At 60.9% G+C, this 230,686-nt stretch carries 170 protein-coding genes and 1 riboswitch (1 of these 171 cut by a window edge); of the genes, 73 read left to right on the plus strand and 97 right to left on the minus strand.

The window, feature by feature from the left end; translation table 11 throughout:
- Window positions 1-94: 94 nt before the first annotated feature.
- On the minus strand, window positions 95-1,546 hold the full coding sequence (locus FYK55_RS07970; protein ID WP_150075882.1) for a sigma-54-dependent transcriptional regulator: 1,452 nt from the start codon (window positions 1,544-1,546) through the stop codon (window positions 95-97).
- 341 nt (window positions 1,547-1,887) lie between these two features.
- Here FYK55_RS07970 and FYK55_RS07975 point away from each other — a divergent pair, with 341 nt between their 5' ends.
- Complete coding sequence (locus FYK55_RS07975; RefSeq protein ID WP_150075883.1) at window positions 1,888-2,526, plus strand: response regulator transcription factor; 639 nt, start codon at window positions 1,888-1,890, stop codon at window positions 2,524-2,526.
- Here the strand turns inward: FYK55_RS07975 and FYK55_RS07980 are convergent, their stop codons facing one another.
- From FYK55_RS07980 to FYK55_RS07990, 3 genes are all read right to left on the minus strand, one after another.
- Window positions 2,527-4,989: a right-handed parallel beta-helix repeat-containing protein gene (locus FYK55_RS07980; RefSeq protein WP_150075884.1), complete on the minus strand. Its 2,463-nt coding sequence runs from the start codon at window positions 4,987-4,989 to the stop codon at window positions 2,527-2,529.
- 167 nt (window positions 4,990-5,156) lie between these two features.
- Entirely contained in the window at window positions 5,157-6,467 is a 1,311-nt protein-coding gene (locus FYK55_RS07985) for a DUF1552 domain-containing protein (RefSeq protein WP_150075885.1), read from the minus strand.
- Window positions 6,468-6,478: 11 nt separating this feature from the next.
- A complete protein-coding gene (locus FYK55_RS07990) occupies window positions 6,479-8,920 on the minus strand; it encodes a DUF1592 domain-containing protein (RefSeq protein ID WP_150075886.1) in 2,442 nt (813 codons plus the stop codon).
- Window positions 8,921-9,366: 446 nt separating this feature from the next.
- Between FYK55_RS07990 and FYK55_RS07995 the strand changes: the two genes are divergently transcribed.
- Window positions 9,367-11,151, plus strand: a complete 1,785-nt coding sequence (locus FYK55_RS07995; RefSeq protein WP_161604370.1) for a glycoside hydrolase family 2 protein — start codon at window positions 9,367-9,369, stop codon at window positions 11,149-11,151.
- Window positions 11,152-11,369: 218 nt separating this feature from the next.
- On the opposite strand, the gene FYK55_RS08000 is transcribed toward FYK55_RS07995, so the two are convergent.
- Window positions 11,370-11,993 (minus strand): hypothetical protein, encoded by a 624-nt coding sequence (locus FYK55_RS08000; RefSeq protein ID WP_150075888.1) that lies wholly within the window; start codon window positions 11,991-11,993, stop codon window positions 11,370-11,372.
- Between the two features lie 48 nt (window positions 11,994-12,041).
- A complete protein-coding gene (locus FYK55_RS08005; protein WP_235908518.1) occupies window positions 12,042-13,526 on the minus strand; it encodes an OprO/OprP family phosphate-selective porin in 1,485 nt (494 codons plus the stop codon).
- A gap of 513 nt (window positions 13,527-14,039) precedes the next feature.
- Here FYK55_RS08005 and phoU point away from each other — a divergent pair.
- The 3 genes from phoU to FYK55_RS08020 all read left to right on the plus strand — a co-directional run bounded on the left by phoU (window position 14,040) and on the right by FYK55_RS08020 (window position 18,405).
- Window positions 14,040-14,717, plus strand: a complete 678-nt coding sequence (phoU, locus tag FYK55_RS08010; RefSeq protein ID WP_150075890.1) for a phosphate signaling complex protein PhoU — start codon at window positions 14,040-14,042, stop codon at window positions 14,715-14,717.
- 548 nt (window positions 14,718-15,265) lie between these two features.
- The gene (locus FYK55_RS08015; RefSeq protein ID WP_150075891.1) at window positions 15,266-16,096 is read left to right on the plus strand and encodes an ATP-binding cassette domain-containing protein; all 831 of its coding nucleotides are present in this window, start codon (window positions 15,266-15,268) and stop codon (window positions 16,094-16,096) included.
- Window positions 16,093-18,405 (plus strand): ABC transporter permease subunit/CPBP intramembrane protease, encoded by a 2,313-nt coding sequence (locus FYK55_RS08020; protein WP_150075892.1) that lies wholly within the window; start codon window positions 16,093-16,095, stop codon window positions 18,403-18,405. Before FYK55_RS08015 ends, FYK55_RS08020 begins: the two co-directional genes overlap by 4 nt.
- 34 nt (window positions 18,406-18,439) lie before the next feature.
- On the opposite strand, the gene FYK55_RS08025 is transcribed toward FYK55_RS08020, so the two are convergent.
- The 4 genes from FYK55_RS08025 to FYK55_RS08040 all read right to left on the minus strand — a co-directional run bounded on the left by FYK55_RS08025 (window position 18,440) and on the right by FYK55_RS08040 (window position 22,151).
- On the minus strand, window positions 18,440-19,735 hold the full coding sequence (locus tag FYK55_RS08025; protein ID WP_150075893.1) for an NRAMP family divalent metal transporter: 1,296 nt from the start codon (window positions 19,733-19,735) through the stop codon (window positions 18,440-18,442).
- Window positions 19,736-19,740: 5 nt separating this feature from the next.
- Window positions 19,741-20,052, minus strand: coding sequence for a DUF2853 family protein (locus tag FYK55_RS08030; protein WP_235908519.1), 312 nt, complete (start codon window positions 20,050-20,052; stop codon window positions 19,741-19,743).
- A 266-nt stretch (window positions 20,053-20,318) separates the two neighbouring features.
- Window positions 20,319-21,140, minus strand: coding sequence for a sugar phosphate isomerase/epimerase family protein (locus FYK55_RS08035; RefSeq protein WP_150075895.1), 822 nt, complete (start codon window positions 21,138-21,140; stop codon window positions 20,319-20,321).
- Between the two features lie 75 nt (window positions 21,141-21,215).
- Entirely contained in the window at window positions 21,216-22,151 is a 936-nt protein-coding gene (locus FYK55_RS08040; RefSeq protein ID WP_150075896.1) for an aldo/keto reductase, read from the minus strand.
- Between the two features lie 271 nt (window positions 22,152-22,422).
- Between FYK55_RS08040 and FYK55_RS08045 the strand changes: the two genes are divergently transcribed.
- From FYK55_RS08045 to FYK55_RS08055, 3 genes are all read left to right on the plus strand, one after another.
- Window positions 22,423-23,529, plus strand: coding sequence for a Gfo/Idh/MocA family protein (locus tag FYK55_RS08045; protein WP_150075897.1), 1,107 nt, complete (start codon window positions 22,423-22,425; stop codon window positions 23,527-23,529).
- A gap of 195 nt (window positions 23,530-23,724) precedes the next feature.
- The gene (locus FYK55_RS08050; protein WP_150075898.1) at window positions 23,725-25,356 is read left to right on the plus strand and encodes a solute:sodium symporter family transporter; all 1,632 of its coding nucleotides are present in this window, start codon (window positions 23,725-23,727) and stop codon (window positions 25,354-25,356) included.
- Between the two features lie 497 nt (window positions 25,357-25,853).
- Window positions 25,854-29,708, plus strand: coding sequence for a protein kinase domain-containing protein (locus tag FYK55_RS08055; RefSeq protein ID WP_150075899.1), 3,855 nt, complete (start codon window positions 25,854-25,856; stop codon window positions 29,706-29,708).
- Window positions 29,709-29,724: 16 nt separating this feature from the next.
- On the opposite strand, the gene FYK55_RS08060 is transcribed toward FYK55_RS08055, so the two are convergent.
- The 4 genes from FYK55_RS08060 to FYK55_RS08075 form a co-directional block, all read right to left on the minus strand.
- Window positions 29,725-31,065, minus strand: coding sequence for a DUF1501 domain-containing protein (locus FYK55_RS08060; RefSeq protein ID WP_390621719.1), 1,341 nt, complete (start codon window positions 31,063-31,065; stop codon window positions 29,725-29,727).
- A gap of 27 nt (window positions 31,066-31,092) precedes the next feature.
- Window positions 31,093-34,677: a DUF1553 domain-containing protein gene (locus tag FYK55_RS08065; protein ID WP_161604371.1), complete on the minus strand. Its 3,585-nt coding sequence runs from the start codon at window positions 34,675-34,677 to the stop codon at window positions 31,093-31,095.
- A 479-nt stretch (window positions 34,678-35,156) separates the two neighbouring features.
- On the minus strand, window positions 35,157-36,569 hold the full coding sequence (locus tag FYK55_RS08070; protein WP_150075902.1) for a DUF1501 domain-containing protein: 1,413 nt from the start codon (window positions 36,567-36,569) through the stop codon (window positions 35,157-35,159).
- A 21-nt stretch (window positions 36,570-36,590) separates the two neighbouring features.
- Window positions 36,591-39,725 carry a PSD1 and planctomycete cytochrome C domain-containing protein gene (locus FYK55_RS08075; protein ID WP_235908520.1) on the minus strand — a complete coding sequence of 1,045 codons (3,135 nt, stop codon included), beginning with the start codon at window positions 39,723-39,725 and terminating at the stop codon, window positions 36,591-36,593.
- 153 nt (window positions 39,726-39,878) lie between these two features.
- Here FYK55_RS08075 and FYK55_RS08080 point away from each other — a divergent pair, with 153 nt between their 5' ends.
- Both FYK55_RS08080 and FYK55_RS08085 read left to right on the plus strand, forming a co-directional pair.
- Window positions 39,879-40,865, plus strand: a complete 987-nt coding sequence (locus tag FYK55_RS08080; protein WP_150075903.1) for a D-2-hydroxyacid dehydrogenase — start codon at window positions 39,879-39,881, stop codon at window positions 40,863-40,865.
- Between the two features lie 58 nt (window positions 40,866-40,923).
- A complete protein-coding gene (locus FYK55_RS08085) occupies window positions 40,924-41,160 on the plus strand; it encodes a hypothetical protein (protein ID WP_150075904.1) in 237 nt (78 codons plus the stop codon).
- A 51-nt stretch (window positions 41,161-41,211) separates the two neighbouring features.
- On the opposite strand, the gene purN is transcribed toward FYK55_RS08085, so the two are convergent.
- Both purN and ileS read right to left on the minus strand, forming a co-directional pair.
- Entirely contained in the window at window positions 41,212-41,802 is a 591-nt protein-coding gene (gene purN / locus FYK55_RS08090) for a phosphoribosylglycinamide formyltransferase (RefSeq protein WP_150075905.1), read from the minus strand.
- The gene (ileS, locus tag FYK55_RS08095; protein WP_150075906.1) at window positions 41,802-45,314 is read right to left on the minus strand and encodes an isoleucine--tRNA ligase; all 3,513 of its coding nucleotides are present in this window, start codon (window positions 45,312-45,314) and stop codon (window positions 41,802-41,804) included. Before ileS ends, purN begins: the two co-directional genes overlap by 1 nt.
- Before the next feature lie 343 nt (window positions 45,315-45,657).
- On the opposite strand from ileS, the gene FYK55_RS08100 reads away from it, so the two are divergent.
- The 3 genes from FYK55_RS08100 to FYK55_RS08110 are packed head-to-tail and all read left to right on the plus strand — an operon-like array spanning window position 45,658 to window position 48,651.
- Entirely contained in the window at window positions 45,658-46,548 is an 891-nt protein-coding gene (locus FYK55_RS08100) for an MlaE family ABC transporter permease (protein ID WP_150075907.1), read from the plus strand.
- Window positions 46,545-47,363 (plus strand): ABC transporter ATP-binding protein, encoded by an 819-nt coding sequence (locus tag FYK55_RS08105; protein ID WP_150075908.1) that lies wholly within the window; start codon window positions 46,545-46,547, stop codon window positions 47,361-47,363. Before FYK55_RS08100 ends, FYK55_RS08105 begins: the two co-directional genes overlap by 4 nt.
- Window positions 47,364-47,379: 16 nt before the next feature.
- Window positions 47,380-48,651, plus strand: a complete 1,272-nt coding sequence (locus FYK55_RS08110) for an MlaD family protein (protein WP_150075909.1) — start codon at window positions 47,380-47,382, stop codon at window positions 48,649-48,651.
- 209 nt (window positions 48,652-48,860) lie between these two features.
- Here the strand turns inward: FYK55_RS08110 and FYK55_RS08115 are convergent, their stop codons facing one another.
- The 13 genes from FYK55_RS08115 to FYK55_RS08175 form a co-directional block, all read right to left on the minus strand.
- Complete coding sequence (locus FYK55_RS08115; protein ID WP_235908521.1) at window positions 48,861-49,115, minus strand: DUF5989 family protein; 255 nt, start codon at window positions 49,113-49,115, stop codon at window positions 48,861-48,863.
- A 94-nt stretch (window positions 49,116-49,209) separates the two neighbouring features.
- Window positions 49,210-49,812, minus strand: a complete 603-nt coding sequence (locus FYK55_RS08120; RefSeq protein WP_150075910.1) for a protein kinase — start codon at window positions 49,810-49,812, stop codon at window positions 49,210-49,212.
- A gap of 74 nt (window positions 49,813-49,886) precedes the next feature.
- Window positions 49,887-50,195, minus strand: a complete 309-nt coding sequence (locus FYK55_RS08125; protein ID WP_150075911.1) for a hypothetical protein — start codon at window positions 50,193-50,195, stop codon at window positions 49,887-49,889.
- An 81-nt stretch (window positions 50,196-50,276) separates the two neighbouring features.
- Window positions 50,277-50,801 carry a dockerin type I domain-containing protein gene (locus FYK55_RS08130; protein WP_150075912.1) on the minus strand — a complete coding sequence of 175 codons (525 nt, stop codon included), beginning with the start codon at window positions 50,799-50,801 and terminating at the stop codon, window positions 50,277-50,279.
- Window positions 50,802-51,093: 292 nt separating this feature from the next.
- Window positions 51,094-51,522, minus strand: coding sequence for a hypothetical protein (locus FYK55_RS08135; RefSeq protein WP_150075913.1), 429 nt, complete (start codon window positions 51,520-51,522; stop codon window positions 51,094-51,096).
- Between the two features lie 154 nt (window positions 51,523-51,676).
- On the minus strand, window positions 51,677-52,120 hold the full coding sequence (locus FYK55_RS08140; protein ID WP_150075914.1) for a hypothetical protein: 444 nt from the start codon (window positions 52,118-52,120) through the stop codon (window positions 51,677-51,679).
- Between the two features lie 84 nt (window positions 52,121-52,204).
- Window positions 52,205-53,254, minus strand: coding sequence for a hydantoinase/oxoprolinase family protein (locus FYK55_RS08145; RefSeq protein ID WP_150075915.1), 1,050 nt, complete (start codon window positions 53,252-53,254; stop codon window positions 52,205-52,207).
- Between the two features lie 14 nt (window positions 53,255-53,268).
- Window positions 53,269-54,285, minus strand: a complete 1,017-nt coding sequence (locus FYK55_RS08150; RefSeq protein WP_150075916.1) for an ATP-grasp domain-containing protein — start codon at window positions 54,283-54,285, stop codon at window positions 53,269-53,271.
- Window positions 54,286-54,542: 257 nt separating this feature from the next.
- Window positions 54,543-54,863: a metal-sulfur cluster assembly factor gene (locus tag FYK55_RS08155; protein ID WP_150075917.1), complete on the minus strand. Its 321-nt coding sequence runs from the start codon at window positions 54,861-54,863 to the stop codon at window positions 54,543-54,545.
- A 24-nt stretch (window positions 54,864-54,887) separates the two neighbouring features.
- Window positions 54,888-56,204 carry a Fe-S cluster assembly protein SufD gene (gene sufD / locus FYK55_RS08160; RefSeq protein WP_150075918.1) on the minus strand — a complete coding sequence of 439 codons (1,317 nt, stop codon included), beginning with the start codon at window positions 56,202-56,204 and terminating at the stop codon, window positions 54,888-54,890.
- Window positions 56,205-56,352: 148 nt separating this feature from the next.
- Window positions 56,353-57,759, minus strand: a complete 1,407-nt coding sequence (sufB, locus tag FYK55_RS08165; RefSeq protein WP_150075919.1) for a Fe-S cluster assembly protein SufB — start codon at window positions 57,757-57,759, stop codon at window positions 56,353-56,355.
- 83 nt (window positions 57,760-57,842) lie between these two features.
- Window positions 57,843-58,661 (minus strand): Fe-S cluster assembly ATPase SufC, encoded by an 819-nt coding sequence (sufC, locus tag FYK55_RS08170; RefSeq protein ID WP_150075920.1) that lies wholly within the window; start codon window positions 58,659-58,661, stop codon window positions 57,843-57,845.
- A 128-nt stretch (window positions 58,662-58,789) separates the two neighbouring features.
- Window positions 58,790-59,467 carry a helix-turn-helix transcriptional regulator gene (locus tag FYK55_RS08175; RefSeq protein ID WP_150075921.1) on the minus strand — a complete coding sequence of 226 codons (678 nt, stop codon included), beginning with the start codon at window positions 59,465-59,467 and terminating at the stop codon, window positions 58,790-58,792.
- 552 nt (window positions 59,468-60,019) lie between these two features.
- On the opposite strand from FYK55_RS08175, the gene FYK55_RS08180 reads away from it, so the two are divergent.
- The 7 genes from FYK55_RS08180 to FYK55_RS28955 all read left to right on the plus strand — a co-directional run bounded on the left by FYK55_RS08180 (window position 60,020) and on the right by FYK55_RS28955 (window position 70,467).
- Complete coding sequence (locus FYK55_RS08180) at window positions 60,020-61,117, plus strand: glucose 1-dehydrogenase (RefSeq protein WP_201743670.1); 1,098 nt, start codon at window positions 60,020-60,022, stop codon at window positions 61,115-61,117.
- A 733-nt stretch (window positions 61,118-61,850) separates the two neighbouring features.
- Window positions 61,851-65,567, plus strand: coding sequence for a preprotein translocase subunit SecA (locus FYK55_RS30045; protein WP_150075923.1), 3,717 nt, complete (start codon window positions 61,851-61,853; stop codon window positions 65,565-65,567).
- A 38-nt stretch (window positions 65,568-65,605) separates the two neighbouring features.
- Window positions 65,606-66,985 (plus strand): 3-deoxy-D-manno-octulosonic acid transferase, encoded by a 1,380-nt coding sequence (locus FYK55_RS08190; RefSeq protein ID WP_150075924.1) that lies wholly within the window; start codon window positions 65,606-65,608, stop codon window positions 66,983-66,985.
- A gap of 397 nt (window positions 66,986-67,382) precedes the next feature.
- Window positions 67,383-68,744, plus strand: coding sequence for a sulfatase family protein (locus FYK55_RS08195; protein WP_150075925.1), 1,362 nt, complete (start codon window positions 67,383-67,385; stop codon window positions 68,742-68,744).
- Between the two features lie 63 nt (window positions 68,745-68,807).
- Complete coding sequence (locus tag FYK55_RS08200) at window positions 68,808-69,434, plus strand: thioredoxin family protein (RefSeq protein ID WP_150075926.1); 627 nt, start codon at window positions 68,808-68,810, stop codon at window positions 69,432-69,434.
- Entirely contained in the window at window positions 69,431-69,790 is a 360-nt protein-coding gene (locus FYK55_RS28950; protein WP_161604372.1) for a hypothetical protein, read from the plus strand. Before FYK55_RS08200 ends, FYK55_RS28950 begins: the two co-directional genes overlap by 4 nt.
- Window positions 69,790-70,467 carry a histidine phosphatase family protein gene (locus FYK55_RS28955; RefSeq protein ID WP_161604373.1) on the plus strand — a complete coding sequence of 226 codons (678 nt, stop codon included), beginning with the start codon at window positions 69,790-69,792 and terminating at the stop codon, window positions 70,465-70,467. The genes FYK55_RS28950 and FYK55_RS28955 overlap by 1 nt, the downstream gene beginning before the upstream one ends.
- Here FYK55_RS28955 and FYK55_RS08210 read toward each other — a convergent pair.
- From FYK55_RS08210 to FYK55_RS08220, 3 genes are read right to left on the minus strand one after another with little or no spacing between them, the layout of a single operon-like run.
- Window positions 70,448-71,410, minus strand: coding sequence for a GHMP family kinase ATP-binding protein (locus FYK55_RS08210; protein ID WP_150075928.1), 963 nt, complete (start codon window positions 71,408-71,410; stop codon window positions 70,448-70,450). The genes FYK55_RS28955 and FYK55_RS08210 overlap by 20 nt on opposite strands.
- A complete protein-coding gene (locus tag FYK55_RS08215; protein ID WP_150075929.1) occupies window positions 71,410-72,027 on the minus strand; it encodes a DUF447 domain-containing protein in 618 nt (205 codons plus the stop codon). The genes FYK55_RS08210 and FYK55_RS08215 overlap by 1 nt, the downstream gene beginning before the upstream one ends.
- Window positions 72,024-72,602 (minus strand): anthranilate synthase component II, encoded by a 579-nt coding sequence (locus tag FYK55_RS08220; protein ID WP_150075930.1) that lies wholly within the window; start codon window positions 72,600-72,602, stop codon window positions 72,024-72,026. The genes FYK55_RS08215 and FYK55_RS08220 overlap by 4 nt, the downstream gene beginning before the upstream one ends.
- A 92-nt stretch (window positions 72,603-72,694) precedes the next feature.
- On the opposite strand from FYK55_RS08220, the gene fba reads away from it, so the two are divergent.
- Window positions 72,695-73,705, plus strand: a complete 1,011-nt coding sequence (gene fba, locus FYK55_RS08225; RefSeq protein WP_150075931.1) for a class II fructose-bisphosphate aldolase — start codon at window positions 72,695-72,697, stop codon at window positions 73,703-73,705.
- 267 nt (window positions 73,706-73,972) lie between these two features.
- On the opposite strand, the gene FYK55_RS08230 is transcribed toward fba, so the two are convergent.
- From FYK55_RS08230 to FYK55_RS08240, 3 genes are all read right to left on the minus strand, one after another.
- The gene (locus FYK55_RS08230; protein WP_150075932.1) at window positions 73,973-75,169 is read right to left on the minus strand and encodes a pseudouridine synthase; all 1,197 of its coding nucleotides are present in this window, start codon (window positions 75,167-75,169) and stop codon (window positions 73,973-73,975) included.
- Window positions 75,170-75,286: 117 nt separating this feature from the next.
- Window positions 75,287-76,720, minus strand: a complete 1,434-nt coding sequence (locus FYK55_RS08235; RefSeq protein WP_150075933.1) for a DUF58 domain-containing protein — start codon at window positions 76,718-76,720, stop codon at window positions 75,287-75,289.
- Window positions 76,721-76,954: 234 nt separating this feature from the next.
- Window positions 76,955-77,632 carry a zinc metallopeptidase gene (locus FYK55_RS08240; RefSeq protein ID WP_150075934.1) on the minus strand — a complete coding sequence of 226 codons (678 nt, stop codon included), beginning with the start codon at window positions 77,630-77,632 and terminating at the stop codon, window positions 76,955-76,957.
- Between the two features lie 852 nt (window positions 77,633-78,484).
- Here FYK55_RS08240 and groES (FYK55_RS08245) point away from each other — a divergent pair.
- A complete protein-coding gene (gene groES / locus FYK55_RS08245; RefSeq protein ID WP_150075935.1) occupies window positions 78,485-78,802 on the plus strand; it encodes a co-chaperone GroES in 318 nt (105 codons plus the stop codon).
- A 68-nt stretch (window positions 78,803-78,870) separates the two neighbouring features.
- Window positions 78,871-80,487, plus strand: a complete 1,617-nt coding sequence (gene groL / locus FYK55_RS08250) for a chaperonin GroEL (RefSeq protein ID WP_150075936.1) — start codon at window positions 78,871-78,873, stop codon at window positions 80,485-80,487.
- 452 nt (window positions 80,488-80,939) lie between these two features.
- On the opposite strand, the gene FYK55_RS08255 is transcribed toward groL (FYK55_RS08250), so the two are convergent.
- The 7 genes from FYK55_RS08255 to FYK55_RS08285 form a co-directional block, all read right to left on the minus strand.
- The gene (locus FYK55_RS08255) at window positions 80,940-81,707 is read right to left on the minus strand and encodes a PIG-L deacetylase family protein (RefSeq protein WP_150075937.1); all 768 of its coding nucleotides are present in this window, start codon (window positions 81,705-81,707) and stop codon (window positions 80,940-80,942) included.
- 153 nt (window positions 81,708-81,860) lie between these two features.
- The gene (locus FYK55_RS08260; protein ID WP_235908522.1) at window positions 81,861-82,271 is read right to left on the minus strand and encodes a histidine kinase; all 411 of its coding nucleotides are present in this window, start codon (window positions 82,269-82,271) and stop codon (window positions 81,861-81,863) included.
- Window positions 82,271-83,116 (minus strand): sugar phosphate isomerase/epimerase family protein, encoded by an 846-nt coding sequence (locus tag FYK55_RS08265; protein WP_150075938.1) that lies wholly within the window; start codon window positions 83,114-83,116, stop codon window positions 82,271-82,273. The genes FYK55_RS08260 and FYK55_RS08265 overlap by 1 nt, the downstream gene beginning before the upstream one ends.
- Before the next feature lie 12 nt (window positions 83,117-83,128).
- Window positions 83,129-83,806, minus strand: a complete 678-nt coding sequence (locus FYK55_RS08270; RefSeq protein ID WP_150075939.1) for a hypothetical protein — start codon at window positions 83,804-83,806, stop codon at window positions 83,129-83,131.
- A gap of 58 nt (window positions 83,807-83,864) precedes the next feature.
- Window positions 83,865-84,350 carry a hypothetical protein gene (locus FYK55_RS08275; protein ID WP_150075940.1) on the minus strand — a complete coding sequence of 162 codons (486 nt, stop codon included), beginning with the start codon at window positions 84,348-84,350 and terminating at the stop codon, window positions 83,865-83,867.
- A 91-nt stretch (window positions 84,351-84,441) separates the two neighbouring features.
- On the minus strand, window positions 84,442-88,353 hold the full coding sequence (locus FYK55_RS08280; protein WP_161604374.1) for an ELWxxDGT repeat protein: 3,912 nt from the start codon (window positions 88,351-88,353) through the stop codon (window positions 84,442-84,444).
- Window positions 88,354-88,674: 321 nt separating this feature from the next.
- Complete coding sequence (locus FYK55_RS08285) at window positions 88,675-89,856, minus strand: TIGR03032 family protein (protein WP_150075942.1); 1,182 nt, start codon at window positions 89,854-89,856, stop codon at window positions 88,675-88,677.
- 76 nt (window positions 89,857-89,932) lie between these two features.
- On the opposite strand from FYK55_RS08285, the gene FYK55_RS08290 reads away from it, so the two are divergent.
- Together FYK55_RS08290 and FYK55_RS08295 are read left to right on the plus strand one after the other, a co-directional pair.
- A complete protein-coding gene (locus tag FYK55_RS08290) occupies window positions 89,933-90,910 on the plus strand; it encodes an alpha/beta hydrolase (protein WP_150075943.1) in 978 nt (325 codons plus the stop codon).
- A 45-nt stretch (window positions 90,911-90,955) separates the two neighbouring features.
- Window positions 90,956-91,549, plus strand: coding sequence for a hypothetical protein (locus tag FYK55_RS08295; protein ID WP_150075944.1), 594 nt, complete (start codon window positions 90,956-90,958; stop codon window positions 91,547-91,549).
- On the opposite strand, the gene FYK55_RS08300 is transcribed toward FYK55_RS08295, so the two are convergent.
- The 7 genes from FYK55_RS08300 to groL (FYK55_RS08330) all read right to left on the minus strand — a co-directional run bounded on the left by FYK55_RS08300 (window position 91,536) and on the right by groL (FYK55_RS08330) (window position 98,617).
- Window positions 91,536-92,099, minus strand: coding sequence for an isochorismatase family protein (locus FYK55_RS08300; protein ID WP_150075945.1), 564 nt, complete (start codon window positions 92,097-92,099; stop codon window positions 91,536-91,538). The genes FYK55_RS08295 and FYK55_RS08300 overlap by 14 nt on opposite strands.
- Window positions 92,100-92,298: 199 nt before the next feature.
- Window positions 92,299-92,634 carry an FmdB family zinc ribbon protein gene (locus FYK55_RS08305; RefSeq protein ID WP_150075946.1) on the minus strand — a complete coding sequence of 112 codons (336 nt, stop codon included), beginning with the start codon at window positions 92,632-92,634 and terminating at the stop codon, window positions 92,299-92,301.
- A 137-nt stretch (window positions 92,635-92,771) separates the two neighbouring features.
- Window positions 92,772-93,359: a nucleotide exchange factor GrpE gene (gene grpE / locus FYK55_RS08310; RefSeq protein WP_150075947.1), complete on the minus strand. Its 588-nt coding sequence runs from the start codon at window positions 93,357-93,359 to the stop codon at window positions 92,772-92,774.
- Window positions 93,360-93,419: 60 nt separating this feature from the next.
- Complete coding sequence (dnaJ, locus tag FYK55_RS08315; RefSeq protein ID WP_150075948.1) at window positions 93,420-94,535, minus strand: molecular chaperone DnaJ; 1,116 nt, start codon at window positions 94,533-94,535, stop codon at window positions 93,420-93,422.
- Between the two features lie 200 nt (window positions 94,536-94,735).
- Window positions 94,736-96,355: a chaperonin GroEL gene (groL, locus tag FYK55_RS08320; RefSeq protein ID WP_150075949.1), complete on the minus strand. Its 1,620-nt coding sequence runs from the start codon at window positions 96,353-96,355 to the stop codon at window positions 94,736-94,738.
- Window positions 96,356-96,483: 128 nt separating this feature from the next.
- Complete coding sequence (groES, locus tag FYK55_RS08325; RefSeq protein ID WP_150075950.1) at window positions 96,484-96,780, minus strand: co-chaperone GroES; 297 nt, start codon at window positions 96,778-96,780, stop codon at window positions 96,484-96,486.
- 136 nt (window positions 96,781-96,916) lie between these two features.
- On the minus strand, window positions 96,917-98,617 hold the full coding sequence (groL, locus tag FYK55_RS08330; protein ID WP_150075951.1) for a chaperonin GroEL: 1,701 nt from the start codon (window positions 98,615-98,617) through the stop codon (window positions 96,917-96,919).
- Window positions 98,618-99,473: 856 nt separating this feature from the next.
- On the opposite strand from groL (FYK55_RS08330), the gene FYK55_RS08335 reads away from it, so the two are divergent.
- The 3 genes from FYK55_RS08335 to FYK55_RS08355 all read left to right on the plus strand — a co-directional run bounded on the left by FYK55_RS08335 (window position 99,474) and on the right by FYK55_RS08355 (window position 103,756).
- Window positions 99,474-101,600 (plus strand): hypothetical protein, encoded by a 2,127-nt coding sequence (locus FYK55_RS08335; RefSeq protein WP_150075952.1) that lies wholly within the window; start codon window positions 99,474-99,476, stop codon window positions 101,598-101,600.
- 478 nt (window positions 101,601-102,078) lie between these two features.
- Complete coding sequence (locus FYK55_RS30090; protein WP_150075954.1) at window positions 102,079-102,438, plus strand: DUF3302 domain-containing protein; 360 nt, start codon at window positions 102,079-102,081, stop codon at window positions 102,436-102,438.
- A 190-nt stretch (window positions 102,439-102,628) separates the two neighbouring features.
- Entirely contained in the window at window positions 102,629-103,756 is a 1,128-nt protein-coding gene (locus FYK55_RS08355; protein WP_150075956.1) for an HlyD family secretion protein, read from the plus strand.
- A gap of 95 nt (window positions 103,757-103,851) precedes the next feature.
- Here FYK55_RS08355 and FYK55_RS08360 read toward each other — a convergent pair whose 3' ends face one another.
- The 3 genes from FYK55_RS08360 to FYK55_RS08370 form a co-directional block, all read right to left on the minus strand.
- Window positions 103,852-106,227 carry an arylsulfatase gene (locus FYK55_RS08360; protein WP_150075957.1) on the minus strand — a complete coding sequence of 792 codons (2,376 nt, stop codon included), beginning with the start codon at window positions 106,225-106,227 and terminating at the stop codon, window positions 103,852-103,854.
- 122 nt (window positions 106,228-106,349) lie between these two features.
- Entirely contained in the window at window positions 106,350-107,648 is a 1,299-nt protein-coding gene (locus FYK55_RS08365) for a DUF1254 domain-containing protein (protein ID WP_201743658.1), read from the minus strand.
- A gap of 326 nt (window positions 107,649-107,974) precedes the next feature.
- Window positions 107,975-109,651, minus strand: a complete 1,677-nt coding sequence (locus FYK55_RS08370) for an arylsulfatase (RefSeq protein WP_261344949.1) — start codon at window positions 109,649-109,651, stop codon at window positions 107,975-107,977.
- A gap of 17 nt (window positions 109,652-109,668) precedes the next feature.
- Here FYK55_RS08370 and FYK55_RS08375 point away from each other — a divergent pair, with 17 nt between their 5' ends.
- From FYK55_RS08375 to polX, 4 genes are all read left to right on the plus strand, one after another.
- A complete protein-coding gene (locus tag FYK55_RS08375) occupies window positions 109,669-110,643 on the plus strand; it encodes an AraC family transcriptional regulator (protein WP_150075960.1) in 975 nt (324 codons plus the stop codon).
- A gap of 171 nt (window positions 110,644-110,814) precedes the next feature.
- Complete coding sequence (locus FYK55_RS29440) at window positions 110,815-111,120, plus strand: amidohydrolase family protein (RefSeq protein WP_261344951.1); 306 nt, start codon at window positions 110,815-110,817, stop codon at window positions 111,118-111,120.
- Window positions 111,121-111,684: 564 nt separating this feature from the next.
- Window positions 111,685-113,553, plus strand: coding sequence for a rhamnogalacturonan lyase (locus FYK55_RS08385; RefSeq protein WP_150075961.1), 1,869 nt, complete (start codon window positions 111,685-111,687; stop codon window positions 113,551-113,553).
- Between the two features lie 201 nt (window positions 113,554-113,754).
- On the plus strand, window positions 113,755-115,476 hold the full coding sequence (gene polX, locus FYK55_RS08390; protein ID WP_150075962.1) for a DNA polymerase/3'-5' exonuclease PolX: 1,722 nt from the start codon (window positions 113,755-113,757) through the stop codon (window positions 115,474-115,476).
- A 34-nt stretch (window positions 115,477-115,510) separates the two neighbouring features.
- On the opposite strand, the gene FYK55_RS08395 is transcribed toward polX, so the two are convergent.
- Window positions 115,511-116,608, minus strand: coding sequence for a lactonase family protein (locus FYK55_RS08395; RefSeq protein WP_235908523.1), 1,098 nt, complete (start codon window positions 116,606-116,608; stop codon window positions 115,511-115,513).
- 314 nt (window positions 116,609-116,922) lie between these two features.
- Here FYK55_RS08395 and FYK55_RS08400 point away from each other — a divergent pair, with 314 nt between their 5' ends.
- Together FYK55_RS08400 and FYK55_RS08405 are read left to right on the plus strand one after the other, a co-directional pair.
- Window positions 116,923-120,012: a DUF11 domain-containing protein gene (locus FYK55_RS08400; protein WP_161604376.1), complete on the plus strand. Its 3,090-nt coding sequence runs from the start codon at window positions 116,923-116,925 to the stop codon at window positions 120,010-120,012.
- A gap of 346 nt (window positions 120,013-120,358) precedes the next feature.
- Window positions 120,359-121,381 (plus strand): alpha/beta hydrolase, encoded by a 1,023-nt coding sequence (locus tag FYK55_RS08405; RefSeq protein WP_150075965.1) that lies wholly within the window; start codon window positions 120,359-120,361, stop codon window positions 121,379-121,381.
- A 162-nt stretch (window positions 121,382-121,543) separates the two neighbouring features.
- Here FYK55_RS08405 and pnp read toward each other — a convergent pair whose 3' ends face one another.
- From pnp to FYK55_RS08465, 12 genes are all read right to left on the minus strand, one after another.
- Window positions 121,544-123,799 (minus strand): polyribonucleotide nucleotidyltransferase, encoded by a 2,256-nt coding sequence (gene pnp / locus FYK55_RS08410; protein WP_150075966.1) that lies wholly within the window; start codon window positions 123,797-123,799, stop codon window positions 121,544-121,546.
- Window positions 123,800-124,391: 592 nt separating this feature from the next.
- Complete coding sequence (gene rpsO, locus FYK55_RS08415; RefSeq protein ID WP_150075967.1) at window positions 124,392-124,661, minus strand: 30S ribosomal protein S15; 270 nt, start codon at window positions 124,659-124,661, stop codon at window positions 124,392-124,394.
- Between the two features lie 422 nt (window positions 124,662-125,083).
- Window positions 125,084-125,761 carry an adenylyl-sulfate kinase gene (gene cysC / locus FYK55_RS08420; protein WP_150075968.1) on the minus strand — a complete coding sequence of 226 codons (678 nt, stop codon included), beginning with the start codon at window positions 125,759-125,761 and terminating at the stop codon, window positions 125,084-125,086.
- Window positions 125,762-125,933: 172 nt separating this feature from the next.
- A complete protein-coding gene (locus tag FYK55_RS08425) occupies window positions 125,934-126,443 on the minus strand; it encodes a Crp/Fnr family transcriptional regulator (protein ID WP_150075969.1) in 510 nt (169 codons plus the stop codon).
- A 172-nt stretch (window positions 126,444-126,615) separates the two neighbouring features.
- On the minus strand, window positions 126,616-127,470 hold the full coding sequence (locus FYK55_RS08430) for an ABC transporter permease (RefSeq protein WP_150075970.1): 855 nt from the start codon (window positions 127,468-127,470) through the stop codon (window positions 126,616-126,618).
- A 4-nt stretch (window positions 127,471-127,474) separates the two neighbouring features.
- Entirely contained in the window at window positions 127,475-128,299 is an 825-nt protein-coding gene (locus FYK55_RS08435) for an ABC transporter permease (protein ID WP_150076277.1), read from the minus strand.
- A 133-nt stretch (window positions 128,300-128,432) separates the two neighbouring features.
- A complete protein-coding gene (locus FYK55_RS08440) occupies window positions 128,433-129,914 on the minus strand; it encodes a sodium/glutamate symporter (protein ID WP_150075971.1) in 1,482 nt (493 codons plus the stop codon).
- Complete coding sequence (locus FYK55_RS08445; protein ID WP_161604377.1) at window positions 129,911-130,495, minus strand: FliO/MopB family protein; 585 nt, start codon at window positions 130,493-130,495, stop codon at window positions 129,911-129,913. The genes FYK55_RS08440 and FYK55_RS08445 overlap by 4 nt, the downstream gene beginning before the upstream one ends.
- 134 nt (window positions 130,496-130,629) lie before the next feature.
- Entirely contained in the window at window positions 130,630-131,007 is a 378-nt protein-coding gene (locus FYK55_RS08450) for a FliM/FliN family flagellar motor switch protein (RefSeq protein ID WP_150075973.1), read from the minus strand.
- Window positions 131,008-131,295: 288 nt separating this feature from the next.
- Window positions 131,296-132,003, minus strand: coding sequence for a hypothetical protein (locus FYK55_RS08455; RefSeq protein WP_150075974.1), 708 nt, complete (start codon window positions 132,001-132,003; stop codon window positions 131,296-131,298).
- Window positions 132,000-133,208, minus strand: coding sequence for an NAD(P)/FAD-dependent oxidoreductase (locus FYK55_RS08460; protein WP_150075975.1), 1,209 nt, complete (start codon window positions 133,206-133,208; stop codon window positions 132,000-132,002). Before FYK55_RS08460 ends, FYK55_RS08455 begins: the two co-directional genes overlap by 4 nt.
- Window positions 133,205-133,996 (minus strand): TIGR04282 family arsenosugar biosynthesis glycosyltransferase, encoded by a 792-nt coding sequence (locus FYK55_RS08465; RefSeq protein WP_150075976.1) that lies wholly within the window; start codon window positions 133,994-133,996, stop codon window positions 133,205-133,207. The genes FYK55_RS08460 and FYK55_RS08465 overlap by 4 nt, the downstream gene beginning before the upstream one ends.
- Before the next feature lie 617 nt (window positions 133,997-134,613).
- Between FYK55_RS08465 and FYK55_RS08470 the strand changes: the two genes are divergently transcribed.
- Window positions 134,614-136,191, plus strand: a complete 1,578-nt coding sequence (locus FYK55_RS08470) for a serine/threonine protein kinase (RefSeq protein ID WP_150075977.1) — start codon at window positions 134,614-134,616, stop codon at window positions 136,189-136,191.
- Window positions 136,192-136,499: 308 nt separating this feature from the next.
- Window positions 136,500-137,765 (plus strand): lysophospholipid acyltransferase family protein, encoded by a 1,266-nt coding sequence (locus FYK55_RS08475; RefSeq protein WP_150075978.1) that lies wholly within the window; start codon window positions 136,500-136,502, stop codon window positions 137,763-137,765.
- A gap of 216 nt (window positions 137,766-137,981) precedes the next feature.
- Here the strand turns inward: FYK55_RS08475 and FYK55_RS08480 are convergent, their stop codons facing one another.
- The 3 genes from FYK55_RS08480 to FYK55_RS08490 form a co-directional block, all read right to left on the minus strand.
- Window positions 137,982-140,666: a PQQ-dependent sugar dehydrogenase gene (locus FYK55_RS08480; RefSeq protein WP_150075979.1), complete on the minus strand. Its 2,685-nt coding sequence runs from the start codon at window positions 140,664-140,666 to the stop codon at window positions 137,982-137,984.
- A gap of 186 nt (window positions 140,667-140,852) precedes the next feature.
- A complete protein-coding gene (locus FYK55_RS08485; RefSeq protein ID WP_150075980.1) occupies window positions 140,853-142,379 on the minus strand; it encodes a sulfatase in 1,527 nt (508 codons plus the stop codon).
- 94 nt (window positions 142,380-142,473) lie between these two features.
- Entirely contained in the window at window positions 142,474-143,328 is an 855-nt protein-coding gene (locus FYK55_RS08490) for a phytanoyl-CoA dioxygenase family protein (RefSeq protein ID WP_235908524.1), read from the minus strand.
- A gap of 13 nt (window positions 143,329-143,341) precedes the next feature.
- Here FYK55_RS08490 and FYK55_RS08495 point away from each other — a divergent pair, with 13 nt between their 5' ends.
- The 3 genes from FYK55_RS08495 to FYK55_RS08505 all read left to right on the plus strand — a co-directional run bounded on the left by FYK55_RS08495 (window position 143,342) and on the right by FYK55_RS08505 (window position 148,045).
- Window positions 143,342-144,595 (plus strand): hypothetical protein, encoded by a 1,254-nt coding sequence (locus FYK55_RS08495; RefSeq protein ID WP_150075982.1) that lies wholly within the window; start codon window positions 143,342-143,344, stop codon window positions 144,593-144,595.
- A 62-nt stretch (window positions 144,596-144,657) separates the two neighbouring features.
- Complete coding sequence (locus FYK55_RS08500) at window positions 144,658-146,595, plus strand: ABC transporter ATP-binding protein (RefSeq protein ID WP_150075983.1); 1,938 nt, start codon at window positions 144,658-144,660, stop codon at window positions 146,593-146,595.
- Between the two features lie 169 nt (window positions 146,596-146,764).
- The gene (locus FYK55_RS08505) at window positions 146,765-148,045 is read left to right on the plus strand and encodes an outer membrane protein assembly factor BamB family protein (protein WP_150075984.1); all 1,281 of its coding nucleotides are present in this window, start codon (window positions 146,765-146,767) and stop codon (window positions 148,043-148,045) included.
- 395 nt (window positions 148,046-148,440) lie between these two features.
- On the opposite strand, the gene FYK55_RS08510 is transcribed toward FYK55_RS08505, so the two are convergent.
- From FYK55_RS08510 to FYK55_RS08520, 3 genes are all read right to left on the minus strand, one after another.
- Window positions 148,441-149,502, minus strand: coding sequence for a prenyltransferase/squalene oxidase repeat-containing protein (locus tag FYK55_RS08510; RefSeq protein WP_150075985.1), 1,062 nt, complete (start codon window positions 149,500-149,502; stop codon window positions 148,441-148,443).
- A gap of 93 nt (window positions 149,503-149,595) precedes the next feature.
- Window positions 149,596-150,555 carry a bifunctional DNA-formamidopyrimidine glycosylase/DNA-(apurinic or apyrimidinic site) lyase gene (mutM, locus tag FYK55_RS08515; protein WP_150075986.1) on the minus strand — a complete coding sequence of 320 codons (960 nt, stop codon included), beginning with the start codon at window positions 150,553-150,555 and terminating at the stop codon, window positions 149,596-149,598.
- A gap of 183 nt (window positions 150,556-150,738) precedes the next feature.
- Entirely contained in the window at window positions 150,739-151,665 is a 927-nt protein-coding gene (locus FYK55_RS08520) for a DUF429 domain-containing protein (RefSeq protein WP_235908525.1), read from the minus strand.
- Window positions 151,666-151,740: 75 nt separating this feature from the next.
- On the opposite strand from FYK55_RS08520, the gene trpB reads away from it, so the two are divergent.
- Window positions 151,741-152,964: a tryptophan synthase subunit beta gene (gene trpB, locus FYK55_RS08525; RefSeq protein ID WP_150075987.1), complete on the plus strand. Its 1,224-nt coding sequence runs from the start codon at window positions 151,741-151,743 to the stop codon at window positions 152,962-152,964.
- A gap of 52 nt (window positions 152,965-153,016) precedes the next feature.
- Window positions 153,017-153,700 carry a metal-dependent hydrolase gene (locus tag FYK55_RS08530; protein WP_150075988.1) on the plus strand — a complete coding sequence of 228 codons (684 nt, stop codon included), beginning with the start codon at window positions 153,017-153,019 and terminating at the stop codon, window positions 153,698-153,700.
- A 47-nt stretch (window positions 153,701-153,747) separates the two neighbouring features.
- On the opposite strand, the gene nirD is transcribed toward FYK55_RS08530, so the two are convergent.
- Window positions 153,748-154,077, minus strand: coding sequence for a nitrite reductase small subunit NirD (gene nirD / locus FYK55_RS08535; protein WP_150075989.1), 330 nt, complete (start codon window positions 154,075-154,077; stop codon window positions 153,748-153,750).
- Window positions 154,078-154,190: 113 nt separating this feature from the next.
- On the opposite strand from nirD, the gene FYK55_RS08540 reads away from it, so the two are divergent.
- Window positions 154,191-156,026 (plus strand): TIGR03960 family B12-binding radical SAM protein, encoded by a 1,836-nt coding sequence (locus tag FYK55_RS08540; RefSeq protein WP_150075990.1) that lies wholly within the window; start codon window positions 154,191-154,193, stop codon window positions 156,024-156,026.
- Between the two features lie 217 nt (window positions 156,027-156,243).
- Here the strand turns inward: FYK55_RS08540 and FYK55_RS08545 are convergent, their stop codons facing one another.
- On the minus strand, window positions 156,244-157,167 hold the full coding sequence (locus FYK55_RS08545) for a cation diffusion facilitator family transporter (RefSeq protein WP_161604379.1): 924 nt from the start codon (window positions 157,165-157,167) through the stop codon (window positions 156,244-156,246).
- Between the two features lie 205 nt (window positions 157,168-157,372).
- On the opposite strand from FYK55_RS08545, the gene FYK55_RS08550 reads away from it, so the two are divergent.
- From FYK55_RS08550 to FYK55_RS29640, 3 genes are all read left to right on the plus strand, one after another.
- The gene (locus FYK55_RS08550; protein ID WP_150075992.1) at window positions 157,373-159,538 is read left to right on the plus strand and encodes a spermidine synthase; all 2,166 of its coding nucleotides are present in this window, start codon (window positions 157,373-157,375) and stop codon (window positions 159,536-159,538) included.
- Window positions 159,539-159,909: 371 nt separating this feature from the next.
- Window positions 159,910-160,275 (plus strand): flagellar biosynthesis anti-sigma factor FlgM, encoded by a 366-nt coding sequence (locus FYK55_RS08555; RefSeq protein ID WP_235908526.1) that lies wholly within the window; start codon window positions 159,910-159,912, stop codon window positions 160,273-160,275.
- 504 nt (window positions 160,276-160,779) lie between these two features.
- Window positions 160,780-161,262 (plus strand): Fur family transcriptional regulator, encoded by a 483-nt coding sequence (locus tag FYK55_RS29640; protein WP_235908571.1) that lies wholly within the window; start codon window positions 160,780-160,782, stop codon window positions 161,260-161,262.
- Window positions 161,263-161,439: 177 nt separating this feature from the next.
- Here the strand turns inward: FYK55_RS29640 and FYK55_RS08565 are convergent, their stop codons facing one another.
- Window positions 161,440-161,949: a hypothetical protein gene (locus tag FYK55_RS08565; RefSeq protein ID WP_150075994.1), complete on the minus strand. Its 510-nt coding sequence runs from the start codon at window positions 161,947-161,949 to the stop codon at window positions 161,440-161,442.
- 143 nt (window positions 161,950-162,092) lie between these two features.
- Between FYK55_RS08565 and FYK55_RS08570 the strand changes: the two genes are divergently transcribed.
- Both FYK55_RS08570 and FYK55_RS08575 read left to right on the plus strand, forming a co-directional pair.
- Complete coding sequence (locus FYK55_RS08570; RefSeq protein WP_150075995.1) at window positions 162,093-163,058, plus strand: tetratricopeptide repeat protein; 966 nt, start codon at window positions 162,093-162,095, stop codon at window positions 163,056-163,058.
- A 484-nt stretch (window positions 163,059-163,542) separates the two neighbouring features.
- On the plus strand, window positions 163,543-163,845 hold the full coding sequence (locus FYK55_RS08575) for a hypothetical protein (protein WP_201743675.1): 303 nt from the start codon (window positions 163,543-163,545) through the stop codon (window positions 163,843-163,845).
- Between the two features lie 24 nt (window positions 163,846-163,869).
- Here FYK55_RS08575 and FYK55_RS08580 read toward each other — a convergent pair whose 3' ends face one another.
- The 3 genes from FYK55_RS08580 to FYK55_RS08590 are packed head-to-tail and all read right to left on the minus strand — an operon-like array spanning window position 163,870 to window position 167,870.
- Entirely contained in the window at window positions 163,870-164,814 is a 945-nt protein-coding gene (locus FYK55_RS08580; RefSeq protein ID WP_235908527.1) for a CNNM domain-containing protein, read from the minus strand.
- Window positions 164,811-166,103: a CNNM domain-containing protein gene (locus FYK55_RS08585; RefSeq protein ID WP_235908529.1), complete on the minus strand. Its 1,293-nt coding sequence runs from the start codon at window positions 166,101-166,103 to the stop codon at window positions 164,811-164,813. The genes FYK55_RS08580 and FYK55_RS08585 overlap by 4 nt, the downstream gene beginning before the upstream one ends.
- Window positions 166,104-167,870 (minus strand): hypothetical protein, encoded by a 1,767-nt coding sequence (locus FYK55_RS08590; RefSeq protein ID WP_150075996.1) that lies wholly within the window; start codon window positions 167,868-167,870, stop codon window positions 166,104-166,106. It abuts the gene before it with no gap.
- Window positions 167,871-168,305: 435 nt separating this feature from the next.
- Between FYK55_RS08590 and FYK55_RS08595 the strand changes: the two genes are divergently transcribed.
- Together FYK55_RS08595 and FYK55_RS08600 are read left to right on the plus strand one after the other, a co-directional pair.
- Window positions 168,306-168,500, plus strand: coding sequence for a Flp family type IVb pilin (locus tag FYK55_RS08595; RefSeq protein ID WP_150075997.1), 195 nt, complete (start codon window positions 168,306-168,308; stop codon window positions 168,498-168,500).
- 136 nt (window positions 168,501-168,636) lie between these two features.
- Window positions 168,637-169,485, plus strand: a complete 849-nt coding sequence (locus FYK55_RS08600; RefSeq protein WP_150075998.1) for an NAD-dependent epimerase/dehydratase family protein — start codon at window positions 168,637-168,639, stop codon at window positions 169,483-169,485.
- Between the two features lie 206 nt (window positions 169,486-169,691).
- Here the strand turns inward: FYK55_RS08600 and FYK55_RS08605 are convergent, their stop codons facing one another.
- Entirely contained in the window at window positions 169,692-170,561 is an 870-nt protein-coding gene (locus tag FYK55_RS08605) for a DUF4465 domain-containing protein (protein ID WP_150076283.1), read from the minus strand.
- A gap of 76 nt (window positions 170,562-170,637) precedes the next feature.
- Window positions 170,638-171,537: a DUF1559 domain-containing protein gene (locus FYK55_RS08610; RefSeq protein ID WP_150075999.1), complete on the minus strand. Its 900-nt coding sequence runs from the start codon at window positions 171,535-171,537 to the stop codon at window positions 170,638-170,640.
- 187 nt (window positions 171,538-171,724) lie between these two features.
- Window positions 171,725-171,985, minus strand: a riboswitch (cobalamin riboswitch).
- A 123-nt stretch (window positions 171,986-172,108) separates the two neighbouring features.
- Between FYK55_RS08610 and kdsB the strand changes: the two genes are divergently transcribed.
- The 3 genes from kdsB to FYK55_RS08625 all read left to right on the plus strand — a co-directional run bounded on the left by kdsB (window position 172,109) and on the right by FYK55_RS08625 (window position 175,025).
- On the plus strand, window positions 172,109-172,888 hold the full coding sequence (gene kdsB, locus FYK55_RS08615) for a 3-deoxy-manno-octulosonate cytidylyltransferase (protein ID WP_150076000.1): 780 nt from the start codon (window positions 172,109-172,111) through the stop codon (window positions 172,886-172,888).
- 75 nt (window positions 172,889-172,963) lie between these two features.
- Window positions 172,964-174,595 (plus strand): CTP synthase, encoded by a 1,632-nt coding sequence (locus tag FYK55_RS08620; protein WP_150076001.1) that lies wholly within the window; start codon window positions 172,964-172,966, stop codon window positions 174,593-174,595.
- A gap of 46 nt (window positions 174,596-174,641) precedes the next feature.
- Entirely contained in the window at window positions 174,642-175,025 is a 384-nt protein-coding gene (locus FYK55_RS08625) for a DUF1844 domain-containing protein (RefSeq protein ID WP_150076002.1), read from the plus strand.
- 272 nt (window positions 175,026-175,297) lie between these two features.
- Here the strand turns inward: FYK55_RS08625 and FYK55_RS08630 are convergent, their stop codons facing one another.
- From FYK55_RS08630 to FYK55_RS08655, 7 genes are all read right to left on the minus strand, one after another.
- Window positions 175,298-175,768, minus strand: coding sequence for a DUF420 domain-containing protein (locus FYK55_RS08630; RefSeq protein WP_150076003.1), 471 nt, complete (start codon window positions 175,766-175,768; stop codon window positions 175,298-175,300).
- A gap of 31 nt (window positions 175,769-175,799) precedes the next feature.
- Complete coding sequence (locus tag FYK55_RS08635) at window positions 175,800-176,474, minus strand: SCO family protein (RefSeq protein ID WP_150076004.1); 675 nt, start codon at window positions 176,472-176,474, stop codon at window positions 175,800-175,802.
- A 3-nt stretch (window positions 176,475-176,477) separates the two neighbouring features.
- Window positions 176,478-177,584, minus strand: coding sequence for a protoheme IX farnesyltransferase (locus FYK55_RS08640; RefSeq protein WP_150076005.1), 1,107 nt, complete (start codon window positions 177,582-177,584; stop codon window positions 176,478-176,480).
- 7 nt (window positions 177,585-177,591) lie between these two features.
- Window positions 177,592-178,686 (minus strand): COX15/CtaA family protein, encoded by a 1,095-nt coding sequence (locus FYK55_RS08645; RefSeq protein WP_235908530.1) that lies wholly within the window; start codon window positions 178,684-178,686, stop codon window positions 177,592-177,594.
- Between the two features lie 105 nt (window positions 178,687-178,791).
- Entirely contained in the window at window positions 178,792-178,965 is a 174-nt protein-coding gene (locus FYK55_RS29445) for a hypothetical protein (RefSeq protein ID WP_201743660.1), read from the minus strand.
- On the minus strand, window positions 178,965-180,173 hold the full coding sequence (locus tag FYK55_RS08650; RefSeq protein ID WP_150076006.1) for a cytochrome c: 1,209 nt from the start codon (window positions 180,171-180,173) through the stop codon (window positions 178,965-178,967). The genes FYK55_RS29445 and FYK55_RS08650 overlap by 1 nt, the downstream gene beginning before the upstream one ends.
- 266 nt (window positions 180,174-180,439) lie before the next feature.
- Complete coding sequence (locus FYK55_RS08655; protein ID WP_235908531.1) at window positions 180,440-181,240, minus strand: methylamine utilization protein; 801 nt, start codon at window positions 181,238-181,240, stop codon at window positions 180,440-180,442.
- Between the two features lie 683 nt (window positions 181,241-181,923).
- On the opposite strand from FYK55_RS08655, the gene purD reads away from it, so the two are divergent.
- Complete coding sequence (purD, locus tag FYK55_RS08660; RefSeq protein ID WP_150076007.1) at window positions 181,924-183,213, plus strand: phosphoribosylamine--glycine ligase; 1,290 nt, start codon at window positions 181,924-181,926, stop codon at window positions 183,211-183,213.
- A 146-nt stretch (window positions 183,214-183,359) separates the two neighbouring features.
- Here the strand turns inward: purD and FYK55_RS08665 are convergent, their stop codons facing one another.
- From FYK55_RS08665 to FYK55_RS08695, 7 genes are all read right to left on the minus strand, one after another.
- Entirely contained in the window at window positions 183,360-184,520 is a 1,161-nt protein-coding gene (locus FYK55_RS08665) for a transglutaminase family protein (RefSeq protein WP_150076008.1), read from the minus strand.
- 11 nt (window positions 184,521-184,531) lie between these two features.
- Window positions 184,532-187,114, minus strand: coding sequence for a circularly permuted type 2 ATP-grasp protein (locus tag FYK55_RS08670; RefSeq protein WP_235908532.1), 2,583 nt, complete (start codon window positions 187,112-187,114; stop codon window positions 184,532-184,534).
- A 148-nt stretch (window positions 187,115-187,262) separates the two neighbouring features.
- The gene (gene prmC, locus FYK55_RS08675) at window positions 187,263-188,141 is read right to left on the minus strand and encodes a peptide chain release factor N(5)-glutamine methyltransferase (RefSeq protein ID WP_150076009.1); all 879 of its coding nucleotides are present in this window, start codon (window positions 188,139-188,141) and stop codon (window positions 187,263-187,265) included.
- Window positions 188,142-188,205: 64 nt separating this feature from the next.
- Window positions 188,206-189,285 (minus strand): peptide chain release factor 1, encoded by a 1,080-nt coding sequence (gene prfA / locus FYK55_RS08680; protein ID WP_150076010.1) that lies wholly within the window; start codon window positions 189,283-189,285, stop codon window positions 188,206-188,208.
- 339 nt (window positions 189,286-189,624) lie between these two features.
- A complete protein-coding gene (gene rpmE / locus FYK55_RS08685; RefSeq protein ID WP_150076011.1) occupies window positions 189,625-189,873 on the minus strand; it encodes a 50S ribosomal protein L31 in 249 nt (82 codons plus the stop codon).
- 508 nt (window positions 189,874-190,381) lie between these two features.
- Entirely contained in the window at window positions 190,382-190,879 is a 498-nt protein-coding gene (locus FYK55_RS08690; RefSeq protein WP_150076012.1) for a fasciclin domain-containing protein, read from the minus strand.
- Window positions 190,880-191,225: 346 nt separating this feature from the next.
- The gene (locus FYK55_RS08695) at window positions 191,226-192,221 is read right to left on the minus strand and encodes an NAD-dependent epimerase/dehydratase family protein (protein WP_150076013.1); all 996 of its coding nucleotides are present in this window, start codon (window positions 192,219-192,221) and stop codon (window positions 191,226-191,228) included.
- A gap of 767 nt (window positions 192,222-192,988) precedes the next feature.
- On the opposite strand from FYK55_RS08695, the gene FYK55_RS08700 reads away from it, so the two are divergent.
- From FYK55_RS08700 to FYK55_RS08730, 7 genes are all read left to right on the plus strand, one after another.
- On the plus strand, window positions 192,989-196,270 hold the full coding sequence (locus tag FYK55_RS08700) for a tetratricopeptide repeat protein (protein ID WP_235908533.1): 3,282 nt from the start codon (window positions 192,989-192,991) through the stop codon (window positions 196,268-196,270).
- Window positions 196,267-197,301, plus strand: coding sequence for a MotA/TolQ/ExbB proton channel family protein (locus FYK55_RS08705; protein ID WP_235908534.1), 1,035 nt, complete (start codon window positions 196,267-196,269; stop codon window positions 197,299-197,301). The genes FYK55_RS08700 and FYK55_RS08705 overlap by 4 nt, the downstream gene beginning before the upstream one ends.
- 2 nt (window positions 197,302-197,303) lie before the next feature.
- The gene (locus tag FYK55_RS08710; RefSeq protein ID WP_150076014.1) at window positions 197,304-197,732 is read left to right on the plus strand and encodes an ExbD/TolR family protein; all 429 of its coding nucleotides are present in this window, start codon (window positions 197,304-197,306) and stop codon (window positions 197,730-197,732) included.
- Between the two features lie 12 nt (window positions 197,733-197,744).
- Window positions 197,745-200,486, plus strand: a complete 2,742-nt coding sequence (locus FYK55_RS08715) for a prenyltransferase/squalene oxidase repeat-containing protein (protein ID WP_235908535.1) — start codon at window positions 197,745-197,747, stop codon at window positions 200,484-200,486.
- Window positions 200,487-200,836: 350 nt separating this feature from the next.
- On the plus strand, window positions 200,837-202,324 hold the full coding sequence (locus FYK55_RS08720; RefSeq protein ID WP_161604380.1) for a MotA/TolQ/ExbB proton channel family protein: 1,488 nt from the start codon (window positions 200,837-200,839) through the stop codon (window positions 202,322-202,324).
- The gene (locus FYK55_RS08725) at window positions 202,321-204,390 is read left to right on the plus strand and encodes a hypothetical protein (protein WP_150076016.1); all 2,070 of its coding nucleotides are present in this window, start codon (window positions 202,321-202,323) and stop codon (window positions 204,388-204,390) included. The genes FYK55_RS08720 and FYK55_RS08725 overlap by 4 nt, the downstream gene beginning before the upstream one ends.
- Window positions 204,387-205,424 (plus strand): hypothetical protein, encoded by a 1,038-nt coding sequence (locus tag FYK55_RS08730; protein WP_150076017.1) that lies wholly within the window; start codon window positions 204,387-204,389, stop codon window positions 205,422-205,424. The genes FYK55_RS08725 and FYK55_RS08730 overlap by 4 nt, the downstream gene beginning before the upstream one ends.
- 57 nt (window positions 205,425-205,481) lie before the next feature.
- On the opposite strand, the gene FYK55_RS08735 is transcribed toward FYK55_RS08730, so the two are convergent.
- The 3 genes from FYK55_RS08735 to FYK55_RS08745 form a co-directional block, all read right to left on the minus strand.
- A complete protein-coding gene (locus FYK55_RS08735; protein ID WP_150076018.1) occupies window positions 205,482-208,787 on the minus strand; it encodes a transglutaminase family protein in 3,306 nt (1,101 codons plus the stop codon).
- Window positions 208,784-209,746 (minus strand): alpha-E domain-containing protein, encoded by a 963-nt coding sequence (locus FYK55_RS08740; RefSeq protein ID WP_235908536.1) that lies wholly within the window; start codon window positions 209,744-209,746, stop codon window positions 208,784-208,786. Before FYK55_RS08740 ends, FYK55_RS08735 begins: the two co-directional genes overlap by 4 nt.
- Before the next feature lie 264 nt (window positions 209,747-210,010).
- On the minus strand, window positions 210,011-211,552 hold the full coding sequence (locus FYK55_RS08745) for a circularly permuted type 2 ATP-grasp protein (RefSeq protein WP_150076019.1): 1,542 nt from the start codon (window positions 211,550-211,552) through the stop codon (window positions 210,011-210,013).
- A 650-nt stretch (window positions 211,553-212,202) separates the two neighbouring features.
- On the opposite strand from FYK55_RS08745, the gene FYK55_RS08750 reads away from it, so the two are divergent.
- The 6 genes from FYK55_RS08750 (at window position 212,203) to FYK55_RS08775 (ending at window position 219,340) form a co-directional block, all read left to right on the plus strand.
- Window positions 212,203-214,395: a hypothetical protein gene (locus FYK55_RS08750; RefSeq protein ID WP_150076020.1), complete on the plus strand. Its 2,193-nt coding sequence runs from the start codon at window positions 212,203-212,205 to the stop codon at window positions 214,393-214,395.
- Between the two features lie 443 nt (window positions 214,396-214,838).
- On the plus strand, window positions 214,839-215,591 hold the full coding sequence (gene fliP, locus FYK55_RS08755) for a flagellar type III secretion system pore protein FliP (RefSeq protein ID WP_390621716.1): 753 nt from the start codon (window positions 214,839-214,841) through the stop codon (window positions 215,589-215,591).
- Complete coding sequence (locus FYK55_RS08760; RefSeq protein WP_150076022.1) at window positions 215,592-215,858, plus strand: flagellar biosynthetic protein FliQ; 267 nt, start codon at window positions 215,592-215,594, stop codon at window positions 215,856-215,858. It abuts the gene before it with no gap.
- A gap of 8 nt (window positions 215,859-215,866) precedes the next feature.
- On the plus strand, window positions 215,867-216,655 hold the full coding sequence (locus tag FYK55_RS08765) for a flagellar biosynthetic protein FliR (RefSeq protein ID WP_150076023.1): 789 nt from the start codon (window positions 215,867-215,869) through the stop codon (window positions 216,653-216,655).
- Between the two features lie 6 nt (window positions 216,656-216,661).
- A complete protein-coding gene (locus FYK55_RS08770) occupies window positions 216,662-217,420 on the plus strand; it encodes an EscU/YscU/HrcU family type III secretion system export apparatus switch protein (RefSeq protein WP_150076024.1) in 759 nt (252 codons plus the stop codon).
- 345 nt (window positions 217,421-217,765) lie between these two features.
- Window positions 217,766-219,340: a 2-isopropylmalate synthase gene (locus FYK55_RS08775; protein ID WP_150076025.1), complete on the plus strand. Its 1,575-nt coding sequence runs from the start codon at window positions 217,766-217,768 to the stop codon at window positions 219,338-219,340.
- Between the two features lie 105 nt (window positions 219,341-219,445).
- Here the strand turns inward: FYK55_RS08775 and FYK55_RS08780 are convergent, their stop codons facing one another.
- Window positions 219,446-221,278, minus strand: coding sequence for a glucuronate isomerase (locus tag FYK55_RS08780; RefSeq protein WP_150076026.1), 1,833 nt, complete (start codon window positions 221,276-221,278; stop codon window positions 219,446-219,448).
- A 588-nt stretch (window positions 221,279-221,866) separates the two neighbouring features.
- Here FYK55_RS08780 and FYK55_RS08785 point away from each other — a divergent pair.
- The 7 genes from FYK55_RS08785 to FYK55_RS08815 all read left to right on the plus strand — a co-directional run.
- Entirely contained in the window at window positions 221,867-223,444 is a 1,578-nt protein-coding gene (locus FYK55_RS08785; protein WP_150076027.1) for a S1C family serine protease, read from the plus strand.
- A 484-nt stretch (window positions 223,445-223,928) separates the two neighbouring features.
- Window positions 223,929-225,080: a formylglycine-generating enzyme family protein gene (locus tag FYK55_RS08790; RefSeq protein ID WP_150076291.1), complete on the plus strand. Its 1,152-nt coding sequence runs from the start codon at window positions 223,929-223,931 to the stop codon at window positions 225,078-225,080.
- A 376-nt stretch (window positions 225,081-225,456) separates the two neighbouring features.
- Entirely contained in the window at window positions 225,457-226,476 is a 1,020-nt protein-coding gene (locus tag FYK55_RS08795) for an aspartate-semialdehyde dehydrogenase (protein ID WP_150076028.1), read from the plus strand.
- 3 nt (window positions 226,477-226,479) lie between these two features.
- The gene (gene truA / locus FYK55_RS08800; RefSeq protein ID WP_150076029.1) at window positions 226,480-227,256 is read left to right on the plus strand and encodes a tRNA pseudouridine(38-40) synthase TruA; all 777 of its coding nucleotides are present in this window, start codon (window positions 226,480-226,482) and stop codon (window positions 227,254-227,256) included.
- Window positions 227,257-227,462: 206 nt separating this feature from the next.
- A complete protein-coding gene (locus FYK55_RS08805) occupies window positions 227,463-228,944 on the plus strand; it encodes a serine/threonine-protein kinase (protein ID WP_235908537.1) in 1,482 nt (493 codons plus the stop codon).
- A gap of 150 nt (window positions 228,945-229,094) precedes the next feature.
- Window positions 229,095-229,991 (plus strand): FHA domain-containing protein, encoded by an 897-nt coding sequence (locus FYK55_RS08810; protein ID WP_150076030.1) that lies wholly within the window; start codon window positions 229,095-229,097, stop codon window positions 229,989-229,991.
- A gap of 177 nt (window positions 229,992-230,168) precedes the next feature.
- Window positions 230,169-230,686: the 5' portion of an NYN domain-containing protein gene (locus tag FYK55_RS08815; protein ID WP_150076031.1), read on the plus strand. It continues 31 nt past the right edge of the window; only the first 518 of its 549 coding nucleotides appear in the window; the start codon lies at window positions 230,169-230,171; the stop codon falls past the right edge of the window.

Genomic DNA, 230,686 nt, shown 5'->3' on the forward strand with positions numbered 1-230,686 from the left:
CTGCATCGGACAGTGGCTGCGTCCAGCGGCGAGGAACGTCGCGATCGCCAACTGGCGGCGTGCGTGTCCAGGCATTCCGACCGGCGAAGATTCTCTACAGATCTCCCGCGAACTGCAGCCGCGGGTCGTCCAGGCCCAGACGCTTCATCTTCTTGTAGAGCGTCGTGCGATTGATCTCCAATGCGTCGGCCGTTGCCGCTCGGTTCCATTGGTTTTGCCGCAGCGAATGCAGGATGATTTCGCGTTCGGGAACTTCCAACGCCTCTCGCAGGCTCTTGCCGTCCAGGTCACTCGGCACCACATGGGGCCTGGTGGGCACGGGTTGCGCACCGGAATCACTTAGCGAGGCAGCCATCGGATCGGCGACCAATCCCAGCACTTCTGGCGGCAGGTCCTCCGCGGTCAATCGGGGTGATCGCGAGAGCAGGACCGCACGTTCCACAACATTTTGCAGTTGGCGGACATTGCCGGGCCATTGGTAGGCCTGAAGCTTGGCCATCGCGGCGCTGTCAAAACCCTCGATGTCCCGATCGCAAGTCTCAGCAGCTTCACGCAGAAAGTGTTCGACCAACAGCGGGATATCCCCGACGCGTTGACGCAGCGATGGCAAAACGATGTTCACCACGTTGATGCGGTAATACAGATCCTGGCGAAACGTTCCATTCCCGACGGCTTTGGAAAGATCTTCGTTGGTGGCCAGGATCACCCGGGTATCGACGGAATGCGTTTTCGTGCCGCCGACCTGCTCGAATTGCAATTCCTGCAAAACGCGGAGCAGTTTGACTTGCATGGCGGCACTGGCGGTCCCGATCTCATCCAGAAACAGGGTTCCCCGATCGGCCAATTGGAATTTCCCCACCTTATCGACCGAAGCTCCTGTAAAAGCACCTTTGACGTGCCCGAACAGTTCGCTCTCGAGCAAGTTGTCGGGCAGCGCGCCGCAGGCGACTTCCACAAAGGGTTTTCCCCGACGAGAACTCCGCTCGTGAATGGCGCGGGCGATCATGGACTTTCCAGTCCCATTTTCACCGGTGATCAGGATCGACGTGCGGGCGTCCGCCACACTGTCCACCATGTCGAACACCTTCAGCATGCGGTAGTCGTGGCTGAGGATGTTTTCCAGACCGCTGCGACGATCCAGTTGACGACGCAATGTTTGGTTTTCCCGCGTGATGTCCCGATGCGACACCGCGCGTCCGATCGCCAATTGAAGCTCATCATCAATCAGCGGTTTGGTCAGCAAATCGAAAGCGCCGGCCCGAATGGCTTCCACCGCGGTGTCGGGCGTGGCGTAGCCGGTCATGACCAGGACGGTGCATTCTGGCAACGTTTCGCGTACATGCGAGATCAATTGGAATCCGTCCTCGCCACCGAGTCGCAGATCCGTGATCACCAGCTCAATTTGATGCTGCTGTAAAGAAGCGTGGGCTCCTTCCAGGCAATCCGCCACGTACACGGTGTGCCCCAATTCGTGCAGCCATTCCGCCATCGATTGAACGAGGTGCCAATCATCGTCGACAAGCAGAATCGAGACGGACGGTTTCATGTCGCAGGCTGATTGGGGCGCGGGCAGGCGGCAAATCCGGTGGTCAACGCAAGAAACCTCCGGCACTTGTTTCTAGGTCACCATTTGCCGCTGAGCAAAACCGCGTCACGGATTTGTCTGGCCCCAGCCCGTCGGACGCCGCCGACCAGCCGGCAGGATCCGCGCCGCCCGTGTTTGCCGCCGCGACGAGTCCGTCGCCGAGCAAAAAAATCCAGAAAAGCGTGAAAATTCGCGTTTTTTGGGGTCCCGAAACGCCTCAAAATCGCCATTACTATCTGTGCCCCCCCCCTTTTCAAGCACATGGATGCCCCAGAGATGTCTGGTGATCGCTAAGGAAATCAATGCCCATTCACACGCTGATTGTTGACGACCACGAAGCGACTCGCATCGGGCTGTCGCATCTTCTGCAAAGCTCGGGTTTCTCCATCACGGCGACGGCCGCCGACGGTGAAGATGCGCTTCACCGGTTGCGATCGGCTCAGGTCGATCTGATTTTGGCCGACGTACAGATGCAGGGCATGGATGGACTGGCCCTGCTGATCTCGCTGCGAGAAGAGGACAATCCGATCCCGGTGGTTTTGATGAGCGCACACGACAGTCCGATCTACGTCGCCCGAGCCGCCGCCAACGGAGCCCAGGACTATCTGCTGAAGGACGATTCGGTCGAGACCATTCAGCAAACGTTGGAGCACGTTTGCAACAATGGCCACCCCCTCCCGCAAGGCCGATTGGATCGCGTTCAGCAGAAACTCGCTCAACCGATTCGGGCAGCGGAGTTGCCGCCCGAATTTCCTTTGACCAACCGAGAAGCGCAGGTCCTACGACACATCGCCTTCGGCTTGAGCAATCGGGAGATCTCCAACTCGCTTGGGATCAGCATCGAAACCGTCAAAGAGCACGTCCAAAACATTCTTCGAAAGATGGACGCCTCCGATCGCACGGACGCGGCGGTGCGAGCCGTCCGAGGCGGTTTGGTCTAGTTAGTCGGTCGATTGCTGCGGCGTCCGACACCGACGGATCACCGAATCGAGATAGCCTTTCAATTCTGGATCCTGCGTCGTGATCGAAAAACCCTGGTCGCTGGGCCGTTGGTCGACTGCAAGACGCATCAGGTTGTGCGCCAAATAACGCCCCTCGCCGAGCGTCAGATGGATCGCATCCCGGTACAGATCCGTCAGCTGATCCAGGGGGGCCTTCCCCGATTGCGTCTCTTCCGCGATCAGATGAAGTGCGTCGGTCGCGAACGTCTGACGAATCTCTCGATCGGGAAAGTCTTCTTGAAGTTGCTCGATCAGGGCTTGGAAGTAGGCTGGACTGTGCACCATCGTTGTCGGCTTCTGCTGTTGATACTCCTGAAGCAATGTGGCACTGCGTGCCCACCCGGTATGCACGATGACGATCGCGGAGGGTTGCAGTTTCATCCAATGCGAGATGGCGGACAAATCTTCTTGTAGCGATGTACCGTAGTGAGGCTGGAAACAGACATAGTCGTATTGCAATTGCTGCAGTGCGATTGGCCAGAGTCGCGACGACGCGACGCACGGATCTGCGGGGTGATCAAAAATGTATTTCAGACTTTTGCCACAGTCCACGTGCCAGTTGACGTAGTGCTGCAAATCGGACGGACGTGTGTCCCAGGTCAGCGAGTTGCCGATCAGATAGATTCGAGGCTCGCGTTCCAGAATCGTATTGTCCTCCAATTGGATCGCGGACTCCGGGGTGTTGTTGTAGCGAACCGCTGGCGTTTGAGTGGTTTCCAGCTCCCACCGGTTGCCGGTGGCGACATTCCGGCCGGCCCGGTGGAATCGCAACGGAGACTTGGCGATTCGACGAAACTGGTTGTCGGAAATCTGCAAGCCGGTGGAACCTTCATCCAAGAACATTCCGTTGGACTCCGCGCGGCCGGCATTCAACGGAATGTCGGTGATGTCGTTGGCCTGCAACCGCGTCCCTGGCTGACGCCCCAAAGTGTAGATCCCGCCGCCGTCGCTGAGCACTTGCATCACCCGCCGGATCTGGTTGTGATGAACGTGGTTGTCGCCCGCCGGCGAAGGTTGATCGTTCCAGATCCAGCCGAGCGAGATTCCAGTGTAAGGGCAGTCTTCGATCAGGTTTTCGGCGATCTCCAGACGACGATGCAACGGAGCCCAGATGGCGACACTTCCCGGCAACACTTGACCGCAATCGCGGATTTCACATCGGACGATTTGGTTGTCGGTCGGCACCTGCTCGGGCGCGGAACGGTACCACGGTTGACCTTCCACCCGCCGGTGATTGTCCTCCCCAAGGTTGATCGCGTTACCGCCGATATCGGCGAAGGTACAGTCTTTGACGACACACCGCGTCGACCGACTGCCCAGCCAAAGCGCCGTGTTGCCGATGCCGCGAAATGAGCAATCTGTGAGCCGACAATTCACACCCCGCTGGATCTCCACGGCCGCCGAAAGCATCGGCCGATCCTGCGTCGCACGCCGGCCGTCCGCGTTTCTCGGTTCATGCATGGTCGCCTGGGCACCCGCCAATCCACCGGCGGGCATCGGGAATCGCGTCCCCTGAAACGTGATCCGCTCGAATGCCAACGATTCAATCTTGCCGGCTGAAGCATTTCCGTCGGAACGTTCGCCTGCCACCACCAGGCGCTCCAGCACCGGCAACTCGACCGCCGGCGGTGCCGATTCATTGCCGGCGAGCAACACGATTTCGTTGGCGGATCTGTCGAAGAACCATTCCCCGGCGAGATCTGCAAACTGGCGGTGTCCCTCCAACCAATATCGAGGCTGTTTCTCGAAATGGTCGATTGCGTAGTGATCGGCCGAACAGCCAATCGGACCAACCGTCGTCAAGCGGCGCTGCCCTTGGTCGATGCTCGCGACGGGAAGACGGCTGCTGGACCAGTCGTGAAGAAACACCAAATCGCAGACTCCCTGATCAACCATCAGGTCCTCGGGGAGATCGCCTGCCGCGAAACGGAAACCGCTGCGGCGGTCTTCCGCGGCTTGTTCGATTCGATGGTAACCCACATTCGGTTCGCGCGCGGGCGAACGCAATTTCCCATCAACCAGAACCAAGCGAGGTACCGGACCACCGTCAACGGACACATTCAACGGAAAATACCAGCGATCGCCGCGGCGATCGGGTGCGGCCAGCGCTCCGCAACCCGAAAGCACGGTCTTTCCACCGTCCGCACCGCGAAACGTCAGTCCTTCACCGACGACCTGTTCGGACAATCGGATCGGCTCGGTCAACCGAATTGTGCCTGGCGGCAAGGTTACTGTCAGCGGCGAATGCTCGCCCATGTCTCTCCGCCGCGTGATGGCGACGAGGGCCCTGCGAAGGGAGTCCTCGGTCGGTTGTTCAACGGCAACCCGATCTTCCGCGGCCAAGGGCAATGCGGAGACAGCAACGATCGCGAACCAGCACGTGAGCAAACATCGAAAGATCATGACGGACCGTGGGGACGAAGAAAAATCCGAGAGACAAAGTTTTCGGAAGGGCAGGGAAGGGGAGGGGAGGGCCGCGGCGGGGAAGTCATCGCTTGCGACATCGGTTTGGCCGATTGGATTCGACCCGACCGGTGGGCTCCGAAATACGCGAACGCTGCTCGGTCGCGTCAGCTTTCCAGCCCGCGAACGCCCGCGGCGGTGCTGCTGCCAAATTGGTCAATCTCAAGGCCCATCCGCTGAGCAAACGAAACGAACAGGTTGGCCAACGGAGTGTTTTGCGTTTGATCGTGAGCGACATAAGCGCCGTGCCGGTAGCCGCCCCCGGCCACCAGGATCGGCAGATTATGCCAGTCATGGGCACTGGCATTCCCGAGGTTCGATCCGAACAACACCGCCGTGTGATCCAACAAGGTCGCACCGTTTTCCTTGATGCCACGCAGCTTGTCCAAGAATTCCGCAAAGACCTGAAACTCGGCCTGCTCGATGATTTTCAGTTCTTCGATCTTTGCGGGGTCTTTTCCGTGGTGGGACAACCCGTGCCAATCGCTGCTGACGCCATCGATCTTGGGGACCGAATTCATTCCGGCCAGCAAGTAGGTCACCGTTCGAGTGGAATCGGTTTGCAGGGCCAGCGCGATCAGATCGTACAACAACCGCTGCCGACCGATCGCATCGGATTTGTCGGTGATGTCTTGGGGAACCTCTTGATCAACCTCCGGCTTTGGACGTCGCACCCAGCCTTCGGATTGTTGCAGACGTTGCTCCAGGTCTCGTACCGCGGTCAAGTACTCATCCATCTTTTCCCTGTCCGCACGTCCCAGCTGACTCTCCAGCATCCGCGCTCGGCCGCCGACCGTGTCCAGAATGCTGCGTCCGCGTTTCAATCCCTGCACTTCCTGATTCACCTCCTGGGGAGTCCCGTCGATGAACAGTGCCTTGAAAACCTGCGAAGGAGACTGAACCGCGGGAATCCCGACGCCATTGGACGTCCACGAGAGCCCTTCGCCACTGGTGGACAAAGAAAGGTACGGATACCGAGTTTGAATACCGATCTGTTGGGCGATCAGCTGATCGATGGAGATCGTGTTTTTGAATCCCGCCAGTCCCGGACGTGGTGCCGACGTCAACCAGGTCAGCGACGACGCATGCCCGTTGTTTCCCTGCTGTTCGGGGTGCGAAAGTCCAGACAAGATGGTCAATTTGTCGCGGTGTGCTGCGAGCGACGAAAGATAAGGTGTCAGCTCATACTCTCGCCCCTCGCTTTCGGGAAACAGAAAAGGAGCGTGAAAGCCCAACGTCCCGCACATCGCCACAAACCGCTTGGGCGATCCGCCTTCGACGGTGGCGCCCAGCGCCCGCCGGCCGACGGACGGTCCCATCGCTTCCAGCAGGGGCAATGCGATCGCCGCAGCGCCGGCATTGCGCAGCAAGTGGCGTCGACTGAGCGGTTGTCGCAGAAGTACGGAGGCAGACTTCATCGTCTCTGGTCTCATTTTTTTCGAAAGATTTCACTGGCCACGACCGACTGCACCAAATCCCGGACACCGTGTCCCTGGTCTCGCGATTGATTGACCAGACGTTCAATTTCCGGCCGGTCAGAAAACCCCATCTCACGTCCCGTCGCGAATGTTAACAACTTGGTCACCAACGTTTGGGCCAATCGGTCCGGGTCCGATGCCAACAAGCGTCGAAACTGGACATAGTTTTCGAACGTGGTCCCATCCGACATGCGTCCGGTCGCGTCGACGGGGGGACCGATTCGATAGCGGACCGGTCGACCATGCGCGATTCGATCCACCTTTTCGCCTTTGCCCAAGCTGCGAAAATGGTCACGCCATCCGCCAATCGGATTGAAGCTTTCCAGCGCGAAGCCGGGGGGATCGATCATTGAGTGACAATGCCGGCAGGAGTCAACGTCGCGGTGCTTGTCCAGCAATTCTCGCAAGGTCGAAGCACCGCGGATATCGGGTTCCACACCCGGAATCCCTGGCGGTGGCGGCGGCGGCGACACGCCCAGCAATCGTTCCAACACGTACACGCCGCGAACAACCGGCGACGTATTGGTGCCGTTGGCCGACACCTTCAACACGCTGGCTTGCCCCAACAAGCCTCCGCGGACGCTGTCGCGGGGCAACGTGACCTGCCGAATCTCCGGCCCGAGCTTCAAATCCAGGTCATAGTGCTCTGCCAATCGGTTGTTCAGCATGGCAAATTCCGAATCCACCAGATTCACCACGCTGGCATTCTGTTCGATCAATGCGGCAAAGAATCGACGAGATTCTTCCAACATCGACGCCTGCAGAAACGAGTCATATTCAGGAAACAGCTTTTGATCGGGACTGGTGAAATCAATGTCACGCAGATTCAACCAGGCGTCGGTAAAATCCTCCACGAACCTCTTACCACGAGGGTCCTTCAATAGACGCCGGCTGTGCCGAAGCAATGTTTCGGGATTGCCTGTCAAACGGCCGGCGTCCGCGTCGGCCAGCAACGCCTGATCCGGCGTGGTCCGCGTCAGGAAGAATGACAGCCGAGCCGCGAGTGCGTGATCATCCAACCAGTCTGCCGATTCTCGCAAGAACAAGAAGTCGGGAGAACAAAAGATGGCGGCCACAGCCGTGCGGAGCGCCGGTTCAAAGTCGATACCATTGCCTCGCTGCTGTTCAAACAGTTCCAGGAAGGGAGCGATCTCTCGGTCGGTGACCGGACGCCGGAAGGCGGCACGCGCCACGCGTCGAATCGCCTGTGCGGTATCCCGGGACGGATCCTCCGATCGGATCTCGAACTCGGCCTGCCTTGATCGTCGCGACTGCCGAGACTTGCCCGAGGTCGTCTCGACACGATCGATGCCGTCAAAGATCAAACGGTGCCCGCGACTGGGAAACGACTCGGTGATCGGTCCTTCCAAACGAACGTTCAGGATCGCCAGTCCGGGGCCTTGATATTGATCGATCCCATGCTTGCGAATGGAGTTGTCTTGATCGGCAATTCCCCACGGTTCCAAGTCGATCATGTAGCGATCATCGATCCAGGCTTCGATCTGGACGGTTTGCGCCGGCCCCGGTTCAAAGGCCCGGTAGGCAAACGTCGGTTTTTCAGCCCCGCGAGCAAAGGTGGTCGCCCCGATCGAGAACGTGATTGGTTCCCGGGATTGGTAGGCGTAACCGGTCACGGCCACCTTGTACCAGCCTGCTTGGTGGACGTTGGCCGTCCGCAACATGCCGGTCGGATAGCTTTGCGACCGAAAGAAGACGACGGCGCCATCGTCCAAAAGTTTCCAGGACTTTCCCAGGTGGACTTCACCTTCCCGCGTCTGGGCGTAATTAGCATCGGTCACCCGGATTTCCGGCGGCTCCGATGTCGACGCGATTGCCTGGTCCATCACCGCGTCAGCGGCGTCGATGTAGGACTGCAATTGAACCATCGACAAGTTCAGCGACGCCCCCACATTGTCGAATTCGCGAAACCGGCCGTCCTCCGGCAACATCGACGCCAAATCCAAATGGGTCCCGAACAGATCGTTCATCGTGTTCTGGTACTCACGGCGATTCAGCCGACGCAGGATGGTCCCTTTGGACTCGGCGTGCGACTGATGCAAGGATTGCTGCAGGGTGCCCAAGAAATCCCGACGATCGTCGGCAGACGGTTGCTCCGCGTCCGCCGGAGGCATTTCGCCATCGCGAACGCGGTCGAAGACGCGCTCCCATGTCGCAAACGTCGCCCGGTCTCCCAGGTCCGTCGAAATCGTGTCCAGCTGTACCCCGCCTTCATCGGCGCCGTCCCCGTGACAGTCGAAACAGTAACGGGAAAAAAACGCCCGACTGGGGCCGGCCAATTCCTGCGCACGGCCGGGCATGGCGAAACAGCCCAGCAACAAAGTCAGTACGGTGATCGCAGAGACAAAGACCGAGGAGAAAAAACTTCGTGGCATCGCTATCGGCTTCGCCGTCCAACGGATCGATCGGGGACAGGGTGGGACACCGTTCAGTTGGTGCGTGACGCCATCGGGGCAGGGAGCACCAGGGAGTCACTTGTCCGTGAAGGACATCCATTTTTGCTTGCGACATGATTCGTCGACAATCATTGAATCCACCGAATAGGTATTTGGACCCAAAAATGCTGGGAGCAGACCCATCCGAAGCGTCGCAGACGGAACCAGCAACACGTGGCATCGCTGCAGCGATTGCCGATTTCCCCTAGACTGACGGGTCACCAACGACGTTTCGCCAACCGACCATTGCGTGGCCGCGGGGCGACGCCGTGGATGCGGCTGAAGTCTTGCCGAATGACCACCAGCCTGGCGAACCCGTTCGCCCCTCCCAACAATCTCTGATTCGAATCCCCCAGGTTTCCAATACCGTGCGTTTGATTACCACCTTGCTGATTTTGACAGGTCTTGCCAACACACTTGCCGCCCAGGTGGCCGATTGGCAGCCCGTGAAAGACTCCATGCTGACCCGGTGGGGGCGTTCGCTAACGCCGTCCGACGTGTGGTCGGAATACCCGCGTCCGGGGCTCAAGCGGCCTCAATGGACAAACCTGAATGGGCTTTGGCAGTACGCCGTGACCGATTCCGCCGAACGGCCGGATTCGTTTGACGGCCAAATTCTGGTCCCCTTCGCCATCGAAGCACCACTGTCCGGCGTTGGGCATCTGCTAAAGCCCGACGAAGTGCTTTGGTATCGCAGAACCTTCAGGCATGAAAACCAAGCCGATCACCGCTTGCTACTTCATTTTGAAGCGGTTGATTACGACACGGAAGTGTTCGTCAACGGCACCTCCGTCGGCAAACACGTCGGAAGCAGCGACCCGTTCAAATTCGACATCACGGACCAGTTGCAGGAAGGCGAGAACGAATTGACCGTCCGAGTCATCGATCGCACCGCCACGCCGCAAACACTCGGCAAGCAGAAGCTGAAGCCAAAGGGGATCTACTACACGCGGGTCTCGGGCATTTGGCAAACCGTCTGGACAGAATCGGTACCCAAACGCCGCATCGACTCGATCAAAATGAAACCGCGTCTGGCGGATCGGTCGCTACGTGTCCTGCCCACGCTGGCCGGCACACCGCTGGATGGAGAACAGGTCCGGGTGACGGTGACCGACCGTGATGGCAACGCGGTGCTGGCCGATGCCTCGTTGATGGCGCACTTTGAAACCGTCCACCCGTGGTCACCCAGCGATCCGTACCTGTACGACATCACCGTCGAACTGCTCGACGGCGATGGTGAAGTGGTCGACCGCGTTGAAAGCTACGCCGGAATGCGTGAATTCGATATCGCCCGTGACCAGGCGGGCGACTTGCGGATGCGAATCAACGGCGAGTTCATCTTCCATTGGGGGCCGCTGGACCAGGGGTGGTGGCCCGACGGTTTGCTGACGCCTCCCTCGGATCAAGCGATGCGCTACGACATCGAATTCTTGAAGCAAGCGGGCTTCAATACGATCCGCAAGCACATCAAAGTCGAACCGCGCCGCTACTATTACCACTGCGACAAGATCGGAATGTTGGTGTGGCAAGACATGCCTTCAACGGGCGAGCGGCCCAAATGGACACGGATGGCGCCCAATCCGCCAGAAGCCGAGAAGTCGGATGGCGATCGCAAACAGTTTGTCACTGAACTGAAAGCCATGGTTTCCAACCTCCGCAATCATCCTTCCGTCGCCGTTTGGGTCCCATTCAATGAACGGTGGGGACAACACGAATCGATCCGCACGGCGGCGTTGATGGAGAACTTGGATGTCCGACGCCCAATCAATCTGGCCAGCGGCGGAAACTTTTTCCCGGCGGGCGACATCGCTGACCACCATTCCTATCCCAATCCGGACTTCCCTCTCAACGACGAACGGTTCGACGACTACGTGAAGGTCGTGGGCGAATTTGGCGGTCACGGCTGGATGGTGACGGAGCACCTTTGGAATCCAGATCGCCGCAACTGGGGGTACGGCGGTCTGCCCGAGACCAAGGAGGAGTACGTCCAACGCTATCGCGAAACGTTCTCCCAACTGATGGACCTCAAACAGCAAGGAATCGCGGCGGGCATCTACACGCAGACCACGGACGTGGAAGGCGAAATCAACGGGCTGATGACCTACGACCGTGAAGTCCAGAAGATCCCCGCCAAGACCCTCGCCGAAATCCATTCACCGCTAAACGACTGACCCACCGACGGCGGGCCAAGGAACAGCGGGCCAAGGGACGGCGGGCCGAGAGGTATTGAAACCGAGCACGGTGATCGATCCTCGGACATCACCCGCCGGCCTGGCGAGAGCGTGACCCCGTCAGAGCCGATCGGTTTCTCAGCGGGGAGATCTCCGCTCGTTTTCGTCTCGGCGCCGTCAACGCCGAAACGACACTTTGGCATGCTCCGGCACGCGATTCAGTTCGCCGGCGGTGCCGGCGGCATCGGCGTGACCGTTGCGGGCTCCAACGGCGGTGCGGCGTCAGACGCGGGCGCGGTATCGGCTTCCGGTGCCGTGATGACAGCTCCGGCGGGCAGATCGGTCGCCGGAGGCACGGGGTAGCTCCCGGACAGATCCATCGCATCGCAGACGCATCCGCCGTCGCACGCCGGGCCGCCGCAACACCCGCCGCCGCGGCCCCGATTGACCTTTTCCGCGGTCCAGGTGTATTCGCAGGCGGGGCACTTGTACTTTTCCGTTTTCAACACGCAGACCTTGCGAAGACGGGCGCCGTTGTGGACACAGGCGGAACAGCCTCGTCCGCCACAGCTGTCGCACGCGGCACATGCAGCCTTCTTGGCGTGCTGCCATGGAAACACGACGCGGGGAATGCAAATCACTTTCGCTTCCACGTCAAAGCACTGCTTCTCGACTTCGACCTTCTCCGCCGACAACTTGCAAACGTGATCGCAAACGGGACAGCAGGCATGACCGGTTTGGTCAAACAACTTGCCGTGGCCCGCTTCGGCCCGAGGCGAAAGCAGCGCGGCGAATGCCAACGCGAACAAGCACGCGAGTGTGAGTTGGATCTTTTGGTTCATCTTTGATTCGTCCGTGAGAGTATTGCGGGTGGGGCTGCGCGATCGGGTCTAGAAATCGATCATGTAGCGGAAGCCCAGGATGCTGAAGTCGCCGCCGATTCCCGCCGCTAATGGAACATCATCAAGCCCCTGACCGCCGTTTTCAATTTCACCAACCACGTAGTTGCACTGGATCTTCGAATAGGCCGTCCAGTACCAGTTCAGACCGGCAGTGATTCCGTAGCCCCGTCCCCCGCGGATGTCCGAATCGGAAAGGTCCAGGTAGTCACCACGAAGCGCCACGCACAGTGCCCCCCAGCCTTTCCCGGTGCCGCCGCGACAGCGATCGACGACGAAGAAGTTCTCGAACGGTTTGACTCGATCGATCGTGCCCGACGTGCGATTGAGCGGGATGTATTCGCCCGTCAAGAAGTACGATGCGAACAGATAGCCCCCTTGAAAATGAAGGTTGCTGCCGTTGAAACCACCCGCAGGATCGCGCTGCACCCAAGTGTTGATGTATTCGCCGGTGATTTGCAACGCACCGATGTTCAACATCGATTCCAACCCCAGTTCCTGGTAGCCTTCGGACCCCAGGATTCGGTTGGTGTTCCACCATCGGGAATCGCTTCGCGCCAGCGGCCGCGTCCGAAACCTGGCCTCATTCTGGTTCTGGTCGTTGTCGATGGTCCCGTCGCCATCGGTGGTGTTGACCGACCCGGAAAGTCCCCAGTGCCAGTAGCCACGTCCGCCACTGATTTCGTCGTACCAGGGACTTCCCGACAGACGACCGTACAGACCGGCTTCGTCATAGTCGCCGCGGTAACGACCGTCGGTGCTAATGTTTTCCAGCAGAAACGCTCCATACCGCCAGTGCACCGACTCGGCGTCGTTGTAACCGTACATGCAGACACCCAAACGTCGCGCGTCCTCGTTGAACGCTTCGACGGCCAACGGTCGCTCGGCGAACACGTTGTGGCGGCTGCTGTTCAGGTGATCCAAACCGATCGGGCGCTTTTGGTTTCCGATCAACAGCGTCTGATTGTGCGGCAGATTGTTGAATCCGAGGTACACGTCCTTCATCTCCGCCGATGACGGATTGTTGAAGTCCAACTGGATTCGGTACAGCATGTTTTGGGGAACGGTGCCGGTCCACGTCAGCCGGATTCGGCGGAAATCCCAACGATCTTCCGGATCGTCATTCGGATCCCCCGTCTCAAGCTCGTTGACCCCCGGGTCGCTGTCCAAAAAGTTCCAGTTGTCCAGGTGAATTCGGCCGTTGAGCTTGTACGCCGGCTTCTTCTTCTTGGCGTCCGCGTCGCTTTTCAGCTCATCCTGGTAATCCTTCCAGCTGGTTTCCAACTCTCCGACGCGTTCCAGCAGTTCCTCGTATTCACCGATCGGAACCGTCCCTGCGGGAAAGGACGAACGGGTATCGTCGCCGTCCCCATCGGTTTCGATCAGTCCCGTGTCCGCCTGATCGATCACGTCGTTTTGCAGCATTGCCGTCTGGTAGGTCGGCAACAACGCATCGTTGTGCGATAGAAGTCCCAAACCATCATCGGCCTGAGCGGACGCGAGGCCCGAAACGAAACTGAGTGCGAGCGCGACGGTGGTACGTCGGCAGCGCGCTGAGAGAGATGGTCTCATCGCTGTTGGTCATCCATGAACTAGTCGATTCACTCCGTCCACCGGTCGATCCTTCAACCGGATGCGGACGGATTCCGCCAATCAATGAGCCGAGATCCAAACCAAGGTGTCACTCGCCTCCAGGTGCCCGAATCGGAATAAACGTAACCGGTGCTACGGCCCGATCCCTTGATTTGCCATCGCTTTCACAATTACGAAACAAACGATCGGCATCGCCCGCGACGGGAACGCAATCGGACGGACCCGAACAATCCGTCGATAGCGACACCACCGGGTTGTCCCAATCCGCACAATCGTCTGGCTTTTCCAAGATTCGAGGGGTAGAATGAAGCGAATGTTAAGAAACCATGAAGGTTTGGGCATCGCCGGTCGTTCTCTGCATAGGCGTGTCGCGCTTTCAAGAAACAAGAGGGTCTGATGAAAGCACTCCAGTCGAACCTCCGCTCCATCGAAGACGCCATCTGCCAGCAAGCCGATCGCGCCGAATCGATGATCCGATCCGCCTATCGAGGATTGTGCGAACGTTGCCTGGGAACTGCCGACGAAGTGCGTTCCATGGAGGTCCAAATCAATGACTTGGAAGTCCTGATCGAAGAACGTTGCCTGACCCTCTTGGCGCTGCAACAACCCGTCGCCAGCGATCTTCGCCGCGTCGCAGCGGCGTTGAAAATCAATGCCGATTTGGAACGCATCGCCGACCTGGCTCTCAAGCTGGCCGAACGGACCGAGTCGCTGATCGACTACCCCGAAGTTCTGATTCCGACCAAACTTAGCGAGATGGTGCTGTGGGCGATCGGAATGGTCCAGGACGCAAAACAGGCGTTCGTTGCCAACGATCCGCAGTTGGCCCGTGAGGTCTGTCGCCGTGACAGCGAACTGGACGAGATGAATCGCGCCGTGATTGATGAATTGGTCGCGACGATGGAGGCCAATCCCCATCAGGTGTCCATGTACCTGCACGTGTTCTCGGCTTCCCGAATCGTCGAGCGAATCGGTGACCACGCGACCAACATCGCCGAAGACGTCGAATACGTTGTCGAGGGAGAAATCACCCGCCATCGATCCGGCAAGACGGCGGGACGCGCCAGCGCGTGACCCCGGCCGCATTCGCGGATCAATCCGACGGCCGTGTTTTCGCGGCCGACAGGTCGGCGATGGGATTCAGCGCACACGGAGAGCATCAACCGGGAATCTGCCGGACCTCCGAATCGGCCACGGAATACGCGGCCGCTATTGCAACCGCGCGACGTTCGAGCGGCTTCTCGCTCGGACAAACCAACCGCCTCCCGGCCGTGGCCCTGGTCGTCAGCTTGCCGACCATCGGATGAACCACTGGCCGCGTGAAGCCGGTCGGGTGGGTCGTGCCGCCGCTTGTCTTTCTTTCCGGCAGGGCCACGACATGGAACCGCCGCCACCCCTCGCGGGTGGCTGCGACCGATCGCCACGAAGCGGTAGCGTTTCTGACGGTTAGACGGGTGTTGATCATCCAAATCGCATGACCGCTCCACCCTTTTGTGACCGCACGCGGTTCCCGCAAGCTAATTTCAAATGCGGTCGAACGCGGACTCGTGCTTGTTCAATGGCGCCGCGGAGGAGTTGCCTGACATTTTCCCACGTCCCTGCAAGACAAGTCCCTGGAAGACATGATCCACGTCCAGCATCTGTCAAAGACCTACCAGGATCTTCAACGGGGAAGGTTCGTGGCGGTCGACGGCGTGTCTTTCTCGGTGCGGGCGGGCGAAATCTTCGGTCTTCTGGGTCCCAACGGTGCCGGAAAGACGACGGTGCTGCGGATCTTGAGCACCATCCTGGAACCGTCCGGCGGCATTGCGACCGTCGCGGGATTTGATGTCGTCCGGGACGCGGCCGATGTGCGACGCAACATCGGTTTCGTCAGCAACAACACCGCGATCTACGACCGGATGACCGCCTGGGAAATGGTGCAGTACTTCGGACGGCTGCACGGCATGAAATCCGATTTGCTGCGTCAGCGACTGGAAACACTTTTCGACCAGTTGAGGATGAATGAGTTTCGCGATGTGCCCGGCGCGAAGATGTCGACGGGTATGAAACAGAAGGTTTCCATCGCGCGGGCCATGGTCCACGACCCGCCCGTGCTGGTCTTCGATGAAGCCACTCTGGGTTTGGACGTTCTGGTGGCTCGCAACCTGCTGTCGGTCATTCGATCGTTGCGCGAGGCGGGCAAGTGCCTGATCTTCTCGACACACATCATGAGTGAAGTGGAACGGCTGTGCGACCGAATCGCGATCATGTACCGCGGCAAGATTCTGGACACGGGAACACTTGATGAATTGCGGGGGCGGCACCGCGAGGACGATTTCGAGGAGCTCTTTTTCGGCCTCCTCAGTCAGCACGAGCAGGAACGTCGCAACGGCGATCTCGACGGATCGGTGATGGCCGACCCCGGCGGATGGTCGGTCGCCGCGACCGCTCCGGGAGAAACATCGGCATGAGTGCACGCACGAGCGTGATTCGCTCGACGGAGGAAGATACCGATCGCACGCGGTTGTCGGCCGTTTGGTTGATCTACCTTCGCGAGATGCGCGACCAACTGCGGGATCGGCGAACGTTGTTCACGATCGCCGTCCTGCCGATCATGTTGTACCCGCTGGTCGGCATGCTGCTGATGCAGATCGCCCAGTTTTCCCAAGAGAACCCGACCTCGGTGTGCCTCATCGGCAGCGAGCATTTGGAAGGGGCTCCTCCGCTGATCGAGGGAAGCCAATTGGCCGCCTCCCTGATCGACGCGCCCGAATCAATCCAGCTCAGAACCTACCGATATGACGAATTGAGTTCCGACAGCGGTTGGAGATCCCGCGCCGAAGGCTGGGTCCAGGCGGGCGCCTTCGATGTCGTCGCCGTGATTCCGCCCAACCTGGCAGGTGAAAAGTCGGCGGAGGCTTCCGCCGCTGCCGATTCGACGACGGATGGCAATCAGTCAACGCCAAGTTCAGCGTCCGGTTCGAATGATGCGGAATCCGTGGAACAACCGCGCATTGAGATGCTGTACAACGTCGGCAGCGATCAATCAGTGCTGGCGCGGGAGCGGCTGGTCGGTGTGCTTTCCGCTTGGCGAGGTGAATGGATCAAACAGCGACTGGCCCACGTGGGGATCGATCCCGATTCGCTGCTGCCGTTCGAATGGTCAGACAGCAACGTTGCGCCGCAACAAACACGGGAGGCAGCTTTCTGGAGCAAGCTGTTGCCTTTCATCATGCTGGTCTGGGCGATGACCGGCGCTTTCTATCCCGCGATTGATTTGGTCGCTGGCGAAAAAGAACGCGGCACCCTGGAAACGCTGCTCTGCAGCCCAGCGCTGCGAAGCGAAATCGTGTGGGGGAAATTGGCCGCGGTGGCAACCTTCAGCATGTCCACGGCACTTCTGAACGCGGGCAGCATGCTGATCACCAGTTCGCTGGTATTCAAAAATCTGAACATCGCCGGCGCGTCGAGCTCGCTGGGCGCGCCGCCGCTGGCCCCCATGCTGTGGCTGCTGGTCGCATTGATTCCGCTTTCCATTCTGTTTAGCGCGTTGGCGTTGGCCGTGGCAGCGATGGCACGTAGCAGCAAAGAGGGTCAGTACTACCTGATGCCCCTGATGATGGTCACATTGCCATTGGTGATGCTGCCCATGCTTCCCGGCACCACCTTGAATTTCGGTACCAGTTTGATTCCGGTGACCGGAATGTTTCTGCTGGTGCGATCGCTTGTTGAAGGCCAGTATGCATCTGCCGTGTTCTTCGTGCCCATGGTGCTGACGGTCACGGGCAGTTGTTTGTGGCTGGCGGCGCGCTGGGCCCGGCGCCAGTTCGAAGACGAATCGGTATTGTTCGGCGGCGGTGAGCAGTGGGAACTGGGCATGTGGGTCCGGCACCTGTGGCGGGATCGCCAGACCGCGGCGACGCCGGCCCAGGCCTATGCGTGCGGGGCGATCATTCTGGTCTGTCTGTTCTTCGCCCGGCTGACGGTCAGCGAAATGCCGACAACGTTCGCGGGGATCGCCAAGCTGGTGATGATGCCGCAAACCTTGATCGTGTTTCCCGCCTTGATCATGGCGGTGATGCTGACGACGTCGACTCGACAAAGCCTGCGCATTCGCATGCCTCACTGGACCACGTTCCCGATGGGCGTGTTGCTAGCGATCACTTTGCATCCTTCCTACATGATGCTTTCCAAGTTCATCAACCACTTGTACCCGGTCAGCGAGCAGGCGGCCGAAGCGATGCGTCCGTTCGCTGAGCAGATCGCTGCGGCCCCCTGGTCAGCCGTTTTGCTGTTGATGGCGTTGCTTCCTGCGGTCTGCGAAGAGCTGGCTTTCCGCGGTTTCATTTTCGGCGGACTGGTCCGAGAGAACGGCAAGCTGCGGGCGGTCGTGCTGACGGCGCTGATGTTCGGGATTTCGCACGGGGTCCTGCAACAATCGATCGCGGCCTCCATGATGGGATTGATCCTCGGATGGATCACGCTGAAAACCGGAAGTGTCTTGCCGGGGATACTGATTCACTTCACCAACAACGCCCTCTCAGTCTCGCTCGGACGGATCGCAGAGAGCAACTGGCACGCGGCTTCGTTGTTCCTTCAAGAAACGGAAATGGGGCCCGTTTATCAACCCTTCTGGACGCTGATCGGGATGGGGGTTGCCGCCACCTGCCTGCTGTACTTCGGGACGATGAATCCGGTCGTCGACGAAAGCGATTCGGAGCCGGTGGAACAGGGGCATCGAGACCTGATCGATCCCACTGCGGCACTAGCATCGGCATGACCACGGGGCCCGGATGCGGGCAATCAACCAGCGTTCAAGTCCCGATCAGCCCCATGATGGTTCGAACGCTCAACAGAAGCGTCACGGCCAATCCGAGGTAATTCAGCGGAGTCACCCAAACCGGCAACAAGCCGGTTTGGATTCGCCGCGCTTGCCAGATGATGGTGATGGCCAGAGCAGGAAAAGCGATCACGGTCAGTGATTGGGCGACGACAATGAAGTCGGCCAGCGGCACCTCGGTCAACACACCGATCGCCGCCACGACCCAGCCCAACAGGAGCACGCCAACGGTCGTCAGCCGTACGTGAATGGATGACAGTTTCGACGGCATCCCCAGGGCGTCGCAAAAGACAACGGCGCCGATCAATGCGTTGACGACGAATGAGCTGACCGCGCCGGCCAGCACGCCGGCGGCAAACACGTACCGCGCCGCATCACCAAACAACGGATCCAACGCGCGGGCAACCGCCGACGCGTCGGTCAACGATTCCGGAGCAACCTTCAAATGCAACGCGGCGGCCCCCGTGATCAGGATCATCATCGTGATCAGCCCCAGCGAACAAATTCCAACAAAGGTATCTAGAACGCCCAGCCTGAAATCCGAAACGTTCCATCCTTTCTCGCGAACCTGATACGACTGGTAGAAAGCTCCGGCCACGGAAAACGTCGTCGCCACCAAGGCTCCGCTGGCCATCCAGGAGACCGTATCGATCCCCTCGGCCGTACTTCCACGTGGCAGCGACGGGATCAATCCGGACAGGATTCCATTCAGCGTGGGCGAGGCGAACCACAGATTGATTGCGAATGCCACGACCATGGCCGCCACCAGCACCGCCATCGTCTTTTCGATCACGCGGTACAAATCCCGTCGGCTGGCCCACAGCAATCCGATGATCGCAAAGTTAAACACCAGCGGCACGGCGGTGCGGACCAGTCGCGAACTGAGGGCGGACGCGGCCGCGGGTTGTCCCGCCTGGGTGTCGACCGGGTCCATGAATCCCTCGGCCGCCATCAACATCGCGTTGTTGTTGGACGCCTGGAACATTGTGATGGCCACCAACATCGCGCCGCCGACCAGCCAGGCGATCGGACGACCGAAAGCTGACGCGACGGCTCCGCAAGGCGTCTCCCGCTGTGAAACGCCGATGGCCATTGACGTCACCGTCAAAGAAATCATCAACAGACTTGCCAGCGGCACCAACCACAACAACTGATAACCGTATTGGCAACCGACGCGTGAAGCGCTGACGATGCTGCCCGGCCCCAGAACCACCGCGGCAACGACAATCGCCGGACCGATCCGGCGCAGCAGAGAAAGGAATTCGCTCATTTAGGTCAACACAGGCGGTGCATGCGATCGGTTTCTTTGGCTAGCAGATAGTAAAACGTCACTCGGCATTTGAATTGATCGCCTTGCATGATTTGGCAGACCTTTTGGATCGCGGCATCAGCTTCGTCCGCATCCAAATCCAAATTGATGTTGCAATATCCGTCACGAATTGCCTTGAGTTCATTCGGGTCCGTCGCGGCCACGTTCGCTCCATCGCGTGACTCCAGCGCGATTCCCAAATGGCCGACAAGCGAATCGACCGCATCCTCCACCGGCGACTCGACGTACTTCTTCACGTTCTCGAGATAGTTGGTCATCTTCAAGGCTCCTATCAACCTGGCAAACGTTGGCGCGACACGACGGCTGCCGAGGCTGCCTGTGTGCCTGCGACGGACCGTCCGACGTGGTGTATGACTATAACGCGCGTCGCAGCAGCGGTGGGGTGTCTCCGGGGTCCGGATGCAGGACCAGCGGAGCCCGTGTTCGACATGCCCGGCTGAGCGGCTAATCGTTTTTGCCCGAATGTCCTGCAGCGGTTGCGCGTCGCACCAGATGTCTCGCCGCCAGTGACAGCGGAACGACGTCACGCGGGGCTCTGGGTCCAGTACCGAAAAGCTCGCATCGTTTGCCGCGCGGCTTCATGAGGATCGGGCCAGGGGAATGCTTCGGCGCACAAGTAGCCGCTGTAGTCGATCGATCGGAGCGCACGCATGATCGGGGCAAAATCGAAATGCCCACCGCCGACCGGCCGGCGATTGCTGTCGACAAAGTGGATGTGTCCCACCAGGTCGCCACCCGCCCGCAACGCCCCCGCGATGTCAACTTCTTCGATTCCCATGTGGAATAGGTCGCACAGCAATTTCACATTGTCGGTGGACAGTGAACGCAATAACTTCACACCGTCAGCGACCGTGCAGCACTGGTTGGTCTCGTATCGATTCAGCGGTTCGTAGATCAACGGCACGTTGTACTGTGCCGCGTGCGAGCCACCGTCCTCCAAGGCCTCGGCCAAGTATCCCAGTGCGGTTTCCGAATTGACATTTCCGTCACTCCGGCCCTGCATGGAACCGATGATCGCCATCGCCCCAAACTGGCCGGCGGCGTCAATGATCGTCCGCACGAACTGCTGCGCGTCACGTCGCTTTTGGGCATCCGGATCGGCCAGCTGCAATCGGTGTTTGACCCACCCGGCTCCGGTCCCCAAGGCCGCCAGCTTGACCCCGGCAGAATCCAACAGGTTTCCCAAAGAATCCAGATTCAGGGACTCCACCGAGGGAGCAAAGATTTCGACCGCGTCATAGCCGAGTTCTCCGGCAAAAGCGATGGATTTCTCCAGCCCGTCCCACAACACGAACGGACCGCCGCGGGCCTCTTGGACAAGTGAAAGGGTGATGCAGGACTTCATGAATTGATGGGGGTTTCGAGAGGCAAGCAAGAGATGACGAGACGACGACACGCTGACGCGAGGGCGCCCCGTCCATCATCCGTCGTTGTTCTCCGGGCGACCTTCGACGTACACCCAGTTGTGGATCGGCCGCAGGATCTCCTTGACTTCTTCGACCAGTTGATGATCCAGCGGTTGGTCCAGCCAATCACACCATTGATTGACACGGTCGGGGTTGGCCGAACCGACGACGCAACTGGCAAAGGCGTCGTTCGCGGCTGTGTACTGTAGCGCCAACTTGGCAATGTCGGTCCCCTTGTCCCGACAGTGAGCCGCCGCCTTGGCCGCCACTTCACGCACCGCTTCGGTCGACTTGTGCCAGGACGGCAGCGGGGCATTGGTCAACAGGCGGGCGGAAAAGGGCGCCGCATTGATGATCCCTACCCCTTTTTCGCGACAAGGCTCGATCAAGGCCAACGCCATGTCGTTCTGAAGCGTGTAGTGGTTGTAGGTCATTACCACGTCCAGATCCGTTTGCCGCAGCATCTCGTGAAAGATCTTCATCGGGTAACCGCTGACACCGATGAAACGGACCTTTCCCTTATCGACTTCCTTGCGAAGGGCGGGAAGCGTTTCCTGGACGATTTGTTCCAGGTCGACGAACTCGATGTCATGGCAGAAGACGATGTCCAGATGCTCGACCTGCATGCGTTCCAAAGAAATGTCCACGCTCTCACTGACACGTCGCGCCGAAAAGTCGAAGTGCTGGGGTGCGAAGCGTCCAAGCTTGGTGCTCAGCACGTAGGAATCGCGGGGAATCTCCGGCAACACGCGCCCCAGCATGATCTCGCTCATCCCCCGCCCGTAGTAGGCGGCCGTGTCGATGTAGTTCATGCCGCGGTCGAGTGCCGTCCGCACGCAACGCAACGCTTCGGGAACATCGATCGGACGAAACTCGGCACCAATCGAGGAAGCGCCGAAGCCCAACACCGAAAGTTCCAGTCCTGTCTTTCCGAGCGGTCGTTTCTTCATCACAAAAGGGTCTCGTCTCCGGGGAGGTCAAATTCGCCGCCAACCTACCACACCGCGACGTCGGTGACGCCGGGGCGCCGTCCCCGCGTGAGATCGATTCCCGGAAATGTGAGATCGGTTGCCAAAGCCCCCAGGCGGCACGACATCGGCACGGTTCCATGTTATTCTCTTGAGCTTTGAAACACGCCTCCGGGCTTCGTCCGCCCGACCGTCTTCCCACCAGCCTGCTCGCCAGACTGCCTCCCTTCACCCGGCACCGCAAAGCGTAACGATGACAAGTTCTCCCTGTCGTTGGGGAATCCTCAGTACGGCCCAGATCGCTCGCAAGAATTGGAAAGCCATCGCGTTGAGCGGAAACGGGATCGTGGGCGGCGTCTCCAGTCGCTCCGCCTCTCGAGCCGAACAATTCATTGACGACTGTCAGCGCGAAGTCCCCTTTGACGATCGCCCGCAAGCCTTTGAAGGGCACCAGGCGCTGCTGGAAAGTGACCAGATCGATGCCGTTTACGTGCCCCTGCCCACCGGGCTCCGCAAACCTTGGGTCTTGGCCGCCGCCGAAGCCGGAAAGCACGTGCTGATCGAAAAGCCGATCGCCGACAACGCCGCTGACGTCCGCGAAATGATCGACGCCTGCGAGCGGAACGGTGTGCAGTTCATGGACGGGGTGATGTTCGACCACGGTAAACGGATCGCGGAGGTCTGCCAACAAATCCGCAGCGGCATGCTGGGCAGGGTGCGGCGGATTCAGACCCATTTTTCGTTCACCGGCGATGAATCGTTCCACCAAGACAATATTCGCACCGATGCCACGCTGGAGCCTCACGGTTGCCTGGGCGACTTGGGCTGGTACTGCATCCGATTCATCCTGTGGGCCAACGACTTTGCCGAGCCTACCTCGGTCTCCGGTCAGATGCTCACGGCGCTGGAGCGTGATGGCGCCAAGACATCCGTTCCGGGCGAATTCCGGGGCGAACTGGCCTTCCAGGGCGGAATCACTGCCGGGTTCTATTGCACCTTCCTGTCGGCCAACCAGCAGTTGGCAACGGTCTCGGGCGAGGACGGCTACCTGACCCTGGACGATTTTGTGCTGCCCATGTACGACGGACACACCCGCTGGCAGGTGCACAAGCACGACCTTGCCATCGACAATTGCCGTTGGAATTTCCGCCGGGTCAGCGAGCACTTTGCGTGTGACGAATACCACAGCGGTGAAGCCAATTCGCAGGAAGTCGAAATGGTCCGGACGTTTGCCCGTCACGCGATCGACGGCCAACCCGACCCCGAGCTGGCCGCCCGCGCGCTGCTGACCCAGCGCGTGCTAGACGCTTGCCGCCGCAGTGCTGACCAGGACGGCACACCGGTTTCCCTGGATGACTGACGAATCCTCGACCGCACACTTCCCCTTGGCTTGCCGAATTGGCCCGACCGCTTTCCGTGTCTGACCGCCGACTGTGTCTGACCGCCGACGATTCTCGGGCACGATGATTCTCAGGCAGATGGGGCAGAGCAATGCTGCCGTGATCCGACACTCCCTTCCCCGCCTTCTCTTTCCTTCTGGCCCGAAAGACCCGCTATGACCATCGCCACTTTCTTACTGTTCACCGCCCTGGTGGCGTTCGCGACCTGGTGGGTGACGCGTGGGACAACCGACGATACGGACGAAGGTTACTTTCTGGCCGGACGTTCGCTGACGGGAGTGTTCATTGCCGGTTCGTTGCTGCTGACCAACCTCTCGACCGAACAATTGATCGGACTCAACGCCGCCGCCTTCAACGAAGGGTTATCGGTCATGGCGTGGGAAGTCGTCGCCGGCATTTCCCTGGTCGCGTTGGCGTTGGTTTTTCTGCCCCGGTATCTGAAGTCGGGGATCGCGACGATCCCCGAGTTTTTTGAGAGCCGCTACGGGTCCGGTGTCCGCACCTTGACCACGTTTCTGTTTGTCGTGGCGTACATGCTGATCCTGCTGCCGTTTGTGTTGTACCTGGGGGCCCGAGGCCTTTCACGGATGCTGGATCTGGAAACGCTGTTGGGATTGGACGAGCTGCAAACGATTTGGGCCGTGATCATTTTCATCGCCGCGGTCGGCTCCGCTTACGCCATTTGGGGTGGCTTGCGTGCCGTCGCGGTGTCCGACACGTTCAACGGAGCGGGCCTGCTGATCGGCGGCCTGCTGATCACCTTTTACGCACTGTCGGCGGTTGCCGGCGAAGGCGGCAGCCTGTTCTCGGCGCTAACCTTGATCGCTGACCATGACCCCGACGCATTTCAGTCGCTCGGGTCGATGGACGAAGACGTCTCCTGGCCGACGCTATTCAGCGGTGTGTTGTTGCTGAACTTCTTTTACTGGTCCAGCAACCAGCAGATTATCCAGCGGACGTTTGGCGCCAAGAATCTCGCTGAGGGACAAAAGGGGGTGCTGCTGGCCGCATTCTTCAAGATCCTTGCTCCGCTGATCCTGGTGCTGCCCGGGATCGCCGCCGCCTACCTGGCCGATACCGACCCGACCTTTTCCGAACGTGTCGGCGGGGCGGCCGACAATGCCTACGGGGCGTTGGTTGCAACCGTCCTGCCCAAGCCGCTGATCGGTTTCTTTGCCGCGGTCGTGGTGGGGTCGATCCTGTCCACTTTCAACTCGGTGCTCAACAGCAGCGCGACGCTGTTTTCGTTGGACGTCTACAAGAAGTTTTTGCGTCCGAACGCGAGCATGCATGAAGTCGTGATCACGGGCCGGATGTGCAGTCTGATAGTGGCGGTGTTCGCCGTGATCGCCGCCCCGAACTTCTTTTACGGCCGGGAAGCCATCTTCGGCTTCTTCCAGAAACTCAACGGCGTTTATTTCATCCCGATCCTGGCGATCATGATCGTGGGGCTGACCAACCGGATGGTCGACGGGATGTCGGCGCTGATCACCCTGGTGGTGGGGCTGATCGCGATGAGCATTGGCACCTTTCTCAGCGGCCAGACCGACACCGAACCGGGCTGGGTTGTGGAGACGTTCCATTCCCCCTACCACTTCATGGGGGTCGTGTTCATCGGATTGGTGATCCTTCAATTGGTACTGGGACAGATCGGATTGCGACGCAGTGAGCCCTACGTGCAGAAGGATGTGGGGGCGGTGGACCTGACGCCGTGGAAGGCGGCCCCGGTCGTCGGAGGGGGTCTGATCGCCTTCGCAATCTTCGTTTACGTCTACTTTGCCTTCTGAGATACCTTGCCTTCTGAGACACCGCGAATTCGGCCGCGATGCGGGCGAATGCCGGCCTCTGGCAAACTTTTCTTCTCATCTGGTTCCGGGGAATCGTCGCGATCGAGTTGCCGCGGGCGGCTGCGCTCTCGGACTCTTCACGCGATTTTTTTTGCGCGACAATCAAAACCGGCTACAATTCGGTCCGCGTGAACACGGAACTTGGACGTTCTGGAGTGGATTTTTTCGCGCCTAGCCGTTCGGGAAAGTTGGCCCCCAGACTTGTTCCCCTGTCTTCGCCAGGCTGCCGTCTTCGCCAGGCCGCCGCGGCGGTGGAGCGAACCTTGTCTTGGGCCGTTTCGACACGCGAGCGTGGACCGAATTGACGAGCAAGATTCGCTGTCAATCATTCGTTGTTTCCGGGTACGAGGAACCAATCTCCGCGTGCGAATATTGGAATCGCCGCGGCGTCATGCCCTGATGAACCGTTTCAGCTGCTGATAGAAAGAGTCTGAACGATGGATGCACCTCCCGAGAATTTCTCGGCCAACCCTTCGGACGAGACGAAGGTCCGCCCCCTGAAGAACGGGGAGACTCATCTTGCCAATGCGATTGAAGCGAACATGCAGCCTCCGTGGCAGGCGGGGGAAGTCCACGGCGATTTCTTGATCCGGGAACTGCTCGGGCGAGGCAAAGCGGGATTCGTCTACTCGGCCGACGACCTGGTGGCGCGGAGCCGCTGCGCGGTGAAAGTGCTGTGCCGGATGTCGTCCCACGATTTGTATCGAAACAAATTGGGTTTCCGCCGGATGTCCCCCTTCCGGCACCCCTGTTTGATGCGTACCGACCGGTTGGACAACATCGACGGCTACACCGTGCTCTCGATGGAAGAGATCACGGGAGACACGCTGTTTACGGCCGTCCGCCGCATGGCCGCGGGCGACCGGGCCGAAGCCTACAAATGGCTGGCCAATCTGTTGCACGACTACGCGGTCGGGCTGGCCGTGATGCATTTGGGCGGCGTGGTGCACCGCGATCTGAAGCCGACCAATTTGATGGTCCGCGATAACGGACACGGGGTGATTGTCGACTACGGTTTGGTTGCCAACTGTGATCCGGAGACCGATCCCTACGGGATTCGTCCTTACATTGCCGGGACGCCTCGTTACTTCTCTCCCGAAGCCCTGTGGGACCAGAGCTACACCCCGGCCGGCGACGTGTTCAGTCTCGGCTTGGTAATGCTGGACTGCCTGAACGAGATTTCCGGCTGCGACCTGTGGCTGCGTCAAAGCGACTTTGAGAACTGGATCCGGGACGAAGACGAACGGGTGATTTCCGACGCCGTTTCCGGCCTGCATGAAGAAATTCCGCCGGTGCTCCGAAACGCGGTGGCCGGCATGCTGTGTGCCGATCGAACCGAACGCCCGTCGTCACTGGACCTGGTTTCCATCACCAAGACCGACGATAACCCGATCCGTTTGATCACGGCCCAGCACGTGTTCGGACGCGAGAACGAATTGGAACAGATTCTGGAATGGGTCCGTGACATTTACCGCGGGGAAACGGGACGGTTGCACCTGTATGGGGAAGCCGGCGCCGGAAAAACGCGTGTCCTGGACGAAGTCGAACGTCAATTGCGACAGCACAACTGGGGCCAGGTGTATCGCGTCAAGTGTCGCTCGCGGGAAAACCATACCCTGCAGGTGATGGATCAGATCGCCGACCAGATCGCCGCCCGCTACACCCGCGGTGACCGTGACCTGCTGCGTCTTGACGCGGTCAGCCACACCATCCTGATCAAATCGTTTCCGCAGCTGCGTCATGTGCTGGTGGCGGATCTGAACGATTCCGCCGAACCGGTCGATTCGGCTCCCGAGCGTCTGGATGCCTTGGCCGCGGCCATGCGGCTTAGCCGGGAGCTTCGCAAGGTCGGCCCACTGATCATCATCATCGATGACGCCCAGTGGTCGGACCACGGCAGCAGCACCGTCTGGGACGAACTGCAGCAAGACACGGTGGGTTGCCTGGGCATCATCACGTCCTCGCGACAACCGGAAACCAATCAGCGTCAGGTCGCTCAGCATCGCATTCACCTGGGGCCGCTGCCCCAGGATGCGGCCTTGGCACTGCTGCAAAACGCGGCAACGCGGTGGAACACCAACATCAACCAACCGGGACTGCAGGAGTTGGTGGATGTCTCACGTGGCAACGCATTCCGCCTGGTCGAGCTGGCCGAAGAATTTCGCCCCGGTGGGACGCTGCATCAGGTCCAACAGTGCGAAGATGCATCGATCTCCAATCTGGGTGACGTCGATCGGCTGTGGAAGGTCCGGTTCGAACGGCTCAGCGAGAGAGCTCGCGCCTGCCTGGCATTCATCGTCACCGCCGATGCCCCGGTCTCGATTCAACAGCTTGAAGAATTGACCGGATGCTCCGAAGTCGACGCATCGGTCACCGAGCTGGTTCAACAACGCCTGATCAACGACGACGCAACCGGCCAGGAATGCATCACGGTGGTCCACGACAAGATCGCCGACGGCTTGATTGAAAACCTGGACGAAGACCAGGTCATCGACGCCCACTTGCGGTGGGCCGAACTGTTGACCAAACAGAACCGCCCCCGCGATTTTGCCGCCCGGATCGCCGGTCACTATTACACGGCCGGCCAGGACGGAGCGGCGTTGCCGTTCGCCATCACGGCTGCCGAGACCGCCGACCGCGCGTTCGCCAAGGCCGAAGCCGGGTACTGGCACGAGAAAGTGCTCAAACAGGTCGCCGGCGACGCCCGACACAAACACCTTCGCGATGCGGCGCGGTGCTATCACGAAGCCGACCTTCCCGAAAAGGCATCGGAACATTACCTACTGCTGGCCGGAGAAACGGTGACCCCGGCCGAGCGGATTCGCTTCCTGACGCTGGCCGTCCAACTGCTGGTCCGCAGCGGCCAGATGGATCGTGCTCGGCCACTGATCGCCGACCTGGGCCAACAAATCGGGGTCGATACCCGGTTTCGCATGCCCTGGCTTGCCATCGGAAACCGCAATCGCCTGTTCCAACTTGCCGACGAACTGTGCCAGTTGCCAGACGATCTGGATTTGACGGACGATCGCGACGCGAATGTCGCGGACTTCGATGACGATTGTTCCGCCGAGCAAGCGTTGGCCCGCTGCCGTCTGCATTTCTGCACGGCGATCAGCCGCCCGCTGACGATGCTGGATATTCGTTGCACCTTGCAACTGATCCTGGATGGTGGTGAGCAAGCCAATCGATCCGGGTCCATTGCCGATCGTGCACACTACGCGGCCATGGCAGGCGTCTGGTCGGCGATCACCAGCGGCAACCCCGCTCAGGTGCTGAAACAACGCCGCAAGACGCTGCACCGTCTGCAACAAACGCTGGTCGGCGCAGCCGCGCGCAAAGCGGCCGCCGAGGTTTGGGCGGGAATTGCACTGACCGACGCACTGATGATGCGTTGGAACATGGTCCCACGAGGCGTCGACGCCAGCATCCGCCACTACGTCTCCCAGTCACAACCGTTGCGGTTTGAAGTCTCCCATACGCGGTGGTTGCGGCTGTGGGCCGATTGGCATCTCGGACGCTGGGACCAGATGCGGGCGGTCGCCCATGACATGGTCGAAGACGCCATTCGCCGCAACGATGCCTACCAGCAATTGGTTGCGACAGCCGGATATGGCGGCAACGCCATGTTGTTGTCCGACTCCGTGCTCCAGCTGCAAGCGATCGGGCGTCAAAACAACCAAATGGTGACAGATTCGGGTGAAATCGAGTTGATCGATTTCTTCCGCTGGATGCAAAACGTCCAACTGGCGATCTACAACGGCGACTTCCAGTCCGCCGCCAACAAGGTGGTCAGCATGCGGCACGTGATGAAATCATCGTTGATTCGCCGCATCGACTTGGTCCAAGTGACGTTCGATTTTCTGGCCGGATTGGTCTCGCTTCACATTCGGCAAAATGACCTGATCCACACCTTCCCCGCCCTCAGCGACGCCACGGTCTCACTGAGCAGAGCGGTTTTCGCCCGCAACTGCATCCGCCGACTGCAGAGGCACCCGGGGAACTATCCGAAGATGCTGGGATCTCTGCTGGCCGGTATCCAACAACGAATCCTTGGCAATCGCCCCGCGGCGGAGGAAGCGTTTGGCCACGCTGCCAGACTGGCCGAAGCGGAAGACTTGACGCCGTACCGATTGGCGGCCCAAGACGCGCTCAGGAATCTAAGCAAAGACAGCAATGGCACGGATTCATTGCGTCAACTGATGATGGATTATCGAATTGAGTGTCCCGAAAAGCTCGAACGCCTCTACACGGTGCCTCCGCCGGCCGGCGAAACGCCGGGCGAAATCCAGTAACCGTCCCGCCGGCCGATCAGGCGAACAGCGATCGGATTGGTTGGCCCTGATCACAAATCGGCACCGGTCGGTCACCGTCCATCAGCGATTTGGTGTAGTCGATCCCCAACGCCGCAAAAATCGTGGCGAAGAAATCGGGAACGCCGACCGGATCGCTGACGATTTTCTTCGCCAGGTCGTCGGTTTGACCGTAGGCACCGCAGTGCTTCAACCCGCCGCCGGCCAGCACGCAGGTGAAAGCCGACCCCTGGTGGCCACGACCGCCACCGCTATCAAATTCCGGCGGCCGTCCGAACTCGGTGGTGATGACGATCACCGTCTTGTCCAACATCCCCGTCCGACGCAGATCATCGATCAGCGTGGCGACGGCGCTGTCCATTTCGCGAATCAGTTCGTGCTGATTGACAATGCCTTCGTTATGCACGTCCCAACCGGCGCCGTTCAGGAAGTTCAAGTTGTGCGAAACTTCCACAAATCGAACCCCTCGCTGAACCAGTCGTCGGCTGAGCAGGCAGCGTCGCCCAAATTCTCCGCCATATCGATTGAGCAATGCATCCGGTTCGCGATCCAGTTGAAACACCTGATTGAACTCGGGACCGCTAAGCCGAAGACTTTGCCGAATGGTATCGCGATAGTCCGCGCGGGTCGCTCCATTCGTTTCGCCTGCCATCGACAGCAACTGGGCGAGGTACTGCCCGCGGCGTGACTGGCGGTTTTGCGTGATTCCTTCCGGTCGCGACAACCCCGCCGGTCCCTCGTCGGTGCTGGTCAAGTACAGGTAGCCATCGCGGGATCCCAGGAAGCCTGGTCCCCGCGTGACATTCGGGTACCCGATCAACACGTAGGGAGGCACTTCCGGTGAAACCGCTCCGCGTTCGTGCGCAACAAGGGACCCCAGCGATGGATACGTCACGGTGCCGCTAATGTTGCGTCCGGTGTGCATTCGATTGGTCGCGGCGGCATGCTCGTCGATCACGTCGTGATGGACGGTGCGAACCGCAGTGACGTGCTCCATCTCTCTGGCAACGCCGGCCAAATGCTCACAGACCTGAACCCCGGGGACGGAGGTGTCGACCGCGTCGTAGTAGGCCCCCGGCTTCTTCGCCTTGGGATCGCCGCGGCGTTTCGGATCGAACGTGTCGATCTGTCCCATCCCGCCGCCCAGCCAGATGGAGATCACGTGCTCTGCCTGTCCCGAAATCAGTTCGCCCGACGACACTGCATCGGACGGTTTCCCGTCGGCCGGACCCGGCTGTTCGGCTCGAGCGGCGGAATTCTTCTCGGCTGCCGACGCGGGCAACGAAGCCGCCGAGGCAAGTGCCACTCCGGACGCGAGAATCCGACGTCGGTTCGGCAAGGGTGCATGGGTCATCGCAAACTTCCTTTAAGGCATCCAAACAAATTCGTCGTGATTGATCAAACTCCAAACCACGTCTTCATAACGGCCGCGCCAGTCCGGTTGCAGTCTGGGATCCGGCGGTGGGCCTTCTCGAACGCGACGTTCTCGTTCCTGCTGAATCTCATTGGCATCGGGTCTCAGGTGATTGAACCAATGGACCAACGGCAACTCCGGCAGATCCGCCACCGTTTCCAATTGGTCCGCCGGAACAATCCGGTCGTCGAACCCTTCGCGCAGCTGGCCGGCAAAGAATTGGCGTTCCGATTCTTGTGGCAGTCGAGTCAAGAATCGCAAATACAGCGAGTCGACAATTGCCTCGGCGTTGTCCGCGGAAACGGCCAGGTCCGCCAACGGACTGTCCACGGCCGCCCGGGACAGCGACATCGTCAAGACGCCGTTGGCCAGGATGCCCGGCTGCAACACGTTGGCTTCGGTCTCGCGTTGATGGACCGGCTTTTGCCGAGAGCCGTTCCAAGCAAAGGCGTGAAGCACGTCGACAATGGCCCGCGCCTTGGGCAGAGACAAACTGGGACGGTCGCGTTCGTTGTTCAGCGTGGCAAGCATCCACGCGCGGCTGGGCGTGCCCAGCGTCAGCCGGTTGGCCAGGGGACGACGCCCGTCATGAACGAAGGTCAACTCTTCGCAATCCATGCTGCGACCGGTCGCGGAGTGCATCGCATCCACGATTTGTTCTCCCGTCAATCGACGCTGGGTCGGACCGGCAAAGAACCGTCTGGCGGTGTCATCCCGGGTCGCCGGATCCAACGCCGTCCGCGCGTACAAGTCGCTGGTCAGGATCGTTCGCAGCAGATGACGGATGTCGTATCCGCTGGCGACGAAATCGTGAGACAACCATTGCAGCAGCTCCGGATGGCTGGGGCTGACGTGTTCCCAATCGTGAAGCGATTCGACCAGACCGCGTCCGATCAAACGGGTCCAAACCCGATTCACGATCACCGCGGCAAATCGGCGATTGGACGGTGCGGTGATCAACGCCGCCAGTCGCTCCCGAGAGTCCTCGGAATTCCGCACCAGGCGATCGATCGAGGCGTCGTTGGACGTTCCGGTGAAACGGGCCAGGGTCCACGCCGGTTCCACACGGACGCCCGGATCCAACGTGACCTCGATCAGCGGTTCTCGCTCCTGCATCTCGAAGAATGCGTCCGGCACACGGCTGGTGCTGGGAACACCCAACGGTTTGCGATTGAGCATCGCGGCGAGCGAAAACAGATCCTCCTGCGTGGTGCTGTGATAAGGCGAATCGTGACAGCGAGCACACTGCAATTCGATCCCCAACAATCCGCTGGCCAGAACATGAGCTTTCGCGGCCATGGGCGCGTCGTTCTCTCCGGCCATCCCGAATCCGGCGCTTCCGCCGGTGTGCCGGTCGCCGCGCATCATCACCAGTTCCGTCACCATTCGGTCGATCGGTTTTTGGTCAACCAATGAATCGTGCAGGAACCAACGAAACGGACCGGTGGAATTGAGCGACGTATTGAGAAGCGTCGGGTTCTCGGCCAACAGGTCCAACCAGTCCGATACCCACTGATCCGCCACGCGATCATCTTGCAACAATCGATCGACCAGCTTTTTTCGTTTGTCCGGCTCCGGGTCCGCCAGGAAGGAACGTGCCTCCTGCTCGGTCGGCGGCACGCCGACGGTGTCGAACGAAACGCGGCGCAAGAACGCCGCGTCATCGATCAATTCCGTCGGGTGGAGCGCCTGGCGATCGATCGAGTCGCGCGGCCAAGGTGCCTGAGCACGAATCCAATCGGAGAGCAGTTCGATTTCTTCTTTGCTCAGGTGCGCGTCGTCGCCCGGCGGCATGCTGGTGCTGGGGTCATCGGTCAGCAGCCGCAACATCAATTCGCTTTCATCGGGTTCACCCGGCACAATGGCGGCCCAACCGGACTCACCGCCCTCCAAAGCGTCCTGACGAGAATCCAGACGCAAACCGCCCTTTTCGGCATTGCCATGGCAACGCACGCAATGGGTCTTCAGTAGCTGCTGAGCACGTTGGGCCAGCACGACGGTTGATTCTGAAAGCGGATCCTGATCGTCGAGTGATTGCCGCGCCTGCGACATGCGATGAAGAACGAATGCATCGACCGGATGCGTATCGCTTTCACCCACCGTCGAATCGGAAAGCGATGCAGGGCTCGGAACCGAGGGTGCGGGATGCTCATCGGCCCAGCCTTTAGCTGCCTGGTGCCGCTGGTCCCAGTAGTCGTCATGGTCCGCAGCCAGATTGCGTCGCAGGGAGGTTTCCCAGGACGACATCTCCGCGTCAATCCGATCCAGTTCAGGCCCCACGATGGCGTCCCGCAGTGCCAAGCTCTGGTGGCGACCTTCGACTGGTAGCAGGATGTTAAAGGATTCTCCGTCGGCGGTTTCGATCGCCACGCAAACCTCGCCGGTCTCGGTGCGGCGTTGGTTTCCGCCGACGATCAATTCCAGAACGACGCGGCAAACTTTCGTTGACCCCGCCCCCTTGATCTCATGATCCGCGATCACTTCCTGCTGCCCATAGCCTTTCACGCGGACGCCGGGATGCGGAGGCTGCGCCAGCGGTGCGACAGGTTCTTCTCCGCTGGGAGCCTGTCTGGTTTGTAATTTCGTACTCGCGACCAGTTCACCATTGATCCACAGCCGTCCCAGTGACCGGGCGCGAAGCAGAACGCGGTTTGCCCCGGTCGGCAATTCGACGTCGGCCGCCATCCGCAACAATCCGGGTGACTTCCAAGCCGAACGGATCCCCCAGGCGTCGTAACGCATCGGCACACGTGGCAACAGGAATGAATCCCCCTGCCATACGGCGATCTGCGGATCCGGCGGCGGAAGCTGGTCCAGAAATTCCTGATCGGGCCACTGATCGACGACGGGCAATCCGTCGTAGAACTGATGTAACACCTTGCCCGCGGGGACGCCCGCGATTTCCGGCATCTCGGGTTTTCCTCCGACCGGTGTGCGGGGAACCGATTCGTCCCGCCGATACAGGAGCTTGATTTCCGCGTCTTCCCGCATGCGCCGCTGGACCGAAACGGAGTCGATGGCGCCGGCAAAGCTGTTCCCCGCACTGCCGCCCAGGGCCGACCCGATCCACACGGCGTCGTCGTCGACGATCGGATCTTCGTTGGTGGGCCCCGCCATGTCCCAGGTTCCGCTGCAGGGCGCGCCGTCAATCCAACCTCTCACGGAGGTCGGTTCGCCAAATCGGTAGGCGACCGCCACATGATGCCAACCATCACCGGCTTGCAAAGATTCTTGGGTCGTCCAGCGGTGCCAGCGAACTTGGGCCTCACCATTCGCCGTCGCAAACAGGAAACTCACCTGATACCGGTCACCGACCGGGGTGATGCGAAGTGCCCAATTCTGGTTGTCACGTCGAAATCCCTTGTTTCCGGTTCTGCCTTTCCCGATCACGTAACGCGGACTGGAACCTCCGATGCGGCGGGGAGCGATCCACGCCGCGATCGTGATCGCATCGCCACCGGTGAATTTCAAGGACGTCTCGCAATCGGCCGGATCGATTTCGATTCGACCGCCCCCTCCGTTTAATTTGATGGCCAAATTGTCCGCATCGAAATCTGGAAATTCTGGACTCCGAGGTCCCGGGCAAGTTCGCACTGAACCGACCTTCCCAGACATGGTTTCACCAAATTCCCAAGTCGCCGCCGCGGGTGATTCCTCCGCTCCACGCGACGCGCCAAGCCCGACGGCCGCACCCAGCGACCAAAAAACTGCGGCAAGCAGCGGGACAGACCGGTCAACAAATTGGCGCATACTTTCGACTTAGTTGGAGGAATGACGGATGGCGGGGGCAGCCGACCCAATTCGGCCGAACGAAGTGGCGACAACTGAAACGGGATGCCACGCTCTGGCGAGCGTGGCTACATCGAAACATCGCTGCCCCATTCGCTGGCCAGCGTCCCTTTGCGTGAGCCGCGTGGCGCTAGCCGCGGTTTTTCTCGCATCAACCGGCGGCTAGCGCCTCGCCGCTCATTGCACTGCACGTCACGGTGTTTTTGATTGTAAGTGACGCGGTTCAACTACGTTATCAACTCCGTCACGACACGGGCTGGTTCCACCCCGGTCAATCTCTGGTCCAATCCCTGGAATTTGTAACTCAAACGGGTGTGATCAAATCCCAGCTGGTGCAGGATGGTCGCGTGCAAGTCTCTCACGTGGACTCTGTCTTCCACGACGTTGAATCCGAAATCGTCACTCGATCCCAGCGTGACGCCCGGCTTCATTCCGCCACCGGCCATCCACATCGTGAAGGCGTTGGGGTGATGGTCGCGTCCGTCATCGCCACCGCCTTGGACCATGGGCGTGCGGCCAAATTCGCCGCCCCAGATGACCAACGTTTGATCCAACAGGCCGCGTTGTTTCAAGTCTTGAATCAGCGCTGCGCATCCCTGATCGGTGTCCTGGCAATTCTTCTTCAAACCGCCGACAAGGTTGCCGTGCTGATCCCAGGCTTCGTGGAACAGCTGGACAAATCGCACACCCCGCTCGACCAAGCGACGGGCGAGCAGACAGTTCTTGGCAAAGGATGACTCTTCCGCTTTGACGCCGTACAGATCCAGCGTCGCCTGCGATTCCGACGCAACGTCCATCAGCTCCGGCGCGGAACTTTGCATCCGATAAGCCATCTCGTACGAATTGATCCGCGTGGCGATTTCCGGGTCACCCGTCGCGGCCAAGTGCTGACGATTGAGTTCGTTGATCGCGTCCAGGGAATCTCGCTGAGCACGCCGATCCACTCCCGCAGGATTCGACAGGTACAACACGGGATCGCCGACACTGCGCAGTTGCACGCCGGAGTACACCGTCGGCAAAAAGCCGCTGCCCCAATTGCTGTTCCCGCCGCTGGGTCCTTTCTGGCCGCTGCTAAACACCACGAAACCCGGCAAGTCCTTCGATTCGCTTCCCAGCCCGTACAGGGTCCAGGCCCCCATGCTGGGCTTGCCGAACAGCGGTGACCCGGTATTCATCATGATCTGTGCCGGCGCGTGGTTGAACGCATCGGTGGTCAATGACTTGACGATCGTCAATTCGTCAGCGACCCGCGCGGTGTGCGGCAAGATTTCGCTAATCTCCGCTCCCGATCGGCCGTACTTGGAAAACTTGAACTTCGGACCAAGCAATTTTGAATTGGGATTGATGAAGGCGGCACGATAGCCGTCCAACAGTTCCGCCGGCGGTAACGTCCCATCAAACTTTGCAAGTTGCGGCTTGTAGTCGAACAACTCCAGATGGCTGGGCGCCCCGGCCATGAACAAGAAGATCACATTCTTGACTTTTGCCGGAAAGTGCGGCGCCCGGACCGACAAAGGATCCGCGGCGGCGGCCGATTTCGCTTCTTCGGCCAGCATCTGGGTCGCGGCAATCGCGCCTAAACCGACCCCGCATTCTTGCAGGAACCAGCGACGCGAACGGACGTTATTTGGCTGCAACATGAATGATCTCGTTGGGAAGTCCTATTCGCGTGTGATCGTCTCGTCCAGGTTCAAAATGACCCGGCACAGGAGCGTCCAGGCGGCCAGTTCGTCGGCCTCCAGCCCCGCCAGGTCCAGCGGTCCAGCGGCGGACAGGATCTCCTCCGGGGAAAGCTCACCGGCCGCGACCCGCTTTTTCTGCTGCCGCAAAAACTCCCGCAGCACGCTTGCTTCGTCATCGCTGGGAGCACGTTGCAAACAACGCTCGAATGCAAACGCGACTCGCTGTGCGTCCGTGTCGGCATCCTGTTGGCGAAGCGTCATCGACGCCAGGGCGACACAGCATTCCAGGAACAGCGGTTCATTCAGGGAAGTCAATGCCTGCATCGGGGTATTCGAACGACTTCGGCGGACGCAGGAAACGTTTCCAGGCACGGCGTCGAAGTTTTCAAGCATCGGGTAGGGAACACTCCGGAACCGAAACGTGTACAGGGCGCGACGATAGCGTTGTTCGCCTTCGGCAACGTCCCACACTTTCGGTCCGTAGCTGACCGGAGGTTGAAACAGAAACTCCGGCGCGGGCGGATAGACACTGCGTCCTCCGACGGATCGGTTGAGCAGGCCGCTGGCGGCCAGCGTGATGTCGCGCACGGTCTCGGCCGGAACACGAAAACGTGCTCCGCGTGCGAGCCACCGGTTGTAAGGATCCACCTGGGCCAAGTGCGGCGAAACATCAGAAGATTGTGCGTACGTCGCGGAACTGACGATCAATCGATGCAGATGCTTCAGGCTCCATCGATTCTCCATCAATTCCACGGCCAGATAATCCAACAGTTCCGGATGCGACGGCGGGGCACTTTGCGTTCCCAAATCATCACTGGTTTCGACCAGCCCGACTCCGAAGTAGGCCTGCCACACGCGGTTGACGATCGACCGTGCCGTGGTGGGCGAGCGTGGTGATACCAGCCACCGAGCAAAGCGTAGCCGGGCCGGATCCGTATCGTTGTCCATGGCGTGCAAGAACTCCGGCACGCCGGGCTGGACCGGATGAACGGGGCTGAGAAAATCGCCCCGCTTCAGCAAGGACGTGACGCGCGGTTGCTCGCGTTTCGCCAACGTCAGTTGCGTCGTCCCATGCGGATGCGACTTCCATGCCGCTTCGATCTCGCGGTTCCAAGGCTCAGCTTCGTCAACGGTCTTCCGCCACTGGGCGAAAGCGGTCGACCAATCATCGTCGGACCATTGCTCGGGCGACGTTTGCAGGACTTCTTGGACCTGGATCGGTAACGGATCAAAGTCGGGAATGCCATCACCGGTCAGCGAAAGCTTGAATCGTCCGATGTTGAAAGTCTGGTTGTCGTCGCTGTTCCAACCGCCGTGGCGCTGCGCCAGATGCACAACGACAATGGCATGCTGATCCGACGGAATCTCGATCGGCTGGTCAATCTGGAACCACGCCGTTTGCCCGACGTTGCTCAGCGGCGACCCGACGTCGTTCGTCCATGCCGTGGTTTCGTCACCGTCGATTGCCAGTTCGATCCCGCCGACCACTCGCTTGGTGTCTTTCTTGTTGTCGTACTGCGGTTTCAAATCAGCCATCGCCGGAGATCGATCGGCCACCGCCCGCTTCAGCTTGAGAGGGAGCAGCTTGTCCGGTTCGCCCGACAGGGCGTACTGGGCCGTGAACTCGCTCAGCCCCCAAGTACCATCAACGCTCCGTCCGGGACCGCCCCGTGGCAGGTCCGGGTGCGTCAACAGTTGCAGTCGCAACCCGGTCAACCGCTCGCCCCGAAACGTTGCCGTCATCTGAGGCTTGAAATTGGTGGGCGCGTATCCTTGGCACAGGTACGACCCATCCGGTTGCGGCAGGAACTTCTGGCCGCCGAGAGTCCGATCCAGAAACTCCAGCTCCGGGGTTTGCCAATCCGGCTCGACTCGCTGGGCGTTTCTCGCGGCCCAACGTTTCAGTTGTTCCCGCCAGTCTGGTATGGCTTGCTTGATTTCGCATTCCAGGGCGTCAACACGGTCGAGCACCTGACGGCGTTGTTGCTGTTGCAGGTCGGTGTAGACCGGAACGATAGCGTCGTGAGTGTTGTTTAAGAACGCGAACATCCCGTAATACTCTTCCTGCGTCAGCGGATCGTATTTATGGGAGTGGCATTGGGCGCACTGTATGGTCAAACCCAACACGGATTTTCCGATGGCGTCCATGCGGTCATACATGGCTTCCATCCGAAACTGCTCCGGATCGGCGCCGCCTTCCTCGTTGACCATCGAATTGCGCAAGAAGCCGGTGGCGACGCGTTCGTCCTGGCTGGCGTCGGGCAGCAGATCGCCGGCGATCTGACAGACGATGAAGTCGTCGTAGGGTCGATCCTGGTTGAAAGAATCGATGACCCAATCCCGATAGAACCAGGATTCCCGCGGCTTGTCTTTCTCATAACCGTCGGAGTCCGCATAGCGGGCCGCGTCCAGCCACCATCGCGCCCAGCGTTCGCCAAAGTGTTGCGACTGCAATAACTCCGCAATCAGTTGCTCCTTGGCGGCTTCGCCCTGGGATCGCAGACGCTGCTCCCAGGCATCGACCCAGTCCGGGTCAGGCGGCAATCCGATCAAGTCCAATGCCAACCGACGGATCAACGTCCGCTCACTGGCTGGTGGAGAGGGCTGTAAACCTCGCGACTGAAGCTGCGCCGCCACCAGCGAGTCGATCGGGTTTTTCACCCAGTGATCCAGCGGCGTGCTGGGGATCGGTGGCCGTTGCGGCGGAGCGAACGCCCAATGAGATTCGAAGGCAGCCCCCTGCTGGACCCACTGCCGCAACGTCTCAATTTGCTCGGCACTCAGCTCCTTTCCGGAATCCGGCGGCGGCATCCGCAAGTCCGAATCCGCCGAGGTGATGCGGGCCACCAATTCGCTTGCCGCGGCGTCGCCGGGTTCAATCACCGTCGCCGCCTGATCCGCGATGTCCAGACGCAGTCCTGCCTGGCGAGCCTCCTCGTCCGGGCCGTGGCAATGAAAACAGGCGTCCGAAAGAATCGGCCGAACATCGCTGTCAAAATCGATGCTGTCAGAATCGATGCTGTCAGAATCGATGCTGCCCTGGGCCAGGATGACGTTGTCGAAGAAAACGGCGACAAGCATCAGCCAGCAGGTGGGCAAAAGCCGAAAACGCATGGAGAATCGTCGTCAGGTGGGAGTGGAAGGCGGGACCAGCATTTTAACAGGCAAAACGACTCGTTCACGGGGGAAAGCGGCCGGATTGAGCATTCGGGCGAAACTGCGGACAATCCGGATCTGTCACGCCGTTTGCTCCAAAAATCACGCCCCATGCGCATCGTCCTCTGCTACCCCGTCAACGAAAAGCACATCGCCCAGATCCAGGCGGCAGCCCCCGAATTTGAAGTCGTCAACGCCGGGCAAGAGCGGATCGACGAGCTGCTGCCAACGGCCGACATTTTCATCGGCCACGCCAAAGTGCCGGTGAATTGGGATCGCGTCCTGCAAGCCGGCCGGCTGCGATGGATCCAATCCTCCGCTGCCGGACTGGATCACTGCCTGGTTCCGGGCGTGATCGCATCGGACGACATCGTCGTCAGCAGCGCGTCCGGTCTGTTCGCCCCGCAGGTCGCCGAACAGACGTTTTCGCTGCTGTTTGGCGTCCTCCGCCGGGCTCCCCTGTTTTTTCGCGCCGAGGCCAAGCGACAATTCGTCCGCCTGCCGACGGACGACCTGCGTGGAAAAACCGTCGGCATCGTCGGGCTGGGCGGCAACGGCCGCGAGATCGCCCGCATGCTCGCCCCCTGGCAAGTCCGTCTTGTTGCGACCGATTACTTCCCCGTCCAGCAACCCACGGAAGTCGAACAGTTGTGGCCGGCGGAAGAATTGGACCGACTGTTGGCGGAAAGCGACATCGTGATTTTGACGCTTCCGCTCAATGACAACACGCGGGGACTGTTCGATCGGGAGCGATTCCAACAGATGCGTCCCGGCTCCTACCTGATCAACGTCGCCCGTGGCGGAATTGTGAAGGAAGCTGCGCTCGTCGATGCGCTGCAATCTGGACAGCTGGCCGGGGCCGGCTTGGACGTGACCGAGGTGGAACCGCTGCCACCGGACAGCGCCCTGTGGGACGACCCCAGTGTGATGATTTCACCGCACGTCGGCGCCCAATCCAGCCGCCGTGTCGACGACACGACGCGTCTGGTCTGCATCAACTTGCGTCGTTTCCAGGCGGGAGAACCGGTCTACAACCGAGTCGATAAACAGCTCGGATTCCCTCATCCCTCCGCCATGTACCGCGGCCAAACGCAATGAGCGTAATGCGCCCGTCGACAATGAGCGTAGCGCGGCCATCGACAGCGAGTAGCACAACATGAGCAGCAGCAATCGGATTGCCGTTCCAGCCGACGGAGCCGTCTTCCGCGAAGACACTCCCGTCGGCCCCATCCGTCTGCCAGTCAAGGAACCGTCGTCGTTCATCGTGGAGTTCAACCGGATCTATGGGAAGACCGGCATGCGGTTGAAATGGCAGGTCAAATCCGGAGAACCAGGCGACACGATGTCAGCGCCACGTGCAAACGGAACGCCCGGCAATCGCCCATCGACTTAGCCAACGTCGTTCAAGGACGCGGTTCCAACCCTCCGGCGAGGAGGGACTTGATCAAGATTCGCCCAACGTCCGCAATGCCGCTGGCAACGCCTGGCACTCCTGTTCGAACACCCGAGCGGCCAACGTCTCGGGCGTGTCCGCGGGAAGCACGTCGCAGGCGCGTTGCAGAATGATTGGCCCGTGGTCGTATTCGTTGTCGACAAAATGCACGGTGCAACCGCTGATCGTCACCCCGCGGTTTAAGGCCGCCGCGTGGACCCTGGGGCCGTACATGCCCTTGCCGCCAAACGCGGGCAGCAGCGAGGGATGGATGTTGATCACGCGTTGATGAAAGTCCTGGGGGATCAGGACGTGTTTCAGGAACCCGGCCATCACGACGTAGCGTGCACCGCATTCCCGAACGGGCTGGAACATTGCCTCGCTGTAATCGTCGTCATTGAAATCCGTTTTGCGGACGACACGCGTCGGGATCCCATCGTTTCGGGCAATCTCCAACCCGCGCACCCCCTTTCGGCTGCTGATCACCAACCGCACGTCGATCGGCAGTCCATGCTCGTCGCGATGACGCAACAGATTCTCCAACGTGCGGCCACCGCCGCTGAGGAAGACGGCGATCGGCAAACGGTCTTGTGGCTGCGTCATCAGACCGGCACCTTGGCGACAAACACCTGGCCGTGCTCCGAATCGGCTGGCTGAACGGAATCCATCGGCCCCACGTCCAGCGAATCGGCCAGCGTCTCGTCACAGATCATTTCGCGATGATCTTGCAACGCCTGGCGGACCTCGTCGGATCCGGCATCGATCGACACCTGAATGCGATCGGTATATTGGCAGTCGATCGCCTTGCGTTGATTCTGGATGGCGCGAATCAGATCCTTGGCGATCCCTTCCCGCTGCAACTCGGGCGTGACTTCTGTGTTGAGCACCACGACACACCCCACGCCCTGCGCCGCGGCCCATCCGTCCTTGGCCTGCAAACGCACCTCGATGTCTTCATTGTCCAGCTCGATTTCGCCATCGGCCAGCGCTAGCGTGACACGGCCGTTGGCCTGCAGTTCAGCCAACAACTGATTCCCGTCAGCCTGGGCCAAAGCCTTTTTCACGGCGGGCACCTGCTTTCCGACCTTGGGTCCCAGCCGTTTGAAGTTCGGAACCACCGCGTATTGCACGTACTGATCACCCTGCGTGGTGTAGTGAACCTGCTTGACGTTCAACTCTTCACGAATCAAGGCGTCATGGTTCTGCAGCCAGGCGATTTGCGTGTCATCGGTCAAAATGACGGTGACCTCGGCCAGCGGCAGCCGCACCTTCAACTTTTCGCTGGCCCGTGCCGCCCGGCCCAACGACGCGATCTCGCGAAGCAGTCGCATGGACTGGGACAGGGAGGTGTCGATCCGGTCCCGATCGGACTCGGGAAAGTCGCACAGATGCACGCTGGGCAACGTGGCACCGGCGAACGGTTCGGTCAGTTGCCGCCAGAGTGTGTCCGCGAGAAACGGCGTGAACGGCGCCGCCAATTTCGTCAATTCAAGCAACGTTTCGTACAACGTCCAATACGCATCGTGCTTGTCTTGGGACTGCGCTTCGGCGGCCCAGAACCGATCGCGACTGCGGCGCACGTACCAGTTGCTCAATCCGTCCAGCAGGCCGGTGATCGCCTGGCAGGCGTTGTAGTTGTCCAGCGCATCCATCCGCTCGATCACGGTCGCAATCGTCTGATTCAACTCCGACAGAATCCATCGATCGATCTCGCTGCGCTGCGACGCGGGACGATACTTGGGGGCCGAAGCCAGGGAGGCCGGTTTCAGCTGATCATCGGCCTGCGAAGCGTCACGAGGATCGAACCCGTCAATCTCGGCGTAGATGGTGAAAAAGCTGAACGTGTTCCACAGTCGCAGCAGGAATTCGGGGATCGAATCCTTGATCGACTGCTCCGCGTAGATGATCGAATTCCACGGCGCCTGATTGGCGAACAAGTACCATCGCAACGCGTCGGCACCGTACCGGTCAAAGATCTCCTCCGGGCTGCGATAGTTCCGCAGGCTCTTGGACATCTTCCCGATTTGCTTGGTGAACTTTTTGTCCGGATACTCTTTGGTCTCGGATTCCTCCAACAGAATCGTCTTTTTCTTGTCCTTGTCTTCGCTTTCCCACCACTGCGAAAGCATCAACCCCAGCACGATGCAGTTGCGAAACGGCAGGGGATAGTCCTGGTCGCGACAAAGGTCCGCGACGGCATCCGATTCGCAACCGGGCTCGCTGAGATCGGCGCCGGGACCGAACAGCATCGTCGCAATTGCCAGCTGGCTGTAGAACCAACCCCGCGTCTGGTCGATGGCCTCGCTGATGAAGTCCGCCGGAAACTGGGATCGGAATTCGGATTCGTTCTGGTGCGGCCATCCCCACTGGGCGAACGGCATTGCGCCGCTGTCGTACCAGCAATCGATGACCTCGCTGACGCGACGCATGCGTGCCCCTTCGGCGAACGGAGACGCGTAGGTGACTTCGTCGATGTAGGGCTTGTGGACCCGCAGGTCGTCGACCAGATCGGGATTTTCGGCTTTGGCCTTGTCCCACACTTCGGTGCCGGTAACGCCCGGTTTGGAAAGCAATTCGTCGTAGCTTTCGATCGCTTCCATACGGCCCGTTTCCTGACAGACCCAGATCGGTAGCGGCGTCCCCCAGAATCGCTCGCGGGACAACGCCCAATCGACATTGGACTCCAGAAAGTTTCCAAATCGACCGTCCCGGATGTGTTCCGGCTGCCATCCGATCTGAGAGTTATTCTTCAGCATCAGATCGCGAAACTTGGTCGTTCGAATGAACCAGCTGCGGCGTGGGTACTGGATCAACGGATCCTGTTCGGCCCGCCAACAAAACGGGTAGTCGTGCAGGTATTGCTCCTGGAAGAACAACAGGCCGCGTTCCTTCAAATCGCGCGTGATCGGCTTGTCAGCATCTTTGACCCACAATCCGATCCAAGCCTCCGGGACCGCTTCGGTGAACTTGCCGTCGGGCCCGACCGCACAGAGCAGTTCGGGCTGCTGGCCTTCGACAAATCGACGCCGTTGTTGGTCGTAGACTTCATAGTCGACTTCACCAAAGGCCGATGCCTGGTGAACGATCCCTGAACCGCTGTCGGTGGTGACGAAGTCGGCCGCAACGATGTGCCAGAAGTGATGCGCCGACGTCTGTTTCCCCTCGGGTTGAATGAGCTGGCCGCTGGGATCTCCCAATGCATCGCGGTAACCGTCAAACGGTGGCAAGTAACGCAGACCAACCAGTTCGCTGCCCGGACACGTCTGCAGTGTTTCCAGTTGAACCTTGGCTTTCTCGGCAAGCTTGTCGACCAACGCCGAAGCGAGGTACAGCTCCTGACCGGACTCGGAATCCCTGACCAGCGAGTACTCCAGGTCCGGGTGCACCGCAGCGTACATGTTGCTCGGCAGAGTCCAGGGCGTCGTCGTCCAGACCAGCAAACTTCGTTCGGGGTGATCCACCAGCGGAAATCGCACGTAGACGCTGGGGTCCGCAACTTCGCGATACCCCTGGCCCACCTCGCCGCTGGACAACGCGGTGCCGCCCTGAGCCCACCACCAGACGATCTTGTGTCCCTGGTAGAGCAAGCCTCGCTGGAACAAGTTCTTCAGGCTCCACCAGACACTTTCCACGTAACTTTGATGGTACGTGACGTAGGCGTCATCCAGATCGACCCAAAACCCCAATCGCTCGGTCAACCGCTGCCACTGCTGCATGTACCGCCACACCGACTGCTGGCAGCGATGGATGAACGGCTCGATCCCGTACTGTTCGATCTCCTCCTTGCTGTGGATTCCCAGCTCCTTGCCGACCTCGACTTCCACCGGCAGACCGTGCGTGTCCCACCCCGCTTTGCGCTCGCAGCGAAAGCCTCGCATGGTCTTGTAACGCGGGAACACGTCCTTGATCGCGCGGGTTAAACAGTGCCCCGGGTGCGGCATGCCGTTGGCGGTCGGCGGGCCCTCAAAGAACACAAACGGCGGCGCGTCGGCCCTCCGCTGCAGCGATTTTTGGTAGATCTCGTTTTGCTGCCAAAACTCAAGAATCTTCTCTTCCAACTCCGGAAATTTGGGGCTGGCGGGGGCGGCGCGAAACGGGGCGGCGGTATCGGGCATCGTCAGCGGAATGGCTTGGATAGTCGGGGCGTGTGCCGAAAACGGAGGCGAGATTGTAGTGGGGATGCGGAATTGTTAGTAGAACGCCAATCGAAGCCCCACCGGGGGCCGGCTGCGGGCGTGAATCGAACGCTGGGTGGCCGGCGGCCGCCAGGAAAACCAGGGCACCGAGGGAATTGCCATTTGGACGCCTGGGCATCGCCATCCGAGAAAAAATCGCGGACAAAACGCCACCGAGAACCTCGCCGGCCATTTTGCCTCATCGTCACAGCCTTCCCTGCCGATAAACTTCCACAGGTGTCCTGGCTCAGGGTACCGGCGCGTCTTTCCAACGGCTGATTCCATGTCCCTGTCGGTCTCGACAACCAACGATCCGCCCCGCCAGCCGAACCACGGCCCGACGCCCTCGGTTCGAGACATGCTGTACGCCTGGGTGGTTCAGTGGGGGTCGGCCGTCGTGGCCGGAATCGAAACGACCGGGGACATCGCCCTGTTCGCCTGGCGGATGCTGACCTGGTTGTTCACGCGGCTGCCCCAGCGGGGGACCTTGCTGGTGAATTTTTACCAGATCGGGGTGCTCAGCCTGCCCGTGGTCGCTTTGACGGGAACATTCATCGGGATGGTTCTGGCGGTCCAGAGCTACTACCAGTTTCACGCCATCGGGTTGGAGAGCCACTTGGGCGTGGTGATCAACACGTCGCTGGTGCGAGAACTCGGTCCGGTGCTGGCGGCGACCATGCTGGCCGGTCGCGTGGGCAGCGCGATGGCGGCGGTGCTGGGAACGATGCGGGTGACCGAGCAGATCGATGCCCTGACGGCGATGGGGGCCGACCCGATTCACTACCTGGTCGTTCCCCGGTTTCTGGCCTGCATTTTATTGATCCCCGCCCTGACAATCATGGCGGACTTCATGGGAATTGTGGGGGGCTACTTTTACAGTGTGATCGTCTTGGAAATCGACCACGCGTCGTACCTGTCGCATTCCAGGGACGGAGTGGTCGGGTTCGACCTGTTCAGCGGCATTTTCAAAAGCGTCTTCTTCGGGGCGGTGATCGCGGTGATCAGTTGTTACCAGGGATTCCACTGCAAGCCCGGCGCCGAGGGCGTGGGGACGGCGGCCACGGCCGCGTTCGTGTACTCCTTTGTGATGATCCTGGCGATCGATCTGGTGCTGAACATCATTTTGGACAAGATCTATTTCGCGATGTATCCGGCGGGGGTTTCGATCCTGTGACCGCCCCGACACCCGACGACACGAAACAACTCCTGCAGGTCTCTGGGCTGCACGTCGATTTCGACGGCCAAGAGATCTTGCGCGGAATCGATTTGACCATCGCCCGCGGGGAGACGGTGGCGATCATTGGCGAAAGTGGCTGTGGCAAAACCGTGTTGATGAAATCGTTGGTCGGACTGATCACCCCGACCGACGGCACCGTGGTGTTCGATGGTGAGAACCTGGCCAGGCTTTCGCCGGCCGAATTGAGTGACCGGCGACGGCGCGTCGGATTCGTGTTCCAGAACGCCGCGCTCTTCGACAGCATGACCATCTTCGACAACGTGGCCTTTCCGATCCGACAATCGACTGACGCGGACGATGACGAAATCCACCGCCGGGTGATGAAACATCTTAGCGAAGTGGGATTGCCCGAGCGCGTTGCGGAAAAACGTCCCAGCGAATTGAGCGGTGGAATGCGAAAGCGTGTCGGCATCGCCCGGGCCATCATCCTGCAACCCGAATTGGTCGTCTACGACGAACCGACCACGGGGCTGGATCCGATCATGAGTGACGTCATCAACGAATTGATGCTGGACGTCCGCCGACGCTACCCGGTGACCAGCGTGATTGTGACCCACGACATGCGTACCGCCCAAAAAGTCGCCGACCGTGTGCTGATGTTTTACCCGCGGACTCGACTTTCGCCGGACGAACACCAGATTCTTTACGACGGCCCACCCCAAGGCCTGGAATCCGCGGCGGACCAACGCGTTCGCCAATTCGTCCGCGGTGAAGCGGGCGAGCGGATGACCGAAATGAGCGAATCCACTTAACCGATCGAAGACTGTCATGGACGACAACAGACTGAAATTCGGCGTCGGCGTGTTGGTGATCGCGGCCATCGGGATCGGGATCATCTTGACGTTCCTGTTTGGCGCGGTCCCTCGCGTGCTGACCGGCGAATACAAATTGCTGGTTGCGTTTCCCTCCGCCGATGGCATCAGCACGAACACTCCGGTGCTTTTGCGGGGCGTCGAAATTGGACGCGTGATCGACAAACAGTTGCGCGAAGACGATGTGCTGCTGACGCTGGGAATCGACACAGAATACCGCGACAACCTGTCCCACGAATACTTGCCGCGGATCGGCACCGGATCGGTGATCACCGGCGATTCGAAACTGGAGTTTGTGAAGGCGACGGAAGAACAATTGACATCCATCCACCAGGATCGCTTGCCCCAAATCCGCAACCAGGCCTACACGGACGAACAATACCTGTCGTACGGCCAAAAGTCTTCCGACCCGTTCAACCTGATGTTCAATCTGGAAGACGAGTTGCGGAGCACGATGGAGTCGATTCGGCGCGCCGGAGGCTCGTTGGAAACCGTGGGGACGAACGTCAATCAATTGGTGGCCGATGCACGCAACGTCGTCGGCCAGGCGGACGATGAATTGGGGGACGTTTCCGAAGAGGCACGACAGGCGCTGATCGAATTTCAAGGCGCGATGCGCAACATTCGAGAACTCTTGGGCGATCCTGAATTGAAAGAAAGCCTGCGCCAGGCACTCGCCGAATTGCCGGACGTGCTGAATGAAGCACAGGCCACGTTGCAGTCCAGCCAAAAAACGTTCGAGAGCTTCGAGAAAGTGGGCACCCGGTTCGAACGCGTCGGTGCTGAAGCGGAGAAGACGGTTCAGAACGTCGACCGAACGGTCGATACCGTCCGGGACACGGTCGAATCTGCCCAGCGAAGTTTTCTGTCGGCCGAACGCTCCATTGCGAACATCGAGAAAATCACCGAACCGATCGCCGAGAACAGTGAAAACCTGGTGCGGCAAGCCCTCGTCAGCCTGGCGAATCTGGATCGAACGTTGCGCCAGATCGAGACCTTCGGCGAAGTGCTCAACAACAGCGACGGAACCGTCCGCCGACTGCTGGAAGACGAAGATCTGTACTGGCAGATCCGTCGCACGGTCGAAAACGTGGAACAGGCGAGCGCGAAGATCCGTCCGATCCTGGACGACGTGCGCGTCTTCAGCGACAAGATTGCCCGCGACCCGAGAGAGTTAGGGATCCGCGGTGCACTCAGCAAACGCCCCAGCGGCCTGGGACTGAAATAAGCTTCACCAAGCGAACGCCCCCGAAAGTGAGACGGCCTACCCAGTCGGACCAAGTCCCGAAGGGACGACAGACCACTGCCGGCGGGCTCGCCCGCCGGTTGGCCAATTCCTCCTCGATCAAGTCCCGAAGGGACGACAGCCATCGGCCTGTCCGCTGGGTCGGTCGCATTCCAGCCCTCTCAGCGCAACGGATCAAGCCGAACCCTCGCTCAAAACAACGTATAAATGAACGGCGCCGCCGGCGATGCGGTGAAGAATGCCAGGGCAACCAGCGCCAACAAAATGACCAGGATGGGTGTCAGCCACCACTTCTTGTTGTAGCGCAAAAACCAAATGAATTCACGGACAATCCCCGGGTCGGATTGCTCGGCCAGGGCCTCGATCGACGGATTCGAGTTGTCCACGGTGCGTGATTCATCAGCATCCAGGGGACGTTCAGTGTCGGGCGGGGGTTGAGTGCTCATGCTCCTATCCTAAACCGGTCCGACGCATCGACCTAGCCATAATTGGCACCGGATTTCCGCGGCGAGAGAGCCGACGACCTTTTGGCTGTCGCCGCTAACCAGTCCCCATCCGGCCAGAGTCACCGTCCAAAAGCGCCAAGAAGTTGACCAGCCGAACCCGACCGAGCCGGTCCGCCAAATCGGGCAGGGCGGTGTCGACGATGCCCGCGTCGGCCAACCCCCGCAGCGGGCGGTCGGAGTCAGCGTCGCAAGACTTCAGCAACACCAACTCGTCGGCCCCCAACAAGACAGCCAGCCAGCCCGCGATGGCATCGGTCGTCGTTTCCCATGACTCCGGCAGCGGAGCCTCGCAACCGCGATGATAGAACGCATCGACGCAGACCAGATGCGCACCGCCGTTCGGTGGGTCGACCGACAGCTGCCGAAACTGATCCCGGGTTTTCCATCGGGACCAGTCGGGAAGTTGGCCTGCCAACATCTCAAACGTGACACGCAGCAGGTCCACGCACAGCCAGTGCATTTCGACCGGGTCGGCAGGGTACCGCGCGTCCAATCGGCGAACCGCGTCGATGATCTCGCCCCCACCCACAATGTAAATGTTTTCCCCGGCCGCCTGCTGCCGGTCCCAACGCTGCAGTGCCGGAACCAGGCCGCGTTGAAGGAGCAGACTGCCGCCGATCTTGATAACTCGTTGCATTGATCCCGTCGTGAAATCCCTCTGTTCCGATTCACACTCGCCCAACATCGTCCCCGCGCTATCCAGTGCTTGTCTTAGGGGAACAACGAGATCAGAAAAACGAACAACGGAACCGCCCACATGCCCGCGATCAAAACAATCGCCAATGTCAGAGAACCGTTTCGCCGGTAGGCATCCGGTTGGCTCCAGACTCCCACGGACACTCCAGTTGCGGCTGCGATCGCCAGTGCCAAACCGTCAATCCCAGGACCGACAACTCTGGCGACAAAAAACGCCAAAGCGGCCGACACCACCATGGCAGACGTGCTTTGAAGCTGCTGCTTGGCAAACTGCCGCGAAATGGCGATCCCCTTTTCCATGTCATCGATTCTATCGGTGTTCATTGCAGATCACTTCTCTTTCAAATTCCCCATCCCATGACAGGACGAGTCAGCGGTGGTGATTCGTGACGCCAGGAATGAAACCTATTCTCGCAAAACAAACTCGACCGTTCGTGACTCGAGATCAACCGTCGTCGCTCTTTCCCCCAGTTGAACCGCCTCGAGCTCAGGCGTCGCATAGATGACCCAAACCGCACCGTCGCCCACTGGAACGACCCGCGCAAGCTCCCATTCTAACCCTTCGGATTTCAGGAATTCCGAAGAAAGTGCTGCGGCAGTATCACCGCCAGGGTTCGCTAGCTCGTTCAACACGATTAGCAAGTCGTTCGGCGTTACCGATCCGTCGTCGTTGACGTCCGGAGCCATTGCTCCATCTGGGTCGACGGGATCGCATGGCGAACCGTCCCCGGATGGCAACTGATTGATGATCAGCAAGGCATCCAAAAGAGAGATTCGCCCGTCGGCGTTGACATCGGTGGCAATTCGCACCTCAACGGGCTCCTCCGCGGTGCCGGGAATGTCCTCGATCGGCAGACAACCGACGTGCAGCATTCGCCGACTCTCCATCGCTTCGACGGACAGTTTGCGTTTTCGAGCACGAGCGATCATCAGCTCAACCTCGGGAATCGGGTAGCTGGCCTAACTGGACAGCGCCACTTTCAATCAAAAACACCTTGATTTGCCGCGCAATGAGCGGCAAGAAGCTCGCCGCCGGTTGAGGCGAGAAAACCTGCGGCAAGTGCCACGCGGCTCACCCCGAGTGGCGCTGTTCAGCTATTGTAGCAACTGAAGAACTTGATGCAGACGCAGCATTATGGCCCCAGCCAATGCTCCGGCCGATGAAACCTCAAACAGCAACGCAAGACGCTCTCACCAACCGACGGTGACGCGGAGACGTGGATCAGGTCGCGGGGAGTTCGGGCAGGGGCGCCAGATCCGGTTCAATGAAACGCGTCTTGGCCTCGGGATGTTTGCGACGCTCAGGCGAATAGAAGAACCGCAAGACGTGCTTGCTCATAAGCTGCGGATGCGCTTCGCAAAAACTATCGGCGTCCGACACAGGAAACAGATACTGGTAGGCCAGCATTGTCGTGCTCACCAACACCATGAATGCGTGGGTGGTCGTCTCGTTGTAGCCCTCGAACTCGCTGCTGGGCACGTTGTTCGCAGCGTTGTAGGCTTGGATGGCTCGTCGCATTTTAGCGAGAGCGAGAGAGAACGGATGGTCACGCAGATACAGGAATGAAATCTTGACGTGCGTTCGGTGATTCCAGTGCTTCAATGGAAGTGAGCCGTCTTCGAACTGCTCGAGAAGATCGCGATCATTCATTGTTCAGTATCGCCTTGGCCGCATGAAGATTGCGATCACCGTCTCGCGACGAGTGATCATCCACACGAAAAACCTGGATCCGCCACATTGTGCCACGCTGAAGTCGCCATCTGGCGACGACCGCTAAGGTGTTCGACAACGGTTCAGCCAAGGACTACAGACCGCAAAGCACCTGCCATTGGACAATGTAGTCGGTGAAGACGGTATTGAACGGCTCGCTGCCGAAACGGCCGGTGCACAACTCGATGTGTGGCCGGTAAAGAAAGCCGAACCAGGAGTTCATGGATTGCCCCGCGCCGGTAAGCCGATGAAGGATCACCGTGGAACCAACGTAAGGACCGGGCGAAGTTCCATAGACAAGTCCCGCACCAACCAAGATCCACGCGGTGGCGAGCAACCGGGCCAGTCCCGAAGACCGACGCCAACGGTACACTCCGTAGGCCAGCGGCAACAACGAAGCCAGGAAGATCGCCAGTCCCCAGTTCCATTTCACGATCGCGAAGACCAGTCCGATCGCCGCGACGATCACGAGCAGTTGTTGAATCGTTTTGGGAATCGAATGGTGTGATCCGTTTCTGCAGTCAAACTGATTGGACAACGGTTGCGATCTCAGGTCGGCGTGGACGTACCGCCTCCGGCATCAATCACCAATGCTACTCGAGAACGCGTGGTAGCGAAGCAGCTATCTGGATAGGCGATCGGCAGAATCCTGCCCGGGCAAACCAATGCACTCCTGCAAAAGCCTGGCGACCGCGTACGCCGGGGCTGAGCGGGAGAGTGTTCGTCCCAGCTGCACGTCCAATGAGATGCGTGCCGAGCCCTGTCCCAGATCCTCGGCCAGGTCCGCTGCGTATCCGCTGACGACAACGTCGCCGCCCTGGTGCACCCGGTCGAATCCGTCTGCAATCAACCGTCGGGCCCGCGCGTGAACCTGCCGAGCCAACCCCGAAGCCTGGTCGATGGTGAGCGAGCGATGATCCAACCCGACCATCCGTGCCAAACGGTTCGCGGCATGGAAAACGTCCCTCGGTTTCCCATCGGCTGTCTGCCCATCGCTGCCGTCGACCGGTTCGTGCCCCAATAGCAGCCGACAGTCGTCCATCGTGGCAAAGACTTCTCGCATGATTCCGATCCGTGCCCCATCCAGACTTAGCTGGTCCACCAGGGAACACACCGGGGTGCGTCCCGCACCGACATAGACCAGCGAACCTTCACGCAACCGATCGTGGTCGGTTCGGCTGGTGGTCCCGACGCTCCGATCGACCACCGGAATCAAGTCGGTCGTCGTCGAACCAATATCCACCAGTGTTCCCCGCGGCGTCACAAAACGTGCGACAAACAGACCCAGGGCGTGCCAATTGGATGCCGCCAGCAGGTCCACCCGTTGATCCGCCTCCGCGGCATCGTGAAAGCTACCGTCGACGCCATAGAACCGGGGCGTGCAGCCGCCCAACTTCGTTATCGCTCGCGTGGCGTGACGGACGATGTGGATGACGCCTTCGGCACGATCCAGAAAGCAGTCGGCCAATTCACCGGTCATCGTCACGGCCACCGCGTCTGGGCGCGCCAGCCCAGTGAGATCCTTCACCAGGCGGTCGCTCAGTCGTGCGGCACATTTCCAGAGTGGAAACTGCACCGCGAACGCATGTCCGTCGGTATCGGCGTACTTCAGATTCGCCCCGCCGATATCGATTCCGATCACGCGTGGCGGCTGAGGCCCCAAACCAGTCACGCGAAAGTCACCGATCACGCCGTGACGGCGGAATCAATCGAAACCTTTCCGTCGGGCGTCCAAGACACCGAATCAACCGATGCCTTGCATTTGACCGGACCGAGTTCCAGGTCGAACAGACGTGCGGCAAGATTCCCATGGATCATCTTTCGCAGACCGACATAGGAAGTCGTCAAACGCGGATTGATCTCGATCACATAGTCTTCTCCGGGTTCGTCGCCCAGGATCAAATCCAAGCCGACAAAACCGCGGGCCGTCGGCGGCATCGCGGCAATCGCGTGTGACGCCAGCGCCGCCGCTCTCCGCTGAGAGTCATCGTCCAGCGGTCCGCAGCCCCCGACGTAGTGACAGCTGTCTTCGGTGATGGTCTGCGAAACGGCAGGCAAAAAGGTTTGGTAAGCCCCGGACGCCAACAGCGAAATCGAGATGCTGCGTCCCGGCACCCACGCTTGGAGCAGCGTCTTTTCGCACAACGCGCGGCGTGCTTCTTCGAAATTGTCGAACGTCCGAATGGCGTGCGTGCCGCACCCGTCACGTGGTTTGACGACGAAGCGCTCCCGCGTGGCCAAACGCTTGGCCATCCGTCGATCTTTCTGCGAGTAGTACATCGGGTGCGCGACGCCGGTACGGTGCAGCAATTGCGCGGTCAGCAGTTTGTCGCTGGCAACGCGAAGGAAATCGCCGCTGCATGCGATCGTATCCACGCCGCTGGACCGAAGTGCCGCCACGCCCATCGCCATGATCCCGTCGCTCTCCGGAGCGATGATGATTGCGGCATCACAGCCCCGGGCCGCGGCCACCCACTGTGCCCACAACGACTTTTTCTCGTTGAACGGGACGATGTCGCAAAACTCCAGATCGATTCCGAACCGCTGTTCGACCACGGCCGTCGTCTCGGAGAAGCGTGACAGGTCTTCATTGAGCGCGCGAAGCATCGCCTCGCCCTCCTGCCGCATTCCGGCAGGGATCTGGTCGTTGTCGTGCCCGGCGAATCCGCCTCCGCAGATGTATTCCCCGACAAAAACCTTCAACTCGCTGTCCTCGAGGATGAGGGATCGGAACGGAAAGGCCGCACAGGTGGACGTTCCAAGTCGGCGGCAACATGAATCCCGGCCTCCGCGAAGGGAGTCGGTGGCAATGGTTCGGTCTGAAACTCAGGGTGATCCGCGTTGCGGCGACCGCAACCGGCGGACCGCGGTTGTCCATCCGGACGAACCGCGTTCGAAATCATGTTGTACGCGATTTTCTCGATCGCGACAGCATCCCCACCACCCGCCGGTGGAGTCGGCTAGAAAATGCCCAGGTGGTCCCGGGCTTCATCGGTCATCAAATCCGGCGTCCAGGCCGGTTCCATGACGACCTTGACGTCGCAGCTGTCGACTTCTTCAAGTTCCTCAGCGGCAGCCTTGGTCCCGGCCACCAATTGCGGTCCGGCCGGACACATCGGGCTGGTCATGGTCATTTCGATGACGACGTCATGCCGACCGTCTTCTTTTTCCTCGCCGACGTTGACCACGTAAATCAATCCCAGATCGACGATGTTGACGTACAACTCGGGGTCGATCACCTGCTTGAGCGATTCGCGAATCTTGTCTTCAGCCAATGCCATGTTTTCTTGCTCCGTGTGAACGCATCACTCGTACTCTCGGACCTGCCGGGCGATGGCGGCACCGAGTGCTTCACGGACACTCTCAATGGTGATCCGGTCAAAAATTTGCTGGAAGAAACCGACCACGATCATACGCGTCGCTTCCTTCCGAGTAAAACCACGGCAACGGGCGTAGAAGATCTGCTCTTCGTCCACTTTGGCGGTGGTGCTGCCGTGCGTGCAGCGCACGTCATCGGCCTCGATTTCCAATCCGGGGATCGAATCGGCGCGTGCCGAGCGTGAGAGCACCAGATTGTCGTTGCGTTGGTAACCGTCGGTCTTCTGGGCTTTGGGATCGACTTTGATCATCCCGCGCCACACGGTCCGACTTTTGTCTTGCTGGGCGGCCTTGTAAAGAAAATCGCTGTGACAGTTCGGGGCGCGATGGTGTTGCTGCGTGTGGTAGGCCAAGTGCTGGCGGCCTTCGGTGAACATCACGCCGTTGACTTGGCAGTCGGCCCCGGGACCGACCAAATCCACTGTCTGATTCACTTTCGACAGGATCGACCCCATTGCGGCAATGGTCCACTGCAGCGTGCTGTCGCGATCAACGACCGCTTTTTGCTGAGCGAAGTGGTAGGTCTTGTGTCCCCATTCCTGCAGGTTGACATAGCGCAGATGGGACCCCGGCTTTTGCACCAGTTCGACCGACCCCAGGTGCAGTCCGCCGCCGTTGGGGTCCAGGCTGTTCGATTCGTGCAGCACCGTCGCCTCGGCACCCTCTTCCAAAACCACCAGCGTATGCGTCGTGTCCGTCCCGCCATCGGTCATGATCGATCCGATGTGCAGGGGCCGATCGATGACCACGCCGCGGGGCACGTACAAGAACTGTCCGCCGGTCATGAACGCCGCATGCAAGGCGGCAAACTTGTCATGATCGGGATCGAAAGCGGTGAACAGGTGAGGCCGAACCAGGTCGGGGTGGGACTGAGCGAGCTTGGACAAACTTCCAAAGACGACGCCTTTTTCCGCCAACTCGGGTTCCAGTGACTCGGCCGTCACAAAGCTGTCCACGGTCTCGACACGGCCGGCGGGGTTGACGCCTTCGAGCAATTGATGGGCGCCGGCAATGGTGGCGGCATCCAGCTGCGGCCGCTCTGCGGGCACGTGGTACTTGCCCAACTGGAACATGCGGATGTCGGTCCGAATCCACTCCTCGTGCCGCCGCTCGGGCCACGCCATCGCCTGGGCGTGCTCGAAGGCTTCCCGACGCAGACTTGTCATCCAGTCGGGCTCGGAATGGGTCGCCAGCAAGGCTTCGAACCCCGCGGCGTCAAATGAATTTGCGATCGTTTGTGTCATGGGTACTGCAATGAGGCTGGGTAGAGTCGCATCGCCGGTGCGATCGGCCGGGGCTCGGCCGGAATCGAAGTCGCGGCGACGCTGCGTCTCGGCCCCGCAATCGGCGGGCAACCGAGAAAAGCGATGTTGGTGACGGAAGCGACGGGGATCAGCCCACGCTGCCTTCCATTTGCAATTGAATCAGCCGGTTCATTTCGATCGCGTATTCCATCGGCAACTCCTTGACGAGCGGCTCGATGAAACCGTTGACGATCATTGTGCTGGCTTCTTGTTCGGTCAGGCCCCGCGAAAGCAGATAAAACATCTGTTCTTCACCGATCCGTGACACGCTGGCCTCGTGTCCGATCTGGACATCCTGCTCGCTGATCTCGATGTACGGGTACGTATCGCTGCGGCTTTCCGAATCCAGGATCAACGCGTCGCAAACCACGTTGTTCTTGGCGTTGGTGGCACCGGGCATCACCGAGACCAAGCCGCGATAGCTGCTGCGGCCGCCCTTGTTGCTGATGCTTTTGCTGATGATCTGACCGGTAGTGTTGGGTGCTTCGTGGACCAGTTTAGCACCGGCATCCTGGTGCTGACCGGCGCTGGCGAACGCGATCGACAGAATCTCCCCACGGGCACCGGGCTCCATCATGTGCACGGCCGGATACTTCATGGTCAGTTTGCTGCCCAAGTTTCCGTCCACCCATTCCATGGTCGCATCGCCGTAGGCGTACGCCCGCTTGGTCACCAGGTTGTAAATGTTGTTGGCCCAGTTCTGGATCGTCGTGTAGCGGCAGCGGGCGTTCCGCTTGACGACCACTTCGACGACCGCGCTGTGAAGACTTTCGGTCGTGTACATGGGCGCCGTGCAGCCTTCGACATAGTGCACGTTGGCACCCTCATCGACCAGGATCAACGTTCGCTCGAACTGCCCCATACTTTCGGCGTTGATGCGGAAATACGCCTGCAGCGGGAAGTCGATCGTGACACCCTTGGGGACGTAAATGAACGATCCGCCGGACCAGACGGCGCTGTTGAGCGCGGCAAACTTGTTGTCCTCCGGAGGAATGACCGTGCCAAAGTATTCCCGCAACAGTTCCGGATGCTCGCGGACCGCGGTATCCGTATCCGTGAAGATCACGCCCTTTTTGGCCAGCTCTTCCTCCAGGGACCCGTACACGACTTCGCTTTCGAACTGCGCCTTGACCCCGGCGAGGAACTTCTTCTCCGCTTCCGGAATTCCCAGCTTGTCGAACGTGTCCTTGATCTCCTGGGGCACATCGTCCCAGGTCTTGCCCTGAGACGCGGTCGGCTTCAGGTAGTAGTAGATATCCTGAAAGTTGATATCGATCGCGCCGCCCCACTTGGGCATCGGCTTGGATTCGAAAATCTCAAGCGACCGCAATCGAAATTCCCGCATCCAGTCCGGCTCGCCCTTGATGTCGGAAATCTGGTTGACGACCTCCCGATTGACACCCTTCTTGGCTTTGAAGATGCCCTTGGTTTCGGTGCGGAAGTTGTATTTGTTGATCTCGCCAATTTCAGGCTTGGCAGGTGCGTCGGTTGACATCTCGGTCAGCTCCGTCGAAGGAGTTAAATTGTGTTAAATGAACTTGGTCGGTCGTGGTCGCCGACGGCGTCGGCGCGAACCGATCAAACCGCCGCGGATTCCTCGGCCAACATTTCCTGGTTGGCGGCTTCGGCTTCGGGGTAAGCCTTGCGGATTCGGTCATACCCGTGTCGATGAAGCTCATCGGCCAACTCTTTTCCGCCGGTTTCGACCAGGCGACCGCCCAGCATCACGTGCGTGAAGTCCGGCGGATTGTGCTCGAGCAACTTGTCGTGGTGCGTGATGATCAGCAGCCCCATCTTCTGGTGACCGATGTCCGCGATCGACTCGCTGGCCAGACGCACCGCGTCGGCGTCCAGCCCCGAATCGGTCTCGTCCAGCACGGCAAACTTGGGTTGCAACATTGCCAACTGCAGGATCTCGGCGCGCTTCATTTCCCCGCCGGAGAAACCGTCGTTGACGTACCGGCGGGCGAACTCGCTATCCATCCGCAGGTGCTCCATCTTTTCCTTCAGCTCCTTTCGGAACTCGCGCATCGGAATCAGCTCTTCGCCTTCCTTCCGTTCCGGACGACGGACGTTGGTCGTTGCGTGGCGCAGAAAGTCCGCCATCTTGACGCCGGGAATCGCCATCGGTCGCTGGAACGCCATGAAGATTCCTGCCCGTGCCCGCTCGTCCGGCTCCATGGCCAGAACGTCGCGGCCATCCAAGGTGATCGCCCCTCCGGTGACCTCGTAGCCGGGGTGCCCCATGATGGCCAGACCCAACGTGCTTTTGCCACTACCGTTAGGCCCCATCAGGGCGTGCGTTTCGCCGTGGTTGATCGTCAGGTTGACGCCACGAAGGATTTCTTTGTCACCGACGGCAACATGCAGATCTTCGATTTTCAGAACGTGTGTCATTGAATTCGGTTTATCAGGATCGATGAAAATTGTTGGATGCGACAGGAAATGCCCCTGCGGACTCTGTTGGGCGACGCTCTGACCCGGCAACGTTTCTCCGGGATCAAGAAGTCACGCGTCGATTCGCCCTATCGGCCGCCTGCGGAATTCTCCGCGGGGGAAAACTGACAACACGCGTCGCCATCCAAACGACACATGCTTAACTGCACCGGTTTGCCCAGGGCCTCGGAAAGCACCTGTTCTTCCAACCGACACATGGAGTGGTCGTGGCTACCGTCGGCAAACGTCGGGTAGGGACACGAACTGATATCTAAAACCGGCAACCCGCTGGCGGAGATCACATCACTGCTGACCCGCCGTGAAGCAAGCAACTGGGACAGCACGCGCATCCGCTGCTCGAGCGAATCGTCGTCGTTAAGTTGCGATGCGTACTCACGCCCCAACCGTGTGGCGACACTACGCATCAGCCGTTCACGGAGCCCGACGTCCTCGATCGAACGCAGCTCTTCCCACATCGCTTCGGCAAGCTCCGTGGAGTCGGCTCCGGTCACGCGGAGACCGCGGTCGGTGATTCGGTAACGGTAGGTCGGACGTCCACGTCCGGAGACCACTTTCTCTCGCTCGATCATCCCCCGCTCAAGCAATCGCTCAATCCGCTGACGGACCGCGGTTGCAGTGACGTTCAAAGCCTCCGTCAGCTCACCGATCCCCAAGAACTCCCCATCGCGCATCGCGCCGAGCAAATCTCGGTCGACGGACCGCAACGGGCCAGAGTCGGATCGGGTCAGGGACGACGGTGTGGACATGTGAAGTTTGAGAACGGGCGCTTTAAAAACGGGCTCGTGGAGCGGAAAAATGCTCCGAGCGGTGAATTCGAAGCAGTGAAAACCGGGCCCGCCGCGACGGGTTCGGCTGCCAAGCGTCTGCCCCTACTGTTGCAGTGCCGGCCCTTTTTGACAACTGCCGGTGCGAAAAAAACGACGACTCGACGAGGGGCGAACCTCGCTAACGCACGCTTGCGGCCGTCATTCCGCCATTTGGCTGCGAAGGCGACTCAAATGCGTCGGCCGCTGGCCCCAAAGACTCCTCCACCGAGGGGCATTCGAGCAGTGCCGGCAGCTCTCCGGGTACGGGAGAAGCGGTCGGCATCGATACCGAAGGCTGGCGGTGAAATCGCGCCGGGAGTCGCCCTCAACCACCCCACCACGTGCCGACCGGACGTCCAACGCGGTCCACGCGGCTCGGTTCGTCGCGTCGCCCCCCCTGATCCGTCTTCCGGGCGGCTGGTAGGATTGCCGCGTTTGGCGGGCAACTTGCCGAATCCCTCCCTCCCCCTGCGTTTTTTCCGAGCCGAAATGATGAAAGCTGTCGCGGTCACCCCGGGCACGCCCAATAGCGTTCACCTGACTGAAATCCCCGAGCCTTCCCTCGACCAGATCCCCCACGGCCGCGGCGTGTTGGTCAAGACGTTGAAGGTGGGTGTCGATGCGACCGACCGAGAGATCAATGAGGCCTTGTACGGGAAAGCACCCGAGGGAGACGACTTCCTGGTCATCGGGCACGAATCCTTCGGCATCGTCGAAGCGGTTGGCGAGAACGTTCATCGGGTCAAGCCGGGCGACTACGTGACCGCTACCGTCCGCCGGCCCGGCGGGTCGATCTACGACTTGATCGGCACCAATGACATGACCAGCGAGGAGGAATACTACGAACGGGGGATCAACCTGCGGCACGGTTTCATGACGGAGAAATTCGTCGACGACGAGGAATACATCGTCCGCGTCCCCGAGGGACTGAAGCACTTGCACGTGTTGCAGGAGCCGATGAGTTGCGCCGCCAAAGCGGTCCAGCAAGCGTTTGAGGCCCAGCAACGCATGAAGATCTGGCGTCCCGAAGTGGCCTATGTCTTTGGCGCCGGACAGATCGGACTGCTGACCACGTTGATCCTGAAACTTCGCGGGTTGAAGGTCTACACGTTGGCCCGCGGCAAAGCCCCCAACCTGAAAGCGGAGATCGTTGCGGGGATGGAAGCGGAGTACGTCAGCACGCGGGAAACTCCGCTGGAATCGCTGGTCAAGAAAACGGGCAAACCCGATTTGATCGTCGACGCGACCGGCAGCAGCACGCTGGCTTTTCAAGCGATGCAACACGTCGGCCACAACGGCGTGGTCGTTTGGACCAGCATCACCGGAGGCAACAACAGCATCGAAATCCCCTCCGACAGCGTCAATCTGCACTGGGTTCTGGGCAACAAACTGTTGCTGGGAAGCGTGAACGCCAACCGCACCCATTTCGAGAGCGGCATTCGAGACCTGGCACTGGGCGACATGATGTTCCCGGGCGTCCTGAAGAAGATTTTGACCAACCCCGTCCAAGGGATGGAGAACTACCAGGAAATGATGCGTTTGCTGGTCGAGGACAAGGACGCCCTGAAGGTGTACGTCGACATCGCGTGATTTCGCGTTCGACCCGGCCGGTCGTGGTGGACACTCCGTTGACGGGTGCTCCGGTGACCAGCGTCGACGGGCGCTCCGGCGACCCGCCACGCGAACCTCCGGCGCGGTGCAACGCCCAGGGGCTGGTCGGATCCGGCGGGTCGCCCATCAACGTCGGCTCACGTCGTGAAACGCGTCGGTGGGAAACACGCCGGCGGCGGCCCGGCTGAAGTTCCATTGACCGAATCCCCCAAAACACCTAACCTGAAATCCTCAAAGCGTTTAGCTTCTCCTAACGGGCAAAAATGATGACATCGGCGGCGTTCGCGGGGCCCTTGTCGACGGTTTGGCCCCAAATTGGCTGATCTAGGCGCCGATCGGGTTGCGCTGCCAATCTGGCGTCTGCTCCAACGAAACGTCTCCGTTCCGGCGACACGGTTCCTGGGAAAATCCACCAACAGCCAACCCGCCATGCCGGCCGATACGGCCCGGCGGGTCCGCCGCGAGGGTTCCCCATGGTTGAACCAGTCCGGCGGATGCAATTGTCTGGACGAGAGGATGCCTGGACGACGGGAGCAGAACCCCAAGACCAAACCCCAAACCACTCGGCCCCAAACGTTCGGCATCGCGACAGGCGAAGTCGGACGTGCGGCACCGTCGATCGATTCAGGCGGTCCGACATCGACTCACGGGAGTCGGCGTCGCACGCCAGCGATAGTGATTAACGATCCAACATAAGAACAGCGATTCAGCGATGTCGTTTTTTGAAACCCTTGCGGATGTCAGCGGTGCGGTCTTCGGCGGTGCACTTAGCGCCTTTGAGCGGGGCGTGACTTCAGTCTTTGGGTCGGCTAACGCACGTCAAGTGGCGCGCCTGCAAGCTCGCGCCGACGAGATCACCGCGTTGGAGCCGAAGTACGAGGCGATGACGGACGACGAGTTGCGGGAACAGACCAAGGCGTTCCGCGAACGACTGCGGCGTGGTGAGACGCTGGACGAAATCCTGCCCGAAGCCTTCGCGGTCTGTCGCGAGGGAGGCAAGCGTTTCTTGAGCATGCGTCACTACGACGTCCAGCTGATCGGCGGCATGGTGCTGCACGAAGGAAAGATCGCCGAGATGGTGACCGGGGAAGGTAAGACGCTGGTCGCGACCCTGCCTGCCTATCTCAACGCGCTCGAGGGCAAAGGCGTTCACGTGGTGACGGTGAACGACTATCTGGCGCGGCGGGACATGGAATGGATGGCGCCGCTGTACATGAACCTGGGATTGACGGTCAATGCGATCCAATCGGGCATGTCGACCCGCGAAAAGCAAGCCGCGTATCGCTGCGACATCACGTACGGCACCAACAACGAATTCGGTTTCGATTACCTGCGTGACAACATGCGGCCGGCCTCACAGGGCGACGACCGTTTTCCGCCCGAGGCCCAGCAGTGCCAGGGCCCGTTGAACTACGCCATCATCGACGAAGTTGACAACATTCTGATCGACGAAGCTCGGACGCCGCTGATCATCAGCGGCCCCAGCGAAATGGACCTGGGACGCTACTCCGACGCGGACCGCGTGGCCCGCCAGCTGAAACGCGAAGAACACTTCACCGTCGACGAGAAGCAGCACAACGTCACGCTGACCGACGAGGGCGTCCGTGAAGCGGAAAAACTTGCCGGTGTCGAAAGCTTTTACACTGCGGGCAACATGGAATGGCCGCACCTGATCGACAACGCGCTGAAGGCCCACTACCTGTACAAGCTGGACGTCAATTACGTCGTCAAAGATCGCCAGATTGTGATCGTGGACGAGTTCACCGGACGCTTGATGGAAGGCCGCCAGTGGAGCGACGGCCTGCACCAGGCGGTGGAGGCGAAAGAGGGTGTTCCGATCAAACCGGAAACCCAGACGTTCGCCACCGCGTCGCTGCAGAACATCTTCAAGATGTACAAGAAGTTGTCCGGGATGACCGGAACCGCGATGACCGAGGCCAATGAGTTCTGGAAGATCTACAAATTGGACGTCGTCGCGATTCCCACCAACCGCGTGCTGCAGCGGATCGAACATCCCGACGTCATCTACCTGACGGAAGAATTCAAGTTCCGGGCGTTGGCCGATGAAATCGAGCGGACCAACAAGTGGGACGTGCTGGTGATGAAGGACGGCACCGAGCAATGGGGCAAGGTGACCGCTGAAGACGACAACCAGGTGAAATTCGTCGGCAAAGGTGAAAAGGATGCCACCACGGTCCAACGGTCAAAGGTCACCGCGGTGGAATACGCCGGGCGCCCCGTCCTGGTCGGCACGGTCAGCATTGAAAAGAGTGAGCGGCTGAGCCGCTTGCTGGACCGCCGCGGCGTTCCGCACGAAGTCTTGAACGCCAAGCAGCACGAACGCGAAGCCGACATCGTCGCGCAAGCCGGACGCAAGCACGCCGTCACGATCGCCACCAACATGGCCGGCCGGGGAACCGACATCATCCTGGGCGGCAACCCGGAAACCAAAGCCTGGGCCCAACTGCAGCACAAGTACGCCACCCGCCTGGACGTCCCGGACGAGGAATGGAGCGAGCTGGTCGAGCAGATCGACCAGGCCGAGGGCATGAGCGAACAGGGCAAGCATGTTCGCGAGCTCGGCGGGTTGTACGTGCTGGGCACCGAACGCCATGAGTCACGCCGCATCGACCTGCAGCTTCGTGGCCGTTGCGGACGCCAGGGCGACCCCGGATCCAGTCGCTTCTTCCTGTCCCTGGAAGATGACTTGATGCGAATCTTCGCGGGCGAGTGGGTCAAGGGCATGATGGAGCGGATCGGAATGCGGGAAGACGAACCGCTGGAATCCAAGCTGGTGACCCGTCGGATCGCGGCCGCCCAAAAGAAGGTCGAAGAACGCAACTTCGAAATGCGGAAAAGCTTGCTGGACTACGACGAAGTGATGGACGAACAACGCAAACGCGTTTACCGCTATCGCCAGAATCTGCTGGACGGCCACAGCTCGCGAAACATGATCCTGGAACTGATCCGTTCACAGATCGTTCAGCAGGTCGACACGTTCCTGGACCCGGACTACGGAGTCGAATCCTTTGCCGCGTTCGCCGGCACGCAACTCGGTTGCGTGTTGGAACCGAAAGATTTCCAGAACATGGACATCACCATGGCGACCGCTTACTCCCGCGAACAGGCCGAACGTGCCGCCGAGGTGATCGTCGACGAGATTGTCGAAGAAAACCTTCCCGAAGGAATGGAAGACGAATGGAACTGGAATGCACTGGCGAAGTGGTCCAACACGACGCTGGGCACCAATTACCAGGACCACCAGCTGAAGAAGATGGATCGGGACGAACTGATCAACACGTTGATCGAGAAAAGTCAGGAACGAATCGAAAAGGTCGACCTGAGCGAAGGTGAACCGCTGCTGGATGCGGACTATGGGATGCGAGTCCTGTGCGGATGGATGCGACACCGATTCGGCATCGAAACGACACCCGAAGAGTTCCGGGACGTCGAGGATCGCAAGGCCGTCGCCCGCGCCCTGGTCCAACGTGCCGAAGAAGCTTATCGAGAAAAGGAAACGGAGTATCCGGCGTTGGCCGGCATTTCGCAGTTCACCGTCCAGCAGGGTGCCCAGGTCATCCTGGATCGCGAGAACCTGGTTGACTGGATCCTGCGGCGGTTTGAACAAGCGCTTGGCGTCGATGAGGTGCCGCTGAACCGCGACGAACTGAAAACGCAACTCGTCCAGTTCAGCCGCGAAACCAGCGAGTCGGCCGGTGAGTATTACACCGAGGCCCGCGGTCGCGTCGACAAGCTGTTCGGTGAAGTGGACGAGGACACCACGGCGATCGTGGCGACCGGCGATGACGGCAAGCTGGAGGACCTGGCCGACTGGATGTCCAAAGAATTGGGTGCCTCGGCCGACGCCGATGACCTGGCTCGGATGAACAAAGCGGAACTGATGCTGGCGGTCGACGGCGCCGTCGACGACCGATTCCACCCCGAAATGCGGCGCATGGAACGTCAGATTCTGTTGAGCATCGTCGACGACGCTTGGAAGAATCACTTGCTGACGATGGACCACCTGCGCAGCAGCGTGGGTCTGAAGGGCTATGCCCAGTTGGACCCCAAGGTCGAGTACAAGCGTGAAGGCATGCGGCTGTTCGACAAGATGTGGGATTCTGTCGGCGAGCAAGTCACCGGGCTGATTTTCCGCATGGAGTCTTTTAACCAGGACTTCATTCGCAGCACCTGGGTTGACGCGAAAGCACGGCACGATGAAGCCCACTCCGTGACCACCCAGGGTGGCACCGCGACGGCCACCCGGACCGCGCCGCAGTCGGCGGCCCAACAGGCGGCCGAGGCCAGCAACCAGTCGACCGACGCTCGCCCCGAGCCGATTCGCAACACGGGGGTCAAGATTGGACGGAACGATCCGTGCCCCTGCGGCAGCGGCAAGAAGTACAAACAGTGCTGCCTACGAAAGTAGCGTAGCGCGTCCCCAACCACAGAGAATGGATTCTCGTGATGCTAGCCAACCTGCTGTATCTGGTCGCCCTCACCGCCGTTGCGCCGCTGATCTTGTATCGGAGGATCAAGCATCAACGTTACCGACGCGGCTGGCGACAAAAGCTGTTTGGCGTTTCGGCCGATCACGCCGCCCGTCTGTTGGGCGGAGCAACGGAGAGTGGATGCCTGTGGCTGCACGCGGTCAGCGTCGGCGAGGTCAACTTGCTCGGCGGCATCGTCTCGCGTCTGGAACAGCAACATCCGGATTTGCCGATCGTGATCAGTGTGGGCACCGACAGCGGGTACGATCTGGCGGTCCAACGCTTCGGTCAAAACCGAGTCTTCTTCGGTCCGTTGGACTTCAGCTGGGCGGTCGGACGGACGATTCGCCACCTCCGCCCCCAACTGCTTGTACTGGCGGAGTTGGAACTGTGGCCCAACCTGATCCGACAATCCGCTCGGTCCGGCGCCGGCGTGATGGTGATCAACGGCCGGTTGAGCGACCGCAGCGCGTCCGGCTATCGCCGATTCAGATTCCTGACACACGCGATCTTTCAATCGCTCCACCGCGTCGAATGCCAGGACGAAACGTCGGCGAACAATTTCCGCCGATGCGGCACCCCGGAGAACCGCGTGCACGTCAGCGGATCCCTGAAATTTGACGACGCCCCCGAGCGTCGGGACACGGTGGACGTGCAATCGCGTTCGCACTGGGCCGGCGTCGATCCTTGGCACCAGGTGTGGGTCGTCGGCAGCACCCAGGAAGGCGAGGAAGCTATGGCGTTGCGGATCTACCAACGCTTGCTTCCCGTCCACCCCGAACTGCGTCTGATCCTTGTGCCACGCCACCGCGAACGTTTCTCCCCCGTCGCGGAATTGATACGGCAACAGGGCCTGACAGCGTTCCGCCGATCCGACGGGATCTCCGAGCGGCATCGCGAATGGACCGCCGATCAGGTCATCTTGATCGACACGATCGGGGAACTGCGACACTGGTGGGGCGTGGGGCAGATCGCAACGGTCGGCGGCAGTTTCTGCGGCGACCGCGGCGGACAGAATATGTTGGAACCGGCCGGATACGGCAGCGCAGTTTCGTTCGGACCGGACACGCGAAACTTTGCCGAGATTGCCAATCGACTGCTGGATGCCGACGCGGCGGTGCGGGCGGAAGATGAAAGTGAATTGCAACGCTTCGTCGAGCGATGCCTGCAAGACCCTCCGGCGGCCGACGCTCTGGGCCGGGCGGCACAACAGCTGATCTGCCGGCACCGCGGCGCCACGAAACGGACCCTGGACTCGATCGAGTCCATGTTGGCCCAACAAGCGGAGCACGTTCGCCCGTCGGAAACGGACCTGAAAATTCGCGGCTCGCTGGGTCCCGAGCAACGAGCGGCCTGATCAAAGCCCTGGTTCCAAGGCTCCCGCCTTGGAACCGACTGTCTCGCCGGCTCGGCCGGCCCCCACGGACCGGAAGCTGGCAGAGCCAGCCCGCAGCGCGTTCCCGGGCGGGAGCCCGGGAACGAGAATGCGCCAAAGCCCTGGTTCCAAGGCTCCCGCCTTGGAACCGACTGTCACGCCGGCTCGGCCGGCCCCCACGGACCGGAAGCTGGCGGAGCCAGCCCGCAGCGCGTTCCCGGGCGGGAGCCCGGGAACGAGAATGCGCCAAAGCCCTGGTTCCAAGGCTCCCGCCTTGGAACCGACTGTCTCGCCAGCACCCCACATAGCACCGAATCCGGCGTGTTATCCTATGCAGGCTGTGTTTGCGTTCCCTCCCCACCCGCCTGCCTGGATCAAGATGAATCTCCGCTCCCTCTCGTTTCTCCTGCTTGCCCTGCCCGCGGTCATTCACTGGGCGATGTCGACCGCGACGGCGGCCCCGCCGAACATTGTTTTGATCCTGAGCGACGACATGGCCTGGACCGACTACGGGTTCATGGATCATCCCGATGTCAAAACCCCCAACCTGGATCGGTTGGCAGCGGAAGCCGCCGTGTTCCCTCGCGGCTACGTGCCCACGGGGCTGTGCCGACCGTCCTTGGCAACGCTGCTGACCGGCCACTACGCGTCCACCCACGGAGTCACCGGGAACGATCCTTCACCCAAGTACGCGCCACGCGACTCAGATCTGTACAACCAGCGTCGGTCCCAATTGATCTCCTACCTGGATCGATTCGAAACCGTCCCGGAGGCGTTGGGGAAACTTGGTTACTTAAGTCATCAGAGCGGCAAATTGTGGGAAGGAAGCTTTGGCAACGCAGGATTCACCCACGGGATGACGAAAGGTTTCCCCAACCGCGGCGGCCGCCACGGTGACGCGGGACTGAAAATCGGACGCGAAGGGATTGAACCGATCAACGAATTCCTGGATCTGGCGGTTCAGGAGAAGAAGCCGTTCTTTTTGTGGTACGCGCCGTTCATGCCGCACACGCCCCACACGCCGCCCGAACGTCTGCTGAAGAAGTACCGCGACAAGCATCCCTTGACCGTCGCGAAGTACTACGCGATGTGCGAATGGTTTGACGAGACCTGTGGACAGCTGATGGAATCACTTCGCCAGCGCGACTTGGAGCAGAACACGCTGATCGTTTACCTGACCGACAACGGTTGGATTCAGGATCCGAACAAGAACGGCTACGCGCCGCGGAGCAAACAAACTCCTTACGAAGGCGGTGTTCGCACGCCGATCTTCTATTGGATGCCAGGCAAGATCCCGGCCAAAGTGCATCCGGAGTTGACCAGCAGCATCGACATCGCGCCGACGATCCTATCGGCGGCCGGGGCTCCAATCCCCGACGACCTTCCGGGCATTGACTTGATCCCGCACTTGACTGAGGGCAGCGCCATCGAGCGTGACACCATCTTTGGCGAAGGCTTCGCGCACGACATCGCGGACATTGAAAACCCGGAAGCCTCCCTGCTTTATCGCTGGTGCATCCAGGGCGAATGGAAATTGTTGCTGACCTACGATGGGGAAGTGAATCGATACGCATCGACGCATCCCCGCGACGAGAAGGGTCCCCAGCTGTTCAACCTGGAAGAGGATCCGACGGAGCAGCACAACGTTGCGAAGGAACATCCGGAGATCGTCGCGCGGCTCGCTGAAAGGATCCAGCAGTGGTACCCTGTCACGGAGCGCAAGACCCAAGTGACGCCGTAGGGATCGGTCACGCCGACCCGGCGACGAAGCATCCAGCCGCCCTTTCCTCTGCACCCCGATTTCATGCCACGTCCGATTTTGCCCCTCCTGCTAGCGTTTCTCGCCTGCTGGACGGCCCTGCCGTCCCACGCGGGAAAGTACAACTCGGTGTTGGATATCGGCGATCCTGCGCCGGCCTGGAAAGAATTGCCGGGCACCGACGGCCAAGTGCATTCACTGGCGTCTCTGTCGGATGCCAAAGCCGTGGTCGTTGTGTTTACCTGCAACAGTTGTCCGTATGCGTTGGACGCCGAAGACCGCTTGATCGCCTTGACCAAAGAGTACGCCGACCGCGGCGTGGCCGTGGTCGCCATCAACGTCAACACGGTGGAAGAAGACCGGATGCCGGCGATGAAAGAGCGTGCCGAGGAGAAACAGTTTCCCTACCCGTATTTGTGGGACGAATCTCAGCAAATCGCCAAACAGTACGGTGCCAAATTCACGCCGCAGTTCTTCGTCCTCGGCCGCGATCGCCAGGTCGTTTACATGGGATCGCTTGACGATAGCCCCGGTGGCGATGCGGTGACAAAAACCTATGTGGCCGACGCGATCGAATCGGTTTTGTCCGGGGACGAGCTGGCGGTCACCGAAACCGTTCCGATCGGATGCACGATTCGATTCGAACGCGAGCGTCGGAAACGCGGCCGATGAACCGACGACGTCCACCGGCGAATCCCGTGTCCGACAACGGCTTGGCGGATCACGTCGTCGCCGCCAAACGACCTGGCATTGCCGCCTACGTCGCGGCAGCCGCAACGGCTTTGTTTTCCGCCGGCGTGACCGCGCTGATGTTGCTGATCAACGGCTCGCTGGTGCTGGTGGTGATGTCGGCGTTCTCCTCCGCCGGACCCGACTGGAGTCACCGTCCAGGATTCCTGCAGTTCGTGCTGTTTTCGGCGCCGTTGGCCCTGGCGGTCTTGCAGTGGATGCTGTGGGATTTGATCAGCGGATTCTTGTCTCGACGACGCGACGACGCATCCGAGCAAGTCGATACCGATCCGGCGTGATGCAACTTTATTTGATCCGGCACGCCGAAAGCCAGAACAACGCCAGGCCAACGTACCTGCGCGTCGAAGACCCTGAAATCACGCCGGTGGGCCGCCTGCAGGCGCAACACCTGGCCGATTGGCTGGCGACGTTGAAGATCGATGCGATGATCACCAGTCCGTTTTTGCGGACCTTGCAAACGGCCCTGCCGATCTTGACCGCGACGCAGGTCAACCTGGACGTTTGGCACCACGTCTTCGAACGGGGCGGGTGCTTCCGTGGTCACGACGAGACGAACTTTGCCGGCGCGATGGGCATGGGTCGTGCGCACATCCTTCGGTTGTTGGCGGAATTTGAGAGACGTTGCCGCCTGGAAGCGTCTATCGACGACTCGGGATGGTGGGGCGGGCGAGACCGCGAAACCGACCAGGAAGCGGAACAACGCGCCAAACGCATTTGCGATCGCCTGCTGTCAACGTTTCAAAATGGCGAGGTCGTTGTCCTGCTGATCCATGCCGATTTCAAGCGACTGATGCTGACCGAAATGATCGGCGAGACGATCGACGTGACGGGACTGGGCCCGATGCGGAATGCCGGGATTACAAAGTTGAACCGGATCGACGAACGATGGCAGTTGGACTATTTCAATTCCGTGACCCACCTGCCCGCCAAGTTGATCACGGGCAACGAGCATTGATCGGCCGGCAAATCCGCCGGCCTTCGTTTCGAACCCGGGTGATTTGCACATGCAAATCGCCGGCCGCCATCGTCTCCGCCAACGCATCCGCGTGTTTCTGGTCGATGCACCAGGCAAACACTCCGGGCCCCCAACTGCTCTGGCCGATGCCGACGGCGCCGCTGGCATCCAGACGCTCGATCAATTCGCTGACCACGGGACCGTTGTAAGGCCCGCCTTGGACATCGGCGAACAACATCCCGGCCAGCCGGTTGTAGCGTTGAACCGCGTCGGAAAATGCCGAAAAGTCCGCCGCCCTCGCCGCGGGCAATAGCTGGTCGTTGATCAGCGTTCGCAACCGGTCGCGCTGCCGGTTGCCGGGATCGCGCAGCTGGGCGAACTGCTTCCGTTCCCTCTCTCCGGACACGGCGGCCGCCGCGGCGACGGGGCGAAACAACACCACGCGCCAGGTCTCGGGCATCGCGATCCGCTCTTGGATTTCATTCAGCCGGTCGGGATGCCGGGCGGACGCCTCAAAGATCAAACCGCCGCGGAAATAACCATGGATCCCCACCGCGGATCGCTTCCCGCGAGCAGCGACCACGCGCGCTAGTTGTTCGGTGGAAAACGAGCGACCGAAATAGTTGCACAACCCTTCGGCGATCGCGAGCGACTGCTGCGTCCCGCTTCCATAGCCGCTGTGCGCCGGGGCAACCTTGGGGGCTTCAATCGCCAGTTCGGGCAACCCATCACTGCCCACAAGATCGGCCCACCGCCGGACGATCGGTCGCGCCCGATCGGCGATCGCAGGGTCCGGACTGAATTCCTCGGCGGGACCGAAACAGATTTCGGTGCGGGGCTGGTCGATCATGACTCCCAACCCGCCGAAGGGCGCCACGGTGTCCAACAGCCCAAAATGCAGTCGGGCGCCGGTCTGAACCGACAACGTCTTAGCCAACTCCATCAAACCGTCCCGCCGCGCAACTTCGCTTCACTTCGACGATTGATTTCGCGTCGCAGCATTTCGAATGCTTCCCGTTCTTCCTGCCCGGCGGTCTTGTCCACCAGCATCGTCAACTGCCGCAGTTGAGTGGCCAGTTCGTTGGCGTTGATCAAGTGCGTTCGCGTCGCCAGGATCGCGGCCTCGACCACCGCATGCTTGGCCCGATTGAACCCGCAGAACGGCCGCACCACATCCCCGTGCAGAACTCGGCAGGACATCTCATAGCGGGGCGATTGACCGCCGATCGTCAACACTTCGACGGCGAACCAGCGGTGGCAATCCTTGAGCACGGCCCAACGGTCTTCCTCCAGCCACCGGATCTGATCCGCAGTGGCATCGACGGAGGTCACCGCGGCGCGGGCGAACAGGCCCACATCATCGGTCAGATGGATCGTCGCGCGGCGTGAACGCTTCAGATTCTCGAACGTGCGTGAGCCGGCGAACGGCCGCAACAAAAACTGCGGGTCGCAGGGACCAGCCACGCGCAGGGCAGACGGATCTCCCACCAACGGTCCCATCGGGGCCACGTTGACTTGGCCCTCGGGCCCCACCGTCGTTACGATCGATTCGATAATCACGTGAGCGATGTCACCAGAGTAGCGAAGTTGCTGACGATCCGATCACCGTACCGGCTGAGGACGGATTCGGGGTGGAACTGGACGCCGAAGACGGGTCGTGAGCGATGCTGAAGTCCCATGATCACGTCGTCGTCCAAGCTGGTAGCCGTCACCCGCAGGCAATCGGGAAACGTCTGCGGCGAAACCACCAGGGAATGGTAGCGGGCGACCTCCATCGGTGACGGGCAATCGGCAAAGATCCCCCGGCCGTCGTGCGCGACCGGGCTGGCCATTCCGTGATGCGGTTCGTTGGGTTCGATCCGAGCCCCAAACGCAGCCCCGATCGCCTGGTGCCCCAAGCACACTCCCAGGATCGGAAGCGAAGGCGGCGCGAGCCGAATCAGGGGCACGCAACAGCCCGCCTCCTGCGGCCCAAAGGGTCCCGGGGACAGCACTATTGCCTGGGGACTGAGCGAAATCGCGTCTTCCGCCGTGATCCGGTGGCTGCGGACGACACGCGTTTCCGCCCCCGTGCGGCGAAAATACCGCGCTAAGTTGTGGACGAAGGAGTCTTGATTGTCCAGCAGCAGAATCATCGGCCGGCGCCCTTGCGGTGCGATCCGGCACGGCGATAATCGGCCTCAAAACTCAACGTCTCGAATTTCATTTTACCCCAAGGTTGCTGATCATGGCATTGGTCCCTCTTCGCGTTGTGCTCGACCACGCCGCCGAAAACGATTACGGCGTGGCGGCTTTCAACGTCAACAATATGGAGCAGATCCAGGCGATCATGGAAGCCGCCGAAGAGACGGATTCGCCGGTGATCATCCAGGCTTCCCGCGGGGCCCGCGCCTACTCCCAGGACGCCTACCTTCGCCACCTGATGGTGGCCGCGACGGAATTGTATCCCCAGATCCCGATCGTGATGCACCAGGACCACGGCAACAGCCCCGAGACCTGCCAATCGGCAATCGACAACGGCTTCACCAGTGTCATGATGGACGGCTCGCTGAAGGAAGACGGAAAGACGCCGGCCGACTACGACTACAACGTCGCGGTGACCAAAAAGGTTTGTGAAGTGGCCCACGCCCAAGGCGTCAGCGTCGAAGGCGAACTCGGTTGCCTGGGATCGCTGGAAAGCGGTGGCGGGGAGCAGGAAGATGGCCACGGCGCCGTCGGCGAATTGTCCCGCGATCAATTGCTGACCGATCCCGATGAAGCCAAACGGTTCGTCGATGAAACGGGCGTCGATGCGCTGGCCGTTGCCATCGGAACCAGCCACGGTGCGTACAAGTTCACCAAGAAACCGACTGGTGAAGTCTTGGCGATGACCCGCATCGAAGAGATCCACGCCAAGATCCCAAACACCCACCTGGTCATGCACGGCAGCAGCAGTGTGCCGCAAGAGCTGCAGGACATCATCAACAAGTACGGTGGTGAAATGAAGCAAACCTACGGGGTGCCGGTGGAAGAGATTCAGCGGGGCATCAAGAGCGGGGTCCGCAAGATCAACGTCGATACCGATTGCCGCATGGCGATCACCGGTGCGATCCGCAAGGTCCTGACCGAAGATCCCTCCGCGTTCGACCCGCGTGCTTACCTGAAACCCGCCCGCGCGGCGATGAAGGAAGTCTGCATCGCCCGCATGACTGCGTTCGGCCAAGCCGGCAACGGATCGAAGCTGGCGGCCAAGCTGTAAAAAGCTGCAACCATTGCGGAGGGTGTTGGTGTCCTCACGATCGCAGTCTTATTTCACCCTCCCTCCGGGAGGGTCGCGGAGGAGCTTGCGACGACGCGGGGAGGGCGACAGCGGATGCGATTGGATTCGGTTGGCTATTGAAGACACCCTCCCCAAAGGCTCGTGCCTCGCCTTTGACCCTCCCGGAGGGAGGGTGAATTTCAGAAAGCACCTTTCACAGGCTCGGGCAACCGGAGCCTTCTTCACCTCAGTGGAAAGGAAGCTTGACTATTCGCCGCCGATGATCGAGCCCCCATCGGATTTCTTCCGCTTGGGTTTGAACGAGAACTCGCTGGTCTTGCGGCTCCGCGCGGTGCGGCGGGCCGTCACGTCGGCGCGACTTTCGGGGCGTCGCCCGGCTTTCTTCTTCTTGCTCGGGCGTTTCTTGCCAGGCCGGCCTCCGGAAACACGTTTGCCGCCGGCCACTTCTTCCTCCATCTCTTTGCGGCTGTGCTCGACGGCCAACCGCAACCGACGGACTTCGTCACGCGTCAACTCGCGATAGGCTCCGGCAGGAACATCGCCCAAACGCAGCGGTCCGATGGCGATCCGACGCAGCACCTGAACCTTGTGCCCCAACCGTGCCAGGATCCGCCGGATCTCCCGATTCTTGCCCTCGCGCAGGGTGATCTCCAACTCGGTCGCCCGGGCCCGCGCCTTCAAAATCTTCGCGCCTTCGACTTTGACAAACCCTTCGGCGATGTAGATCCCCTTGCGCATGTTCCGCATGGTTTCCGAATCGATCTTCCCGGCCACCGTCACGCGGTAGACCTTTCGTACGCCGTACTTGGGATGCGCCAACTGCTGCGCCAGATCGCCGTCATTGGTCAGCAACATCAGCCCCTGGCTACTTTGATCCAGCCGGCCGACCGGAAACACCCGCTCGCTGTTGGGCACCAGATCGATCACGCGGTTGCGACCACGGGGGTCTGAATTGGTACTCAACACACCGGTCGGCTTATTCACCGCGTAGTACACCAGCTTTTGGGGTCGCAACGGCACCCCGTCGACGCGGACCTTGCTGGACTGCGGATCCACCGTGGTTCCCAGCTTGGACACGATCGCACCGTCCACCTCAACACGCCCTTCTTCGATCAGCGTTTCGCACTGGCGTCGGCTGCCGAAGCCGGCAGCGGCCAACAGCCGCTGCAACCGCTGTGGCTGGTCTCGGCTGGACCCGGTCTCGGACCGCCCGCCGACGCCGCCCGATTTGGAGGGCCGCGGTTTCTTCCCGGCGGACTTTCGCCCAGAGCTCTTGGCAGCCTTCACATCCGCCGGTTTGCTTTGCGAATCCTTGCCTTTGGATGCCCTGCCTTTCGCAACCTTGGCGGACCGCTTTGGCGGCCGCCCCCTGCCAGACGAAGCCGACTTGGAAGTCCCGCGGGTGGATCGGCGTGAGGTGGGCTTGGACGAACGACGCGGCATGGTGGCTGATCAGGGATGGAGAAGAACCCGGGAAACGCCCCAAGCCTACCAAACCGATCAATTTGCGATAGTCAGAATCGTGATCACCGCAGTCGTGATCATCGCGGCGATCGGGCGTTACAGCAGGTGCTTGGCTTTGATGTCCAGATACTGGTTGACCAACGGAGCGGTCAATTCGTCTGGATACGTGTCGACCAACAGCACGCCCCGATGCTCCAGATCTTTCAGGACTTGATCCCGCCAGACCAGGATGTCGGCGGCGGCGGCGGCACGGTACAGGTTCGCTTCGTCACCGCCGGGCGAGTCCGCCGCTTCGAACAACGTCCGATCACGCATCAGAACGCCCAGCGGCAAGTGTTGGCCGTTGATGTTGCCCAAGTAGTCCGTCACGGCGGCCGCATTGACCTCGTCGATCACGTTGGTGGCCAGCACGACCAGCGACCGCCGCTTGCAGTGGTTGGAAAGGTACAGAAACGCCTGGTCGTAGCGAGATTCGACCATCCGTGGAAACTGGTCAAACCCGGCGTGAATCAGCCGGTTCATCTGACTGCGCCCGCCTCGGGGAGGAATGTAGGCGTGCACGCTGTCGGAAAAGCAAAGCATCCCCACCGCATCACCCTGGTGCAGGGCCACGTAGGACATCATCAGGGCCGAGTTCAGTGCGTGGTCCAGCAACGAATAGCCGTCCCGGGTATTGGTCATCATCCGGCCGCAATCGAGCAGGAATATCACACGCTGACTTTGATCACTCTGGAATTGCCGGACCGTCAGCTTGTTGCGTTTGGCCGTGCTTCGCCAATCGATGTGCCGGAAGTTGTCATCGCGGCTGTAGTCACGCAACCGCTCAAAGTCGCTGTCCTGTCCGATGCGACGTGTCCGCCGGACGCCGATCAAGCTCAGCCGGTTCGTTCGCGCGAGCAATGCGTAATCGGACAACTGCTTCATGTCCGGGTAGACATTCAATTCGCTGGGCAGCTCCAATCGGATCTGCCGCTCCCACAACCGAAAGGGGCTCAAAAAACGAAGGTACGCGTACTCCAATCGGAATGCTCCGCGTCGCCCCGGAGTCAACTTGCGGCGGAACGTGCTGCGGCCCATCGGCGGCAACCGCAGCGGGTGCTGCAACGGGGTCGCCTGGAATTCATCGGGCAGGTCGTCACGGACACTCCCTGACAACACCAGCGGCGTCCGGTTCTCGACCGTCAAAGTACTCTCAACCGGCACGCCCAATGAACACGAGCGAACGATCTCCCGTGACACGTTGATGCCGCGGTTGGTTCCCAGGAACACGGAGATGAAGTCCACCGCCGCAATGATCAGCAGCAGACCGTCCAAAGCCAGCACCCAGATGAAGAGGGCAGGGTAGAAGATGGAAAACACGCTGCCCACGAGCGCCATCGCCAACCCGGCCACCCACAAGCGGGTCGGGTACATGGCATATTTCCACGCGGCAATCCCCAGCGGCAATGCGAAAAACAGCAGGACCAACCAGGGAAGCTGCGTGTAGGCTTCAAACCGGTCCTGCGCGATCTGGCGAAAGGTGTCGTTCATGCCCCCATGGTAACCGCCAGAACCGATGGCGGCATGCGGGCGGCGGGCCGATCCGCATGGCAAATCAGATTCCGACCGGCCGGCCCGCGCCGGACGGGCCGGTGAGCAAAAATCCCCAGTAAGCCAAGATCCGCTGTCGCCGCCTTCTCTCGACGGTAGAAGGCCACGCTCTGGCGGGCGTGGCTACACGTTTTCAGGGTGCGACGTTTCGGTGTTCAACATGACGCCGTCCGGTCAGCGGCGATCTCCCATGAAGCGGAAGATGTAGTACGCCAGCGTCATGATCGCCTGCAACGTCCCGGCGACGTACGTCAGGGCAGCGGCATTGAGCACCTTGGCAACAAACTGTTCTTCGTTGGCCGAAATCAAATTGGCTTCGACCAGGTGGCGTCGGGCGCGGCGGCTGGCATCGAACTCCACCGGCAGGTTGATGACCTGGAACAGCACCACGCCGGCGAACAGGATGATGCCCACCAGCAACAACGGTTTGAACTGAAAGATCAAACCGACCAGTGCCAGCGTGCCTCCGATGCTGCTGCCGAAATTTGCCGCGGGCACCGCCATGTTGCGAAAGATCAGCGGCGCGTAGCTTTTGGCGTCTTGAAAGGCATGCCCCGCCTCGTGGCAGGCAACCCCCAGGGCAGCCATGTTCCGCCCTCCGTAGACGTCAGAGCTCAGCCGGAGCATCTTTGCCCCCGGGTCGTAGTGATCGCTCAGGTGCCCAGGAACCTGCTCGATCCCCACCTGGTTGAGCCCTGCGGAATCCAACATTTGCCTGGCCGCCTGAGCCCCGCTCATCCGCGCCGGGACTTCGGACATGGATGCGAAGGTACTCTTGACCCGCCATTGGGCAAACAAGCCCAGCAGCAGCGGGGGGCCGATGAACAGGAAGTACACCGGATCGAAGATCATTGAAAACCCTTGTTTTAGGCGTTTAGAAGTTTGTTGAGGTGTTTAGGAGTCAGGTGCGGAAACCCTTGCAGCATTGGCAGAGAGATTTGCCAGCGGGGCAGGATGCAAGTCCCGCGCCACATTCATCCGGCAGATTCCTCTGGAAGCCATTCGCGATCCGCTTCCAAAGCTTGCCGGCCGACCGCGAGAATCACCGACCGCGAACACGACCCCGTCCCCAACCCTGGGTAGCTGAACATGGGTAACTGAGCATCGTTACCCGAACATGGGTAGCTGCCGTGACTCGACGGCGGACAGCCGCGGGCCGAACGAGCGTCAACCCCCGCGGTTTGCACCAACGCGTCGGGCCACACTGCCAAATTGACCCCGATTGCAACCGATTTCGATTTCGCGCGACGGGCTCCCGAACGCGGCAAACCCACCGAGCGGGGCGAATCTGATGGTCCGACCGATTCGGCCCCTGTTGCCCGGCGGGGAAATTCGCCAAGATACGTGGCTCTCGGTGCCGGCCCTTTCTGGCAACGGGAACCCCGCCTCCGCTGGCCCACGCCGGTTGGTGAATCGCGGAGCGAACTCCAGGCTCCGGCGGGACTTAGCCGATGTCGGGAGGCTTCCGCGGCGGCTGCCAGTCGGTATCTGGCACACCGTTTGCTTACCTGCCTGCGAAACAACGAATCACTGTCATCCTGGCTTGGCCGGTCGGCCGCCGGGTGGCACCCGCATTGACCGTGGCGCGGCTGTCGGCCCCGATCCTCCCGACGAGAGCGACTCGTTGGACAAGTCGGACCGCGCGGCAACCGCCAGACAATTTTCAATCCTTTCCCCGCATTATAGAAAAAGGTGCCCGCAACCATGGCGACTGCCACCAAGAAAAAGGCTAGCGTTCGTCTTCAACCGATCGGCGAACGAATCGTGGTCCAGCGTGAACAGAGCGAAGAGACGACCGCTGGGGGAATCGTGCTTCCCGATTCCGCGAAAGAGAAGCCCGCCCGCGGAACCGTTGTCGCCGTCGGCAGCGGCAAACTTCTTGATGACGGATCCCGCAGCGAAAGCCAACTGAAGCAAGGCGATCACGTTCTGTTCAGCAGCTACGCCGGCGAAACCGTCGAGATCGACGACGTCGAGTACTTGCTGATGCGTGAAGACGACGTGTTGGCAGTCCTGGAGTAACCTCCAAGGACACTCTCCGCCACAGCCAACCACCCCTCTTACCCGTACAAATCTGAAAACTTAGTTCTATGGCAAAGATCATCGCATTTGACCAGGAAGCCCGCGAAGCGATTCGCCGCGGTGTTTCGAAACTGGCCCGCACCGTCAAAGTCACGCTGGGCCCGAAAGGCCGCAACGTGATCCTGCAGAAAAGCTTCGGCAGCCCCACCGTCACCAAGGACGGCGTGACCGTGGCCAAAGAAATCGAATTGGAAGACGTCTATGAGAACATGGGCGCCCGGATGGTTCGCGAAGTGGCCAGCAAGACCAGCGACGTGGCCGGCGACGGCACCACGACCGCGACCGTGATGGCCGAAGCCATCTTCAACGAAGGGCTGAAGGCCGTCGTGGCCGGTGTCAACCCGATTCAAATGAAGATGGGCATCGAGAAGGCCGTCGCGGACATCACCGACAAACTGCACTCGATGGCCACCAAGGTCAAAGATAAGGCCGCCATGGCCGACGTCGCCACCATCGCCAGCAACAATGACCGCGAAATCGGCGAACTGCTCGCCGACGCGATGAGCAAGGTCGGCAAAGACGGTGTGATCACCGTCGACGAGGGCAAGAGCCTGCAGACCGAGCAGGAATGGGTCGAAGGGATGCAATTCGATCGTGGCTACCTGTCGCCTTACTTCGTCACCGACAGCACCAGCATGGAATGCGTCCTGGAAGACGCCTACGTGTTGGTCTTCGAAAAGAAGATCAGCAGCATCAAGGACATGGTCCCGATGCTGGAAAAGGTGGTTCAACAGGGCAAGCCTTTGTTGATCATCGCCGAAGACGTCGACGGCGAAGCCCTGGCAACGTTGGTCATCAACCGACTCCGCGGCACGTTCAACGTGTGCGCCGTGAAAGCTCCCGGTTACGGCGACCGCCGCAAGGCCATGATGGAAGACATCGCCATCCTGACCGGCGGACAGGCCATCTTCGAAGCATTGGGCATCAAGCTGGAAAGCGTTGACCTGCCGCAACTGGGTCGCGCCAAGAAGGTCCTGGTCGACAAAGACAACACCACGATCATCGAAGGTGCCGGCAAGAGCAGCGACATCAAGGCCCGGATCGATCAGATCCGCCGCGAGATCGAAAACAGCACCAGTGACTACGACCGCGAAAAGCTGGAAGAGCGTTTGGCCAAGCTGGCCGGCGGCGTTGCCAAAGTCAACGTCGGTGCAGCCACCGAAAGCGAGATGAAGGAAAAGAAGGCTCGCGTTGAAGACGCGCTGCACGCCACCCGAGCTGCCGTCGAAGAAGGCATTCTGCCCGGCGGCGGTGTGGCCCTGCTTCGTGCCAGCAGCAAGGCCAAGCACGGCGATGACCTGACCGAAGACCAAATCGTGGGCTACAACATCGTGCTGCGTGCTTGCCGCGCCCCGCTGCAAATGATCGCCCAGAACGCCGGCATGGACGGCGGAATCGTTTGCGAAAAGGTCGCCGGCATGAAGAACAACGACGGCTACAACGCCCTGACGGACACCTACGAAGACCTGGTCAAGGCCGGCGTCATCGACCCCACCAAGGTGACCCGGACCGCCCTGGGCAATGCCGCCAGCGTCGCCACGCTGTTGCTGACCAGCGATGCGTTGATCGCTGAAAAGCCGAAGGAAGGTGCCAAGGGCACCGGCGGCGATCACGACATGTATTGATCGCCCGTTGGCAACGCTTCAGCCTCTGGAGCGACATTGAATTCAGGCCGTTTGACCGCTGGGTCAAGCGGCCTTTTTTTTGACGCCCAGGTCAACCAGTGGTTCTTCGATTCTGGATTTGTGACCAGCGACGTTGTGTTTGGCCAATCGATTGATGCCATGCGCGGGGCTGTTTGGCCCGCGTGGAGGTCGTGCAGCTTTCCGAGCCAGAAAAAGACGTGCGTTTCTGAAATTCACCCTCCCTCCGGGAGGGTCAAAGGCGAGGCACGAGCCTTTGGGGAGGGTGTCTTCTAGAACCCGCGGAAATCAATAGCGCCGGACGTGCCCTCCCCGCGTCGTCGCAAGCTCCTCCGCGACCCTCCCGGAGGGAGGGTGAAGAAAAGCTGCACGACCTCCTTGCGGGAGGGTGAAATAACACGGCACGACCTCCTCGAGAGACGTGACGACTTGCCTCACTCGGCTTCGACGATCACGTCGGCCAACGCCTGACGCAGCGGGTCATCATCGGGTCCACAAAAACCCCAGTGCAGATGCTTGCGCCATCCTTCGGCGTACTGAAATGTCCCGCTCATTCGCCCCACGTCGCCGCACAGGTCACGCATCGTTTTCAGATAGCTGTCCATGCCCTGGCTTTCATCCAGCCATTCTTTCTGACTGGCGTGACACGCCAACGCCGCCTCCTTCTTTTCGATCAGTGACGTGTGGTCGACGTAGAAGTGCGGCACAACCAGTTCACCCAGCGGCGTGCGGTTGCCGACCGGCTGGGCGTGATAGACCGTCACCGGTTCAAAGTACGGCTCCACCGGCGGGTCACTCTCCAAGTTCGGCATCCCATGAGAAAACGCGGCACTGACCGCCAACCGACAAGCGACCTCGTGATCTTCCATGTAGTCGATCGGCGAATGGGTGAGCACCACGCTGGCCCTGGCTTGGCGAACGACCGCAGTGACTTTGGCCAGGTTTTCGAAAGTGTAGGAAGCCTGCATGTCCGGATAGATCGGCGGATAGAACTTTGCCCCCAGAACCTCACAAGCTTTCTTGGCTTCGTCCAGCCGCGTCATCGCACATTCGTCACGGTCCATCGTCGTGCTGCCGCGAGAGCCGTCGCACAGATTGACATAGTGCAACTCCCAGCCCAGCTTGGCCAACTGCAACATCGTGCCGGCCATGCAGAATTCAATGTCATCGGGGTGCGCGGAAATGGCGAGAACGGATGGCATGCGGGTATTCCTTGTTTGTCGAGGGAGTACGAAAATCGATCCGGTCGGGTTGGCTGCGCGGCGGCAGTGGAAGGGAATCAGCAACGGCGCCAAGCAGGGCAGGGCAGAGCAGGGCGGTGCGGCCGAGACGCTCGGCGCTGTTCACAACCGGCGCTAGGACGGCTGAAAAATGGATCCCAGTGAACGATCGAATTGGCCCCGCGTCAGCACCGTGGTGATGCCGGCCTGACGAGCCTTTTCCAACCGCGCCACCTGGACGTGAGGCCCGAAGGCCAAGACTTTCGCGCCCGGACACGCGGCGTGGCAGCGGTCAACCAGGCCCTCGACCGCCCCGCTGCGGGTGGCCAAGTCGACGATCACCCAGGCGATCCGCGGATCGTCCTCCGGCAACGTCCCACCCAGGTGAAACCGCAAACCCGCCTGCTGGGCGGCGGCGCGGACTCGCGAGGCGAACATCAAATCACCGGACAGAAAGACGACGCTGGCGGGTACCTCGGCATCGCCAGACGAATCGCCCGAGGTTTCGGGCGCGGCCGAACGGTCCGGCAGGGGAGCGTCGGTCATCAGCGACGTTTTTCCATTTCGGACTTCATGAACTGGAAACCTTCGCTGGCCAGCGTGATCTCATCGGAGAACATGCGGCGCCAAATTTTCGTGGCGGCAGCGATTTCCGGCAAGGCCAGCCCGAACGCTTCGATCACCAACCAGCCGTCGAAACCGCTCTTGGAGATCGCGTCGAAGTTCTCGTCCCAACGAATCGCGCCCTTCCCGGGCGTGCTCCGGTCATTTTCGCTGATGTGGATGTGAAACAACTTGTCGCCGCCGGCCATCACGGCATCGGTGACGCTCTTTTCTTCGATGTTGCTGTGGAAGGTGTCGTACATGATGCCGCACGAGGGGTGATCCACTTCGCGGACAAATCGAGTCGAATCGGCGTGCGTGTTCAGCAGGTAACACTCGAAACGGTTCAGAGCTTCAACGCCCAATCGCACCCCCACGTTCCCGGCATGCTCAGCAACTTCCCGCATGCTTTCGACGCCCCATTTCCATTCTTCCTCGGTGGGTCCGGCCCCGCTGAAGAAACCGATCGCGGAGTGGTAGGGACCGACCAACGTTTCCACCCCGGCTTCGGCGCAAACATCCAGGGTCCGCTTGGTCAGTTCCACTCCCCGCTTCCGCACGGCGGGGTCGGGAGAGATCGGGTTGTCCTCTTCGCCACGAATGGTCACCCCGGTCCGCCCCAGACCGAGCGAATCCAAGTGTTTTCCGATGGCCGCATAATCCAGATCCAGATTGAAGATCGGCAATTCGACCCCATCGAACCCAATTTCCTTCAATTGCTCGCACACCGGGAACATCTTCTCGGTGACTTCGCCGCTCCACAGCAGCAGATTCATACCGTACTTCATCGATCGTCGATCCTAGGGGATGGGAGGAAACGGGCTGGATCCGTCGGGCGGCGTGAGGAACCGCTCGCGACGTGATTCTACCAACTCGCTGGCGATGGTCAGCCAGGGGAGGACACTGGGCGGCAACTCGTTCAGTCCCACCCGCCGCATGACCTGGTTCAACCGAAACAGCAACCGCTCGTGATCGCCGTAGTCGTACAGAAAACGGGCCTCCACATAACGGCGGATCGTGGCCGCCAAGCGATCGGTCGGTCGCCCGGTGATTTCGTTGACGCACCGTTGAATCAGCTCCGGTGATTCGGATTCCACCAACGCGTAATACCGCTCGCCCCACTCCGGCTGGTCCCGGATCCAAAACGAATCCAGCAAGACTTCGATCAGAATGTGCCCGACAAACATCGGTCGAAATCCGGCATCGCCCGGCAGCCGCTCTCGCAGCTGGACCGCCAAAGTCAAATTGGTTTCGGCGAACGCCTGCGTGTTGTGAAACCAGCGGTCGTCACGGATGTGGTGCAAGATGCCCGCGGCCACCTGGCGAATTGCCGGATCGTCGGAATCCAACACAGCCGTGGCCATCCGCTCTCGGGCTCGGATCCGGCGATCCGTCACGCTCAACCAGTCCGGGACGGCGGTGCACACCGCGATCAGGGGATCATCCAGGTAGGGAATCGCGTGGCACAAAAAGTTCATGCGATCTGTTGCCGGCGGCGGAAGTTTGCACGCGATCTTTCCGAAACGCGTGCGGCAATCAGATCACAAGATAGCGATCCAACTGCGTGTCCGGATACCCGTCGTAGAATCGGCGGATCCAGTGTCGACCCGCCCAATGGTGCAGGTGCCGCTGCCAGCCATGCCGCGTCAAGAGACGGTCGGAAATGCTGGTCGTCGAAACGTGGGCCACAATCGCCTGTGTCCCTCGAAGCCGGGCAATCTCCTCCAGGACGTGACCCGCCGCAATCAAGCTCGCGTAGCCGGCGTTCCGACCGCTGCGGATGTAGTCGACCGTCAAGAAAGCGGGCATTCCCATCGGCTGATGGTAATCCAGCCAGCACAAGTCATCGTCGGGACGCCCATAGCGGTTCTGCCACCAGACCTGCGCCACCGAGACACTGCCGACGAACAACCGTCGCTCGATCCTTAGAAGCTTTCCGGCTTGCAAAACGATCCGACCGCAGCGCCATCGGCGGATTTGATCGGGGGCCGATCGTGGGTCGGTGACGAATCTTGAACGCATCGCGGACAGCTGGCGGAGAACGGTGGAAGCGAAAAACCATTTTTCAACGCTAGCTCATCTCGGCCGCGGTGGACGAAGCGATTCAGGAGGTTCAGCGAAATTCCAATCGCTTGAAGAACTCTCGAGAGAAGTGCCCATAATCCTGCCCGTCAACGTCCCCATCACCGTCAAAGTCCAACGCATCCAAATACGAAGGATCACCGGAGGACGTCAAAAAGGACTGGCCGAAACGGCCGTAGTCCTGGCCGTCCACGTCCCGATCGCCGTCCGTATCACCAAATTGCCGAAAGAACCGATCGACTTCCTGCTGTCCGTAGACATAGTTGCCGGCCATGGATGCCCCGCTGATCGGCGCAATCACCGCCGCGCCTTCAATCGTCAATTGGTAGTTACCGTTGGCCAACGAATTGCCCAGTCCGGTGCTGCCCAACGGATCGCGATCGATGACCGACGGGCCACTACCGAACGTCAATTCCAGAATCGTTTGTCCCGATTCGACACGGATGGTTTGGATCACCGAAGTGACGGTGACGCCGGTGTCGCGATTGACCAACTCGATCGCCGAAGCGGGGACGTCCACCACACCGTTGAACGTCAGTGTGATCAGATCCAGACTGGACCGCTGGATCTCCGCGAGCGGCGGCAACCCCGGTGACCCGCCGACCACCAGATCGGTCACGGCCGCGGCAACCTCCCGCATTCGAAACAACTCGCGACCGCCGACTTCGTTTGTCGCCGCGAAATAGAGATCACCTCCGATCTCTGTCATTTCTGCCGGATCGCTGCCGAAATACTCCGTCGGGTACAGGTCCTCGATCTGCATTGTCCCCAGCTCCGATCCATCGGTCGCCCACAACTCACGATCGCCGTTGGAGGTTCCGGCAGCGCTGAAAATCAAACGCTTCCCCGTATCGAACAGCGGCACAGGATCGCTGGAAATTGGACCGGGTGCGATGTCGGCGACGGGTGCCGTTCCGGCGGGCGTCCCATCCGTCTTCCACAACTCTTGTCCAGCCGATCCGTCGTCGGCCGAGAAATAGACCAGTCCGCCGGCGGCCAAGAAACCGCTGGGGTTGGAACCTCCGGTCGGATGCACGTTTTGCACCAGCAGAGTATTCGCCGACGATCCGTCCGTTTTGAAGGGCTCCCTGCCGTTGGTACCGTCGTCGGCGGAGAAGTACAGTGTGCCGCCGACATCGGTCAGCGCCAAAGGATCCGAACCGCTGCCGCCACCCCGCAAGTCGACGACCAACGATGCCCCGGAACCCGTCGTCCAATACAGCTCCCGACCAATCGCTCCGTCGTTGGCCGTGAAGAACAAGCGATTGCCGCTGACGGTCAATTGATCGGGGCTGGACGATTCCGTGCTCGCGCCATTGGCAACCACGTTGACATCGGCCACCAAGGAAATCGCACTTCCGGTGGTGCTGAACAACTCGCGACCGTAGTCGGTACTGTCGGCGACGAAATAGAGCGCTCCCTGAAACTCGGTCAGGTCCGACGGATTGCTGCTGCCGCCACCGGGAACAAAGTCGGCGACGGGCACCGCGGTGGCGACACCGTCTGTCTTGAACAGCTCCACGCCGTTGATGCCATCATCAGCCGCAAAAAAGACTTGCCCCGCGGCGACTTCAAACCGTTTCCCCGACGCATCCAATTCGACCGGCCGCAGGTCCGACAACTGATCAAACCCGCCGGCACCGTCGGTGATGTAAACCCCGCCGGCAGTTCCCAACGAGTTGTTGTAAAACACGATTTGTCCGTTCAGCAGTGTCAGTCCCGCAACGTTGTCGGTGCTGGTGGGCGAGACGTCGGCGATCATCTCCACCATGCCGGTTGAGGTGTCGGCTCGCCAAACCGCTTCGCCATGAATTCCGTCGTCGGCGGCAAAATAAAGAAACTGACCGTCGCGGACAAACTCGTTCGGATTCGCATCCGCTGTCGCCGGATTGATATTCCGCAGCAAAGCGGTGCCGCCGGACGTTCCGTCACTGGACCACAGCTCACGGTCCAACGTCGCATCACGCGTCGTGAATAACAGTTGGCCGGCGACCTGGCCGATCAGCTCTGGCGCCCCATCCAGCGGCGCACCATAGAGGTCCTGACCGGGCAGCGAATCGACCAACTGCACGGTCCCGCCTTCGGTCCCGTCGGAGACCCATAATTCCTGGCCGTCGCCCAGCACATCGTCGGCGGCAAAGAACAACTTTCCTCCGACCTCGCGCAACTGAAAGGGATTGGAACTTCCCATCGACACGATGTCCTTGACCATCACGGTGCCGACGGATGTGCCGTCGGTCTTGTGGAGTTCGCGTCCCGCGTCCACGACTTGCATCGTCTGGGCGGTCAGGTTGGCGGTCAGCGAAGCATTGACGATGACCGCTTCGCTTCCGCCGTCGGGCAACCGCTCCGCACCGTCGCGCCCCAGCGACATCCGCACCGTCGCGGTGGTGATCGTTTCACCGCCGGGATCGCTCAATGCAACGTTGGCCGCTCCCCGTCCCGTGTACCAGTTGTCCAATTCGTCGCCAAAAACCTCCAAGACGCTGGTCCGCGTCGGGCTGTTGTTTAGAAACAGTTCGAACACCAGGCCTTCGCCGTTTTCGTCAAACTGATTTCCGGTCGCAAACCCCGCAAAAGAAATGTCCGTCAGGCCGGCCGGATCACTGATGGTCCATTCCCACTGGTTGGTTGTCAGTTCGCCCGATCCGACGCTTTGGATATACAGGTCGCCCACTTCGATCGACTCCATCACCACTCCCGCCGAACCGATCCGTGACCCGCTGCTGACCCAACCGGGTCCGTCATCGGAGCAACATTGCGAAACGCTGTTAAAGGTCGTGGAATTGGCGAAGGTGGACAGCAGGCCCGCCGACGCGGAGGTGGTTTCGGCGACGATGCCGGCGTAGCCGTTTTGCTGCAGCGTGTTGTCGGCGGTCAGATTTGGCACCGCGGCGGTCACGGTCGTTGCCGGCAAACTTCCTTGGGCCGCGAAGAACAATTCGTTTCCGACAACGGCCAGGCTGCCCGGGTTGGACGACCCGAGCCCGGAGGTGGTGTCCGCCACCAGCTGTGCCCCTGCGCCGCCGGAGCGATACAGGTGGCGACCCGAGGCTCCATCGGTTGCGGCAAAGAATACGTCGCCATCAAAAGCCGTCAGATCGCTGGGGTACGATGAACCGTTGGGGTTCAAATCGGAAACCATCATGGTGCCCGATTCGGTACCGTCACTCTTGAACAATTCGACACCGGCATCCCAATCTTCCGCGACGAAATACAGCATGCCGCCGACGTTGGTCAGGTACCGCGGGCTGGAACTGACCGACGGGTCATCGTCGGAGGGATCCACCGGGTCAAATCCGGGATCGATCGCGAGATCGGCGACCATCATGGTGCCTTCGGCGGTTCCGTCACTTTTCCATAATTCACGGTTGTAATAACCGTTGTCATAACTCGTGAAGAACAGTGTTCCGTTGACGTCCGTCAGTTCTTGTGGGCGATCGATGATGAATTGATCAGGGTTGATGTCCAACACCAATTGAGTGCCGCCGGCCGTTCCGTCGCTGACCCAAAGCTCGTAGCCGGTTGCGAGCTCGTAGGCAGTGAAGAACAGCTTGCCACCGGACTCAGTCAAATCGGAAAGGTAGTAGACCCCGGAAGCATCCGCGTCAAAAACCTTGACCGTCCCGGTCTCCGTTCCGTCGCTCTTCCACAAATCCGTCTCGCTATTCTCGTCCAACGCGGTGAAAAACAATTCGCCGCCCACGACGGTCAAATCGCGCGGCGAGGATGTGTCCGGCCCCGGCAACAAGTCCTTGACCAACACGGTCCCTTCGGCCGTCCCGTCGGTCTTCCACAATTCGCTTCCGGACTTGCCGTCATCGGCGACAAAGAATGTTTCGCCCCCCAGCTCCACAGCCGAATCAATCTGCGACCCGACCCCCAACTGATTGACATCGGCGAAAAGGTCGATCGCAAAGGTCAACAGGTGTCGCCGTTCCAAAGTTTCGATGACGGCCGCACGCCTCGCCCGCGGTCGTGACGCGTGTCCGCGTTTGCGACGCCTGGTGACGGAAGGACTTGATCGACGTGACCGGTACTTCAACGATTTACGCACGTGCGAACCGTCCATTGAAACGAGTCAGAGAAGGCCAACGGGAAGGGCGTGAGGATCACCATCGAAAACGGACCGACGGGGGTGACGAGAACGTTTTCGCCATGGGGCGGGGACGCGAAATTGGCGAGGGGGTCACGGTGGTGCTCCGCACGGATGAGGCGGGCAGTATAAACAGATCGCCGGGACGATGTCGGGAAACATGCCGCCTCAATGACGGGGTTTTCGTGAAACGAACCCCCCGTCGCCTCCCGCCACCAACGATCCGAGGCGGTCCTCCGGTGGCACCACCCAAACGGGCAATTGCTCGTCTTCGACGGGATACGGCCCACAGATCACCGTCCGACGCCGACCGGGAATCACCTGCACGTCGAACAACTCTTCAACTCCCGATTCGAATTCCAGGTAGGCAACGCTGCGTCCCGCTATCAAGTCGATGACCACGATTCCGCACCGCATTTCCTCAGGCTTCTCGCAGATCGGCACGCCACCAAACACGGACGTCTCGCGGGCTCGGCTCATGCCAACAAAGGCGAACTGACCGTGCAGCGCCAGCCCGCGACCGTAGCCGGGATAGGCGGCAACCTCGTCGATCGTCCCGTCGTTCAGGGCGACCCGTACCAGCCGCCCACGTCCACTGTCCAGGACAAAGGCCGCGCCGTCGCGAAGCCTTGGTGAGTGGGGCATACAAAAACCTTCGGCGACCACTTCTCCCGATTCGACCTCCATCAAAACGCCCCCCGACTGCTTCCTTTCCCGCCAGCCGCGGGCCGAATTGCTGGTCCCCAGGGCGGTCACCAGTTTCGGACGCCCCGACTCCATTGCGAGGCCGTTGAGATGGCAACGGTCTTGCGGCGATAGTTCCGTAATGAAGGGCGGACGCCAGCGGGGGACAAAGTTGAAGTCCTCATGCAAGGTCGACAAACACGAGAACAACGTGTTGACGACCCACAGTTGGCCCTCGTTTCCCCAACCCATTTCGTGCACGTGAATGTTGCCGGTCACAAACGATTCCCGCGCCAGGTAGCCGCCGTCATAAACACCGACCGGCTGAATCTTTGCCGCCAACTCCCCCGCGTCCCGCAACAACCAGATCACATTGGGACCGCCAATCGCCAGCCGGTCGGCGGCCCCCGAGTCGGCCGCTCCGCAGGCAATGCCCATCGCCTGCTGGAAATTGGAGAACCCGAGATGCAACCGTCCTTCCGCCGCGCCCACACTGACGACCTTTCCGGCGGCGTAGGTCGACACCAGGAGCGAACATTGCAAGTGTTCCAGAATCGGAACAAACTGGGTGCTGTGCCGGAACTTGATTTCACGTTTCGCTGGCCGGGGTCTCTGCCCGACTTGCGACTTTTGTTCGAATGAATCGGATTCGGATCGGTTTTCCATCGACGTTCCGGACATCGGTCGCGAGAATCAGGGAGACGGCAGCAGCCTATCAGGTCCAAACTCCGGCGTCGATTTGATGAACGCTCCCTCCGATGAAATCTCTTCCATGCAGTCGAATGCCCCAGTCGCGAGGCGGCCTGGGAGCAAGCGTCGTTGGCTTCGTTCGCTGCTGACGTGCGTCGTACTGACGTATGCCGGGTTGCTGGCCATCTTGGTTGTGATGGAACCACGCTTGATCTACCCGGGGGCTTACATGCAGGATCGGCACCTGTCAAAGAATCCCCGCGTGGAAGACTTCTGCTACGCGGCCGAAGATGGCACCGAGATCGCCGGACGGCGGGTGGACCATCCCGATAGCGACCAGGTCGCGATCTTCTTTCATGGCAACGGCCTGAAGGCGCGCTGGATGGACGGCTGGTTGACCCGCATGAGCCAGACGTTGCAATGTGACGTGGTCGCCGCGGAGTATCGGAGTTTCCAGGACAACAGCATGACCCCGCATGAGTCCAACATCATCGCCGACGCTTTAGCGGCTCATCAGGCGGTGTGCGACCACTACAAGGTCCCCGCTTCGGACGTGGTGCTCTACGGCCGTTCGCTCGGCGGCGGATGCGCGACGGCCGTTGCGGCCCGGCGCGGCGCAAAGGCCTTGATTCTTGAACGAACCTTTGATTCGATTTCCAACGTCGCTGCGACTCGCTACCCGCTGTTTCCGATCCGAGCGTTGATCCGGAACCCGTTCAATTCCGTTCCGCGGCTTGCCGACTACCGCGGCCCGCTGCTGCAGATTCACGGAACGGCCGACCCGATCATCCCGCTCGTCCACGCCCGCCGGCTCTTTCAAGCTAGTCGTTCGGAGGACAAACGGTTTGTGCTGCTGAACGGTGTTGGCCATCAAGACCCGCTTCCAGAAAAGGTTCTTCGTGATGCGCGTCGCTGGATACGGGATCAAACTTCCCTCGCAAACGACAGTTTGACAGGCGACGTCGAAGAGCTGCCATCGGTTTCGGAAGACCAATCATCCGAAGAACGACAGCATGCTGTCACTCCCTGACCGCAACGGCCCACGCCTCCAAGATTTGCATGGTCGATCGCTCCGATGATCAAACTGGCCACCGTTCCCGTGTTGTTCGTCCTGGCATGTTTGATCGCGGGGATTTACGGAGCGTTGCACAACCAAATCTCTTACTCGGTCGCTCCGGAATACTTCACCGCATTCAAGTTCCAGCAATTCCGAATTGATCCCAGCTTGCCGGATCGGGTGGGGGCAGCCATCGTCGGTTGGAACGCGGCGTGGTGGATGGGCCTTGTCATCGGATTCATCCTGATCCCACTGGGCCTGATCATTCCCGGTGCGGGCAACTACTTTCGATCCATGATCCGCGTGTTCGGCGTGGTCGCGGCCACCACGCTGATCGTTGGTGTGGTGGCCTTGGCGATCGCCTGGCTGAGCATCGATGCCGAACACGTCGGCCAAATCACGCGTTACGGCAACGAAATCGTGGACGACGTGGCTTTCGCCCGTGCCGGAACGATGCACAACTTTGGCTACCTAGGTGGTTTGATCGGTATCCTGACCGGTTGCGTCGCCATCTTGCGCGAGCGTCGCAAGGCGATTGCCAGGCAGTCGTCCGCTGGACGGTCCAAAGAGTCGATCGGGACCGCGAACGAGAGAAAGGCTATAGCGACTTGACGATTTTGCTGACCGCTTTGAACTGGGGATGCGCAGCCGTCCCCATCCACTGGAAGAGCACCGACTCGATGCTGGTAATGGTGATGCCCATCGAACGCATCTGGTCCATCGCAAGCTCATGTTCAAAGCCGCCGCGGGCCGCCACCGCTTCGGCAACGATCACCGGCGACAGGCCTTCGGCCAGGAGGTCCATTGCCGTCTGCAGCACGCAGACGTGGGTTTCGATGCCACAAATCAAGATCTGATCGCGTTGTTGGTCGATCCAGCGATCGATTTCACGGCGGCAAACGGCCGAGGAGAAATCCAGCTTTTCCTCAGCTTCCGGGAAACGCTTCGCGAGCGGTCCAACCAACGGCCCCAAGCCCTTCGGATACTGGACCGTGGCCGCCGATGGAACGTCCAGCAAGTCGGCTGCTTGCAACAAGGCCTCGGTGAATTCGACAACGTGTTCGCCCGAGGGAATCACGGGAACCAGCTTTTTCTGCAGATCGATCACCAGCACCGCGGAACGTTCCGCTGACAATCGCATCGGGGCGGTCACGTGGGGCATCCTGTCGCTCCAGGGGTTGAAGAAGGGTGCGGCAGGGAGGCGTCCAGGGGGGCCGCGAAGTCGCTTTCCTTGGACTCTGCGTTCTGGGTGCTCTGCGTTCTGGCTTCCCCACGCTCTGGCGAGCGTGGCTACGGCGTGGCTACGGCGTGGTTGCGGCGTGGTTGCGGCGTGGCGAGAACAGTCCGGTTTCGGCCGTGAATTATTCGCTGGACTTGGACTTGCCGCCTTTCTTGGCGGCTCCGTCGGAGGAGGATCCCTTGGCTTTGGCGCCGTCGCCTTTGGACTTCTTGCTATCCCCCTTCGAATCGGAAGAAGACTTCTTGTCCGCTGCGGCTGCCTTCTTGTAGCCCTCGCTTCGATAGTCGGTTTGATAGAACCCGCTTCCCTTGAAGACGATTGCAGCACCGCTTCCGAAAAGTCGCCGAAGCTTGGGTTTGCCGCACTCGGGACATTTCCGTTTCACAGGATCGTTGATGCCTTGAAACAGCTCCATCTCGTGTCCACAAGCATCACACTCGTAATCATACGTTGGCATCTTGGGGGTACTCTGGAAAGGAATTCCGGCCGACGGCAACCGTTCTGGCCGGACAAGTGTTGGATCAAGCAGTTTGATGATTCGGGGAAACTTGCCGGGGGCCCGATCGGATCGACCGATCAGGTAAAGGCAACCAATCAGGCAGAGGGACCCGTACTGACCACGACTTGGCTGGGCCGAATCACGCGGTCATGCAATTTGAATCCGGTCACCGCCACGTGCGCGACCCGGCCGCTTTCCAAGTCGCTGGGGATCTGCGAAATCGCTTCGTGAAGGTTGGGATCAAACGCCTCACCCTCGGCAGGAATCTCGACCACCGAGTGCTTGGCCAACGTGTCGTCCAATTGCTTAACGACCATTGCCACGCCGTCCCGCAGACTGGCGCCCTGCTCACCGGCGCCAGAAGCATCCAAGGCGCGAAGCAGGTTGTCGCGGACTTGCAACAGGTCGATGATCAAGTCGGTGCTGGCAAACTTCAGCTGGTCTTCGAAGTCCCGCCGCATCCGTTTGCGAAAGTTTTCCGCTTCGGCTTGAGCCTGCAGCACCCGCTTCTCGGCTTCCGAGGCAGACCGGCGCAACCGTTCCATTTCTTCGTCGCGTGTCGGGGGTGCATCGTCGAGCGCCTGATCGGTCGCCGACTCGGCTTGGCGAACATCCTCCAGTGACGGGTCGGTATTTGGATCGGCTGCGGCCGAATCGGGGTTGGTTCTTGCGTCGTCGCTCATGATCGATTTAGCAATGGGTTCCAAAAGGGAATTGAGTTGATGCGGACGGCGGAGCGGGCATCAAAACAGATCGGCCATCTTTTCCAGGAATGATTTCCGGTGAGGAAGAACAGACTCGGCATCATGCTCGGCCAATTTGCGGAGCAGTTCTTCCTGCTCCGCGGAAAGTTTCTTGGGGACTTCGATGAACACTTGGACGAGCAAATCTCCGTGCCGCCCGCCGCGTGGATCGGTGATTCCCTTGCCACGCAAGGTGAACACTTCGCCGTTCTGGGTCCCCGGTTCCACTCGCAAGGACTCCGGCCCGTCCAAAGTCGGGACCTCGATGTCGGCACCGAGCGCCGCCTGGCTGTAGGAGATCGGAAGTTGGAGGACCAGGTTGTTGCCGTCGCGGCGAAACATCTCGTGCGGTTTGACGGTGATGAAGCAATACACATCACCGGGCGGCCCGCCATCGGCGCTGGCTTCGCCCTCGCCCTGGACACGGACTCGCATCCCGTCGTCCACACCGGCGGGGATTTCGACGGTCAGCTCGGCGGTCTCGGTTTGCAGCCCGGTACCGCGGCAATCACCGCAGGGTTGACTGATCTGTTGCCCGCTGCCACCGCAATGGGGACAGGCGGTCTGCACGCGGAGGATCCCGGCCGATTGCACGACCTGTCCGCGACCGCCGCAGGTGGTGCATGTTTCCGGCTTGCTACCGGGGGCGGCACCGGTGGCGTCGCAGGTGCTACATCCGACGTGGCGTGAGAACGAGATATCCTTGCTGACACCTTTGGCGGCTTCGTCCAGCGTCAGCGAGACGTTGCAGCGGATGTCGGCCCCGCGTCGCGATCGCCGACGACGTCCGCCACCGCGACCGCCGAACAGATCACCGAACATGCCGCCACCGAACATTTCCCCGAACGCTTCGAAGATGTCTTCGACGTCGTTGAACTGTTGCCCCGCGCCGTTGACACCGGCATGCCCGAACTGGTCGTAGCGAGACCGCTTCTGTGAATCGGCAAGCACCTCATACGCTTCGGACGCTTCCTTGAAACGTTCGACGGCGTCGTCGGCCTTGCTGCTGTCGGGATGGTATTTGATCGCCAGCTTGCGATAGGCGCGATCGATCACGACCTTCGACGCGGTACGTTCCACGCCCAGGACTTCGTAGTAGTCTCGCTTGTTACTCATCAGCAAGTTATTGGCATCGGTGCCGGATCACGGCTTTGACACCGCGTGAAGTAAAAAACAGGTTCCGTATGACCTGATAAAAAAAGGGTCGCGTGCCGACGATTGGCAGCGACCCACTTGGACCGCATTCAAATTCAATTGAATGCCTTCGATTCGCGTGACCGCCGGCGGCCACGCGGGAGGAACCGGCCTGGTGCGACCTAGGCCACCACGCCTTCGATCGGCACCTTGTCCTTGTCTTCCTTTTCGAAGTTCGTCACCAGGGCTTCGGTGGTCAGCAACAATCCGGCGATGCTGCCCGCATTGGTCAATGCCGTGCGGACAACCTTCACGGGATCGATCACGCCGGCCTTGTACATGTCGTCGTATTTGCCGGTGTAAGCGTTGAACCCGGTGTTGACCGGCTTCTGGCTGACTTCATCCACCACAACGCTGCCGTCAATTCCGCCGTTGTCGGCGATCTGACGCATCGGAGCGGCGAGGGCGTTCAGGACGATTTCCACGCCGATCTTCTCGTCGCCCTTGGCTTTGGATTTCGCCGCTTGGACCGCATCGGCGCAACGCACCAGTGCGACACCGCCGCCGGGCAGAATGCCTTCTTCGACAGCCGCGCGGGTTGCGTGCAACGCGTCTTCCAGCCGTGCCTTGGTCTGCTTCATCTCCGCTTCGGTTTCGGCACCGACGCTGATGACAGCGACACCGCCGGACAGCTTGGCCAGACGCTCCTGGTACTTTTCCTTGTCGTAATCGCTGTCGGTTTGCTCGATCTGGGCACGGATCTGGGCGACACGCTTGTCGATGTCGCTCCGCTTGCCGCCACCTTCGACAATCGTCGTGCTGCCCTTGTCCACGGTGACGTTCTTGGCACGCCCCAGTTGATCCAAGGTGACGTTTTCCAGCTGGATGCCCAGGTCTTCGCTGATCAGCGTGCCGCCGGTCAGCGTGGCGATGTCGCCCAGCATCGCCTTGCGACGGTCGCCGAAGCCGGGAGCCTTGACGGCACAGACATTCAGGGTGCCACGCAGCTTGTTGACGACCAACAGCGTCAACGCTTCGGCGTCGACGTCCTCGGCGATGATCAATAGGGGCTGACCGGTTTGGGCGGTCTTCTCCAACAGCGGAACCAGATCCCGAATGTTGCTGATCTTTTTCTCGTACAGCAGCACCAACGCGTTCTCAAGGCTGGCCTCCATCGTGCCCGGATCGGTGATGAAGTACGGCGAGACGTAGCCCTTGTCGAACTGCATCCCGTCGACGTACTTCACGTCCGTCTCACGCGTCTTGCCTTCTTCGACCGTGATCACGCCGTCTTTGCCCACACGCTCCAGGGCGTCGGCAAGCAGGCTTCCGATTTCGTTGTCGTTGTTGGCGCTGATGGCTCCGACGTTGGCGATTTCCGCCTTGTCCTGAACCGGCCGCCCCAATTCATGCAGGTAGTCGCATGCCGCCTGAACGCCTTTGTCGATGCCGCGGCGGATGGCAGCCGGGTTACTACCGGCGACGATGTTTCGCAGACCTTCCTTGAAGATCGAACGGGCCAGCACGGTTGCCGTGGTGGTCCCGTCGCCAGCCAGGTCACTGGTCTTCTGGGCCACTTCGATGACCAGTTTGGCCCCCATGTTCTCGAACCGGTCTTCCAGTTCGATTTCTTTGGCGACAGTCACGCCGTCTTTGGTCACGGTCGGGCCGCCGAACGACTTGTCGATGATGACGTTGCGACCGGTCGGTCCCATCGTCACCGCAACGGCGTTGGCCAGCTTGTCGATGCCCGCCAGCATGCGGGCCCGTGCGTGGTCGTCGAATAAGAGTTGTTTTGCCACGAGAGGATTCCTCAAACAGTTGAACGATTGCTAATTGAACGCATCCGATGTCGAGCGGGGCATCCGGCTCGGGGACGCGCCCCATCCAGAGGAGCGCGATGCCATGCCGTCCGACCCGATCGCGGTCCCTACAGGACCTTTGCCAGGATGTCGCTCTCGCGAAGGATCTTCATCTCTTGCCCATCGACTTCGATGTCGCTGCCGCCGTACTTTCCGTAAATCACCGTGTCGCCGATGGCCACGCTCAGCTCTCCGCGGTTGCCGCTATCGAGCAAGCGACCGGGTCCGACGGCCACGATGGTTCCGCGTTGCGGCTTTTCCTTGGCCGAATCGGGAAGCACGATGCCGCCGGCAGTGGTGGTTTCGGCTTCGACAGGTTGAACAACGACGCGGTCGTCCAGCGGACGCAGTTTGGGTTTTGCCATGATTGATTGAAACGAATGAAAGGTTGTTTGAATTGTTGGTTGTTCGGGACGCCTTGCCGACGGCCGGCCGTTGGGGCCGACCGTCTGGTAACCCGAGAAAAGGTTTCTGGGTAACGGGTTGGCCGGAGCCGCGGGATCACATCATGCCCGGCATTCCCATGCCGCCCATACCACCCATTCCGCCCATGCCCGGCATGCCGCCGCCCATGCCGTGATCGTGGTGGTGATCGCCACCGCCTTCTTCTTCTTCGACCGGGATTTCGGTCACCAATGACTCGGTCGTCAGCAACAGCGAAGCGACGCTGGCAGCGTTGGTCAGCGAGGTGCGGACGACTTTGGCCGGGTCAACGATTCCGGCAGCCAACAAGTCGCAGTACTTGTCGGCGTTCGCGTCGTAGCCTTCCGTCTTGCCCTTCATCTGCAGCACGCGGTTGACAACCACGGCTCCATCCAGCCCGGCGTTGTTGGCGATCGCCCGCAGGGGCTGATCCAACACGTTGCGGATGATGCGGACGCCCAACTGCTGGTCACCTTCGGTGCCCTTTTCAAGCTTTTCGACCGCGGCGCGACAACGCAGCAACGTGGTTCCGCCGCCGGCGACGATCCCTTCTTCCAGGGCCGCTTGAGTTGCCGACCGGGCATCGTCGATCAACGCCTTGCGTTCCTTCATTTCGGTCTCGGTCGCCGCACCGACATTGATCTGTGCGACTCCGCCGGCGAGTTTGGCCAACCGTTCCTGAAGCTTTTCGCGATCGTAGTCGCTGTCGGTCTGCTCGATCTCGCGGCGGATCTGCGTCACGCGGCCTTCGATGTCGGATTTCTTGCCGGCACCGCCGACCATCGTGGTGGTGTCGCTGGTGATCTTTATCTTTTTGGCGCGACCCAGGTCCGAAAGCTTGACGCTTTCCAGATCGATGCCCAGATCCTTGAAAATCGCCTTGCCGCCGGTCAACGTGGCGATGTCGCCCAGGATCGCCTTGCGGCGGTCACCGTAGCCGGGAGCCTTCACCGCTGCGGCCGACAGGATGCCACGCATCTTGTTGACGACCAACGTTGCCAATGCTTCGCCTTCGATGTCTTCAGCGATGATCAGCAGCGGCTTTTTATCCTTGCTGACTGCTTCCAACAACGGAATCAGCTTCTTGTTGTTGCTGATCTTCTCTTCGAACAGCAACACGTAGCAGTCTTCCAACTCGACCGAGACGTTGTCTTGATCGGTCACGAAGTGGGGCGACAGAAATCCGCGATCGAACTGCATGCCTTCAACGATGTCGACATAAGTCTCGTTGGAGCGTCCTTCTTCGACCGTGATCACGCCGTTCTTGCCGACCTTGGTGAAGGCATTGGCCAGAACTTCACCGATTTCCGGATCATTGTTTCCGGCGATGGTGGCGACCTGCTTGATTTCGCCCTTGCTCTTTTCGTCGACCGGCTTGGAAAGCTTTTTGATTTCAGCGGCTGCCACGTCGACGGCCTTGCTGATGCCGCGGGTCAGGGCCATCGGGTCAGCACCGGTGGCGACCATCTTCAGACCTTCGCGATAGATCGCTTCGGCCAAGACGGTGGCGGTGGTGGTTCCGTCGCCGGCGACATCATTGGTTTTACTAGCCGCTTCTTTGACCAACTGGGCGCCAAGATTTTCAAACGGATCATCCAGTTCGATGTCCTCCGCCACCGTGACACCGTCTTTGGTCACCTTTGGCGACCCCCAGCCTTTGTCCAGCACCGCGTTGCGTCCTCGGGGACCGAGAGTGCTCTTGACGGCTCGCGCCAGTTTGCTGACGCCAGCCAACAATGGGCCGCGGGCGTCGTCGTCGAAAACGATTTGCTTTGCCACGACGTTGTTTCTCCTGTGGTTACTCAGCACCTCAACCCTGGCCACTCGACCGGCGCCGTTACCGGCCGCGTCGAGTGCGGTTGGATGATTGGAAAGGGGAATCGAATGGGATCAACGAAACTGCGACCGCGGTGAATCAGAACGGGCGGCCCGTTTCGCTCTGCAATGTTCGCTGCAATGTTCGGTGGAACCGATCGTCTGGCAGGGGGACTGCCATCGATCGCTACGACGGAATGACAGATCCCGCCGGTCGCACGCAGCCTCAAGCAATCGGCGTGCCAAGCCGTCAGCCGGCTGTCAAAATGCGAACCCCAAATCGTTTTCCGCCAACGTGTTAAGAGCGGCGGGAAGTCGACTTGAGGGTCGCAAAGGGTAACGCTCTTGTCACGTTGGCAGAAGGCCCCACCGGCCGAACCTGGGAAGTTTTTACTTGGCTGCCGCGCCAGTTTCCCTCGGGCTCCGCCGACAACTTCGGAAACCGAAATGACCCTCCCTCCGAAAGTCATGCAGCTTTGTTTCACCGTCCCTCCGGGGTGCAAATTACCCAACCGCCCGCGGCGCGGCGGCCGATGCCGTTCTCCGGCCGCCGCGCCGGGAATGCTCCCGCCGCGGCGGTCAACGGCCTCTCGCCACGCCGAACTGTCTGTGCGACCGGCCGACCAGCCGCAAAACTCGCTACGACCGTCACGCGGGGGGCGGAAACGCTTTCCAACTCCCAGGGCCGGGTCATGAAAACGTTGACCGAAACGTATCTGCGGCGTCCACTTCAGCGGGAACGTTGTGGAATTATCGCAACACAGTGCCCCCCAGACGAAATTCTTTTCGTGCCAACCGCCGACCCAAACGGACTCGACGCATGCTTTCGCGCCGGCTGACCCTGTGCTGCCTGACCTTCGCCATCACCTGCCTGACATCCCGCACGGCGGATGCCGGATGCGGCTGCCTGGATTGGCTGTTCGGAAAATCCACCACTCCCTACGTGGCCGGGTACCCCTATGCGCCGAACACGTACGCGGCCGCGTATCCCGCCGTCGCCCAGCCCGTCAGCCAGCCGTATGTCTCCGGCTACGCCCCCACCGCCTGTCCCACCGTGGCTCCGACGACCTATTCGGCCGGCTATCCCGGAAGTGTGACCACCGCCTATCCGGGGGCGGCGTACCCGGCCGCGACCTACCCAACCGCCGCGGCAGCTGCGCCGCCGCTGACGGGCGCGTCGGTGGCGACACCGAATTGGAATTCCGGAGCCGTCGCGGTGCAGCGTCCGTCCGTTTCTTACGGCGCCAACGGCATCCCGACCTATGACAACCCGTCGGTCTACACCGGCCTTCCGGTGACGACGACGCCAACCACCCCTGCCGAATTGGCACCCAACCAATCCTCTTATCGGCTGCCGCTTAGCGGCACACCGTATCCTTCCAGTTACCCTTCAAGCTACTCGTCTGGCTACTCGTCTGGCTACTCGTCCACGGTCAGCCCCACCGCTTCGTACGGAACCTCCTACGGACAACTGGCATCACCTGCGTCGGTATCGGCGGCCCGCGTGCCGATCGAGTCGACGTTGCGAGGCAATGCCGGATTGAATCCGATCACGCCGTCGTATTCGTCTTACTCGGCCAACTACTCCGGCGTCGCCCCGACCAGCTATGCGGCCCCGGTTACCACCGCGCCCGTTCAGACCTTGCCGCTGGCCACCCAGCCGACCTTCGGGTCCGGACTGTCGCGGTTCTTCAATTCGTTGCTGGGCCGCAACGAAACGAACTACGTCAGCTCCTACTACCGCGCTCCGATCACCTATTACCGTCCCCTTTCATCGGTGGACCCGGTGACCGGAACCACAGTGACGGTCCAGCAACCCTGTACCTCTTACACGCAACAGTTGCAGCGAGTGCCATACAACACGTTTCTGCCGCTGGGTTCGACGGCGGTGCCGTCGGCAGCCCAACCTTCCGCCCTGCCACCCGGCATGCCGGTCCAAAGCGTTCCGGGCAGCTGCAACAGCCCGGGCAGCGTGACGCCCATGTCTGGAATCCCCGGCAGCTCCACTCCCGGATCGTTTGCCCCCCCGCCCCCGTCATTCCCCAGCCAGTCGACGACCGTCCCCGGCGGGAACGCGTCGGGCATTGGCCAAATGGGAGCCGAGATCTCTCCGGGAGACCGATCGGTGGTCCCGATCCCGTCGATCGCCCCCGAAGACGCCAATCCCAACCTGGCTCCGCTGTCCGGCGACGATGCTTCCAGCCCCTCGGACCGTGATCCGATGCCCAAACCCCAACTGCAATCGCAACGTCCGCCGTCGAACGGTTCCGGACCGGTGGTCCGCCAGGAAAGCACGCTGCAGCGATCCTCTCCGGCGCAGCCCCCGAGCGGCCAGGATCGTGATGACGAAGAGACGGCATCGCAGGACGACCCCGATTCGCCGATTCGGCTGGAACCGCCGGTCAACGACCAATCCGGCAATCCGATCCGCAATGAACTGTTTCGTCGCGAGCAAAGCTTGACCGCGAACAACCGTTCGGCTGGCAACACTTCGGCCGACAGCACGTCGGCGGTCGACGCTCCTGCCTTGCCGCCACGCCAGTTCAGCAGTCTCCGTCCGATCGGCGCCCCGGACGACTTCACGCCTCCATTCACAGGCGAGAAGACTTTCACGGGCGAACAAACCACTCCGACCAGCAATAGCGCCCCGGAACTGAAGTCGTCTCGTCCGACGTTGGATCTGCCGGAACCTCCCGCGCTGCCGGCTCCGACCGACACCAACCGCTACCAGGATTCCGCCTCGGGAATCTCCATCCGCGGACGATCCCCAGCCGCCGTCACGGTGCCGATCCGGGAAGCCACGACGCGGAGCGAAACCATTCGTCAGGTCGGTGCATGGGACGAGGTTTCGCCGTCCCGCACGGTCGCGCCGCGACCAACCCCGTCACAGCCCGCACCAAGCTCGGCCCTGCCACGCGATCGCGGCGGCTGGCTGCCGGTCCGCTAACGCTCGCGAACTGCCTCGCCGCCGGATCATCGCCAGACGCTCGCGCCCCTCCCTGTCAGAGCACGCGTCTGGCCGGCACACGTTCGAATCTCACTGCCCCGACTAAGCAATAAATGCGGCCCGCTTCGGTTTCGATTACTTTCAGCGTACGGCGACCGCCAAGGGAAACAGGTTCTCGAATGTGCCAAACGAAACAATGTATTTCGGCGACGACTTCGATAACGATGGCACACGCCTTAACGGTTTGAACGCCTACAGCGGTACATTCTCCAGGGGATCGCTGCCCGCCGGTGAAAGGTTTCTGGTCATTCACGCTGTACAACCAGCAGCATTTCTTCCGGCCCTCAATGAGCTCGACCGATACTCGCTAGGCACAAAGAACCTTAATGAAGCCAACTAGAAATCGCTGAACATGCGTTTCATTCCGACTTGTGGAATTCCACATTGACCTTTCTTCACAGAAGAGCAATTAACTCGAATGGAATTTCCCTTGAAATCTCTTGGACCAGCACTCGACGTGTTGGCACTGCTGCTACTTTTCATGATGGCGGCAGCGGGAATCGCGGTGACAATTTACCTGGCGATGCTTCCTGGACGAATTGCCCGCCGGCGTGGACATCCCCAAGCGGAAGCAGTGAACATTCTCGGTTGGTTGGGCTTGCCAGCAGTTGCCCCTTGGGTGGGTGCTCTTGTGTGGGCGTATTGGCGGCCCCGGGCGGAGAAAGGTAGTGCGGTGAATCGTTCGCAATCCGCAATCCAAGCTCTGCGTTGCGAGATTACAAAACTTGAATCAGCAATTTCGAGATTGGAACAGACTCGTGGTGAGGCGTCCCGATGATTCCAGCCATTTTGTCAGCCGTGTTTGTAGTCTATCTATACTTCCAATTGAATCGCGAGGACACTTCCGCACCGCTTGCGAATCAAGATGTGAATTTAAACGAATTGGCCTCACTCACGGCGCGTGTCTCAGAGCTTGAGGGCCGGATTCAGCAGCTGATCGACAAAGACACCTCGCGGAGCACCAAGACATGATGTGGGTCCTTGCCGGCACCTACTGCCTCGCGATCTGGTTAGTATTCGCCAAATGGAAATTATTGCGGCTTTCACTTCCGGTCGCGATAGCGGCCGCTTCGGTAGGGCCATCGCTCCTGCTCGCGTTCCTGTTCTGCGCGCAATACTACCACCCGTACACCCAGAATGTTCGCGTGTTTCAAAAGGTTGTGCCCATTGTCCCGCAAATGAAGCAGGCCGGCCGGGTAACCAAGCTTGTGGTTGAGCCCAATACACCGGTCTTGAAAGGTGACGTGCTGTTCGAAGTTGACAAAGTGCCGTTCCAGCTCGCGGTTGATCGGCTGGAAGCAGTGCTGGCCGAAGATACGCAGAGTGTTACCGTTGCGGAGACCGAAGTGGAGTTGGCTGAAGCATCCGTCAAACGTGCTGAAGCGGATCTGACTTATTGGAACGGGGTGCTAGATCGCAATCGGAAACTCATTGAATCCAATGCGATAAGCAAACAGGAATTAGAACAGACGACCGATCGCGTTCAACAAGCCAACTCAGCGTTCGATCAAGCGAAAGGCGGAGTGACGCAAGCAATGCTATCCGTGAAAGCAGCAAAGTCCCGAGTAGCGCAAACGGAGGCGTCACTTGCAAGTGCGAAATTCGATCTGGAACAAACAACGGTGACCGCACCGTCGGACGGCTTCGTTGCTAATTTGCAGTTGCAACCTGGATCCCTCGTTGGCGGCTCCGGCGCTTCAGCCGTCATGAGCTTTGTGCAAGAACGTTCTGACAGAGATCGTGGCGTGGTCTCTGCGCTAATCGAGCAAAAGAACTATTTGCTTGTCAAGCCAAACCAATATGCGGAGGTTGTTTTAGATGGCTATCCAGGCCGTGTTTTTACGGGACGTGTGCTGACGATGATCGACATGAGCGGTGCCGGCCAGCTCACTGCTGAAGGCAACTTGCCAGAAGATTTTGGCTCGGCTCCGCCCGCTCGATTTGCAGTTCGGATCAAGCTCGACCATGCCAACGATCTTCGATTGCCTGGAGGAACCAGTGGCATTGCGGCCATCTACACCGACAACGTGCCGATCGCTGGCTTGCCGGTCATGGTCGTGCTACGAATGCAGAGCTGGCTGAAGTATCTGCTTTAGACGGTGCAACACGATATCGTCCAACGAAAACAGCTCACCTGGCTCAGGTATGCCCAGCCCAGGTGAGCTGACTTTGACAGGTCTGTAGCCGCCGCTCAGTTCCTGGCAAGTTCGACAACGACTTCTCTCAGCTCACCCTCGAAGTTGAGAGGAGTCTGGTAATCGTAGGTCACCGGCGTGCCAGTGTCGGTGCCGATGTCCTGGTATTCGGACACAGAATACTTGAACGGGGTGGTCTTCTCGATCGCCCCGGAGCCCACCGGCTTGCCGTCAACGGTCAGTGTTGCCGTGCCACTGCCACCCAACTTGTCACCGCCCTGGTACTCGAACGACATGCCCAGTTCATGCTCACCGGCTTCGATCGGGGCATCGCTGGTAACGGAGTAATGTTCGATGTCGATGAAGTTGTGCGCTGCGTGGAGCTTGCCGTTCTGGAGGTAGAACGCCCAGCCACCTGTGTTGCCCCCCTGGGTGAAGATCATGCCGTTGGCGCCGTCGTCGACCTTCACCTTCGCGGTGATACTGAAGGACTTGTTCTTCAGGTCAGGAGCGGAGGACTCCGGCAGCCCTGAGAGCGGACCACGGTATTCAAACCGGGACCGGCCACGGGCGAGGTTTGGCTTGCCGGTCAACTCGGCGCTGAACCGCTCTGGCCCGCGCCAGTCGAGCGGCAACGCCTTGTTTGCCGAAGCCTGTGCCCACCACAACGCCTTGAGTTCTTCCAGCTTCTCCGGATTCTCCTTCGCTAGATTGTTAGCCTGAGAAAAATCCTCCTCGAGATTGTAAAGTTCCCACTCGGCGGCAAGCGGATCGAAGTCTTTGCGGTTGGGATTCCAGGGCTCGAACGCCATCGAACCGGCCCACCAACCGTCCTTGTACATGCCGCGATTGGCGAACAACTCGAAGTACTGGCTGGTCCGGTGTTCCTCGGTGTCCGGGTTCGAGAGCGAAGCAAGAAAACTCTTGCCCTGGATCGGCGTCTGGGCCGTGCCGTTGACGCTGCGCGGTTCTTCGATCCCGGCGGCCTCCAGAATCGTCGGCGCGACGTCGATCACATGCGTGAACTGGCTGCGGATCTGGCCTCCTTTGTCATAGCGGGCGGGCCATTTCATTAGCATGACGTTGCGCGTGCCGCCCAAGTGGCTGGCGACCTGTTTCGTCCACTGGAACGGCGTGTCCATCGCGTGTGCCCACGCCGCGGGAAAGTGGTTGAAGTGTTTCTCCGTTCCGATCTCGTCCAGATGAGGCAGGATGTCCTCAATCTTCATCTGGTAGCCGTTGAAAATCGCGTTTTCGTTCAACGTTCCGGGAAGTCCTCCCTCGGCCGACGAGCCGTTGTCGCCGATGATGTAGATGACCAGCGTGTTGTCGGCATCCGGCAGGGTCGCCACGTAGTCGAGCACCCGCCCCACCTGCTGGTCAACGTGCAGACCGTACGCTGCAAAAACCTCCATCATGCGTGCGTAGACGCGTTTTTCGTCTTGGCTAAGAGCCTCCCATGCCGGCAGCCCCTCGGGTCGGGGAGTCAACTCGGCGTCCTCAGGCACGACCCCGAGTTCCTTCTGCCGCTGAAGAGTCTGCTCGCGGTAGGCGTCCCAACCATCGTCGTACTGGCCCGCAAACTGATCGATCAACTCCTGCGGCGCTTGGTGCGGGGCATGCGTCGCGGCCGGGGCGAGGTACGTGAACCAGGCCTTGTCCGGCTGGATCGCCTCGATCTCCTGCAGCCAGGCGATCGTTTTGTCGGCAAGATCCACGCTGAGGTAGTAGTCTTCAGCCTGTGGGGTGCCGATCGGCGTCTGGTTCTCGTAGAGATTGGGACGCACCTGATTCGTATCACCCGCCATGAAACCGTAGAAGTGGTCGAAGCCGAGCCCGTTCGGCCAGCGGTCAAAAGGCCCCATCTGGCTGGTCTCGTAGGCTGGCGTGTTGTGGTTCTTGCCGAACCAGGAGGTGATGTATCCGTTCTGCCGCAGGATCTCGGCAATTGTTGCGGTCTCCTTTGGGATGATGCCCGTGTAGCCGTCGTATCCCGTGGCGACTTCGGTGATATTGCCCGTTCCGGCGACATGGTGATTGCGCCCCGTCAGCAGGGCAGCCCGCGTGGGTGAACAGACGGCTGTGGTATGAAAACGGTTGTAGAACACACCTTCTTTTGCCAGCTTTTCCATCGAAGGTGAAGGCACGCCCCCTCCCGACACTGAAAACTGACCGAACCCCACATCGTCCAACAGTATCAGGAGCACGTTCGGGGCTCCCGCTGGTGCCATCATCGGTTTCGGGAATTGGGCAGGGTCCGAATCCTTGTAGGTTGTCCCGACGTTTCCGGTGAATTTTTGCTCGGCGTAAGGCAACACGGCCTGACGCTTCAAATCGGTGGGAGCAATGCCCTGTTGTGCAAGGGCAACTCCGGAAAGAATGTTCGTGACGAACAGGATACAAGTGGTGAGAACGATCGAGTGGAACTTCATCACGGAGATTCTCCAGCAGGTGTCAACAGCACGTCTTTTTTTGCTTCAGGATTGCGAAAGACTTGCGCACAAGTCGTTCGTTGGGAATTGCGTCTGAGTGCGCCCAAGCATTGTGATCCGGTTTACTCGGTCGATTCGATTGACGGTGGCGTCCAATCGCCATTGGTGATGGCCTCCTGCGGCCAGTAGGCGCGGATGTAGAGCGAAAAGTCTTCTTTCGGCGACGGCAGCCAGTTCGACTCCTTGTCACCACCGGGATGATCGGCTTGGACGTAGATCGTCAGGCTGCCATCCTCTCCGGTTTTCAGTTGCTTGTTCTTGGTACCCAACGAATACCGATTGAGTTTGTTGGGATTGAAAAAGTGCTGCGCGTTGTAAAGTGTGAGCGACCAGAACCCTTTCACGGGAGGCACGGCACCTTTCGGGAATGTCACCGTATAAGACTTGGATCCGTGTAGCCGCTGTCCTTCGCTGTCGAAATCCGCGCCAAAGTACATGGTTTCGTCCGGGACATTCGAAAACATGTTCCCTTTCGCCGTGGCGGTACGCTGGAAGTAGCCGAACCCAAAACGTGCGGCGTTCTTCTGCGTCCGCCATCCGTTCCCAGCTTCGACGCCGTTGTTGCGGAATTCGAACATCGGATTGATGATCTCGGCTTCGGTCGCAATCGCTGTATCGGTCAAGGCTTGCTGCAGCTTTGGGTCGTCCTTTGCCGCATCAAGCACAAACTTGATCGAGGCGTACAGCGCTTCCTCGCCGGGTAGCGCTGGGACCTCGTCCAACACGGTCGGAAGAAGCGTGAAGAACTCTCTGGGCACTACCCACTGCGTTTCGCTGTCTCCACCAGCGTTCGGATTGGGAATCACGGGAGATTCCGACCAATCCGTCTGCTGCATGCTGCCGGTGTAGTCGGCCAGCGGATAAGCCACCACCTGATCGATCAGCGGCTGAATTGCCTCGCGATCTTCGGGCGTGTCGTCCATAAAGATCCGCGGAAAGACCGCGCCCAGATTGGTCTGCGAGCGATAAACGGCCTTGATTCCCTCTGGCACATCCCCATCCCAACCTGGCCCAGCCAACAGGTACATGCCGGGCTTGGTACCGTACTGGATCCCCATTTCAGCAAACGAGTCAGAACGGTGATCGACGATTTGATAAACCCAGAATCTGTCGCCGAACTCGGGGACTTGAATCACCACGGCGTCGCGGTCGAACGCGAGAAAGCCGGCTCCGTAAACCACATCCTGGTTGGGAGACGTCACGAATCGCTGTTGGGGCGCGAGATAGTCCGACAACATGCTCAACCGATTGAGCGGCGCCACCGGCAGCACCCCGCCCAACAAGCCAGGTTCTGGTGCTTGAGCGAACAACGTCTGACGATTGTGCATGTTCACCAACGGCCAGCCCCAAATGTATGCCATTCGTCCGACCGCCGAAGCGTACTCCGGCGAAATCGGGGCACCGGTGACAGGCCGCGGCACGTCCTCGGCAGATTGCGGCGTTGGGACTTGACCGTCGGGTCGGGCGTCGGCATTCAGCGGCACTGGGACAGGACGGACAACCTGAGCATGCGAGCCGTTTGCAGAAGCAAGCAGGGCACCGATTGAGATAAGAATGACCTTCGTTTTCATAAGGGGAAATGTCCTCCGATTCAAACTATTCCGAGTGAGTCTGAGCTTCGGGCCGCCGAGGAATGGTTCCGACGGAACCACGCATTGGCCCAGCCCACCGAAACCAAGACATCCGCCTATTGCCGTGGGGTAAAACTGCCGCTCTCCTGGCGAGGCGGGAAATCCTTGAACGTCGCATTGAAGCTTCCCACGATGTCCTTGAGCGGGACCAACGCAAACATGTGCCGTACGAGCCAGTCGTCGTAGTAGGACGACTCTTCAGGGGCCGTCTCAAACGGGTCGGCTCGCAAATCGATAATCAGTGGAGCTTTCCGGGCTTCCTGGGCATGCAACCAGGCATCCACGCCCTGACCCCGTTGCGTCGAAAAGTGGAACTTCCAGTTTTGGTAACGCACGGCGCCGAGCGAGCCATCGTCGACGAAAGCAAAGTAGCGATCGCGGGGGCTCGCCTCAGCCTCTTCTGTCAGGTAGGGAAGCAAGTTGTACCCGTCGATGTGCACCTTGAACGTCTTGTCGCCCGCCTGGTGTCCCTTGAGCAACTTCTCCTTGATGTCGGGCTCACCGGCAGCGGCGAGCAATGTCGGCAAACAGTCTTCGAGCGACATGATTTCGTTGGAGACGCGGCCGCCTTTGAACTTCGCCGGCCAGCTGATCAGAAACGGAACACGAATACCTCCTTCCCAGGTGGTCGCCTTCTCGCCACGGAACGGTGATGTGCCGCCATCCGGCCAGGAGAACTTCTCGGCTCCGTTGTCGGTCGTGTAGATCACAATCGTGTTGTCGGTAATACCGAGTTCGTCCAGCTTGTCGAGTAATTGCCCGACCATTCCGTCGTGCTCGACCATGCCGTCGGCGTAGATGCCGCGCCCCGTCTTGCCGAACGACTCCTCCTTGAGGTGCGTGAAGATGTGCATCCGGGTCGAGTTGAACCAGCAGAAGAAAGGTTTGTCGGCCTGATGCTGGCGTTCGATGAAATCCAAGGTGGCGCCGAGAAACTCTTCGTCGACTGTTTCCATCCGTTCGCTGGTCAGGGGGCCGGTGTCCTCGATCTTGCCATCAGCGGATGACTTGATGACTCCCCGCGGTCCATACTTTTTGCGGAACTCGGGATCCTTCGGGTAGTCAGCGTTCTCCGGTTCTTCTTCGGCATTGAGGTGGTACAGATTACCGAAGAATTCATCAAAGCCGTGGTTGGTCGGCAGAAATTCATCGAGGTCCCCCAGGTGGTTCTTGCCGAATTGGCCGGTCGCGTAGCCATGCGGTTTGAGCAGTTCAGCGATCGTGGGATCTTCGGGCTGCAGGCCGATCGGATCACCGGGCATTCCGATTTTCAGCAACCCCGTCCGTTTGGGACATTGCCCGGTAATAAAGGCTGCTCGTCCAGCAGTGCAGCTTTGTTGTCCATAGAAGTCGGTAAAGCGGACACCGCTTTTCGCGATACGATCAATGTTGGGCGTCTGGTAACCCATCATCCCGCTGTTGTAGCAGCTGGTGTTAAACCAGCCGATGTCGTCGCCCATGATCACGAGAATGTTGGGTTTGTCTTGTCCAGGCACCCCGGTGACCAACAACAGGACGATTACAAGCACTCGTAGCGGGGTGAGTCCAATCAGACTTAGGTTCAGGTGGTGCATCATGTTTTCCTCACTAATACGACATTTAACATGGGTCAAATCGGGCGCACTCCGCGTGCTCGGACACTGCAGGAACGCTAGGGTGTTGTGCTTGATTGCGATCTGCTTCACTACGTAATATCGGCCAGTTACCTTATTATGCGGACATTCCGTCTGCAAACTGACGCAAGGGCCCCATGCTCCATTCTGTGTTCACCGAATTCGAAGCCTATGCAGAGGTGATCCAGAACGCATCAATGGACATGCGTCTCCCATCGCTCCGAACGCCTCGGTGGGAGTTCATGCATGCCTCGGTCGGACGCATCCACGTCCAGTACGCACTGGAGGGCGGCGGGAATATTGCCGAAGGCTGCACCTTCCGCGATGGCTGGGCGTTCTTTCAGCAGTCCGCACACGGGACTGACGGCTTGGCGAACGGGCGCCCCCTCGCGACGGATGAAGTTTTCGTGATCCCTCCCGGAGCAGACTTTTGCCTTGCCTGCAAGCCAAAACACGAGTGGGCTTCTGTCTTCATTCCCGCCTCCGACTTGTTCCAGCCGACGGATCCTTCCCGGCGAACGGATTTCCCCCTGCTAGATGAGCTGACAGGCGGTCAAGAGTCGGCGTTGCCGACACGACCATTTACGGTGAAGCCGTCGAACGGCTTGGCTCACACGTTCAAGTCGCTGGTCTGCGGATTTCTCTCCTCTGCCCGGCTCGAGCCTTCAATCTTGTTCCCTTCAGCGGCCTCGCTGGCATTCCGAGAGGAACTGATTTCGACGATTCGCCGGATACTGCAATCGCCCAGATCACCGCATTGCAAGCACTTCGACCGCTGGCATGAGCAAACGACGTCGGCGATCCAGCTGGCTGCAACGCGTCCGGCGAACGCCTTGTCGTTGCCAACGTTGGCTCGGCTGATCCGAGTCCCTGAGCGAACGCTCCGGACGGCGTTCCAACGGCAATACGGTATTTCACCGGTCGAGTTCCTGCGAATCGACCGCCTTCACGAAGCCAGACGCATCCTGCGAACTGGCTGTCCAGATCAGACCTCCGTGACCAAGGTGGCGATCGCGCTAGGATTCTGGGACCTCGGACGTTTTGCGATTCGCTACCGAAGGTTGTTCGGAGAAAAGCCTTCCGTCACATTGCGAACAGCCGTTCGGCGTTGACCGGACGACGCCGACATGCATCCCAGTTTTTCTGGGAAACCGAGCACGTTGGATGTCATGATCTGGACCACGAAACGAGACGACGTTGCAACTTGAGAAAACAACTGGCGAGCGCACGTCGCTGCATCGTCTCAGTCGCAAAGTTCTCAGTCGCAAAGTAAGGTACTGCCCATTCGAACCACGAAGGGTGCCACAGCGACGCTGATGCGCGGCTTCACTTCCGTTCGCGATGTCGGCGGGCCATCGTTCGGTCTCAAACGGGCAATTGACGAGGGCTTGTTAGCGGGGCCTCGCATCTGGCCGGCGGGTGCGACCACCTCACAAACGTTTCAGGCCGTGCGCGAGCAGCTCATGAAAGGGGCAGGCCAAATCAGGGTGATGGCCGGGGATGGCGTCGCTTCCGACAACGATCCGATCGATGTTTCGCAATACACCGAAGACGAACTGAATGCGGCGGTGCAGGCCGCAGAGGCCTGAAATACCTACGTGACCGTCCACGCTTACACGCCGCCGGCGATCCAACAAGCGATTCGCGCGGGAGTCCGATGCATCGAGCACGGGATGTCCGAAAGGTTTTCGGGACGGGCCCGTTTTACTCCGGCACCATTCAACAGTACCAAAACCGCGTCCCACGACGATGACCCGTCGGCATCAAATTGCAAGCGGCATTGGCATGGACTCACACGGCGAGGCGACGTGCACCCTTCCGCGGAACTGACTCCTAAGCGATCGGCCCGACACGCCTCCGACTGGTCATTCTTTCCAGCATCCTTCAATGAGTGCCCGTCGCGGTACCGCTGGGTATCGCGACAGGCATATCGAGAACGCTACGCGATGGGCCCCATACTGAGGTGATGGAACCCAAAGTCTCGAGCTGATGGTGGTGAACGCGGGCCGCGAGCCGTAAGTTGTACTGGCGTCCAGTTCACACCAACTCACCGAAAACAGCATCGGTGTCGGTTCGCTCAAGTCGCCAGTTAGAATACGAATTCAGAACGCAGACGATCGATTTGTATCCGACCGGATTTGGAGAATCTTTGCATGTGCAGACCAAGCATTGCAGTCCTTTCGTTCATTTTTTTGCAGCAGGCGGTTTGCGCCCAACGGTTGATGGAGAAGCTGGATCGCGGCGTGGTCGCCGTTCAGAATGGCGACGAAGTCTTCATTGGTTGGCGTCTGTTCGCGACGGAGCCACCGACGACCGGATTCAACGTCTATCGAGCTGACGATGACGGCGAGCCCAGACTGCTGAATGACCAACCTCTGACGGCCGGAACGAATTTCGTCGACACCTCGGGCGACGTGACGGACGCCACCACATACTTCGTCCGCCCCGTGCTCGACGGCCAGGAAGGGGAACCGTCCGACCGTCGCGGAGTCGACCGAAATGGTTACCTGGAGTTCCCGATTCAACCGGTCGACGGATACCGCGCCGGAGACGCTTCCGTCGCGGACCTGGACGGCGATGGTGACTATGAACTGGTGCTGCACCAAATCAACAACCCCAAGGACAATTCGCATGCCGGTCTGACCGGCAGTCCCATCCTGGACGCGTACGAATTTGACGGAACCCTGATCTGGCGAATCGACTTGGGGCGCAACATCCGAGAAGGCGAACACTACACTCAGTTCATGGTCTATGACTTGGACGGGGATGGAAGCGCCGAGGTGGCTTGCAAGACCGCCGACGGGACGGTGGACGGACGCGGAACGGTGATCGGCGACGCGACGAAGGATTACCGTGTCCGCGACAGCGGTTCACGTTCATTCGGACGTGTGCTCGATGGCCCGGAATTCCTGACGGTCTTTAGCGGGAGAACCGGCGAGGCTCTGCAAACCGTGGACTACATCCCGGGCCGTGATCCGATCGACGGCTGGGGCGGAATCGGCGGCAATGGCGGAAACGACTCCTACGGGAACCGTTGTGATCGTTTCCTGGCATGCGTCGCCTACCTGGATGGAGTTCGGCCCAGCCTGGTGATGTGCCGCGGCGTCTACGGCCGGACGGTGATGGCGGCCTGGGACTGGCGCGACGGCGAACTCCGTCAGCGGTGGGTATTCGATTCGGGTATCAGCTATCCGCCCTACAAAGACGCGTCCAAGTTCTCCGGCATGGGAGGCCATTCGCTGTCGGTCGCGGACGTGGACGCCGACGGTCGCGACGAGATCGTCTATCAGGCGATGGTCGTCGACGACGACGGCGAAGGCCTTTACTCGACAGGCCTGCGACATGGCGACGCGATGCACGTCAGCGATATGTACCCCGATCGCCCGGGTTTGGAAGTGTTCACCGTTCAGGAAAACGAAGACGACACCACGCGTTTTCAGACGCCGGGGGCAGCGATGCGCGACGCTGAAACGGGCGAGATCCTGTGGAGCCACAGTCCTGGGACGGATGTTGGCAGCGGGCTGGCTGCCGACATCGACCCGCGGCACCGGGGCTTCGAAGCTTGGGGCGGTCCGGGTGGCCTGCGGGATTCTCAGGGGGAATCCATCGGAAGGGCACCTCGCAGCAGCGGCTACGCGATCTGGTGGGACGGTGACCTGTTGAGAGAATTGGTCGGTCGACGCGGACAAGTGACCAAATGGGACTGGGAAGCCGAACAAGAAGTTCCGATCTTTGCGGTGGAGGGGCGCGGCGCACCGCGAGGTCCGAACTTGATCGGTGACATTCTTGGTGACTGGCGCGAGGAGATTGTGGTTGCATCGCCCGACGGCAAGTCGCTTCGGATCTACACGACAACGATTCCCACCGATCACCGGCTCTACACATTGATGCAGGATCCGCAGTATCGGCTCAGCATCACGTGGCAGAACGTCGTCTACAACAAGCCACCGCACACGAGCTTTTTCCTTGGACATGGGATGTCCGCCCCGCCGGTTCCCGACATCCGAATCGTTGGTCCCTAGCGGCCGTAACCAGCCGGGCCAACTCGGCGGCCATCCGAAACCGCGAAGGCGTTTGCGGCATCAGCAGAGTACATCCGCAGCCCGCGAAGCACTCCCGGTGCTCGCGTCAAGTGGGAAACGCGGCCATGGTTCGCGCTGACGATTGAGTTGTTCTACACTGGGGCGCACCCGCATCCGCCACGCCCCAGAGACGCCCCTTCGATGGACAACTCCGCCATCGCCGATGTGTTCGACGAACTCGCCGAATTGCTGGAATTCAAAGGCGAGAATCCCTTTCGCATCCGTGCCTACCAGCAAGGGGCGAAGGCGATTCGTGACTTGGATGAGTCGGTCGCGACGATCGCCGCCGACCCCCAACGGAACCTCGCGGACCTGCCGGGCATCGGCAAAACCCTGGCCGAGAAGACCCAGACCTTGCTCAAAACCGGGCGGCTGGAACAGCTGGATCGTCTTCGCGAAGAAGTCCCGGAGGTCCTGATCCAGATCTCTCGGATTCCGGGGCTGGGTGCGAAGAAAGCCGCCAAGTTGCAAAAGGAATTGGAGATTGATTCCTTGGCCGACCTGCGGGCCGCTTGCGAGGCAGGAGACGTTGCCAAGCTGAAGGGGTTTGGCAAGAAGACCGAAGAATCGATATTGGAAGGGCTGCAGATCGCCGAACAGGCCGCCGAACGAATCTACTGGTCCGCCGGTGACGAGATCGCTCGGGCCATCGGGAGTCACATGCGAGAATGTGATGCGATCGAACAGATGGAGTGGGCCGGCTCGTATCGGCGGGGGCGGGAAACGATCGGCGACTTGGATCTGCTGGTCGTCGCGGCGGACCGCAAGGCGGCGATGGATCACCTGGAAGCTTACGAAGAACGTTCGCAAACCATCGGACGTGGCGAGACAAAGATCTCGATCCGCGTCGGCAAGGCGTTCCAAGTGGATATGCGATGCGTTGACGCCAACCAATTTGGCGCCGCCCTGCAGTACTTCACCGGATCCCAGGCCCACAACGTTCACGCCCGACGGATCGCCAAGGAAAAGGGGTTGAAGATTAATGAATACGGCGTCTTTCGGGTCGAGAACGACACGCAAGTCGCCGGCGAAACCGAGCAGGAGGTTTATGCGGCAATCGGGCTGCCGTGGATCCCGCCGGAACTCCGTGAAGATCGCCACGAGTTCGAGCTCGCCGAATCCGATTCGCTGCCGGACCTGATCACCACCGACGACGTCCGCGGCGACCTGCACATGCACACCACCGCAACCGACGGGCAGAACACGATTCGCGAAATGGCCGACGCGGCAATTGATCGGGGATTGAAGTACATCGCCATCACCGATCACAGCAAACGCGTGACCATGGCGATGGGGCTGAATGCCAAACGGCTGGTCGAGCAATGGGAGGCCATCGACGAGATTCGCCCCGAGTACGAGGGTCGCCTGATGATCCTGAAGGGCATCGAATGTGACATCCTGGAATCCGGCGCGATGGACTTGCCCGATGACGTTCTGGCAGAAGCGGATTGGGTGTTGGCCAGCATTCACTATGGCCAACGTCAACCACGCGAACAGATCACGTCACGACTGTTGCGAGCGATCGAGAATGAACACGTCGATTGCATCGCGCACCCGACCGGCCGGTTGATCAACCGCCGGCCTCCCTACGACGTCGACATGGAAGCCGTCCTACAGGCTGCCAAGGAAAGCGGCACCCTGATGGAACTGAACGCCAACCCGGCCCGTTTGGATTTGAATGACGTCCACCTGAGTATCGCCAAACGCATGGGAATCCCGATCGTCATCAATACGGACGCCCACACCACCGCTGGATTGGACGTGATGCGATACGGGATCAAACAGGCGCGACGGGGCGGACTGACCAAAGCCGATGTCGCCAATTGCAAAACCCTCAAGCAGTTCCAAAAACTGCTGGGGTAATGCTCGACTCCGGTCGGGTCCACCGCAAACGTGTTCAGAACGTCACGCAAATGGGCGTCGGGACCATCACGCTGTCCATCGTGAACTGCAGTTTGCCGCTATCCGGATCGATCTCAAAGATGGTGACGGAGTTGGTGTTCCTGCCAGCGGCCAGCAGCCATTTTCCCGTGGGATCCAAATTGAAGTTTCTGGGCCACGCCCCGTGAATCGGCTGGACCTGGATGACGCGCAATTGCCCTGACGGTTCCAGGACGGAGAACACGGTAATCGTGTCATTGCCGCGGTTGGCCGAGTACACGAATTTCCCCGTCGGATGCACGCGAATCTCAGAGGCGCTGTTGAATCGCTCGCCGTCCTTGACCGCCTCGGACAGCGTCGGCACCGTTTGAACCGCTGTCATCGTTCCCGCTTCCGGATCGTAGTTGAATACCGTAACGGAGAGCGACAACTCATTGAGCACGTAGATTCGTTCTCCACTGGGATCGAATTTCATATGCCGGGGGCCTCCGCCCTGAGGGCAGACACCATAGCCGTGCGGCTCCAGCGTGCCCTGATCGGTATTCAGCTTGTAAATCACCACCCGATCCATCCCCAAGTCCGGCACGAAAGCGAAGCGGTCATCCGGCGAGGTCCCGGTCCAGTGGGCATGAGCTTTTTCCTGTCTGCCAGCGACCACTCCGGAACCCTCGGGATGCTTTTCCAGATCACTGCGTTCGAGCAGACTTCCGTTGGGGGCCAAACGGTAGGCGGCGGTCGATCCGCCCCCGTACTGCGCGGACAGCACGACCTTTCCGTCACGGCTGACGGACACGTGTGCGGCACCGCCGTCGCCGGTTTCCACGCTGCTGTCCTTGACCAGTCGGGTCTGATCCTCCTGGCGTTCAATCCGATAGGCAACAATGGATGGCTTGCCATTGTCCGAGGCTGCCGCATACAGCATCGTTCCGCCCGGATGTTTGGCCAGGAACCCCGGGCCGTCGATTTCCGCTGCCAACTCCGCCGGGCTCAGCTTGCCGCTTTCCGTATCAAAGGTCGCGTGGTAGATGCCTTTGCTGGGTCCTTCTCGAGGCGTCGTCGTCCCGAACCAAACGTCCACGGATTCGGCCGTCGCCGGCGACGCAAATGCACTCATGATCAAACAGCCTAGGCCTAGCAATCGAGACACCGAGCGGCGGGCCGCACGTGGAAACACTTTCATCGGGGTCATGCCTTGGGGGGGATGAATGGGAAGGGGAACGGAGCCGGGCTCAGCTTTCAAGCGGCCGCCGGCGGAGACTATCGTAAACGGTTTGCCGCCATCCCGGGGGAAGCGTGAAACCGGGCGTGTGAAACCGCTGGCGAGCTGATCATTCCGGCATAACCGGCAAATTCTATTCAACTGGTACCTCGGTGCGTTCCGATACGCAGAGAGACACGTTCTCTTTACGCAATCAACGAGATGGACGCATGCACCGCGGACACTTGAAACACCTCACCACTTGCACGCTGATCGTCTGGATGGTCGCCGGGCCAGCATTTGCCCAGGCCCCCGGTGACGTTCCACACGATGCCGTCGCGGAAGAATCGATCGGGTCCGAACCGGTCGCGGGTGTTCAGACAGCCTTGGGACTTCGTCCGCTGAATGCGAAAAATGAGATTCGGCAAGTCGTCGGGAAACAGCCGGGTTCACGGACGGTCAATCCAGATCGATCCGTTTCCCTGATCCCGTCGCTGTTCGGCCGGGGCGATCAGCACGAAGCCGCCTCACCGAACAACCAAACGCCTTCGTCCGCCCATCAACATCAGGCGACCGGCGGGCTGCTGGGAGAACTGTTCGGAAACCATTCGTCTTCGCCACCGCCGCAACCGCCCGCCGCGGAGCGAGCTCCCGTCAACTGGCAGGGTATTCCCTACCACCAAGCCAAATCGCATTCCACGGCTGGGACGCCGCAACCGATCCGTGATCCCAAGCCGGGTGAGACTCGGCTGGCGCCGCGCACGTCCGCTCCGCCGTTGCCGGCACCCGCCCTGTCTGGGGTCACTCCGCCGACGCGCTCATCCATTCCGCAGCCGCCCGCGCTGGCCCCGGCTCCTTCAAGCCGCCGAGGCACCCCGGCGAAGCTGGCATCCAGCCGGTCTTCCGAAACGTTGTCTTCGCGGTCCAGCAGCCGCCGGTCCGGCCGACGAGATGTTCCTGGACTGGACGTCTCCGAAATCGAAGCGGCGCACGCCGATTCGGTTTCCGAAGAGCAGGTGGTTCCCAAGATCGCCAGACACCCGATCCAGGCCGACACGGACGCGATGGCAAAATCCGAAACAGCCGCCGCTGCCGACACCCCGGCACCGGCCCCGACGCCGACCACGCCCGCTCTGGATGTGCCCCGAAAACAGCTCGCCAAGTCCACCTCCGGCCCGGCAACCGCAACCATTTCCGATGAGGGGATGTCGGCAATCGGCGGCGAATCCGATCAAGTCGCCGCCGCACCCCAACCGGCGGCGGAGAGCCCTCAAGCGGCTCCGTCGGCTGAATCTGCTAACAGCGAAATTGCGGCGACTTCATCGCCCCGCGTCAGCAACGATGCACGGCGCGGTCTGTCGGACAACTTCATGACCAGCCGACCGACGCCGGTTGCCGCCAGTCCCACGCCGTCGGCGTCGGTGCCGCCAGCAGCGGGCCAACCCGCCGCCGCGACCGCTCCCATGGCCGTTCCTGCAGCACCGACGTTCGGGACCAGCGGCTCGGTCGCCGGCTATCGTAGCGGACCACCCGCCAGCGCGTTCACTCCCGAGTTCAAACCGCAGCCATCCGTTGAAACAGCTCCCGTCGGATCGGGCGTGATGTCGTCGGCATCGGAGAGTGCGAACAACGGCGTGCCTCACATCGCCGCCGCCGGCCAAGCCCAACCGACCGAACAAGTCGCCCGTCCGCAGGCGGCGTACCCGGCCGATCCGTACGCGACCGAAACTTACGCGTCGGGTGCATCGTCCGAGGTTACCCTTGGAACCCCGACCCCATCGCACACCAGCGTCTCCCCTTTGCGTCATCCGGCACAACCGCCGGCAGCCGATCCGTTTGAACGGATGCCGGTCTCCGATGCAGCGGTCAAGCAGCGTCGCCAGGACGATCCGCGACAACTGGCTGCTGACCAGACGGCCGTTGCCTCCGAACTGCCGGGCATTCGCGTGGTGACTCATGGTCCTTCAAGTGTCATCATTCGGCAAACGCATGAATTTGAAATCCGCGTCGAGAACCGTGGCTCGATCGACGCCGCCGGCGTGATGGTTCGCGCCTTGGTTCCGGACTGGGCCGAAGTTCGCGGCCAAACCGCATCCCGAGGTAGCGTTGAGAACCGGACCGAAGACAGCGGCGACCGATTGGTCTGGAGCATCGATTCGTTGCCAGCCGGAACCAGCGAACGGATGTTTGTCCGCTTGCGGGCTCAGCGGAGCGGCAAGCACGGATTGGACGTCGACTGGACGCTCGTTCCCCAAAAGAGCATCGCGACCATCGAAGTCCGTGAGCCCAAACTTGACTTGCTGATCGAAGGTCCGGAAGAAGTTGTGTACGGCGAATCGCAAACCTACAAGGTTCGCGTGCTGAACCCCGGCGACGGCATGGCCCCCAACGTTGTGTTCACCCTGTCGCCGGATTCACCGACGCCTCAAACCCAGCGAATCGGGAACATCCCCAGCGGCAAAGAGGCACAATTCGAAGTTGAACTGACCGCCCAAGACCTGGGGGACCTGAAGATCCACGGGCTGGCGTCCGGCGACCTTGGCCTGCGTGCCGAAGCGGACAAGACCATCCGCGTCTCCGCAGCCGAACTGGAAGCCGTTCTGTCGGGACCGGCGTTGCAGTACCAAAACACCGATGCCGTCTATCACCTGGAAGTCATCAACCATGGTTCGGCGGCCAGCAAGAACATCGAAGCCAACCTGGCCCTGCCGGTCGGCGTGAAGTACCTCGGCGGAATCGATACCGCCAAGCAACGCGGAACCCGGTTGACCTGGACCATTGAATCGCTGCCGGCCGGGGCAACCCGCGATTACGAATTTCAATGCGGCATGAACTCGCCCGGCGAGAAGTCGTTCGAATTCAGCGCCAAGGGAACCGCTGCCGGTCAAACTTCCGTCGCCCTGGCAACTCAGGTCGAATCGATTGCCGACCTGGTGATGACCATCCAAGATCCGACCGCACCGGCGCCGATCGACGCGGAAGTCGTGTACGAGATCACCGTCAAGAACCGTGGCAGTCGTGAGGCCAAGGGCGTGCGAGCGGTCGCACAGTTCAGCAACGGCATCGAACCGCGGCGCATCGAAGGACAAACCGGCCAGGTTCTGACCGGACAAGTCCTGTTCGATCCGATCGAGCGAATCCGGCCCGGCGAAGAAGTTCATTTGCGAGTCATCGCCGAAGCCGAAACGGCTGGCCATCACCGCTTCCGTACCGAAATCCGGTCCGGTGAAACCGTGCTGGTCGCCGAAGAAGCGACCCACTACATGAGCAAACGTGTTGAACGCGTCAGCCGTCGAAGTGCCCGCAGCTCGGTGGAATGATCCCTCGACCACAATGATTTGGTCAGATCGACGAACGTCGTGACACCCAGACGCCCGGCTTTTGCCGGGCGTCTTTTTTGTTGGGCCCGGCGTCGCGGCCGCTTGGCGACCGAGGTGCGAACATGCTGCATCCCCATCCACCGAAATGGCCGTGAAATCCGCTCCCGATTCGGATACGCTTTCTGGGAGGAGCCAGCGGCGACGCGAACAACAATCCGCCAGATGCGCGCAACCTTCGGCGGCTAGCGGGCACTTGGAGAGCGGGGCAGATTGAATTCCGTCCCGCAGCCCCGGCGGCACGCCGGCGCTGGTGCCTCACCCGCCATTCGCCAAACCAGCCGAAATCATGCGAAAGTTCCTGACGGCAACCCTCGCCTTGTCCCTGTTCTTTCAAGCCGGCCTGCGTGCCGACTTGACCGCCCAGTCGACTGATGCGGCGGCTTCCGACAATAAACCGGTGGACGATTCGGTGCCAAGTGAATCAACCAACTTCAATTTGCCGTTCATCACCACCGGTGGGAGTCAATTCTGGACGGATCATCTTTGGCGTGACGGCCATCGCATTCAGAAGAATCATCTGACCGGTCACTGGCGTCTACTGGATGGCCAAAACGTTCGGCGCGCTTGGGGGACCAAGGAGCAGTGCATCACGGCACTCAATCAACGCTGTCCCAAATCCGATCCCGCGACGCAGCAAGCCCCCAAACACTATGTCATCCTGCTGCACGGCCTGATGCGGACCAGCGGTTCGATGAAAGGATTGGAAGACAATCTCGCCCAGAACGGCTTTCCCAACTCCATCCGTTTTTCGTACGCCAGCACGCGTGCATCGATCGGACAGCACGCTGCCGCCCTGCGGGAAATGATCGAGGAGCTTCCGCCGGACGCAACGTTCAGCTTTGTCGGTCACAGCATGGGCAACATCGTCGTCCGCCATCTGGTCGGTGATCTGCAGGCAGCCGGAGACCCGAAAAACGTGCTCCCGAGATGCGAAGCGATGGTGATGCTGGGGCCGCCCAACCAGGGCGCTGCGATCGCCCGCCGCCTGGCACCGACAAAAGTGTTCGGGTGGGTCACCGGTGAAGGTGGGATGCAACTGGGAGAACGCTGGGACGAGTTTGAAAAACATCTGGCATGCCCGCCGTTTCCGTTTCTGATCATCGCCGGGGATTTGCCCGCGCCCGTTCTGAATCCGCTGGTCGACGGCCAGAGTGATTTTATTGTCAGCTTGGATGAGGCTCGGTTGGACGGGGCGACCGGTTTCGAGACCGTTCCGGCATTGCACAGTTTCCTGATGGACGACGCGACCTCGGTCGAAAAGACCGTCGCCTTCCTCAAAGAACACGCCCCCGATTCCGCAACACGCTGAATCGTCCCCGACCCGCGGAATCGGTCGTCAAAGTCCCTGGGCGGGGAATCTTGAAACCTGTTGGAGATCGCCGCATCGCGGGAGGCTCGTGCGCAAAAAAAATGGCGGCCCCGGCCGGAGCCGGGGCCGCCATCGAGTTGAACTCAAACGGCTTCGGAGCGATCAGTCGCGGTAGCGGCGACCGCCACCACCACCACCACCGCTGCCACCACGACGACGGCCACTGCCGCCGCGTCGACGCGGGCGGTCGCCATCGTCACCGTCGTCACCACCGCGGTCGTCCCCGCGTTCGGCAACCATCGCCGCGATTTCGTCTTCTTCGCCGAGCTCCTCGAGCGCCTGACGTCGGCTCAGCTTCACGCGGTCGTGTTCATCAACGTCGATGACCAGCACTTTCATCGCGTCGCCGACGCGAACCACCTTGTCGATGCTGCTGATGTAGCCACTGCTCAACTCGCTGATGTGGCACAGACCGTCGCGGCCGGGAAGGATTTCGACGAACGCGCCGAAATCCTTGATGCTGCTGACGATCCCGTCGTAGATCTTGCCGATCTGAACGGTCGCGGTGCAAGCTTCGACCTGCTTCATCGCTTCCGCCGCCGACTCCTTGTCGTTGCCGGCGACCAACACGGTGCCGTCGTCGTCGACCTCGATCACGCATCCGGTCGCTTCCTGGATGCCGCGGATGTTCTTGCCACCCGGTCCGATCAGGGCACCGATCTTGTCGGGCGAAATACGGGTCCGCAACAGGCGAGGTGCGGTGGGAGCCGTTTCGCGACGTGGACGCGGGATGGTCGTCAACATCTTCCGCAAGATCTCGATCCGTGCTTCCCGCGATTGCTTCAGGGTGGCGCGGATGATCTCTTCACTGATTCCGTTGATCTTCAGGTCCAACTGAATCCCGGTGATCCCGTTCTGGGTTCCGGCGATTTTGAAGTCCATGTCCCCGAAGTGATCTTCGGTTCCCAGGATGTCGGTCAACAGGATGTAGTCGTCGGTCGAATTCCGGACCAAACCGACCGAGATCCCCGCGACGGGATTGCTGATCGGAACGCCGGACGCCATCAGACCCAACGTGGCACCGCAGACCGACGCCATCGAACTGCTGCCGTTGGATTCGGTGATGTCGCTGATCACGCGGATCGTGTACGGGAAGTCTTCGGCCGCGGGCAACACCGGCGCCACGCTCCGTTCGGCAAGACAGCCGTGGCCGATCTCACGACGTCCCGGACCCCGAATCGGACGGCATTCACCGACCGAGAAGGACGGGAAGTTGTAGTCCAGCATGAACTTCTTGCTGTATTCCTCATGCAACCCGTCGACGCGTTGCTCGTCCCGCGCCGTTCCCAGCGCCACCGTGACGAGGGCCTGGGTTTCACCGCGTTGGAACAAGGCCGAACCGTGGACACGCGGCAGCAAGTCGGTTTCGCAGTGGATTTGACGCAGGCTGGTCGCATCGCGTCCGTCGGGACGGGTGCCAGCGACGATCAAGTCACGTGCCACCTTCTTTTCCAGATCGTGCCAGACCGTCTTGAAGCGTTTGGTGCAAATCGCGCCCTCGGCTTCCGGATCCGGAATCATTTCGCCCATGGCGCGATCGCGGAGTGCGCCGACGGCTTCGGCACGGTCTTGCTTGCCGGGCGTTTGCATCGCCGACTTGAAGTCTTCGTAGTAGCTTGCCGAAAGCTTGTCCAACAAGCCGTCATCTTCCGGCGCGGTGAACTCCATCTTTTGCGGATTGACCTTCTGGTACAGCTCGTCCTGAAGATCGATCACTTCGCGAATGATGCCGTGGGCGAACTGGATCGCCTCCATCATTTGGTCTTCCGGCATTTCGTTGGCGAATCCTTCGATCATCGCCACTTGCTCACGCGAACCGCTGACGATCATGTCCAGTTCGCTTGCTTCCAACTCGGAGTTGGTCGGGAAAGCGATCAGTTCGCCATCGACTTTGCCCACGCGAACCGATGCGATCGGTCCCAGGAAGGGCAGGGAACTGACGTGCAGGGCGGCACCCGCACCGTTCATCGCCAGCACGTCGCCATCATTCTCCTGGTCGCTGGCGACGACAAATGCTTGGACTTGCACTTCGTCCATGAATCCGTCCGGCCACAGCGGGCGGATCGGCCGGTCCATCAATCGTGAACTGAGAACCTCTTTAGTCGACGGACGCCCCTCGCGTTTCAAGAACCCACCGGGAAATTTGCCCGCGGCGGCGAATCGCTCGCGGTAGTCACACATCAATGGGAAAAAATCAATTCCCGGACGCGGATCGCTGCTAGCCGCAGCGACCAGCACAACGGTTTCGCCGTACTGAACCAAGACGGCACCGGCGGCTTGTTTAGCCAATTGGCCGGTTTCGAACGACAACACTTGTCGCCCGATCTTCTTTTCGACGCGAATCTTATTCACAGTCACTTTTCTACCTTCTTTCAACCTACAAACAACAAAAGTGCCCCGACGACCGCCGTCCCGATTGACGCGCGATGATCAAAGCAAAACAAGTCAGCCTCGCAAACAAAGCTCCGCCGTTGACCTCCCGCACCAAGCAGGACGGTCAGGGCAACGAAGCCGGTTCATGCAGCCGTCACGGAGACTGGACGTGTCGGCCAATGGAAAATCATGCAGTCCAACCCTGCTGGTTGGCAGCGAGCATCGCGTCGCACTAGACGCAAGCCAGCCAGATCGCCAACACCCGACGGGAGAACAAGCCGGCGCACGGATCGAACGGATGAGCCGCCGAAAGGGATCGGCACCGCCTCGCGTTCATCGCCGCCGATCTCAGTTCCGCCCCGTGGACTGCAACCGAGAAAAAGCAGGAAGTCTCCCCTGTGGATGGCAGGTGCATCAACCGGGACAGAGGCAGGCACCGACGCCTGCCGAATTCCTCCCGGACTGGAAAAGAGACCGTCCGGGCGTGATGACAATCGCAAGAGAAGAGGTCTCGTTGTCGCCGCGAGGGCGACTTGCGGCCGAAGCCATCGTCACGCCGTTGCGGCCGAGCTCTGGGCTATTTACGGATGCCCAATTTTCCGATGATATCAAGATACCGCTGCGGGTCCTCCCCGCGAACGTAATCGAGCAACCGGCGTCGGCGGCTGACCAGCCCCAACAAGCCACGTCGCGATGCGAAATCCTTGTTGTGCGTCCGCATGTGCTCGGTCAATCCGTTGATCCGCTCCGTCAAAATCGCAATCTGCACCTCGGGAGATCCGGAATCGTTGTCCGAGGAGCCGTGTTCTTTGATCACTTCAGCCTTGCGCTGTTTCGAAATCGTCATTCGTACGTACTTAGTTCAAAACCTATTTTGTCGCGTTTACCGTCTTACGGTCGCGTAGTTTACCGTCAGCCCCTGATACCGCAACGGCAAAACCGAGCCGGAAAAAGCGGCGATCCGCCCCCCCAATCGCACGCCCCCGCGTCAGCGAGATACGGGGCAATCCTCTCCCTTCCTTGAAGAGGCCGCGCCGTTCTTGCTTCACCCTCCCCTCGGGAGGGTCGCGAAGGAGCTTGCGACGACGCGGGGAGGGGGAAAGACGCCATTGATTTCAGCCGGTTCCTAAGGCGCCCTCCCCAAAGGCTCGTGCCTCGCCTTTGACCCTCTCGGAGGGAGGGTAAATTTTGAGATCGCAACGCCTGTCGCGGGTCCGATCCACCGTTCGATCCCCAAGAGGGTGGTGCAGCGTGGCCTAAGGCAGGCTCCTATCCCAGCACTCCCCGGTCCGACAGCCACTGCCGGACCTGCCCGGCCAACTCTCCGGCGGACCGGCCGGCCCCGCCGTCCAGGCGGATCTCGGGCTTGGGCGGCGGCTCGTAGGGGTCGCTGATTCCGGTGAAATTCGCGATCTCTCCGGCCCGGGCTTTTTTGTACAGACCCTTCGGATCACGAGCCTCACAGACCTCCAGCGGGGTGTCGACAAACACTTCGACAAAATCCTCCGGCCGCCCGGAATCGCTCACGATCTTTCGCACCCGATCGCGATCGCGTTGGTACGGGCTGACAAACGCGGTCAGGGTGATCAATCCGGCCGAAGCCATCAGGGCCGCGACACTCCCGATCCGACGAATGTTCTCCTCCCGATCGACGGCCCCAAAACCCAACCCGAACCGCTCGGCAAATTCGGCCCCATGCTCCGGCTGCAGCTTGGACGGCGGGGCGCACAGCCCGTGACGGACGTTGTCACCGTCCAGCAAAATGGTCGCTCGACCCTCCCGAGCCAGCATCACATCCAGCTCGTTGGCGATGGTGCTCTTCCCACAACCGCTCAACCCGGTGAACCAGACGACGCAGCCCAATTGGCCCAGCCGTTGTTCGCGCGACCGGCGGTCCACGCTGTGATCGTGCCAGACGATATCGCCGGAAACATCCTTTTCTGACATGCGGGGGTCCAAGCGTGAGAGGTTCAGGGAGCGAGTGGGTCTGAATGAGCGTTGCGTCAGTGTGCCAAGTTAATCGCAAACTCGAAAGCAGGAACCGGTCTAGCCGGCCCCAAACCCAAAGCCTCAACCCGAACCTCCGAATGCAAACTGCAAGACGCAAAGCCCTGCCACGTCAGCCGTCGCCGGTCAGATCCTCGTCGAACCACTGTTGCCCCAACTCCTGCTGGAACCGGAACAAACGCTCGCCGGCAATCCGCAACCGCCGACTGACCTCACGGCCAAGATTCATCATGATCACCGCGTACTGTTCGGTGTCCTGACGACACAGCGTCACGAAAACGCGATAGGGAATTTCAATGGCCAGGCATTCGGATTCCGCGCGAATCGACGCCAGCCGAGGCTGCAAATCGATCAGCGACATTTCCCCGAAACAGTCACCGGGCCCCAAGCGAGCCAGAATGATCGGTTCGCCCTTCCAAGTACGTTCCACCAGCGCCGTCCCCGACTCCAGGACGTAGATGAATTCGCCGGGGTCACCCTCGCAAAAGAAGTAGTCGTCCGTTTCGAACTCGCGCTGCTGGGAATGTTCCAGGACCAGCTGCAACGTCTCGTCTTTCAGCCCCCCAAAGATCGGCATCGCGCGAAGCAGTTCGAGCCGACGTGGCACCGATTGTGTGGCCATGGAATCACCGCTGACTGAGAAAGGCTTCCGCACCGTCCGACACCGTTATCCATGCTACCCGGACGACGAACCGTCGTGTCAGATTCAGTGCGGCAATTCGCGAATTTCCCTCGCCGTCTCAGACTCCGCCGGTCCCCGCCGCGTTGGCGTGCGACCGGCCAAGGATTCGCAACTACGAGCTGGCGCTTCGGTAGCTCAGCAGGCTGCGCCGAAACAGCATCCGGCTGGCGATCACGCCCGCGACGGTCACCAACGCGGCCCAGCCCACCAGACCCCACTCCCATGGCGCCCGCGGATCCAAAGGCTTGGCCAACAACCGCGCCGGAACGTTGACCACCAGCAAGATCGGAATCACAAAGGTGAAGAATCCGAACAGCGGGCGTCCCCAGCCGTGATTGTAGATCTCCATCGGATACCGGCTGAAGTTGGTGATGTAGAACCAGAAGTTGTACAACGACTGGTTGCGTCCGAGCCACACACTGGTCGCGCTTAGCGCAATCATCAAGCTGTACATCATCAGCACGCCACAAACGATGAAGACGCAGTACAGCACGACCGATGTGACCGTCGGCACCATCGGATCCACCTCGCGCGTGGCCAGGTTGTAAAGCGAGACCGCGGCAATCGCCGCTCCGGCGAAAAAGTTGGACAGCTGGCTCCAATCCACTTTTTGAAATGAGATCAAAAACTGGGTGTCGATCGGTTTCAATAGGGCAAAGTCCAAACCACCGGTCCGAATCATTTCGCTGAACTCCTCCGCGTTGGGCATGAAGAACGCCTGGACGATGGAGTTGATGAACCAGGTCGTCGCGATGAACAGAAAGAATCGGTCTCGGTCCCAACCCGTATCTTCACCGATCGAACCGGTGTGTTCAAAAATGATCAGGTAGAACCCCACGTTCATCGCCGTCCAGCCCAAGCTGCTGACACATTGCAGCGCAAAGTTCAACCGGAACGTCATGTCGCGGACCAGACTGTTGCGGGCGAATGTCAGGAACACACGCCCGTAGCGGGATAACTGGTTCATAAAACTATCCCCCAAATCCGCTGTAGCGTTTCAGGCCGCGGACGTACGCAATTCGACAGGCAACGATAAAGAACGTCAGCCAGGCGGCTTCGATCGCCAGTTCCATCGGCAAATCCTGCTCGGGAATCTTGCCTAGAAAAACGGCGGCCGGGAAAAACGCCAGGTACTTGAAGGGCAAGAAATTGACGACCGCCTCCACCCCATCGGGCAATAGCGTCAGCGGGAACATGTGACCGGACAGAAAGAAACTGAACAGCATCAGCACGAACAACAACGACGTGACTTCCAAGAACCAAAACCCGATCATCCCGATCGTGGCTTCCAAAAAGAACCCGATCAAAAACCCCATCACCAGCGAACCGCAAAAGGCAATGAACACCGGCAGCGGCGGCCAGCCATCGACGAAGTAATTGCGACACAAAAAGAACACCAACGCGAAGGGGCCGATGGCGATCGCGTAGTAGGCCAACTTGTGGGCGACACGCGTGAGCAACAGGAAGCCGATCAGGTCGATCGGCTGAATCAGGTAGCGTTTGATTTCCCCCTCGCGAATCTGGCGCGCGATGCCCGAAGCCAGCCCCGGCATGCTGGAAAAGGCTCGGGCAATCATCGTCAGTAGGTAATAGGCGACCATGTCGCGGAAACGAAACCCACCGATCTCGGTCGGATTGTCACCCTCGGCCGCCCCGATCGCGTCGAACACGGCGTACCACAAAAAAATTTGCGTGATGATCGGCAGGAAACGCATCAACGTCCCCAGCGCGAAATCGCCGCGGTAGACCAGCCGCTCCCCCAGCGAGGTCTTCAGAATCGTGTTCCACAGGGCCATCCGTTGGCGCAAACTGGGTGCTGAGGGCGTGAACTCCGAATTGGCGGGTACGGCTGACACAGATGAACTCGCTCGATCGATTGGGGAATCTCGGCAGTGCGGCGACGCCGAAGCCGATGACGACTTCCACGTTTTAGTCCAATCGGTCCTCGTCGCGTAGGAGCGTCCGACGACGCCATCCCACTCCGACCAGCACCAGCGTCAACACCACCGCGGCAATCGAAAGTGTCGGCCAGATGATCGACACGCGTTCGAGCAACAGCAACGGCAGGGCGATCGTCAACATTCCGCCCCCGATGAACGGAGCCGACAGCGGGGCCGCCAAGGCGTAATCGCTCGCGGCGGGCGTTTTCAGTTGGGGATCGACGATTCGCAACAGGACAAATCCCGTCGCGGTCGTCCCGGTCGACATCCCGTAGTTGATCAACGCCAACGGGAACCAGTGCCTGCGTGGCAGGATCCACCGCGAAATCAACAACAGGCAGACGGCTGTCCAAATTGCCCCGCACACGAACAGAATGGCCAGGGGCCCCAGCAACTCCGCCACCTTGCTCCACTCCAGCGACGTGATGGCGGCGACGACCAAGACTTCCATCGCGGTCGAACTGATCCGCTGAACCGTTTTCGAATCGATTCGATGCCCCTGCCCCAGGTGATGCAGAATCCGCCGCACGGCCCAACCGCCAAACATGGTGTAGATGAACAGGGGAAAGTCCGTGACGTTGGAAAAGGACAACCGCTTGGACAGTTCCGCCTGGGCGGCGTCGCCTGCGGGCCCGACCCCGAGCGCCCCGATTCCCAGCGAGCGGTCCAAGGTGCCGGCCAGCGTCATCACGATGCTCTGCAACGCCACGCCCACGCCCACCGCCAAAGCGATCCACATCAACTGTAGCAACAAAGGATCGATCGCCTCTTCCGGCAGCGTCGCGTATCCGATCGCCGATTGATCGTGCTCCACTTCCCGGTCTTCCCCGGACCGGACCGTGTGGCTGCCGATCCAGCCCAGACGGGCGGCGAGGTTGATCCAGACGATCCCGCTGACGATCCCGTAGACCAACCCGCAAGTGGCCATCATCAACCCCAGGTCTTCCCCGGCTGCTAATCCGACCTGAGGGCTGGCGAACACCTGCCCCATTGCCAACGCGGTGCCATGTCCACCGGCAAACCCGGTTTCGATCAACATCCCGAACGAATTGGGGACGTCATAGAGCGGTTGAATGAACAACCACGTCGCAGCCAACCCGACCAGAGTCTCCCCCAAGACAATGATCCAGACCATCAGCCCCTGCAGCCCGACGCGGCGGGCAATCTCGCGGTCTCCGGCGACACCGGCACCGGAAGGCTGCTGAAGCAACATCGCCGCAAACACGACCGCGATCAGCGGCCCCGGCCAGCCCGAAAGCGTGGCGTTGATCTCGGCAGTCCACTCGGCCGGTCGGGGTCCGAACAGCCGCACGCCAAAAGCTTCGCTGGAGAACAACCACCCCAGAGCAAAGCCCAGGAAACCGGCGATCACCGAGGCGGGAATGTAAAACCGCCGCAGCGGACGCAGCCGTTGACGCAACACCAGCCCGCCCAACAACAGCCCCGCAACGGTCAGACAAGCTGCCGTCATGAAATCGCCAAGTCGCGTTCGTGCGAACCGCTGCCGACCGCGCGGCGACGTTGTCCAACGATTTTTGGTCGTCCCAGACATCGGTGCGTCACGCGCGATATCTCTTCCGGGTCGGTGATCTCAGTCAACGTGTGTGGGTCCCCGCTGGCCGTCTGGCCCAAAACCAGCACCCGGTCACCGAGCCGCAAGAACGTCACCCGCGTCTTGCCATCGATCATCGCGTGGCCCAGGTTTTGAAGCACGTCTTCCGGCAAGCCGCCCCGTGGTCCCGAGACCGGTCCGTATCGTTTCGTGATCCAGACCAGACAACCGAACACGGCCAGCACGACCGCGAGGGCGCTGGCGGTGGTGACCACCGGTGCGGCAACGGATCCAACGCCGCTGTTCTGCTTTTCAGGTGCCGGCCCTGTTGCGATAGCGTCACCCCCGGAAACCTTCCAGGCGGGAAACCCGCCTTGCGGTTCTGTGACGGATTCCGGCGGCTGCTCGTAAGCAGCCGTCCGCACCGCCCGCGACTCCGCGAGATCGGCTACCGGGTTCGAGAATTGTTGAGCCCGCGCGGTGCTGGTGGTCACAACCATCCAGAGGATCATCACGGCGACCCACCTGACAGTGAACGTTTTGCCAGACAATGTTTTTCCAGACAAAGATTGTCCAGACCGTGGTCGCCCGGAGAAATCGAAGGGTCGCGGAGGTCGAATCATGGGATCGGATTTCAATCGGTCAGGAGGTGCAACAGGCGAACATCCAGTGCATCCTCCAGACGCACCAATTCACCGATCGCAAATAATTGTCCGGCGACGTACAGCCGAACCGGAGCGCCCACGCGTTGATCCAGCTCGATCACGTCGCCGACACGCAGATCCAACAGGCGGTCCAAGGTCAGATCGAATTCGCCCAGCCGGACCCGGACCTCCAACGAAACGCCCTCTCCGCACGGTGTCGACGCGGGCAGTTCCTCGAACGTTGCGGGGCGATTCGAGACGGATCCCACGGCATCGTCACGGGTCGGAGCCGTCATCGTGCCACCGGGCGGCTCGGAAGGTGGCTCGGTCGGATCGGAAGGCGTGCGGTGGCCCGTGGGGGTGATCATCACAGTTGTTGGCAAAGGACGGGGGCGACTCGGCGGCGCTCCCCCCTCGTTTCGCCGAAATGTCGAAAAAAATCAAGTGCAGTCGGTGTTTCACGGCTGAAGGCCGTGTCCGATCATCCACGCTCTGGCGAGCGTGGCAACACGAGAAATGTTTTCGCTGCCTCGACGTCCTCCGTAGGCACCGTCGCCAGACGGTGCGACGGCCAGATTGCCCGCTGGCGATTGCGGCGACGATCCTGCAGCGCGGCGCGAGCTTCGATTGCGACAATCATCTGGCCGCCAGCAAGATCATCCGCGAAGGGGGCGGTACAGATCCAAGTCGGCACGTCCGCCCAGCGACGCATAGATCGCCACGATCTCCTTCAGCCCGGTCCAGAATGCGGCTTCGGCGTCGTCTGACGCGTGACCGCCGACCTGAAAGAAATAGTCTCTGGGGATCTCAAACGATTTGCGAATGTGGTCGTCACCGCCGGTCGCCAAAATCACGGCCTCGGCGTCCACCGGGTCGCCGGTCTGCAAGATCAAACGAAAGTCCGGCTCAATGACAACATCCCGACCCGACTCCGATTCAACATCCGGGTCATCATTGTCGTCGGGATCCGGCTGGACATCGACCAGTTCGATCGAGGTCACTTCCGCGGGGCATTTCAGCCGCCCACGCAGCAGGTCCGTTTGCGTCAGCGGCATCCAAACCTGATCGATCCATTGCCCGATGGTGGTGGGCGACGTCCAGGGCTCTCCCGTGCCGGATTGAGCCATCAGGGCCGAGCGGGCGAGCGGCGAAACGGCACGGTCGGGCATCATGGGAATCGGCGCGTCACCCGATCCGTCGGATGAATCCGCTCCGGCCAAGGAACTTGCCACTCCGACAGCTTCCAACAGGGTGACGTCGTAGCCCAGGTAGCGGCCGTACAGCGCCGCTTCAATTCCCAGGGGGCCGGCGCCGACAACGGCGATCGATCCCGGCGGATCCAAGGTGGCGGTGTCGTCGATCAATCGGGATTCCTGGTAGGTTGGTGGCCAACGGATTGAGATTGTTGTTTGCCGACGCGAAACGCGTCCATGGAGATCGGGGGCGGTTCGCCCGACATCAACTGGGCCAGACAAACCGCAGTGCCCGGAGACAAATGGACCCCACTGCGAAAGTGACCGGCAGCAACAAAAATGCCATCACTGTCGGGGAGCTTTCCGCACATCGGAAAGCCGTCGAACGTCATCGGCCGCAGCCCGGACCACGCCGCGACCTCATGGGCGTCGCGGAGCCCCGGACAAAGGTGGCGAGCAAATTCGCGCAGGTCCGACAGGATCGCAGGCGTGGTGCCGTGTTGGAACCCGGCTTCCTCTTCGCAGGAACCGATCAGCAGAGCTCCGTCGCGGCGGGGCACCAGGTACCGATGTCCGATGTTGACCACGCTGTGGAACATCCGTTTCGGAGTTTTCAGCAGCAAGATCTGGCCGCGGACCGGTACCAGACTGGTCGTCAACCGCATCCGCGGATCGACCAGCCCGCTCCAGGTGCCCCCGCAGACGGCCACCTGGTGGGCAAACAGGGCAGGATCCGCTTCGTGGTCCAGACAGATTTCCACCGTCGCACCGGACTCCTCCAAACCAGTCACTTTCCGCCCATCCATCAATTCGGCTCCCCGCTTCAGACAAGCCGCCAACAGCGCATCCAGGTACAGCGGACAGCGAATCTGGTATTCGTCAGGAGCCCACCAGGCCTTGGCGCGCTGCTGCCCGCGGACCCAACCTTCCAAAGACGGTTCACGACGCACCAGTTGTTCCAACGACACCTCCTCGCACTCGATGGCCAAATCGTGCCAGTAGGAAACCATGCCGGCCATCGCGCCGATCTCACCAATCGTGTCGGCCAGGTACCAGCCGCCGCAGCGTTCCAATTCGCAATCGATTCCGGTTTCCTGGTGCAAACGCCCAGCGAGTTCAGGAAACAGGGAATGGCTGAAACCGCGGAGCTTGTCCAGCGGGTCGGTCGCGGTTTGAAAGTTCGCCGGCGGCAGAATCCCTGACGCCGCCCAGGAGGTGGCAGAGCGGAGCATCAACCGTTGGCCCTGCATCGATGTGCCGGGTCGCCGCAGTGGATCTCGATCAATGATCGTCACCTGGCGGCCGCGACACAAAAGCTGGTACGCAAGCGACAATCCGATCGCTCCGGTTCCAATGATGGCAACATCCGTCTTCATGAGCTCGTCTTCGCCAGGCGGAGGGCGTGGTCAATGTCACTGAGCAGTGTCTCGTCCTTTGGGGTCTGGTCCTGCGCGTCGAACCCGGGTTGGGCAAGCCTTCGTCGCAGTCGTTGCAAATCTTCCAGCGTATCCACGTCGGACATCGGTTCCAGCAGCGCCACTTTCAGGCCCGCTTGCGCGGCGCGGCGGAGCGTTACCTCGAACACCGTCGCGGTGCTCCAGGCAATGCCCTCGAACAAACCGCGATAAGCGTCCTGCCAAGGTCCGCGAAGACCGATCAGGTAGTAACCGCCGTCGTCGGCGGGTCCGAGCACGACGTCATGCGTCCGCAGGGCCCGCAGCGCGCCGCGCACGTCCTCCGCGGCCAGCATCGGACAATCCGCGCCGACCAACACGCGATCGATCGGCTCGCTGACCGGTGCGTCATCGTTTCGTTCGCCACTCGGTCTCAGTGGCCCGCCGATCACTGGCCCCCCGATCATTGGCCCGCCGGCAAACCAGGACCCCATTCGCCGGCCCAAATCACCCTCGGATTGCAACTCGACCTGCCACGTGGCGGGCAGCTCCGTTGTGAACACGTTGCGTTTGTCGGCGGGAGCCACCACGAACGACGTCCGTTCAGCGGCGTCGGCCAGACGGCGTGCCAAATGCTTGCAGAACAGACGATGGATCTCCGCGGCCGCATGCATGCCGATGGTATGCCCCAAGCGAGTTTTCACCTGCCCCGGGGTCCAGTGCTTTGCCAGGATGCCCAGCGAAGTTTGCCGCGGTGGAATGTCGTTCATGCGGCCATGCCTCGCGGGTCTCCAAGACGGGGATGTCGTGGCTGACGGCCAAGCGACAACGCCATTATCCGAATGAGCTGCTTACCGTGTAGCCCCGGTGGCGGGGTCCCCAGGTCAACGGTCGAACCAGATGAAAGGTCGAACCAGATCAACGGTCAAAGGTGTCCCGCCCGCGCAGGAATTCTGCAAAGAGAACGGTCGAAAGAAGATTCGCACGTTTTCCCAGATCGGCCCAGAATATGCATCATTGAGAACTGCCGCCCGGAAACCTCGCACGCGTGTTTGGAGCAGGCCATCGGCTGCGTCGAGGAATCAGGTGGCCGATGTCAGCGGAAGGCAATGAGGGCCTCTGGGCCGCCGTTTTATCGGCACAACACGCCCGAAAACCGCTCCCGAGTTGGTTCTGTTTGGCCGAATCTTTATTTTGAATCGGCAGATTCCGGTTAGGATATGGTTGGGACGTTACCGAATATTGCAGGTCGATCGCCGGAAATTCGCCTGCGTTCTCTCTCGTCTTCCCATCATGTCTGATTGACGCGCTTACAATTCGGCCCCCGGCCGAGCGCTCATCCGCTGCCGATCTCCCCTCGTCACCCGGACTCGCAGACCCGTCACCCATGCCGAATCTGTCGTCTGAACAATTCTTGGAGCTTGTTGATAAGAGTCGCTTGGTCGAACCGACCAAGACGGCCAAGCTTGTCAGCAAGGTCCGAGAACACTTCAAAGGCGGTTTACCGCCAGACGTCAACACGCTGGCCAAACTGTTCCAGAAGAATGGGCTGTTGACCGAATGGCACTTGGAAAAGCTGCTGGCGGGAAAATACAAAGGATTCTTTCTGGGCAAGTACAAGTTGCTCGGACACATCGGCACCGGCGGGATGAGCAGCGTCTACTTGGCCGAGCACACCAAGTTGCACGACCGTCGCGCGATCAAGGTGTTGCCGAAGAAACGCGTGAAGGATTCGTCGTATCTGGCACGGTTCCAATTGGAAGCCAAGGCGATTGCCTCGCTGAACCATCCAAACATCGTGCGGGCCTACGACATCGATAACGAAGACGATGTCCATTACATCGTGATGGAGTACGTCGACGGTTTGGATTTGCAGGCGTTGGTCAAGCGAGACGGGCCGCTGGATCCGTCGACCGCCGCCGAATTGATCGCGCAGGCTGCCCGCGGGCTGGCGCACGCGCACGAGATGGGCGTGATCCACCGCGACGTCAAACCGGCCAACCTGCTGCTGGACCCGGACCACAAGATTCGGCTGTTGGACATGGGGCTGGCGCTGATGGGCGCCGATACCGAGCAGTCGCTGACCGTCGCCAACAACGAGAATGTGCTGGGGACAGCCGACTATTTGGCTCCCGAACAGGCGCTCAACAGCCATTCGGTCGACCACCGCGCCGACATCTACGGTCTGGGATGCACGATGTATTTCCTGCTCACCGGCCAGCCGCCGTTCAACCACGGCACCCTGGCCCAGCGGATCGCGATGCACCAAAAGGAGATGCCCAAACCGATCCGGTCGCTGCGGCCGGATTGCCCCGGGGAACTGGAAGGCATCTGTGTCAAGATGATTCAGAAGGAGCCGAAATACCGCTACCAGTCGGCCCAAGACGTGGCGGAGGTTTTGGAACGCTTTGTCGCCAAGGTGCCCCGGGGGCACAAAGTCACGATCGGCCTGGGCGATACCCCTTCGCCACTGGATGACGACGAATCGTCGTCGATCTCTCTGGACGAAGAAGATCTGCGTCCCGGCAGCGGTGGCGACACGGTGTCGAACAAGAACGACGACACACTCAAGAGCAGCCGCAGTCGGTTGCTGCGCGAGCAGGGTTTGAGCCCCAGCGACAGTGGCCGACTGGTCAACGTCCAGCGACCACAAATCGATTTCACCGACGGCAGTTTTCTGGACCTGCAGGCGGAGTCCGGGTACGCACCCAACTCCAACATCCGCCGTCGCGGATCTCAAACGGACCGGAGATGGCCCGAGCGCACCGACGGACTCTCCAGCGTTCACGTGGGCGACGAATCGGACGTGCATTATCGCACTCCGGCGAAAAGCGATCGCCGGCCGTCTGGAAAAGCCAGCGGGCAGCAAGGCACCGACAAGCTGTTGATCGGCACCCTGTTCTTCGCCTTCTTCATCGTCGCCGTCGCGTTGGGTTTTTTCCTGGCCCGTGCCACCGGCACGTAATGGTCATCTCGCGACGGGCTCTTTAAACTCTGTCGGCCTTGCCGGTAACTGGATTCTGTCCGAAAGGTCGCGCGGCCAACCGTCGTCGACACGCCCGATTCAGACAGATCCTGACTGGACAACGCCACTTTGAGGTAGCGACGCTCGATCGAGCCTGGGAATGGCCGCTCTGCCACGGTCCAGCGATGGCAGCGACATTGACCGCCTGATTGACGAGCGGTCCGCTTCAAAGTTGCTTTCTCCAGCGCACCGGCGGCCCTCGAATTCTGCGTCTCGCCGACCGAATCAACCTGCCCGCACGAGTCCCGATGTCCGTCGTTTTCGACCGGCCCTACCAATTCGTTCCGCCGGTGCGCAACACCGCCTGGCCCTGGCTGATCCAGCGGCTCCGGCTGTACGATCGTTACCTCCGCAAGAAGGAGGGTGTCGTCGACTACGAACTGCGAAACCTCCACCACGTCCAATCTTCGTTGGACGCCGGACACAGCATCCTGCTGGCCCCCAACCACTGCCGCTACGCCGATCCCCTGGTTCTGGGATGGCCGGCACGTGCCTTGGGGATCCACGTTCACGCGATGGCCTCCTGGCACTTGTTCAACGAAGGCTGGTTCGACGCGTTCGCGATTCGCCGGATGGGCGCCTTCAGCATTTACCGCGAAGGCAACGACCGCCAATCGCTTGAAACCGCGATCGACATCTTGGCCGAAGGCCGTCGCCCGTTGATCATTTTTCCGGAGGGCACCACCAACCGCACCAACGATCAACTCAAACCGCTGCTAGACGGCGTTGCCTTCATCGCTCGCACCGCGGCCAAACGCCGCGCCAAGATGCACCAGGCTGATTCGACCGACACATCGTCACCGGCCGGTCAGCCGCCCAGTGGTCAAGTCGTCATTCATCCCGTGGCCATCAAGTACCTGTCGGTCCACAAAATTGACGATTGGGCAACGCGCCAGCTCGATCAATTCGAAAAGCAGCTTGGATGGACGCACATGCCGCCGCGCGATCTGCGCCAGCGCACCGTCCAATTGGCCGAAGCACACCTGGCACTGAAGGAAACGCAGTACTACGGACACTCCAACGGAGGTGACCTGCCCGAACGCCGTGACGCGTTGATCCAGCATTTGTTGGAGACCACCGAACGTCGGATGGGGCTGGACAACGAATCCGAATCGGTGCGGGAGCGCGTCCGGCAGATCCGTTCCGCTGCGGCATCTCGATTCTTCGATCGCTCCCCCGCACAAGTATCCGCCCATGAATCCGAAGAGGAACTGCGGCGCGATGTCGACGCCGCGGACCTGGCGCAAGAACTGTTCTCGTATCCGGACAGCTACCTGATACCAGATCAAGTCACCGACATGCGGATTGTCGAGACCATTCAACGGATGCAGGAGTCGATCAATGGAAAGGCCGACACGTCGATCCCGTTGAAAGCCGTCATCGAATTCGCGCCAGCCTTGCCTGTGGACGGCAAGCGACCGCGCAAAGGCGAACCAGATCCGTTGATGCAGTCGCTGGAAAGCCAGCTGAGCGAGATGCTCGGGCGACTTTCAAAAGAGGCTCGGCCCCTGTAGCCGGTGACGTTCGCCCTGGAAAGCATTGCGACCGGGACAGATCCAAACGCGATCGGAACCCATCGAAACTCGCGCGAATCGCTTCCATCCAGCCGGCCGAACCGGCGAGGCAGTGGGTTCCAAGGCCGGAGCCTTGGAACCAGGAAGGAGGCTCGTTCCCGGGCTTGTGCTCTGGCACGCACTCGTGTCTGGCGTCGTCAGATTCGCAACGACGGGTCAGGGCAGGAAGGTGATCGCGTCCACGTTCATCAACCCGCCTCGGTTGCGCTCGTTCTTGAACACCAGGTACAGGTCGTCGCGTCCCTGGGACTCGCGCAGCGGGATCGTCGTCTCGTAAAACGCTTCCCAGTCACCGTTGACTTCCACGGTGACGCGTCCCAGCAACGGTCCGTCGGCACTGCTACGATGCACCTCGATGTCGCCACCTGCCCCCGCGCTGGCGACTCGCAGCGCGATCGTACGCGTCTGGTCCAATGGAATCTGATCGAAACGCAGGAACCCGTCGTGCTCGATCGCACCCATGAATTGTTTTGCTTCGGCTCGGTCCGACCCCAGCGGGCTGGTCCCGCGGAACTCATCGGCGGCCTCCGCTTGCACGTGCCGGTTGCGCAAGGTGACCGATCCGACGCCCATCAGCGAGGGGATCTTTCCGCGTCCCAGGTCGCTGTAAACCGCTTCCAAGCGGACCTTCGCGGCATCACGATCGATTGACATCGTGTTGGTGAACCCGCGGGCATTCGGATTCGAGGCATCGGCCGTTACCGAATAAACGTGCTCCACCATTGCCCTGACTTCCGCGGGGGTGTGCTGGACATGAGGCAACATGCCGACCTTGCCCCAGACACCGGTCGAACCGTTCAACACGCGGGCGACCGATTGCTCAATTTGATGTGGGTCTTCGCGGTACTTATTCGCGATTTGCACGAAGCTCGGTCCGATCAGCGGACGGTTGATCGCGTGACAGTTCAGACAGTCGCTGTTTCGAATCAGGTTCCAGCCCGGAGATTCCGCTTGACCAGTCTCTCCATCCACGGCCATCGGGATCGCTTCGACAAACAGGCGGGTCGGCGCTTCGGAATCGATGAAGTGCCATCCGTCCGCGTCGGCCTGTTCGATGTCGCTGGTACCATCTTCCAGGTCACGCACGACCGCACGGTACCGCACAGTTTGGCCCGGCGAGAAAAAATCGCCGTCGGCCGGCTGAACGAACGCGACCTGCGGCCGCGCGTTGCCAACGATCACCGGCAGCGTGCTCACACCGACGGTCCCGCTGGGATCCCGCACCTCCAAGGTGATCGTGTAGACCCCCGGGTGCTCAAATCGAACCGAAGGATTTGGCGAATCAGCGATGACTTCACTCTGAGAATTGGGATCGCCGGAGGCGACGGAGATCCAGCGGTATCGCAGCGGGTCGCCGTCCTTGTCCAGCGATTCGTCGGCACTGAATTGGACCGTCAGCGGTTCTCGTCCCACATCGTTGCTGGCCGTTGCGGAGGCGATCGGAGCCCGATTGCCTCGGACGTAGTCCAGACGGATCAGCCGCGCGTCCGGATTCACGCCCCATGTCTCACCATATTCGATCACGTACAACGAACCGCCCCGGTCGAATTGCAAATCGATCGGACGGACGAATGTCATGTCCGGCAGGAACCGCTCCAGACGTTCCAGGTTTGAATCGGCATCCAATCGCACCGCGTAGATCGCGTTGCGCGACCACTCATAGGCGAACAAAGTGCGGTTGTACGCGGCCGGGAATCCGTTGGGCGAGGACGATTCCGCATCGTGGTAGAAGACCGGACCGGCGCACGCGGTCCGACCACCCGATCCGACTTCGGGGAATTCCGCCGACGATCCGCCCGGATAGTAAACCATCGCACCACGCGCCGGCGGTAGCTGCTCCGCACCGGTGTTGTTGACCGATCGGTTGACTGGAACATCGGCCTTTTGCGGGGGACCGATCTGACCGGATTCAAAATCCACCATGGAGTAGGCGAAATTGTCTCCGATGAAATAGGGCCAACCAAAATTGCCGGCCGAGCGGGCCTGGTTGATTTCGTCGTATCCCCGCGGGCCGCGCGGGCCATCCTGGCCGGCATCCGGACCGACATCGCCCCAGTACAAAAAGCCGGTGCGTTGGTCGATGTTGATCCGCCAGGGGTTTCGGCATCCCATCACGTAGATTTCGGGACGGCCGATCGAACCGTCCCGCGGAAACAGATTGCCGTCCGGGATCGAATAGCTTCCGTCGGGCTCCGGGTGGATCCGCAAGATCTTGCCGTTGTAGCTATTGGTGTTGCCTGCGGACCGCTGCGCATCCCAGGGGCTTCGACCGTCGCGTTCGTCCAGCGGAGCGTAGCCTTCCGAATCGTTGAACGGGTTGGTGTTGTCGCCGGTTCCGATGTACAAGTCACCGTTGGGCCCAAATTCCAGTGAACCCGCGTGATGACAGCACTCCCGACGTTGCTCTTCGTACCGCAACAACGGTTTTTCGCTCGCCAGATTGACTTTGCCATCGACGAACGTGAATCGGCTGATCTGCTGTCCCGAGAAATCCGGGGGAGAGTACTGCAGGTACAGCCAACCGTTTTCGGCAAAGTGGGGATCAAGTGCCAGGCCGATCAACCCGTTTTCCTGAGCCGTCGTGACATCGATGGCCCCAACAACCGTCTGCTGCTGCGTCTTCGGATCGATCACCTTGATGGTTCCAGCCAGCTCGATCAAAAAGACACGACCGTCCGGCGCGAGATCCAATTCCATGGGTTGGACCAACCCCGTGGCAAGGACGGTGCGTTCGAACTGATCGATCTCAACGCGCTGGTCGGCGGAAAGCAGGGTCGCGTTGCACACGCAACCGAGAAAACAGACGAAGGCCGCGAGCGGCACTCGGCAGCAAAATGACATCGAATCTGGGTGGGGGCGGGAAGCGGAGGCGGGAAAGGGAAGGCGTTAGCGGGACCGTGGTCTCCGTCACAGACCGAATAGTTTAATCCAGTCGCTGCCGCGGGCGGCGAAAGGAGGTCGTGCAGCTTTCCGAGCCAGGAAATGACGTGTTTTTGATCGACACGTTCACCGCGTTCTTCCCCCCGATCATTGCTCGGCGGCTTGCTTCTTGAACGAATTCCCGGTGTACATCGGCGGATGATCCGTGTCGATCTTTTCACCTTCCCAGTACCATCCGTCTTCTCGCTTCTCCAGAATCCGGGCGGCGCTGCCGGGCGCCAGCGGGGCGATGGACGGTGGGATGAAAGCTCGCAAGCGATCGGCCGCCGCGGCATGAGCCACATCGGAGATCAGATTGTGGTGTTCGTGGGGGTCTTGCCGCAGGTCGTACAACTCCTCGCTGCCGTCGGCGTAGCGGATGAAACGATAGCGGACATCGCGGATGCCCAAGTTACCGGGATTGTGTTCGGTCATCGCCGGGCGATCACGGGGCGTGTCGGTGTTTTCGATCTGCGGAACCAGGCTGACGCCCTCAACCGCGGCCGGCTCCGGCAAGCCGGCAAGTTGTGCCAGAGTCGGATAGACGTCTAGCAGTTCAGCCGGTTGCTCACAGCGTCCCGGCCGGATTCCCGGCCCAGCAAAAATCAACGGCACGCGTGTCGACCGTTCCCACAAGGTGTTCTTGCCACTGATCGCTTTTTCGCCGAGATGCCATCCGTGATCGCTCCAGAGACAAATGATGGTGTTGTCGGCATGTGGCGATTCGGCCAACGCATCGAGCACCCGTTGAACTTGGCTGTCAACAAAGGAGATGGAAGCCAGATAGGCTCGGACCAGATTGCGATGTTCGTTTTTCTCTCGCAGCCAGGTGATCCGCGGCTCGGGAAGCCGCCAATGCAAGAACCATGAAAACGGCGGACAATCGTCACGGTCCCCTTCCAGGATCGTGGGCATCTCCAGCGTCTCGTCGGGGTACAGGTCCCACCACTTCTGTGTCACGTGACACGGCACGTGGGGCAGGAAGAAGCCGCAAGAAAGGAAGAAAGGCTGCTCGGCCGGGATCTCGCGCAACGTCTTGGTCGCCCAGTCGGCAACGATCCAATCTCCTTTTTGGGAATCTTCATGATCAAAGACGCCCCAGTCGACCAGCGGGTTGTTGCCGGCAGGCGTTGGCGGAACCAATTTCTGTGGCGGACGCACGCCCGTTCCGCCAGCCGGACCCCAATGATCAAATTCCGGCTGCTGACCTGGGCCGGGGTTTTTGTGCTGGCCGTGATAGACTTTCCCACCGGAATAGGTCTCGTAGCCCGCCGCTTTGAAGTGCTGCGGAAGGGACACGGTGGATCGCCGTTCGTCCAGTCGACGGAACCAAGGCGCAAGCCCATAGATCCCCGTGGTGGAAGGCCGCAGCGAGAGCATCAAACTGGTGCGTGAAGGATTGCACAACGGCGATTGGCAGTGGGCGTTGGTGAACACCACACCACGCTGGGCCAGCGATGCCATCGCCGGCGTCTGAACCTGCGGATGCCCACCAAGCGGTTCAACCCAGTCGTTCAAATCATCGATGCAAATCATCAAGACGTTCGGACGCCGCGTCTCTTCGGTTCGGCCCTCGACGGCAAACAACAACCATCCGACCAGGCAGATGCCGGCCACAACCAATGAGCGAATCATCAACAACACTCGCGGGGAAGGAGAGGGAAGGGATGTCAAAACACCTCGATCCCCAAAAGAATAGTCGTTTACCGGCCGTCCTGCTGATCACGGCTCAGGCAATTTCGATCCGATCCGCCTGGTACCATCGGTAGGGGGGCTGGATCGCGTCAACGGGTGCGAATTCCAGGTGCACCACGCGGCGGTGATCGGCACAGTCCTTGGCGGAAACCCGGCTGCCGTGCAGCAGCAACGGCTTCATCGCGAACACGTCGCCCGCCCGGCAGGCGATTTCGACGATCTCCGCACGGCGCGGTTCACGTCCCACTTCGCTGCCCGGTTCGCTCCGTGTTGTCAGCGGACGGTCCGGTTTGTCGGCTGCTGATACCGCCGCTCGGTTCCCGTGGAGCACGCGGCCTCCGGGGGCGTCCACTTCGGGACCATCGCCTGACGGGTCGCGGTGCGATCCCGGAACCACCACCAGAGGCCCGTTCCGGGGATGCATGTCATCAAGGTGCAAGCGCAACGTCAACATGCTTCGCAGCAGAGACTCGTCCGCCTGGACGTGCGGCACCCCAGCTTTCACGGTCGGGTGCTCATAAGGGGCGGACGGATCGTGGTGCTGCGCCACCGCAATCGTCAGGTCTCGATGCAGCGCCAGGTTCCAACTGCGGCCCGGCGGCTTATCGAAAAACAGAATTCGGACCAAGGCGGCCGAAGCGCCCAGCTCCTGGTTCAAAACCTCGCCGACGCTTCGATGCTCTAGAATCGCCTTCCAGCCGGACCAAACCGACTGCAGATTCCTGCCCCCGACGATTCGCTTGGCGTTTTCCCCGATCGCTCCGGCGGCCGGTTGCGATAGGATGCGATTCAGTTGCGAAGCCAGCCGGGCACATCGGTCGGCAGAAACCACACCGGACAAGACCGCAAAACCGTCATCCTGCAATTGTTTTCGGGTTGATCCGTTCAAGTTAGTCACCGCGATGTCTGTTTCACCGAACCCGTATTCGCCCCCGCCGGAATCGGCCCCCCCTTCCGCCGACGCGACTGTCGCACCGCCCCGTTACCTGGGCCGGTTGACCGAGATTTCCGGCGAACTGGAAACCGCCGAAGCGATCGCGTTGGCCAAGGCCTGCAAACCGATCTCGCTGCCATCGATTGACCAGCAGCCGCAGGCCAGCTTTCGCAAGTCATCGCTGGTCGCGCCGACCGTCGTGATCGTGGCGGTCACGGGATTGTTCGTGCTCCGTCTTTACCGGACCGGTCCCGCCCTTGCTCTTTCGCCCGCCGCGCTCATCGCATCGCTGCTGCTGCCGCTGGTGTTTGTCATCCTGTTCGCCTGGATGCTGTACCGCCGCGGGAACCAGTATGCCGCTTGCGATCCGCCCCTGGAAGGCGAAACGGTGATGCGTCTTGGCCCCTTGGGCGCGGCATTTGTGAAACGAACTCGCGATGGTCGTGCGATTGAGATTTTCTGTTCCTGGCGTCAAATGCAAGTCACCGCCAGCGACGATGCCTGGCTGTTCAACATCGGAATGACCAGCCCGATGCTGGTCGCGAAACGTTGGCTGGACCGAGACCAGGATGTTCAAGCGGTCGAACAGTTGGTGCTTGAAATCACCCAATGGAACACGGACCACCAGCCGGTTTGGTCCCTGTCGGAGGTTCCGGAGGAGGCGATGGAATCCTTTCCGAGCTTTCCGCCAGAGTCGATCCGGTTCGAAGGTGACTCCCTGATCGAACTGGATCGGCGACAACAGCTAGCGGACCGACTGCGAGACGAACTGCCCGAGTATTCGCTGGGGCGAAGCATTTGGATGCGGCACTCCGCATGGAAAGCTTTGTTCTGGGGCGTGGTCGCCCTCACGGCAATCCGCATGGCGTATGACGTCTACCGGCAAGGACTGTTCTTCTTTCAAAGTTGGATGCTGATCTTGTTGGTGGCAGCAAGCATCGTGTGCTGGACGTTCTACAAAATCAGCGGGGCGGTCCATCAGCGTCTAGCTTTCGCCGGCGCCCTGACCGAATCCGATCTGTGGCTCAACTATCGCTTGCTGATGATCCGGTTGCCGCTGGGATCGTTCCCCTATCGCAACCTGGTCGAAAACACGATCGTGCTGGGGACGGCAACCGGCAGCAGCGTGGCCGTGCTTGCGGACTCTTACTTCAAAAACCGCGTTGACTTCCAGCGGGCGGTCGACACCGTGGTGCCAGAGGCCTCCGCCAGTCTTCCCTAGCAATCGGCAATGCCACACCGGCCGACCTTGTCACTTTCGCAGAGGCAGCCTACCAATAAAGCATGTCCAAACTTACCAGCCGCCGTCGCTTTGAAGAATATCGTCAGTACGTCCGTCGTCGAAATGCCGACAAACCGGTCCCCACGGGCCGCCACGGCGGTGACTCGCGTCCCAAGAAACTGGGGGACCGAGAACGCGGATTCTGGGAACTGATCCGAGCGTTTTGGCGACTGATCCGCTCGCACCGCGGCGAAATCTTTTTTGCCCTGACAATGCTGACGATCGCCATCGGCCTTCGCCTGCTGCCCCCGATCGGCACCAAACTGGCGATTGACTGCGTGCTGACCGATCCGCCCAAACCGCTGCCCACCTGGCTGGCGGCGGTGGACCTTCCCAGCGACCAGATGCAACGACTGGTCTGGATCGCCGCCGGCGTGGTGCTGGTGACGATCCTGGCGACCGTCGTCCATCTGATCAGCCGCTGGACTGCGACCAAAGCCGTCAACCAGACCCAAATCACGGTTCGGCGACGTGTCTTCGATCACGCGATCCGGTTGCCCCTGGGCCAGGTTTACGATCTGAAGTCCGGCGGGGTGGCCAGTTTGATCCGCGAGGACGCTGGCGGTGTCGCCGACTTGATCTTCTCGATGCTTTACAACCCCTGGCGGGCCATCGTTCAATTCGTCGGCAGCCTGATCATTCTGGTCTTCGTTGATTGGAAATTGATGGTCGGCGGGTTGCTTCTTCTGCCAATGGTGTGGGTGACCCACCGGACTTGGATCAATCGGATTCGACCGCTGTACCGCGACATCCGTAAACAGCGACAGCGGATCGACGCCGGTGCCACTGAAACGTTCGGAGGAATCCGAGTCGTCCGCACCTTTTCGCGTTCCCGCAGCGAGTCAAAGAAGTTTGTGCGTGAAGGCGGTTTCCTGGTGCGACAGCAACTGTTCACGTGGTGGTGGACCCGAATCATCGAAACCATTTGGGAAGTCGTGATTCCGCTGGCATCCACGGGACTACTGCTCTACGGCGGCTACCAGATCCTCCAGGGAGATCTGACCCTCGGCGACTTGATGATGTTCTTGGTGTATCTGACGATGCTGCTGGATCCGTTAGCAACGCTGGCCGGAAGCGCCGTCGGATTTCAAAACAACCTGGCGGGGCTGGACCGGATCCTGGACGTGATGGAGGTGGACAGCGAGTTGCCGACCAACCCCAACGCGGTGCATGTCGCCAAAGCGTCGACCGCTGGCCGGATCACGATCGACAACGTCAGCTTCCGTTACCCCGAAACGGAAACCGAGGTGCTCAAGGAAATCTCCCTGGACATCGAACCCGGCGAAACCGTCGCCCTGGTCGGACGCAGCGGCGCGGGGAAGACCACGCTGACAAACTTGATCGCTCGGTTCTACGATCCGGATGTGGGCAGCATTCGCCTGGATGGCCGCGACCTGCGTGACATCAACCTGGAAAGCTTTCGCAGCTTGCTGGGCATCGTCGAACAGGACGTATTCTTGTTCGACGGGACGATCGCGGAAAACGTTGCCTACGCCCGACGTGATTGCACCCCGGAGGAAATCGTCGCGGCGGCCGATGCCGCGGCGGCCCACGAGTTCATCGAAAAGCTTCCCGATGGCTACGACAGCATCATTGGGGAACGCGGCGTCAAGCTCTCCGGCGGACAGCGACAACGGTTGGCGATCGCCCGAGCGATCCTTGCCGATCCGAGGATTCTGATTCTGGACGAGGCCACCAGCAATCTTGACAGTGAAAGCGAGCAACTGATTCAACATTCCCTTCACGAGCTGCTGCAGGACCGCACCGCACTGGTCATCGCCCACCGCCTGAGCACGATTCGCGGGGCCGACAAGATCGTCGTCCTGGAAGACGGACGGATCATCGAAGTCGGAACCCACGAAGAATTGCTTGCTGCCGGCGGACGGTACCAAGACATGGTGGCACTGCAGATGGCCGAACCGGATCAGATGGCCCGCTAAGCCTGCCGACGCCGTGCCCCGGTTTCCCGACAGCCGCTGCGAGGTGAACCGTGACAGCGGTGATGGCTGATCACCGGCGGGGCGGTCTTTGCGATGACACTGTCTTTGCCGGAGCGGCATTCGCTATACTGTCACACGCCACTATCCCCGCCTTTCGCAATATCCTGCCATGAAAATCTCCTGCCTGCTGGCCACCGCGGCCGTTTTGTTCCCGACCCTTCTGACAGCCGGCGATGCCGATTGGCCGCAATGGCGTGGGCCCAATCGGGACGGCCACGCCGCCCCCCAATCACTGCTTTCAGAGTGGCCCAGTGAAGGGCCCCAGCTGAAGTGGAGCGCGATGGATCTGGGCACCGGCTACAGCGCAGTGTCCGTCGTCGGCGACCAGGTTTTCACCATGGGATCGGTCGATGGCCAAGCGATCGTGTTTTGCCTTTCACTGAGCGACGGATCCCAAATCTGGCAAACCAGCATCGGCCGTGCCGGCGGCGACAACGACTACAACACGGGCTGGGGGAACGGTCAACGTTGCACGCCGACCGTCGACGGAGACCAGGTGTTTGCCCTGTCGGACATTGGCACGGTGGCCGCCTTGGACCGAGAAACGGGCGAGGTCCAGTGGAAGACGGAGCTGGTTGCCGACCATGGCGGCGAGATCCCGACCTGGGGCTACAGTGAATCTCCGCTGGTCGACCAGGACCGCATCATTGTCACGCCGGGCAACGCCAATTTTATGATCGGACTGGACCGCAAAACGGGGTCCAAAGTTTGGGGCTCCAAAGGCGTCAATGCACCAGCTCAGTACGTGTCGGTCGTCAAAGGGGCCGTCGGGTCGACCGCGTACTACGCCACCGCCAGCAAACCGGGGCTGTTTGCATTTGACGCCGCCAGCGGAGACAAGCTGTTCGCAGATGAAATGACCGGAAACAAGGTCGCGGTGATCCCGACACCGGTCATCGAAGGCAACTTCCTCTATCACACCAGCGATTACGGCGCGGGCAACACGCTGCTGGAGTTGACCGGTAGCTCCGGTGCAATCGTGGCCGAGTCGATTTACGCGTTGAATACCAAAACGATGGGAAACCACCACGGCGGCGTCGTTCTGGTGAACGGAGTCATATACGGATTCACAAAGCAAAGCGGTGGCAATTGGATGGCGCAGGACTTCAAGTCGGGAGAGACGTTGTGGATGGAGCGTAGCCGGCCCAATCGAAGCGGGTCCATCTGCTACGCCGACGGAAGGCTGTACTGCTACAGCGACAAAGACGGCACCGTCACGCTGGTCACACCGGACCGCAGCGGGTGGGTCACCAACGGCACGCTGACGCTGCCAAGCCAAACCGAAATCCCAAGAAAAAGCGGAGCCATTTGGACCCATCCGGTCGTCGCCAACGGCACGCTGATCGTCCGTGACCAGGACCTGATGTTCGCCTACGACATCGCCAAATGAACGGGGCGTGGGTGGCGGACGAGTGGTGCATCCATCAATGAACGGCGGTTGGCATTGGACGAGCTCCAGTCGCAAAGCGACGGAAGCATCACCGTGTCAGCGAGCAGCGAGGTCCATCCTCCCCTCGCCGGCGTTCGGACCCTCCTTGGACGTCGTGCAACTTTCCGAGCCAGGAGAAGACGTGCGTTTCTGAAATTCACCCTCCCTCCGGGAGGGTCAAAGGCGAGGCACGAGCCTTTGGGGAGGGTGTCCTAGAGAACGAGTTGAAATCAAGGACGCCGGGCGTGCCCTCCCCGCGTCGTCGCAAGCTCCTCCGCGACCCTCCCGGAGGGAGGGTGAAGCAAACTTGCACGTCCGTTTTGCATGTTGAGCGTCGCTAACGTGCCCCGTTCCGACTAACGCTGGTAGATGGGCAGGTAGCCATAGTCCAGCTGCAACATGATCAGGTTGCACGCGGTGACATACACCGGATGAATCTGGCCGTCCCAGGAACCGTCGGGCCGTTGCTGGCTGACGATCCGATCGTAAAGTTTGGCTCGGAAAGGCAACCACAGTTCATCGCCTTGGCGGTACACGACCTGGCTGTAGTACAGGTAGGTGTAGTGCCAATGGCCGAAGGCCCGGGCGCCATCGCTGATGCTGTGCAATTGCTCCTTGGTGTAAGCCCACATTTCCGGAACGTGTTCGCTGTCGTAGTCGCCAGCGTTGTAAAGCGCCGCCAAGGCCGCCGCGGTGATCGCCGGCCGGCTGTTGCCGCGTTGGCGACTGCTGTAGCTGATCCCGCCGTCTTTGTTTTTGCATTCGTAGATGTACTGCTTGGCTCGCTCGATGACATCGCTGCTGACGGGGATTCCCGCGTTCCGACAGCCACGCAATCCCTGGACCTGTGTGATCGTCGTCGAACCTTCATCGAAATCATTTCCTTCGGCTGCCGAGACGTATCCCCAGCCGCCGGCGGCGGTCTGCGCGTTGCCGCTGAATTCGACAGCCCGCGATAGCACGTCGACCAGTTCGCGGCGACGATCCAGCAGCCCCTCCTCGCCCAAGACTTGGGAAAGGAACAACATCGCGAACCCGTGCCCGTAGGTGTACCGCTGGTCGGTCTGCGGATCACCGATCAGCCCGTTATCGCGACTCTTGCTGATCAGGTAGTCGGCGGTCCGCGCGATCTGCTTGGCGAACGGTCCCTGCGTGGTCGTCGACCCGCTGCTGATCATTGCGGTCCCGGACAGCGCGGCCATCGCGGTGGGATACACCTGCGTGTTCCAATGGCCCCGCGAGGACTGGGTCTTGCTAAGCCAGGACAAAGCTTTTTGGGTCGCCGTTTCCCAGGACGCCTTGCTGCTAGCGGCCGCCGCATGGGAACGTCCACCGACACCCGCCACGGCTCCCAGGGCCGAACCGCCCAGTGCCGCCGCGGAGCAAAGCCAGTCGCGACGATTCGATTTTTGAAACATGTTTTTCTCGGTCGGGGGACGACGCCGGCCAGCACCAAACCGACTTTCGGCATACGGCGACGGCAGCCGCCAGACGAAGGCCCCGATACGGTGCTAGCGATTTTCAGACGCAAGCGGGGTCCGGATCGGCGCGTCCAGAGGCAGTGAACCGTGTTCCAGTGTACCGCGATTCGGCCGGCCCCCAAAACTGGAATCTCGCGGAATCGAAGCGTGCAGGCCCGTTTTTCGCTGACAACTCGGGCAAAAGAACGTACTCCGCTGGGCCTGAACGATGCGGCGAATGACGCCCGAATCACACCTCCGACACTTTTGATTTGCGCGGTCGTAGACGCGGTGGTAGTTCTGGTAACCACCCTGTTGGTTCAATGCGTTGCGATAGGTCCCGTCGGAAAGCGTGCTGCCCTCATGCTCAATCGCCTCGCCCAACACCTGGCCGGTCGCCCACCAGATCCGCTGCCACTGCGGCCCCGTCAATCGATCGCACCGGGTGCGTGGATCCACGCCAGCGACAAACAGAATCTCCGCGGCGTACAGGTTGCCGATGCCCGCAACGACCGACTGATCAAGCAACGCGACTTTGATCGGCCGTCGGCTCAAACGCAGGCGATCCCGCAATTGCCCCGTACTGATGCGCATCGCATCTTCACCCAAGCGGCCGCGGACTTGTTGTTCCAATTGCGATGGCTTCAACAACCGAACCGTTCCCAACCCACGCCGATCCCAGAACAACAGCTCACGGTGGGGCCCTCCGGCCAGCCGAAGCCGCAGTCGCAAGTGTTCCGGCCCTGGCGGGTCGGACAACAGCACCAGCCCGGTCATTCGGGGTTCGATCACCAGTGTTTGCCCGTCCTGAAGCTCGATCAGAACACGTTTTCCCAACCGCCCAACCGCCCGAACCTGCTGCCCGCGGACGCACGCATCGAACTGAGCAATTCCGGGTTGCAACAGGATCGGCCGCTTCTCGCACGGGGGCTGCTCGGCGGCCAGGATCCGGTGCCCAACGATCGGCTCGACGCCGCGGCGCATGGTTTCGACTTCGGGAAGTTCGGGCATGAAATCTCCGGCGAAAGGGGGGGCACGCATCAGGTTTTCAGACAGAGCCTGGCTGGACGGCGTCACTTTGGGTAAGCCGCGTCGCGCCAGCCGCGGGTTTTCTCGCCTCAACCGGCAGCGAGCGTTTTGCCGCTCATTGCACTGCAAATCTCGGTGTTTTTAATTGAAAGTGTCGATGTCCAGCTAGCAGAACACCCGGCCTTCGATCGGATAGCGGTCATCGGTTGCAACCGCTCCATGATCCGCCCGCGCGAATCCCTGCCAACCGCCGACGGCGGCCAACACCGCATCCAGGGCGTCTCCGCCCGGATCATTCATCAGCACACGTCGGCGATGTTCCGAAATGTCCACCAGGGGTCGCAGCCCGCTCAAAATCTTCCGACGCTGGCTGCGATGAATCGGTTCCGGCGGTCTGCCGCCGGACTGCTTGTAACGTTGATGGGGCAAGCCCCACCGTTTCAAAGTGGACGCGGGGCAGGCTTCGACCATCACGGCGAGGGTCGAATCGGGATCCAGCCGACCGTATTGAAACGGCAACACGCAAACGTGTGGATGATCCGCCAGGGGTAACAGGACGTCCCGCATGCCGTGGAAGGTTTGATAAATGATTCGATAGTGGTAGCAGTCAAAGGGGGTTTGGGTCTCCCGATCCGTTCGACGCCGCACGTGCAGAGCACCGACCCGCTGCTGCGTTCGCCGGACCAACGCCCGACCGAGCTCTTTCGCCGTGCCGTCGAACTGGTTTAGGTACGCCAATTGCTGTTTCCATCGCCCCAACCCCAACTCGATCGGCAGGCCGAACGGAAAATCGCAGCTCCAGAAGGTTTGCTCCTGGCTGGAAATGCGGTCGACCAGATAAGCGAGAACCTGGTCGCGATCGTCGCTGCCGGCGAGCTTGCCCAGCCGATTCAGTGAGTCCAGGCGGAACTTCGGTGTGGTGTGGCCGGGTTTCAAGCGACGCGTGCAGGATAACTCGGCGCACCATGCCGTTTTTCCCGCCTGGGCCGCTCCGCTGAAGTCAACGCCGACCACCGTCTTGAACGGTGGGAATCGCGTTTCGAACCGATTCGGTGCGTTGACCAATGACAAAAACCCAGTGAGAATCGGCAAGCATTCTTGATCCTGTCGCCGTCGACGCCCGATCCACCGAGGCGGTCACGGCAACGCATTTTGGCAATTTCCGCGATGAGTATGGCGTCCTCCTCCGCCCCGGCAACCGCATCCGTCCCCGACCAACGAGGCCGTTTTGGCGATTTCGGTGGTCGTTTCGTCCCGGAAACGCTGACCCGAGCGTTGGATCAACTGACCGAAGAATACGAACGGGCCAAGAAGGATCCCGAGTTTCAGCGGGAACTGGACGGCCTGTTGAAGACCTTTGTGGGACGCCCCAGCCCGTTTTATCATGCCAAGCGACTGAGCGACGCGTGCGGAGGTGCACAGATCTGGCTGAAACGCGAGGATCTCAACCACACCGGCGCACACAAGATCAACAACACGCTCGGACAGGCCCTGCTGACCCTGCGGATGGGCAAGAATCGCGTGATTGCCGAAACCGGAGCAGGCCAGCACGGGGTAGCCAGCGCGACCGCGTGCGCCCATTTCGGGTTACCGTGCACGGTCTACATGGGTGCCGAAGATATCCGGCGGCAAAAACCCAACGTGTTCAGCATGCGGTTGATGGGCGCTACCATCAGCCCGGTCGAATCGGGCTCGCGGACGTTGCGGGACGCCGTCAACGAAGCGATGCGTGACTGGATGGCGTCGGTGGAGAACACGCACTACATCATCGGCAGCGTCATCGGACCGCACCCGTTTCCGATGATGGTCCGCGATTTCCAATCCGTGATCGGACGCGAAACCCGCGACCAATCGCTGGAGTTGCTGGGTAAATTGCCAGAGTGCGTCGTCGCCTGCGTTGGCGGAGGCAGCAACGCAGCCGGCATGTTCTATCCCTTCATCGAAGACGATTCGGTTCGATTGGTCGGTGTCGAGGCCGGCGGCCGCGGTAGCCAGCCCGGCGACCACGCGGCCCCGATGACCTTCGGCTCCCCCGGCGTGCTGCACGGCAGTTACAGCTACGTGATGCAGGACGAAGACGGTCAAACGTGCGACGTGCACAGCATGAGCGCCGGGTTGGATTATCCCGGTGTCGGTCCGGAACACAGTTACTGGAAGGACACCGGACGGGTCGATTACGTGCAATGCGGCGACCAGGATGCCCTCACTGCCTTTGACAAACTGGCCCGCAGCGAAGGCATCATCGCCGCCCTGGAGACCAGCCACGCTCTGGCCAAAGCCATGACGTTGGCCGCGGAAATGCCCGCCGATCAGAATCTGGTGGTCTGTCTGTCGGGACGCGGAGACAAAGACGCGATGGAAATCGCCCGCTTGCGTGGCGAAGATTACTAAGGCATCCTCAACGACGCCATCCGTTTTCGACTCCATCCCAACCGACTATCCGATGATCAAACTCACCTGGCTTTCGCACGCGAGTTGGCTGATCGAAACCAATTCTCACCGCATCCTGTTGGATCCGTTTTTCGCGGACAATCCGAAGGCGACCGTCAGCGCCGAAGACTTCAGCGACGTGTCCCACGTCCTGGTTTCCCATGGCCACGCCGATCACATGGCCGACGCGGCCGGGGTGATCAAGGCATCCGGCGCAGCGTTGGTGACCAACTTTGAAATCGCCCAGTGGTTTCAACAGCAACATGGCGTCAGTGACGCTACCGGCATGAACTTGGGCGGACAAGTCGAGCTGCCCTTTGGCAAGGTCCGGATGGTTCCCGCCCTGCACAGCAGCAGCCTGCCCGACGGGACCTACGCCGGCACCGCCGCCGGATTTCTGCTGACACTCGGCGGGCGACGCGTCTATTTTGCCTGTGACACCGCCTACTTCAGCGACATGAAGTGGTACGCGGCGGGGGTGGATATTGCGGTCGTCCCAATCGGAGACCTGTTCACCATGGGCGTGCACGACAGCGTCGAGGCGATCAAGGTGATTCAGCCCAAACATGTGCTGCCGGCTCATTACGACACCTGGCCACCGATCGAACAGGACGCGACCGCGTGGGCCGACAAGGTGACCTCCGAAACGGACGCCAAACCGGTCGTCCTGGCGGTCGGAGAATCGTTCCAGCTGTAGCGGAGCGCCGAACGGCAGATGTCACGCCGGAAATTCAGGAATCGGCATCAGGCAGGATCGGCCGGCGGGGCTTCGCGGACGAACACCTCATCGCCCTCGACCTTGACTTCAAAACAATCGACCTTCACCCGAGGATTGTCCTCCCAGGTTCCGTCGGCGATGCAGAACCGCCACGCGTGCCAGGGACAGGTCACCGACGTTCCCTCGACGTACCCCTCGGCCAGCGAGGCCCCCATATGGGGACAGAGGTCGTCGATCGCGTGCCAACTCCCGTCTTCCTGCCGAAACACGGCGACCATGCGGCCGTCGACCGGGACCGCCTTGCCGCGTCCGATTTCAAACTCATCTACCTTTCCGACCGACTCAAAATCGCTCACGACTGACCAAGCCTTCTCTTTTTCGCGGTTTGCCTTGCTTTGAACGTTTGTTTGCCGCCACACTTTAGGCTTTGGCCCCAACGACCACCACACCCGAGAAACTTCGTTTCAGCATGATCAACCACCAGCGACGAAAACGGCTCGAATCGCGCGTCTGGCCTCACGTGCAAACGCCCGCCCAATACGTCGGTGGCGAACGCAACATCGTGGTCAAGGATCATCGAACGGTGCGTGGCAAGCTGTGCATCGGATTCCCGGACGCCTACACGATCGGAATGAGCCACCACGGGCTGCAGGTGCTGTATTCCTTGATGAATCGACGCGACGACTGGTGCGCCGAACGCGTCTTCACTCCCTGGCCGGACATGGAACAGTTGCTGCGTCAGCATCAGATCCCGCTGTACAGCCTGGAAACCTTCACCGCGCTCTCGGAATTCGATGTCATCGGCCTGAGTCTTCAATACGAAATCAGTTCGCCGAATGTTTTGACAATGATCGATCTGGGCGGAATCCCATTGGAATCCAAAGACCGCACCCTGGCTGACCCGTTGCTGGTCGCCGGCGGCCCCTGTTGTCAGAACCCCGAACCGATGGCGGATTACTTCGATGTGATGATCACCGGCGACGGGGAACCGGCCCTGCCCGAGGTTTGCGACCGGTGGTTGGAGATCAAGGAAAGTTATCGCCAGGAAGACGGAACCTTTGCCAGCGGGCAGATCGGGCGGCAACAGCGTGAGGATGCATTGGCCAAGATCGCCCGGTCGCTTCCGTACGCCTACGTGCCGCGTTTCTATTCGCCCGACTACGAAGACGGCCGGATCCGATCACTGCAACCCACCCGCGACGACGTACCGCTGACGATTGCACCCAGCGTGATCAGCGACCTGGATGGGATCCCGTTGCCGACCGAACCGATCGTTCCCTACATCGACTGCGTTCACGACCGCATCGCGTTGGAGATCATGCGCGGGTGCCCGCACCTGTGCCGCTTCTGCCAAAGCACCGTGATCAAACGCCCGTTACGCATCCGCGAAGTGGAGACGATCGTCGATGCCGCCTGGCAGAGCTATTTGAACACCGGACAGAACGAAATCAGCATCCTGTCGCTTTCCAGCAGCGACTACCCGCACTTCGAAACCCTGGTCAAACGGTTGCACGAGGTCTTTAAACCGCTGGGTGTCAACATCAGCGTGCCCAGCTTGCGGGTCAACGACCAGCTTCGATCGCTGCCGCAACTGATCGGCACCGAACGTCGCAGTTCGCTAACATTGGCTCCGGAAGTGGCGCGTGACGACATGCGGGAACAGATCCGCAAGAAGATCAAGAACAGCGATCTGATCGAAGGCTGCCGCAACGCGTTTCAGAATGGTTTCGAAAGCGTCAAGCTGTACTTCATGTGCGGGCTGCCCGGCGAGCGTGCGGTGGACCTGGACGGGATCGTCGACCTGGCCGAGACGATTGCAACGGTCGGAAAGGAAGTCAAAGGACGCTACGCACGGGTGACCGCCAGCGTCTCCAACTTTGTCCCCAAGGCGCACACGCCCTACCAGTGGAACGGGATGCAGCGACGGGAATACTTCCAGTGGGCGCACAAGTACATGTGGAGTCGTCGCAAGATCCGCAGCGTGAACATCAAGTGCCACGACATCGAAACCAGCCTGCTGGAAGGGGTGCTCAGCCGCGGTGACCGCCGCACCGGCCACGCGATTCGCCTGGCCTGGGAACGGGGCGCTCGGATGGACGGCTGGACCGAACACTTGGATCCCCAGCGGTGGTGGACGGCCATCGAAGACGCGGGCATCGACATCGATCAACAGGTCCACCAAAAGTACGATCTGATGGACAAGCTGCCTTGGGACCACGTCAATGTGAAGTTCGGACGCGGCTATCTGGAAAAAGAGCAGGGCAGGGCGACCGTCCAGTTGGCAGCCATGGCCGGAGCCAGCTGAGCCCCATCACTCGTCAATTGCCGCGTGCTGTCGCCCCTGCGGGGCGGGAGCGAAATGGGGATAGCCCACCGGGGACTGGCGTCCCCGGCAGGGAGCGGTCAAGTCCTCGGCTTTGAATAGTGGGCCGATTCCACGCTCTGGCGAGCGTGGCTACGTCAAAGGAACGCTGACCCGTTGGTGCGGTGCGGTATGCGCTGCTGTCTTCGCAGCGTCCGGATCACTCGGTCGCATGCCAGGGTTCGACGTGCAGGTGCACGTCCCGCACGCGCGGCATCTTGGTCAACAAACGATCCTTGACTTCGTGGCCGATCCGATGCCCCTGGTCGACCGTCAGAGTCCCGTCGACCTGCACGTGGATCTCGATGAAGAACTCCAAACCACTCTTGCGGACCCGCAGCTTTTCAATTTCACGGACCTGATCCACTTCGGACGCGTAGCGGCGGACCTGGTTGACGGTCTCCGCATCGGCCTGCTGGTCCATCAATTCCCGGGCCGTCGTGCGAAAGATCTTGAAGCCGGTGTAGATCAGTAACACGCAAACACACAGCGCGGCGATCGGATCGACGTAAACCGCGAACCAGCCCAACTGCGGGGCGGCGAACAGGCTGACCGCGATCGCCCCCGAGGCGAATGCATCGCTGCGGTGGTCCCAGGCCGTTGCCTGCAGAGCCGACGAATCCAGCCGGCGTGCGACGCGTGCGGTGTACTGGTACGCGACTTCTTTCACCACGCAACAGATGGCCGCGACGACTCCGGCAAAGACGGTCGGAGTTCGCAGGGGCCCGGAAAGTCGGCTCAGCGTTTCGATCGCCAACAGACCGGCACCAAAGACCACCATCAAGGACACGCAGATTCCGGCGATCGATTCGGCCTTCGTATGCCCGTACGGATGGTCGTCGTCCTCGTCACGCTCCGCGACGTGCAACGACATCCGTACCGCCAACGAACTGGTCACGTCGCCGATCGAATTGACGGCATCGGCAATTAGCGCCGCACTGTGCAGCAGGAACCCGCCGACCAGCTTGGCCAGCATCAGCACGACATTGACGCCCAACCCCCACAAAGCGGCGCGTTTGGCGTCGACGTACACGCGATCGCGAATAGCAATCGATGCTTCGTCACGGGGAGGGCTGACCGACACGCCGGATGAATCGTTCTGGGGAGGGCAGGGGGGAACCGGAGAAGCTGAGGACATTTTGCCACCTCAGCCGACACGCCGCTATCGGTGACGTAGGGTTTCGGAACATTTGCGCCCGAACCCCGTCCGGGCCGGCGCAATCGACACAGGGCTCGCGACCGGACACGAGTCCCATAGACGACGCGGTTTACGAGAATTCAGCGAACGCATGTCCAACACCACGGGCCAACGACCAGCCACGCCATCGCATCACGTTGAATCGCTCGACTCGGGATGGCAGGGCCGTTCCATGTTGTGGTTTGCCGCCACGACGCTACTGAGCGCCTTTCTGGTCTTTCAGGTCCAGCCGATCATCAGCAAGTGCGTGCTGCCTTGGTTTGGCGGCACCCCGGCGGTTTGGACGACCTGCATGCTGTTCTTCCAGCTCCTGCTATTTGGCGGCTACCTGTACGCGCATTTGCTGAGAACCTTCTGTCACCCGGCGGTCCAAGCACTCATCCACATCAGCCTGCTGGCCGCCGCGGCACTCAGTCTGCCCATTGAGCCTTCCGACGTTTGGAAACCCAGCGGCTCGGAATCCCCGGCCGTGTACCTGCTGTGGATGTTGGCCAGCCACGTCGGTCTGCCGTACTTCGTCCTTTCCAGCACCGGACCGTTGATTCAAGCCTGGCTGAGTTTTCAAGACACCAGCCAACGCGTCTACCGCCTGTACGCGCTGTCCAACGCCGGATCGCTGTTCGCCTTGCTCAGCTATCCCTTCCTTTTCGAACCGGTGTTGTCGGTTTCGATGCAGTCCACACTCTGGTCGCTGATGTTCTGCGGATTCGTGCTGGTCGAAGGCTTCGTTGCGGTCAGCCTGCTGCGAATGAAAACGGACGTTCCGTCGGAAGCCGACAACGCTTCTGTCGGCGGCGGGAAATCCGACGCCAAGGACACGCCCGGCGGCGATGCATCTCAAGCCCCGACGCCGGCCGTCTGGATCCAGCTTGCTTGGATCGCATTGCCCGCGCTCGCGTCGGTGATGTTGCTGGTCGTGACCAACCATGTTTGCCAGGACGTGGCGGTGGTGCCGTTTCTGTGGGTCCTGCCGTTGAGCCTGTATCTGGCCAGCTTCATCGTGTGTTTCAATTCGCCACAGTGGTATCACCCCAAGTTGATCGCGGCGGTCACGCTGATCGCGTTGGCGCTGATCCAAGGGAAATCCTTGTTGCCGGGCAACATTCAGCTCATCGCCGAAGCCAGTTGTTACATGGTGATGTTGTTCGGGGCCTGCCTGATGTGCCACGGCGAAGTCGCGCGATTGAAACCCGGCACACACGCGTTGACTCAATACTACGCGATGCTCTCCGCCGGCGGAGCACTCGGCGGCGTGATCGTGGCGGTCCTGTGCCCGATGTTTTTGAACAACTTTGCCGAACTTCCGATCTTCGTTTCACTGGTCACCGCTTGCACGTTCCTCCTGTTCTTTTCCTGCAAGACGTGGGGCCAAACCGAATACGATTGGGCGGCAGCCGGCCGCTTAAAATACGGGGCGCTGGCCCTGTTGGCCGCGCCATTGATCGCGACGGGCCTGGCATCGAAACAGGAAACCATCGCCTCCCAACGCAACTTCTTCGGCGTGTTGAAAGTCGATCGTCGGGAAGGCGGCATCTGCCTGGTCCACGGATCGACGCTGCACGGGATGCAACGCTTCGCGCCCCACCAGTTGGAACCGACCACGTACTACGGATACGACAGCGGCGTCGGCAAAGTCATCTCACAACTGCAACAGCAACGGGAATCGCTTCGGGTCGGCGTCGTGGGCCTGGGGTGCGGCGTGCTGGCGACCTACGGACGTCCCGAAGACCGATTCGACCTGATCGAAATCAATCCCGCCGTGATCGACATCGCGAAATCCTACTTCAGCTTCATGCGAGACTGCCCGTCGGAGATCCAGACGCACCTGGGCGACGGCCGACTGGTCTTGGAACGCATGCACGAGAAAAAATTCGACCTGCTGGTTCTGGACGCCTTTAGCAGCGACGCCATCCCGGCGCACTTGCTGACCCGCGAATCGATGGCGTTGTACACCGAGCGACTGGCCGACAACGGTGTGCTGGCCATCCACGTCTCCAACAACCACCTGGAATTGGCTCCGTTGGTGCACAACCTCAGCCGCGACGCGGGTCTGGACAGCTTGAAGGTCACCAGCGTCGGCAATGAAAGCATTGGCACCTCCAACGCGTCCTGGATGATCATCGCCCCGCCGGGACATGCGATCTTCGAGACCCCGTCCCTGGCATCGGGAATGCGTGCAACGCCGCAACAATTGAGCGACGCGCCGCTCTGGACGGACCAGCATCACAATCTGGTCAGCGTGCTCCGGCTGTGGTGAGCCGTTTGGGATCCGCATGGCCCGCCGGACGGGAAACCGGTGCGGCCGAGCCCGCGAATCATGACCGGCAATTCGGCTTGCTGTTGTTTTCCCGGCTTTGCTAGGCTGAACTCGAACGGCCCGGGATGCGCGCCGGAAAGTTGTGGAAAGAACTGGACTGCCAACTTCGATCAAGCCGAAACCCTTAATGTTTCCGCTTGCTACGCGCTGGCAAAAGTCTCTTCAGAGCTGTACGGATTGCACCCCGGGACACGGATCGCGGCGCTACCGGCCGATGCGGAAATAAATAGCCGGACGGGAAAGATCGATCTTCCCCAGTCGGTTGTTTCGGCCAAAGTCGCCCAGATTCACCGGTTATCCCAACCGCATCGATGCGTTTGATCGCTGTTGGTGGAGTGACCGGAACGTCCAAATGCCACGGGAGCAATTCTCAAATGCAGATTTATGGCCCATTTCGGGTTACCACCACGCAATCGACCTCGAACGTCCAACGCACCAACGCAGCGGCCAAACCGGCCGAAGCACCGGTTGCCGATCGGACCGGTCCGGTCGACCAGTTGGAACTGAGCCAGCAGGCTCAATCGGCAACGCGTCTGGAAAGCAGCGGGGCGGTCGCGGGTGAGGGCATCCGGTTCGAACGTGTCGCGGAAATTCGACGCCAAATCGCGGACGGGTCCTACGACACGCCCGAGCGAATGGACGCCGCGATGGATCGCTTCCTGGACCTGTTGGGCTAGGCCCTGTCTGAAAAGCCCTGCCTGAGAAACCCTGTCTGAAAAGTCGCGACCCTCCGATGCTGCCGCCGCGATTGCGGCCGAAAGCGGCACTCTGGCGGGCGTCGCGACACGGTTTCAGACACGCCTCAGCCGACCAGCAGGACCGCGCGGCGGCGACGCTCGTCAAAACGCGGAGAATAACTCGCCGGCATGCGAGAAACAGTGTCGGAGCCACCGTCCGGCGACGGCGGCTCCCCTCGCGAACGGCACCGGCTGCTTCAGCTCGTGGCAGCCTGTCGACGTCCGCTTTTTCCCACGGCTGGCGCTGGGTTGGTCGTCACAGAACCCCAGACAAGATTTGACGGGTCGTGTAGACTGAATGGTCGACGACGCTGCTGGTCGCGGTGTTGCTCTTCCGCGTCCATCAGATGGGCGCATGTCGCCCCCGATCTTGTCTTAGTAGCAGTTTTGTCCAAGTCGACTACCGAAACCGCCGACAACAGCCCCCCCCAGGTTGCCACCAAGGTGGCTCCTCTTTCGGTATCGCTCTCCCCCCAGGAACGGTTTGCCGAATACCTGCAATCACGTGGCCTGAGGCAGACGAGCCAGCGGAAGTTTCTGGTCGAGCAGGTATTCAGCCAGCACGACCATTTCGACGCCGAAGAATTGATTGAGCGGTTGCCACGTCGGGGGGAGCCGAACTATGTCAGCACCGCCACGGTGTACCGCACCCTGCGGGAGTGCGTCGACGCAGGACTGTTGTTCAGTTTTCAGCTGGACGGCAGAACGGTTTACGACCACGACTACGGCTATCCGCAGCACGATCACCTGTACTGCACCCGCTGCCGAAAACTGGTGGAATTTCAAAGCGACCAGTTGCGTGAGGTTCGGGATGAAATGGCAACCCTGCACGGGTTTCGCGTCGACAGTCATCGCATGATCATCAACGGGATCTGTCGCGATTGCCTGCGGAACCGGCGCAAGAAACGCAAACAGGATTTGGTTTAGCTGGACCGCGTTACTTTCACTCGGAACGGTCCTTCATCCCCAATTCGACTTTGCTACCGTCGCCAGACGGTGGCAATGCGGCAGATTCCATGCTCCGGGTGAGCGTGGCGACGTCGGCGTCGCGTCATTGCACCCATTCAACGCGGCGTCGTGGTCACCCCGCCAGCCCCAGGCGGGCTACGCCATTGAATCGGTGATTTGTTTCAGGATGGCTCGAAAGACGGGTTCGTTCTGGTCAAAGTCCCGACTCTCGGCCTGCATTTGCAGGACCAACATCGGAGCCCCCTGCCGGCTCGGATCTACCGCGGTCGGGACGTCCGCCAGCAATGTGTCGGCCGGGGCCGGTGTCACCTCGGTTTCGCGCGGCAGCTGCAATACCACCAGGCGGCTGATCACCAGCAAATCCAAGTAGTAAAAACGCAGATCGATCGCGTGGGCGTCGGCCGGAAGACCCTCCAGCGATATTGTCTCGCGTTCCAGATCCTCGTAGTCGGCCGCGATGGCATCGACAATCCGCTCGACCAACGGCTCGACTTCTTCGGCACGCGTTTTCTCCAGCGAAACGAAGCCGCCACTGGGCAAATCGAACGTGGTTCCGCGGTCACCCTCTTCATCGGGGCGATCGGCGATCTTCCAGTTGTCCGGATAGAGGAATCGGATCCCGAAGGCATCGAATTGGGCAGGCATGGCGGAAGGCAAATCTTGTTGAATGCGGTTCGGCCGTCAGTCGAGATTGCGGCCAGCCGCATTTCGCTGGTATTTGTCGTTTCTGTCAATGCGTCGCGCGGCCGGGCCGTGGCCTTTTCCACCATTTACGACGTCTTCACCAGATGCTTCGCGATTCCGCGAATAGTCGATTCTCAGCATTCCATCACCGCAACGAGACTGGTTCGGCGGCGATCGGGCTGTTCGTCTGCGCGATGTTGCTGTCGGTCGGCTGTCGCGCCATCAGCCGGATCGGTGAAAGCCGTCAATCGCTGGCGGCCCGCAAACTTTCACGGCAGGGGATGCAGGCCATGCACCACGGCCAATGGAACTCCGCCGAAAAGCTGTTCAGTGACGCCCTGGCAGTCTCCGACGATGACGACCGTGCCCACCGAGGGCTGTCAGAAACATTGTGGAAGCGGGGCGAGCGGGAATTGGCCATCGAGCACATGGAACAAGCAGTCCAGCGGAGCGCCGGCGATCCTCGGCTGGTCGGCCGTTTGGGTGAAATGTATCTGGACGTCGGGCGACTGGAAGAGGCCAGCCGGCAAAGCCAGATCGCATTGGAGACCGAACGCAATACCGCGGAAATCTGGGCCCTCCGCGGCGACTGTTTGCGGGAAAGCGGTGACCCCGAAGGTGCAATGGCAGCCTATCATCGTGCGCTCGCGTTGCAACCGGACTACACGGCCGCCAAGTTGCAAGTCGCCGAACTGTATCTCGCCAACGACCAATACGATCGTCTGTTGGCGACCCTGGACCAAATCGATCCCAGCGGCGACGACGCGGTCGTGCCCACTCGCGTGCACATGCTTCGCGGGATCGCCATGCGAAATCTGGGACGCAACGAACTGGCGGCCAAACATTTTGCCAAAGCCATCCAGAGCGATCCGACGCGGGCTGAACCGCATCTTCAGGTGGCCGCGATTGAACTGGAAAACAACCGTCCGGCGGCCGCCAGCGAAGCCATCGCCCGGGCAATCGAGTTGGACCGGGCGCTGGTGGAATCGAGCGGCTGGTCGGCCTACCTGTTGCCGGGTGGGACACGCCTGGCAACCGAACCCGAGCCGCAGAACGCGACGCGACGCTGAATGAACCGCGTCACTTCCAACCAGAAACACGGTGACTGCAAAAACACCGTGACGACAGGAAGGCCCCTGACTTGCGGTGCAATGAGCGGCAAGGCGACAGCCGCCGGTTGATGCGAAAAAAACCGCGGGCAGCGCCGACCAGCGCCACGCGGCTCAGGCAAACTGGCGACACCCAGCGATTCCCGCGGCATCAACGTCCGGTCGTGCGGAATGTAACGGTGTGGCCGTGGTGAAACTGCCCGTAATGGACCCCCAGGGGGTGCAACCCGGTCGCCTGGCCGCCACAGGCAGTGATTTCTGGCAACGTCAACGGGCACCTTGGCCGCGCATGATCTACGTTTAGATGACCGTTTGTGCCTTGCCGGACGAATTCAAGTCACCTGCTTGACCGTCACGCTGGCCGCCAGAACGTACGGTCCATCGCGGCTTCTTTTTCAGACTGTCTTTTCGCGGTTCCTTGCCACCTCAACCCACAGGACGATCCATGCCAACGTTCAATGCTTCGGACTCGTCGACGACCAACGGTCATGCAGGATCGCCGGCGGTCGGACGCGTTGGCGGTGTGCCGGACGGTTCGGCCCGCACCGGCTTCGTCGATCGGCGTCGGCAAAATTCCGGCCCCAACGGTTCGGAACGGCGCCAGTTCGGCAGTTCGCATCGCGAACTTTCTGAAGCCGGGCGAGAATTGGCCCAAGCGATTGACCAGTACAAGTTGCAACACCACCGTCGCTACATCACTTGCGACGAGATGCTGGCAGTACTCAGCCAGCTGGGCTATCACAAGTGAGTCGATCGGCCGACCTGCCTGGGCTCATTTGATCATCGGCTGAATCAACTGCCGCCGGGTCACCACCGAACGCGCATCACCGCGTTCGTCACACAACAGCGCCACATCGGTTCCGGCGTCATACAGCTTCAGCAGCGTCGGAAGATGGCGTTCGGTCAGCGGCACCCGAATCACCGGATGGATCTCCACCTTGGCGTCGGCGAGCACCAGGTCGGAATAGCGCAAGTAGCCGACGATCCGGGTCCGCCGCCGCACCAGAATCACCGGGTGATTTTGCCGGCGCGCCTGCGTCGTCGCCGTCGTCGGATCGATCGGCAAGTCGACTTCTGCCAGGCGAGAGAGCGGCACGGCGAATGACACCGCCAGTTGGTTCCCGATCTCAAAAAGTTGCTGGGCCAACGACCGCTGACCGGCCTGCAAGATCCCGGCTTCTTCCCCGGCGCGCAACACCTGTGCCAACTCGCCCCGGGCCATCGCCAACCGCAACCGGAACGGTGTTTGGCCGGTCAACGCGTGCAATGTAAACGCCAGCAACGCTAACAGCATCGACACCGGCAAGAACAGCACCGTGGCCAACAGCAGAACCGGCCGGATGACGCTGAGCAAACGATAAGGCGCGTGGAAGAACCAGTACTTGGGAAGCAACTCACCGAACACAAAGACGATGGGCGTCATCAAGATCGGCCCCAACAACTCGGCCGTCGGGGAAGAACCGAACCAGGTTCCGATGGCCAACACCAGCGCAAAGCTGGTCAGGAAGTTTGCCAGGTTGTTTCCCACCAAGGCGGTGGCGACAAAAATGGTCGGGTGATTCAACAACCAGATCATCATCCGCGCACCGCGCGAGCCACCCAAACCGTCCAGCACCAACCTGGTTCGCGAAACGCGGTACAAACCGGTTTCACTACCGCTGAAAAACGCGCTCAGCACCAGCCCGAACAGGAACAGCAAGGCCGCGAACAGGATCATGTCGCATCCCTCGCGTCATCGGTCGCACCTTCGTCACCTTCTCCCTTCCTGGTGACGTCGATCGCCAACTCGCCGTCGGACTCTTCGATGACCGTCAGCAGGTAAGGCCCCAAAACTGACTGGTCGCCCAACCGCGGCAACCGTTCATTGCAACGCTGGATGTATCCGGCCACCGTGGCGACCGATTCGTCCGTCAACGGAACATTGAGTTCCTTGGCGAGTTGACGCAGCGACGTCAGTCCTCGGACCCGATAGTGGTCCGGCGCCAGCCGCTCGATCGCAATCTGGTGCGGGGTTTCCCCGCCGTGATCTTGTTGCGGGGCCAACATGCGGCGGAAGATGCGGTCGCTGGAGAGGGCACCGATTGCATCCCCGTATTCGTCGACCACCACCGCAACATTCAGATCGTTTTCGTTCAGCTGATCCAGCACCCGCGCGACCTTGGCAGACCAGGGAACATAGATCACCGGTTCGATGAACTCGTTGACGTGATCCAGTTGACTGGGGCGCAGCATTCGAATGGCCAGTGAGCCGATCACCGCCTGGCCCTCGGAATCGGTCACCATCAAGTAACCGCCGGGCGGCTGATCGTCCAGCACGATCCTGTCTTCGATCGGCGAGGCGATCAGTTGCAGTTTGCTTCGCGGCCGCATCAGTTCGCTGACCCGCGTGTCGGCGATCTCCACCAGGCTGCGCAGCGCCACCCGTTCGCGTTCCAACAGCGCCGCATCATCGGTTCCCAATTCCACGGCCCGTTCGATGTCCGCCAGGTCGATTTCGTTTTCGGGCTCGAAGGCCGGCCACAGCAAACGACTGGAAAGCACATTGGCTGTTCGAATCAGCGGCAAAATGATCCACACGATCCGGACCGCCAGCGACAGCGGCGGGGCGACCAGCACCGCGGTTCGGGCGGGGGACAGGACCGCAATGCTCTTGGGCAACATCTCGCTGAAAAAAATGATCGTCAACAGACTGACCGCGGTGAAGCCCAACGCCCACGTCGCGCCGCCCTGAGACGACGACTCCAAACGCCCCGCGACGATCGACGCGATGGCGAAGTACGTCATGTTGATCAGCAGATTCCAGAACAGGATCGCCGACAACAGCTGTTCCGAATCACCCAGCAGCCTTTCGGCAATCCGCCCGCCCACGCCGCTGCGCGGCAACTGGCGGCGTTGCCGAGGGGAGAGAGAGAAAAACGCCGCCTCGCTGCCGCTGAAGAACGCGCTCAGCAGAATCAACACCGCCATGGGCGCGAACCAACCGGCATAGTCCGACCACCCGCTCAATCAGCCTTCTCCTTCGGCAGACCGATCTCGCTCCAGCGACACATCGAACTCGCTGAGCGCCGGAATCATCAACGCGGCAACCGTGAACCCGTATCCCACGGCCATCGAAAAGAACACGAACAGGTGATCGGTCTGCAGCAGGAACTGCGTGATCGCATAGAACGTGATCAAGGGCAACGTGAACGATGCCAGAAAGATCGCCGATGACGGATTCCGCCAACCGAGCGAGGCGAACAGGGCGGCACCGCCGCCCAGGATCATCACCAGGAACGGAGCCAACTGCAGCTGAAAGGCGCCCCGAAAACTGACCATGATCGTCATGCAGATCGCGATCCCGACGCACAGAAAGAAAACCGTCCCCAGACTGGCCAGGGTCGCAGTCCGCCCCGCCACGTGATTCAGCCCCGAATGAATGCCAAGCATCGTCACGAACACGTACAAAATCAGAGCCCCAAGAATCGCATACACGGTGTTTTCGACGGTCATCACGTCATAGATTGCCAGGAACACCAGCAACAGAATTGGCAACACGATCAGCTCCTTGCCGACGTACAGAACGCCGAGCAATTTGCCGAACACGAACTCACTGGGACGCAGGTCCGTGACCAACAGCAGGTCCAGCGCCAAACCGTCCCGTTCGCCAGTGATCGCGTTCACGGCCAACGCATTGACCAACACCAGGCTGACCACACCGATCGCCGCCACGGGCAAGGTCGCAGCCGGCAACGAACGTCCGATCCTGGCCGCCGGTTCGAAGGCCGATCCGTCTTGGATCTGGCCGTAAATCACCGCCACTCCCAACAGAAACAACATCGCGAACGCCAGGCGAATCACCACCACTTTGCGGCCATAGGCCCAGGTCCGAACCTCCCGCCACAAGATCGGATTGTTCCAAACCGGTCGCGGGGCCCGCACCTTCCAACTGCTCGGCGATTGATCCGGCGTCAGATCGTCGCTGGTCTCCGGCTCAGGCGCCTTCAGACGAACCTCGCGCGAAGGATTCCAGACTCGCACCTTGGCAATGCCCACGAACAAGATCACGGCCGAAGCCAGCAGGGCCAACAACGTGAACAGCAACACGCCACGCGAAGTCGCTGGAGACAAGCTGGCTAACGGTGACGCCGCCGCCAACAAAGCGCGGATCGGGCTGACCGCCAACCGCATCGTTTCGTCCAACGAAAACACAGCGATCAAAACCTCGCCCACGCCGACCAGGATCAGCAGCAACAACACGGTCAGGGCGATCGCCTGGAACGTTTTCTCCCGCCACAATCCGACGACCGTCCCGATCGCTCCGGAAAGCACCACCGAGGCGGCGGTGACCGCGAATACCGAGAACACCTGCCGCGGCGACACGCCGCCCAACAACGGCAACACCAGGAACAATGGCAGCGCCGCCAACAACATCGCCAGCGGTCCCAACAGCGTGGCAGTCAGCTTTCCGACCACCACCTCAAAACCACTCAGTCGCGTCATCAGCAGCAGGATCAACGTTCGCCGATCCTTTTCCTGGGCCACGCTGACCGCAGAACCAACGGCCGCCAGCGAACACAGCACCAGCATCTGGAGCGGCGCGAGCAACAGAAACATCCAGCCGCCAAAGCGGGCCGCGTCCGAAACCGTCGCCAGCGAACGAGATCCGTCCAACACCAGGTAACCGGTGCACAGCAGCCCGAACAGCGTCAGGACATACAAGCCACGCGACAAGTAGGTCTTGGTGCGTTTCGGAACAACCGTCGCTTCGCGATTAAAAACAGGGCCAAGCATCCGGCTGGGAACTTTCTCAAAAGGGAGGAACTGCGGCGACCCGCGGCCGCCCGACTGTCTGGGGGACCGGCACTCGGCCGCTGAGAACTCGAATTCTGGCGGGCAGCAACCGGAAATGAGAGTGAACAAGGTAAAACGCGTGTCGACGCAACACAACGACCGTTCCGATTCCACCCCGCGCCGCGGCGAGGTCCCCGCCTGATCACCCGCCGATTCACCCGCCTGATCGCCGCCCGTTTGATCGCCCACCGGCGGGGAGCAACACGTCCGGCATCCCTACAATCGGACAATCCGAGCAATCGGCAAAGATTAACAGACGGCCCGTCGGGTGCGTCAAAAAATCCACCCTCAAGACTCATCCGTACGCCGCTTTCTGGCCTATGTTTCGGTGGCTCTGCCCTGTAACCACCAAAAACTACTGAAAATATTTACATCATGAACATTCACCTTCCCCCACAACGCCCCCCTTCGTTCTGGCGAGACGAAGACGGGACGACCGCCGTCGAGTACGCCGTGATGCTCGCCTTGATCATCGCCGTCTGCTTGGGTGCTGTTAATACGCTGACCAACGAAACGAAGGAAAGCTTTGACCGCTCCAGCAGCGCCATCTCGGGTGCGATGGGCAACTAGCCCGGCCGCCGACCACACGAATTTTGGAACTCCGCTTCTGGGGGGAGGCGGCGGGCCGGCTCGTCGGCTTGCTTCAGAGCCGCGAAGAAGTTGAGATAGGGTTTTCCCCTTCACGCTTCTTGCTCCGGAAGGTTCCATGCGAATCGCACTCACCGGCGGTACCGGATTTCTGGGACGCCATCTGATCGATTCCCTTCTTCAATCCGGTCATCAAGTGACCGCCTGGTGTCGGTCCGATCCCGACACGGTGTCCTCCCGGACACCCCACGTTCACTGGATCCGCGGTGAACTTGGGCAGCGGCGCGACGCCGAGCAACTTGCCCAATCGGCCGACGCCATGATTCACGCCGGGTGGTATCGCGGCGGTGACTCGTTCTTGAACATCGATGCCGACCCCGAACGGTATTGGCAAATCAATTCCGTCGGCGCCCTGCAACTTCTGGAGTCGGCATCCCGGGCCGGCGTCAACCGATTCGTGTTCATTTCCTCCGGGGCGGTGCACGATCAAGTGCTTCCCGATCGCCCACTGGACGAAACCCATCCGATGCGACCGAGGACCCTTTACGGGGCCTGCAAGGCGTCCATCGAGGCGATGGTGCATCACTACGGCTCAAGCGGGAAACTTGTTGCCGCCAGCGTCCGACCCACGTCGATTTACGGTCTGGCCGAACCGGCGTCCCAGTCCAAATGGTTCGAATTGGTCGCACAAATCAAGCGGGGCAAAAACGTCGAAGCCACCGGGGGCAGCAAAACGGTCCACGCGTCCGATGTCGCCCGGTCTGTCGCGCTGCTGTTGCAACAAGACGACTCGATCGCGGGAGAAACGTTCAATTGTTGCGATCGCATGATCAGCGATTATGAAGTCGCAATGCTCGCCAAGCAGCTGACTGGAAGCCCATCGCAGATCTCCGGTCACGAAAAGATGGCCAAGCACGAAATCGAAACCGCCAAGATCCGTTCCATCGGGATGCGGTCTCGCAGGTAGCGTCTGACCAATAGGCCGACTTGGCCATTTTCGCGGGTTCGACCGCTAATCGTTGCTATCTGTCGCCGAAGTTGGCTTGCCAACATTGACCACGCTCTGGCGAGCGTGGCTACCTGGAAGCTGCCACGAAGTGACGACAGCCGCAACTCACGGCACCGTTGGCGGCGTTCTGGAAAACGCGAGCACCGAGAACGGGCGTGACTCAATCAGGGGTCTGCTCGATGGCGTCCCGCGGCCGCCACTGGCCGCGGATTCCGACGCCGACGCGACGCGACCAGCCCAGCGCCGATCGCGAGCAACGCCCCGACGCCGCCAGGTTCCGGCACGGCCGTCAGCGACAGGTTGTCGATCGCGACATAGGTGGGCGTGTTGATACCAAACGGTCCGATGTCGGACGAATGGAATTGCAGTCCGACGGAACGGGCTTTGCCAAGCGGCGTCAGGTCTTTGCCGATCTGCCACGAGTTGACCAGGACATCTTCGCTGGGATCCGCCGACGTCAGATCGGCCAGGTCCAACGTGACGGTTCCGGTCGTCGTCCCCGAGCGATCCAGACCTTCGTATCCGATCAAGTCGACGCGAAAGAAATCGGGATCCGTACCGGTTGGGCCTCCAAACTTCTTGGCAAAGCTGTCGCCGTCGCGCATCGACAAATAGGCATAGGTGGTGTTGGTCCAATCGAGCGATTGGACGGCAAATCCGCTGGGCAAATTGAAGTAAGCGGCATCGGTGAACCCGATCGCGTATCCGCCACCCGCGGTGGTTCCCCCTTCGCCGTCGCTGCCGCCGCCCGGCGCCGCGGCGTATTCGTTGGTGAACCCGGGGGTCGTGGGGTCGACGACGTTGGAGTAACTCCAGCCGCTCCAAAAGCCGATGAACTGAGTGCTGTTGCTGAATTCCACATCACCGGCCACCCAGGGATCGTCGTTGACGGTCGACGTGTCCCCGTTGAAAAAACTGTCCGGCGAGGCCAACAAGTCGTCAAAAGTCACCGTTTCGGCAACGGCCGGACGATTCGAAGGGGAGACGGCCAAAAATGACAACGATGCAAGAAACAGAACACGCAGGGAGGACATGACCGACTCGATGAAAATGTGTGTCAAAGTTGATAAACGAAAACGTGCCGCGGTGCGTTGGAAAATACCGGGCTGCTCACCAGGCGTTGGCGGGGATCACTTCGTGTCCGGCCCGAGTGATCATTTGGCCCAACACCGTCGGATCCAGGGACTCATTCAACAGGTGGACCGATCCGTCCAGAAACAGGACCATCGCCCCGGCCGGATGTAACGACCGAATTTCGTTGTCGCCGACCCACGCCTGGTCGTCATTGATCCCATGGGCCTGCACAAACACATTGCCGCCGTTGATCCATTGGCTGTCCGGCCCCACCATGTCTTCGCCGGTGGCGATGGTTCCCGACAGCCCGTCCAGACAGTCCCGAAAGCGAATCACTTGGTCGTACAGGAACACCCCGTCGTCCGGGCGGTTGTCAATCAGACGTTCGCCGAACAACCCTCCATAGCTGATCTCCGCCCGCGGACCGCCCTGGGGGATTTCGGTGGGGCACAGATACGATTCGACGACCACGGCGGCGGCCGCGGCATTTCGAGGGTGGTCGTACGCGAGGTCAAAATCGACCGCTTCGTACAACGGTTGCTCGCCCATCTGTGGTAACAAAAACGCCGACCACGCCAGGTTCTTGCGCGTCATCGGCTGGCCCCAGGCACGCCATTGCAAGCACCCGATGGGCAAAGAGCGGTGCAGATTGTGATAGGCCTGCAGGGCGATGCCGATCTGGTGCTGGTTGTCACGACAGGTCGTTTGTCGGGCCGCCTCGCGGGCGAACTGGGCGGCGGGCAGCAACAATGACACCAGGATGCCGACGATCGCGATCACGACCAGCAATTCCACCAAAGTGAATCCCGGTCTCGGGTCGGCGAATCCAGGTCTCGGGTCGGGCCCGCTGACCGGATCGGGTGGTCCACCGGGGCGACGGCGTCCGCGGCAATCGGCGCTGCCGACGCTGCGGATCGCGGGTTCAATCGGATGCATTGCAAAACCTGCATCATCAAGCGGCAATGGTTAGCGAGCTGACGGTCCGATTGCCCCACGCCGTCGGATTACCGAATCCCCACGGGGTGATTCCAGTTGGCAACGTGACGGAGCGAGAACTCCTGTCACGGAGTCCCGATTGCAAACGAACGATCAGATGATGCCGACCTCACCCAAGAAGGTCCCTTTAGCATCCGCTCGACTGGTAGGTCTTCTGACTTCCGATGTCTGCGCCGCCTTCGCCTTCTCGTCATTCGGGTGCTCTTGCCGCAAGCAAGCCGTACCGTGGACAATGGCTAAAAAGAGTGAAGCGAGCGCCGATGAAATCCGCCCCAGGCGGGTCTCATCGCATCGGTTACAGCGGCCGGGCCGTCCTGGAGTTTCACCAGTGTTCCCTGTTTCCTCGTCGGGTCCTGTCCTGACGTGGCACCACCGAGCGCTGGCTGGCGAGGGTAAGTCCACAGCATCGACTTGTCAAGCGATCGGCCTTGGCAAGCTGCCGCGTTGCCGGTGCCCGCCCGCTCCTGCACCGACATCGCCCTCCGACCATCCCACGGCGGTCCCAAAAGAGATGCCCAAAACGCAAATCGTCCTTCCCGCACGGCTGGCTTCGACCCGCCTGCCCGAAAAGCTGTTGCAAAAAGTCGCGGGAAAAAGCGTCCTGCAACACACCTGGGAGGCGGCCGGCCGGGCCCGTTGCGCCGCCGACGGTGTGATCGTTGCGGTCGATCACCCGCGAATGGCCGAGGAGGTGCAATCATTTGGCGGCCGTTGGACGATGACGCCCGCGGACTGCCCCAGCGGGACCGACCGAATCGCTGCCGTGGCCGACGCGTTTCCCACGACCGAAATCTTCGTCAACGTCCAGAGCGATGAGCCTGAAATCGATCCGGAGGCGATCGACGCCGTGGCGGACCTGCTAATCGCCCACCCCGAGGCCCAAATGGCAACGGCCGGCACGCCGATCCGTGATTCGGAAACCCTGGCCAACCCGAACGTCGTCAAAATCGTGTTGGCCCCCGACGCCGGGTCGGCGGGGCAGGGCAGGGCAGTGTACTTCAGCCGGGCCCCGGTCCCCTTCGATCGGGACGGACAACTGGCGGAACGACTGGCTGCTGAGCCACCCGTCTACTGGCACCACCTGGGCTTGTACGCCTATCGCCGCGATTTTCTGAAATGGTTTGCCGCATCACCGCCCAGCACGCTGGAACAGATCGAGCGACTCGAGCAGCTGCGTGCGATCGAAGCGGGCAAACCGATCGTCGTCACTCGCGTCGCCCGGGCACAATCGGGAATTGACACCGCGGAGGACCTGCGGGCATTTCGTCTTCGGCAGGAGCAGGTTGCCTGACGCCGCCGCATCGGTTCCGCCGGAATGCTTCAGCCGCACTTCCGGATTTTTGCTAGCGCGGTATCATCCGCTTCCATGACGAAAAACATCTTTGTGACCGGCGGGGTCGTGTCCTCGCTCGGAAAAGGACTGACAAGCGCGTCTCTCGGGATGCTGTTGGAATCTCGGGGACTCCGGGTGCGGATGCAGAAGCTGGATCCGTACATCAACGTCGACCCGGGGACGATGAGCCCCTACCAGCACGGCGAAGTCTACGTGCTGGATGACGGCAGCGAGACCGACCTGGATCTCGGCCACTACGAGCGTTTCACCAGCAGCCCGCTGACCCGAGACTGCAATTACACGACCGGGCAGATCTACATGTCCGTGATCGAAAAGGAACGCAAGGGAAGGTTCCTGGGCAAGACCGTGCAGGTCATTCCGCACATCACCAACGAAATCAAGTCGGTGATTTCGCGGATGGGCGGTGACGACGTCGACGTTGTGATCACCGAAATCGGGGGAACCGTCGGCGACATTGAAAGCCTGCCGTTTTTGGAAGCGATTCGCCAATATGCCCAGGACGTCGGCCGTGAGAACGTGCTGTTCATGCACCTGACACTGGTGCCGTACCTGAAGGCCGCCGACGAATTGAAGACCAAACCGACCCAGCACTCCGTGGGACAGCTTCGCGAAATCGGGATCCAGCCCGACATTCTGGTTTGTCGCTGCGAACATTCGATCAGCCGGGAAGACCGCGACAAAATCGCTTTGTTCTGCAACGTGCCTTCCGAAGCGGTGATCGAAGAAAAGGACAAGGACTTCTCCATCTACGAAGTCCCCATTTCGCTGGTCGACAACCGCCTGGACGAACTGGTGGTCAAGAAACTGGGACTGCCCAGCCAATCACTGGACATCACTCCTTGGACCGACCTGCTGCACCGGCTCCGCAACCCCCGACATGAGTTGAGCATTGCGGTCGTTGGGAAGTACGCCGAACACAAAGACGCCTACAAATCGATCTACGAAGCGATCGATCACGCCGGCATGCACCACCAGGCCCAAGTCCGGATCGGACGGGTGCAAAGCAGTGACATTGAACGCGAAGGCGCCGAACGCCTGCTCAGCGGGTACGACGGCATCCTGGTACCCGGCGGATTTGGCGAACGCGGGATCGAGGGGAAAGTCCAAGCGATTCGATTTGCGCGCGAGCGCGGCATCCCGTTCTTCGGGATCTGCTTGGGCATGCAGTGTGCCGTGATCGAATACGGCCGGGACGTTTGCGGACTGGAAAAAGCGCATTCCAGCGAGTTCGATAAGGACACACCGCACCCGGTGATCTGCCTGTTGGACGAACAGCAAAACGTGACGCAGATGGGCGGCACGATGCGGCTGGGCAGCCAACCGACCCAACTGCTTGAAGGCAGCCGTGCCCGACAGTGCTACCACGCCGATTCGGTCAACGAACGCCACCGGCATCGCTACGAATTCAACAACGATTACCGACAACAATACCGCGACCACGGGATGATCTTTTCAGGAACCAGCCCCGATGGAGGCCTGGTCGAAATCATCGAACTGGAAAACCATCCGTGGTTCGTGGCCGTCCAGTACCACCCCGAATTTAAGAGCAAACCCCTGAAGGCGCACCCGCTGTTCGCGGGCTTCGTCGAAGCCGCCATCGAACGGGGCAGCCGGAAATCCCAACCCGTCGCGGTCGGCGAATAACTCGGGCGAGTCAATTTAACTGTTCCTCTTTCCCCACGGAGTTCCAATGACAGACGACAAAAATGAACCTCCGGAATTGGTCGTCGACGACGACTGGAAGTCTCAAGTCGAAAAAGAGAAGCAGGCCGTTTCCGAGGCCGCTGAGAAGGAAGCCGAATCCGGCGCCGGTGCACCGCAACTGCCGCCGGCCAGCCTGGAGATGCTGATCAGCACCTTCTACAGCCAAGCCATGATGGCGCTCGGGGTGATGCCCAATCCGAGCACCGGTGAAAAGGAGTCCGACCTGATGATGGCCAAGCACATGATTGACACCTTGGAAATGTTGGAAGCCAAAACCAAAGGCAACACCAACGACGACGAATCCAAGATGTTTGACGAAGTCCTGCATCTGTTGCGGATGGCCTACGTCGGCGCCAGCAAGCAGTCGTGAACCCAGCGGGTCACGCGCCAAACAATCTCGGTATCTAGCCAAGTCACTTCGCCGTCCGGCAAGCGGCCGCTGGCGCACGGTCCTTGCTTGACTCCAGTCGCGAAGCGCCGACAGCCCCCTGCCGTCGGCGCAAGCCGACGGAACGGGCTGCCCAAAACACCACCAGCCGCGAAGCGGCGACAGCAATCCTCTTCAGCGAGCGGCGAGACAATCCTCCCTCGCTACATTCGACCCTCCGTGGAAAGGCCGGGTGAACCAGACGGCACGGCCTGTCAGGCGGAGGGGTACAACTGGTACAGCATCAGGTACACCAGGACGCCCGTGACCGACACGTACATCCAGATCGGATAGGCCCAACGGACCAAGCGTTTGTGGGCGACGATGCGTCCCTTCATTGCCAGGTACACCGCTCGCAACGCCAAGAAAGGCACCGTCACCGCCAACAGCAGGTGGGTTCCCAGGATGCCGTAATAGGTGTACCGGGCCGCCAGTGGTGCCACCGCCGTGTCGGTGGGAAACCGCTTATTGGGTTCACCGGTGGTCTGAAACAGCGCCACTTTGTGCAGCAGGTACAGCGCCAGAAAGAGTGCGCTGACGGCCAGAGCCGTCAGCATCAATCGCTTGTGAGCCCGCACTCGGCCCCCGCGAATCTGGATCAATGCCGCCGCCAGCAACCCCGTCGCCGTCGCGTTCAGCAGGGCGGTGCAGTGCGGAAGGTTATCGGCCAGCGTCTGCCAAAACATAAAACAACGATGAAAGCGAGGATCGAACCGGCTACGTCTTGTCCAGCATCGATTCGATCGACGACTTCAGCCTTTCGAACTGACGCGGCTCGGGCCAACTGTACATGCCCTCGATCTTGCCGGCCGGATCGACCAACACAAAGCGTTCGGTGTGGAACTTCTTGTCGACCGGCTGCTGGAAAATCTCAGCGCCAATTCGCCGAATGTAGGTCAGGTCGCCCGTCAAAAACAGCCATTGCTCTTCGTCTGCACCGAACCGAGCGGCGTACTCGCGAAGGCGTTCCGGGGTGTCCGTTTCCGGGTCCACCGAAATGGCCACGAACCGCACGCCGCGATCTTCAAATTCGTCCTGCAACTCTTTCAGTTTTTGGTTTTGCTGGACGCAAATGCTGGGACAGGTGCTGAAAAAGAAACTGACCACATAGGGCTGCCCGAGCAGGTCTTCGCTGCTGACCGCTTCGCCGCTGCGTTCGACCAGTTCAAAGCGGCTGAGCCAAGCTTCGTCCTCCGGCGGACGAACGACATCGTTGTTGGTGATCGGTTGGTCATCCGTCTTGATCGCCTCGCCGGGAGCCACATCGGGCGTGTAGACGATCTCATCCGGCCCCGGCCCCTCGACCGTCCGCGGGGTTCTCCATGACCGTGCAATCAATCCCAAGACGATTCCGACGACCAGAATCGACGTGATGTTCAGTGCGGTTCTCATCACTCACCAGAAGACGCGGATCGTCACCACGGCCAACACGGCCGGCAGTACCAATAACGACGAACGCAACAGTTTACGTGCGGTCTGGTCGTTTCGTTCGGCCGCGAAACGGAGCGACGCTTTCAACATCGGAAGCGTGCTGGCGAGCACCGCCAGCGAACCGACCGATGCGGCAATGTAGCCGGGCGACTGGAAACACAACGCGATCCCGCAGCCGATCACGGCCAGTGACCCGAGAATGCTTTGGGCCGCGGCCGACAACCCGGTCGGCTCGACGGTCGTGGACATGCAGAATCCGGCCTGACCGTATTGCCGACGGTACAACCAGGCGATCGCCATGAAGTGCGGATACTGCCACGCAGCCAGAACGCCGAACAACAGCCACGCGGTCCCGCTGGCCAGTGAACCGCCCAGGGCGGTGTAGCCGATCAGCATCGGCAGGGCACCGGCAACGGCTCCGACGGTCGTGTTCCACGAAGTGCGGGTCTTCATCGGCGTGTACACGAACACGTAAATCACCCAGGTGGCCAATCCGACCAACGCCGGCGCCGCGCCGAATCGCATCAACAGCAGCGCCGTTCCCGTGGTTCCGGCCCAGGCAGTGAACGCGGTTGCCAAGCCCGTCGACATCCGCCCCGCGGGTAGCGGACGCCCCGCGGTGCGCGCCATGTTGCGATCGATCACGCGTTCCCAAATCTGGTTGGCTCCGCCGGCGCTGCCGGCCACGAGTCCGGTCCCCAACAGCAGGACAAGCAACGTCTGCGGTGACACCGTTCCACCGGCCGCGATCATCGCGGTGGCCACGGTCGTCACCAAAATCATGACAACGATCCGCGGCTTGGTCAGCTGTACCAGATCATTCACCGCGGCTCGGATGCCCCCGGATGCAGAGAGACTCTCGGCGCCCCCGATCCGATCGGCCGCCAAGGTGCCATCGGCCGACACAACCAGTGTGCCAGATTCGATGGCCAGTTGAGATTCAGCCAGTCGAGTTTCGCCAGTTCGGTTCGCCGAAGCCACCTCCTGGGTTGCTTCGCCGCGCGACCGCGCGGGGCGTGGACCGGCGGATCCGATGCGGGGCAACTCGGCAGCGAGAACGTCGGTGGACATGGCAGTATTAAACGGGAACGGCAACGTTGTTTTCGTGTGACGATCGGTCATCGCCCAACTTCTCGGTATCCGCGTCACGGCTCGCTCCGATGGCTCCGCGAGCCACCAACGACCGATGACGCAGAACTTGCAGCAACACGACGGCCGAGGTGGCCAGAATCAAGGATCCCACGGCGACGTGACCGGTGACAATGATCGAGTCGATAAAACCTTTCGATCGAACCACAAAGCCCTCGCCGAAGGGCAGAAACGCCAACACCGAGGGCCACCCGTAATTGACGATCCACGTTCCCGTGCCGAGCAAAATCTGTGCGCCCACAAACCATATCAGCCAACCGGCCGGTCGCGACAGCGTCAAATCGCCGCAGCGGCGTACCAAAAGGAACAAAACCGGCGTCAACGCCCACAAGACGAAGGCGCCGGTGATGTGGGAAGCCACCTCCAGCGTGAACATTCCCGGAGTTGTCGTTGGCTGGACGTGCCGCAACTGGGCCCCCAATAGGAGTTGCACGTAGCTGAGCACGACGACCGTGGTCGCCAGGGATACCACGCCACGGCCGGGCCTCTTGCGGTCTGCTGCCGCCCGGCCGTCCCAGCGTCGATCCCACCAGGACCGGCTGGTCACGGCCGCCGCAACGCAACACAACACGAAAACCACCGGGCCGAAACAGCCGTGAATCATTGCCACGGTCCGATCGCCCAACAGCACGCGGACGCCTCCCAGGGCACCCTGCAGAATCACCGCGACCAGAATCGTTGCGGCCAGCGCGATCACCCACCGCCGGCGTTCACGGGTTGCCGCGACCGCCACCAACGCGATCGCCACCATGCCCACCACCGCCCCAAGCAAGCGGTGCCCGTGCTCAATGAACAGGTCGAACGGGCCCGACAACCACGTCGAAATCGGGTACAGGAACAAGTTGTAGCCATACGTTCCCGGCCAATCGGGAACCGCCATCCCCGCGTCATAGGTCGTGACCAGGCCGCCCACCCAAATCAAGGGCCAAACCAGGGTGACCGCCAACACGGCCAACCGGTGCAGCCACACCGAACGCATCGCCGACGCGTCGTGTTGAGCGGAAATCTCGGTTGGAGGGTTCATCGATTCGGTTGCTTCGGAAACGTCAAACAAGTCGTGCGTGGACGGAGAACACCCGGCATTTTCTATGCTCTGGCGGGCGTGGCTACCGCAAAGGATCGCGATCAGCTAGTTGCCGCGGCGGGCATGAACCTTCTCGCCGATGATCCCTCCGGCGACGGCACCGCCGGCTCCGAACAGGGCGCCCGCCAAGACCCCCGTCAGCCCCACCGCGGTCATCGCGGCTAGACAAACCACCAATCCGATGACAGCTCCAATACTGCGGTAACGTTCCTGGCTCATCACGGTTGCTCACTTAAGGACACGATGTAGTGGACCAGGTCCCAAATCTGCTCCGCCGTCAGCCCGGTGGCGGAGGGCTCCTGGGCGACGATCACCCCGGGCATCGGTGTCCCGGCGATTCCAACCAACAACCGGCGATACAACGTCTGGGAATCGCCGCCGCCGCGGAACACGCCCGACGTCAGCCGGCGCGGGTGAATCTGCCGAGGACGCAATGCTCCCGCCTGCCGGTACGGCCGGACGGCATCGTCGTCATCCGGCGTGATCGCCAAACGCGTCGTGTATTCTTTCGTCCAGTCGTCGTAGTCCAAGGTTGCCGCCTGGCCATCGCCATCGGGGCCATGACAACCGACGCAGTTGGCGATTGGACCATGAAACAGTTCCCGCCCGCGTTCGATCGATGCAGCATCGAAAGGCGTTTCGTCGGGCACCGGCACGACCTCCTCCGGAGCCTCCGCCCAAGATCCAGCGACCTCGTTCAGCTCCGCAACGGCCAGGTCGGCCGCGTCCGTGTCCGCCGCCTGCGGGGCCTCCGAAACGACACCCAGTAAACTGGCATCCGCGTCGGGTCGTCGCTCCTCGTAGCCGAGTTCGTCCACGGCGATGTCGACCAGACGCCGTTCGACCTCACCACGGACCGACAGGAAAATCACATAGTCGATCAACGCTTCCAAATCTTCGCCGGCAACGGTCTGGAAGCTGGGCATTGCCGTTCCAGGAGCCCCATGCTGCAGGATCCGCAGCAGATCCTCACGCGTCGGCTTGCTGGACCGCGCCGTCGACTTCCACTTGAACACCCCGGCGCGGAAGTCACGCGGGTAGGGATTCTGCAGCAGCGACGCCGGACCGTTGCCACCGCCGGCGACGCCGTGGCAGGTCACGCAGTGTTCGTTGTACAGCCCGAAGTGATGGTTTTCCTGATCGCTGTACACGCGTCCGGCCGCGCGGACCAAACGATCCGGATCGACCAGATGCTGTGCGGCGTCACCGCGAAGAAGATCTTTCGGCCAACGGGGCTGCTCCGGTGTCCCGAACCAGGCATCGATCACGGACAGCGAATCCTCCGCGGCCAATTCGGCGTCCACCTGCCGGCTTGCCGATACCACCAGCGCATGAACGCGGTTGGGCGGAAAGTGATCCACCGGGGCGTCACAACCGGCCACCCACAGGCACCCGATTGCCAAACCGACTGGCACAACGATTCTCATGGCACAAGCGTAACCGAACGGCCCCCGAGCAACCAACGGAATGAATTGTCGCACACCGCTCGTTCTGGCCAACCCGACACGTCCGGACCCAAACACCGACCCCGCCGTGGTGGACGCGTCCGTTGCATCAGCGTCAAAGCGTCCGATGGGCCGCTGTGAAATCCGAAGACGCCAACAAAAAACCGGTGCCAGCGGCCATGCCGCTGACACCGGAGCGTGATTTCCATCTGCTCGGCCGATCGAGCGTTCGCCGATTCAGCGACGAATCATTCGAATGCCGAAGCAGGAACTTCGATCGTTCCCATGTCGTTCATGCCAGGCTCGATTTCAACTTCAAACCGGCTGGCACGCCACGATTCTTCCTTGCCGTCAATGATCACGTCGCTCAACGAGCCGGTTTCATGATTGGCACGGAACACGATTTCTTCTCCGACTGGCAACCCGCTGATCTCCAGGACGCCGTTCTCGTCGCTGACGGCGGCGAACGGGTGATCCAGGACGACCAGTTGGGCTTTCATCCAGTTGTGGATGTTGCAGGCAACCGGAATGGGAGCCGGCTCCGCTTCTTCCAACTTCACATCCACTTCACCACCGGCCGGAACGGTCACGTTCTGGCTGTCGTTGCGGAAGAATGCGAAGTTGGCGTTGTGGCCGACCTTGTCGGGGTTGGTGACCTTGATCGTGTCGCCTTGTTTGGCCACCACGACGTGCGGCTCGAAGCGGCACTCCTTATTGGCCAACTCATGGGTTTCAGGCTTCAAATCCATCTTGGGCAATTTGGTTCCGCCTCGGCCGGTGTAGACGTAAACGATCACGTTCTTGATGCCCTTGTTGTCGGGATTGACCACCAGCGATTCGTCCGGGATGTCATGCTGTCCGCAAAACGCCTTGTCGTTGGTGGGCTCGATCGTGCCCTGCTTGGGCGGATCCCCCTTGTACTTGAACGTCATTCGCAGCGTCCCCGTCTCCTCAGCTTGGACCGAGGCGGCCGGACCCATCGCGGTCAACGCCGCCAATGCGACGGCTGCGGAAAGGAAGGTTCGAGTCGAGAAAACGAGATAGTTCACACCTGTGCTCCTAAGAATCTGGTTGGGGAGAATCTAGTTGGGGGGAATGCCCGACTCGCAGGGGTCGCGTTGGGCGATCGTTCGGCCACGAACCGAGTCAGCCAAGGTTTCGTCTGCCAAGCTCTCTGGGCGGGCCAGTGATTCAAGCTGCCGGTCTCTGCCGCGCTGAAATTCTACGCGGGCAACCATAAGGTAGTCCAAGACGTCAAATGAGAAAGGCGGCGGCTGACCTTGAGTGGGGATCTCGACCAGCCGCCGCCTTTTCGTAATTAGTCTTCGGGGGAACCGCGCCGTCAATTGGGGTGGGATAGAAGGTGACGGCAGAAACACGTTTCCCAGGCAGGACACTTTGATTATAAGGCACATCGACGGAATGTCCACCACTAAAGCGATATTAAGTCGCACAACCCGTTCATACCCCCCAGCCCATCGAAATGACGGCGCAACGCGTCGCGACCACGCAAAGCGGCGACCATCCCCCGGTTCCGCCCGCCGGCGCCGCAGCTGCCAAATCAACAAGCTGCGCAGGGGGAAAAGAAGCTGCGCAGGGGGGATCCGCCGCTGACGCGGGAGGACCAACGGCTGACGCGGGACATCGAAGACCACGTCTGCCGCCGCGACCCCCGAACAATTACATTGCCGCCGAGCAGTTTTCTCACGCGTCTTATTGAGCGGTCAGTTTGATGAAAGTTTTGGTGGTCGGCAGCGGCGGACGAGAGCACGCCCTGGCTTGGAAAATCGGTCAAAGCAGCAAGGTCAGTGAGGTGTTCGTGGCCCCCGGCAATGCCGGGACCGCGAAAGAGGCGACCAACGTGGACTTGGCCGCAACGGACGTTCCGGGCTTGGTGAAGTTCGCGCGCGACAACGCAATCGACCTGACGGTGGTGGGCCCCGAGGCACCCCTGGTCGCCGGACTGGTCGATGCCATGGAGGAGGCCGGTCTGCGGGTGTTCGGTCCGACCGCGGCGGCGGCGGAACTGGAAGGCAGCAAAGTGTTTTGCAAGAACCTGCTGCACACCGCCGACATCCCCACCGCCGACTATCGAACGTTTCGCAGCGCCGAAGAGGCGTCCCGGTACATCAAGGACAAGTACACCGAACCCAATGAGCCCGTCCCGGTGGTGGTCAAAGCCGACGGCCTGGCCGCCGGCAAAGGCGTCATCGTGTGCTCCACACGCAGCGATGCCCTGCAGGCAATCGACCGCATCGCCGGGCAAAAGGAGTTTGGCGCCGCCGGCAACGAACTGATCATCGAGGAACGTCTGGTCGGCCAGGAGGCCAGCGTGCTGGCAATCACCGATGGCGAGACGATCATTTCGCTGCCAGCGGCGCAAGACCACAAGCCGGCTTTTGACGGCGACACCGGACCGAACACCGGCGGCATGGGCGCCTACTGCCCGACGCCGATCGTCGACGAGGCGATGTTCGAAAAGATCGAATCGGACGTCCTTGTACCGGTCGTGCATGCCATGAAGCGGGCCCGCAAGCCCTTCAAGGGAGTCTTGTACGCGGGGCTGATGTTGACCGCCGCCGGCCCAAAAGTGCTGGAGTTCAACGTCCGCTTCGGCGATCCCGAATGCCAGCCCCTGCTGATGCGTCTGCAATCCGATCTGGTCGACGTCCTGGTCGCCGCCGCCGACGGCCGGCTGTCGGAGATCGAACCCTTGCAATGGGACCCGCGACCAAGCATTTGCGTGGTGATGGCCAGCGAAGGTTACCCGGGCGACTACGAGAAAGGACGTGAAATCAAGGGCCTGGCTGAGGCCGCCGAGATCGAGGACGTCAAAGTGTTCCACGCGGGAACCAGCCTGGTCGACGGAAAAGTCGTCAACGACGGCGGTCGCGTCTTGGGCGTCACCGCGATCGGCAACAGCATCAGTGCCGCGAAGCTGAAGGCGTACACGGCGGTGCAAAAAATCCGCTGGAGCGGTGCCTGGTGCCGCAAGGATATCAGCGACAAGGCGTTGACCTAGAGCATGTTCATCACGGAAAAGGCATCACGGAAAAGGGGACGGGGGTCAATAGTGCAAAGTACCCGTCAGAGGAAAAGGGGACGGGGGTCAATAGTGCAAAGCACCCGAAGGGCCGTTCCGGCTTTTGCCCCCCGTCCCCTTTTCCATCAACCCGATGGCGGGGGCTGCGATTGAGACTGTGATTGACTCGTCGGCGGGTCGGGCGACGGGGCTGGATTCGCGGTCGCAGGATTCCCACTCTCCGAGCTCTCGCCTGCCGGCTGAGGCTGGGAAGCCGGCGGAGAATTCGGAGGCGGCGACGCGTCCTTGCTGCCGGCGACCTCCTGGGCGGGCGCCACATCCACGCTGACCTTCAGCGTGTGGGTACCGCCGCCCAACACGACGCCCCGCATCGGACTGACGTCGCCGTAGTCGCGTCCGAGCGACACCGGGATGTGATCCATCCCGACCAGGCAGGCGTTGGTCGGGTCCAGGCCCAACCAGCCGAGGTCTTCGCCGGCGAAGACTTCCAGCCAGGCATGGGATTCGTCGGCCCCGACAAGTCGTGGCTTGCCTGGCGGCGGTACCGTCCGCAGGTAGCCGCTCACGTAACGAGCCGCGAGCCCGATCGATCGCAGGCAGGCAATCTGAACGTGTGCGAAGTCTTGGCAAACGCCGGCTCGCAATTCAAAGGCCCGCTCGGTGGTGGTGTTCACATCCGTGGCGGTCGTGTCATAGGCAAAATCGTGATGGATGCGGCGGGTCAAATCCAACGCCGCTTCCACGATCCCTCTTCCATCACCGAACGACTCGCGGGCATAGTCGGCAAAGGGTCGCCCGGGCGCGACTCTCGGCGACGCGTATCGATGTTCGTCGCGTAACGGCAAGCCGCCGCGCTGTCCGACCGGCTTCAAACAGGTTTCCCACGGCGGCGACGCCGATTCGGCAACCACGCGGGGCTGACGAATGGTGACTTGGCTTTCCACCACCACGCTCAGCGAGCGATGTTTGCTCTCGATCGAAAACGCCTGCACCCGATTGCCGAAGTAATCAAAGTGTTCGTCGCGACTGGACGGTTCGGGTACGACGGTCAAGGTTGACCGATGACAAATCACGTTGCCACCGCTGATCGGCTGCATCCGCAGCTGGTTCTGACAGACGGCGACGTTCTGGCTGTATTGATACGACGTGCTGTGCCGGATGCGGTAGCGGACCGCAGTTGGTAATGCCGCCGGTGCCGCCCCGGGCGTGGCCGCGGTATTCTCCGGCAACGGGTCGCCCTTGGGGCCACCATTCGCCTGGCCGCCGTTCGCGTGGCCCTCGTTCATCTGGCCACCATTCATCTGCCGGTCCCCGTCAATTGCTGGGTCGCGGCGGTGTGGATCAGGTAGTGCGCGCTGATGGCGTCGGACAACTCGGGCAATCGTCCGGCGATCCCGCGGAGCAGCTTGCCAAGCTGTTCCAGCGTCCCATCGTCGCTGGTCTGACACAACTGATAGGGATCGGCCAGTTTGACCTGGTACTGCATGTCCAACACGATGCGTTCGATTGCGTCCAACCGCACCGGGCCTTCGACGGCCGGAAGCTTCTCGATCACGTCGCTGATACGGTCCAATTGGTACAGCACCGAACGGGGATTGGTATCGTCGGTCACGATCAGATCGACCACCGGCGCCAGCCGCACCAGGTTCAGGTACCGGGAACGGTACGTCATCAAACTGTCGGTGATCTCCAAGGCCGCTTCACAGATCGCCTTGCCGTTCTCGGTCGCCGGGCAGAGCATGGTCAGCAGCAGGTCGCACGTCTGGTCGGCCCGTTCGATGCGCCGGCCGAGCTCCAAGAACTGCCAGGAGTGCGTTCTCACGAAACCTTCGCTGGTGACGCCGGCAAACGCCAGCAGGTCCACGATCAGGGTTCCCACCCGCTCGATCGCTTCGCCATACCCCATGCCCTCACTGACGGCTCGGCCGGAAGCGGAGGCCGGTTGGTTGAGTTCTCGAAACGCCCGTCGCAAAATCCGATAGGCATCATTGGACAAGCGGTCGCGGACGGCGGTGGCGTTGTGCATCACCGACTGCATCGTCCGAATCAGCCCCCGTGGCTGCTCGGGATCCAACACCGAAGCCGGGAGCACCTGGTCCAGATTCGGCAGCCCGGCGACAAACGAATCCACCGCGTAGCCGGGCTCGATCTGGCCGAGCGAAGCGAGGGCATAGGTCAGCCGCGGCAGTTCCGCCGCCATCTCCGTGGTTTCTTCTCCCGAGAGCCGACTGAGCGTGGTTCGCATCAGTCGCGAGATGCCCTCGGCACGTTCGACGTAGCGGCCCAGCCAATACAGGTGCTCGGCAACACGGCTGGGCAATTCGTCTCCGATGCGTCGCAGCTTGATCGCGTTCCGGCCGCTGGGCAACAGCGACTTGTGTTTGCCCAGCGGCACGTCGCTGGTCACCCAACAATCCAACGTCCGCTGACCGCTGACCGGCGACCGCGAAAGCTCCATTTCGTCGTTGCCGACGCGGGCCAGCGCACCGGGCAACACCTCAACACGATCGCCGCGGATCAGCTGAAAGTTTCGCAGTGCCACACGCTGGGGTTTGACCTGCCCGCCGATCCAGACCGGCGTGCTGCTGTACGCCAACCGCTCCTGAGCCAGAAACTGACCTGGGTCCGCTTCGATTCGCTGCAGAAACTCGGCGCGTTCCTGCTGACTCAGTCGCGTCGTGTCAATCGGTTCCTGACTGGACACGGTATAGGCCGAACGCAACACCAGCGAATCCAGATGATCCAGGACGTAGGCACGCTGTTGCGGATCACCAAGCCAGTAAGACTTCAACGAAGGGAGCTGCAGTGAACCGCCGAAGAAAAACTGGTTGGCCTGCTCCAAATAGGGCATCAAGCCGGGCGTCTGCGCCAACACGCTGCCGATCGCGTTGACCACCGCGACACGTCCATGCCGCACGCAGCGAAGCAGTCCCGCGACGCCCTGATTGGACGCGGGGTCCAGTTCCAACGGGTCGCACCGCCGGTCGGAGATGTGCCGCCACAGGACCTGGATCGGCAACAAACCGCCGAGCGTCTTGACGTGCAGGCAACCGCCACGAATCGCCAAGTCGCTGCCCCGGACCAACGTCAACCCGAGATACCGAGCCAAATAGGTGTCTTCGAATTCTCGATAGCTTCCGCTGGGAGGCGCCAACAGCGCCACCCGCGGATTGCTGCGGTCTTGCGGCGCCAGTGACTGCAGGTGCTCTCGCAGCGACTCGAAAAACGATGCCAGGCGGCGCGTGTTGCTCCGCCGGATCAGCTTGGGCAACACCCGTCCCATCACGATCCGGTTCTCCAACAGGTACCCCAGCCCGCTGGGGGCGCGGGTCCGGTCGCCGGTGACGCGCCACAGCCCGTCCACCCCTCGAACCAGGTCCGTCGCGGTGACGTGCAACTTCTGCGGCGTTCCCTCCAGCCCGTGGTAAGCGCGGCTGAACACCGGGTTGGCCCAGAACAACTCCCCCGGCACAACGCCTTCGCGGATCAAACGCTGCTCGCCGAGCAAGTCGACCAAGATGCGTTCCAGCAAGTGGGTGCGCTGGACCAGACCATCACTGAGAACATTCCATTCGGCCGACCCCATCACGAACGGGATGACCGACAACTGCCAGGGACGATTGGCGGTTTCCTCATCCTCGTCCGACGGCACGGCCCCCTGCGACTGGTCGGCGTGAAAGGTGATGCCGTTTTCGCGAATGAACTGTTCGATGGACGCCGATCGGTCCAACATCTCTTCCGGGCCGAGGGCGGCCAGTTGGTCGGACACCAATTGCCACGACGGCCGCACCGTCCCGTCAGGAAAAATCCGCTCGTCGAATCCGCCGGCGGCGAGCGATTCGGGGGTCCACAGGGAACCGGACTGGAGCGTCGTATTCAAACTGTCGTTCTTCGGACGGCGGGGTAGATGATTGAATCACGACGCAAACAGCCGCGTCGCGATGCGTACCGATAATCCATGCTCAGCAGCGAAACCACCTCGGTGTGTCATGATAGCGACCGCAGCGGACTCGTCGATGGCCAGACGTTCAGATCCGCCGCAGCGACAGCACCCGGCGGTGACCGGCCAGATCCTTGACGAACCGCAGATCCCCCAGTTCGCTGATCTGATCGGCCAGTTCCTCGCACGCCCCGGCGATCATGGGGCTCAATTCAATGATCAGCCGCCCGCCCGGGTTCAACCGCGGATAGGACTCCGCCATCAGCCGTTTGATGACTTCCGTGCCGTCTTCCCCCGCCACCAGCGCCGAACGGGGTTCGTGGTCGCGGACCGAACGATCCAACTGTTCGTATTCCTGCTCGCTGACGTAGGGCGGGTTGCTGCAGATCAAGTCAAACAGGGCCGGCTGGGAAACGTCCGCCAACAGGTCACCGTGGACGAAGCGGATTCGATCCTGAACGGCATGCTGGCTGGCGTTCCAGCGGGCAATCTCCAACGCGGCTTCGCTCAAGTCGATTGCGGTGACCTCGGCCTCGGGCAAATGAACGGCCAGGGCGATGGCGATCGCGCCCGATCCCGTCCCCACGTCGGCGACTTGCAGCGGTCGATCCGTCACGGCCATCGCCTTGGCGCAGTCGATCGCTTCGATCACAACGTGTTCGGTCTCCGGCCGCGGGATCAGCGTGTTCTCATCGACACGAAACCGCAGGGAATAGAACTCTTTGTAGCCGACCAGCTGGGCCACCGGCGTGCCTTCCCCGCGACGGCGGACCAGTTCGCGGAATGCCGCCCGCTGCTCCGCATCCGGCTGCTCTTCAAACGCCGTGTACAACTCGATCCGGCTGCATTGCCGCGCGTGCGCCAGCAGGACTTCGGCATCCAAACGCGGCGAATCGCTTCCACGCTTCTGAAAGAACTCGGTCGTCCACTGCAACAGTCGCAGCACGGTCCATGGTTCATCGGTCATCTGGCAAGCGCCCCGGGCGCGTGTCGAAAGGAAACGTGGGTCGGTGCGGGCGACGTTGTGCTGCTCACTCGACCATGTCACTGCGCAACTGATCGCGGTCGTACTCGATCAATGCTTCGGTCACCGGACTCAAATCGCCGGCCATGATCTGGTCCAATTTGTAGAGTGTCAGGTTGATGCGATGGTCGGTCAGCCGGTTCTGCGGAAAGTTGTAAGTACGGATCCGTTGACTACGGTCACCCGATCCGATCAACCCCTTGCGCTGCTGAGCCTGCTTGGCCTGTTCCTCTTCGCGTTTCTTTTCATAGATCCGAGCCTTGAGCACGCGGAGGGCTTTGGCCAGGTTCTTGTGCTGGCTCTTTTCATCCTGACATTGGACGACGATGCCGGTTTCGTGGTGCGTCAAGCGAATCGCCGATTCGGTCTTGTTGACGTGCTGACCGCCGGGGCCGGAGGCACCGAATTTGTCGACACGGTAGTCGTCGGATTTCAGCTCGATTTCGACATCTTCCGGTTCGGGCATCACGGCGACGGTGGCCGCGCTGGTGTGAACCCGACCCTGCGTTTCGGTTTCCGGAACCCGCTGAACGCGGTGGCCGCCGGACTCGTACGCCAGATCGCGATACACGCTTTCTCCTTCCAGAGTCAACGTGATCTCCTTGAACCCGCCCATGTCCGAAACACTGCTGTCCATCACTTCCACTTTCCACGACCTTGCCTCGGCGTAACGCCGATACATTTCGAACAGGTCGCGGGCGAACAGCGCCGCCTCGTCGCCGCCGGTCCCGGCGCGAATTTCCATCACGCAGCGCGTCCGATGGCTGTCTTCGCCGCCGACGGTCATGCTAAGGATTTCCTCCCAGACCGCTTCCCGCTGCGTTTTCAACTCGGCCATCTCCGCCTGCGCCATCTCGCGCTCCTCGGAATCCTCCGCCGCGTCCGCCATCTCCTTGCAGCCCTGAATCTCTTCGGTCATCCGCTTGAATTCGCGATACTTTCCGACCAGCTTCGCCAAACCGCCGTGCTCGCGGGCGGTCGCTCCCATCCGGTTGCCGTCGGCCAGCACGTCCGGATCGGCCATGTCGCGTTCAAGTTGCTCGAACCGATCAAGTTTCTCTTCCAGCAGGTCACGAATACTGGTCATGTCAGCGAGGTGAAAGGGAGTGGAACGTACAAAACCGGGGGAGGCTATTGGCCCTGGGCAGGCCACTGGACTGGGGCAGGCCACTGGACTGGGGTAGGCCACTGGCCGGCGGTACAGCGGCGAGCGGGATGATTGGCACCGTCAGTGCCGCCGCGTGGCGGCGGACCGACGCACCGGCAAGGGAATTCCGGCGGAGATTCGGCGCCGGCAAACGGCCCAGGCGCGACAGGATAGCGGACGCCAAAAAAAACCGCATGGCCCGGCATTCTTGCGGACCATGCGGTTGGCTGAGCCAGTTTGCGTGCGCCGCGATGCGTTCGGGCAGCGGCGACGGCAAACCTATTTCTTCTTGCCCGCTTTTTTCTTCTTTTGCAGGCTGCCATACGAGCCGGCAGCGAATTTCTTTTGGAACTTGTCGATCCGACCGGCGGTATCGACGAATTTCAATTTGCCGGTGTAAAACGGGTGACAGGCGTTGCAAATATCGACCTTCATCTCACCACCGCGAACGGTGCGGGTTTCGAAGGAATTGCCGCAACCGCAGCTGACGGTAGTGGCTTCGTACTTGGGGTGGATGCCTTCTTTCATGGCACATTTCTCTCTGGTTGGTGTCGGGCGGGCCTGGCTGGGGTACAGTCCCGCGAAGCCCCACAACATAGGCAATCGACGGCCGATTGGACAAGGGCTGATCAATGCAGGGCTGGCGGGCTCCCGCCCCCTCGTTCCCGGGCTCCCGCCCCCTCGTTCCCAGGCTCCCGCCCGGGAACGCACTGCGCGTGCCGGCTCCGCCGGCCTTTCCCCGCGAAACCTTTGCGCGTTCCAGGGCGTTCTGGGGCGTTCCGGGGATAGAGCATCTGCGAAAGTTGGCAGGCGAAGCCTGCCAGAGCAGCCTGTTCCAAGGCGGGAGCCTTGGAACAAGGACACCAGGCTCATTCCGTCCGGCCTACCGACGATCGCATTCAATGGCGCAAACAAAAACACCGCTTCGACATCTCGAAGCGGTGCATTGATCTTTGGCGGGTGTGTTGACTCCCGAACGACTGACGCCGGGAAGTTGAAATCCCACCAAATGGTTGTCGAAGCGACCGAGCAATGATCACTCGGGCAAGATCACCTTGTTGATCACGTGGATCACGCCGTTGGAGCACTTGACGTCTGGCTTGATCACTTTGGCCTTGTCGATCATCACGGCACCATCTTTGACTTCGATGTCAACGCTGGAGCCTTGGACCGTCTTGGCGGAATCCAACTCGACGACGTCCTTGGCCATCACGCTGCCCGGGACCACGTGGTAGGTCAGAATGCTGACCAGCTTTTCCTTGTTTTCCGGCTTCAGCAAAGTTTCGACGGTGCCATCCGGCAGAGCCGCGAACGCTTCGTTGGTCGGCGCGAACACGGTGAAAGGACCTTTGCCTGACAGCGTGTCGACCAGGCCGGCCGCTTTCACGGCGGCAACGAGTGTGCTGAATTGATCCAAGCTGGCTGCTGTTTCAACAATGGTCTTTTCCGCAGTGGCTTTCTCTTCCGCAAACGCCGGTGCGGTCAGTGACCCGGTCAAGACAACTGCCAGTGCAATCGCAATAAACTTACGCATCCCAATCTCCGTAAAGACTTAGGGCGACGATCACACCTGCGAGTCGACGGACACACGTCGACGGGTAGAGCTTCGCGAGGCGATCGATTCACCCGGAACGATCTAACTCGTGCTCATTGTCAGAACGCGGCAAGGGGGCAAGACAATTTTTTTGCGACGACGTTCAACCGGTGATCACCTGTCCCAGGCAACGGCCAACGAATCGCATTCGCTTACCAACCCGGACAGCGACCCGAACGATGGGACCCGCGCGACGAAGATTCAACGATGAACGGTCAAGCGAGAATCATCGACGCCGGTTGCCTCACGGGTTCGATTCGCTGCGACCTTTTCGCGCCCACGCATCTCATCGCATGGATTCTGCGACCGAATCGATGATGGCATCCAAATCGTTCGTCGGTCGGTAGCCGATGGCGTCGGCGATGCGGCTCAAATCAGGCACGCGACGTCGGATGTCTTCGAAGGATTCATCGTACGCATCCGAGTACGATCGGAACTCGATTCCCACCTCCGGATTGACTCGGGCGATGACGCGTTTGGCGAGTTCCAGAATGGAAACGGGCACATCGCTTCCGATGTTGTAGACCCGACCGAAGGAGGTCGAAGTCTCGATCAGTTTTGTGACGGCGCCGACAACATCCTCGACGTGGGCGAAGCACCGCACTTGATTCCCATCATCGTGAACGACTAGGTCGTCGCCTTGAAGCGCCGCCTGCACGAACCGCGGCAGCACCATGCCGTAGGCTCCGGTTTGCCGCGGACCGACGACGTTGAAGAAACGTCCCACGACAACCGGCAACCCTTGCTCTTTGTGAAACGCCAACGCCAAGAATTCGTCGATGGCTTTGGAGACACCGTAGCTCCATCTCGGCTTGGTGGTTGCACCGAACACCAGGTCGTCTTCTTCCGACCAAACGGATTTAGGGTTCTTGCCGTACACCTCGCTGGTGCTAGCGATGAAGCACGGCACCAGGCGGCCGCGTTTCGCGCGCTCGCCCAAACGGTTGAGAATCAACTGAGTGGGATAAACGTTTCGCTCGATGGTTTGGATCGGCTGCTTCGCGATCAACGCCACACCGACGGCGGCGGCCAAGTGGTAAACGACGTCTGCTCGGCCGACGACCTCCGCCACCAACGCTTCGTCTTCGACGGTCCCGGAAATGTATTCCAGGTTCTCATGCTCCCAGATCGGATTCAGATTCTCACGCTGACCGGTCGACAAGTCATCGACGATCAACACCTTCTCCCCGCGAGCAAGCAGCTGCTGCGCCAGGTGGGATCCGATGAAACCGGCTCCTCCGGTGATCAAATTGGTCTTCGCGGTGACAGATGCGTTGGTCACGTCGGGGCTCGTCCTGGAGCGAGGGGAACTGGGGCGAGGGGAATAATGAAATCGTCAGGTTCAAATCGGACAGCTGTTGGCGACAGCCGCCGTCGCCAGTCGGTGGATGAACGTCGCTGAACGCGATAAGCCCAGCCAAGCCGACGACGCTCTGGCGAGCGTCGCTAACTCAAACTGACATTGTCTAGCGAAACACCCACCGCTGGCAGCCTGCACCGCTCGGGGACGCTATTCGAAGACCTCCAGACTCGGTGCCCACCAGCCGCGTGACTGGCGAACCAGAACCGGGCCCGCTGCGAAGTATCGGCGGGTTCGCCGCACTTTGGAACCGCCCGACCGCTGGCCCGCCGTGCTCGCCCCGCTTGTAGGCCCCGTCTGGCGACCGATGCATCAGACCGCCGCATCAGACACTCGGACGGACCGTCCCGAGAATGGATCTCCGGGACAATCCTGTCGGCGATCCGCTGAAATCGGTGGGGGATCCGCTGAAACGCACGGAGGGAGCCGATCGGTTCGCTCGACGAACCTACTGCCAGAATCGACGCCCAAAGTGCCGAAAGGACCGCGAAACCCCCACGTCCACTGACTTTGCCGGCTGGGCAAATCCGCCGGCGAACTATCGACTGCAACGTGACACCGCTAAAATAGCCGCCGACCGATGACGTCTGCGCCGACGGCTGGCCACGACATGGACCACGTCCCAAGCCGCCTCGCCAACACCGTCTCCGCCCCTGAAACGAATTGCCGTGCGCCCTGACCGAACCTCCATGCCCTGCCGGCTGGCGACGCTCCTTTTGGGATGTCTCGTCGTCTTGATTCCGGCCAGCGGAATGCTTTCTTCGGCGTCCGCCGCCGAATCGACCGAAGAATCGATCGCCCTGTATGCCGACGCTGCGAACTTCCAAACCGGCGGCGCGATCCCGCTGGCGATCGAAGAATGGAAGAAGTTCCTGCAGCGTTACCCCGACGACGACCTGGCTTCCAAGGCGGCCCATTACTTGGGCGTCTGTTACATGCAGCGGGAGAATCCCGATTACACCGCTGCCTGCGAAGCGTTCGCCCGCGCCATCGAAGACCAGTCGTACGACCTGCGTGAAGAAAGTCTGGCGAACCTGGGTTGGTGCTACTACGCGGCCGCCGGCGAGACAGCCGACGGTGACCGACAACGGGATCCGCAGCGGTTGCGGCAAACGATCGATACCTTTCAGCAATTGCGGAAAGAGAATCCCAATAGCGACTACATCGACCGCGCGTTCTTCTACAGCGGCGAAGCCGCCTATGGGCTCGGGAAATTGGATCAGGCGATCGGCTTTTACAACAAGTTCATTGCGCTGCCTTCATCCAAGCAGTCCCCGCTTCGCTGTGACGCGTTGTACGCCCTCGGGATCGCTCAGCAAGAAGCGGATCAAACGCAGCAGGCGATCGCATCGTTTGACCAGTTGTTGAAAGACTGCGCCGATTCCGAGCTCGCGGTCGATGTTCACCTGCGCTTGGGCGACTTGTACTTGCTGCAACGAAGATTTGACGCGGCCGTGGATTCGTTCGGCCGAGCCATTGAACAAGCGGACCAGAAAGACGACCAATCGTACGCCATTTTTCGGCAGGCTTATGCGTTGGTGCAAAGCGGCAAGCCGAACGACGCGGCGGCCCGCTACGACCAGCTGCAAAAGGAGTTCCCGGATTCACCTTACGCGGCCAACGCCACATTGGCTTCCGGCCAAAGCCTGTACCGGGGCGGCCAGACCGATCAGGCCGCCGAGCGGTTCGAGAAGGTGCTGTCCCAGAACAATCCCGCCGCAGCCACCGAGGCGGCCCATTGGCTGGTCCGCATCCAACTGTCCCGCGGTGAGGCGGCCGCAGCAGCCGCCATCGCACGAAAGCAACTGGATGCGGGTGCCGAGGGAGACTTCGCTGTTGATCTGAAAGTTGATCTGGCGGAAGCCCTGGCATTGATACCCGATTCGATTGCCGAATCCGTCGACGTCGCGGAACAGGCGTACCGCTCCGCTCCCGAAGACGCGTTGGCCCCCCGCGCGTTGTACAACGCCGCCTTCTCGGCCCTGCAAATCAACCAATTCCCGCGGGCCATCGAATTGGCGACCGAGTTCCTGCAGAAGTTTTCCGAGGACGAACTCGCGCCGGATGTCCGATTCATCGTCGCCGAAAGCCAACTGCTCTCAGGCGACGCCCCACAAGCGATTGAGTCCTTCCGGGAACTTCTCAAGCAAACCGCAGCGGATCACCCCCAGCGGCCGATGTGGGTGTTGCGAACGGCAACCGCCATGAACGCCGGAAAGCAATACGATCAGACCGTGGCCCTGATCGATGCCGAAGCTGAAGCGATCAAAGAGCCGCAATTGAAAGCGGAAGCAAAATTCCTGGCAGGTCAAGCTCAGCTGATGGCGGGCCAGCCGGAGCAGGCCGCAACCTCCTTCGCCGCGGCCGCCGAGACGGCACCGCAATGGCAGCGGCATGGAGAAGCGATGTTGCTGCGTGGTACCGCGTTGTTGAACGCCGGCCAGACCGACCAGGCCAAGTCGGTGTGGCAAAACCTTGTTTCGGCGCAACCGGAAACGGCCATGGCCGACCAGGCCCGATACAAATTGGCGCAACTGGCAAGTGACGCCGGAGAACACGACCGAGCGATCGAGCTGTACACCGAAATCATCCAGGCCGAACGCGACCAGGGGCTGATCCCGTACGCGCTCTACGGCCGCGGATGGTCGCAAATGCAATCGGACAACCACCAGCAAGCGTTGGCATCGCTCGACCGGATTATCGGTGAAAAGCCACAACACCCGGTGGCCGACGACGCGCTGATCGCCCGTGGGATTTCGCACCGAACCCTGGGCAACGATCCAGCCGCACGCGAAGATCTGGAACGCTATCTGGGCATGGAGCCGCAGGGGAACAACCTGGGTCACGCTCTTTATGAACTTGCCCTGGTGCTACAAAGCCAGGACAAACCTGAACTGGCAGCCGAGCGATTGCAACAGCTGATCGAACGTGTCCCCGATTACCCGGGCATGGACAAGGTGTTGTACGAGTTGGGCTGGTCGCTGCGTGACAGCGGCAAGGAAGATGCAGCCGAACAGCGCTTCGAAGCATTGCTAAAGCGGTCGCCCGAAAGTCCGATGGCGGCCGAGGCGGCCTACTATCTCGGCCAGCGTGCCTACCGGACGGAACAATGGGATCGGGCGGCGAACTTCTACCAAACGGCCGCCAACAACGCGACCGACCCTGCGATGAGCGAGAAGTCGCTGTACCGGCTGGGATGGTCCCAGTTCAAGGGTTCCAATCTGGACCAGGCCGAAGAAGCCTTCCGCTCTCAGTTTGATCAGCATCCCGAAGGCAAGCTGGCACTTGATGCCCTGATGATGATCGGCGAATCCGCATTCAAGGGCGAACATTTCGAGCGTGCCTTGAAGGCCTACGGGACCGGACGCGACCGAATCCAAGCCTCCGACGACAACGCGGATACCGTCCGGGGGCCGGCCGACCGTCAGGTTCGCGAATTGATCCTGCTGCACGGCGGGCAATCCGCGGCGCAACTGCAGCGCTGGGATGAAGCGATCGGCTGGTACGACGAACTGAAAACCAGATTTCCGGCCACCGGCTACCTGCCGCAGGTTTTCTACGAGCTGGGTTTTGCCCACCAGCAAAAGAACGACAACGAGAAAGCCCTGAACTTCTTCTCCCAAGTGGCGGAGGGGTATCGCACCGAAGTGGCCGCCCGCGCCCGCTTCATGATGGGCGAAATCTATTTTGCCGAGAACAAACTGGATCAGGCGATCCCCCAGTTCCAACGGGTCATGTTCGGCTTCGGCGCCGAGAAGGCGCCCGAGGACATCCAGAATTGGCAAGCCAAAAGCGGCTTTGAAGCGGCCCGTTGCAGCGAACAGTTGATGCAATCGGCCGGGTCCGAAGACGCCAAGGCAAAATCGCGACGATTCGCCATCCAGTTTTATCAATACGTTGTCCAGAAACACCCCGGACACGAACTCGCCAAGAAATCCGCCGAGCGTCTGGAGGCGCTTCAACGATCGTGACTTCGACCCAACCCCACACCGCTGAAAACGAGAAACGGTTCCGCACCCGTTCCACGTTTGCGTGCCTGTTGATGTGTCTGTTGGCGACCACGATGGCGGGGGCTCGGGTCTGGGGCCAGGACGATGAGCTCCAGGGGGAACCGCCGGCAACACTCCAACCGGCCGACATCCAGGCGATGATGGATGACAACGCGGCGCCCGCGCCACCGCCAGCCGCCGAACCCTCCGGCATCGACATGCTGTCGCTGATCGCCAGCGGCGGCCGATTCATGATTCCGATCGGGTTGATGAGCGTCCTGGTGTTGACGTTGGCGGTCGAACGGATGCTCAGCCTGCGACGCGAGAAGATTCTGCCCGCCGACCTGGTCGGCGAGCTGCGAGAGATCGCCGAACCGATCGACGCGTTCGACCCGACCGACGCCTACGAGGCCTGCCTCCAGAATCCTTCCCCGACGGCCAGCGTGATCGGTTCAATGTTGATGCGCACCGGCCAGCCCCTGGGCGAAATCGAGCGAACCGCCAACGAAACGATCCAACGAGAAGCCGACCGCTGCGCGGCGCCGATCCGCTGGCTGAACCTGGCTGCCGCCGCGACTCCGTTGATGGGCCTGTTGGGAACCGTGTGGGGAATGATTGTCGCGTTCCACGAATCCACCTCGCTGTCAGCCGACCGGTCACGAAGCGAGCAGTTGTCCGAAGGGATTTACACCGCCCTGGTCACCACCTTGGCCGGCCTGGCCGTTGCGATCCCGGCTGCGATCTTTGCCCAGTACCTGGAGAATCGGGTGGTGAAGCTGTTCCACCGAATCCAGGAGCTGGCTTTCGAGCTGGCGCCGGGGCTGGCGAGGTTTGCCGGCCACCGCCGGATGGACTCCACCGGCGCGCTGCTTCCGATCGACGGAGCCCACGCCAATTTGGAACCGATTTCGCCGCCCCCACCTCCGCCCGGCAAGTCCTCCTCGGGCTACCGCCAGGAACCACGGACCGGTGAATCCCCCGCGGCGGCCGGACGAGCTGCCAAGGCGAATTGACGATGGCCGTTCAAATCAAACGCTCCAGCGTCGCCGGCACACTTAGCCTGACCCCGCTGATCGACGTCGTGTTCTTGCTGCTGATCTTCTTTCTGGTCACCAGCGAATTCGAAGAGGAAGAACGCCGGCTGGATATCGTGCTGCCGACCGCCACCAGTGCGGTTCCGATGGTCGGCAGACCTCGCGAGATCGTGATCGATGTTGATGCCGAAGGCCAAGTTTATCTGCGCGGGCAGCCGACCGAACTGGACGACCTGGAACGGCTGCTGAAGGCCAACGTGGCACAGAACCCGACCAACCAGACCGCCGTCATTCGCGCCGATCGTCAAACCTCGTTTCAACCCGTTGTCAGTGTGATGGACATTTGCAACCGGACGGGGATCAGCGATTACTCGGTGACGACCCAGGAAGGCCCGCAGAACGAACCCTAAGCCGAAGGCGTGATGGTGCAACGCAAATCCGATCGTCTGCAAAGCACGCCCGCCGATTCCGGCCGGATGTGGCCGTTGGATGCATCGGCGGTAGTCCTGGGCGGACTGGTCCTGCTGCTGATCGTCACGCAATTGCGGTTCGATGACCCGCGATGGCTGTTCAATGCCAAGACCTATCTGATTGCCGTGCCCGCAATCTCCTTGCTGTTGGCCCTGGCGCTGCGGACGTTGGCATCCAGGTTCTTGCGCAAGTCGATTCAGTTGAGCTTTCTGTTCAGCGTCTGTGTCCATCTGTTGTTGTTGATCTTCGCGATCAACTACGTCGTGTTCTCGGCTTACCAGCCGACGGCATCCAAAGGTCAACAGCGCGAGCGGACGCCGATTCGAAAAACCGTTCCGGAACATTTGTTCCAGGCGCCAAAAGAATCCAAGGAAACGCCGGACTGGTCCAAACCGGTCGATGCGGAGACCACGTCGCGTGTGATCCCAAAGGAGCAGCGACAATTGCCGCCGCTGCAACGTTCGCAGCCACGTCTGGAGATTCCCAAGCCGCGTCAGAACGACGTGCAGCCGATGCAAAAGTACTTGATGCAGCGGGCACAACCCAGTTCGACCGTCCCGATGCCGGCCGATTCCCCCGGCAGGTTGGCCCGGCGCGACTCGCAACGTGACGCGATCAAACCGCGGCCGAAACCGATCGATGTCCCCTCCATCGCGCAATCCATCGCCAGCCCCACCAAGGCGTCGCCGGCCGAACGTCCAATCGAAAACGCGGTGGCATCGCGTGCGGCGCGCCAGGCGCCCAGCCGCCCCGATCCGGCGGCCGTGGCCCGCAACCTGATCCCCGTCCCCTCGTCTCGCAACCTGGCCCCCGCCGCCGCGGCTCGCAGCCCCCAGAACGCCCTGCCCAAAGTCGGCGACGCGGGATTGGCACGCGACCGCCGATCGCGATCGACCAGCCCCTCAATGACGGCCGCCGGAGCGGCCCCGGCTCCCGTCGCCGTCTCGGTCGCTCGTTCCGGCGAGAACGCTTCAATGCTGCTGCGGCCGAACGACTTGCCGGTGACGCGCAGCGGCCAAACCACCGGGGCGCAGATCAGTGACGGGGATACGCCCAGCTTTCGCGCCGACCCCTCGGCGGACGATCCGGCCACCGGAACCCGCATCGCCCGCAAGACGCTCTCGGCGAAGTCCGGCGCGCCCGAGGTCGACGCCGGACCGGCTGACTTGGCGGCCGGCCGCGGAGAACGAATCAACGTCGCAACCGGGTTTGAACCGGTCGGATCGGTCGCCCCCTCCGCCTCGCTGCCACCCATTGCCGCCGGCATCAGCGGGCAATCGATGGAAGACGATCCGTTGGACGATCGCATGGGCGACTTGGATTCGCTGGCCGATCGCCAGATCGACTCCGGTGGCATCCCCTCTCGCGACCTGCTGTCCTCCGGTGCCCCCGCGATGGCGTTGGATTTGTTAGCCGACCCGGGGCCGGTCGGATTGGGCAAAACGCCGGCGCCGGCCGCCGGATTGATGCCCAGCGAGGATCGACCCGAAATCGCGACCATGGACTTGCCGCGTCAGGCGCGTCCCCGATTGCAGGTCGGCGGCCCGGCCACTCCGGCGGGCACCAAGATCGCGGCCGTCGAGTCGTTCTCTCGTCGCGTGATGCGCACCAGCGGCGGCGCGGCGTCCAACGCCCCGGGACTCGGCGGCCCCGCGACGGAAGAAGCCATCGAACGTGGCTTGGCATACCTGGCTGCCGCCCAGAACGATGACGGCAGCTGGTCCTTGCAGGGGCACGGCGAAGATGTCCTGCTGCGCAGCGATACCGCTGCGACGGGGTTGTGCTTGCTGGCCTTTCAAGGTGCCGGCTACACCCACACGCAACACCAGTACGCCTCGACCGTCAGCAAAGGCCTGAAGTTTCTGATCGACAATCAACGCACCAGCGGCAACCTGTATCGCAGTGAAAACTCGGTCAGCGACCGCAACGTGATGTTCTACAGCCACGGCATCGCCGCTTTGGCTCTGTGCGAAGCCTACGGCATGACGCAAGACCGCGAGCTTCGCCCTCCGGCCCAACAAGCGCTCGGCTACATCGTTCAGACCCAACACCACAAGCGCGGCGGCTGGCGATACACGCCTCAGGTCAGCAGCGATACCAGCGTGACCGGATGGATGATGATGGCGCTCAAAAGTGGCGAACTTTCCGGCTTGGACGTCCCCCAGGAAACCTACGACGGCATCGACCACTGGCTTTCCCTGGCCCGGCAGAGCCCCGAACGGATCGATCGCTACCGCTACAACCCGTTCGCGCCGGACACCCCCGAACAGCGTCACGGACGAGTTCCCACGCCGACGATGACCGCCGTCGGCATGCTGATGCGAATGTACAACGGCTGGCGACGTGACCACCCCGCCATGCGGTCCGCCGCGGAATACCTGTTGAAGTACCCGCCACAGCTGGGTGATCCCCGTCGACCGCGACGCGACGGCTACTACTGGTACTACGCCACCCAGGTGATGTTTCACATGGGCGATGAATACTGGGACCAGTGGAACCGACACCTCAATCCGTTGCTGCTGGAGACCCAGATCAAATCTGGTCCCGATGCCGGATCCTGGGACCCGGAAAACCCGGTGCCGGATCGTTGGAGCGTGCACGCCGGCCGGCTGTACGTGACGACCATGAATCTGTTGAACCTGGAAGTCTATTACCGACACCTGCCCATCTACGAAGACACCGCCGCGGACTGAAATGCTTGCAACGGGCCCGTCGCGTGGAGCGATGCTCGCCCGCGCGAGGAGAAAGCGGCTTTCAATCAGAAACACCGTGATCTGCGGTGCAATGAGCGGCAAGGCGTTAGCCGCCGGTTGAGTCGAAAAAACCCGCGGCGAGCCCCACGCGGCTCACGCAAAGTGGTGCTGCCCAGCTCGCTACCCGGGCGACAATCGCCATCTCGGTTTGCCATCGCGGCTGCCTGTACCGACTTGCTAAATTCTGTCGATTGGATCAAGACGATCGGTCGGGAGAGTCGATTGGCTGAAAAGGGATTTTCTCTCTCCCCTCCATCACCCACAAAACGCCCCTCGGCAAGGACGCTGGCGTGAGCAAATCGGCATCGCAAAACGCAGGCAATTCCGACCGGCCGGCAGATCGGCCGCCGGAGCCCCACCCGGGAAACACCGCTGGAACCGAATCCGGCCCGCGCGACGACGTCGGCCAAGTTCGCTCGGATCAGGCCGGCGGCGTGTTCGCGGTTGCCGCCGGCGGGTTGCTAACAGCCGGCTTTTATGCGGCGGTGGTCTTTAGCGGTTGGCCCCCGCTGCAGCGATATTTTCTGGGGCACCCGGTCGCGGTCGCGGCCACCCTGCTGTTTTGTGTGGCCGTGTCGATTCTGGGATTCAAACACCTGTTCCTGCGATCGCAATGGAGCCTGCTGCGCGCGCTGGACGACCAGACGCTGGCTCCTCGCTCCGGTTCCGAATCGCCATCGGACCGATTCCGCGGGCGCCACGACGCGGGCTATGTGGCACAGAAATGGTTGCAAGATCTGGCGGCCGCCCCGGGCGTTCACCAGGCATCCAAGCTGGTCCAGCGGTTGCGTGAAGTGTTGTGGCGACAATCCGGCCGGGGGACGACCAAGCATCTGTCGGACGACTTGCGCGAGCTGTCCAGCCGTGACGCCGACGCGGCGCACGATTCCTTCGCGTTGATCCGCATCATCGTCTGGGCGATCCCCATGCTGGGCTTTTTGGGCACGGTGATCGGGATCACCCAAACGCTCGGCGGCTTGGACTTCACCAACGGGAACGCCGCGGTGGACAATCTGAAAAGCGGTCTGTATGTCGCTTTCGACACCACCGCGTTGGGTTTGGTCTTGTCGGTGATTGCCATCTTCTTGCAGTTCCCGGTGGAGAAAAGCGAGCAGCAGTTGCTGGCCGTGATTGACGACCGCGTCGGGCACCTGACCAGCGTGCATCTGCCCGGTGACGAACCAGCCGACAATCAGTTCGAACTGCTGGCGCACCTGTGCGAAGGCGTGCGTGCCGCCGTGGCAGAATCACTGGACAACCAGGCGCGATTGTGGCGTGAAACAATCGACGAAGCCCAAGGCTATTGGCAACAAACCCATCACAGTCAGGCGGAAAGCATCATCACCGTGGTGCAAGAAACGCTCGCGCCCGCCCTCCGCGAGCACGCCGATCGAATCGAACTGACGACGGAGAACAACCAGAACCAGCTGAATGCCCATTTCGATCGTTGGCAATCTCAACTGAATTCCTGGCAGCAATCGATCATCGCCGGTGCCGAATCGATGACCGAACACCAGGCGCTGATGTTGGACCAAGTGGATCAGGCGGCATTGGTTCGCGAGCAAGTCGAATCGGTTTTGAACCTCCAGCAGACTCTGGCGGCTAACTTGGACGTCTTGGACGAAACCAGCCGACGCCTGGACGAGAACCTGGGTGCCGCGGCCGGCCGAGGGATGGCCGACGCGATGTTGGTCCTGGCCAGGGCCGTCGACATCCTGACCCGGCAAATGAATGAGAGCCGATCCGAATCAGGCGTTAGCCAGAGGCATGCTGCATGAGCGGGCGTCGACGCCAGTCGCTCTCGCCAACGCTGTTTCCGTTCCTGGCCGTTCTGGTTTGCACGCTGGGAACTCTCATCTTGTTGTTGGCGTTGGTGGCTCAGAACACCAACGAAGCCGCTCAGCGGATCGCCGAAGCGCCGGACGAAATTCCGGAGCTGAGCGATCACGCGGCGGGCCAACTGACCGCCGGTGAAGTCGCCGAGCTGGTTGAGGAGGAAGAGTTCCGGCTGCAAGAGCTGGTCTCGTTTCGTGATGCGCAAACCGGCGACTTGGAACAACGTCGCGACCAACTGGCCCACGTGGAAGATCACACACGCCGCATCCGGGAACAACTCCGTCAGATCAGCGACGCGATGGAACAGGCCCATTCCGATCAACCGATCGATGCGGTCGCGGTTGAACAGTTGCGGTCCCTGCATGAGGAACTGGACGAGCAGAAACGCGTGGTCGAAAAGCTTCGCGAAAACGTCCAGGATCAAACACCGCGGGTCGTGATCGTTCCTCACCAGGGTCCCAACGGAACCAGTCGTCGACCGATCTATCTGGAATGCACCGCGCAGGGGGTCAAGATCTGGCCGGAAGGTATTTTGATCACCCAGCGACAATTGGAAAACTCTTCACGGGGTGCCAACCCGCTGGACGACGCGTTGCGTGCCGTCCGATATCACGCCACGCAGAACTACGGCGACCCGGTTCCTCCCTATCCGATGCTGATCGTGCGGCCCGACGGCGTGGAGTCGTACTATGGCGCCCGCGCGGCAATGACCGATTGGGACGATCAATTCGGATACGAATTGGTCCCGACCGACGTCGAACTGGCCTACCAGGCCCCCGATCCAGAACTCCGCAAGCGAATCGACTATGCGATCCGCTCGGCGGTCGCTCGACAAACACAATTCTCGATCGCACGTTCTTTCGCACGCGCCGGACGCGGCGGCCCCGGGGGTTCCAGCCCGGTCGCCGGATCGCCAAGCCACGTCGGTGGGACACACCAGCAAGCCGACGATCGACCTCTTCCTCCGCTCTCGGTTTCGCAAATGGATCGCCAGGGTCGGCAAAGCGGTTTCCGCGACCACCGCACCTTGCCACGCTACGGCTACTCATCGGTCAACCGAGATGCCGGTTCGACGATTTCGACGGCCGAAGCAAAACGTCGGTTGGAGCAAAACATGGAAGCTTCGGCCCAGGCCCTGTCGGGTGATTCGGGCAGCGGCTTCAGCGGCGACCCGTTCCAGTCCGCGGGTACCGCGCAGTCCTCTCCGGGGACGGCCGACGGAGCCCCCGAGGGCGCCAGACCAAATGACAGCGGCTCCGACATCGACGACTCCGGCGGCTGGGATGGACCGTCGGATCCTTCGAAGCTGGCGTCCGAGCCGTCAACCGAAACGGTCGGCTCAGGGCTTCTGGATGAAGGCAATGACACCGGTCGTTCGGCGGCTGCCGCATTGGGTGCTTCGAACCGCGCCGCGGCGGGCGCGATGGGCACCGACCCGCCGGACAGTTTTGACAGCCAACGCCGACCGGGAACCGGTGGCAGCGCCGCCCGTCCGACGCGGATGACGCAGTCGGATCCGGCCCAGCAGCCGACCGACGCGACGGGGCAGGGCAGGGCGGAGGGTACCGCACCGCCACAACCGTCCATGCCGGCGGGACAGCCGCCCAGTCAATCGCTGGTGCAACGCAAAGGCACCAACTGGGCCTTGCCAAGCAGAGTCGCCTTGTCCGCCGGCAACGACATCGTTCGATACCTGCCCGTGCACGTCTACCCGGATCGTTTTGTGATCGCGCCCGGCGCTGGCACGCAGCGCTACGAATCGATCCCGATCCAGGCCGGAGACGTTAACCGGGCGACGCTGGAATTGGCGACTGCGCTGCGTGACCGCGTCGATCGCTGGGGAGCTGCGATTCCCGGTGGCCGCTGGTCGCCCCGTCTGCGCGTTTCGGTCGCCCCCGGGGGTGAACCGCGGTTCGCGCAACTGCAACAGTTGATGTCCGGCAGCGGGATGGAGATCGAACGTGACGAAGCCAGGCAGGCGAAAGTGGGAACGGGGGAAGTTAGATGAGCGGTCGCCGACGCGGAAGTTCCGTTTCGATCGGACACGATGCCTTCCTGGACATCGTTGCCAATTTGGTCGGAATCTTGATCATCCTGGTGGTCGTCTTGGGGGCGCAGTCCCAGGCCGTACTGCGGAAGGCTTCTGAGACGCCGGATGTTCCGGTGGATCCTCGCCGGCGCGCGGCGACCGAAGACGACATGGGCCATTTGGCGCTGGCCGCCGCCCGCGCGGCCGCCGCACAGAACGATTCGATCCGTTTGGAACGAACGATCAAATTCATCGACGACAAGATCGAAAAACAAGCTCATGAACGCATGGTCCTGCTGACCCTGCTGCGAGAGGCCGAATCGGCGTGGGAAGCCGAACAGAAGAAACTGGACCAGAATCGCCTCGAGGCGGCCCGCCGCAATCAAGAAGTGCAGCAATTGAAGGAAGCGATTGCGGTCTTGGACGGCCAGCGGGAACGCTTGGAAGCCAGCGAGCCGCCGGTGGTCGCGATCTCACATCTGCCCACACCGATGGCCAAAACGGTGTTCGGCACGGAAGTTCATTTTCGGTTGAAAGACAACCGTTTGTCGGTCGTTCCGATCGATCAGCTGACCGAAGAGATCTCGCTGGACATGCGGCGTCTGGCATCGGGTTCGCGCGAAGGCGTCATGGATTCGGCGATCGGCCCGATCCGAGGCTACGTCGCGCGGTACGTGCTCAATCGCAGCAACGAACTGGTCACGCGAGGGCGGCAAATCAGCCAAATGGCGCGGTTCCAGGTGATGGCGGCTTCCTTCGAACCGCTGCAGGAACCCCACGGCGAGCCCATTCAGAGGGTGTTGGCCGGCGACAATTGGCTGGACGTCGAACTGGCGGGACACCAGCCCGCCGACACCACGGTCACCGTGTGGGTCTATCCGGACAGCTACGGTGCGTTCCGCAAGCTGAAAGAAAAACTGTACGCCAAAGGTTTCGCCACCGCCGCGCGTCCCCTGGAACAGGGACGCCCGATCATCGCCAGCGCCGCCGGTTCCCGATCCTCGGCCCAGTAAGTCCGGCGGACGTTCGCCGGGCCTACCACTTCGCCGAATCAGATCCGCCGTGCCCGATCAGCTGCGTCGCATATCGAATGTGATCGGGAAATCATTGGGCGCGTCCACCGGCGGCAACTCCGGAATCATCATCCGTCCGCCGGTCATCGTGTTGACGTGGAACCTGGCCGCGCGTCGTGATTCCGCTTCGTTGGAGTTGATCGGAAAGACTTCGTGCGAGCGACCACTGGGATCGGCCGCGAAGTACCGGCACCCGCCCAGGGAATATTCCGTGGCACGATCGACGACGTCGAACTGTAGCGGAACGTTGATCCCAATGGTCGGATGCAGGCAGCGTGGCGGCTGCCAGGCGCGAAACTTGATCCCGGCGATGTACCGACCGGAGATCTCGGACGCGTGCATGGGCACCCGGCGGCCGTTGCACAACACGGCGTAACGTCGCGGGTCAAAGTTGTCGACGGTGATTTGCAACCGTTCCATGGAGGAATCGACGAATCGGGCGGTACCGCCGCCGGCCGGTTCTTCGCCCATCAGGTACCAGGGTTCGATGGCCGACCGCACTTCCATTTGCAGATCATCCAGCCGAACCTCGCCGATCTTGGGGAATCGAAACTCATAGTGCGGCAAGAACCATTCCTGCTGCAGATCAACCCCGTGGCGTGCCAGCACGTCCAGCAAGTCCCCCAGGTCATGCCAGACGAAATGGGGCAGCAGGAAGCGGTCGTACAGGCTGGTGCCCCAGCGCGTCAGCGGCTCCTTGTAGGGGCGGTTCCAGAAGGCCGCGACGATGCTGCGGATCAACAACTGCTGAGCCAGGTTCATCCGTGGACTTGGCGGCATCTCGAAGCCACGCAGTTCGACCAATCCCAACCGCCCGGTGCTGGAATCGGGCGAATACAACTTGTCGATGCAGATCTCCGCCCGGTGGGTGTTGCCGGTCAGGTCCACCATCAAGTCGCGGAACAATCGGTCGACCGTCCAGGGCATGATTTCATGTCCCGACGTGTAGAACTTTTCCATCTCGCCGAGCGAGATTTCCATTTCGTTGACACTGTCCCGCCGGGCCTCGTCCATTCGGGGCGCCTGGCTGGTCGGCCCGATGAATTTGCCGCTGAACAGGTACGACAGGGCAGGGTGGTTGTGCCAAAATCGGATCATGCTGGCCAGCAAATCCGGCCGGCGGATGAAGGGGCTGTCGATCGGCGTACGGCCGCCCAAAACGATGTGCGCACCGCCGCCGGTCCCCGTGTGCGTGCCATCGATGTCAAACTTCTCCGCCGTCAATCGGCTCTGGCGCGCCTGGTCGTAGAGAGTCTCGGTCAGTTCGACCAGGTCCCGCCACGTTGCGGACGGCTGCACGTTGACTTCGATCACCCCCGGATCCGGTGTGACTTTAAACATTTCCACCCGATGGTCCGGAGGTGGCAGGTAACCTTCCAGCACCACCGGAATCTCCAAATCGGCACAGGTTTCTTCGATCGCCGCCACCAAGTCCAGATAATCCTCCAGCCGCTGTGTGGGCGGCATGAAGACGTGCAAGCGTCCAAACCGGCATTCCACACACAGCGCGGTCGGAATCACTTCTCCGTCCGGCTCGCGGTCGTCCTGGCGACTCAGCCGCTCTTCGATTTCCTCGATCCGATTTTTGTCTTGCTGAATCGTTTGGACTTCCGGCAGCGGCCCGCGTGGGGCGAAGGGGTCCACGGGCAAATAATCCGTCCGCGACGGGCCATAGGTGGCCGGCAGGCTGTCCAACGGCAACCGCAAACCGATCGGCGAGTCACCCGGGATGACAAACACCTTGTTTCCGCGAACCGGCCATCGGCCACCAACCCAGCCGGCATGAGCCTGCCACCAGGCGCGTCGCAGCGGCATCACGAATCCCACCGGCTTGTTCAGCCCCTGCGTGAAGGTCCGCACCATCATCGCGCGCTCGTTGGGATCTTCCAGCTTGGGATCCGTCGGATCGACATCGATCGGCAAGCGGTTTTCGCGCCACAAGTAGTGAAAGGTGTCCTCGTACACGGGGAACGTCAGCTTGGCCTCGATCCCCAAGGCACCTGCCAGGTGTTGGACGAATCGCTGGGCGTCGTCATGGGTGTAGCCATAATCGGTGCCTTCGTCGGCGATGTACTTGGGGTTCTGCCAGACCGGTTGGCCGTCGCGTCGCCACAGGCAGGTCAGCGCCCAGCGTGGCAGGGATTCGCCGGGATACCATTTCCCCTGGCCATAGTGCAGCATGGCTCCCGGCGCGACGTTGTCGCGGAGTTTCAACAGCAACAGGTTGGACAGGACCCGCTTGTCGATGCCAACCGCCTCGGTGTTCCACTGCGGATCGTCGGCGTTGTCGATGGCGACAAACGTGGGTTCGCCGCCCATCGTCAGCCGCACATCGTTGGCTTGCAAAGATTCGTCGACGCGTTGTCCGGCGCTCAAGATCTTGGACCACTGCGCCTCGGTGTACGGTTTCGTGGTGCGGGGTCCTTCCTGAACCCGAGACACCGTCATCAGGTGGCTGAATTGCACCTCGCACGCTTCATGCCCGCCGGTGATCGGCGCCGCGTCAGCGTAGTGCGGGGTGCAGGCCAATGGGATGTGTCCTTCGCCGGCCATCAAACCGCTGGTCGGATCCAGCCCGACCCAGCCTGCGCCGGGCAAGTACACTTCGGTCCAGGCGTGCAGGTCACAGAAGTCCTCGACCGGACCCGTCGGACCGTCGATCGGCTTGATGTCGGGGGCCAACTGGATCAGATAACCGGACACGAATCGCGCGGCCATTCCGATCTGACGGAACGCCTGCACCAGCATCCACGCAGAATCACGACAGGATCCGCTGCCGAGCGTTAAGGTTTCCTCCGGCGTCTGCACGCCGGGTTCCAACCGAACCGTGTAGTTGACGCTCTGCTGGGCCATCCGATTGACGTTGACCAAGAAGTCGATGACGCGTTCGGAAGCCTTGGGAAGTTGATCGACCCACTCGCCGAATTTCGGCGTCAGCGGCTCAGTGACCAGGTAGGGAGCCAGCTGCACCTTGATCGAGTCGTTGTACTGAAACGGCCACGATTCGGCACTGTCTTCGACGAAGAAGTCGAACGGATTGATCACCGTCATGTCGGCCACCAGGTCGACGACGATCGACAACTCCTCGGCCCGCTTCGGAAAGACCAACCGCGCGACCGGGTTGGCGAACGGATCCTGCTGCCAGTTGATGAACTGGTCTTTGGGACGCACGTCCAAGTCGTAGGACACGATTTTCGTGCGGCAATGGTAGGCCGGCCGGAGACGAATCAGTTGCGGCCCCAAGGCGATGGGGCGATCGTACTGGTAGCGAGTTTCGTGGTGGAGAGCAACGCGAATGGTCATGCGGGCTGATTTGCGTAAAAGTAGTCTTGTCCAAGAGCGTCGCCGATTTCGTTCAATTCGACCTGCAAGCGATCGATGAATTGATGCATCCCCCCGGCGATCACTTCCTTGACATTGGTGTTCTTCAATCGGTGACGGAGGGCGTTGGTGCTTCGTTGGGCGTGACCGGTGTAATCGGACCCGGATTCCTTTTCAATTTGCCTCAGTGACCATTCCGCGCCGGCGATACAGGAATAGATAGATCGCGGGAAAGACCGGTGGAACAGAAAGAAGGCAACAATTTTCTCGATATCCATCAGGTGATGTTCGCGGCGATAGGCTTCAAAACCGCTGATCGCCAGCAGCAGGGTCGACCACTGCAAATCATCGATCGCCGTCCCGACATCCTCCACGCGTGGCAGCAGGTTGAAGTATTTCACGTCCAAGATCCGCGACGTCTTGTCGGCCCGCTCCAGCAACCGGCCGACATTGACGAAGTGCCAGGCAATGTCATGCGACATGGTGCTGTCCAAAACCCCCGTCCACATCAGCGCGTGATAGCGAATTTGTTCAAAGAAATCGGCGGTGGGATCGGTCAACTGCGGGGCGCGGCTGTCGAGCACGAAGTGGTAAAACTCGTTCAGTTTCTCGAATGACTCGGTGGGCATTGCTTCGCGAACACTCTTGGCGTTCTGCCGAGAGGACCGCAAGCAGGTCAGCATCGAACTGTGGTACTCCTCGTCAAAGGCCAAGAACTGCACCACGTTCTGGCAGGTGGCCTGGCCGTACTTGGCCTCGAACCACTCGTTGTCACCGGTCACCTGGACCAGCGGCTCCCAGGGATTGACCGACGATTCGGTCGGATCCAGTGACATGTGCAGCGTGACCTCGATGAATCGAGCCAGATTCTCGGCCCGCTCGGCCTGGCGGCTCATCCAATAAATTGACTCGGCAACGCGAGAGAGCATGATGCGTGACATGATCGATGTAGGTCCGAAACGGGGTTCCCGCATCGGTGAAGTGGAGGGGATGGGGCGATGATGTTTGAACGTGGCGGGTGGCGGTTCCTGAGGCGGAAAATCCTGGTCACGCGCGGGTAACGGTTTGGGCAACGGCGACGGCCGGCGGATCCCGGTTTCGGATGCCGGCGGTGCGGGGTCCCCCGTCGGCCATCCCGCGGTCCCAACGCCGCCGGCCGATCGAGGCGCCGCAATCGATGGCCCGGACCTGACGCGGAAGGATTCCTACTCGGGAGAATTGTTGTGCAGCGACGCCACCGCCTGTCCCGCTTCGGCAGCGACCCAGGTGTCCTTGCTTCCGCCGCCTTGGGACGAATTGACCACCAGGGAACCTTTGCGGAGGGCGACGCGTGTCAGCCCACCTGGCAACACCCAAACGTCGTCGGGGCGACTGCAAAGGATGTAGGGACGCAAATCGACGTGCCGTCCTTCCAAGTGATCGCCAACGACGGTCGGGGCTCGCGAAAGCTCCAGCGTCGGCTGGGCAATCCAGTTGCGGGGATCCTTGCGAATCTTTTCGGCAAACTCCGCCCGCTCCTCCAGCGTCGCGTGGGGGCCGATCAAGATTCCGTACCCGCCCGACTCGCCGGCCGCTTTGACCACCAATTCATCCAAGTGTTCCAACACGTACTTCCGATCGTCCTCTTTCTGGCAAACGTAGGTCGGAACGTTGGGCAGGATCGGTTCTTCGTCCAGATAGTAGTGAATCATGTCGGGCACGAAGGCATAGATCACCTTGTCATCGGCGATCCCCGTGCCCGGGGCGTTGGCCAGCGTGATGTTTCCGGCTCGATAAACATCCATCAATCCCTCGACGCCCAAGCAACTGTCTTTGCGGAACGTCTTGGGATCCAGGAAGGTGTCGTCGACGCGACGATAGATCACGTCGACGCGTTGCAGGCCGCTGGTGGTCCGCATGTAGACCAGATCGCCTTCGACCACCAAGTCGCGACCTTCGACCAAAACCGCTCCCATGCGTTGGGCCAGGTAGGAATGTTCGTAGTAGGCGCTGTTGTAAACGCCCGGGGTCAGCACCACGACGGTCGGGTTGGCAACGTGCGGCGGAGCCACATCGCACAGCAATTGGAACAACTGTGAACTGTAGTTGCTGACCGGCCGGACGCGTGACGCGCTGAACGCTTGCGGAAAGTTCCGCTTCATGACGTGCCGATTCTGCAGCACGTACGAGACCCCCGAAGGACAACGCAGGTTGTCTTCCAGGACGTAAACCGTCCCGCTGTTGTCCCGAACCAGGTCGGTCCCCGTGATGTGACACCAGACGTCGTTGAACGGCTTCAGCCCCTTGCACTGTTTCAGATACGAAGGGGCGGTGTCGATCAATTCCGCCGGAATGATTCCGTCATGGACGATCTGACGCTCGTTGTAAATGTCGCACAGAAAGCGATTGAGCGCTCGGATTCGCTGCTTCAGTCCCGCATCGATGTGTTTCCACAGCATCGCCGAAACGATTCGCGGCACCACATCGAACGGCATGATCTTTTCCGTCCCCGCCTGGTCGCTGTAGACGGTGAAGGTGATTCCCATCCGGTACAGAGCCCGTTCGATCGCGTGCTGGCGTCGCGACAATTCTCCCGGCGGCAAATTGTTGAATAGCGAAATCAGCGACTCGGCGTCCGGCCGCGCGATGTTGTTCTCGTCCACCAGTTCGTCATAGAACCCGTCCGTCTGGTAGTTCGGCAGACTCGGCAACGGTGTTTTGGCGCGAAGTCGAACTGATTGGGACTGAGACTGTGACTGTTCTTGCATGGCGGTTTATTTCGAGTCCTCGAAGCGCACCGGCAGCGTTCCGCCGTGATGACGCTCTGATTGATTCAATCCTCGCGGTCCGGGCCGCCTCGCTCCGCCGCTTTGCCCAAAGTCTAATCGGATCCAACCGCAAACGGGGATCGGCACCGGGCAGAGCCTACTTTGGGGGCAATACGCTTCCCAAATCCGCGAATTAATGGCAAGACGCCGATACCGTCTCGGCTTCGCGACTGGGCGTCGGAGCTGACAGGGCGGCAATCTCACCGACGCACCAACCTAAGGTTCCGCGCCGTCGGGCACAAACGTTCCGCACGAATTTTTGCCCGCCCTCGGTCCCGGCGAACGCGTCGGCCGGGGATCCGACCGCCGGACAAACACGCGATCCTGCGTTGCTCCCACGCCTCTCGCCCCGCCGTCGGACGCGGGCAGGCCGCGTCACCGTGCCGCGGAGTCTGATTTCTGCGGAATCCTGGCTGAGGCACGGGCTCCGATGGAACTGCCGTCGCCGGTCGTCCGCCGCACGGCCGCGGGCAATGCCGCCCGCCGGCGGGTCGGTTAGGATTCAGCAACGTCGCGCTACGTCGCTTCCGATCCAAAGCCTTTCCATTGCTGACCTTTCCCGACCGCTGACACCGCTTCGAACTGTCCCCGTGCACCGCGAACTGCTTCAACGCTTACCGATCTACTCGCTGGCGGCCAGCCTGATGCTTTCGGTCGTCCTGCTGGTGGGAGCGTTGCCCGGCGTGACGCTTCCGCGTGCCGGTTTGGGGGCGCTGGGGTTGCTGCCGTTGGCCGCCGCCCTGGTCGATGCGATTCGCTTGCGGCACCGCATCGACGAGGATCAAGACGAAGCGAACTCCGACGCCCAGCGACAGCACGACCGATCGGAACTGGCACAGTGGGTTCGCGACAAAGCCGAACTGCTTTCCGCTCGGGAGCGGTCGATCAACAGTCGAGCGCTCGCTTTGCAACAGTGGCTGCAGTTTCCCGACGCGATCAGCTTCGATACTTCCGTCTCACCGAGCGGACGATCGGCGGCAACCGGCGACCGGTTGGTCTTCGACCCCATGGCGCGTCATGACCGTCAGTTGTTTGAGCTGATCGAGCGAAACACGCAACAGTTGTTTGAAGACATCAAACAAGATGCCTATCGCAAAGACGTCGACGGCACCCGAGTCTTTGACAACGAAAAGATCTTCAGCGACCTGCACCAAATGGTTTCCGACGTCGCCCGCATTTATCGGCCGGGCGAAACCTCACCGCTGCTGCGGACCAACGTGGAGGCGATCTCCCGGGCAACGGGGCGTGCCGCCTTACGGCTGCTGGTGGCTGTGGAAAACATCCCGGGCGGCCTTGCCCGTCACGACTTTCAGTCAATCTACACGCTGATCAGTCGCGCGGTCAGAACGTACGGCGTTTACAAGTCGGCCAAACCCTACCTGGATGTCGCATCCAACATGTGGTTTGCCGGCCGAATCGTCAGCAGCACCAATCCGATCACCTTGGTCGCCTGGTGGGCGGCCAGCCGCGCCACCAGCTACGGCGCCTCCAAGCTCAGCGGGCACGTCATCGATCAACAGGCGGTCGGGCTGATCCGTCAGGTGGTCGAGATTGTGGCCATCGAAGTCGCCTCGCTGTACAGCCCGATGGTCCGCTATCGCGACATGCACTGGATCTACGGAGTGGAATTGGTGCATCTGGCCAGTGAGATGGGATTGCCGCCCGCTGCCCGGCTGGCGGCGATGAAACAGATCGCGTCGCTCAGCCTGCGCGACGAGTATGGAAGGGTCTCGCTAATGCGACATCTGGCCGGCGGAACCACGCCGCGCCCCAATGACTACCATCCCGCCCGCGCCGTCAGCGCCGCCGAACGGATGACCGTGGCCGAACGGCTGGAGGCTTTCTTGTTAGAAAACGTGTTGAAGGATCCCAAACACCGCGTCGAAAAATCGGTGGTCGAACGCTGGCAGGCGGCAGCTTCCGACCGGCTGGAGATCCAGTTCCGCGCCACGGCCGTCGACGCGACCGCGGAAGAACAAACCGAGCGGGCGGTTTGGGCGCTGGCATCGTTCGCCCTGCAATACCTTGGCGACGAACCGGAGCAGGTCGTCGACCGGCTGCACCTGAGCAAATGCTGGAACCGGGCCGACACCAACACCCGCAACGCATGGATCCGGCATCTCAAGGAAGACCCACCTTACCTGTACCATCCGCCGCTGATCGAACCGGCCGGGAAGCTTCGCGACGATTTCCTGACCGACCTGCTTGACCTGGCCGTGGCGTCCCCGATCCCGGCCGAAGACCTGCAGTCCGACCGCGCTTCGGGCCGGCAATCGGTGACGCTGCAAGCATGGCAAGGACACGATGCGATTCAGGTGACGGCCTACTTCTTACGCGCCGACGTTGGCGAATACCTGAACCGCTTCACACGTTTGAAAGTCGAACGTTTGATGGCGCAATCCGATCCCTCGGTCACCATGACGCCCTCGCCGGAAGTCACCTTGGCACTTGACCACCTGTGCGGCAATGGCAGGTTGCACGGATGCTTCGGCGATGCCACGCTTCGCGAGTCCGACTCCGGCGTGGAGCACGGCGAGATCTACGTGGCGAGGATTGATGACCTGTTGATCGCGTTCGACGCCAAGGCGATCCCCGATTCGACGGTGCGGCTGACGATCCACGCCACCGCGGCGATCGCGGATGTGAAAATCGAAAAACTGGCCGGCTACATCCGCAGCGATTGCCGTGTCGAGTTCCCCAGCGGTGCGATCGTCGTTGTCCCCGGCAGCACGCTCCGCGGTTACGACGTGTACTTTGCCAGCTTGCTGGTCAAGCATCTTTAAATCGCCCGCTCGGATCTCCCGTTCGGACCGGCGCGCGGCCGGTCGCGCCGGCAATCCGGCAAGCCGGCTTCGGTGCCGACGCACGTCACGTGAAACGGGTCCGGCGTGAAACCCGGCCGGCGTGAAACATCGGCGTCGAAGAAAACTCGTCTTTCGAATTTCGACGTCTTTTTCCTAAAGTCCGTCCGTGCCGCGGCCGAGGCGATCGGCCCCAGTTCCTCACCCTCGGACGCGCCGTGCTACGCTGCCTGACCCTCGCATTGCTGACCTGGCTGGGATGTTGGTCCGCGAACCAAGCGTCCGCCGCAGACGCCCCTGCGGTCGCCGATGCACGGTCCGCAGCCGAGGAACCGGCGGCCATATCCTCGCCGTCGGCCATTTCCTTGCCGGGAGCCGGTCCCACCGAGGACCTGCGGGGCAGGGCAGGGGAGTCGTCCAACGCCGTGCCACGAGTGCTGACTCGGACGCCGGTTTCGGTGTCCGGTGAAGTGCTGCAGACATTCGCCGGCGGCCCCGAATCCTGGGCCAGCCCGGAACATTTCGGCAGCAGCCTGCAAACCATGCTGGTGCTGTCGGTGATCAGCTTGGCGCCCGCCATCTTGTTGATGACCACGTGCTACGTCCGCATCGTCGTGGTGCTGTCGCTGTTACGCCAAGCGATCGGCCTGCAGTCGCTTCCTCCGACTCAAGTTTTGACCAGCATCTCACTGTTCATGACGCTCTCGGTGATGGCACCGGTTTGGTCGCGGGTGTATCGCGAAGCGATCCAACCCTACACCGACCCCGAAACGCCGATGACGCTGGGTGAAGCGTACGATGCCGGGGCGTTGCCGATCCGGGAATTCATGGCCGTCCAAATTGCGGCAGCGGAAAACCATGATGATGTGTTGCTGTTCTTTCGCCATGCCTATCCCGACTCTCCGGAGCCCAGCTCTTTCGCCGATATTCCAGTTCAAGTGCTGTTGCCGGCATTCGTGATCAGCGAACTGAAGATTGCCTTTCTGATGGGCTTCAGCATCTACCTGCCATTCCTGGTGATCGACCTGGTCGTGGCCAGCGTGACGATGTCGATGGGGATGTTCATGCTGCCGCCGATGATGATTTCCCTGCCCCTGAAGTTGCTCCTGTTCGTCCTGGTCGACGGTTGGCATTTGGTGGTGAACATGTTGCTGACGAGTTTTGCGGCGGTGAGCTAAATGACGTTAAGTGCAGAACAAGCCGTGGACCTGTGTCGCCAAGCATTGATGCTGGCGTTGTTGCTGGCCGCACCAATCTTGATCGTGGCGGCGGTCGTCGGCGTGGTGTCGGGCCTGCTGCAGACGCTGTTTCACGTCCAGGATCAATCGATCGCGTTCGTACCCAAACTGATCGTTTCCAGTTGCGTCCTGCTGGCGTGTTTGCCGTGGATCTTCTCACGAATGATTGAATTCACCCAATCGCTGTTCGTCGGCATCGGGATGTAATTGACAAGATGGACCAGGAAGTCATTGCATCGCTGGGCCAACAGTGGTTGTGGGGCAAGGCCGTACTCGGTCTGCTGATCGCAGCGCGTCTCGGCGGGATGATTGCGGCGATGCCGATGTTGACAACCGGGCTGCCGTTGCGGTTTCGGATTCTGTTGGTCGCCCTGATGTCTTTGCTGATAATCCCCGGCGTCGGTCCGCTGGTCCTGACGGATTTAACGGCATCCTCGATAGCCGACGTCGGGATCGCGGCGGGGCGAGAACTGATCCTGGGGATGGTGATGGGCGGCGTGGTGCAGTTGCTGATCAGCGGCATTCAGGTCGCGGGCGAACTGATCACCGTGGCCGCCGGATTGCAACTTGCACAATCCGCGGACCCGTCCACCGGCGAAACGGTCCCGCACCTGTCGCGTCTGGTCGGACTGTTGGTGATGACAATCCTGTTGGCCAGCGGCGGACATCGCCTGCTGATCGATGCCGTCCTGAGCAGCTTTCAGCACCTGCCGCCGATGTCGGCATCGATCGACACCACGATGTTCGAATTGGTCGTCGACCACCTGGCAATCGGAATCGAGTCGGGTCTGAGAGTTGCCGCACCCGTAGTCGCCTGCGTGCTCTTGACCAATCTGTTGGTCGCGTTGATCAGCCGCACCGTTCCGCAATTGAATTTGATGGCGGTCGGATTGAACTTGAACGTGTTGGCGGTGTTGGTGGTGACGGCGTTGACCGTCGGATCGGTGGGAATCGTGTTCGAGGCAGAATTAGCTGACGCGGTCAGTCACTTGAGCTTTCGGTAAGCGAACATGTCGGAAAAGATCCATCCACCAACACCGCGGCGACGGCAACAAGCGAAAGAGCAGGGCAGGGTACCCCGCAGCGGCGAAATGGTTGCGGCGGGATCGCTGCTGGCAACCACCGGACTGCTTGCCTGGTGCGGACCGGCGCTGGCCTCGGAGATGATGGAGTTGATCGGCCAGTCGATGCAGCAACCGCGGATCACGCTGGACACCGGAGACTCGCCGATCGATGGAGCGTTCCGATTGATCGTTCGATCCGTCTTCGCCTTGGGCCTGTTGGTCGCCCCGATGTGCCTGGCAATGATGATGTGCGCCGTCGCGTTCAATCTGCTGCAAACCGGATGGGCGGTCACCCCGCGTCGACTTCAACCGTCGTTGGAGCGTCTCTCCCCGGGACGCAAGGCCGGCGAGTTGCTTTCGGCTCGCACGTTGGCCGGCTTTGGAATCCTGTTGCTGCGGCTCGCCGCGCTGATCGCCACGTCCGTCTACCTGATTCGCGACTGCCTGCCGGAGATTGCGACGCTCGCCCAGCGTCCGCTGCCGGAGAGTGCGGCATCGGTTTTTCACATGATGGTCCGCTGTTGCGGATGGGTCGGCACGACGCTGCTGATCTTCGCCGTGCTGGATTACGCCCTGGCGTGGTGGCACCACGAGCGAGATCTGATGATGAGCGAACAGGAGCTGCGCGAGGAATTGCGCAACAGCGAAGCGACCCGTCACCCATCGCCTCAAGCCCGAACCCGGCCGGTGCAGCCCGTGTCCTGATCCCCGGGAGGAGGAAAAGGGGACGGGGGTCAATAGTGCAAAGCGCCCGAAGCGATGGGCCGTTCCGGCTATTGACCCCCGTCCCCTTTTCCGACCCGGCTGCCCGTGCGTTGCGACTTGACCGCCGCCCACCCGATGACGTAAAGTTCTGGCATGATGATTTCGCTGCTAAGCCTGCTACGACTACTACTGTCGCCCCACGGGCGGGAGATGAGGGTTTGTACGCACCGCTAGCACGGCGGCATCTGTGACAAAACAGCGTGAACCCGAGTCCCCCGCGGACTCGGGTTTTTTTTGTGCCTGCTGCGATCAATACTATTGAATCAATTTCCTCAGGAACCACCCATGGACTCCACCGAATCCTCGACCGCGACCGCCGCGGCGGCGACCCGCGAAGCCGCTCCACGCCAGATCCGGATTTTTGACACGACGCTCCGCGACGGCGAGCAATCGCCGGGGGCGAGCATGAATTTGACCGAGAAGTTGGAGGTGGCGCATTCGCTGGCCGACCTGGGTGTGGACGTCATCGAAGCCGGTTTCCCGATCGCGTCGCCGGGCGACTTCGATTCGGTCAAGCAGATCGCCGAATCCATTCGCGGTTCCACGATTTGTGGGCTGGCCCGATGCGCGGAGAAAGACATCCTGCGCGCCGCCGAGGCGTTGCAAAATGCCGAACAGGGGCGGATCCACGTGTTTCTGGCGACCAGTGCGATCCATCGCGAATTCAAACTGCGGATGACGCCCGATGAAATCGTCGATCGCGCGGTCAACGGCGTAAAGTTGGCCGTCAGCAAATGTGCTGACGTTGAGTTTTCTCCCGAAGACGCTTGCCGCACCGAGCACGATTTTCTGTGTCGTGTCGTCGAGGCCGCCATCGACGCGGGCGCCACCACGATCAATGTCCCCGACACCGTCGGTTACGTCACGCCCGAGGAGATCTTCAAAATCTTCCAAATGCTCCGCAACCGCGTCCCCAACATCGACAAGGCGGTGTTGAGCACGCACTGCCACGACGACCTGGGAATGGCGGTGGCCAACAGTTTGGCAGCCGTCGCGGCCGGCGCCGGGCAAATCGAGTGCACGATCAACGGGATCGGCGAACGGGCCGGCAACGCAGCGTTGGAAGAGGTCGTGATGGCGATGAAGACGCGCAGCGATTTCTACCACTGCGCGACCCGCATCGATTCCAAACGCCTGGTTCCCGCCAGCCGCCTGGTCAGCAAAGTCACCGGGATGAGCGTCCAACGTAACAAGGCCATCGTCGGCCGAAATGCGTTCGCCCACGAATCCGGGATTCACCAGGACGGAATGCTCAAGGAACGAAGCACGTACGAAATCATGTCACCGGAAGAAGTCGGGTTCGCCAAAACCGACTTGGTGCTGGGAAAACACAGCGGTCGTGCCGCTTTGGCCGACCGCGCCCGAACGCTGGGATTTCATTTGGCCGGTGAGGAACTGCAACAGGTGTTTGAACAGTTCAAAGTGTTGGCCGATAAAAAGAAAGAAATCTACGACGGCGACATCATCGCACTGGTCCAACAACAGATCAGCAGCGGACAAGGACAACGCTGGTCCCTGGTCGACTATCAAGTCACCAGTTCCAAGAGCTCCACGCCGGAAGTCAAACTGACCCTGTCCGACGGCGTGGAAACCAAGTCGGCCGAAGTCACCGAAGGCGATGGACCGATCGATGCGGCTTTCTGGGCGGTCGAACAGATCACCGGGATCAAATTGGTGTGCAAGGACTTTCGCGTTCACAGTGCCACGCTGGGGCGAGACGCCCAGGGCGAAGTCAACTTGGAAGTCGAATATCGCGGGCGTTTGTACCGCGGCGTGGGCGTCAGCACCGACAGCGTCGAAAGCACCATCCTGGCGATCTTGAATGCCATCAACCGGATCAACCCTGACGATCCCGAGTGACGCGTCGCCGTTTCCGTCGGCTTGCGCCGACGGCAGGGGGCCGTCGGCGCTGCGTGACTGGAGTCAGTGAAGCGAAGAATCGAAGACACGGCGCGGGCGTCAAGCCTACGACTTTTCCCTGTCGTCGTCTTCCTCACTGACCGGGAACTGCAACTCACCGGTCAGCGGATCGGGATGCAGCAACATCGAATCGCTGTCGGGCGTGAACTTGCCGTCTCCGGTCAGCGGTTGGATCGGCGACTCGGGGCTGAACGGCTCCGACGATTCATCGATCTCGTCCGAGTCCAAATCGCCGACGTCCAGCGGCATCGGGTCGATCTCGGTTTCCAAGGAAGTCGCTTCCATCGACGAGAGCATTTCGGCGACCTGCGCGTCGGCCACGTCGGCATCCTGTATCTCCTGGTCGGTCGGGACCGGGTCCAGGTCCGAATCGGACTGCAGAAACGCTTCCTGCTCGGAGACTTCGGTGTCCAGCCCCAACTCCTCGCTGCTGGTTTCCGACGTCGCCTCCACCGGTGACGCGGGCGTCGATTCCTCCGAGGAATCCGATTCCGACGGATCCAGCGCCAGCGTGGCAACCGGCGATGCGTCACCCGCCTCCACATCCGACTCCGGCAGCTGGTCGATCAACGGCGAAGGAAAGATCTCGTCGACGTTGCCACGCAGCACCTGGCGTCCCAGTTCGATGGCCTTCTCCTCGCTCCATCCGTTCTCCCCGACGAATTCGTCAGCCAACACGCCGGCCAGAATCCAACGGTACATGTCGAACTTGGGCAGGACAAATTCCAGCTTGTAAGCGTCGCTGTAGTAGGCGACCTGCTTGTTGCGCGGGACCGCTTCCAGCCTGGCCGCGGCATCGCGGCGGATGAACGACGGCGTGTTGCTGTACCACCAGTGACCGTTGGTGTAGACGTTGGGGAATATCCAGCTGTAGCTGACCAATTCCTGATTGGTCACGCTGGCCAACACCGAAACCGGAAACTTGACCTTCGGAAAGGCGTTGAACAGTTCGCGATACTGAATCAACGAAACACGACTGTCATACAAATCGCGTCCCTGGTGCACGCCACCCGGATAGACACCGCGGTTGACGCCGATCATCAGATCGAATGGCAAACCGTATTCGTCGCAAAGCTCGGCCAGCGTCCAGAACACGCGCCGCGAAATCGCATCCTGGTTGGCCGGATCGGCCGCGACGCCTTCGGACAGCAGCTGGTCCAGGGCTTTCTGAGCTCGTCCATCGCCGACCATCGTCGGCTGGAACGTCGGCGGAATCGAAATGGCGCACGCCCGGGCACCGCCCGCGACGAAGTGTTCGAACCGCTGCTGCAAGCTTTCTCGCAGCGACGCCAACGATCCATCCAGGGACACACCGCTGGCGGCTTCCAATCGCTGCCGCACCTCCGGTTTGGCCAGGTGAAACACCAGGTCATCGGTCCGCAAGCAGGGGATGTAGGTGCTGGAGTCGAATCCCTGCAGATCGTCGTCGAAGTCGTTCGTCAAGAAAACGGCTTCGACGTTGCTCTGGTCCAACACCATTTGCGGCCAGTCGGCCGAACGCATCTTTGCTTCGGCCGTGTCGTACAAATGTTCCCAATTATCCGGTGTGATCGCGTCGTCTTCGAAGTCAAAGAATTCTCGGCAGATCCGCAGCAACCAGTGATAATTGGCGGTGTTAGAAATGTGGCCCAGCCCGTGAGCCATCCGCCCGACCAGTTCTCGCGGCGAGATTCCCGGCTGCTCGATTTCTTCGCGCGGCATCCCGGCGGAATGAACCAATTCGGTGTAGTAGTGATATCCCAGAATGTCCGCCAGAGTGTGCGATCCGGGATCATGCGGATTGATGTGCGTGTGGGGATCGATCAGACGAATCGAGGCGATCGCCTGGTAGATGGTCTCGCGTGCGGCAACAAGTTTTTGAGACGTGATGGAGGCCATGGGGACTCGATGAACAGGGCGGGAAGTTCAAGACATGCGGTGCGTCAACGTCACATTCTTGGATCGTCCATGGAATGGAAACGGGGAACCAAAAACCAAGTGGCCCGTCGGGTGCTTGGCATGATGGATCAAAAGGGCGTTTGCGAACGTGCCCCGCTTCCGTTCCAACCAGCAAGCAAAGATTTTGGGTGTGACACGACATGAGCCAAACTGGACAGGATACCCCCTCGGCTCGCGTCGGGACAATCGCACCGAAACAGCCCCGGCCCGAAAGACGCCGCTGGGGGTGCTGCGTTTTCACCCTCCCTGAGCAGCAGGGTGCGTTCGAACCGGTTCCCGCGCGGTTTGCAGCCCCCACGGCGGGTGATCCGCGGGAACGGGCCGAAAAGGCAGACTTTTCAGTGCTTGGCCGACCAAATTCGGCCCCGCGTTGCCAAAGCATCGAAAAAAATCGCCGCCGCAAGGTCCTCCGCGCTACAATGGTACCGCTGTCTCCGGACTGGCTGGATCCACACGGGCTGGCCCCACTTTGGCTGGATCCCCACTGTCTGGATCCGTTCGGTTCGTCCCAGGGAGTTTGACCCAAACATGGATCACTCACCACGAAGATTCACGCCCGAGCCATCGGTCGACGGGACGCAACCGGTTCAGAGCCAGCCAGCGGAATGCCGTCCGGAACCGCCCCATCCCGCGTTGCCACCGATCCTGCCGGACGTCTCTGCACACGAAGTTTCGGCAGACATTGCTTCGGCAGACGAGACCACCGCCAGTGATCCGGCGGAAGCTCCACCCCGATTGTCGTTTGAGGCGATCGACGTGGCCGCGGGAGCGGATTGCGACCCATCCAACGGTGATCACCTGCTATCGCAGCACGTGCCGGCCGAAGCCAGGTTGGCCGAACACAGGTTGGCCGAAGTCAACCGGTCGGCAACCGCTCTGACCGAATCGGCCGCGGGCGAGCCACCCATCGAAGTCACCCTGGACGATGTCGTCTGTGAATCGGCTCCGCGGACGATCCCCGCGCCGCGACGCGGTGAACCGATCTTGCACTCGCTGGTGCTGCTGGCCACCATCCTGATCATGCTGGGCGCCGCACGGTTCGTTGTGCCGGGCATTGTCGAGGAGATTCGCTATGCGCAACACCGCGGGCAACTGCGTGCGGAGTTCGAAGTGGCAAGCGAAGGTTTGCGAAACGTTTCGCTGGACACGCTCAGCCAGGCTTACCAGATGGTGACGGCTGCGGCCGGCCCCAGCGTGGTGCACATCAACGTCACCCGCAACTCCGATCCCGGCATGCGTGGCGTCAACTATCGGGACTCGGCTCCAATGCCGGTCTCCGACCAAGGCAGTGGTGTGATCGTCGACCCCGCAGGATTTGTGCTGACCAACCGGCACGTGATCGCTGACGGCGAGGAGATCGAAGTCACGCTCAGCGACGGCCGGACGGTCGTGGCCTCGGTCACCGGCACCGATCCCGTGACGGACCTGGCCGTGCTCAAGATCGATGCCGATCGTCTGATCCCCATTCCCTGGGGCGACAGCGAACGGATCCGCGTGGGATCGCCGGTGTGGGCCATCGGCAGCCCCTTCGGACTCGATCGCACAGTGACCTTTGGCATTCTGAGCGGGAAGCACCGCGTGATCCGTGCCAGCGAGCGCTACCAGGATTTCATGCAAAGCGACGTGGCCGTCAATCCGGGCAACAGCGGCGGCCCGCTGGTCGATTCCAAAGGCACTTTGATCGGCATCAACACCGCGATTGTCGGCGACACCTACCAGGGGGTCAGCTTTTCGATCCCCAGTGCGGTCGCCAAAAAGGTCTACGAACAAATCCGCAAATCGGGATCGGTTGCCCGCGGCTGGCTGGGTGTCTCGCTGGAAGAAGTACCCGACGCCTTGGTCGCCGGCGACAACTACCGCGTCCGCGGGGCCCGGGTCGATTCGTTGGCCGACAACGGCTCCGGAGCCGCCAAAGCCGGATTGCAACCGGGCGACATCATCGCCAAAGTCGATGCGGAGCCGATCCGGGATGTCCTGCACCTGATTCAAGTAATCGGCAACGCGATGGCCGGCACCCAGGTGCGTCTATCGGTCATCCGCGACACCCAGCAGTTCGAAGTCGACGTGCTGTTGGGCGAACGGCCGGCCCCCCTGGTGCTCCGGTAGGCTCTGTCTGAAAAGTCGGACGAGCGGATAAGGGGCCCTCGCAGCTGGATTTCAGACCGAAGCTGAAAAGCCAGCATCACTTTCGGTCAGCCGCCTGTCGCTAGCCGCGGGTTTTCCCAATCGAAGGAATCGAAAAAGTGGAGATCCCGCTCTATACTGTCAGCGCAGGTGTTTTTTGCCGATTTTGAACCACCGCCTTTGAACCATTGCCCGGGTGCGATCATCGCGGTGGCCAAGCATCGCCACCGGATCAGCGAACGCCTTTGCGAACCCCACGGAGTGCTCGCGGTTCCCCCCGCGGTCGCTCGGACGCAACTTGCATCCGCCATTTGAAGGCCCCGGCCACCTGGACGTCGCGGACGACTCGGACCGAGTCGGTCACCCGCGAAACAACTCATTCGAACCGAAATCCCATCGCAGGAACGATCTTACCGTGACCACGACACGAGCCCTCGCTCTGCCCCTTGTCGCCGCCGCTGGCTGCATGTTGCTGTTCCCGATCACGTCCCCGGCCCAGACGGCCACCGCCGAGGTGCCGGGGATCAGCGCCGAAAAGCCGTCCGAAGGACCGTCGGTCAAAGTCGATGAGGGCTACATGGTTCCGTACACCTTTCGCGTTCCCGGGACCGACAAGACCGTCGAAATGATTCCGGTACCGGGTGGTGAGTACCTGATGGGCAGCCCGGAATCGGAAGCCGATCGGCGCGACGACGAAGGGCCCCAGATCAAGGTCACCGTCGATCCGATGTGGGTCTCCAAGACGGAAGTGACCTGGGGTTTGTACAAGGAATACATGAACCTGTACGGGATCTTCAAACAGTTCGAATCCAGTGGAAAACGTCCGGTCGACGACTCCAACAAGGTGGACGCGATCACCGCGCCGACGGAATTGTATGACCCCACCTTTACTTACGAGTACGGCGAAGAGCCCAATCAGCCCGCGGTCACCATGACCCAGTACGCCGCCCAACAATTCACCAAATGGCTCAGCCTGATCACGGGCAACCAGTACCGCCTGCCGACGGAGGCGGAATGGGAGTACGCCGCGCGAGGCGGCACCAAGACGGCCTATTCCTGGGGAGACGAAAGCGACGACATCGACGATTACTCTTGGTACTTCGACAACGCGGACGAAGGGCAGGTCGATGTGGCGTCCAAGAAGCCCAATCCCTTCGGGCTGTACGACATGCACGGCAACGTCGCCGAATGGACCGTCAATGCTTACACGGAAAACGGCTACGAAGACTTTGCCGACAAGGCGCCGCTGAATGCGACCGATGCGGTCGTTTGGCCCGACCAGCCGTCTCCCTGCGTGGTCCGCGGCGGCAGCTGGGAAATGGATCCGGAGGACTTGCGCAGTGCCGCGCGTCTGCCGTCGGACGACGAAGAGTGGAAATCGGAAGACCCGAACTTCCCCCGCAGCCCGTGGTGGTTCACCAGCGATCCGGCCCGCGGCGTGGGCTTCCGGATTTTCCGCTCGTACAAACCGCTTCCCAAAGAGAAGATCAGCAAGTTTTGGGAAGCCCAGTCCGAAGACGTCATGCTGGATGTCCAGTCGCGACTGGACGGCGGCCGCGGCGGCTTGGGATTGGTTGATCCCGAGCTTCCCAAAGTGATCGAAGCGATGAAGCAATAGCGCAAAGCGATTGCGATCGCAAGGGATGTTCCCCGTTTACCTTCCCTCCGGCGGTGTCGCCGAGGCTTTGCGACGACGCGGGGAGGTGAAGCAGGACCAGACTCCGGAATTTCGGCAAACGACGCCTGTGGGTTGGCGGAGCTCGATCGCTGACAGGAAACATCGTCATAGCGATTGACGGTGGCGGCGATCCGAGTCCAATACGGCAACTGCCGCCAAATCGCCCGCTTGTCAGCTCGCCAGCGTTTCAGCTTGCCAGCGACCGCCGGCGAACCTGCCGGCCCGCCGACCGCTCAGCCTAACCAACCGATCGCCTTTCGCCCCGCGTCACGGTTGATCCTGTCCGCCCAACCTCCATTTACCCCCTCTCAATTCCGTGTACGAAACCCTCGCAGTGGTCGGCGCGACTGGCGCCGTCGGACGCATCGTTTTGCAACAATTGGTCGATCGCGATTTCCCCTACAAGCGCTTGAAGCTGTTGGCATCCTCACGTTCGGTCGGCCAGGAAGTCCGGGTCAAGGATGAAACGGTGCGAATCGAATTGCTTCAGCCCGGCGCGTTCAAAGACGTCGACCTGGTCATCGCCAGCACGCCGGACGAAGTCTCCGCCGAGTTCGCGCCCTACGCGGTCGAAGAAGGGGCCGTGGTGGTGGACGAGAGCGGCTACTGGCGGATGGATCCCAAAGTCCCGTTGATCATCCCGGAAGTCAATCCGGACGCGATCAACGATCACCAGGGAATCATCGCCAGCCCCAACTGCAGCACGACCCAGATGGTCGTGGCGTTGGCGCCGCTGCACCACGCGGCGACTGTCAAACGCGTGGTCGTCAGCACCTATCAAGCGACCAGCGGAGCCGGGCTGGCCGGGAACGTCGAACTGGAAGCCAGCACCAAAGCCATCTTGAACGGGCAAGCGCCCAAGTCGGAAACCTTCCAGCATCCGATCGGATTCAACCTGATCCCACAAATCGGCAGCGAGAAGCACGAGGGATACACCAGCGAAGAAATGAAGATGGTGTACGAGACCCGCAAGATCCTCGGCGACGACCAAATCCAAGTCTGTCCGACGGCGGTTCGCGTTCCCGTGACCGTCGGCCACAGCGAATCGATTTTGGTGGAGACCGAGAAACCGCTTTCCGTCCAACAGGCCACGGAATTGTTTCGATCGGCACCGGGGATCACCGTCGTGGATGACCTGCCCAACCACGGCTACCCGATGCCGCGTGATTGCGACGGCAAGGACGACGTGTTCGTCGGGCGAATCCGACGCGACATCAGCGGCAACGGAAACAGCATCGCGTTCTGGTGTGTCAGCGACAACCTCCGCAAGGGTGCCGCGACCAATGCCGTTCAAATTGCCGAGTTACTGCAGAAGTCCGTCGCTTCGGCCAACTGATCGGTGACGCGGACTTTCTGTCTGACCATCGCCTACGACGGGACGGACTACGCCGGCTGGCAGGTCCAACCCGGTCAGCCGACGATTCAGGGAACGCTGCAACAGGCGATCAAGAAGGCGACCGGTCACGATGTGACCGTGACCGGTAGCGGTCGCACCGATGCCGGCGTGCACGCACTCGGCCAAGTGGCAAGCTGCCGTTTTCCGGTCTGGACGGCATCGGCCGACGCGTTGCTGAAAGCGATCAATTCTCGGTTGCCATCGTCGGTCGTCGTGACCGAGGTCCGCGATGCGCCGCTGGACTTTCACGCGATCCGCGACGCGATCGGCAAACGCTACCGCTACCAGATCCAGGTGCGTCGGCAGCGCGACCCCTTCCAGCACCGGTACCGCTGGCGTCTTCGTCGCGAAGTCGACCTGGATGCGATGTCCGAGGCAGCCGCCAAAATCATCGGGCATCGCGACTTCGCCAGCTTCGAATCCGCCGGAGCGCGTCGCAAAACTTCCGTCCGAGATGTCCGCGATTGCCAATTGATTGTCTCAGAAGACTTCCAACGCAGCGGCCATCTGGCCGTCGAAGTGGAGGCCAACGGCTTTCTTTACAACATGGTCCGGAACATCGTCGGGACGCTGGTGGAGGTCGGCTTCGGAAAGCAGCCGCCGGCGTGGATCGACGACGTGCTTTCCAGGCAGGACCGGATCTTCGCCGGTCCGACCGCCCCCCCGCAGGGTCTGTTTCTGAAAGAAGTTTTCTACCAGCCGTTCCAGCCCTCCGATTGAAGGGCCCCCGAAAGCACCACGCTTTGTGACTGAAGTCGCGGAAGCTGCGGCCGCCCCCAACTACACCGGATCGACACTCGCCTTTAACAATTCCTTAACGGAATCCGGTGCCCGATGCTCAATAATGTGGCCGACCTTTAAAAGTGCGGCATGATGCGCAAGTGTGACCGGATCGAGCTCGCGGAATAGCAGAACAGCAATAGACCATGTCGGTTGAAACCACCGTGCAAGAACCGGTTCTCGACGACGCGACTCGCGATTTCGTGCGTCGTGCGCTGCATGCGGGTCTGGTCGAATTGGACGACATCAAAAAGGTCGTCGTGTCTTTGATGACCGAGGACGTGCGGTTCAATCCCGAGCGTTTGGCCGAAGGTTTGGTCGGCGCGGGGATGCTGACTCCCTGGCAGGCGCGCAAACTGCTCGCCGGAAAAGCCCGAGGGTTTCATCTAGGCAACTATCGGCTTCTGCGGCCGCTCGGACGCGGCGGCATGGGCGTCGTGTTCCTGGCCCAGCACTCCGTGATGAACCGCTTGATGGCCTTGAAGATTCTGCCGGCCGAAGCATCTCGCGACGCCCGGCGAATCGAACGGTTCAAGGAAGAAGCTCGTGCGTCGGCCAAGTTGGAACACTCCAACATCGTCCAGGCGTACGACTTCGCCGAGTCCGACGGCAAGCTGTACATCGTGATGGAGTACATCGAAGGGGTCGACCTGCACCGAGCGATCGTTCGCGACGGCGTGATGTCGCCGGCAACGTCGTTGGACGCAATCATTCAAACGACCGATGCGCTTGCCCATGCCCATCAACGCGGCATCGTGCACCGGGACATCAAGCCGTCCAATCTGCTGCTTCGCTCGGACGGCACAATCAAGGTCAGCGACATGGGGCTGGCGCGGATCGGCTATTCGGCCGCCGACTCCGATGCGCCCAATCGGTTGACCGGCACGGCAGACTTCATCGCACCGGAACAGGCGATCGACAGTCACGCGGTGGACGCCCGCGCGGACATTTACTCGCTGGGCTGCACTTGGTACTTCCTGCTGGTCGGCAAACCGCCCTACACCGGGGCGAACGTCGCCCAACGGTTGGCCAAACATCAGACGGCAGCGGTTCCGGCGGTTTCCGACAAACGCTCCGATTGTCCCACCGCCATCAGCCAGCTGATCCAACGGATGATGGCCAAGCGTCCCGAGGACCGTCCGGCTTCGGCCGCGGAACTCTTGACGCAGCTCAAACGCATGGCCGGGTCGCAACCTTCCCGCTCCGAATTGGCCGACCGCGATTATTCGGCCGCGGCGCCCCTGATCGTGGACGACTCTTCCAGCTTTGGTTCATTGGACGACAGTGGCCCGGTCCGCAGCGCCGGCTCGAGTTCGATGGCTGAGGTCGGCGAAATTGACTTCGGATCCTTGCCGCCGATGGATTCGTTTGCACCGGCCGCTCTTCCTGTCTCGCCCCTGACGGCGCCTCCTCAACCGACGACAAAGAAGAGCAAATTTGCCTCGGCAAGCACCGAGGGCGACTCCAACCAAAGCATCCTGCTGGGCGTCGGGCTGTCACTGTCGGTTCTGGCACTGCTGGTCGTTCTGGGCATCACGTTTTTCCAGATGACCCGGGAAGACACCGCCAATCCGAAATTGAAATCGGTGGAGGACGGGAAGGGAAACGTGATTGTGATCGGCCAGTGATCGGGTGTTGTTTTGCGAGTAAGAGGATGTGGTGAAGAACTTTGCTGCCCATCGCACGGGGAGAATGTTCCGGCTAAGCTTTCCAACAGCAGTTCCCGGTGGCCGCCGCACGTCGCGGACGTCCATGCACCCGATCGTAAGTCATTTCCAATGTCCGTCGAACTGATCATCACGCAAGGTAGCAATAAGGGGACGGCGGCGCCGATTCACCCCGGCTATTACCTGGTGGGTCGACACAAGGAATGCCAGATTCGGCCCAAGAGCCGTTCGGTCAGCCGACGCCATTGCCTGTTGCTGCGCAATGACGACGGCGTTGGCGCGCTGGATTTGAAGAGCACCGGCGGCACGTTCGTCAACGGACAGCGGATCGAGCCTCACCAGTGGTGCGTCTTGAGGGACACGGATGAGATCCGATTCGGCAAGGTGGCTTTCACGGTGTCGATCCGCGAACCCGCCCTGGCCGGCGGTCCACTGGAAACCGACGCTCGATCGCAGGGTCGGCCCGCGACCGAACCGGCGGGCACGCCGCGCGACATGCCACCGGCATCCTGGCAGAATTCGGAAGTGGCCGAGTTCCTGGAAGAAGAAGACGCCGCTGCGATGCAGCAACGCTATGCGGCAATCCGAGGCGACGATGATGCCGCGTCCGATCGCCGCGGATCGGGGGCGGCGGCGGACGATCTGCGAGAAGACGACGACCTGAGCGTCTTTAACGACACACCGCTGGAAAAGGACGTCTCGCACGACACGTTCATCGGGGACCTGCCCGATGACGAAGAATCGCCGGCCCCCGACGAAGTGACCACTTCGAAATCCATCGAAGTCGATTCCAAACCGCGGAAAAAGCTCCCACGCAAACCGATCGACCCGAAGACCTACAAACGGGCGGCAAAGCGCTCGATCAGTATGCCTTCGCTCTCAATGTCCCTGGATTGGAAGGTGTGGGGCGCGGTGACCTTGGTGATCGCCACTCTGAGCCTGTTCGGCTACCAGATCTACCGTTTTCAGAACGGGCCGGAAATCGAAATCCGCGAGAACCTGGACTGATCCCACGCGGTGCATCCCGCGACCCGCCGCTTTGCGATTTTGGGTTGTCGCCAGTTGGAAGCCGAATTCGCTGCTTCGGAGTCCTGCCCCGACTTGAGCCAACTTGACAGTGGGTGCTGTGGCGGTTTTGGTTAGGTGCGGCCGATTTCCCGTCACCTTCCGCTTACCCGTCGCGTCATGTCGCTGCTGCTCCTGATCGACGGGTACAACCTGTCCCAACCGATCGCCCCGTCCTCGGCACCGCCTCCGGGTTGGCTGGAGAACAACCGCCGGGTGTTGCTCCGCGACCTGACCAACCATCTGCCCGATGCGGTCCGGGATCAGACCTGCGTGGTGTTTGATGCCGCCGACCCTCCCCGAGATCGACCGGATCGCTACACGCAGCAGGGGATCGACATTCAGTTCGCGGTCCGGCACGCATCGGCCGACGAGTTGCTCCAGGAGATCATCCGCGCCCACCACACCCCCAAACGGCTGATGGTCGTCTCCTCGGACCATCAGGTCCAGCTGGCCGCGAAGCGCCGGGGAGCGAAATTCTTTGACAGCCAGCCCTGGCTGGATGACCTGACCGACGGCAAGCTCCACTTGGCCGTCAAACTGCCGCAGCCGCCCGGCAACCCGTCAGATCAAGACGGCGGGGCAGGGCAGGGTACCCGACAAAAACCCGGCCCGGTTGCACCGGAGGAGGTTTCCGA

It is taken from the genome of Roseiconus nitratireducens, from assembly GCF_008629675.1.
Taxonomy (GTDB): domain Bacteria; phylum Planctomycetota; class Planctomycetia; order Pirellulales; family Pirellulaceae; genus Stieleria; species Stieleria nitratireducens.

What these genes read in the sequence shown, in the direction of transcription:
- FYK55_RS07970 (WP_150075882.1), bottom strand. Translation starts at nt 1,546, where the DNA reads ATGAAACCGTCCGTCTCGATTCTGCTTGTCGACGATGATTGGCACCTC.
- FYK55_RS07975 (WP_150075883.1), top strand. Translation starts at nt 1,888, where the DNA reads ATGCCCATTCACACGCTGATTGTTGACGACCACGAAGCGACTCGCATC.
- FYK55_RS07980 (WP_150075884.1), bottom strand. Translation starts at nt 4,989, where the DNA reads ATGATCTTTCGATGTTTGCTCACGTGCTGGTTCGCGATCGTTGCTGTC.
- FYK55_RS07985 (WP_150075885.1), bottom strand. Translation starts at nt 6,467, where the DNA reads ATGAAGTCTGCCTCCGTACTTCTGCGACAACCGCTCAGTCGACGCCAC.
- FYK55_RS07990 (WP_150075886.1), bottom strand. Translation starts at nt 8,920, where the DNA reads ATGCCACGAAGTTTTTTCTCCTCGGTCTTTGTCTCTGCGATCACCGTA.
- FYK55_RS08000 (WP_150075888.1), bottom strand. Translation starts at nt 11,993, where the DNA reads ATGAACCAAAAGATCCAACTCACACTCGCGTGCTTGTTCGCGTTGGCA.
- phoU (WP_150075890.1), top strand. Translation starts at nt 14,040, where the DNA reads ATGAAAGCACTCCAGTCGAACCTCCGCTCCATCGAAGACGCCATCTGC.
- FYK55_RS08015 (WP_150075891.1), top strand. Translation starts at nt 15,266, where the DNA reads ATGATCCACGTCCAGCATCTGTCAAAGACCTACCAGGATCTTCAACGG.
- FYK55_RS08020 (WP_150075892.1), top strand. Translation starts at nt 16,093, where the DNA reads ATGAGTGCACGCACGAGCGTGATTCGCTCGACGGAGGAAGATACCGAT.
- FYK55_RS08025 (WP_150075893.1), bottom strand. Translation starts at nt 19,735, where the DNA reads ATGAGCGAATTCCTTTCTCTGCTGCGCCGGATCGGTCCGGCGATTGTC.
- FYK55_RS08030 (WP_235908519.1), bottom strand. Translation starts at nt 20,052, where the DNA reads ATGACCAACTATCTCGAGAACGTGAAGAAGTACGTCGAGTCGCCGGTG.
- FYK55_RS08035 (WP_150075895.1), bottom strand. Translation starts at nt 21,140, where the DNA reads ATGAAGTCCTGCATCACCCTTTCACTTGTCCAAGAGGCCCGCGGCGGT.
- FYK55_RS08040 (WP_150075896.1), bottom strand. Translation starts at nt 22,151, where the DNA reads ATGAAGAAACGACCGCTCGGAAAGACAGGACTGGAACTTTCGGTGTTG.
- FYK55_RS08045 (WP_150075897.1), top strand. Translation starts at nt 22,423, where the DNA reads ATGACAAGTTCTCCCTGTCGTTGGGGAATCCTCAGTACGGCCCAGATC.
- FYK55_RS08050 (WP_150075898.1), top strand. Translation starts at nt 23,725, where the DNA reads ATGACCATCGCCACTTTCTTACTGTTCACCGCCCTGGTGGCGTTCGCG.
- FYK55_RS08055 (WP_150075899.1), top strand. Translation starts at nt 25,854, where the DNA reads ATGGATGCACCTCCCGAGAATTTCTCGGCCAACCCTTCGGACGAGACG.
- FYK55_RS08070 (WP_150075902.1), bottom strand. Translation starts at nt 36,569, where the DNA reads ATGTTGCAGCCAAATAACGTCCGTTCGCGTCGCTGGTTCCTGCAAGAA.
- FYK55_RS08075 (WP_235908520.1), bottom strand. Translation starts at nt 39,725, where the DNA reads ATGCGTTTTCGGCTTTTGCCCACCTGCTGGCTGATGCTTGTCGCCGTT.
- FYK55_RS08080 (WP_150075903.1), top strand. Translation starts at nt 39,879, where the DNA reads ATGCGCATCGTCCTCTGCTACCCCGTCAACGAAAAGCACATCGCCCAG.
- FYK55_RS08085 (WP_150075904.1), top strand. Translation starts at nt 40,924, where the DNA reads ATGAGCAGCAGCAATCGGATTGCCGTTCCAGCCGACGGAGCCGTCTTC.
- purN (WP_150075905.1), bottom strand. Translation starts at nt 41,802, where the DNA reads ATGACGCAGCCACAAGACCGTTTGCCGATCGCCGTCTTCCTCAGCGGC.
- ileS (WP_150075906.1), bottom strand. Translation starts at nt 45,314, where the DNA reads ATGCCCGATACCGCCGCCCCGTTTCGCGCCGCCCCCGCCAGCCCCAAA.
- FYK55_RS08100 (WP_150075907.1), top strand. Translation starts at nt 45,658, where the DNA reads ATGTCCCTGTCGGTCTCGACAACCAACGATCCGCCCCGCCAGCCGAAC.
- FYK55_RS08110 (WP_150075909.1), top strand. Translation starts at nt 47,380, where the DNA reads ATGGACGACAACAGACTGAAATTCGGCGTCGGCGTGTTGGTGATCGCG.
- FYK55_RS08115 (WP_235908521.1), bottom strand. Translation starts at nt 49,115, where the DNA reads ATGAGCACTCAACCCCCGCCCGACACTGAACGTCCCCTGGATGCTGAT.
- FYK55_RS08120 (WP_150075910.1), bottom strand. Translation starts at nt 49,812, where the DNA reads ATGCAACGAGTTATCAAGATCGGCGGCAGTCTGCTCCTTCAACGCGGC.
- FYK55_RS08125 (WP_150075911.1), bottom strand. Translation starts at nt 50,195, where the DNA reads ATGAACACCGATAGAATCGATGACATGGAAAAGGGGATCGCCATTTCG.
- FYK55_RS08130 (WP_150075912.1), bottom strand. Translation starts at nt 50,801, where the DNA reads ATGATCGCTCGTGCTCGAAAACGCAAACTGTCCGTCGAAGCGATGGAG.
- FYK55_RS08135 (WP_150075913.1), bottom strand. Translation starts at nt 51,522, where the DNA reads ATGAATGATCGCGATCTTCTCGAGCAGTTCGAAGACGGCTCACTTCCA.
- FYK55_RS08155 (WP_150075917.1), bottom strand. Translation starts at nt 54,863, where the DNA reads ATGGCATTGGCTGAAGACAAGATTCGCGAATCGCTCAAGCAGGTGATC.
- sufD (WP_150075918.1), bottom strand. Translation starts at nt 56,204, where the DNA reads ATGACACAAACGATCGCAAATTCATTTGACGCCGCGGGGTTCGAAGCC.
- sufB (WP_150075919.1), bottom strand. Translation starts at nt 57,759, where the DNA reads ATGTCAACCGACGCACCTGCCAAGCCTGAAATTGGCGAGATCAACAAA.
- sufC (WP_150075920.1), bottom strand. Translation starts at nt 58,661, where the DNA reads ATGACACACGTTCTGAAAATCGAAGATCTGCATGTTGCCGTCGGTGAC.
- FYK55_RS08175 (WP_150075921.1), bottom strand. Translation starts at nt 59,467, where the DNA reads ATGTCCACACCGTCGTCCCTGACCCGATCCGACTCTGGCCCGTTGCGG.
- FYK55_RS08180 (WP_201743670.1), top strand. Translation starts at nt 60,020, where the DNA reads ATGAAAGCTGTCGCGGTCACCCCGGGCACGCCCAATAGCGTTCACCTG.
- FYK55_RS30045 (WP_150075923.1), top strand. Translation starts at nt 61,851, where the DNA reads ATGTCGTTTTTTGAAACCCTTGCGGATGTCAGCGGTGCGGTCTTCGGC.
- FYK55_RS08190 (WP_150075924.1), top strand. Translation starts at nt 65,606, where the DNA reads ATGCTAGCCAACCTGCTGTATCTGGTCGCCCTCACCGCCGTTGCGCCG.
- FYK55_RS08195 (WP_150075925.1), top strand. Translation starts at nt 67,383, where the DNA reads ATGAATCTCCGCTCCCTCTCGTTTCTCCTGCTTGCCCTGCCCGCGGTC.
- FYK55_RS08200 (WP_150075926.1), top strand. Translation starts at nt 68,808, where the DNA reads ATGCCACGTCCGATTTTGCCCCTCCTGCTAGCGTTTCTCGCCTGCTGG.
- FYK55_RS28950 (WP_161604372.1), top strand. Translation starts at nt 69,431, where the DNA reads ATGAACCGACGACGTCCACCGGCGAATCCCGTGTCCGACAACGGCTTG.
- FYK55_RS28955 (WP_161604373.1), top strand. Translation starts at nt 69,790, where the DNA reads ATGCAACTTTATTTGATCCGGCACGCCGAAAGCCAGAACAACGCCAGG.
- FYK55_RS08210 (WP_150075928.1), bottom strand. Translation starts at nt 71,410, where the DNA reads ATGGAGTTGGCTAAGACGTTGTCGGTTCAGACCGGCGCCCGACTGCAT.
- FYK55_RS08220 (WP_150075930.1), bottom strand. Translation starts at nt 72,602, where the DNA reads ATGATTCTGCTGCTGGACAATCAAGACTCCTTCGTCCACAACTTAGCG.
- fba (WP_150075931.1), top strand. Translation starts at nt 72,695, where the DNA reads ATGGCATTGGTCCCTCTTCGCGTTGTGCTCGACCACGCCGCCGAAAAC.
- FYK55_RS08230 (WP_150075932.1), bottom strand. Translation starts at nt 75,169, where the DNA reads ATGCCGCGTCGTTCGTCCAAGCCCACCTCACGCCGATCCACCCGCGGG.
- FYK55_RS08235 (WP_150075933.1), bottom strand. Translation starts at nt 76,720, where the DNA reads ATGAACGACACCTTTCGCCAGATCGCGCAGGACCGGTTTGAAGCCTAC.
- FYK55_RS08240 (WP_150075934.1), bottom strand. Translation starts at nt 77,632, where the DNA reads ATGATCTTCGATCCGGTGTACTTCCTGTTCATCGGCCCCCCGCTGCTG.
- groES (WP_150075935.1), top strand. Translation starts at nt 78,485, where the DNA reads ATGGCGACTGCCACCAAGAAAAAGGCTAGCGTTCGTCTTCAACCGATC.
- groL (WP_150075936.1), top strand. Translation starts at nt 78,871, where the DNA reads ATGGCAAAGATCATCGCATTTGACCAGGAAGCCCGCGAAGCGATTCGC.
- FYK55_RS08255 (WP_150075937.1), bottom strand. Translation starts at nt 81,707, where the DNA reads ATGCCATCCGTTCTCGCCATTTCCGCGCACCCCGATGACATTGAATTC.
- FYK55_RS08260 (WP_235908522.1), bottom strand. Translation starts at nt 82,271, where the DNA reads ATGACCGACGCTCCCCTGCCGGACCGTTCGGCCGCGCCCGAAACCTCG.
- FYK55_RS08265 (WP_150075938.1), bottom strand. Translation starts at nt 83,116, where the DNA reads ATGAAGTACGGTATGAATCTGCTGCTGTGGAGCGGCGAAGTCACCGAG.
- FYK55_RS08270 (WP_150075939.1), bottom strand. Translation starts at nt 83,806, where the DNA reads ATGAACTTTTTGTGCCACGCGATTCCCTACCTGGATGATCCCCTGATC.
- FYK55_RS08275 (WP_150075940.1), bottom strand. Translation starts at nt 84,350, where the DNA reads ATGCGTTCAAGATTCGTCACCGACCCACGATCGGCCCCCGATCAAATC.
- FYK55_RS08285 (WP_150075942.1), bottom strand. Translation starts at nt 89,856, where the DNA reads ATGGAAAACCGATCCGAATCCGATTCATTCGAACAAAAGTCGCAAGTC.
- FYK55_RS08290 (WP_150075943.1), top strand. Translation starts at nt 89,933, where the DNA reads ATGAACGCTCCCTCCGATGAAATCTCTTCCATGCAGTCGAATGCCCCA.
- FYK55_RS08295 (WP_150075944.1), top strand. Translation starts at nt 90,956, where the DNA reads ATGATCAAACTGGCCACCGTTCCCGTGTTGTTCGTCCTGGCATGTTTG.
- FYK55_RS08300 (WP_150075945.1), bottom strand. Translation starts at nt 92,099, where the DNA reads ATGCCCCACGTGACCGCCCCGATGCGATTGTCAGCGGAACGTTCCGCG.
- FYK55_RS08305 (WP_150075946.1), bottom strand. Translation starts at nt 92,634, where the DNA reads ATGCCAACGTATGATTACGAGTGTGATGCTTGTGGACACGAGATGGAG.
- grpE (WP_150075947.1), bottom strand. Translation starts at nt 93,359, where the DNA reads ATGAGCGACGACGCAAGAACCAACCCCGATTCGGCCGCAGCCGATCCA.
- dnaJ (WP_150075948.1), bottom strand. Translation starts at nt 94,535, where the DNA reads ATGAGTAACAAGCGAGACTACTACGAAGTCCTGGGCGTGGAACGTACC.
- groES (WP_150075950.1), bottom strand. Translation starts at nt 96,780, where the DNA reads ATGGCAAAACCCAAACTGCGTCCGCTGGACGACCGCGTCGTTGTTCAA.
- FYK55_RS08335 (WP_150075952.1), top strand. Translation starts at nt 99,474, where the DNA reads ATGCTTTCGCGCCGGCTGACCCTGTGCTGCCTGACCTTCGCCATCACC.
- FYK55_RS30090 (WP_150075954.1), top strand. Translation starts at nt 102,079, where the DNA reads ATGGAATTTCCCTTGAAATCTCTTGGACCAGCACTCGACGTGTTGGCA.
- FYK55_RS08355 (WP_150075956.1), top strand. Translation starts at nt 102,629, where the DNA reads ATGATGTGGGTCCTTGCCGGCACCTACTGCCTCGCGATCTGGTTAGTA.
- FYK55_RS08360 (WP_150075957.1), bottom strand. Translation starts at nt 106,227, where the DNA reads ATGAAGTTCCACTCGATCGTTCTCACCACTTGTATCCTGTTCGTCACG.
- FYK55_RS08365 (WP_201743658.1), bottom strand. Translation starts at nt 107,648, where the DNA reads ATGGCATACATTTGGGGCTGGCCGTTGGTGAACATGCACAATCGTCAG.
- FYK55_RS08375 (WP_150075960.1), top strand. Translation starts at nt 109,669, where the DNA reads ATGCTCCATTCTGTGTTCACCGAATTCGAAGCCTATGCAGAGGTGATC.
- FYK55_RS08385 (WP_150075961.1), top strand. Translation starts at nt 111,685, where the DNA reads ATGTGCAGACCAAGCATTGCAGTCCTTTCGTTCATTTTTTTGCAGCAG.
- polX (WP_150075962.1), top strand. Translation starts at nt 113,755, where the DNA reads ATGGACAACTCCGCCATCGCCGATGTGTTCGACGAACTCGCCGAATTG.
- FYK55_RS08395 (WP_235908523.1), bottom strand. Translation starts at nt 116,608, where the DNA reads ATGAGTGCATTTGCGTCGCCGGCGACGGCCGAATCCGTGGACGTTTGG.
- FYK55_RS08400 (WP_161604376.1), top strand. Translation starts at nt 116,923, where the DNA reads ATGCACCGCGGACACTTGAAACACCTCACCACTTGCACGCTGATCGTC.
- FYK55_RS08405 (WP_150075965.1), top strand. Translation starts at nt 120,359, where the DNA reads ATGCGAAAGTTCCTGACGGCAACCCTCGCCTTGTCCCTGTTCTTTCAA.
- rpsO (WP_150075967.1), bottom strand. Translation starts at nt 124,661, where the DNA reads ATGACGATTTCGAAACAGCGCAAGGCTGAAGTGATCAAAGAACACGGC.
- cysC (WP_150075968.1), bottom strand. Translation starts at nt 125,761, where the DNA reads ATGTCAGAAAAGGATGTTTCCGGCGATATCGTCTGGCACGATCACAGC.
- FYK55_RS08425 (WP_150075969.1), bottom strand. Translation starts at nt 126,443, where the DNA reads ATGGCCACACAATCGGTGCCACGTCGGCTCGAACTGCTTCGCGCGATG.
- FYK55_RS08430 (WP_150075970.1), bottom strand. Translation starts at nt 127,470, where the DNA reads ATGAACCAGTTATCCCGCTACGGGCGTGTGTTCCTGACATTCGCCCGC.
- FYK55_RS08435 (WP_150076277.1), bottom strand. Translation starts at nt 128,299, where the DNA reads ATGGCCCTGTGGAACACGATTCTGAAGACCTCGCTGGGGGAGCGGCTG.
- FYK55_RS08440 (WP_150075971.1), bottom strand. Translation starts at nt 129,914, where the DNA reads ATGACGGCAGCTTGTCTGACCGTTGCGGGGCTGTTGTTGGGCGGGCTG.
- FYK55_RS08445 (WP_161604377.1), bottom strand. Translation starts at nt 130,495, where the DNA reads ATGGTTGTGACCACCAGCACCGCGCGGGCTCAACAATTCTCGAACCCG.
- FYK55_RS08450 (WP_150075973.1), bottom strand. Translation starts at nt 131,007, where the DNA reads ATGATCACCCCCACGGGCCACCGCACGCCTTCCGATCCGACCGAGCCA.
- FYK55_RS08460 (WP_150075975.1), bottom strand. Translation starts at nt 133,208, where the DNA reads ATGAAGACGGATGTTGCCATCATTGGAACCGGAGCGATCGGATTGTCG.
- FYK55_RS08465 (WP_150075976.1), bottom strand. Translation starts at nt 133,996, where the DNA reads ATGAACGACATTCCACCGCGGCAAACTTCGCTGGGCATCCTGGCAAAG.
- FYK55_RS08470 (WP_150075977.1), top strand. Translation starts at nt 134,614, where the DNA reads ATGCCGAATCTGTCGTCTGAACAATTCTTGGAGCTTGTTGATAAGAGT.
- FYK55_RS08475 (WP_150075978.1), top strand. Translation starts at nt 136,500, where the DNA reads ATGTCCGTCGTTTTCGACCGGCCCTACCAATTCGTTCCGCCGGTGCGC.
- FYK55_RS08480 (WP_150075979.1), bottom strand. Translation starts at nt 140,666, where the DNA reads ATGTCATTTTGCTGCCGAGTGCCGCTCGCGGCCTTCGTCTGTTTTCTC.
- FYK55_RS08485 (WP_150075980.1), bottom strand. Translation starts at nt 142,379, where the DNA reads ATGATTCGCTCATTGGTTGTGGCCGGCATCTGCCTGGTCGGATGGTTG.
- FYK55_RS08495 (WP_150075982.1), top strand. Translation starts at nt 143,342, where the DNA reads ATGTCTGTTTCACCGAACCCGTATTCGCCCCCGCCGGAATCGGCCCCC.
- FYK55_RS08500 (WP_150075983.1), top strand. Translation starts at nt 144,658, where the DNA reads ATGTCCAAACTTACCAGCCGCCGTCGCTTTGAAGAATATCGTCAGTAC.
- FYK55_RS08505 (WP_150075984.1), top strand. Translation starts at nt 146,765, where the DNA reads ATGAAAATCTCCTGCCTGCTGGCCACCGCGGCCGTTTTGTTCCCGACC.
- FYK55_RS08510 (WP_150075985.1), bottom strand. Translation starts at nt 149,502, where the DNA reads ATGTTTCAAAAATCGAATCGTCGCGACTGGCTTTGCTCCGCGGCGGCA.
- mutM (WP_150075986.1), bottom strand. Translation starts at nt 150,555, where the DNA reads ATGCCCGAACTTCCCGAAGTCGAAACCATGCGCCGCGGCGTCGAGCCG.
- trpB (WP_150075987.1), top strand. Translation starts at nt 151,741, where the DNA reads ATGAGTATGGCGTCCTCCTCCGCCCCGGCAACCGCATCCGTCCCCGAC.
- FYK55_RS08530 (WP_150075988.1), top strand. Translation starts at nt 153,017, where the DNA reads ATGATCAAACTCACCTGGCTTTCGCACGCGAGTTGGCTGATCGAAACC.
- FYK55_RS08540 (WP_150075990.1), top strand. Translation starts at nt 154,191, where the DNA reads ATGATCAACCACCAGCGACGAAAACGGCTCGAATCGCGCGTCTGGCCT.
- FYK55_RS08550 (WP_150075992.1), top strand. Translation starts at nt 157,373, where the DNA reads ATGTCCAACACCACGGGCCAACGACCAGCCACGCCATCGCATCACGTT.
- FYK55_RS08555 (WP_235908526.1), top strand. Translation starts at nt 159,910, where the DNA reads ATGCGTTTGATCGCTGTTGGTGGAGTGACCGGAACGTCCAAATGCCAC.
- FYK55_RS08565 (WP_150075994.1), bottom strand. Translation starts at nt 161,949, where the DNA reads ATGCCTGCCCAATTCGATGCCTTCGGGATCCGATTCCTCTATCCGGAC.
- FYK55_RS08570 (WP_150075995.1), top strand. Translation starts at nt 162,093, where the DNA reads ATGCTTCGCGATTCCGCGAATAGTCGATTCTCAGCATTCCATCACCGC.
- FYK55_RS08575 (WP_201743675.1), top strand. Translation starts at nt 163,543, where the DNA reads ATGCCAACGTTCAATGCTTCGGACTCGTCGACGACCAACGGTCATGCA.
- FYK55_RS08580 (WP_235908527.1), bottom strand. Translation starts at nt 164,814, where the DNA reads ATGATCCTGTTCGCGGCCTTGCTGTTCCTGTTCGGGCTGGTGCTGAGC.
- FYK55_RS08590 (WP_150075996.1), bottom strand. Translation starts at nt 167,870, where the DNA reads ATGCTTGGCCCTGTTTTTAATCGCGAAGCGACGGTTGTTCCGAAACGC.
- FYK55_RS08595 (WP_150075997.1), top strand. Translation starts at nt 168,306, where the DNA reads ATGAACATTCACCTTCCCCCACAACGCCCCCCTTCGTTCTGGCGAGAC.
- FYK55_RS08600 (WP_150075998.1), top strand. Translation starts at nt 168,637, where the DNA reads ATGCGAATCGCACTCACCGGCGGTACCGGATTTCTGGGACGCCATCTG.
- FYK55_RS08605 (WP_150076283.1), bottom strand. Translation starts at nt 170,561, where the DNA reads ATGTCCTCCCTGCGTGTTCTGTTTCTTGCATCGTTGTCATTTTTGGCC.
- FYK55_RS08610 (WP_150075999.1), bottom strand. Translation starts at nt 171,537, where the DNA reads ATGCATCCGATTGAACCCGCGATCCGCAGCGTCGGCAGCGCCGATTGC.
- kdsB (WP_150076000.1), top strand. Translation starts at nt 172,109, where the DNA reads ATGCCCAAAACGCAAATCGTCCTTCCCGCACGGCTGGCTTCGACCCGC.
- FYK55_RS08620 (WP_150076001.1), top strand. Translation starts at nt 172,964, where the DNA reads ATGACGAAAAACATCTTTGTGACCGGCGGGGTCGTGTCCTCGCTCGGA.
- FYK55_RS08625 (WP_150076002.1), top strand. Translation starts at nt 174,642, where the DNA reads ATGACAGACGACAAAAATGAACCTCCGGAATTGGTCGTCGACGACGAC.
- FYK55_RS08630 (WP_150076003.1), bottom strand. Translation starts at nt 175,768, where the DNA reads ATGTTTTGGCAGACGCTGGCCGATAACCTTCCGCACTGCACCGCCCTG.
- FYK55_RS08635 (WP_150076004.1), bottom strand. Translation starts at nt 176,474, where the DNA reads ATGAGAACCGCACTGAACATCACGTCGATTCTGGTCGTCGGAATCGTC.
- FYK55_RS08640 (WP_150076005.1), bottom strand. Translation starts at nt 177,584, where the DNA reads ATGTCCACCGACGTTCTCGCTGCCGAGTTGCCCCGCATCGGATCCGCC.
- FYK55_RS08645 (WP_235908530.1), bottom strand. Translation starts at nt 178,686, where the DNA reads ATGAACCCTCCAACCGAGATTTCCGCTCAACACGACGCGTCGGCGATG.
- FYK55_RS29445 (WP_201743660.1), bottom strand. Translation starts at nt 178,965, where the DNA reads ATGAGCCAGGAACGTTACCGCAGTATTGGAGCTGTCATCGGATTGGTG.
- FYK55_RS08650 (WP_150076006.1), bottom strand. Translation starts at nt 180,173, where the DNA reads ATGAGAATCGTTGTGCCAGTCGGTTTGGCAATCGGGTGCCTGTGGGTG.
- purD (WP_150076007.1), top strand. Translation starts at nt 181,924, where the DNA reads ATGAAAGTTTTGGTGGTCGGCAGCGGCGGACGAGAGCACGCCCTGGCT.
- FYK55_RS08665 (WP_150076008.1), bottom strand. Translation starts at nt 184,520, where the DNA reads ATGAACGAGGGCCACGCGAACGGCGGCCAGGCGAATGGTGGCCCCAAG.
- prmC (WP_150076009.1), bottom strand. Translation starts at nt 188,141, where the DNA reads ATGACCGATGAACCATGGACCGTGCTGCGACTGTTGCAGTGGACGACC.
- prfA (WP_150076010.1), bottom strand. Translation starts at nt 189,285, where the DNA reads ATGACCAGTATTCGTGACCTGCTGGAAGAGAAACTTGATCGGTTCGAG.
- rpmE (WP_150076011.1), bottom strand. Translation starts at nt 189,873, where the DNA reads ATGAAAGAAGGCATCCACCCCAAGTACGAAGCCACTACCGTCAGCTGC.
- FYK55_RS08690 (WP_150076012.1), bottom strand. Translation starts at nt 190,879, where the DNA reads ATGCGTAAGTTTATTGCGATTGCACTGGCAGTTGTCTTGACCGGGTCA.
- FYK55_RS08700 (WP_235908533.1), top strand. Translation starts at nt 192,989, where the DNA reads ATGCCCTGCCGGCTGGCGACGCTCCTTTTGGGATGTCTCGTCGTCTTG.
- FYK55_RS08710 (WP_150076014.1), top strand. Translation starts at nt 197,304, where the DNA reads ATGGCCGTTCAAATCAAACGCTCCAGCGTCGCCGGCACACTTAGCCTG.
- FYK55_RS08715 (WP_235908535.1), top strand. Translation starts at nt 197,745, where the DNA reads ATGGTGCAACGCAAATCCGATCGTCTGCAAAGCACGCCCGCCGATTCC.
- FYK55_RS08725 (WP_150076016.1), top strand. Translation starts at nt 202,321, where the DNA reads ATGAGCGGGCGTCGACGCCAGTCGCTCTCGCCAACGCTGTTTCCGTTC.
- FYK55_RS08730 (WP_150076017.1), top strand. Translation starts at nt 204,387, where the DNA reads ATGAGCGGTCGCCGACGCGGAAGTTCCGTTTCGATCGGACACGATGCC.
- FYK55_RS08735 (WP_150076018.1), bottom strand. Translation starts at nt 208,787, where the DNA reads ATGACCATTCGCGTTGCTCTCCACCACGAAACTCGCTACCAGTACGAT.
- FYK55_RS08740 (WP_235908536.1), bottom strand. Translation starts at nt 209,746, where the DNA reads ATGTCACGCATCATGCTCTCTCGCGTTGCCGAGTCAATTTATTGGATG.
- FYK55_RS08745 (WP_150076019.1), bottom strand. Translation starts at nt 211,552, where the DNA reads ATGCAAGAACAGTCACAGTCTCAGTCCCAATCAGTTCGACTTCGCGCC.
- FYK55_RS08760 (WP_150076022.1), top strand. Translation starts at nt 215,592, where the DNA reads ATGACGTTAAGTGCAGAACAAGCCGTGGACCTGTGTCGCCAAGCATTG.
- FYK55_RS08765 (WP_150076023.1), top strand. Translation starts at nt 215,867, where the DNA reads ATGGACCAGGAAGTCATTGCATCGCTGGGCCAACAGTGGTTGTGGGGC.
- FYK55_RS08770 (WP_150076024.1), top strand. Translation starts at nt 216,662, where the DNA reads ATGTCGGAAAAGATCCATCCACCAACACCGCGGCGACGGCAACAAGCG.
- FYK55_RS08775 (WP_150076025.1), top strand. Translation starts at nt 217,766, where the DNA reads ATGGACTCCACCGAATCCTCGACCGCGACCGCCGCGGCGGCGACCCGC.
- FYK55_RS08780 (WP_150076026.1), bottom strand. Translation starts at nt 221,278, where the DNA reads ATGGCCTCCATCACGTCTCAAAAACTTGTTGCCGCACGCGAGACCATC.
- FYK55_RS08785 (WP_150076027.1), top strand. Translation starts at nt 221,867, where the DNA reads ATGGATCACTCACCACGAAGATTCACGCCCGAGCCATCGGTCGACGGG.
- FYK55_RS08790 (WP_150076291.1), top strand. Translation starts at nt 223,929, where the DNA reads ATGTTGCTGTTCCCGATCACGTCCCCGGCCCAGACGGCCACCGCCGAG.
- FYK55_RS08805 (WP_235908537.1), top strand. Translation starts at nt 227,463, where the DNA reads ATGTCGGTTGAAACCACCGTGCAAGAACCGGTTCTCGACGACGCGACT.
- FYK55_RS08810 (WP_150076030.1), top strand. Translation starts at nt 229,095, where the DNA reads ATGTCCGTCGAACTGATCATCACGCAAGGTAGCAATAAGGGGACGGCG.